This window comes from Streptomyces sp. NPDC002754 (genome assembly GCF_053592315.1).
The window spans coordinates 1-230,686 of the sequence record NZ_JBSFVM010000006.1 but is presented as its reverse complement, the minus strand read 5'-3'; the positions used below and the strand labels follow the sequence as shown (position 1 = coordinate 230,686).

The window sequence follows — 230,686 nt, the reverse complement described above, 5'->3', positions numbered from 1 at the left end:
TGAGGCGCGAGGCCTTGTACTCCCCGTGCTCCCTGTGTTCCCCGTGCTCCAAGTCCTCTTCGACGAGGCCGGGGGGGACGTCACCGTCGTCGAACTCGACGTCCAGGCCGACGCTGCGGTCCAGCCAGTGCCGTCCCTCGGCGAGCCGCCCGCAGCCCGCCCAGTAGAACCAGAGCGTGCCCGCCAGGTACTGGCCCAGGTGCGTCTCGCCCGGTTCGGTCAGGCAGTGTTCGAGGGCCGCCCGCAGATTCGGCAGCTCCGTCTCGATCCGGGCCGCCAACTCGCCCTGCCGCGGCGAGAACCAGTCCAGCTCGCACCAGGTGGCCAGGCCCATGTACCAGTCGCGGTGCATGCGCCGCATCCGGCGGCCGTCGCCCAGGCTGTCCAGCCACTCGGCCCCGTACGCGCGCACCGTGTCGAGCATCCGGTAGCGGGCCTCGCCCCGTGCCTCCTCGCGGACGACCACGGACTGCGCGAGCAGCTCGTCGAGGACGTCGACGATGTCGTCCGCGGGCAGGCCCGCGCCGCCACAGACGTACTCCGCCGCCTCCAGGTCGAACGAGCCTGAGAACACCGAAAGGCGCGCCCACAGCAACCGCTCCTGGGGCGCGCACAGTTCATGGCTCCAGCCGATCGTGGTGCGCAGCGTCTGATGGCGCGGCAGCGCATCCCTGCCGCCGCCCCTGAGCAGCCGGAACCGGTCGTCGAGCCGCTCCATCAGCTGCGCAGGCGACAGCACCCGCAGCCGCCCGGCCGCGAGTTCCACCGCGAGCGGCAGACAGTCGAGGTGCCGGCACACCTCCAGTACGTCGATCATCGTGCGCCCGTCGAGCCGGAACCCGGGCAGCAGCGACCCGGCCCGGTCCTCGAACAGCTCCGCCGCGTCCGTCGGTGTCAGTGGCGCCAGGGGGAACACCCGCTCCCCGTCGATGGCGAGCGGCCTGCGGCCCACCGCGATCACCCGAAGGCCCGGTGCGGCGCGCAGCAGGTCGCGTATGAGGGAGGCGCACGCGTCGACGAGGTGTTCGAACCCGTCGAGCACGAGCACCAGCCGACGCTCGGCGAGGTGGTCCACCAGGACCTGGCGGGGAGCGCGGGTGGTGTGGTCGGTGAGGCCGAGGGCCTCGGCGAGCGTGTACTCGACGAGCTCCGGCAGCCGCACGGTCGCCAGCTCCACCCGCCACACCCCGTCGGGGCGCAGGGACCGCGGGACCCGAGCGGCGCCGTGGGCGGCGAAGCGGGACTTGCCGACACCGCCGACCCCGGTGACCGTGACCAGGCGGCCCGACTCCAGGGCCGCTGTCAGCGCCGCGAGTTCGGCGGCGCGGCCGATGAAACGATTGAGTTCGTGGGGGAGGTTGCCGGGTTGTGGGGGACCGGCGGGGACATCTGTGGGGCGCGAAGTGCGTCGCATGGGGCACAGAGCGTACTCAGGCGTGCGCGGTCCGTACAATCACTCTCCCGAATGTCCACCGCTCGGGACGCGAATGCGGTACGGAGCGCGGGGTCGGGCGCGATAGGCTCGGGGGACGACTTTTTGATGTTCAGCGGCTGTGCGTTCATACAGCTTTCGTACCGAGCTAGGGAGCGGTGCCACGTGTCCGGTGGAGAGGTTGCCGGGATTCTGGTGGCTGTCTTCTGGGCGATCCTGGTCTCCTTCCTCGCGGTGGCGCTCGTGAGGCTGGCCCAGACGCTCAGGGCCACCACCAAGCTGGTCGCGGACGTGACCGAACAGGCCGTCCCGCTGCTCGCCGACGCCTCCTCCGCGGTGCGCTCCGCGCAGACCCAGATCGACCGTGTCGACTCGATCGCCTCGGACGTCCAGGAAGTCACGTCGAACGCGTCGGCGCTCTCCTCCACCGTGGCCTCCACCTTCGGCGGCCCGCTGGTCAAGGTGGCCGCGTTCGGCTACGGAGTGCGCCGGGCCATCGGTGGCCGGGGCAAGGACGCGCCCGCCAAGGAGCCGCGCCGTACCGTGATCGTGGGGCGTTCGTTCCCCGAGGCGCGGCGGGCCAAGCGGGCCAACCGGAACAAGAGGGACTGACCGAAGACATGTTCCGCCGTACGTTCTGGTTCACCGCGGGCGCAGCCGCCGGCGTATGGGCCACCACCAAGGTCAACCGCAAGATCAAGCAGCTGACGCCGGAGAGCCTCGCGGCCCAGGCGGCCAACAAGGCGGTCGAAGCGGGCCACAAGCTCAAGGACTTCGCTCTCGACGTCCGCGACAACATGGCCGAACGCGAGGCCGAACTGGGCGACGCCCTCGGCATCAACGAGCAGCCGGATCCCGCGGAGCTGCCGCAGCGCCGCTTCGCGGTCATCCAGAACCCGTTCAGCCAGAAGACGTTGAACACGAACACCAAGCAACCCAAGTACCTCGAGAACACCAGGTACTCGATCAACAATCGGAATGAGGACCACTGATGGAGTCGGCTGAAATCCGTCGCCGCTGGCTGAGCTTCTTCGAGGAGCGTGGCCACAAGGTCGTGCCCTCGGCGTCGCTCATCGCGGACGACCCGACTCTGCTGCTCGTTCCCGCGGGCATGGTCCCGTTCAAGCCCTACTTCCTGGGTGAGGTCAAGCCGCCAGCGCCGCGCGCCACCTCCGTCCAGAAGTGCGTGCGCACGCCGGACATCGAAGAGGTCGGCAAGACCACGCGGCACGGCACGTTCTTCCAGATGTGCGGCAATTTCTCCTTCGGCGACTACTTCAAGGAAGGCGCCATCAAGTACGCCTGGGAGCTGCTCACCAGCTCCGTGGCGGACGGTGGTTACGGCCTGGAGCCGGAGAAGCTCTGGGTCACCGTCTACCTCGACGACGACGAGGCCGAGCGCATCTGGCACGAGGTCGTCGGCGTACCGAAGGAGCGCATCCAGCGCCTGGGCAAGGCCGACAACTACTGGTCCATGGGCGTCCCCGGCCCCTGCGGCCCGTGCTCCGAGATCAATTACGACCGCGGCCCCGAGTTCGGCGAAGAGGGCGGCCCGGCGGTCAACGACGAGCGTTACGTGGAGATCTGGAACCTGGTCTTCATGCAGTACGAGCGCGGTCCGGGCACCGGCAAGGACGACTTCGAGATCCTCGGCGACCTGCCGTCGCAGAACATCGACACGGGTCTCGGCCTCGAACGCCTCGCGATGATCCTGCAGGGCGTACAGAACATGTACGAGACCGACACCCTGCGCGTCGTCATGGACAAGGCCACCGAACTCACCGGTGTCCAGTACGGCCACAAGCACGACACCGACGTCTCGATGCGTGTGGTCGCCGACCACATGCGCACCTCCGTGATGCTCATCGGTGACGGCGTCACCCCCGGCAACGAGGGCCGCGGCTACGTGCTGCGCCGCATCATGCGCCGCGCCATCCGCAACATGCGCCTCATGGGCGCCACCGGCCCGGTCGTCCAGGACCTCGTCGACATCGTGGTCGACACGATGGGGCAGCAGTACCCGGAGCTGATCTCCGACCGCAAGCGCATCGAGACGGTCGCGCTCGCCGAGGAGGCCGCGTTCCTCAAGGCCCTCAAGGGCGGCACGAACATCCTGGACACCGCCGTCACCGAGACGAAGGCCGCGGGCAAGTCGGTCCTCGCCGGCGACAAGGCGTTCCTGCTCCACGACACGTGGGGCTTCCCGATCGACCTCACCCTGGAGATGGCCGCCGAGCAGGGCCTGTCCGTGGACGAGGACGGCTTCCGGCGCCTGATGAAGGAGCAGCGGGAGCGCGCCAAGGCGGACGCTCAGGCCAAGAAGACGGGCCACGTCAACGTCGGCGCGTACCGCGAGATCGCCGACGCCGCGGGTGCCACGGACTTCATCGGCTACGCGTCGACCGAGGGCGAGTCCCGCGTCGTCGGCCTGCTGGTGAACGGCGTCTCCTCGCCGGCCGCCACCGAGGGCGACGAGGTGGAGGTCGTGCTCGACCGCACCCCGTTCTACGCCGAGGGCGGTGGCCAGATCGGCGACACCGGCCGCATCAAGCTGGACAACGGCGCGGTCATCGAGATCCGCGACTGCCAGAAGCCGGTCCCCGGCGTGTACGTCCACAAGGGCGTCGTGCAGGTCGGCGAGGTGACCGTCGGCGCCCCGGCGCAGGCGATCATCGACGTGGCCCGCCGCCGCGCCATCGCCCGCGCCCACTCCGCGACGCACCTCACGCACCAGGCGCTGCGCGACGCGCTCGGCCCGACGGCCGCGCAGGCCGGTTCGGAGAACCAGCCGGGCCGCTTCCGCTTCGACTTCGGTTCGCCGTCCGCCGTGCCCACGGCCGTGATGACGGACGTCGAGCAGAAGATCAACGAAGTCCTCGCGCACGAGCTCGACGTGCAGGCCGAGGTCATGTCGATCGACGAGGCCAAGAAGCAGGGCGCCATCGCCGAGTTCGGCGAGAAGTACGGCGAGCGGGTCCGCGTCGTCACCATCGGCGACTTCTCCAAGGAACTGTGCGGCGGCACGCACGTGCACAACACCGCCCAGCTGGGTCTGGTGAAGCTGCTCGGCGAGTCCTCCATCGGCTCCGGCGTGCGCCGCATCGAGGCCCTCGTCGGCGTCGACGCGTACAGCTTCCTCGCCAAGGAGCACACGGTCGTCGCCCAGCTCCAGGAGCTGATCAAGGGCCGCTCCGAGGAGCTGCCCGACAAGGTCTCCGCGATGCTCGGCAAGCTCAAGGACGCCGAGAAGGAGATCGAGAAGTTCCGCGCGGAGAAGGTCCTCCAGGCCGCCGCCGGTCTCGCCGACTCCGCCAAGGACGTCCGCGGCGTCGCCGTGGTCACCGGCCAGGTCCCGGACGGCACATCCGCCGACGACCTGCGCAAGCTGGTCCTCGACGTGCGCGGCCGTATCCAGGGCGGCCGCCCCGCGGTCGTCGCCCTCTTCACCACGGCGAACGGCAAGCCGCTCACGGTCATCGCCACCAACGACGCCGCGCGCGACCGGGGCCTCAAGGCCGGCGACCTGGTCCGTACGGCCGCGAAGACCCTCGGCGGCGGTGGCGGCGGCAAGCCGGACGTCGCGCAGGGTGGCGGCCAGAACCCGGCCGCGATCGGCGAGGCCGTCGAAGCCGTCGAGCGCCTCGTCGCGGAGACCGCGAACTGATGCGCCGAGGCCGCCGCCTGTCGATCGACGTCGGGGACGCCCGGATCGGGGTCGCGTCCTGCGACCCCGACGGAATCCTCGCGACGCCGGTGGAGACCGTGCCGGGACGCGACGTCCCGGCCGCCCACCGGCGGCTGCGCCAGATCGCCGAGGAGTACGAGCCGATCGAGATCGTCGTCGGACTCCCTCGCTCCCTCAAGGGCGGCGAGGGCCCGGCGGCAGCCAAGGTCCGCGGCTTCGCCCAGGAACTCGCCCGGGGCGTGGCACCCGTTCCAGTGAGACTTCTCGACGAGAGGATGACCACAGTGACGGCGAGTCAGGGCCTGCGGGCCAGCGGTGTTAAGTCCAAAAAGGGCCGCTCTGTCATCGACCAGGCGGCCGCCGTCATCATCCTCCAGCAGGCTCTGGAGTCCGAACGGGCGTCAGGAAACCCCCCTGGCGAGGGCGTCGAAGTGGTTGTCTGATCGCGATACGGTAACGTTCCGCGCGATCGGCGGTGTTCGAATAGCCGCCGCACAGCATCAAGAGGCGGAACGGGTGACCTTCCAGATCGGACAGCGGCCCATCCCGCCTCGCGGCTTGTAGGGGACCGATGACTGAGTATGGCCGGGGCCAAGGCTCCGAACCGTGGCATCCCGCGGACCCGCTGTACGGGGACCAGGGATGGGGGCAGCAGGCCGGGCACGGCCAGGCTGCCTACGGCGGCCAGGGTGGTTACGACCCGCAGCAGGCCTACGGCGGTGACTGGGACACCAACGGTCAGCAGGGCTACGGCTACGGGCAGGACCCCGGTTACGGCCAGGACCCCGGATACGGGCAGCACCCCGGCTACGGTCAGCAGTCGTACGGCGGCCAGCAGGGCCAGAACGGTGGCTGGGACTGGGACACCGGCTCGCAGGGGCAGCCGCCCTACGGCGTGGACCCCGCGGACCCCTACGGCACCGGTCAGCACGCCGCGTACAACGGCGAGGAGCCGGACTACTACAACACCCCCGGCGCCTACCCGCCGCCGGAGCCGCCCGGCCACCGCCGCCCGCAGGACCCGGGGACCGGCTGGGACGCCGGCCCCGACCAGGGCGAGGAAGCGTTCTTCAACGGCGGCGGTGACGACGAGGACGACTACGACGAGGGCCGCGCCGGTCGCCGGGGCCGCGGCGGCAAGAAGCCGAAGAAGCGGCGCAGCGGCTGCGCGTGCCTGGTCCTCACGGCGATCTTCGCGACCGCTGTCGGCGGCGTCGGCTACTTCGGCTACCAGTTCTACCAGGATCGTTTCGGCGCGGCGCCGGACTACGCGGGCGAGGGCAACGGCGAGCAGGTCACCGTCGTCATCCCGAAGGGCTCCGGCGGCTACACCATCGGGCAGAAGCTCAAGGACGCCGGCGTCGTACAGAGCGTCGACGCGTTCGTCGCCGCCCAGTCGGCGGACCCGAAGGGCAAGTCGATCCAGGACGGCGCGTACGTCATGGAGCGGCGGATGTCCGCGTCGAGCGCCGTCGACCTGCTGCTCAGCCCGGAGAGCCACGCCAACCTGACGATCCCCGAGGGCTGGCGCAACGCCAAGGTCTACGAGCTGATCGACAAGAAGCTCAAGGTCTCCAAGGGCACCACGGCCAAGGTCGCGAAGAAGGACTACAAGGACTTCGGCCTGCCCGACTGGGCGCTGGACCACCGCACGGTGAAGGACCCGCTGGAGGGCTTCCTCTACCCGTCGAGCTACGCGGCCGCCAAGGGCATGAAGCCCGAGGAGGTCCTGAAGGACATGGTCTCGCGGGCCAACGACAAGTACGAGCGCCTCGACCTCGAGGGCGAGGCCAAGAAGCTGCACCTCGACAGCCCGTGGCAGGTGCTCACCGTCGCGAGCCTCGTCCAGGCCGAGGGCAAGACGCACGACGACTTCCGGAAGATGGCCGAGGTCGTCTACAACCGCCTCAAGACCTCGAACACGGAGACCAACCAGCTCCTGCAGTTCGACTCGACCTTCAACTACCTCAAGAATCAGAGCAACATCAACATCGGCGAGTCCGAGATCAACAGCAATAAGGACCCGTACAACACCTACACGCGCAAGGGGCTGCCACCGGGCCCGATCGGCAACCCCGGCGACGTGGCCCTCGCCGCGACGATCACCCCGACGGACAGCGGCTGGATCTACTTCGTGGCCACGGACGGCATGCACAAGACCGAGTTCGCCAAGACCCGCGCCGAGTTCGAGAAGCTGAGGGAAAAGTTCAATGCCAGCCAGGCCAACTGACGTGCGCAGGGCGGCGGTTCTGGGTTCGCCCATCGCCCACTCGCTCTCGCCGCAGCTGCACAACGCGGCGTTCGCGGAGCTGGGTCTCGACGAGTGGCGGTACGACCGGTTCGAGACCGACGAGGCGGCGCTGCCCGCCTTCCTCGCCGGGCTCGGGCCCGAGTGGGCCGGCCTCTCGCTGACGATGCCGCTGAAGCGTGCGGTGATCCCGCTGCTCGACGAGATCACCGAGGCCGCGCGCTCCGTGGAGGCCGTGAACACGGTTGTCCTCAAGGAGGACGGGCGGAAGGTCGGCGACAACACCGACATCCCGGGGCTGATCGCGGCGCTGCACGAGCGCGGCGTGGAGAAGGTCGAGTCGGCGGCGATCCTCGGCGCGGGCGCCACCGCGTCCTCCGCACTCGCGGCGCTTTCCCGGATCTGCACCGGCGAGGTCGTCACCTACGTACGCAGCGAGCAGCGCGCCGACGAGATGCGCGGCTGGGGCGAGCGGCTCGGGGTGCAGGTCCGCACGGCGGACTGGAACGACGCGGCGCGGGCCTTCGAGGCCCCGCTGGTGATCGCCACGACGCCGAAGGGCGGGTCGGACCACCTGGTCGAGGCGGTGCCGGAGAGCGTCGGCACGCTCTTCGACGTCCTCTACGACCCGTGGCCCACGCCACTGGCGGCCGCCTGGGAGCGGCGCGGCGGGGCGGTGCTCAGCGGGCTCGACCTGCTCGTGCACCAGGCCGTCTTCCAGTTCGAGCAGTTCACCGGCGACACCCGCCCGGTGCTCGCCGCCATGCGCGCGGCGGGCGTGAAGGCGCTCGGCTGACGCTTGCGCGTGTGGCTCGCGTCTCATGTGGCGTCCGCACCCCGGACACCGGAAACACCGGGCTCCGCGGGCATGGGAGGATCGTTCCCATACACAGAGCGCGAGCATGAGGAGCACCGTTGAGCAGGTTGCGCTGGCTGACCGCGGGGGAGTCGCACGGCCCCGCACTCGTCGCGACGCTGGAGGGTCTTCCCGCCGGCGTTCCGATCACCACGGAGATGGTGGCGGACCACCTGGCACGGAGGCGCCTCGGCTATGGCCGCGGGGCCCGGATGAAATTCGAGCAGGACGAGGTCACGTTCCTGGGCGGCGTCCGGCACGGCCTGACCATGGGCTCCCCGGTCGCGATCATGGTCGGCAACACCGAGTGGCCCAAGTGGGACAAGGTCATGTCCGGTGACCCGGTCGACCCGGAGATCCTCAAGGACATGGCGCGCAACGCGCCGCTGACCCGCCCCCGGCCCGGCCACGCCGACCTCGCGGGCATGCAGAAGTACGGCTTCGACGAGGCCCGCCCGATTCTGGAGCGTGCCTCCGCCCGCGAGACGGCCGCCCGCGTGGCGCTCGGCGCGGTCGCCCGGTCGTACCTCAAGGAGACGGTCGGCATCGAGATCGTCAGCCACGTCGTCGAGCTGTGCTCGGTGAAGGCGCCGCAGGGCGTCTACCCGACCCCCGCCGATGTCGAGAAGCTGGACGCGGACCCGCTGCGCTGCCTGGACGCGGATGCGTCGAAGCAGATGGTGGCCGAGGTCGACCAGGCCCACAAGGACGGCGACACGCTCGGCGGCGTCGTCGAGGTCCTCGCCTACGACGTGCCGGTGGGCCTCGGCTCGCACGTGCACTGGGACCGCAAGCTCGACGCGCGCCTGGCCGGTGCGCTCATGGGCATCCAGGCCATCAAGGGCGTCGAGATCGGCGACGGCTTCGAGCTGGCGCGCGTGCCCGGCTCGCAGGCGCACGACGAGATCGTGAAGACGGCCGACGGCATCCGCCGCACCACGGGCCACGCGGGTGGCACCGAGGGCGGCCTGACCACCGGTGAGCTGCTGCGGGTACGCGCCGCGATGAAGCCGATCGCGACCGTGCCGCGCGCGCTGCAGACCGTGGACGTCGCCACCGGCGAGGCCACGCAGGCCCACCACCAGCGCTCCGACGTCTCCGCCGTGCCGGCCGCCGGCATCGTCGCCGAGGCGATGGTCGCGCTCGTCCTCGCGGACGCGGTCGCCGAGAAGTTCGGCGGCGACAGCGTGCCGGAGACCCGGCGCAACGTCACCTCGTACCTCGACAACCTCCAGATCCGGTGAGCGGCCCGCAGATCGTCCTCGTAGGACCGATGGGCGTCGGCAAGTCGACGGTGGGCGCGCTGCTCGCCGAGCGGCTCGGCTGCGCCTACCGGGACACCGACGACGACATCGTCACCGCACAGGGCCGCGCCATCGCGGAGATCTTCGTCGACGAGGGCGAGGCGCGCTTCCGGGAGCTGGAGAAGGCCTCCGTGGCGACCGCGCTCGCCGGCCACGAGGGCGTTCTCTCGCTCGGCGGCGGCGCGATCCTCGATGCCGACACCCGCGCGCTGCTCGCCGCGCAGCCGACCATCGTCTATTTGTCGATGGATGTGGAAGAGGCGGTCAAGCGCACCGGTCTGAACACGGCCCGGCCGCTGCTCGCCGTCAACCCCCGCAAGCAGTGGCGGGAGTTGATGGAGGCGCGCCGGCATCTGTACACCGAGGTCGCCCGGGTGGTCGTGGCCACCGACGGCCGCACCCCCGAAGAGGTCGCCGAAGCGGTCCTCGACGCACTGGAGTTGAAGCAGGCATGAGCGAGGAAGTGACCCGTATCCACGTCGGCGGCACCGCCGGCACGGACCCGTACGAGGTCCTGGTGGGGCGCCAACTCCTGGGTGAGCTGGGCTCGTTGATCGGCGACAAGGTCAAGCGTGTCGCCATCGTGCACCCGGAGGCGCTCGCCGAGACCGGCGAGGCGCTCCGCGACGACCTGGCGGGCCAGGGCTTCGAGGCGATCGCCATCCAGGTGCCGAACGCCGAGGAGGCGAAGACCGCCGAGGTCGCCGCGTACTGCTGGAAGGCCCTCGGGCAGTCCAACTTCACGCGCTCCGACGTCGTCGTCGGCGTCGGCGGCGGCGCGACGACGGACCTCGCCGGGTTCGTGGCCGCGACCTGGCTGCGCGGCGTGCGCTGGATCGCCATCCCGACGACCGTGCTCGCCATGGTCGACGCGGCGGTCGGCGGCAAGACCGGCATCAACACCGCCGAGGGCAAGAACCTGGTGGGCTCCTTCCACCCGCCGGCCGGAGTCCTGTGCGACCTGGCCGCCCTCGACTCGCTGCCGGTGCACGACTTCGTGTCCGGTCTCGCCGAGGTCATCAAGGCCGGGTTCATCGCCGACGAGCGGATCCTCGAACTCATCGAGGAGGACCCGGAGTCGGCCCGTACGCCCACGGGTGAGCACACCGCCGAGCTGATCGAGCGCGCCATCCGGGTCAAGGCCGAGGTCGTCTCGTCCGACCTCAAGGAGGCGGGCCTGCGCGAGATCCTCAACTACGGGCACACGCTCGCGCACGCCATCGAGAAGAACGAGCGCTACAAGTGGCGGCACGGCGCGGCCGTCTCCATCGGCATGCTCTTCGCCGCCGAACTCGGCCGCCTGGCGGGCCGGTTGGACGACGCGACCGCCGACCGCCACCGCACGGTCCTGAAGTCGGTGGGGCTGCCGCTGTCCTACCGCTACGACCAGTGGCCCAAGCTGCTCGAGACGATGAAGGTCGACAAGAAGTCCCGCGGCGATCTGCTGCGCTTCATCGTCCTCGACGGCCTCGGCAGGCCCACCGTCCTGGAGGGACCCGACCCCGCCGTACTGCTCGCCGCGTACGGCGAAGTGGCGGAATAGGGCGGTCCGTTCACGTTCGGGCACGTCGCGACCTCCCCGGCCGTTCACACAACGGCGGCCGGGGACGGTACCGTTCGGTAGCGCCCCGTTCGCCGGCGCCCAAGTGACCGTCGTACGAGATGGAGTGGCACCGGATGCAGCAAGCAGGGGGGTCTCCGCTGCCGCCACCGCCCGGCATGCCGGGCTTCAGCGGAGCGCCGCCGCACCATCCGCCCGCCCAGCCCCCGCACATCCAAGCGCCGCAGGCCCCGGCCGTCGCCCCGCCACCGCCGCAGCCGCCGCGCGAGACCACCGGCCATGTGCAGCTCCCGGCCGGCGCCCCCGTCGCCGTGCCGAGCCCGCCGCCCGCGCAGGCACCCGCCGACTCGACGTCCACCACGCTCGCCGTACTGCTCATAGGCCCCGCGGGCGCCGGCAAGACCAGCGTCGCCAAGTACTGGGCGGAGAGCCGACGCGTCCCGACGGCCCACATCAGCCTCGACGACGTACGGGAATGGGTGCGCTCCGGCTTCGCCGACCCGCAGTCGGGGTGGAACGACAACAGCGAGGCGCAGTACCGGCTGGCCCGCCGCACCTGCGGTTTCGCGGCGCGCAACTTTCTGGCGAATGGAATCTCCTGCATCCTCGACGATGCGGTGTTCCCGGACCGGCCGGTGGTCGGCCTGGGCGGCTGGAAGCGGCACGTCGGCCCCGGCCTGCTGCCCGTCGTCCTCCTGCCCGGCCTGGAGATCGTCCTGGAGCGCAACTCTCGGCGCAGCGGCAACCGCCGCCTCACCGACGAGGAGGTCGCCCGCATCCACGGGCGGATGGCCGGCTGGTACGGCTCGGGCCTCCCGATCATCGACAACTCCCAACTGGACGTCCCCGGAACGGCCCAGGTCCTGGACGAGGTGCTGGCCCGCGCCATCACCAGCCCACCGCAGTGGTAGCCCACGCGTAGACCCCCGCAGGGACCCGTCCGGACGCGCTGATACGGCCGCCCCGCCCACCCGCTCGTACGCTCGGCGTCATGGCAGAGGTGTTGTACGCGGCCCGACGGGACCGGCTCAGAGAGCGCGCGACGGCTGGCGGCGGCGCGGCCGCCCTCGTCTCGCTGCCCGCCAACGTCCGCTACCTGGCGGGAACGGCACCGAACGGCGCCGTCCTCCTGCTGGGCCGGGACCTCGGCGGCGGTGACGACCTCCTGCTGTGCGCGCGGGCGCCGAGCGAGGAACCCGCCGACGGCAGGCTCGACGAGGCGCTGCGGGTCCAGGTCCTGGACGTACCCGGGGGTGACCCGGCCGTCGCCGCCGCGGACGTGGCCGCGGCCCGCGGAGCCGATTCGCTCGTCGTCGAGGAGCACCACCTGACGGTGGCCCGGCACCGCGCGGTCGGCTCGGTGGCGCCCCGACTCCGGCTGCTGGACCTCAACAGCGCGGTCGAGCAGCTGCGCCTCGTCAAGGACGAGGAGGAGATCTCCTGCCTGCGGATCGCGGCCGAGATCGCCGACCAGGCACTCGGCGAACTGCTCGAGTCCATCCTCGTCGGCCGCACGGAGCGTCACCTCGCCCTCGAACTGGAACGTCGACTTGTCGACCACGGCGCCGACGGCGCCGCCTTCCCCACCTCCGTGGGCACGGGCCCGAACTCGGGACGCGTGGCCCACCGGCCCACCGACCGCCGGGTCGAAGAGGGGGATTTCCTCTCCGTGTGCCTGGGCGCGACGTACCGCGGCTACCGCTGCGAGATCGGCCGTACGTTCGTCATCGGAACCTCGCCCGCGGACTGGCAGATCGAGCTGTACGACCTCGTATTCGCCGCTCAGCGGGCCGGTCGGGAGAGTCTGGCGCCCGGCGTCGAGTGCCGCGAAGTGGACAGGGCCGCCCGTCACGTCCTGGACGCGGCAGGGTATGGTGACGGGCTCGCGCCGCTCACGGGACACGGTGTGGGACTCGAAATCGACGAGGACCCGCAGTTGGCCCCTGCAGCCATGGGTAAACTGGACACTTGTGTGCCGGTCACCGTCGAGCCGGGGGTCCACCTCCCGGGTCGGGGCGGCGTCCGGATCGATGACACGCTCGTCGTCCGCCCCGAGGCGGACGGCGGACCCGAGCTACTCACCATTACGACCAAGGAGCTGCTCGCGCTCTAGCCCGCAAAGGCTGCTCGCGTGCCCCTGGGTCGTCCACGTCAGTCCAGGAGATTCCGCAACCGTGGCTTCCACGAACGACCTCAAGAACGGCCTGGTGCTCAAGCTCGACGGGGGCCAGCTCTGGTCCGTCGTCGAGTTCCAGCACGTCAAGCCCGGCAAGGGCCCTGCCTTCGTGCGCACCAAGCTCAAGAACGTGCTCTCCGGCAAGGTCGTCGACAAGACGTTCAACGCCGGCGTCAAGGTCGAGACGGCCACCATTGACAAGCGCGACATGCAGTTCTCGTACATGGACGGGGACTACTTCGTGTTCATGGACATGCAGACGTACGACCAGCTGCACGTCGACCGCAAGGCCGTCGGTGACGCCGCAAACTTCCTGATCGAGGGCTTCACCGCCTCCGTCGCGCAGCACGAGGGCGAGGTGCTCTTCGTCGAGCTGCCGGCCGCCGTCGAGCTCGTCATCAAGGAGACCGAGCCGGGCGTCCAGGGCGACCGCTCCACCGGCGGCACCAAGCCCGCCATCCTGGAGACCGGCCACCAGATCGGCGTCCCGCTCTTCATCACGCAGGGCGAGAAGATCAAGGTCGACACCCGCACGAGCGACTACCTCGGCCGGGTGAACAGCTAACCGTGGCTGCCCGTAATACGGCCCGCAAGCGCGCCTTCCAGATCCTCTTCGAGGCAGACCAGCGCGGCGCCGATCCCCTGACGGTCCTCGCGGACTGGATCCGGCACTCCCGCAGCGACACGCGGCAGCCACCGGTCAGCGAGTACACGATGGAGCTGGTCGAGGGGTACGCCAAGCAGGCGTCCCGGATCGACGAGCTCATCTCGCAGTACGCCGTCGGGTGGACCCTCGACCGGATGCCGGTCGTCGACCGCAACATCGTGCGGCTCGGCGCCTATGAGCTGGTCTGGGTCGACGGGACCCCGGACGCCGTGGTGCTCGACGAGGCCGTTTCGCTGGCCAAGGAGTTCTCCACCGACGAGTCCCCGGCGTTCATCAACGGACTGTTGGGTCGCTTCAAGGACCTGAAGTCGTCCCTGCGCCGCGACGAGGCCTGAGCCCCGCCGCCGCGCGCACCATCGTTCCGTGGGCCCGGAGCAGAACATGAACAATGTTCTGCTCCGGGCCTGGTGCGTTTCCGGGGACCCTCGCTAAGTTCTGGTCATGTCACCGGAGTCCGCATGACGACCGAAGACCCGATCCTGGCGCGGCTGACCGCGCTGCGCGCGGGCGACCTTCCGGTACACGGCGGGCGCACCATGGCGTACGTCTACGACTCCGGACTCGAAGGCCTCGACGAACTCGCGAACGCGGCGCAGGCCGCGTTCGCGGGGGTCAACGGGCTGGACATGACGGCGTTCCCGAGCGTCGTGGAGCTGGAGAACGACCTGGTGCGGCGGGCCACCGCGCTGCTCGGCGGCAGCGCGGGCACGTTCACCAGCGGCGGCACCGAGAGCTGTCTGCTCGCCGTCCTGACCGCGCGTCAGTACGCCCGCAAGGAACGCGGGGTGACCGAGCCCGAACTCGTGCTGCCCGAGACCGCGCACGCCGCCTTCCACAAGGCCGCCGAACTCTTCGGCCTGAACGTGGTGAGCGTCCCCGTGGACCCGGACACCTTCAAGGTGCGCCCGGCCGACGTGGCCGCGGCGCTCTCCGAGCGCACCGCCCTGGTCGTGGTCTCCGCCCCCTCGTACGCACACGGAGTCATCGACCCGGTTGTGGAGGTGGCGCGGGAGGCGGAGCGGCGCGGGGCGCTGTGCCACGTCGACGCGTGCATCGGCGGGTGGTACCTCGGGCACCTGCGGCACGCGGGGCGGCAGGGGCAGGACGTCGCGGGCGTCCCGGAGTTCGACCTGTCCGTCCCCGGGGTGACGTCGCTCTCCGTCGACCTGCACAAATACGCGTACACGGCGAAGGGCGCCTCGCTGCTCCTGTTCCGCGAGGCGGAGCTGCGCCGCCACGGCTGGTTCGCGCACGCCGCCTGGCCCGGCTACCCCGTGGTCAACTCCACGCTCCAGGGCACCAAGTCGGCCGGGCCCCTCGCGGCGGCCTGGGCGGTGACGGAGCGCGTCGGGGCCGAAGGTTACGCGGTGCTGTCGACGCGCGTACACCGGACGACCCGCGCGCTCGCCGACGGTGTCGAACGGATCGGCGGTCTGCGGCTCGCCGCGCGGCCCGAGGCGTCCCTGATCGCCGTGGCGTCCGACGACCCGGACGTCGATGTCTTCGTGGTGGCGGACGAGCTGCGGGGGAGCGGCTGGTACCTGCAGCCGCAGCCGGCGTTCGGGAGCTCACCGGCCACGCTGCATCTGACGGTGACCGCGGCGGTCGCGCAACCGGAGACCGTGCGGATTCTGCTCGCCGAGCTGGAGAAGGCGGTGGGACGGGCTCGTGAGCTGGGGCCCGTTCGGGTGGATCCGGAGGTCGTCGAGGCGGCGGCAACGCTGGATCCGGACACGCTGACCTCGCAGGAGGTCGAGATCGCGCTCGCCCTCGCCGGGGTGGGGGAGGGCGGCCGGCTGCCGGAGCGGATGGCCCCCGTCCTCGCGGTCCTCCAGGCACTCCCGCCACGCTTGAGCGCCCGCCTGCTGCCCGAGGTGATCGGACGCCTGTACCGGACGTGAGGGGCGTTTTCAGCCCCCTCTTGGACGAGAGTCAGCGGGGCCCGGCTGCCCGGGCATCTTGAGCCCCGCTCCTGGACGAAAGCCAGCGGCCCGGCCCGGCTGCCCGGGCATTTTCAGCCCCGCCGGCGTTTGAGGCGCGGGGTCCGGGGCGGAGCCCCGTGGCCGTGCGCCGGTGTCCCGGATCCGAGGGCGTGGGGCCGGAACACCGAGGGCGCGGGCCGACCCCGGAAACCCCTGAGGGGGCGGAGCCCAATCGCTCCGCCCCCTCAGGGCTGTGACGTTTCTGCGGCGTGCGGGCCGGGTCAGACGTCGTCGTGCGCCACCGCGCGGCGCGCGTCCGCGTCGAGCACGCCCCAGCTGATCAGCTGCTCGGTCAGGACCGAGGGCGACTGGTCGTAGATGACGGCGAGGGTGCGCAGGTCGTCCTGGCGGATGGAGAGCACCTTGCCGTTGTAGTCACCGCGCTGCGACTGGATCGTGGCGGCGTAACGCTGCAGCGGACCGGCCTTCTCCGGCGGCACGTGGGCAAGGCGCTCCAGGTCGAGGCGCAGCTTGGGCGGCGGCTCGGCGGCGCCACCGGGGGTGGTACCCGGCAGCAGCTCCTGCACCGGCACGCCGTAGAAGTCCGCCAGTTCGGCGAGGCGCTGCACGGTCACGGCACGGTCGCCGCGCTCGTACGACCCCACCACGACCGCCTTCCAGCGTCCCTGGGACTTCTCCTCGACACCGTGGAGGGAAAGGCCCTGCTGGGTACGGATCGCGCGGAGTTTGGCCCCGAGCTGTTTGGCGTATTCGCTGGACATATAGCTCCCCGGACACTGCATCACTAAGCGGCTGCGCCGCGTGGCTGTAACTCACTGTGAGGTTACGCAGCGTTACTTGGCCGCGTCAAGCCGAATGGTCCGTACCGACCTTCTCGTGAATTCGGCCGTCCCGCACCTCCAAGCGGGTGATCAGGGATGTTGTGGAGGCTGGTATTGTTGACGACGCAAATCCGACGTCCTTTAAGGTCCGTCCCGTGAGGCGGAGAAGGGGGTCCGTTTCTTATGGACACGCAGCAGTCCGATGCCCGGCCCGTACTCGAAGGCCCTGACATCGCGCGGGTACTGACCCGCATCGCCCACGAGATCGTCGAGCGCGCCAAGGGCGCCGAGGACGTGGTCCTCCTGGGCATTCCCACGCGAGGCGTCTTCCTCGCCCGCAGGCTGGCCGAGAAGCTCGAAGAGATCACCGGCCGCGCCATCCCCGTCGGCTCGCTCGACATCACGATGTACCGCGACGACCTGCGCATGCACCCGCCGCGCGCGCTCGCCCGCACCGAGATCCCGGGTGGCGGCATCGACGGCCGACTCGTCGTCCTCGTCGACGACGTGCTCTTCTCCGGCCGCACCATCCGCGCCGCCCTCGACGCCCTGAACGACATCGGGCGCCCGCGTGCCGTGCAGCTCGCCGTCCTCGTCGACCGCGGCCACCGCGAACTCCCCATCCGTGCCGACTACGTCGGCAAGAACCTCCCCACGTCGCTGCGGGAGACGGTCAAGGTCCAGCTCGCCGAGGAGGACGGCCGCGACGCCGTGCTGCTCGGTGCCAAGCCGGACGCCCAGGCGGCCGAGCAGTAGCACCCCTTCTCCGCTGTGCGCGCGCCCGCGTACGGCCCGAAAGGTGTGCCCTCGCGCGCCCGTATGTCCTGAATCTCCTGAACTGCCTTACGGAGCACCCCAGATGATGCGACACCTCATCTCGGCCGCCGACCTCTCCCGCGACGACGCCGTCCTCATCCTCGACACCGCCGAGGAGATGGCCCGCGTCGCCGACCGGCCCATCAAGAAGCTGCCCGCGCTGCGTGGCAGGACCATCTGCAACCTGTTCTTCGAGGACTCGACGCGTACGCGGATCTCGTTCGAGGCCGCCGAGAAGCGCCTGTCCGCCGACGTCATCAACTTCGCCGCCAAGGGGTCGAGCGTCTCCAAGGGCGAGTCCCTCAAGGACACCGCCCAGACCCTCGAGGCCATGGGCGTCGACGCCGTCGTCATCCGGCACGGCGCGTCCGGCGCCCCGTACCGGCTCGCGACCTCCGGCTGGATCGACGCGCCCGTCATCAACGCCGGTGACGGCACCCACCAGCACCCCACGCAGGCGCTGCTCGACGCCTTCACGATGCGCCGCCGGCTCGTCGGCCCCGACGCCGGGATCGGCAAGGGCCTCGACGGCAAGCGCGTCACGATCGTCGGCGACGTGCTGCACAGCCGCGTCGCCCGCTCGAACGTCGACCTGCTGCACACGCTCGGTGCCGAGGTCACCGTCGTCGCGCCGCCCACCCTGGTGCCGGTCGGCGTCGAGAGCTGGCCCTGCGAGGTCTCCTACGACCTCGATTCGACCCTCTCCAAGTCCGACGCGGTGATGATGCTGCGCGTGCAGCGGGAGCGGATGAACGCCGCGTTCTTCCCCACCGAGCGTGAGTACTCGCGCCGCTACGGGCTCGACGGCGACCGCATGGCGCGGATGCCGGAGCACTCCATCGTGATGCACCCGGGACCGATGGTCCGCGGCATGGAGATCACCGCCGAGGTCGCCGACTCCGACCGCTGCACGGTCATCGAGCAGGTCGCCAACGGCGTGCACACGCGGATGGCCGTCCTGTACCTGCTTCTCGGCGGCAACGAGCCCGCCGTGTCCCACTCTCGTACCGAGGAGACGAAGTAATCATGAGCAAGACCCTTATCCGTGGTGCGAAGGTGCTCGGCGGCGAGCCGCAGGATGTCCTGATCGACGGCGGCGTGATCGCCGAGGTCGGCAGCGGACTGTCCGCCGATGGCGTCGAGAACGTCGTCGAGGCCGAGGGCAAGGTCCTCCTCCCGGGCCTCGTCGACCTCCACACCCACCTGCGCGAGCCCGGCCGCGAGGACTCCGAGACGGTCCTCACCGGCACCCGCGCCGCCGCCTCCGGTGGCTACACGAACGTGTTCGCCATGGCCAACACGTTCCCGGTGGCCGACACCGCCGGCGTCGTCGAGCAGGTCTACCGGCTCGGCCAGGAACACGGCTACTGCGACGTGCAGCCCATCGGCGCCGTCACCGTCGGCCTGGAGGGCGTCAAGCTCGCCGAGCTCGGCGCCATGCACGAGTCCGCCGCCGGCGTCACCGTCTTCTCCGACGACGGCAAGTGCGTCCACGACGCCGTGATCATGCGCCGCGCCCTGGAGTACGTGAAGGCCTTCGGCGGCGTCGTCGCGCAGCACGCGCAGGAGCCCCGCCTCACCGAGGGCGCACAGATGAACGAGGGCACCGTCTCCGCCGAGCTGGGCCTCGGCGGCTGGCCCGCCGTCGCCGAGGAGTCGATCATCGCCCGCGACGTGCTGCTCGCCGAGCACGTCGGCTCCCGCGTGCACATCTGCCACCTGTCGACCGCCGGTTCCGTCGAGATCATCCGCTGGGCCAAGTCCCGCGGCATCGACGTCACCGCCGAGGTCACCCCGCACCACCTGCTCCTGACCGACGAGATGGTGCGCTCGTACAACCCGGTCTACAAGGTCAACCCGCCGCTGCGAACCGAGAAGGACGTCATGGCGCTGCGCGAGGCGCTGGCCGACGGCACGATCGACATCGTCGCCACCGACCACGCCCCGCACCCGCACGAGGACAAGGACTGCGAGTGGGCCGCCGCCGCCATGGGCATGGTGGGCCTGGAGACCGCGCTCAGCGTGGTGCAGCAGACGATGGTGGAGACGGGCCTGCTGAGCTGGGCCGGGGTCGCCGAGCGGATGTCCGTGAAGCCCGCCGAGATCGGACAGGCCCGCGGGCATGGACGTCCCGTCTCGGCAGGTGAGCCCGCGAACCTGGTTCTCGTCGACGCCGACTACCGTGGTGACGTGGACCCCGCGGGCTTCGCCTCCCGCAGCCGCAACACCCCCTACGAGGGCCGTGAGCTGCCGGGGCGCGTCACCCACACCTGGCTGCGGGGCAAGGCCACCCTCGCCGACGGGAAGCTCGCGTGACACCTCTGCAATCACTCGCTGTCCTCGCTGCCGAACAGAAGTCGGCGGACGTGACGGACTGGCCGAACCGAATCGGCTGGATCGTCGGTCTGCTGCTGTTCATCGCGCTCGTCTACTGGCTGATGCGTCAGGGCTGGAAGTGGCGCGGCACCCTTCAGGGCGACCTGCCGCCGCTGCCCGACGCGCCGACCGAGCAGGGCCCGGTGAAACTGGAGCTGAGCGGCCGCTACCACGGCTCGACCACCGCCGGACAGTGGCTCGACCGGATCGTGGCGCACGGACTCGGCACCCGCAGCCGCGTCGAGCTGACGCTCACCGACGCGGGGTTGAACGCCGTACGCCCCGGAGCGAGCGACTTCTTCGTCCCGGTGGAGGCGCTGCGCGAGGCCCGGCTCGACAAGGGCATCGCGGGCAAGGTCCTCACGGAGGGCGGCATGCTGATCGTCACCTGGGCGCACGGCGACAAGCTGATCGACTCCGGATTCCGCTCCGACCACGCCGCCGAGCAGGCGGAGTGGGTCAGCACCATCAACAACATGATCGACACGAAGATCACGACGGAAGGCACCGCACGATGACCACCTCCACCAGGGGAGCCGCGAAGGCTCCTGCCGTTCTCGTCCTGGAGGACGGCCGGGTGTTCCGCGGCCGCGCCTACGGGGCCGTGGGGGAGACCTTCGGCGAGGCCGTGTTCTCCACCGGCATGACCGGCTACCAGGAGACCCTCACCGACCCGTCGTACGCCCACCAGATCGTGGTCGCGACCGCCCCGCAGATCGGCAACACGGGCTGGAACGACGAGGACGACGAGTCGAAGCGCATCTGGGTCTCCGGGTACGTCGTGCGCGACCCCGCGCGCGTGCCGTCCAACTGGCGTGCCGAGCGCAGCCTGGACGACGAGCTGGTCGCGCAGGGCATCGTCGGCATCTCCGGCATCGACACCCGCGCCCTCACCCGCCACCTGCGCGAGAGCGGCTCCATGCGCTCCGGCATCTTCTCCGGCGAGACGCTCCCGGCCGACGCCGAGCTCGTCTCCCGCGTACAGGCGCAGCCCGCCATGAAGGGCCTGAGCCTGTACGAGGAGGTCGCCACCAAGGAGGCGTACGTCGTCCCGGCGATCGGTGAGAAGAAGTTCACCGTCGCCGCGATCGACCTCGGCATCAAGGGCATGACCCCGCACCGGATGGCCGAGCGCGGCATCGAGGTGCACGTGCTGCCCGCGACCGCGAGCGCCGACGACGTGTACGCCGTGAACCCCGACGGCGTGTTCTTCTCCAACGGCCCGGGTGACCCGGCCACCGCCGACGGCCCGGTCGCGCTGATGACCGCCGTCCTGGAGCGGAAGACGCCGCTGTTCGGCATCTGCTTCGGCAACCAGATCCTCGGGCGCGCCCTCGGCTTCGGCACGTTCAAGCTGAAGTACGGCCACCGCGGCATCAACCAGCCGGTGCAGGACCGCACCACCGGCAAGGTCGAGGTCACCGCGCACAACCACGGCTTCGCCGTGGACGCGCCGCTGGACAAGGTGAGCGAGACCCCCTTCGGCCGCGCCGAGGTCTCCCACGTGTGCCTCAACGACAACGTCGTGGAGGGGCTCCAGCTCCTCGACCAGCCCGCGTTCAGCGTCCAGTACCACCCCGAAGCGGCGGCCGGTCCGCACGACGCCGCGTACCTCTTCGACCGCTTCGTGTCTTTGATGAGCACAGCCCTGATGGAGTCCGCCCGTGCCTAAGCGCAACGACCTGAAGTCCGTACTCGTCATCGGCTCGGGCCCGATCGTCATCGGCCAGGCCGCGGAGTTCGACTACTCCGGCACCCAGGCCTGCCGGGTGCTGAAGCAGGAGGGCCTGCGGGTCATCCTGGTCAACTCCAACCCGGCGACGATCATGACCGACCCGGAGATCGCCGACGCCACGTACGTCGAGCCGATCACCCCCGAGTTCGTCGAGAAGATCATCGCCAAGGAGCGCCCCGACGCGCTCCTGCCCACCCTCGGTGGCCAGACCGCGCTCAACACCGCGATCTCCATGCACGACCAGGGTGTCCTCGAGAAGTACGGCGTCGAGCTGATCGGCGCCAACGTCGAGGCGATCAACAAGGGCGAGGACCGCGACCTCTTCAAGGGCGTCGTGGAGGAGGTCAAGCGGAAGATCGGGTACGGCGAGTCCGCCCGCTCGTACATCTGCCACTCCATGGACGACGTCCTGAAGGGTGTCGACGAGCTCGGCGGCTACCCGGTCGTCGTCCGCCCCTCCTTCACCATGGGCGGCGCGGGCTCCGGCTTCGCGCACGACGAGGAGGAGCTGCGCCGCATCGCCGGGCAGGGCCTCACGCTCTCGCCGACCACCGAGGTGCTCCTGGAGGAGTCCATCCTCGGCTGGAAGGAGTACGAGCTGGAGCTGATGCGCGACAAGAACGACAACGTCGTGGTCGTCTGCTCCATCGAGAACTTCGACCCGATGGGCGTGCACACCGGTGACTCGATCACCGTCGCCCCGTCGATGACGCTGACCGACCGCGAGTACCAGCGACTGCGTGACGTCGGCATCGCGATCATCCGCGAGGTCGGCGTCGACACCGGCGGCTGCAACATCCAGTTCGCGATCAACCCCGAAGACGGCCGCGTCATCGTCATCGAGATGAACCCGCGCGTCTCGCGTTCGTCCGCCCTCGCTTCGAAGGCCACCGGCTTCCCGATCGCGAAGATCGCCGCGAAGCTGGCCGTCGGCTACACGCTGGACGAGATCCCGAACGACATCACCGAGAAGACGCCGGCCTCCTTCGAGCCGACGCTCGACTACGTAGTCGTGAAGGCGCCGCGCTTCGCTTTCGAGAAGTTCCCCAGCGCCGACTCCACGCTGACCACGACCATGAAGTCGGTCGGCGAGGCCATGGCCATCGGCCGCAACTTCACCGAGGCGTTCCAGAAGGCGCTGCGCTCCCTGGAGAAGGCGGGCTCGCAGTTCACGTTCGTCGGCGAGACCGGCGACAAGACGGCTCTCCTCGAAGAGGCGGTGCGCCCGACCGACGGGCGCATCAACACCGTCATGGCGGCGATCCGCGCCGGCGCCACGCCCCAGGAGGTCTTCGACTACACGAAGATCGACCCGTGGTTCGTGGACCAGCTCTTCCTCATCAAGGAGGTCGCCGACGAGCTGGCGGCCGCCCCCGAGCTGACCCGTGAGCTGATCGCCGATGCCAAGCGGCACGGCTTCTCCGACCAGCAGATCGCCGAGATCCGCGGTCTGCGCCAGGACGTCGTCCGCGAGGTCAGGCACGCGCTCGGCGTCCGTCCGGTCTACAAGACGGTCGACACCTGCGCCGCCGAGTTCGCCGCCAAGACGCCGTACTTCTACTCCTCGTACGACGAGGAGAGCGAGGTCGCGCCGCGCGAGAAGCCCGCCGTGATCATCCTCGGCTCGGGCCCGAACCGCATCGGCCAGGGCATCGAGTTCGACTACTCCTGCGTCCACGCCTCCTTCGCGCTCAGCGACGCGGGCTACGAGACCGTGATGGTCAACTGCAACCCGGAGACGGTCTCCACGGACTACGACACGTCCGACCGCCTCTACTTCGAGCCGCTGACCCTCGAGGACGTCCTGGAGATCGTCCACGCGGAGTCGCTCGCGGGCCCGATCGCGGGCGTCATCGTGCAGCTCGGCGGCCAGACCCCGCTGGGCCTCGCGCAGGCGCTCAAGGACAACGGCGTGCCCGTCGTCGGCACGCCCCCGGAGGCGATCCACGCCGCCGAGGACCGCGGCGCCTTCGGCCGCGTGCTCGCCGAGGCGGGACTGCCCGCCCCGAAGCACGGCACCGCCACGACGTTCGCGGAGGCGAAGACGATCGCCGACGAGATCGGCTACCCGGTCCTCGTCCGCCCGTCGTACGTGCTCGGCGGCCGCGGCATGGAGATCGTCTACGACGAGGAGCGCCTCTCCTCGTACATCGAGGAGTCGACGGAGATCAGCCCCTCGCGGCCGGTCCTCGTCGACCGCTTCCTCGACGACGCCATCGAGATCGACGTCGACGCGCTCTACGACGGCGAGGAGCTCTACCTCGGCGGCGTCATGGAGCACATCGAGGAGGCCGGCATCCACTCCGGCGACTCGGCGTGCGCGCTGCCCCCGATCACGCTCGGCGGCTACGACATCAAGCGCCTGCGCGCCTCCACGGAGGGCATCGCCAAGGGCGTCGGCGTGCGCGGACTCATCAACATCCAGTTCGCCCTGGCCGGGGACATCCTCTACGTCCTGGAGGCCAACCCGCGCGCCTCGCGCACGGTCCCCTTCACCTCGAAGGCGACCGCGGTGCCGCTCGCGAAGGCCGCCGCCCGCATCTCGCTGGGCGCCACCGTCGCCGAGCTGCGCGCCGAGGGCCTGCTCCCGAAGACCGGCGACGGCGGCACGCTGCCGATGGACGCGCCGATCTCCGTCAAGGAGGCCGTCATGCCGTGGTCGCGCTTCCGCGACATCCACGGCCGCGGCGTCGACACGGTCCTCGGCCCGGAGATGCGCTCCACCGGCGAGGTCATGGGCATCGACTCCGTCTTCGGCACGGCGTACGCCAAGTCGCAGGCGGGCGCCTACGGTCCGCTGCCGACGAAGGGCCGGGCGTTCATCTCCGTCGCCAACCGCGACAAGCGCTCGATGATCTTCCCGGCGCGCGAGCTGGTCGCCCACGGCTTCGAGCTGCTCGCCACCTCCGGCACCGCCGAGGTCCTCAAGCGCAACGGCATCAACGCCACGGTCGTGCGCAAGCAGTCCGAGGGCGAGGGCCCGAACGGCGAGAAGACGATCGTCCAGCTGATCCACGACGGCGACGTCGACCTGATCGTCAACACCCCGTACGGCACCGGTGGCCGCCTCGACGGCTACGACATCCGGACGGCGGCGGTCTCCCGCTCCGTGCCGTGCCTGACCACGGTCCAGGCGCTCGCCGCGGCCGTCCAGGGCATCGAGGCGCTCGGCCACGGCGACGTGGGCGTGCGCTCACTGCAGGAACACGCGGAACGCCTGACGGCGGCCCGCGACTAAGGATCCAGCAGCCCAAGAGGGGGACACCACAACGGTGTCCCCCTCTTCATGAGGCCGCCGCCTCATGAGGACCTATAGGACTTCCAGCATGTACAAGCTGTTCTTCAACCTCGTCTTCAAGCACCTGGACCCGGAGAAGGCCCACTACCTGGCCTTCCGCTGGATCCGCCTCGCGGCCCGCACGCCCGTTCTGCGCACCTTCGTAGCCGCGTATCTCGCGCCGCGCTACAAGGAGTTGCGTACGGAAGCCCTGGGCTTGCGTATGCACGGCCCCTTCGGCCTTGCCGCAGGCTTCGACAAGAACGCCGTCGCGATCGACGGCATGTCGATGCTGGGCTTCGACCACGTCGAGATCGGCACCGTGACGGGCGAGGCCCAGCCCGGCAACCCCAAGAAGCGCCTGTTCCGCCTCGTGCAGGACCGCGCGCTCATCAACCGCATGGGCTTCAACAACGAGGGTTCGCTGGCCGTGGCGGCCCGCCTGGCCTCCCGCAACCCGGTCTTCAGGACCACGGTCGGCGTGAACATCGGCAAGACCAAGGTCGTGCCGGAGGCCGAGGCCGTCGGCGACTACGTGAAGTCCACCGAGCGGCTCGCCGCGTTCGCCGACTACCTCGTCGTGAACGTGTCCTCGCCGAACACGCCGGGCCTGCGCAACCTCCAGGCCACCGAGGCGCTGCGGCCGCTCCTGAGCGCCGTGCGCGAGGCCGCGGACCGCACGGTGAAGAGCCGTCGCGTCCCGCTCCTCGTCAAGATCGCGCCCGACCTCGCCGACGAGGACGTCGACGCGGTCGCCGACCTGGCCGTGGAACTCGGCCTCGACGGCATCATCGCCACCAACACGACGATCTCCCGCGAGGGCCTCGCCACCAAGGGCGACGTCGTGAGCGAGACCGGCGGCCTGTCCGGCGCGCCCCTCAAGGAGCGCTCCCTGGAGGTCCTGAGGCGCCTCTACGCGCGCGTGGGCGACCGGATCACGCTCATGGGCGTCGGCGGCATCGAGAACGCCGAGGACGCCTGGCAGCGCATCCTCGCCGGTGCCACGCTCATCCAGGGCTACTCGGCCTTCATCTACGAAGGCCCCTGCTACGCCCGCGCGATCCACAAGGGCCTCGCCGCCCGCCTGAACGACTCCCCGTACGACACGCTCGCCGACGCGATCGGCGCCGATGTGAGGAAGCAGGCTTCCGCATGACTGTGCTGGAACCCTTCGGCGCGCGCCTGCGCCGCGTCATGGATGAGCGCGGGCCGCTCTGCGTCGGCATCGACCCGCACGCCGCCCTGCTGTCCTCCTGGGGGCTGAACGACGACATCAAGGGCCTGGAGACCTTCACGCACGCGTGCGTAGAGGCGCTGGCCGACACGGTGGCCGTGGTCAAGCCCCAGTCGGCGTTCTTCGAACGGTTCGGCTCGCGGGGTGTCGCGGTCCTGGAGCGGGCCGTGGCGGACCTGCGCGCCGCCGGGACCCTCGTCGTCATGGACGCCAAGCGCGGCGACATCGGCTCCACCATGGCCGCGTACGCGGAGACCTTCCTGCACAAGGACTCCCCGCTGTTCTCGGACGCCCTGACCGTCTCGCCGTACCTGGGCTACGGGTCCCTGAAGCCCGCCGTGGACCTGGCCCGCGAGTCCGGAGCCGGCCTCTTCGTGCTGGCGCTCACCTCGAACCCCGAGGGCGGCGAGGTCCAGCACGCGGTGCGCACCGACGACCCGGCCGGCCGCAACGTAGGCGCGACGATGCTCGCGCACCTCGCGCAGGAGAACGCGGGGGAGCGCCCCATGGGCTCCTTCGGAGCCGTGGTCGGCGCGACGCTGGGCGATCTGTCCTCCTACGAACTCGACATCAACGGCCCGCTCCTCGCCCCCGGCATCGGGGCGCAGGGTGCCACGGCGGCCGATCTTCCGTCGGTGTTCGGCTCCGCCGCGCGCAATGTCGTACCGAGTGTGAGCCGTGGAGTGCTCAAGGCGGGACCTTCGGTCGCGGCCCTGCGGGACGCCTCCGTGCGGTTCGCGGACGACGTGCGCGAGGCCGTCGCGGGGGCCTGACGCGAGAGGTTTAGAGGTGGCACTCCGTGCCGACCTTGGGTTTTGCGTCCGAATCCTGTCCTGTTTACAGGGAGATTTGTCCAAAATGTACGGCTCGACAGAGGCTGACCAGGACTTTTCGTCTGTTCTCGCTGACTCTGGCGGCCATGCCCGCTAGTCTCCGTCGAGAGTCAACGGCCAAGCTGCACGCCAGCGGGTTGTTCGTTGCTCCCCAGGTGTGGGGCGACTAGGTTCCTCACCGGTCCGTATCCGACAGTTCGACATCCGAGGTGACGTAGGCGTGGCTCTTCCGCCCCTTACCCCTGAACAGCGCGCAGCCGCGCTCGAAAAGGCCGCCGCGGCTCGCCGGGAGCGGGCCGAGGTCAAGAATCGACTCAAGCACTCCGGCGCCTCCCTCCACGAGGTCATCAAGCAGGGCCAGGAGAACGACGTCATCGGCAAGATGAAGGTCTCCGCCCTTCTCGAGTCCCTGCCGGGCGTGGGAAAGGTCCGTGCCAAGCAGATCATGGAGCGGCTCGGGATCTCCGAATCCCGCCGGGTGCGCGGTCTCGGTTCCAACCAGATCGCCTCTTTGGAGCGCGAGTTCGGCAGCACCGGAGCCTGAGTGGCCGCGGCCGTCCCGGGCTGACCCCCGGGGCTGGTCCGGGCACTCCGGAACAACTGGAATAATCGCTGCATGAGTGAACGTCCGCGGCTGACCGTGCTCTCCGGCCCCTCGGGGGTCGGCAAGAGCACGGTTGTCGCCCATATGCGCAAGGAACACCCTGAGGTCTGGCTCTCGGTGTCGGCCACGACCCGTAAGCCGCGCCCCGGCGAGCAGCACGGTGTCCAGTACTTCTTCGTCACCGACGAGGAGATGGACAAGCTGATCGCCAACGGTGAGCTCCTCGAGTGGGCCGAGTTCGCGGGGAACCGTTACGGCACCCCGCGCAGAGCCGTGCTCGACCGCCTGGAGGCGGGGGAGCCGGTGCTGCTCGAGATCGACCTCCAGGGTGCCCGCCTGGTCCGGGAGTCGATGCCCGAGGCGCAGCTGGTCTTCCTGGCCCCGCCGAGCTGGGACGAGCTGGTCCGCCGGCTCACCGGGCGCGGTACGGAGGCGCCGGAGGTCATCGAGCGCCGTCTCGGGGCCGCCAAGGTGGAGCTCGCCGCCGAATCGGAGTTCGACACCACTCTTGTCAATACCTCTGTCGAGGGCGTGGCCGCTGAGCTGCTAGCCTTGATGAAAGTTCTTTGATCTTTAACCCCATCGGAAGGCAGAGAGTGTCCTCTACCATCACCGCGCCCGAGGGCATCATCAACCCTCCGATTGATGAGCTCCTCGAGGCCACCGACTCGAAGTACAGCCTGGTCATCTACGCCGCCAAGCGCGCGCGTCAGATCAACGCGTACTACTCGCAGCTCGGTGAGGGCCTGCTCGAGTACGTCGGCCCGCTGGTGGACACGCACGTCCACGAGAAGCCGCTCTCGATCGCTCTTCGCGAGATCAACGCGGGTCTGCTGACGTCCGAGGCCATCGAGGGCCCGGCTCAGTAACACCCGTGTAGCTCGTAGATTTCGGTACTTCAGGCCCGGCAGCGCGACTGCCGGGCCTGTGGTGTGTCATGGAGTCGTACGTCTGTCGTTCGTACGTGTTCGAGTCAGGGGAGAACCGGTGTCGTCGAAGCCGAAGGTCGTTCTGGGGGTCAGCGGCGGAATCGCCGCCTACAAGGCGTGTGAGCTGCTGCGTCGACTGACGGAGTCCGGCCACGACGTGCGCGTCGTGCCGACCGAATCGGCGCTGCACTTCGTCGGCGCCGCGACCTGGTCGGCGCTCTCCGGCAACCCGGTCTCCACGGAGGTCTGGGACGCGGTCCACGAGGTGCCGCACGTGCGCATCGGCCAGCACGCGGACCTCGTGATCGTCGCGCCGGCCACCGCCGACATGCTCGCCAAGGCGGCCCACGGGCTCGCCGACGACCTCCTCACGAACACGCTCCTCACCGCCCGATGTCCCGTCGTCTTCGCCCCCGCCATGCACACCGAGATGTGGGAGCACCCGGCCACCCAGGAGAACATCGCCACGCTGCGCCGCCGCGGTGCCCTCGTCATCGAGCCGGCGGTCGGCCGCCTCACGGGCGTCGACACCGGCAAGGGCCGCTTCCCCGACCCGGCGGAGATCTTCGAGTACGCACGCCGGGTGCTCGCGCGCGGCGACGCCCCGCAGGACCTCGTCGGCCGCCACGTGGTCGTCAGCGCCGGCGGCACCCGCGAGCCCCTCGACCCGGTCCGTTTCCTCGGTAACCGCTCCTCCGGAAAGCAGGGATACGCGCTCGCCCGCACGGCGGCGGCCCGCGGCGCCCGCGTCACGCTGCTCTCCGCGAACGCGGACCTTCCCGATCCGGCGGGCGTCGACGTCGTCCACGTAGGGACGGCCGTTCAGCTGCGCGAGGCGGCCCTCAAGGCGGTCGCCGACGCCGACGCGGTCGTCATGGCCGCCGCCGTCGCCGACTTCCGCCCCGAGGCGTACGCCACCGGGAAGATCAAGAAGAAGGACGGCGAGGAGCCGGCGCCGATCGTCCTCGTGCGCAACCCGGACATCCTCGCGGAGCTGTCCGCCGACCGGCCCCGTCCGGGGCAGGTCGTCGTCGGCTTCGCCGCGGAGACCGACGACGTCCTCGCGAACGGCCGCGCCAAGCTCGCCCGCAAGGGCTGTGACCTGCTCGTCGTCAACGAGGTGGGGGAGCGCAAGACCTTCGGCTCCGAGGAGAACGAGGCCGTGATCCTGGGCGCCGACGGGCACGAGACGCCGGTCCCCTACGGCCCGAAGGAAGCGCTCGCCGACCGCATCTGGGACGAGGCGGCGCGGCGCCTCGCGCCCGCGACGGCCGACTGAATCCTTGTCGAACACGCGCGGAACCCATCGGTGCGTGAAATTCACATCCACCCCGTCTGACCCGGGGAAACCCCGAAAACACGCCAATTTCGGGCGGGCGGTACCCTTCCGAAGACCGATCGTCGTATCGCACAATGCGGTGTCGCAGGTCACAGCGCTCCCAGTGGGCGAGACACGTGACCCTGCGACCGAGCACGACCGATAAACTGTTCCCGGACGGTGTCGGGTGCAGCCCCCCGCACCATCCGTCAAATGATCAGCCAGCAGCCGCTGCAACCACAGGGAGCGTTGTGTCCCGTCGCCTGTTCACCTCGGAGTCCGTCACCGAGGGTCACCCCGACAAGATCGCTGACCAGATCAGCGACACCATTCTCGACGCGCTGCTCCGCGAGGACCCCTCGTCCCGCGTCGCCGTCGAGACGCTGATCACCACCGGCCAGGTCCACGTGGCCGGCGAGGTGACCACGAAGGCGTACGCGCCGATCGCGCAGCTCGTGCGCGACAAGATCCTCGAGATCGGCTACGACTCGTCGAAGAAGGGCTTCGACGGCGCGTCCTGCGGCGTCTCGGTCTCCATCGGTTCGCAGTCGCCCGACATCGCGCAGGGCGTCGACACCGCGTACGAGAAGCGTGTCGAGGGCGATGAGGACGAGCTCGACAAGCAGGGCGCGGGCGACCAGGGCCTGATGTTCGGCTACGCGTGCGACGAGACGCCGGAGCTCATGCCGCTCCCGATCCACCTCGCGCACCGCCTCTCGCGGCGCCTCTCCGAGGTGCGCAAGAACGGGACGATCCCTTACCTGCGCCCCGACGGCAAGACCCAGGTCACCATCGAGTACGACGGCGACAAGGCGGTCCGTCTGGACACGGTCGTGGTCTCCTCGCAGCACGCGAGCGACATCGACCTGGACTCCCTCCTCGCCCCCGACATCCGCGAGTTCGTGGTGGAGCCGGAGCTGAAGGCGCTGCTCGACGACGGCATCAAGCTGGAGACCGAGAACTACCGCCTGCTGGTCAACCCGACCGGCCGCTTCGAGATCGGCGGCCCGATGGGCGACGCCGGTCTGACCGGCCGCAAGATCATCATCGACACGTACGGCGGTTACGCCCGCCACGGCGGCGGCGCCTTCTCCGGCAAGGACCCGTCCAAGGTCGACCGCTCGGCCGCGTACGCGATGCGCTGGGTCGCCAAGAACGTCGTAGCCTCGGGTCTCGCCGCGCGCTGCGAGGTCCAGGTCGCGTACGCGATCGGCAAGGCCGAGCCGGTCGGTCTCTTCGTGGAGACCTTCGGTACGGCGACGATCGACACGGACAAGATCGAGGCCGCGATCTCCGAGGTCTTCGACCTCCGCCCGGCCGCGATCATCCGCGACCTCGACCTGCTCCGCCCGATCTACTCCAAGACGGCCGCGTACGGCCACTTCGGGCGCGCGCTGCCCGAATTCACGTGGGAGAAGACGGACCGCGTGGACGCGCTGCGCAAGGCCGCGGGCCTGTAGGCCTTGAGTCATTGAACGGCCCGTGGGGCCCGGTTCTCCTTCGGGAGGGCCGGGCCCTTCGGCGTTCGCGGGCCGCTTCGGGACAGGCTGACTGTCAGTCCGCTCTGGTAGGAATGCACGTGTGAGCAGCGAGAACGACAGGGGCGACGAGGGCGGGGAGCCGGAGCAGCTTGCGTTGATCCGGGAGAGCGTGCGGGCCGCCAAAGCGCCGAAGGCGAAGCCGCGGACGTGGCGGGGGGCGCCGCTGGCCGAGGAGTCGCCGGTGGCGCGAGTGCTCGTGGACAAGGGGGTGCTGCATCTCGACCGGTACTTCGAGTACGCCGTGCCGAAGGAGCTGGACGCCGTCGCGCAGCCGGGCGTGCGGGTGCGGGTGCGGTTCGGGGCGGGGAACCGGAACGTGCGGGACGGGCGGCGTGAAGGGGGCGGGCTGATTGACGGGTTTCTCATCGAGCGGGTGGACGAGGCCGAGTATCAGGGCCCGCTGGCCGCGCTCGCGCAGGTCGTGTCGCCCGAACCCGTGCTCGATGCGGAGTTGCTCGGGCTGACCCGGGCCGTCGCCGATCGCTATGCGGGGAGCCTTGCCGATGTCCTGCAGCTGGCGATTCCGCCTCGGCATGCCAAGGCCGAGGCGCGGGAGTTCGCCGCTCCGCCCGCGCCGCCGGGGGCTCCGGAGGCGGGGTCCTGGGCGCGGTACGAGCGGGGGGCCGACTTCCTGACGTCGCTGGCCGCGGGCGGTGCGCCGCGAGCCGTGTGGACCGCGCTGCCCGGGCCCGAGTGGGCCGGCGAGATCGCTCGGGCCGTGCGGGCGACGCTCGCGTCGGGGCGGGGGGCCCTGGTCGTCGTGCCGACGGTGCGGCTCGCGGCGCGTGTCGACGCCGCGCTGCGGGAGGAGTTGGGGGAGGGGCAGCATGCGCTGTTGACGGCCGACGCCGGGCAGCAGCGCCGGTACTCCGAGTGGCTTGCTGTGCGGCGGGGGGCGGTGCGGGCTGTCGTGGGGACGCGGGCCGCCATGTTCGCTCCCGTACGGGACGTGGGCCTGGTCGTGCTCTGGGAGGACGGGGACCAGCACCACAGCGATGATCACGCGCCTTTCCCGCACGTGCGGGAGGTCCTGGAGCTGCGGGCCACGCGCGACAAGTGCGCCTTCCTGCTGGGGAGTTGGAGCTGCACGGTCGAGGCGGCCCAGCTGGTGCGCAGTGGGTGGGCCGCCGCCCTGAGCGCGCCGCGGGACGTCGTACGGCGGGTCGCTCCGCTCGTACGCACCGTGGGGGACCGGGACGTGGCGCGGGACGAGGCCGCGCGGGCCGCTCGGTTGCCGAGTCTCGCGTGGGAGGTGGCGCGTACCGCGTTGCGCGAGGGGCCTGTGCTGGTGCAGGTGCCGAGGCGGGGGTACGTTCCGCGGCTCGCCTGTCAGCGGTGTCGTGAGCCCGCCCGGTGCCGGCAGTGCGCGGGGCCGTTGGAGGCGCGGGAGGCGACCGGCGTGCTCGCGTGCGGGTGGTGCGGGCGCGAGGAAGGGCGCTGGCAGTGTGCCGAGTGCGGGGGTACCCGGTTGCGGGCGCAGGTCGTCGGGGCGCGGCGCACCGCCGAGGAGTTGGGCCGGGCGTTCTCCGCTGTGCCGGTGCGGACGTCGGGGCGGGAGCAGGTGCTCGACACGGTTCCGGGGACGCCCGCGCTCGTCGTGAGTACGCCCGGGGCCGAGCCGGTCGCCGAGGGCGGATACGCGGCGGCGCTGCTGCTCGACGGGTGGGCGATGTTGGGCCGGGCCGATCTGCGGGCGGGCGAGGAGGCGCTGCGGCGGTGGATCGCGGCGTCCGCGCTGGTGCGGCCCCAGGAGGTGGGCGGCGCGGTGGTCGTGGTCGCCGAGCCCACGTTGCGGCCCGTGCAGGCGCTGGTGCGGTGGGATCCCGTGGGGCATGCGGTGCGGGAGCTGGATGAGCGGGCCGAGCTCGGGTTTCCGCCGGTGTCGCGGATGGCGGCGGTCTCGGGGACGGCGGAGGCGGTCGCCGGGTTCATGGGGGCGGTGGAACTTCCGGGGGACGCGGAGGTGTTGGGGCCCGTGCCGGTGCCTTCGGCGATACCGGGTGGGGGGCGGAGGGGCGGGGGGCCGCCGGTCGGGGAGGAGTGGGAGCGGGTGCTTGTGCGGGTTCCGCCGGGGAGTGGGGCGGTGCTCGCGCGAGCCTTGAAGCAGGCGCAGGCGGCGCGGATGGCCCGGGGGGCGGGCGAGCCGGTACGGGTGCGGGTGGATCCGCTCGACATCGGGTGAGCGGTGGGCCGTCGGCGGCGGGCTGCGGGGGCGGGGCTGGGCGGGGCCGGGTCGGGCGGCACCGTGGTTGAGGCCACCCGCAGGGGGCGCCGCACCGGGGTGCCGCCTTGCCCACCCTGCCGCCCAAGGCGGCAGATTGCCCAAGGCGGCAGGGTGGCCCGAGGCTGCAGGGTGCGCAAGGCGGCAGGGTGCCCGAGGCTGCAGGGTGCCCAAAGCGGCAGGGTGCTCAAAGCGGCAGGGTGCCCAAGGTGGGGCGGCGCGGGGGTCAGCCGTGTCGGGGGCCCGGGAAGGCGTTGGGGCGTGGGTCGTCGCGCAGGCCCGTGGTGCCCACGGTCGGCTGGGTGGGCAGGGCGCGGGCGGCGGGGACCGATGACAGCGGGCCCGCTCCCATGGGCACGGGAGGTCGCACGGACTGCGCCGGGGACGGCACGGCGGACGTCGGCGACACCGGCACCTCCGCCCCGCGCTCGGCCTCGGCCGCCGCCTGGGTGACCGCCCTGCGCGCCCCGTACCTGCGGTGCACCGCCTGCTTCGTGACGCCGAGCGCGGAGCCCACCGCGTCCCACGAGAACCCCAGCGAACGGTCGAAGTCCACGGCTGCGGTGACCAACGTCTCGACGCTGTCGCGCAGTTCCTGGGCGAGACGGACGGTGGGGGCGGGCGCCCTCCCGTATACGACGAACCCCGCGGAGGGGCCTGAGCGGCGCGGGCGGTAGACGTTGCCCAGCTGTGCGGTGAGGGTGCGCAGCGCATCCACCTGACGGCGGACCCGCTCGATGTCCCGCACAAGAAGATGCAGGCTGGCCCGTGCCTGGGCGTCGTGGGTTGCGTGGTCGGCCATGAACAAGCCTCTCGAACCGGCGATGAAAAAGGATCGGGCCACGCTCACGTCAAGCGACACCGACGAAGGCGGGTGAACGATGACGGATGACTGATTGCGGCCCATGACTGGTCAACTCTTTCTTGACCAACGCGCCATCCGGTGAGGGGTCACGCTGTTCGGGCGCATCCGCATATGCGAGGGGCGCACGTCACGGCGTGCGCCCCGTACGCGCCCACCGCACGGCGCCCATAGACTGGTGCGCTGCCCGTGACCCTGCCGCGAGAGGCTGCTGGGGCCCTTCTGACGGACCTTGCTAGAGTCGCGGGCTCTGGCATGCACTCCCCCAAGCTCTTAAGGAGCAGGGGGACCCCCTCGGCGTTGTCGTCGGTTGCCAACGCTCCGCGTTGTCGCCCTCCTCCGCCTTGCAGCTGCACGCACCAGAGCCCGCTCGCCAGCACCGGTTGTTGCGGTCGTCCGCATCCAGCCCGATCCGTCAGAAGGGCCCCAGCCACCGATGAAGCTCGTCTTCGCAGGCACCCCCGAGGTCGCCGTTCCCGCCCTGGACGCCCTGATCGCCTCCGACCGGCACGAGGTCGCCGCGGTCGTCACCCGGCCCGACGCACCGGCGGGGCGCGGCCGTCGCCTGGTCGCGAGCCCGGTCGCCCAGCGGGCCGAGGAGGCCGGCATCGAGGTGCTCAAGCCGGCCAAGCCGCGCGACGAGGAGTTCCTGGCGAGGCTGCGGGAGATCGCCCCCGACTGCTGCCCGGTCGTCGCGTACGGGGCGCTGCTCCCCAAGGTCGCGCTCGATGTGCCCTCCCACGGCTGGGTCAATCTGCACTTCTCGCTGCTGCCCGCGTGGCGCGGCGCCGCGCCCGTGCAGCACGCGGTGATGGCGGGTGACGAGATCACCGGCGCGTCCACGTTCCTCATCGAGGAGGGGCTCGACTCCGGACCCGTCTACGGGACGGTGACCGAGGCGGTCCGTGCCACCGACACCAGCGGCGACCTGCTGACCCGGCTCGCGTTCGCGGGCTCCGGGCTGCTCGCCGCGACGATGGACGGGATCGAGGACGGCACGATCGAGGCCGTGCCGCAGCCCGCCGACGGCATCACTCTCGCGCCGAAGATCACCGTGGACGACGCCCGTATCGACTGGCGCGCGCCGGCCCTGCGGGTCGACCGGGTCGTCCGTGGCTGCACGCCCGCGCCGGGTGCCTGGACCGAGTTCCGCGGCGAGCGGCTCAAGGTGCGCACGGCCGTCCTCGCGCCCGACCGGACCGACCTCGCGCCGGGTGAGATCTCCGCAGGCAAGAAGAACCTCTACGTGGGCACCGGTTCGGGCGCCGTCGAGCTGCTCTGGGTGCAGGCGCAGGGCAAGAAGCCGATGGCCGCGGCGGACTGGGCGCGGGGCACCCGGATCGCCGAGGGGGAGACCCTGGGCTGACGGGCCTGCCGGCACCGGTTCGCGTCGCCGGGGGTGATTGGCCCGCGAGGGCCGTTGTCGGGGCCGGGACGTACCCTGGGAGGGTTCATCCCGGCGTACTGCCTGTGCGTGGCGCCGATTCCGGCGTACGCCCCGTGCGGAGCGCCCGTACGATCCCAGCAGCGGAGCACCTTTGAGCGACCAGCCCGGCCGGCCCCCTCGTAAGCCCGGCAAGCCCCACCGTCGTCCCAAGAAGGACCCCGTGCGCATCCTCGCCTTCGAGGCGTTGCGCGCGGTGGACGAGCGGGACGCGTACGCGAACCTCGTGCTGCCGCCGCTGCTGCGCAAGGCCCGCGAGAAGGGCGACTTCGACGGGCGGGACGCCGCGCTCGCGACCGAGCTCGTGTACGGGACGCTGCGCAGGCAGGGGACGTACGACGCGATCGTGGCGGCGTGCATCGACCGGCCGCTGCGGGAGGTCGATCCGCCGGTTCTCGACGTGCTCAACCTCGGCGTGCATCAGCTGCTCGGTACGCGGATCCCGACGCACGCCGCCGTGTCCGCGTCGGTCGAGCTGGCGCGCGTCGTGCTCGGTGACGGGCGGGCCAAGTTCGTCAACGCCGTGCTGCGGAAGGTCTCGCAGCACGAGCTCGACGCGTGGGTGGAGAAGGTCGCGCCGCCGTACGACGAGGATCCCGAGGACCACCTGTCCGTGGTGCATTCGCATCCGCGATGGGTCGTGTCCGCCCTGTGGGACTCGCTGGGCGGCGGGCGTGCCGGGATCGAGGATCTGCTGGAGGCCGACAACGAGCGGCCCGAGGTGACGCTCGTGGCGCGGCCCGGGCGGACCACGGCCGAGGCCGTACTCGCCGAGGTGGGCGAGGAGTCGGGGCTGCCGGGGCGCTGGTCGCCGTACGCCGTGCGGCTCGCCGAGGGAGGTGAGCCGGGGTCCTTCGACGTCGTCCGGTCGGGGCGGGCCGGTGTGCAGGACGAGGGAAGCCAGCTGGTTGCCATCGCGCTCGCGAACGCTCCGGTCGAGGGACGCGACGAGAAGTGGCTCGACGGGTGCGCGGGCCCCGGCGGCAAGGCGGCCATGCTCGCCGGGCTCGCCGCCGAGCGCGGGGCGACGCTGCTCGCGTCGGAGAAGCAGCCGCACCGGGCCGGGCTCGTCGCGAAGGCGCTCGCGGGGAACCCGGGGCCCTATCAGGTGATCGCCGCGGACGGGACGCGCCCGCCGTGGGGTCCCGGGACGTTCGACCGGATCCTGATGGACGTGCCCTGCACGGGACTTGGCGCGCTGCGGCGGCGTCCGGAGGCGCGGTGGCGGCGGCGCCCCGAGGACCTCCAGGGCTTCGGCCCGCTGCAACGGGACCTGCTGCGCAAGGCGCTCGACTCCGTGCGGGTGGGGGGCGTCGTGGGGTACGCGACGTGCTCGCCGCATCTCGCGGAGACGCGGGCGGTCGTGGATGACGTGCTGAAGCAGGTCGGCGGGGCGGAACTCGTCGATGCGCGGCCGTTGTTCGAGGGGGTGCCGGCGTTGGGGGAGGGGCCGGATGTGCAGTTGTGGCCGCATCTGCATGGGACCGATGCGATGTATTTGGCGTTGATTAGGCGTACGGCGTAGGTGATGTTGCGGTGGGGCGGGGTGAAAGATCGGGGCTCTGCCCCGGACCCCGCGCCTCAATCGCCGGCGGGGCTTGATTCGTGCCCGGCCGGGCGTGATTTGCCGGCGAGGCTTGATGGGGGATCAACCGTGTTCGGCCACCAGACCCGGGAGCCTGCGTCCAGGAACAAGGATGTCACCAGGACCGAACGCACCACGAACGTGTCCAGGAGGATGCCCACCGCCACCGCGAAGCCGATTTCGGCGAAGGCGACCATGGGGAGGGTGCCGAGGGCCGCGAAGGTGCCCGCGAGGACCAGGCCCGCCGACGTGATCACCGCGCCGGTCGCGGCCAGGCCCGTGACGACGCCCTGGCGTGTGCCCTGGCGCGCGGCCTCCTCACGGATGCGGGTCGTGAGGAAGATGTTGTAGTCGATGCCGAGTGCCACCAGGAACACGAAGACGAACAGCGGGAAGTCCGTCGACTCGCCCGCGTAGTCGAAGAGGTGGCGGAAGGCCAGCGCGCTGATGCCGAGCGCCGCCGCGAAGGACAGCACGACCGTCCCGATCAGCAACAGCGGTGCCACCAGGGCCCGTAGGAGCAGGCCGAGGATCAGCAGGACGACCACCAGGACCAGCGGGATCACCAGCTTGTTGTCGTGCGTGGTGGCCCGGTCCATGTCGAGCAGCGCCGCCGCGCCGCCGCCCACCTTCGCCTCCGCGCCGGGCACGTCGTGCACCGCGGCCCGCATCCGGTCCACCGTGTCCTTGGCGGCTTGACTGTCGGAGGGTGCGGTCGTCGTCGCCTCGAAGAGGATCCGGCCGGCCGCCGCGGGTTTTGTGTTCGGGGGCACGCCGATGCTGCCGCGTACGACGCCCTTCGTCGTGGCGACCGCACGCCGCACCTGCTCGCCCTGCGCCTGGTTCGCGACGATGACCAGCGGGTCGCCGGTGCCCGCCGGGAAGTACTCCGCCGAGATCTCCTGACCCACGATCGAGTCGGGTTTGTCGGTGAACGAGTCGGCGTTGCTGATGCCCGCCGCCTTCAGCTGGATGAGGCCGAGGGAGAGCAGCGCGAGCGCCGCCGCCGTCGCGATCCAGACCAGGCGCGGACGGCGCGCGATCCGTCGCCCGGTGCGCGCCCACACGCCCCGCTCGGTGGGTTCCGGAGAGCCCACGTGCGGGATCACCGGCCAGAACAGCCAGCGGCCGAAGATCACCAGGAGGGCGGGGAACAGCGTCAGCATCGCGAGCAGGGCGACGGCGACGCCGATCGCCGCGACGGGGCCGAGGCCCCGCGTCGAGTTCATGTCGGCCGTCAGCAGGACCAGCATGCTCAGGACGACCGTCGCGCCCGACGCGAGCACCGCGGGGCCCGCCCTGTGCAGGGCGAGGGCCATCGACTCGTGCCGGTCCTCGTGTCGACGCAGCTCCTCGCGGTAGCGGGCGACCAGGAGCAGGGCGTAGTCCGTCCCGGCGCCGAACACGAGCACCGTGAGGATGCCCGCGCTCTGCCCGTTCACGGTCAGGCCCGCGTGCTGGGCGAGGAGATAGATCAGCGCCTGCGCCGTGAACAGGGCTGCCACCACGCTCAATACCGGTACGAGCAGCAGGGACGGGCTGCGATACGTGAACAGCAGGATCACGATCACGATGCCGAGCGCGGAGAAGAGGAGGGTCGAGTCGATGCCTTCGAAGGCCTTGGAGAAGTCCGCGGAGGTGCCGCCGGGGCCGGTGATGTGGATCTGCAGGCCGTCCGCGGACGTGCCGCTCCGGTCGCGGATGGAGTCCACTGCGGGTGCGATCCGCTCCCAGCCCTTCGCGTCCATCGTGATCGGTACGTAGATCTGGGCCGCCGAGGGGCCCGGCCGCTTGTCGAGGACCGGGCCGCGGGTCTCCGTGCCGCGCACCCCGTGGGCGCTCAGCTGCTTGATCTGGGCGACGTCCCTGGCGATCCGGGCCCGGTCCGCGACGGTGAGCCCGCCCTCGCGCGCGTAGACGACCACGGCGGGGATGGTCTCCGGCCTGAAGTCCTTGGACAGGTCGAGGACTTGGGTGGACTCCGCGGAGCCGGGCAGCCAGGACTGCGCGTCGTTGTCCTGGGCGTCGGCGAGTTTCTGGGCGAGCGGCGCCGTCCCGATGATGACCACCAACCACAGCAGCAGCACCAGCCACTTGCTGCGCCGCCCGCACACCAGCCACGCGACGCCCCGGCGCTCGGGCGCCTTGCTCACCGTGCCCTCGGCACTCACTGTGCCCTGCTCGTCCGCCATGGCGTCCCCCGCTGCGTCGTGCGCGGTGCTCCCCAGGGACCTTCAGGCCGGCCCCTCCTGCGAGCCGCCAAGAATGGCACGGGCGGGCACGGCTCGGTATCGGTCTCGGGTACGGGGCAGTACCGAGGCGGAGCGGCACCTCCGGGCATGGCACGCTTGGGGCATGGCCGTGCAGATCAACCCCAGCATCCTTTCCGCGGACTTCGCCCGCCTTGCCGACGAGGCAAAGGCCGCCGAAGGCGCCGATTGGCTCCATGTCGACGTCATGGACAACCACTTCGTCCCGAACCTGACCCTCGGGGTTCCGGTCGTAGAGTCGCTGGCGCGTGCGACGGACACGCCGTTGGACTGCCATCTGATGATCGAGGACCCCGATCGCTGGGCCCCTGAGTACGTCGAAGCGGGTGCCGGTTCCGTCACCTTTCACGCGGAGGCCGCCGCCGCCCCCGTCCGCCTCGCGCGCGAGATCCGCGCCAAGGGCGCCCGCGCGTCGATGGCCCTGAAGCCGGCGACGCCGATCGAGCCGTACGAGGACCTGCTCCCCGAGCTCGACATGCTGCTGATCATGACGGTTGAGCCGGGATTCGGCGGGCAGGCGTTCCTGGACATCATGCTGCCCAAGATCCGCCGCACCCGTGAGCTGATCGGAAAGCACGGTCTGGAGCTCTGGCTGCAGGTCGACGGCGGAGTGTCCGCCGCGACGATCGAGCGGTGCGCCGAGGCGGGCGCCGACGTCTTCGTAGCCGGTTCCGCCGTCTACGGGGCGAAGGACCCGGCGGAGGCGGTACGTGCACTGCGCACCCAGGCGGAGGGCGCTACGGCGTCCGCGGCCTGGGCGTGCGACCACTGAGCCGCGGGCACGTGAACGGCGTCCATCGGGGCTGATCAACCGCGTCGGATCTGCAAGGATGAACGGCGTACCGGGATTGTGGACAGCGGTCGATTCGTGAGCAGCAGTCGATTTCGTGGCGTAAGAGAAGTTTCGTGACGTAAGAGAAGTGAGGAGAACGCCGTGTCCGCATCATCGGCGGGACGGGCGGCCCTGCGGATGGGACCCGCGGAGCTGGTGCAGGCGGCGGCCATGGCCCGTCGCTTCTATCTCGAGAACAAGTCCAAGATCCAGATCGCCGAGGAGTTCGGCGTGAGCCGCTTCAAGGTGGCGCGGGTCCTCGAGACCGCCCTCGAGCGGGATCTCGTACGTATCGAGATCCGAGTCCCTGCCGAGTTGGACGCCGAGCGTTCCGACGCGCTGCGGGCCCGCTACGGGCTGCGCCATGCGGTCGTCGTCGAGTCGCCCCCGGAGATCGACGAGTCGCCCGACCCGGAGAACCTCGGGGAGGTCGCCGCCGAGCTGCTCGGCGAGCTGGTCACCGAGGGCGATGTGCTCGGCCTCGCGTGGGGCCGTTCCACCATCCACATGGCGGCCGCCCTCGACAAGCTGCCGCCGTGCACGGTCGTGCAGTTGACGGGCGTGTACGACGCGGGGACCGCGGAGCGCGGCTCCGTGGAGGCCGTGCGGCGTGCCGCGCAGGTGTCGGGCGGCGACGCGCACCCCATCTACGCGCCGATGCTGCTGCCGGACGCCGCGACGGCGGCGGCGCTGCGCAACCAGACGGGGATCGCCCGCGCCTTCGAGTACTTCGACAAGGTCACGGTCGCGTGCGTGTCCATCGGCTCCTGGGAGCCGGGGATCTCCACCGTGCACGACATGCTGAGCGACGAGGAGCGTGCGCACTACGCGTCGCTCGGTGTCGCCGCGGAGATGTCTGCGCACCTGTTCGACGCGCAGGGGCGGCGGGTCGGGCGGGACCTGGGGGAGCGGTGCATCACCGTCGAGGCGGATCGCCTCCGGCGGATACCGGAGGTCGTGGCGATCGCGGGTGGGCAGCGGAAGGCTGCCGCCATTGACGCGGTGTTGCGGTCGGGGCTGGTCACCTCCTTGGTCACCGATACCGCTGCGGCGGACTTCTTGCTGGCGGCCGGGTCGGCGCCGAAGCCGGCGTTGCAGCGGGCGGATCCCGACGGGGTGTGAGGTCGGAGGCGGGGTTGCGGTCACGGGGCTCTGCCCCGGACCCCGCTGCTCAATCGCCGCAGGGGCTTAAAGGATGCGCCTCAATCGCCGGCGGGGCTTGAAGTGGCTCAAATCGGCGGCCGGGCTTGAAACGGAGGAACCCGTGGGTGTGCGGCGGCTGGATCTTCAGGGCGTGGTCGACAAGGACGGGTTCATGGAGCGGTGTGCCGTCGCGCTCGGGCTGCCGTCGTGGTTCGGGCGGAACTGGGACGCCCTGGCCGACGCCCTCGGCGATCCGGGGCAGCTGCCCGAGGTTCCCGAGGGCGAGGCGCTCGCGGTGGTCGTGACCGGGTGGGCCGAGTTCGAGGCGCGGCACCCGGAGCAGTGGGAGATCGCCCGTGAGGTGTTCGCACAGGCGTCGGCCGCGCGGATCCGCTTCGAACTGGGATGATCATCCAAGCCTGACCCCTGACCTTGGGACGTTCGGCCCGAAGACGCACCTCCGGCCGGCATGGGAAAATGAAGTACGTGCTTTGTGCTCCGGGAGCAGACTTCTGGGGCCCCCTTCTACCGACTGGGATGTCCGCACGTGCGTTTCCTCAATGACATCAAGCCCGCGTACGACCTGACGTACGACGACGTCTTCATGGTGCCGAGCCGGAGCGCAGTCGGCTCCCGGCAGGCCGTGGATCTTTCGTCGCCGGACGGTACGGGGACCACGATCCCGCTGGTCGTCGCCAACATGACCGCGATCGCCGGGCGGCGGATGGCGGAGACGGTCGCCCGGCGCGGCGGACTCGTCGTCATTCCGCAGGACATCCCGATCGAGGTCGTCACCGAGGTCATCTCCTGGGTCAAGACGCGCCACCTGGTGCTCGACACCCCGATCGTCCTCGCGCCGACGCAGACCGTCGCGGACGCCCTGGCGCTGCTCAACAAGCGCGCGCACAACGCCGGTGTTGTCGTCGACGGCGAGCGGCGCCCCGTCGGTGTCGTCACCGACCAGGACCTGACCGGCGTCGACCGCTTCACGCAGCTGTCCGAGGTCATGGCGAAGGACCTGCTGCTGCTCGACGCGGACATCGACCCGCGCGACGCCTTCAACAAGCTGGACGGCGCCAACCGCCGCTACGCCCCGGCCGTGGACAGGGAAGGCCGGCTCGCCGGCATCCTGACGCGTACCGGCGCCCTGCGCGCGACCCTCTACACCCCGGCCACCGACGCCAACGGCAAGCTGCGCATCGCCGCCGCCGTCGGCATCAACGGCGACGTGGCGGGCAAGGCGCAGCAGCTGCTCGACGCCGGTGCGGACACGCTCGTCATCGACACGGCCCACGGGCACCAGGAGTCGATGATCGAGGCCATCAGGAAGGTCCGCGCGCTCGACCCGCAGGTGCCGATCGTGGCCGGCAACATCGTGGCCGCGGAGGGCGTCAAGGATCTGATCGAGGCAGGCGCCGACATCATCAAGGTCGGTGTCGGGCCCGGTGCCATGTGCACGACCCGCATGATGACCGGCGTCGGCCGGCCGCAGTTCTCCGCCGTCCTGGAGTGCGCCGCCGAGGCCAAGAAGTACGGCAAGAACGTGTGGGCCGACGGCGGCGTGCGGCACCCGCGCGACGTCGCCATGGCGCTCGCGGCCGGTGCGTCGAACGTGATGATCGGTTCCTGGTTCGCGGGGACGTACGAGTCCCCGGGCGACCTGCAGCACGACGCCAAGGGCCGTGCCTACAAGGAGTCCTTCGGCATGGCCTCCGCGCGCGCCGTGAAGAACCGGACGAGCGACGAGTCCGCCTACGACCGCGCTCGCAAGGCGCTCTTCGAGGAGGGCATCTCCACCTCGCGGATGTTCCTCGACCCGGAGCGTCCGGGCGTCGAGGACCTGATCGACTCGGTCATCGCGGGCGTCCGCTCCTCCTGCACGTACGCCGGTGCCAACTCGCTCGCGGAGTTCGAGCAGCGCGCCACCATCGGCATCCAGTCCGCCGCCGGCTACGCCGAGGGCAAGCCGCTGCACGCCAGCTGGAGCTGACACCTCCCGCACCCCGCCGCGAACCCCGCGTCCCCTCTCCCGAGGGGCGCGGGGTTCCGTCGTTTCCGCTCAATCCGTACGCAACGGACCAAAGCTCGCGCGCAACAATCCTTCGGCTCCGTGGACGTAGCGCAACGATCATGCGCGACTGCGCAAGGTTGCTGCATTACACCTGAGAAGAGAACTCCTCTAGAGTCATCCGCTGTACGTTGCGTGGCGGGGGTTCGGCCTGCTCGGCGGGGCCCGTATGACGGGTGTGCTCCGCCGCGTCCCCCTCGCTGCGGTCAACCCTCCCGGCAGCGATCAAGGAGCCAGTCCGTGCTCGATCACGGCGCACCCCCGCGCACCCCGCAAGCCGCCCCGGCGTCAGCGGGATTCGGCGCCCGCCTCATGCGGCGCAAACCGGTGGATCTGCTGGTCGCGGAGGGCGGCCAGGGCGAGGGCGGATCGCTGCGGCGCTCCCTCGGGCTCTGGCAGCTGACCATGATCAGCATCGGTGCCACGCTCGGCACCGGCATCTTCGTGGTGCTCGGGGAGGCCGTACCGAAGGCCGGTCCCGCCGTCACGCTGTCCTTCGTGATCGCCGGTCTCACCGCGCTGTTCTCGGCGCTCTCGTACGCCGAACTGGCCGGCACCATCCCGGTCGCCGGCTCCTCCTACTCGTATGCGTACGCAACGATGGGCGAACTTCTGGCCTGGGTGTGCGGCTGGTGTCTGGTCCTGGAGTACGGGGTCTCGGTCGCCGCGGTCGCCGTCGGCTGGGGCGAGTACCTCAACGAGCTGCTCGACGGGACGATCGGCGTCACCATCCCGGATGCGCTGTCCGCGCCGCCCGGTGACGGCGGGATCTTCAACCTGCCCGCGCTCATCGTGGTGCTGCTCGCCATGGTGTTCCTGCTGGGCGGCGCCAAGGAGTCCGCGCGGGCCAACAGCATCATGGTCGCCGTGAAGATCGCGGCCCTGATCCTCTTCTGCGTCATCGGCTTCATGGGTTTCAAGTCCGGCAACTACGCGGACTTCATGCCGCTCGGCATGGCGGGCGTGAGCGCCGCGGGCGCCACGCTCTTCTTCTCGTACATCGGCTTCGACGCCGCCTCCACCGCCGGTGAGGAGGCGAAGAACCCGCAGCGCGACCTGCCGCGCGCCATCATGCTGTCGCTGATCATCGTCACCGCGCTGTACGTCCTCGTGGCCGCCGTCGCCGTGGGCGCCCGCAAGTGGACGCGCTTCACCGACTCCGAGGCGACGCTCGCCGCGATCATGAAGGACGTCACGGGACAGCCCTTCTGGGGCACGGTGCTCGCCGCCGGTGCCGTCATCGCCATCGCGTCCGTCGTGCTCACCGTGCTCTACGGGCAGACCCGCGTGCTGTTCGCGATGTCCCGCGACGGCCTCGTGCCCAAGGTGTTCTCGAAGGTGCACCCGAAGACCGGGGCGCCGCGCGCCAACACGGTCATCGTGTCCCTGTTCTGCGGTGTCCTCGCGGCCGCCGTTCCGCTCGGCCAGCTCGCCGACGCCACCAGCATCGGCACGCTCTTCGCGTTCGCCCTGGTCAACATCGCCGTGATCATGCTGCGCCGGACCCGCCCCGACATGAAGCGCACCTTCCGCGTGCCGCTTTCGCCGGTCCTGCCGATCATCGGCTTCGCGCTCTGTGTGTGGATGATGGGCAGCCTGTCCGCTATCACCTGGATCGTCTTCGGTGTCTGGATGGTCGTCGGCCTCGTGTTCTACTTCAGTTACGGGATGCGCCGCTCTCGCCTGGCTCGCCCGGACACCGCTCCCGTGGACGCAGAAAAGTGAACCTCCTGCCGTGCTGAACGATCTCGACGAACGCATCGTGCACGCCCTCGCCGAGGACGCCCGCCGCTCCTACGCGGACATCGGCCAGCTCGTCGGCCTGTCCGCGCCCGCCGTGAAGCGCCGCGTGGACCGGCTGCGGGCCACCGGCGCGATCACCGGGTTCACGGTGCGCGTCGACCCGGCCGCGCTCGGCTGGGAGACCGAGGGGTTCATCGAGATCTACTGCCGCTCCAACACCTCGCCGGAGTCGATCCGGCGGGGCCTGGAGCGGTACCCCGAGGTCGTGTCCGCCTCCACCGTCACCGGTGAGGCGGACGCGATCGTCCAGATCTTCGCCTCCGACATGCGGCACTTCGAGCGGGTCCTGGAACGGATCGCGGGGGAGCCGTTCGTCGAGCGGACGAAGTCGGTGCTGGTGCTGTCGCCGCTGATGAGGCGGTTCACCTCGGGTTCGCCCGCGTAGCCACTCCGTGAGGCCCCGGGCCCCGCGCAACGAATCGCCGTTCGGCGGGAAAATCGCGCAACGAACAGCTCGGCAGCGTGCAACAGGTGCTTCTTGTCCGCGGTGGCGGGCCCCCGTAGCTTTTTGGTGACCCCGAACCCCGCCCCGTACCGGTTGAGGACACCCATGCGCACCGCCCTGCTCCAGAGCTCAGGACACCCCGGCTCCACCGCCGCGAACCTCAAGGTTCTCGACGCCGCCGCGGGCCGGGCCGCCGCCGCGGGCGCCGGGGCCCTCGTGACCTCGGAGATGTTCCTGACCGGGTACGCGATCGGTGACGACGTGGACCGGCTCGCCGAGCCCGCCGACGGGTACGCGGCCGACGCGGTCGCCGAGCTGGCCCACCGGCACGGGATCGCCGTCGCGTACGGCTACCCGGAGCGCGCGGGGGACATCGGCGACGCGGTCTTCAACTCCGTACAGCTGATTTCCGCCGACGGCGCCCGCCTCGCCAACTACCGCAAGACGCACCTCTTCGGCTGCTTCGAGCGCGAGCAGTTCACGCCCGGTGAACAGCCGGTCGTGCAGGCCGAGTTGAACGGTCTGCGGGTCGGCCTGATGATCTGCTACGACGTCGAGTTCCCGGAGAACGTCCGGGCGCACGCCCTCGCGGGCACCGACCTGCTGCTCGTGCCGACGGCGCAGATGCACCCCTTCCAGTTCGTCGCCGAATCGGTCGTGCCGGTGCGCGCCTTCGAGAACCAGATGTACGTCGCGTACGTCAACAGGGTCGGTGCGGAAGGGGAGTTCGAGTTCGTCGGGCTCTCCACGCTCGCCGGGCCCGACGGTGTGGCGCGCGCCCGCGCGGGCCGGGGCGAGGAGCTCGTGATCGCCGACGTCGACTCCGACCTTCTCGCCGCCTCCCGCGCGGCCAACCCGTACCTGAGCGACCGCCGCCCGGAGCTGTACGGCCCGCTCACCTCCTGAGGCCCGACGACCCCGACACCGCCTCAACTCCCGCTACCTGCCCCGCACTTCAGTACCCGCAAGGAGCCCGTACCCCATGACGTCCACGGTGCCCACCGCCGCCCAGCACACCGAGGGCCAGCCGCCCATCACGATGTTCGGGCCGGACTTCCCGTACGCGTACGACGACTTCCTCGCCCACCCGGCCGGCCTCGGCCAGATACCCGCGACCGAGCACGGCACCGAGGTCGCGGTCATCGGCGGTGGCCTGTCCGGCATCGTCGCCGCGTACGAGCTGATGAAGATGGGCCTCAAGCCCGTCGTGTACGAGGCGGACGAGATCGGCGGCCGGCTGCGTACGGTCGGCTTCGAGGGCACCCCTGCCGCGGCCTCCGGCCTGACCGCCGAGATGGGCGCGATGCGCTTCCCGCCGTCGTCGACGGCGTTGCAGCACTACATCGACATGGTGGATCTGAAGACGCGGGCGTTCCCCAACCCCCTCTCGGAGGCCACGCCTTCGACCGTCGTCGACCTCAAGGGCGAGTCCCACTACGCCGAGACGATCGCCGATCTGCCGCAGGTGTACCGGGACGTCGCCGAGGCGTGGAACAAGTGCCTCGACGAGGGCGCCGACTTCTCCGACATGAACCAGGCGATGCGCGAGCGCGACGTGCCGCGCATCCGCGAGATCTGGGGCCGGCTCGTCGAGAAGCTCGACAACCAGACGTTCTACGGGTTCCTCTGCGAGTCGGACGCGTTCAAGTCCTTCCGGCACCGGGAGATCTTCGGCCAGGTCGGCTTCGGCACGGGTGGCTGGGACACCGACTTCCCGAACTCCATCCTGGAGATCCTGCGCGTCGTCTACACCGAGGCCGACGACCACCACCGCGGCATCGAGGGCGGCTCGCAGCAGCTGCCGCTGCGGCTGTGGGAGCGTGCGCCGGAGAAGATCGTGCACTGGGCGCAGGGAACCTCGCTGTCCACCCTGCACGTGGACGGCACGCCGCGCCCGGCCGTGACCCGGCTGTCCCGCACCGCCGGCAACCACATCACCGTCACGGACGCCGACGGCGACATCCGTACGTACAAGGCGGCGATCTTCACCGCACAGTCGTGGATGCTGCTGTCCAAGGTGGACTGCGACGACTCGCTGTTCCCGATCGACCACTGGACGGCGATCGAGCGCACGCACTACATGGAGTCGAGCAAGCTGTTCGTGCCGGTCGACCGGCCGTTCTGGCTGGACAAGGACGAGGACACCGGCCGTGACGTCATGTCGATGACGCTGACGGACCGGATGACGCGCGGCACCTACCTCCTCGACGACGGGCCGGACAAGCCCGCCACGATCTGCCTCTCCTACACGTGGTGCGACGACAGCCTCAAGTGGCTGCCGCTGTCCGCGAACGAGCGGCTCGAAGTGATGCTGAAGTCGCTCGGCGAGATCTATCCGAAGGTCGACATCCGCAAGCACATCATCGGCAACCCGGTGACCGTGTCCTGGGAGAACGAGCCGTACTTCATGGGCGCGTTCAAGGCGAACCTGCCCGGCCACTACCGCTACCAGCGCCGCCTGTTCACGCACTTCGTGCAGGAGACCCTGCCCGAGGACCGGCGGGGCATCTTCCTCGCCGGTGACGACATCTCGTGGACGGCCGGCTGGGCCGAGGGCGCCGTGCAGACCGCGCTGAACGCGGTGTGGGGCGTCATGCACCACCTCGGGGGCAGCACGGACGCGTCCAACCCCGGCCCGGGCGACGTGTTCGAGGAGATCGCGCCGGTGGAGCTTCCGGAGGACTAGATCCGGGGGCGCCGGGGGTCGGGGTCGGGAATCGAGTTCAGTCGGGCAGTGGGGTGAGCAGCATCCGCCCCACCAGCCCCACCGAGGCGTCGAGGCGGTGCGTGAACTCGGCCTCCACGGACGGCAGTTCGCGCAGCGCCCACAGCGCGCGGGCCGCCGCCCACGCGCCGTCGCGGGCGCGCTCCAGGCTCCACGCGCCGAGCAGATGGGTCAGCGGATCGGCGACCTGGAGCAGATCGGGGCCCGGCATCAGCTCTTCGCGGATGCGCTCCTCCAGCGAGACGAGGAGGTCGCCCACGCGCTCGAACTCATCCTCCAGGGCCTCCGGTTCGCAGCCCAGCGTGCGACACGCGTCCACGACGGCGAGCGCCAGATCGTGCCCGATGTGCGCATTGATGCCCGCGAGCGCGAACTGCAATGGGCGTACGCCGGGATGCCGGCGGGACTGGAACAGGGGCCGCCAGCAGGCGGGCGGGCGGGCGCCCTGGGCCGCCGCGTCGACCGCCACGAGATAGCGCTCGGCGAACCGGACGTCCAGCGTGACCGCCGCTCCCCGGTCCGGGAAGCCGCCCGCGAGCCCCCCGTCGATGGCCCGGTCCACCTCCTCCGTGACGGAGAGGTAGACCCGGTTGAAGACGGCCACGCCGTCGCGCGGTGGCAGCTCCGCCCCGAGCGCGCGCATCCGTGCGATCACGATGTCGACCCCAAGTGCCGGGATCCGGGCCTGTGCGAACCGCTCCAACTGCGCCATGAACGCAGCGTCCCAGTCGTAGCCTTACGCGGACGTCGGCTGGCCGGGGGCTTCCCCAGAACGAGGGAACGGCGGACCTGGAGGGGGAGGGTGCGGTGTCGGGCTCACGCGGACGTCGACTGGCCGAACGGCGGGCGCAGCGGCGCCGCAGAACCGTGCGCGGCGCGCTCGCCGCGGCGGCCTCGGCCGTCGTGGCCGTCGGCACCGTGGCGGGCCTCGTCTCCGCCCTGGACGGCGGCCGGGGTGAGGCGGACGAGGCGCGCCCCACCGTCAGCGAGACCCCCAGCCTGCGCCCGCTGCCCGCGGTGCCGTCCCCGTCGGCGACGAACAACTCGCCCTCCCCGTCGAAGAGTTCGAAGCCGAAGCCGAGGAAGACGGCCCCCGCCCGGCCGAAGCCGTCGAACACCGCGCCCGCCGCGAGCGGCCTCTACCGCTACGGCGACTCCCAGGTACTCGACTGGGTACGGGCCAACCGCTCCGACCCACGTCGCCCGCTCATCGAGTCCCGGATAGCGAACCGCCCGGCCGCCGTCTGGTTCGCCGACTACATGCCCGCCACGATCACCGCCCGGGTACGCGCGGTCACCTCGGCCGGGGCGCGCGCAGGACAGGTGCCGGTGCTCGTGCCCTACGCCGTCCCCGACCGTGACTGCGGCGGGCGCTCCGAGGGCGGGGCGCCCGACCTGGATGCGTACGGCGACTGGATCGAGGGGTTCGCGCGGGGGCTCGGCTCCCGCGAGGTCATCGTGATCCTGGAGCCGGACGCCCTCTCCCAGACCGAGTGCCTCTCCAAGAGCCGGCAGGCCGACCGCTACGAGGCGCTGGCGCACGCGGGCCGGGCCCTCAAGTCCGCGAACCCGCGCGCCCGCGTCTACTACGACGCCGGACACTCCGCCTGGAACCCGGCCGCTACCCAGGCCGCACGCCTCCGCGCGGCGGGCGCCGCCTCCGCCGCGTCGTCCGACGGCGTGTTCACCAACGTCTCCAACTTCCACCGCACGCCGGACGAGATCGCGTACGCCCGCAAGGTGCTCGCCGCGATGGGCGGACCGAGCGGCCTGGGCGCCGTCATCGACACGAGCCGCAACGGCAACGGCGCCCCGGCCGACGGCGAGTGGTGCGACCCCGAAGGCCGCGAACTGGGCCGGGCCCCGACACTGCGCACCGGTGAGGCCCGCATCGACGCGTACCTGTGGGTGAAGCTGCCCGGGGAGTCGGACGGGTGCAAGGGGGAGCCGGGGAGGTTCACGGCGGACTATGCGTACGAGTTGGCGGACTGAACGCGGCGCCGTGGGCGGTCACTTCTTGTCGGTGGCCGCGCTCTCGTCGTACGAGGACGTCCCCTCGTCGAGCAGCGGCTGCTGCGTCTTGAGGTGCGCCGGGGCCATCGCCCGCAGCGCGTGGTACCCGGTGATCACGACGACCGTGCCGAGGGCGATGCCGCTCAGGGAGAAGGTGTCGGTGAACTTCAGGGAGACGTCGCCGATGCCGATGATAATGCCCGCGGCGGTGGGGACCAGGTTCAGCGGGTTGCGGAGGTCGACGCCCGCGTTGATCCAGATCTGCGCGCCGAGCAGGCCGATCATGCCGTAGAGGATGACGGTGATGCCGCCGAGCACGCCGCCGGGAATGGCTGCCACGATCGCGCCGAACTTCGGGCAGAGGCCGAAGAGGAGCGCGAAGCCCGCCGCCGCCCAGTACGCCGCCGTCGAGTAGACGCGGGTCGCGGCCATGACGCCGATGTTCTCGGAGTACGTGGTGTTGGGCGGGCCGCCGACGGCCGTGGAGAGCATCGAGCCGACGCCGTCCGCCGAGATCGCCGTGCCGAGCTTGCCGTCGAGGTTGTCGCCGGTCATCTCGCCGACGGCCTTGACGTGACCCGCGTTCTCCGCGATCAACGCGATGACGACCGGGAGCGCCACCAGGATCGCCGACCACTGGAACGACGGGGCGTGGAAGGACGGCAGGCCGATCCAGTCCGCCTGGCCGACGGCGGACAGGTCGAGCCGCAGGTGGTCGACGGCCTTGCCGCCGCCGTTCGGCGAGTGGATCTTGCCGAAGACCTGGTCGAGGACCCAGGAGAGCGCGTAGCCGAAGATCAGGCCCAGGAAGATCGCGATGCGCGACCAGAAACCGCGCAGGCACACCACGGCCAAACCGGTGAACAGCATGACGAGCAGCGCCGTCCACTGGTCGGTCGGCCAGTACGTGGAGGCGGTGACCGGGGCGAGGTTGAAGCCGATCAGCATCACGACCGCGCCGGTCACCACCGGCGGCATCGCCGCGTGGATGATCCGCGCCCCGAACTTCCGTACCGCGAGGCCCACCAGGAACACCGCGGCGCCCACGACGAAGACCGCGCCCGTGACCGTCGCGCTGGAGCCGCCCTGCGCCCGGATCACGGCCGCGACGCCCACGAAGGAGAGCGAACAGCCCAGGTAGCTGGGCACCCTGCCGCGCGTGGCGAGCAGGAAGATGGCCGTCGAGACGCCGGACATCATGATCGCGAGGTTCGGGTCGAGGCCCATCAGGACGGGGGCCACGAAGGACGCGCCGAACATGGCGACCACGTGCTGTGCGCCGAGCCCGATCGTGCGCGGCCAGGAGAGCCGCTCGTCGGGGCGGACGACCGCGCCGGGAGCCGGCGTGCGCCCGTCGCCGTGCAGTTTCCAGCGCACGCCGAGGTCCATGAGAGATTCCGCCTTCTGTGGTGGCCGTGAGGTGGGTGGTGCCTGTGCGGCTCGGAATGATCGCTTCATGTTAATGCGACGTAAGTGCGAGTTCGTACCGAGCCGCCGCCCACCGGTCCGGGCCTACGAGGCGTGATCCGCCGCCTGCGCCGCGCCGGGGCCCGCCGCCCCCGTCCGCGTACGGTCGCCGCCGCGCAGCACCTTCGCGAACACCACGAGACCGGTCGCCAACACCGTCACCAGGCCGAACGACACGACGAGGCTGGTCGCGTCGGCGATCGTGCCGATCGCCGAGGGCGCGATCAGGCCCGAGGTGTACGTGATGGTGGCGACGCCCGCGATGGCCAGGCTCGGGTTCGGGCCGCTGCGCCCGGCCGCGGCGAAACAGAGCGGCACCACGACCGCGATGCCGAGGCCCACCAGGCCGAAACCGGCCATCGCGACACCCGGGTTCGGCGCGACCACCACGAGCAGCGCGCCGAGCGTCGCCACGACGCCGCTGACGCGCACGGTGCGCACCGCGCCGAACCGGTCCACCACCGCGTCGCCCGCGATCCGAGCCACCGCCATCGTGAGCGTGAACGCCGTGGTGCAGGCGGCGGCGAGCCCGGCCGACGTGCCGAGCACATCCCGCAGGTACACCGCCGACCAGTCCAGGCTCGCGCCCTCCGCGAACACCGCGCAGAAGCCGACCGCGCCGATCAGCACCGCCGACTTGGGCGGCAGCGCGAAGCGCGGCGGCGCCTCCTCGTCCTCCGTCGGGCGCAGATCGAGCACCCAGCGGCAGGCGACCAGGCCCGCCACGGTGAGCACGCACGCGGCGAGTGCGTGGTGCAGCCGAGCGTCCGAGCCCAGGTGCGCGGCGATGGTGCCGCCGAGCGAGCCGATCAGGGCGCCCACGCTCCACAGCCCGTGAAGGCCCGACATGATCGACTTGTCGAGCCGGGTCTCGACCTCGACGCCCAGCGCGTTCATGGCGACGTCCGACATGCCGGCGGTCGCCCCGTACACGAGCAGCGCGGCGCACAGCGTGAACACATTCGGCGCGAGCGAGGGCAGGATCAGGGCCAGCGTCCACAGCGCGAGCAGTCCGCGCAGCCCGGCGCGGGCGCCGAAGCGGTGGGTGACGCTGCCCGCCAGCGGCATCGAGAGCGAGGCGCCGATCGCGGGGAAGGCGAGCGCGAGGCCCAACTGCCCGGCGCTCACGCCCGCGTGCTCCTGGATCCAGGGCACCCGTGTCGCGAACGACCCCGTCACGGAGCCGTGGATGCAGAAGACGGTGGCGACGGCGTACCGCGCCCGCTTCAACTCCCCTGGTGCGTACGTCAGTTCCGGCATCCCGCGGGCCCTCCCCAAGTCTCCCTTTGCGTGCCGCCGTAAACTATCAGGAACCCTGCCTGATAATGCCAGTGATATCCGCGTAGGATCCCGCCATGCCCGCATCGCCGAGAACCGCCCGAGCCATCAACGACCGGCTCGCGCTGCGCCTCCTCCAGGAGGAAGGGCCGCTCACCGCGGGGCAGTTGAAGGAACGTACGGGCCTGTCCCGGCCCACCGTCGCCGACCTCGTCGAGCGGCTCGCCGCGGCGGAACTCATCACGGTCGTGGGGGAGGCGGGCGCCGAGCGGCGCGGCCCCAACGCCCGGCTCTACGGGATCGTCGCCGACCGGGCCCACCTCGCCGCGCTCGACGTACGCACCGAGGGTGTGCGGCTCGTCGTCGCGGACCTGGTGGGCACGGTGCTCGCGGAGGCGTCCGTGCCGGTCGAGCCGGATGACGGGTCAGGCGTCGCCGTCGAGCGTGCCGTGGAGCTGCTCGAACGTACGGCGAAGGAGGCCGGGGCCGAGCGGCTGCACACGGTGGGCGTGGGGGCGCCAGGGCTGATCGACCCGGCGACGGGCGAGCTGCGGGACTCCTCGGGGCTGCCGCGCTGGCACCGCCGACTCGTCGCCGCGCTCCAGGAGCGGTTGCCCGCGCGGGTGTTGGTGGAGAACGAGACGAACCTGGCCGCCGTGGCCGAGCGCAAGGACGGCGCCGCGCGCGACCGCGACACGTTCGCGCTCCTGTGGCTCGGGCTCGGTATCGGCGCGGCGGTCGTCCTCGACGGCAAGCTGCGCCGAGGCGCCTCCGGCGGCACGGGTGAGGTCGGCTTCCTGCCGGTGCCGGGGACGGGTGGCCTCCCGTCGGCCACGGGCTGCGAAGGCGGCTTCCACTCCCTCGCGGGATCGGCCGCGATCCTCGAACTGGCCGTCTCCCACGGGCTCGTGGGCCCGGGGGAGCCGGTCGAGCGGGCGGCGGACGTGGTGCGCGACGCCGATGCCCGCTTCCTCGACGCGCTGGCGGACCGGGTAGTGCTCGGTGCGGCGGCGGTGGTGGCCGTGCTCGACCCTGGCTGTGTCGTCCTCGCGGGTGAGATCGGCCGCGCGGGCGGCGCGGCGCTGGCGGAGCGCGTCGCGGTTCGCCTGGCCACGATGTCGCCCCTCCCGACGGAGGTGCGGGCGGGGGAGTTGGGTGGCGGGGCGGTCCTGCGGGGCGCGCTGCTGATGGCCCGGGAGGTGGCCCAGGAGGCCGTCTACCCCCGCGAGGCCACCCGGGGTTGAGCTTGGGGCTCTGCCCCATACCCCGCTGCTCAATCGCCGCAGGGGCTTGATGTGCGTACCTCCGCGGTGCTTGGAACGCGCACCCTCGCGGTGCTTGAAGTGCGTACCTCCGCGGTGCTTGAAATGCGCACCCTCGCGGTGCTTGGAATGCGCACTCTCTCGGCGCTTGTCATCAAGCCCCTGCGGCGATTGAGCAACTCATGCCCCCGCGACGGCTGAGCACATCAAGCCCCTGCAGCGTTTGAGCAGCGGGGTCCGGGGCGGAGCCCCGATCTTTTGAGCCTCGCCGGCGTTTGAGGCGCCGGGTCCGGGGCGGGGCCCCGGTCTTTCAAGCCCCGCCGGCGATTGAGGCGCGGGGGCCGGGGCGGAGCCCCGAGGCGTAGGGGCGGTCAGGGGCGGGACAGGTACTCCGCGAAGGTCACCTTGCCGACCCGCCGCTCCGGCGCCAGATGCCCACCACCCCGAAACGCCCGATACGCCGCCCCGGCCAACCGCACCGACACCACCGGCCGCCGCTTCCCCACCGCCCCGAGATACGTACGGGCCAACTCCGCGAACGTGAGAACCTCCGGCCCACCCATGTCCGCCACCCGCCCCGCCGGAGGCAGAACCGCCAACTCGGCCAGCCGGTCTGCCACTTCGGCCACCTCGATCGGCTGGTCGGCGACCCCCGCCGGCAGAAACACGACCGGCAACTTCGCCGCGACCCGCACTGCCGCCGCCACCAGATCGTGGAACTGCGTCGCCCGCAACACCGTCCACCCGAGCCCTGACTCCTCGACCAGCCGCTCCACCGCGAGCTTCGCCTTGTAGTAGGGGAACGGAACCTCGTCCACCCCGACGATCGAGATGTAGACGAGGTGCGGGACCTCCGCCCGGCGCGCAGCCGCCACCAAATGGGCGGCAGCCTTCTCGTCCCCACCGGTCTGCGTCGACGCACAGTGCACGATCACGTCCACGCCGGTCACGGCCCGGTCGAGCGCGGGCCCGCCCTCACGCAGGTCCACGGCGTACGGCTCGCTGTGCCTGCTCAGCACCCGCACCTCGTGCCCCGCCCCGCGCAACCGCTCGGTGACGAGCCGGCCGAGAGTTCCGGTTCCGCCGGTCACCAGGATCGTGGTCATAGCCTGCTCAGCTCCTTCGTACCCGGCCGTCCCCCCTGCGGAACGCCCGTCGTCAGCTGAGAACCGGCGGCGTCGCGCCTTTGTGACAGTCCTACGCCGCCCCACCGAGCTGACGGGACACGAACCCCAGCTTGTCCGGATTCAGGATCGCGCGCCCGACCGAAACGCGCCCTTCCCGCACCTCGAAGCAGACGACCGCGAACAGGCTCCCGCCGGGCTGCCGCGCGATGATCCCCGGCTCCCCGTTGATCTCGGCGACGAGCAGCTCCACGCCCACCAGGTACCGCTCGGCGATGCCGTCCAGGAACCGCAGCACCTTCTCGCGGCCCACGACGGCCTTACGGGCCGCGGTGACCTTGCCGCCGCCGTCGCCCCACCACCGCACATCCGTGGCGAGAATCTTCTCCAGGGCCGCCAGATCGCCCTCGCGGGCCGCCCCCACGAACGTCTCCACCAGCTCCCGCCGCACCCGCTCGGACGGCTCGAACCGCGCCGCGGGCTCCGCGATCCGCGCCGTCGCACGCCGGTACAGCTGCCGGCAGTTGGCCTCGCCGAGATCGAGCACACCGGCGATCTCCCGGTACCCGTACGCGAAGGCCTCCCGCAGCACGTACACCGCCCGCTCCGTCGGCGTGAGCCGCTCCAGGAGGACGAGCAGCGCGCACGACACCGAGTCGAGCTGCTCGGCCGACTCCAGCGGGCCGAGGGCGCCGTCCGAGGTGAGGACGGGCTCGGGCAGCCAGGGGCCCGCGTATCGCTCCCGCTGGACGCGGGCCGACGAGAGGCGGTTCAGGCACAGGTTCGTGACCACCTTGGCGAGCCAGGCGCCGACGTGCTCGACGGACCCCGGCTCAGTGGCGCCGAACCGCAGATACGCGTCCTGCACCGCATCCTTGGCCTCCTCGGCGGAGCCGAGCATCCGGTAGGCGAGGCCGAACATCCGGGCCCTGTGGGTCTCGAACTCGGTGGCACGGGCTGCGTGTTCGGTCGGTTGCGTGCTGGTCACGCGTTCAGACTGCCAGAACAGCGGCGTATTCCCGCGGACGGACGAAAAACAGCGCAGCGGCCTGTGAGTCAGCCCACAGCGTTCGCATGCGTGCAGGTAGGGGAGACGTGGCAGACTGGCCGTGTACCAGAAGCAGCGCACTCCGGGGTCGGTGAAAGTCCGAACCGGCGGTTACAGTCCGCGACCCGGTCACGATCTTGTGGCCGGTTGACCAGGTGAAATTCCTGGACCGACGGTTAAAGTCCGGATGGGAGGCAGTGCGCGGCGGGCGGGCACGTGAGTGCGCGTCGCCGGCTGTTTCAGCGGTCCCGCAAGGGGACCGGTGTCGAACGCGGCGTCGCCACAGGTGTCGCAGTCCGTACGCTCTGTCGTCGTCGAACGACAGTGCCCCGGAGTCCAGGCCCGTAAAGGGAGGACCCGGAAGTGTTCACCGGAATCGTCGAAGAGCTGGGCGAGATCACCGCCGTCGAGACGCTCGGCAGCCCGGTCGACGCGTGTCGCTTCCGCGTCCGCGGCCCCGTCGTCACCGAAGGCGCGAAACACGGCGACTCCATCGCGGTCAACGGCGTGTGCCTGACCGTCGTCGAGCACGAGGGCGCCGAGTTCACCGCCGACGTCATGGCCGAGACCCTCAAGCGCTCCAGCCTCGGCGCGCTCGCCCCCGGCTCCCGCGTCAACCTCGAACGGCCGATGATCGCCGACGGCCGCTTCGGCGGGCATGTCGTGCAGGGCCACGTCGACGGGGTGGGCACCATCGTGGAGCGCACCCCCTCCGAGCACTGGGAGATCGTCAAGATCTCGCTGCCCGCCGAGCTGTCCAAGTACGTCGTCGAGAAGGGCTCGATCACGGTCGACGGCGTGAGCCTGACGGTCGTCGACGCGGGCGCCGACCACTTCACCATCAGCCTCATCCCGACCACGCTCGCCCTGACCACGCTCGGCCCGAAGCAGGCCGGCGACCCCGTCAACCTCGAGGTCGACGTCATCGCGAAGTACGTGGAGCGGATGCTCGGTACGCGGGAGGCGGACAAGTGAGCTGGCTCAACACCGAGGCGTTCACGATCTTCGGCCAGCACATCCTCTGGTCCGACATGATCGGCAACACGATCGGCCTCATCGCCCTCGCACTCGGCTGGCGCCGCTCCATATGGACCTGGCCCGCCCAGCTGATATCCGGCGCGATCCTCCTCACTGCCTTCGCCACTGCCCACCTCTCGGGCAGCGCGGGCAAGCAGCTCGTCGTCATCGTCGTGGCCCTGTACGGCTGGTGGCAGTGGAACCGGGGCAAGGGCCAGGCGCAGGACGGCTCCATCGCCGTCCGCTTCGCCACCTGGCGCGAGCGCGGCTACCTTGTGGGCGCCGCGGCCGTCGGCACGCTCGCCGTGGGCGGCCTGTTCACCGCGATCCCCTCGCTGTCCTGGGACCCCTGGCCCGACGCGTACATCTTCGTCGGCACCGTCGTCGCCATGTACGCCCAGGCCCGCGGCATGGTCGAGTTCTGGTTCGCCTGGCTGCTCGTCGACCTCGTCGGCGTCCCCCTGAACTTCGCCAACGGCTTCGCCTTCTCCGGCTTCGTCTACGTCATCTACGGCGCGCTCGTCCTGTGGGGCATGCGCGACTGGTGGCTGCGCTCCCGCGCCGCCGCCCCCGCCACCGCGCTGGAAGGAGCTCGCGCATGAGCACGGCACCGAACCTGTACGAGGCCGAGGACCTGAGCCTCGACCCGGTCGAGATGGCCATCCGCGACATCGCCGCAGGACGCCCCGTCGTGGTCGTCGACGACGAGGACCGGGAGAACGAGGGCGACCTCGTCGTCGCCGCCGAGAAGATCACGCCCGAGATCGTCGCCTTCATGATGAGCGAGTGCCGCGGCCTGATCTGCGCCCCCATGGAGGGCGCCGAGCTCGACCGGCTCGAACTGCCGCAGATGGTCGGCAACAACACGGAGTCGATGCAGACCGCGTTCACCGTCTCCGTCGACGCCTCCGGCGCGCACGGCGTGACCACCGGCATCTCGGCGGCCGACCGCGCGGCCACCCTCCGCCTCCTCTCCTCGGGCAACAGCGAGCCCGGCGACTTCGTCCGCCCAGGCCACATCTTCCCGCTGCGCGCCAAAGAGGGCGGCGTCCTGGTCCGTGACGGTCACACCGAGGCCGCCGTCGACCTCGCCCGGCTCGCGGGCCTGCGCCCCGCCGGCGCCATCGTCGAGATCGCGGGTGAGAACGGCGTGATGCTGCGCCTGCCCGAGCTGGTCCCGTTCGCCCGCAGGCACGGCCTGACGATCATCTCCATCAAGGACCTGATCGACTACCGCCGCACCTCCGAGCCCACGGTCAAGCGCGAGGCGACCGTCCAACTCCCCACCGCCTTCGGCGATTTCACGGCCTACGGCTACCGCTCCACGGTCGACGGCGTCGAGCACGTCGCCCTCGTGCACGGCGAGCTCGGCGACGGCGAGGAGGTCCTCGCCCGGATCCACTCCGAGTGCCTGACCGGCGACGTGTTCCACTCGCTGCGCTGCGACTGCGGCCCCCAGCTGGAGGAATCCATGCGCCGCATCGTCGAGGAGGGCCGCGGCGTCGTCGTCTACCTCCGCGGACACGAGGGCCGCGGCATCGGCCTCGTCTCCAAGCTGCGCGCGTACGAGCTCCAGGAGCAGGGCCGCGACACCCTCGACGCCAACCTGGAACTCGGCCTGCCCGCCGACGCCCGCGACTACGCGGCGGGCGCCCAGATCCTCGGCGACCTCGGGGTGCGCAGCCTGCGCCTGATGACCAACAACCCCGACAAGACCGAGGCCCTCACCCGCCACGGCCTCAAGGTCGCCGAGCGGGAGCCGATGCCTGTCACGGCGGGCGAGCACAACCTGCGCTACCTGCGCACCAAGCGGGACCGCATGGGCCACGACCTGCCCTGGCTGGACGCCCCGCGGACGTCCGCCTGCAACAACCAGTAAGCCATCTGTTTTCAGTTACATACGTACGAGGAGAAGCGCGTGAGCGGCAAGGGTGCACCCGAACTGAGCGTGAAGAACTGCGGCGACCTGCGCGTGGCCGTCATCGCGGCCCAGTGGCACGAGCAGGTCATGACCGGACTCGTGGACGGCGCCCTGCGCGCCCTGAACGAGCTGGGCATCAGCGAGCCCACCGTCCTGCGCGTCCCCGGCAGCTTCGAGCTGCCGGTCGTCGCCAAGGTCCTCGCGGGCCGCGGCTACGACGCGATCGTCGCGCTCGGCGTCGTCATCCGCGGCGGCACCCCGCACTTCGAGTACGTCTGCCAGGGCGTGACCAACGGGCTCACGCAGGTCACCATCGACACCGGCGTCCCCGTCGGCTTCGGCGTCCTGACCTGCGACACCGAGGAGCAGGCGCTCGACCGCGCCGGCATCGAGGGCTCCAGCGAGGACAAGGGGCACGAGGCGGTCACCGCCGCCGTCGCCACCGCGACCACGCTGCGTACGATCGCCGAGCCCTGGCGCTGACGGGCGGATCGGGACGCGTAAAGTAGACGCCACCATGTCCAATAAGACGTTCGAGGAGCTCTTCACCGAGCTCCAGCACAAGGCAGCCACCGGCGACCCCGCCACTTCCCGCACCGCTGAACTGGTCGGCAAGGGCGTCCATGCCATCGGCAAGAAGGTCGTCGAGGAGGCCGCCGAAGTCTGGATGGCCGCCGAGTACGAGAGCGACGACGCCGCAGCCGAGGAGATCTCGCAGCTCCTCTACCACGTCCAAGTGATGATGGTCGCGCGCGGCATCTCCCTCGACGACGTGTACGCGCACCTCTAGGCCCGCGTACCCGCCTCCCCATCCGCAACTCACCCCTTACGCAAAGGAATCCGACCTCATGCTGCGCATCGCCGTCCCCAACAAGGGTTCACTCTCAGGGCCTGCGTCGGACATGCTGCATGAGGCCGGATACCGGCAGCGCAAGGAGTCCAAGGAACTCGTCACGGTCGACCCGGACAACGAGGTCGAGTTCTTCTACCTGCGCCCCAAGGACATCGCGATCTACGTGTCCTCGGGCAAGCTCGACATCGGCATCACCGGCGAGGACCTGCTGATCGACTCCGGCGCCGAGGCCGAGACGATCCTGCCGCTCGGCTTCGCCCGCTCCACGTTCCGCTTCGCCTCGCGGCCCGGCGCCGTCAAGGACCTCGCGGACCTCGCGGGCCGGACGATCGCCACGTCGTACGAGGGCATCGTCGCCAAGTACCTCGCCGAGCGCGGCGTGGAGGCCAACGTCGTGCACCTCGACGGCGCCGTCGAGACCGCCATCGAGCTCGGCGTCGCCGACGCGATCGCCGACGTCGTCGAGACGGGGACCTCGCTGCGCAACGCCGGCCTCGAGGTCTTCGGCGAGCCGATCATGCGCTCCGAGGCCTGCGTGATCCGCCACAAGGGCGCGTCCGCGGACGAGTCGGCCGACTCGAAGGTCGACCAGTTCCTGCGCCGCCTCCAGGGCGTCCTCGTCGCCCGGACGTACGTGATGATGGACTACGACTGCCGCGCCGAGCACCTGGAGAAGGCGGTCGCCCTCACCCCCGGCCTGGAGTCCCCGACCGTCTCCCCTCTCCACAACGAGGGCTGGGTCGCGGTGCGCGCCATGGTCCCGTCGAAGGGCGCGCAGCGGATCATGGACGACCTGTACGCCCTCGGCGCGCGGGCCATCCTCACCACGGCCATCCACGCCTGCCGCCTCTGAGGACGTCCGCCATGCCCGACCAGCCCAGCCTGCCCGTCACCTTCCGTCCCGGCCGCACCCGCGCCGTGCTGCACACGCTCGGCGCCGCGTCCTTCGTGGTGATCACGATCGTCGCGCTGCTGCTCGGTGGCCTGAGCCCGGGGGAGAAGGGCAGCTTCGTCTTCACCGGTGCGCTGTTCTGGGGCGTGCTGTGGCTGCTCGCGCGGCCCAGGATCGACGCCGACGCCGAGGGCGTCACGGTGGTCAACGTGGCGCGCAGCCGCCGCCTCTCCTGGGCGGAGATCGTCAAGGTCAACCTGCGGCCCGGTGACCCCTGGGTCTTCCTCGACCTCGCGGACGGCACCAGCATGGCCGCGATGGGCATCCAGCCCGGCATGGCCAAGTCCTCCGCCATCCGCGACGCCAAATCGCTCCGCGCTCTGACGGAGACCCACCACTCCCGTGCTTAGGCCTCGGGGCTCCGCCCCGGACCCCGCGCCTCAATCGCCGGCGGGGCTTGATCTGGCTCGGCCCATCAAGCCCCTGCGGCGATTGAGCTGCATCTTTCAAGCCCCTGCGGCGATTGAGCAGCGGGGTCCGGGGCGGAGCCCCGAGGCGTCGGGCCGGTGGGCCGTCTGCTCAATCGCCGCAGGGGCTATAAATAGCCCCTGCGGCGACCATGAATAGCCCCGCCGGCGATTGAGGCGCGGGGTCCGGGGCGGAGCCCCGTGGCGTGGGGGCCGTGGGGCGCAACCGGACGGGTGTCACGCGGGCAACCGGTCCAGGATCGCCGCGAAGTCCGCCGAAGGCGGCAGCGTTCCGAAGGCCAGGCCCCGGTCGCCGGCCAGCCGGCTCGCGCAGAACGCGTCGGCCACCGCCGAGGGCGCGTGCCGCACGAGGAGCGAGCCCTGAAGAACGAGCGCCGCCCGCTCGATCACCCGCCGCGCCCGCAACTGCGCGTCCTCGGGCGAGCCCAACTCGTCCTGGAGCCCACGCCACGCGGCATCCAGACGGGCGTCCGCGCCGGACGCCGCCTCGAGCTCCGCGCGGAACGCCTCCAGGGACTCCGGCTCGCGGGTCAACGCCCGCAGCATGTCGAGCGCGTTGACGTTCCCGGAGCCCTCCCAGATCCCGTTGAGCGGGGCCTCCCGGTACAGGCGCGGCATCCCTGACGCCTCGTCATAACCGTTGCCACCGAGGCATTCCAGGGCCTCCGCGACCGCCACGGGCTGCCGCTTGCACACCCAGTACTTGCCGACCGCCGTGGCCAGGCGGAGGAAGGCCCGCTCACCCGCGTCCCCCCGCTGTGCCCGGTCCGCCGCACCGGCCAACCGCAGCCCGAGCGTCGTCGCGGCCTCCGACTCCAGGGCCAGGTCCGCGAGGACGTTGCGCATCAGCGGCTGGTCGATCAGCTTCGCGCCGAACACCGAACGGTGGCGGCTGTGGTGCGCGGCCTGCGCCAGCGACTCGCGCACGTGCGCCGCGGAGCCGAGGACGCAGTCGAGGCGCGTCATCGTCACCATGTCGATGATGGTGCGCACACCCTTGCCCTCGTCCCCGACGAGCCAGGCCACCGTGTCGTCGAACTCCGGCTCGCTGGACGCGTTCGACCGGTTGCCGAGCTTGTCCTTCAGGCGCTGGATACGGAACGTGTTGCGCGACCCGTCCGGCAGCACACGCGGAACCAGGAAGCACGACAACCCGCCCGGCGCCTGCGCGAGCACCAGGAACACGTCGTTCATCGGTGCCGACGTGAACCACTTGTGGCCGCGCAGGCGCCACGTGCCGTCCGACTGCTCGACCGCGGCCGTCGTGTTCGCGCGGACGTCCGTGCCGCCCTGCTTCTCCGTCATACCCATCCCGGCGAGCAGGCCGCGCTTGTCGGCGGGGGCGCGGAGCCCGGGCTCGTAGACGGTGCTCGTGAGCAACGGCTCGTACAACTTGGCGAGTTCGGGCGTGCGGCGCAGCGCGGGCACCACCGCGTACGTCATGGAGACAGGGCACATGTGGCCCTGCTCCAGCATCGTGGCGAGCATGAAGGTGCCCGCGCGGGCCACGTGCGCGCCCGGCCGCTCGTCCGCCCAGGCGGAACCCGCCGCGCCCGCGGCCACCGTGGCGCGCATCAGTGAGTGGTACGAGGGGTGGAAGTCCACCTCGTCGACACGGTTGCCGTAGCGGTCGTGCGTGCGCAGCTCGGGCTCGTGCCGGTTGGCCTGGTCGGCCCAGAGGCGGGCCTCCTCGCTGCCCGCGTAGCGGCCGAAGCGGTGCAGCTCGTCGATGTGCCACTCGGCGCCCTCGCGGCGTACGCCCTCCAGGAGTACCGGGTCGTCGGCGGCGTCGTGACCGGTCAACGGCGGTGCCTGGTTGGTCACTTCGTGCGTCACGGTGGGGTTCGAGTGCATGGTGCGTGCCTCCGTAGAAGTCTCGGACGAACGAAAGGGTCAGGCGGCCGGTGCGCCCGCGCAGCGCAGCGCCATGGCGGTGAGTTCGGCGAGCAGCTCGCCGGTGGCGGCCTCGTCGTGGGCGGCGAGCGGATCGACGAGCACCTCGCCGATCGCGCCGGTGAGCGCGGCCGCGGTGATCGCACCGTCCTGCTTCGGCAGCAGGCCCGCCACCATGCCCTCGTGCACCACTTCGGCGAACAGGGCGTGGTAGCGGCGCCGGTAGTCGAGCCGCTCGGCGCCGACCTTCGGATCGGCGGGCGCGGCGAGCAGCGCGTAGGCGAGGCCGCGGTTCTCCAGGGCGCGCCGGGCGAACACCTCCACCCCGCGCCGCAGCCGCAGCACCGGGTCACCGTCCCCCTGAAGCACCTCGCCGATCACGGTCACCTCCCGCGCCGCGGCCCGCCGGAACACCTCGACCGCGAGCGCCGCCTTCGACGGAAAGTGCTGGTAGACCGAGCCGGCCGCGATCCCGGCGGCGTCGGCGACCGCCGTCACGGACGCCTGCGCCCAGCCCACCTCGGCGACGACGGAGGTGGCGCACGCGACCAGGTGCTCGCGCGCTGTCTCCAGGCGACGGATTTCGGCGGGGGTCTTGCGGTAGGCCATGCAAGCAGTGAACCATCATTCAGAGTTTGCCGCCATGGTCGGTTCCGCACCGGTTCCATGCCGGTTTCGTCGGCAAGGCTCGTCAGGAGAACGTGAATGCACCTCAGTGCCCTGCTGGACAGCGCTGTTCGCTCGGGCGGCACGAAGGAAGCCGTCGTCTACCGCGAACAGCGTTGGAACTACCGGGAGTTCGCCGACGCCGCCCGTCGCGCCGCGACCGCGCTGCGCGAGGCCGGCCTCGGCCCCGGCGACCGCCTCGCCGTGATGACGTACAACACCCCGGCGTTCCTCTTCGCCGCCTTCGGTGCCTGGAGTCTCGGGGCCACCCTCGTACCGTTCAACCACAAGCTGCAGACCGCCGAAGTGGGGCGCCAGCTGAAGCACTGCGGGGCGCGCCTCGCGCTCGTCGACGCGGAGATCGGCGAGCGCGCCACCGCCGCAGACCCGGGCGTGCGCTGGCTGACCAGCCACCCGGACGCCCCGGCCGAAGCGCTCCCGGCCGACGCCTTCGAGGCGCTCGTCGCGGCCGCCGAACCGTACGAGGCACAGGACCGCCCCGACGGGGACGTGGCGGAGATCCTCTACACGTCCGGCACCTCCGGCACGCCCAAGGGCTGCGTCCACTCGCACCGCACCGCCGCCCTGACCGCCGCGTACTCCGCGGCGACGATGTCGATGCGCGGTGACGAGCGCTTTCTGATCTGCATGCCGATCTGGCACGCGGCGCCGCTCAACAACATGACGCTCGGCACCCTGTTCGCGGGCGGCACCGTCGTGCTCCAGCGCGAGTACGAGCCGCGCGGCATGCTCGAAGTCATCCAGCGAGAGCGGATCACCGCACTGTTCGGCGCACCCATCGCGCTCATCGCCCCGCTCCAGACGGTCCCGGACCACGCCGACTACGACGTGTCGTCCGTCCGCGCCTGGCTCTACGGCGCGGGCCCGCTCGACGCGGACACCGTGCGCCGCCTGATGAAGGCGTACGGCACGGAGAACTTCCAGCAGGTGTACGGGATGAGCGAGACCGGGCCCGCCGGCGCCTCGCTCCACCCGTACGAGCACGCGGACAAGGCGGGTGCGATCGGGCGCGGCGGCATGCCGGGCGTGGACCTGCGCGTCGTACGCCCCGACGGACACGACGCGGAGCCCGGCGGGAGCGGCGAGATCTGGCTGCGCACCGACACCCGCATGCTCGGCTACCTGGACGATGAGGAAGCCACCGCCGAGGTGTTCGCCGGTGACTGGTACCGCAGCGGTGACCTGGGCCGGATCGACGAGGACGGCTATGTCACGCTCGTCGACCGGATGAAGGACGTGATCGTCACCGGCGGCGAGAACGTCGCGTCGCAGGAGGTCGAGGGCGCGCTGCGGGGGCACCCGGACGTGCTCGACGTCGCCGTCGTCGGCCGGCCGCACCCGCAGTGGGGCGAGACGGTGGTGGCCTTCGTCGTCCCGCGCGAGGGCGCCGGGACCGACCTGGCGGGGATGCGGGGGTGGCTGGAGGAGCGGATCGCCCGCTACAAGGTGCCGCGCGAGCTGATCCTGCGCGACGCCCTTCCGCGTACTCCCTCCGGGAAGATCACCAAGCACGTGCTGCGGGCCGAACTGGCCTGAGCTGCGCGCCTGTAGGGTCTCGGCATGGCCGATGAGCAGGCACAGCAAGCGCGCAGGGGGCCGGGCCGGCCGCGCCAGGAGCACGTCACCAACGCCGTGCTCCAGGCTGTCGTCGAGCTGGTGGCGGAGGAGGGCATGGGCGCGCTGACCATGGACGCCGTCGCGACCCGCGCGGGGGTGAGCAAACCGGCCATGTACCGCCGCTGGCCCACCAAGCAGGACCTGATCATCGCCGCCGCCGAGTCCCGCGTAGGGACGCTGACGGTGCCCGACATGGGGGACTTCACGGCCGAACTGCGCGCGGTCCTCATGGAACGTGTGCGTGCCTACCGGCAGCCCGGTGTCGGCCGGCTGCTCGCCGGAGTGATCGGCGCGGCGGCGGAGGCGGGCGCGGGGCGCGAGGCGTTCCGGGCGTACGTGACGCGGGTGACGAGCGAGACGCGGCACCTGCTGGAGCGCGGCATCGCGCGCGGCGACGTACGGCCCGACGTCCCGATCGCCGATGTCACGACCCTCATCGCGTCGTCCCTCGTCTTCCGGCTCGTCGCCGAGCAGCGGCCGCCGGAGAAGGAGCTGGTCGATTCCGTGGTGGACCTGATCGGCCGCGCGGTCGACGTCCGGCCGTGAGGGGCGTGTAACCGTCCACTGACCCTCGGTCATATCCCTTGCGGACCCCTTGCCCCGGCGCGATTCAATATCGATACTGCCGGTTACGTAATAGCGTTCGCTGTTGGGAGGACCCCCCATGCACGACGTCGCGACGGCCCCCGTCGAGAACCCCAAGCCGATCCTGGACAAGCCCCTGATGCACTACGGGCGCCGCGTCCTGGACCGCCTCGCGCCCGGCGCGGAGCAGGCGGACTACAAGCACTTCGAGGTCAACCCGCTCACCCCGCACTTCGGAGCCGTGCTCAGCGGCGTCGATTTGACGAGGCCGATCACCGAGGAGCTCGCCGAGGAACTGCGCCAGGCCCTCCTCGAATGGAAGGTGATCTTCTTCCGGGGGCAGGCCGGCTTCGACTCCGAGAACCACCTCGCCCTCTCGGCCGTCTGGGGCGAGCCCGAGCCCAACCCGTTCTTCCCGAAGACGGAGACCGTGGGCCTGTCCCGGCTCGCCAAGGACGCCAAGGCCGCCGGCAACAAGAACATCTGGCACAGCGACCACTCGTTCATGGTCAACCCCTCGCTCGGCGCCGTACTCCGCGCCATCGAGGTGCCCGCAGCGGGCGGCGACACCATGTGGTGCGACATGGGCGCCGCGTACGACAACCTCCCCGACGACCTCAAGGAGCGGATCGAGAACCTCACCGCGGTCCACGACTGGGAGGCCAGCTGGGGCGCGCTCATGAACGACGAGCAGAAGGCCGCGTTCCGCGCCAACTGGCCGCAGGTCGAGCACCCCGTCGTCGTGCGCCACCCGCGCAGCGGCCGCAAGACCCTGTACGTGAACGAACCGTTCACCCGGTACATCAAGGGCCTGTCCGAGGAGGAGAACCGCGAACTCCTCGACATCCTCGTGCTCCAGGCGCGCATCCCCGAGTTCCAGATCCGCTTCAACTGGGCGCCGGACTCGATCGCGATCTGGGACAACATCGCCGTCCAGCACTACGCGGTCAACGACTACTTCCCGGCCAAGCGCGTCATGGAGCGCATCGCCATCGCAGGGGTACCGCTCTCGTGACCACCGCACCCGCCGTGCGCGGCACGGGACTTGACCCGGCCCGGCGCGAGAGCCGCCGCGCGTGGACGGTGACCGCGCTCCTCGTGGTCTTCATGATGGTCAACTTCGCGGACAAGTCCGTGCTCGGCCTCGCCGCCGACGAGATCCGCGCCGATCTGCACCTGAGCGCCACCCGGTTCGGGCTCGCGAACAGCGCCTTCTTCCTGCTCTTCTCCGTCGCCGCGATCGTCGTGGGAATGGCGGCGGACCGGGTGTCACCGAAGCTGCTGCTCCTGGTGATGGCCGTGCTCTGGTCGGTGGCGCAGGTGCCCGCGGCCGTCGGCGGGGGACTCGCCGTACTGATCGGCTCGCGGGTGTTCCTGGGCGCCGCGGAGGGCCCGGCCTTCCCCGTCGCCCAGCAGGCCACGCTCTCCTGGTTCCCGAACGACAAGCGGAACCTGCCCAGCGCGCTGCTCACCATCGGCATCACGCTCGGCGTGATCATCTCCGCGCCGGGCCTGTCCTGGGTGATCCAGAACCACGGCTGGCGCGCGGCTCTGTGGGTGCTCGCCGCGATCGGCGTGGTGTGGGCGGCGCTGTGGGCGCTGTTCGGCGCGGACAGCCCGCGGGCCCGCGCCAGGGCGACCACGAAGGCCGCCGGCGACCGTGACGACTCCGCGCCCACGGTCCCGTACCGGAAGATCTTCGCCAGCCGTACGTGGATCGGCAGCACCCTCGCGTACTTCATGAGCTACTGGTCCGTGGCGCTGATGCTGGTGTGGATGCCGTCCTACCTGCGCAACGCGCTGGACTACTCGGCGTCCACCGCGGGCAGGCTGGTCGTCCTGCCCTGGGCCGTCGGCGCCGTGGTCCTGCTCGGGCAGGCCGCGCTCACCGGGCGGCTGATGCGGCGCGGTGTCGTCAGCAAGAGGGCCCGTGGCTGGGTCGGCGGATGCATGCTCGCGATCGGCGCCGTCTGCTGCCTCCTGACGCCGTTCGTCGACTCGGTGCCCGCGCAGACCGTGCTCGTCGCCCTCGGCTTCGGCTTCAGCGGCTCGTACGCCACCGTGGCCGCGACCACCGTCGCCGAACTCGCCCCGGCCGCCCGCAGCGGTGGCGCCCTGGGCCTCATGAACGCCCTCGTCACGGTGTCCGGGCTCCTCGCGCCCGCCGCCGTCGGCGCCCTCGTCGACGCGCAGGGCGACGCCGGCTACCAGCACGCCGTGCTCGTGACCGGTGTCCTCGTCGCGATCGGCGCCGTGCTCGCCTTCGCCCTGGTCGATCCGGAGCGCGACCGTGCACGGTTGACCGGCTGACCATTCGTCACGCAGCCTTCCCTTACCGGGGGTTACCCGTGGATGACATGATCGACGGCACGCCCCCCACCATTCCCCCCGCGTTTCCAAGGAGTTGACCGTGAGCGCCGCAGCAGCACTCGACACCTCACCGCTGGACCAGGCCGTCCGCGACCTGCGCGAGCACGCACCGTCCTGGACCGCGACGCCCCTGGCCGAGCGCATCGCGCTACTGGAGCGGACGCTCCCGCGGATCTCCGAGGGCGCCGCCGCGATGGTCGCCGACGCGTCCGCCGCCAAGGGCTACGCCGAGACCTCCGAGTGGGCCGCCGAGGACTGGATCACCGCGCCGTGGGCCCTCGCCCAGACGATCACGGCGTACCTGCACGTCCTGCGCCGCATCGCCGCCGGACAGGAGCCGGTCGACCCCAAGTCGGTGCGCAGCCACGAGGGCCGCACCGTCGTCGACGTCTTCCCCACCCTCACCTCCGACCGGCTGTTGCTCAACGGCTTCACCGCGCAGGTGTGGACGCTGCCGGGCATCACCCGCGAGCAGGTCCTGGACCGCGCCGCGGGGGAGTACCGGGGCCGGCAGGCCGGGCCGACCGTCTCCCTGGTGCTCGGCGCGGGCAACGTCGCGTCGATCACCCCGCTCGACATCCTCCAGAAGCTGTACGCGGAGGGCGAGGTCGTCATCGCCAAGATGAACCCCGTCAACGCGTATCTGCGCCCGCACTTCGAGAAGGTCTTCGCCGAGTACGTGGACCGCGGCTGGGTCCGCTTCGTCGACGGCGGCGCCGCCGAGGGCGCGTACCTCACCGGGCACGAGGACATCGACACCATCCACGTCACCGGCAGCGAGCGCACCCACGACGCGATCGTGTGGGGCGTGGACGAGCAGGCCGAGCAGCGCCGCGCCGAGGACGCCCCGCTCAACGACAAGCCGTTCACCAGCGAGCTCGGCGGCGTCAGCCCCTGCATCGTGACGCCCGGCCCGTGGAGCGACGCCGACTTCCGCTTCCAGGCCGAGAACATCGTCACCAGCAAGCTCAACAACTCGGGCCACAACTGCATCGCCACGCAGGTCCTCGTCGTGCCCCGCGAGTGGGACGGCACGGAGAAGCTGCTCGCCGAGGTCCGCAAGGTCCTTGCCGAACTGCCGCCGCGGCCCGACTACTACCCGGGCGCGGCCGACCGCGTCGCCAAGGTCACGGCCGCCCACCCGGGGGCGGAGAAGCTCGGTATCGACGACTCGTGCCGCGTCCTCGTCCCGGAGATCGAGGGCATGGACGACGTCCTGATCACGGACGAGGTGTTCGCGAGCACGCTCGGCGTGATCCGTCTCCCGGGCGCCGACGCGCCGCACTTCCTGGCCGCCGCCACGGAGTTCGCCAACGACAAGCTCCCCGGCACCCTGGGCGCCACGCTGCTCGTCCACCCGAAGACGGAGCGCGCCCACTCCGGCGCGGTCGCCGACGCGATCGCCGCGCTGCGCTACGGCACGCTGGGCGTCAACGTCTGGTCGGCCTTCGGCTTCCTCCTCGGCTACACGCCGTGGGGCGCGTATCCCGGCAACACGCCTAAGGACATCGGCAGCGGCATCGGCTTCGTGCACAACGCGTTCATGCTGGAGGACATCGAGAAGACGGTGGTGCGGGCCCCGTTCGCCCCGTCCCCGCGCGGCCTCTTCACCGGCTCCCCGTCCCTGTCCCCGCGCCCCCCGTTCTACGTCACGAACCGCACGGGCCTCACGACGATGAAGCGCCTCACGGCCTACACGACGTCCCCCTCCGCGACGAAGCTCCCGGCCATCTTCGCGTCGGCGCTACGGGGCTGATTCACCGGGGGCGTGGTGGGGGCGGTCCGGGACGGTGCGCTGCACCGGGGCTCACAAGGCCGGGGCTTCGCCCCGGACCCCGCGCCTCAAACGCCGGCGGGGCTGGGAAAACCAATCGCCGGCGGGGCTTGATCCATCAAGCCCCGCCGGCGGTTGAGGCGCGTCGTTTAAGCCCTGCCGGCGGTTGAGGCGCCTCTTTTAAGTCTCTGCGTCGATTGAGCAGCGGGGTCCGGGGCGGAGCCCCGAGGCGTAGGCGCGGGCGGCCGCAACGGCGCTCAACCGTTGAGGACGCGTGCCTTCTCCGCCGCGAACTCCGCCTCCGTGAGGAGCCCCTGGGCCCGCAACTCGGCGAGCGCCTGAAGCTGCGAAACCCGATCCGTGCCACCGGCAACCGGCGGCGCCACCTGCGCGTCCATCTCGCGACGCATGTCACGATCGGCCATTCTGCGGTTCACCCGCCCCGACACCGCCGACGCGGTACCGGAGATGACCGCCGTGCGGGCGATGGTGCCAAGGAGTCCGGGCCGTCCGAATCGTTGCGGCATGCTGACCGTCCTCTTCGTTCTCTCGCGTAAGTGTGTCGTCAGGCCGTGGCGAGGGCTTCGATGGCCTCGTCGACCGTCTCCCTCGGGATCCGCTCGAGCATCAGCACCTGTCCGTTCGAGTCGCGCACGGCCGTGCCGAGGCGGGCGGCCCAGGTGTTTTCCCAGGCCAGGACGAGCGCGGAGGACGAGGCCGGAAGGTTGTCGGAGACCGCCTTCAGATCCTCGTCGCTGAGCAGGTCGAACCGTACGTCGGCGACCTGCTGGAACAGCTCGGTGACCTCGGGGTCGCCGAGCTCGACGACATCGACGGACCCGTCGGCCGCCTTCCGGATGAAGCACAGGTCGAGGATCCGTACGGTCCCGTCCTTCTGCAGATCCCGCAGCGCGGGCGCGACATCGCCGCTGAAGTGGTTGCCGTCGAAGGCGAGCACGGCGACGTCCACCGGACCGACGGTGTCGGCGTTGAGGCCACTGGTCACGGGCGAGCCCCTTCCCTGTATTGCCGTATGGGACATAGGCGGATGAAACGTCTGAAACGGATACTAGGGTGAGCGTACTGCGGGAGCGAGCCCGGCGGACCGGGTCGTTCGGCCCTCCGGGAGGCCGAACGGCGGCTCATGGCCGCGAGGCATACGCGGGGTACGAGGCCTGCGAGGCCAGGAGCTCGGCGAGACCACGGCGCGTGGCGGCGAGAACGACCCGGTCGGTCGGCCGAAGTACGTAGCCGGGGTCCAGCTTCCAGACGAGTCCCGGCTCCCGCTCCTCGCGGTCCCCCGCCGGATCGGCCGCGCGGTGGGGCCGCCGCTCGTCCGGCGCGGTGGAGTCGACGGCGACCACGCGCCAGGCGCCGGCCCGGAACGACGCGGCGACCGTACGCCCCTCCAGGTGCGGATGGCCCGCCACGTCCAGCGCGGCGAACAGCAGCACGCGGCGCTCGACCGGGATCGCGCCGAGCACCTGACGGCCCATCATCGCCCCCGCGAAGGCCGGCGCCGCGAGGGTCGTGACGCTGCGGCTGCGGGTGAGGGCGCGCGGGTGGGCGGCGCGCAGCGTGCGGTAGACGGCCGTGGCGAACGCGTCGTCGTACAGGCGCAGGCTCACCTGGAGGTTCGGCTTGACCGAGCGGGCGTAGAGCGCGGCCTCCAGGTTGGTGGTGTCGAGGCTGGTGAGGGCGAGGAAGGCGCGCGACCTGGACACCTTGGCGGCCTCCAGGACACCCTCGTCGCGTACGTCGCCGATGACCGTCGGCACGCGCAGCCGGCGGGCGAGGGCGACGCCGCGGGCCTCCGGGTTCTCCTCCACGCACACGACGGGCACGCCCAGTTCGTGCAGCCTCGCCAGGACGCGGGTGCCGATCTTGCCGAGGCCGAGCAGGACGACGTGCCCGGACAGGCCGCGCGGCGGCCGGCGCAGTGCGGAGGCGGTACGGAAGGTGCCCATCGCCTCCAGGACGGCGGCCATGAGAACGGGCAGCAGCAGCAACCCGGCGAAGCCGGTGAGGAGTTGGATGATCTGCCGGGCCGCGGGCTCCCCGATCGCCGGATCGTCGATGGCGAACAGGTCGAGCATGGTGAGATAGCCGGCCCGCAGCGCGTTCGACTCGGTCGTCGCCCAGGTGGCGAGCGCGAGACCGAGCACGCAGACCGCGAGCACGGCCATCGACCAGCGCACCCGGCGCGAGAACAGCGAGCCGAGCGGCAGCGCCCGCGCGGCGAGGCGCCGCGGGGGCAGCCCGGGCTCCGCCGGTGTGACGGTGTCGAGGACGACGCTGCCACGCCCTACCGCGGCCGCGATCTCCTGGTCGTCCGGCAGCAGGACCGGCTCCTCCTGGCCCGAGGTGTCCGAGCCCTCCGTGTCCGAAGGGTCGTTGTTCGACGAGGAGAGGATCGCGAGCGTGCACAGGCCGGGGGTGGCGGGGGCCAGGCCCCGGCCGCGCGGCGCGCGCTCGACCGCGCGCAGCAGCAGCCCGTCCGCCTGCACGACCTTGCCGGTGCCCGCCACCGCGGTCGCGGCGAGTGCGGGCGCGGCCGTGTCGGCGTCGGACAGGATGGTGGTGGACGTGTCGAGGGACTCCGCGGCGAGGTCCGGCTGCGCGAGCGTGGCGGCCTGGTCGAGGAGCTGGGCCAGGTGCTGGCCGAGCTTCCGGTCGAAGAGCCGGATGACGAGCCGCAGGCGGGGGTTGAGGCGGCGGGCCGCGAGCGCGGCGCGGATATTGGTCTCGTCGTCGTCGTGCACCAGGGCCAGCGCGTCCGCCCGCGCCACCCCCGCCTCCATCAACGCGTCCTCGCTGAGTACCGCGGCCTCCATGACGCGTGGCGCCTGGCCGGCGAGCGAGTCGTCCTCCGACGGCGTCAGCCGGCCCATCGCGGCCTGCACCCGGCCCAGCAGCGCGGCGGCCCGGATCCGGCCGCCGGCCCGCGCGGGTTCGTCCGCGGTGCGCGTCGACGGTACGACGATGGTGACCTGGGTGCGGTACAGCTCGCGCAGTTCGGTGCCGAGCCGCTCGGCCAGCGCGTCGTCACCGCACACGACCATGTGTCGCGGCAGGGGCGTCTGTTGGGCCTGCTCGGAATCTTCGGGCTGCTGAGGCTGGTGGGGAAGTGACACCGTGTCATGGTGCGTGCTCGATGTGTGTGCCGTCCACCGACACCGGGGCCGACCACGTGAAAAACCGGTGGCGGGTGCATGGGGGCTGTGGTTATCGTCGTCCGTGTCGGGGTGGCCGCTGCCACCGTGGAGTCCGCGCCGAGTGTGCGCCGAGTGCGTGATCGAGGAGGTGTCGACCGATGGCTGTCGTTGAGATGGGCGCTGCCCGCATCCGGAAGTTCATCAAGTCCACCTCTGTGGCCACCGGCTGACCGCACTCTTCTTTTCTGTATTTCCTGTGCCGGGGCCACCCTTTGAAGGGTCACCCCTTGTCTTCTCCGTCTTCTCCATCTCCTCGCTCCACCACCTCCGCTCTCGACGCGTACGGCTGGGACGCCGGCTGGGCGGACACGTTCGCGTCCTTCGCCGACCGCGGCCTCGTGCCCGGCCGGGTGCTGCGCGTCGACCGCGGGCGGTGCGACCTCGTCACACCGGAAGGGGTCGTGCACGCCGACACCGAGTACGTCGTGCCCCGCGACCCCATGAAGGTCATCTGCACCGGCGACTGGGCCGCCGTCGACCCGGCCGGGGCCGACCCCCGCTACGTACAGGCGTATCTGCCGCGCCGGACCGCCTTCGTGCGCTCCACCTCCTCCAAGCGGTCCGAGGGGCAGATCCTCGCCGCGAACGTGGACCACGCGATCATCGCGGTCTCCCTCGCGGCCGAGCTCGACCTCGGGCGGATCGAACGGTTCCTCGCCCTGGCCTGGGAATCGGGTGCGCAACCCCTGGTCGTCCTCACCAAGGCCGATCTCCTGCCGGACCCGGTCGGCCTGTCGTATCTCGTGTCCGACGTCGAGACGACCGCGCCCGGCGTGCAGGTGCTGCCCGTCAGCGCGCTCGACGGGGACGGTACGGAGGTGCTGCGGGCGGTCGTCGCCGACGGCACGTCCGTGCTGCTCGGCCAGTCCGGCGCCGGGAAGTCGACGCTGGCCAACGCGCTGATGGGGGCGGACGTGATGGACGTGAAGGCCGTCCGCGACATGGACGGCAAGGGCCGCCACACCACGACCACCCGCAACCTGTTCGCCCTGCCGGGCGGCGGCGTCCTCATCGATACGCCGGGGCTGCGCGGGGTCGGCCTGTACGACGCCGAGGGCGGCGTCGGACAGGTCTTCGCGGAGATCGCGGCGCTGGCGGAGGACTGCCGGTTCCACGACTGCGCGCACACGGTCGAGCCCGGCTGTGCGGTGCTGGCGGCGCTGGAGGACGGGTCGCTGCACGAGCGGCGCCTGGACAGCTACCGCAAGCTCCTGCGCGAGAACGAGCGGCTCGCGGCGCGGACGGATGCGAGGTTGCGGGCGGACGTGCGGAAGGTGTGGAAGCGGAGGGGGGCCGAGGGCCGCGCCGCGATGGAGGCGAAACGGGGGCGTGTCCGGTAGCTCGTTCGGCCTGCCCCGGGGTTGCGGTCCCGGGGCTCTGCCCCGGACCCCGCTGCTCAATCGCCGCAGGGGCTTAACGTGGCGTCCGAATCCCGCTAGCCCAGCGGTGAGCGCCACGGCACACTTATGGGGTGATGACCGATGAAGACACGCGCTACGAAGCCGTCCGCAGCCGCGACGCGCGGTTCGACGGGGAGTTCTTCTTCGCCGTGGAGACCACCGGGATCTACTGCCGGCCGAGCTGCCCCGCGGTCACCCCGAAGCGGCACAACGTCCGCTACTACGCCACGGCCGCCGCGGCCCAGGGCTCGGGCTTCCGGGCCTGCCGCCGCTGCCGCCCCGACGCGGTGCCGGGCTCGGCCGACTGGAACGTGCGCGCCGACGTCGTGGGCCGTGCGATGCGGCTCATCGGCGACGGCATCGTCGACCGTGAGGGCGTCGGCGGGCTCGCCACCAGGCTCGGCTACAGCGCACGCCAGGTGCAGCGCCAGCTCACCGCCGAGCTGGGCGCGGGCCCGGTCGCCCTCGCCCGCGCCCAGCGCGCCCACACCGCGCGCGTCCTGCTGCAGACGACCCCGCTGCCGGTCACGGAGATCGCGTTCGCGGCGGGGTTCGCGAGCGTGAGGCAGTTCAACGACACGATCCGCGAGGTGTACGCCCGCACCCCCACGCAGCTCCGCGCCGAGGCGCCGGACAAGCGCCGCGCCGTCGCTCCCGCCGCCGGCATCCCGCTGCGCCTCGCCCACCGCGGCGCCTATCAGTCCGGTCCCGTCTTCGACCTGCTGGCCTCCGAACTCCTCGACGGAGTCGAGGAGTTGGCCGGGCGGCCCGGCGCGCGCACCTTCCGGCGCGCACTTCGGCTCCCGTACGGCACCGGTGTCGTACGCGTCGACGAGACCACGCACGACCAGCCCGGCGCGCAGGCCGAGCACCGGGGCGGCTGGCTGGACGCGCGCCTCCAGCTGACCGATCTGCGCGATCTGACCACCGCCGTCGGCCGCCTGCGCCGCCTCTTCGACCTCGACGCCGATCCGTACGCGATCGACGAGCGGCTCGCCCTCGACCCGCGGCTCGCACCACTGGTCGCCGCCCGGTCGGGGCTGCGCTCGCCCGGCGCCGCCGACCCCGACGAACTGGCGTTGCGCCTGGTCGCGGGGCCCGCGGAGGCCGTGCGGCTCGTCGAGCGGTACGGCAAGCGGCTCGACGCGCCCAGTGGCAGCGTCGACCGGCTGTTCCCCGCGCCGGGGGAGCTGGCCGACGAGCCGGGCACGCTCGGCGCGCTCGCCCGCGCACTGGACTCCGGTGCGCTCCGTCTCGACCCGGGCGCCGACCGGGACGACGCCGAAGCGGCGCTGCGCGCGCTGCCCGGCATGCCCGCGCGCACCGCCGCCCTGATCCGCCTGCGGGCCCTGGGCGACCCGGACGTGGCCGTGCCCGACGACTCCATGACCGATGACGCGTGGCGCCCCTGGCGCTCGTACGCGCGCCAACACCTCATCGTAGAAGGACAGTTGTGAACACAGGACACCGCACGACCCGCGAGACCGGCACGACCTACTACACGACCCTGCCCAGCCCCCTCGGCGAGTTGCTGCTCACCGCCGACTCGTCCGGCGCTCTCACCTCCCTCTCCGTACCCGAACAGAAGGGTGGCCGGGTCGTTGGTGAGGGATGGGTGCACGAACCCGCCCGGTTCGCCGCGGTTGAGCGGCAGCTCGCCGCGTACTTCGCCGGTGAACTCAAGGAATTCGAGCTGGAGTTGAAGCCTGAGGGCACCGAGTTCCGGCGGCGGGTCTGGGACGCGCTCGACGACGTGCCGTACGGGGCCACCACCACGTACGGCGAAGTGGCCGCCCGCATCGGTGCCTCGCGCGCCGCCGTCCGGGCCGTCGGCGGCGCGATCGGCGCCAACCCGCTGCTGATCGTGCGCCCATGCCACCGGGTGATCGGCGCGAACGGCGCACTGACCGGGTACGCGGGCGGCTTGGAACGCAAGGTCGAGCTGCTGACGCTGGAGGGTTCCCTCTGAGCTCTGAGCCATGAGCCATGAGCGACAGGGACAGGCCTACGCCTCCGGGCCGAGCGCCACCGCCGCCGTGTACCCCTCGGGCATCGGCACGTCGCGCAGTGACCAGCCGTCCGGTGCGCCGGGGGAGTCGGCCCTCGTGCCCACGTAGTCGCGGTCGGTACCGCGCGACAAGCCCGTGCCGAGCCCCTTCAGGTAGGCCTCCTTGCGGACCCAGGCGCGGGCCACGGCGAGCCGGCGCTCCCCGGGCCCCGCGAGCGTCGCCAGCTCCGCGCGTTCGCGTGGGTGCAGCACCGCCGTGAGCTCCTCGGCGACCTCGGCCGAAGGCAGCTCCTCCACGTCGGCGCCAACCGGCGCGGGCGCCAGCGTCACCAGGGCGAGGTCCCCGCTGTGGGAGAGGGAGAAGTGCAGGTCGGGGGCGTCGGAGAGGGCCGGGCGGCCGTGAGGGCCGCCGCAGCCGGGGCAGGGCAGACGCGTGAACCGTACGTCGCCGGGGGCGCGGCCGAGCCGGTCGCCCAGGATGCGGCGGAGCGCGAGATGCGCGGCGACGTAACGCACGCGGTGCCGGTCGAAGTGAAAGGCCGCGGCACGCCGCACCTCCTCGGTGTCGAGCACGTCGGGCACCGCCGTCACGTCCGCGCCGGACGCGTCCTCCGCCGTCTCCACCAGCCACAGTCGCACCGGCCCCGCAGCGGACAGTTCCCTCACGCCGACATCCCCCTCACCCGTCCCTGCGCGAAGCGCTACGCGTCGCGCTTCGTGCGGCTCCGCCACCGCACGATCACATACGCCCCGAGCGCGATCACCGCCGCCCCCAGCACCACCTTCGAGAGCACCCCGACGTACCCCTCCACGAGATCCCACTGATCGCCCAGCCAGTACCCGGCCAGGATCAGGACCGCGTTCCAGGCCAGCGAGCCGATCGCGGTGAGCGTGAGGAACGCCGGCAGGCGCATCCGCTCCACGCCCGCCGGGATCGAGATGAGGCTGCGGAAGACCGGCACCATTCTGCCGAGCAGCACCGCCTTCGTGCCGTGCCGCTGGAACCACGCCTCCGTGCGCTCCAGATCGGAGACCTTCACCAGCGGAATCCGGCCCCACAGCGCGTACATCCGCTCACGGCCGATGACCCGGCCGACCCAGTGGAGGACCGCCGCGCCGGCCACCGAGCCGAGCGTCGTCCACACGACGGCCGAGACGAGCGTGATCGAGCCCATGCTCGCGGCGAAGCCGGTGAGCGGCAGGATTACCTCGCTCGGCAGCGGCGGGAACAGGTTCTCCAGGGCGATCAGCAGTCCGGCGCCGGGGCCGCCGAGCGTGCCGATGAGGTCGGCCGCCCAGCCGGCCAGGCCGCCGGTGGGCTCCGCCGGAGCGGCCAGGTTCAGGGAGTGCATGCGAGGTCGGTCTCTCCAGCGTGGACGAACTCCCGAGGGTAACCGTTCGGCAAAATGAGTGACTCGGCCCCCAGATCTCGGCCCCCAGATCTCAGCCCCAGATCACGGAGCCCAGCCAGGCCCCGACGATCAGCAGGCACGCGAACAGCTCCACCAGCACGTTGGAGCCGCCCGCCCGCATGGCGACACGCGTCGACACGAGCGCGTCCCCGTGGCTCCCGAGCCGCAGCCGCTCCGATACGTAGATCCCGCCCATGTACCCCGGCACCGCCCCGACCACCGGCACCACGCAGAACCCGATCACCGCGCCCGCGCCCGCCCAGAACTCCAGGCGGCGGGTCGCGCCCGCCTGCCGGAGGCGGCGCGGTGGCAGCTGCCAGCGCAGTACAAGGGAGGCCAGCAGGACGACGGTGGCGCCGACGAGGACACCCCAGGTGAGCCCGTTCGGGTCCCGCAGCGCCCACACGGCGACCGCGGCCCACACGAGCCATGATCCGGGTACGCCCGGCACCAGCACCCCGCACAGGCCCAGCGCCATCACGGCACCGACCAGGAGGAGTTCCCACGCTCCCATGTGCACAGGGTCCCCCAAGTGCGGCGAAAGCGCAGGTCAACGGAGTCCTCATGGGGGCTCATCGAGCCAACTGGACATCAACCGGACCCACCGGCCCGCGAGAGGGTTCAGCGGGCCACCCAGCCCCGTTCGTACGCATGCCACCCGAGCTGCAGCCGCGTGGTCACGCCCGCCAGTTCCATCAGCCGTTTCACTCGACGCTGCACCGTCCTCAGCCCCAGGTCCAGCTGCTTGGCCACGCTCGCATCCGTCAGACCGGCGAGCAGCAGCGAGAGGATCTCCAGGTCGACGCCGTCGGGGCCCTCCGTGCCGACCTCCTCCACCGTGCCCGCCGCCCCGAGGCGCAGCGGCAGCGCCTGCCGCCACACGGCCTCGAAGAGTCCGTTCAGCGTTTCGAGCAGCCCGCTCGCGTGCACCACCAGGGCGGCGGGTTCGGCGGCGTGCCGGGTCAGCGGCACCATGGCGAGCGTCCGGTCGGCGATCACCAGCTTCGTCGGCACCCGGTCCACGACCCGTACCTGCTCGTTCCGGCCGATCGCCGCCGACAGCTCGGTCAGGCCTGCCGACATGGTGAGCACCTCGCGTTCGAGGACGACGCGGTAGCCGACGCCCCGGCTGACGGCCTGCTCCTCCGCGTCGTTGTCCGTGGCGGACACGGCGATCGGGGTGCCGGTGACGAGGGCGCACACCTCCTTGGTCGCGCCCAGTTGGATCTGCAGGAACCGCTGGGCCGCGGCCGCCGCCCCTGTCACCACCTCGACCAGGTCGTGCGCGGCAGGCTCGGTGGCCTGCGCCCGGAACTCCGCGGCGAGCCGGGCCGCCGCCAGCTCCGCCTCGTCCAGCTCGTGCCGCCGCTGCGTGAGCAGCGCGCCGAGCGCGACCCCGGGCGGCGCCGCCACCCAGCGCCCGGGGCGCGCCGAAGACTGGGCTGCGAGCCCGTGCTGCTCCAGGCGGCGCAGCGCGTGCTCGGTCTCGTGCTCGGCGCGGGTGAGCCGACGTGCCAGGTCGGGGACGTCGGCCGCGCCCACCGCGACGAGCGCCCGGTACGCCGCCTCGTGCCCCTCGTCCAGACCTATCGCGTGCAGCATGCGGCGATCCCCTCCCCAGTGAACCGTTCCAACACCTCCCCCGTGGCGGGAAACAGCCACGGCACATTCCCGCCGCTCCCATCTTCCCTGTACCGGCCGTCACTCTGCCAATGTGGCGCCACCGCAGCACCAACACCCGCTGGGAATGCGGCCTTTGGCCCATATTCATCCGCGCGCCTGCTGGGGAGTGCGGTGCGGCCGTACGACGTGCGTGAGTTCGTACGCTCACCCGATCCGGTCCGCCGGGCGGTCCTCCCGTGGGGGGTGGGGCCGTCCGGCGGGCCCATTTCGGTGGGCTTTTCCCGATGCCCCGTTTTCGTACGGCCCGTGCCGTGGACAATGAGGGCATGAGCCAGCAGGGGGAGAGGCCCACCGGTCACCCGGCCCAAGGGGACGACTGGTGGGGGAAGTTGTACGACGACGAGGCGGCCGGGGACACCGGGCCGGCCCCGGCCCCGGACACCCTGGACGACCGCTTCACCTCAGCCGAAGCGCTCGCGCCTCCGCGCCCGGCGACCGCCCCCGCGCCCGACGCCGTTGGCCCCGAGCCGGGCCCTCCGGAGCCCCCGCCCCTGCCGGGGCCTCGGGGCGTCGACGATCCGCCGGTCCCGCCGGAGGCCGGCCACGCCGTGTACCCGGAGACGGGGCGCGTCTGGGATGTCGCGGGCACACCACCGTCGCCCCCGGCGGAAGCTGCGCCACCCCCGCCGGACAAGCCACGAGCCGATCCCGACGCCCCTCCGGCGGAAGCGCCCCAGGCGGAACCGGTCGAGGACGCCACGCCCCCCGCGCCCCGGCGGCCACCGGGCCCTCCGCCCCCGCCGGACACGCCCCCGCCCCTGCCGGAGGCGGTTCGTGTCGGATATGTAGGGGACGGGCCGCCCACGTATGAGGCGGAGCCCACCGCCTTGCCGTTGGCTGATCCCGAGGAGCTCGAGGGACTGGTCCCGGACACCGTGCTCGACGGTGCGCGGTGCGGGGGTTCGACCCTGAGGGCCGTGTCCGTGCGGGGGGATTCCGCGCGGTACCGGGGGGAGCCGCGGCGCGACAGCCTGCTCACCGCGCGGTTCGGGAGCGGGACGGGCGCGCTGATCCTCGTCGCCATGGCCACCGGCGCCCGCGCCACACCCGGCGCGCACCGGGCCGCCGCCGAGGTCTGCGAGTGGATCGGGCGGGCGGTGGGGCTGAGCCACGCGCGGCTCGCGGAGGACGTCCGGGCGGGCCGGCGCGGCGACCTGAAGTCCGGGCTGCACCGGCTCACCGACCGCAGCCTCGGCAAACTGCGGGCCGGCGCCACGGAACAGGGCCTCGACCCGGAGGAGTACGCGGCCACGCTGCGCTGCCTGCTGCTGCCCGCCGACCCGGCATGCCGCACCCGCGTGTTCTTCGGCGCGGGCGGCGGCGGACTCTTCCGGCTCCGGGACGGGGAGTGGCGGGACATAGAGCCGAGCGTCCCGGAACAGGCCGGCGCACCCGTCGTCGGCTTCGGTTCCTCGCAGCCCGCCGAGACCCCGGACGGCGACCGGCTCACGATGGACCTCGACATCACGACGCCCCCGAGCCCCTACGAGCCCGCGACCCCACCGTCCCCGGGTTCCGGAGCGGGCCCGCACAGCGCGGACGCCACGCGCGACGCCTTCCGGTTCCGCGCCTCCGTAGCCCGACCGGGGGACACGCTGCTGCTGTGCTCACCGGGCCTCGCCGAACCGCTCCGCGGCGAGCCGGACCTCGCCCGCCACCTGGCGAACAGGTGGGCGGACGCCGATCCGCCGGGCCTCGCCACGTTCCTCGCGGACGCCCAGGTCCGGGTGAAGGGATACGCGGACGACAGGACGGCCGCCGCCGTTTGGGAGGCGTGAGCGCGCCCCGTATGAATTCATGGAACCCACAAGAGCTGAGAAGCAACGAGGAGACCGGGTTCCGAAAGGGCGCGTGAGTCATGGCCAAGCAGAACGTCGCCGAGCAGTTCGTCGACATCCTCGTCCGCGCGGGCGTCGAGCGCATGTACGGAGTCGTGGGCGACAGCCTCAACCCGGTCGTCGACGCGATCCGGCGCAACGACGCGATCGACTGGGTGCACGTACGGCACGAGGAGACCGCCGCCTTCGCGGCCGGCGCGGAAGCGCAGATCACCGGAAAGCTGACCGCGTGCGCCGGTTCCTGCGGGCCAGGGAACCTGCACCTCATCAACGGGCTCTACGACGCCCACCGCTCGATGGCCCCGGTCCTCGCCCTCGCCTCGCACATCCCGTCCAGCGAGATCGGCCTCGGATTCTTCCAGGAGACGCACCCCGACCGGCTGTTCTCCGAGTGCTCGCACTACAGCGAGATGATCTCCAGCCCGAAGCAGCTGCCGCGCGTCCTGCAGACCGCGATCCAGAACGCGGTCGGCCAGTCCGGCGTCAGCGTCGTGACGCTCCCCGGCGACGTCGCCGACGAAGCCGCGCCCGAGACGTCCATCGAGACCGCGATCGTCACCTCCCGGCCCAGCATCCGCCCCGGCGACGCCGAGATCGAGAAGCTCGTCGAGCTGATCGACGAGGCCGGCAAGGTCACGCTCTTCTGCGGCAGCGGCACCGCGGGCGCGCACGCCGAGGTCATGGAGTTCGCCGGGAAGATCAAGTCACCGGTCGGCCACGCGCTGCGCGGCAAGGAGTGGATTCAGTACGACAACCCTTATGACGTGGGGATGAGCGGGCTGCTCGGATACGGCGCCGCCTACGAGGCCACCCACGAGTGCGACCTCCTGATCCTGCTCGGCACCGACTTCCCGTACAACGCGTTCCTGCCACAGAAGGACGTCAAGATCGTCCAGGTCGACGTGCGGCCCGAGCACCTCGGCAGGCGCTCGAAGCTGGACCTCGCGGTCTGGGGCGATGTACGCGAGACGCTGCGCTGCCTCACGCCGCGCGTGAAGCCCAAGTCGAACCGCAAGTTCCTCGACCGGATGCTGAAGAAGCACGCCGACGCGCTCGAAGGCGTCGTGAAGGCGTACACGCGCAAGGTCGAGAAGCACACCCCGATCCACCCCGAGTACGTCGCCTCCGTCGTCGACGAACTCGCCGCCGAGGACGCCGTGTTCACGGTCGACACCGGCATGTGCAACGTCTGGGCGGCCCGCTACATCTCACCCAACGGGCGGCGCCGCGTCATCGGTTCGTTCTCCCACGGCTCGATGGCGAACGCGCTGCCGATGGCGATCGGCGCCCAGTTCACCGACCGGAACCGGCAGGTCGTCTCCATGTCGGGCGACGGCGGGTTCTCGATGCTGATGGGCGACTTCCTCACCCTCGTCCAGCACGACCTGCCGGTGAAGGTCGTCCTCTTCAACAACTCCTCTTTGGGCATGGTCGAGTTGGAGATGCTGGTCGCCGGTCTCCCCTCGTACGGGACGAACAACAAGAACCCGGACTTCGCCGCGATCGCCCGCGCCGCCGGTGCCTACGGCGTCCGCGTCGAGAAGCCGAAGCAGCTCGCGGGCGCGCTCAAGGACGCGTTCCGGCACAAGGGGCCCGCGCTCGTCGACGTCGTCACCGATCCCAACGCCCTGTCCATCCCGCCGAAGATCAGCGCCGAGATGGTCACGGGCTTCGCCCTGTCCGCCTCGAAGATCGTGCTCGACGGTGGAGTGGGCCGGATGGTGCAGATGGCCCGCTCCAACCTGCGCAACATGCCGCGTCCGTAGGGCATTTGAGTTCGGCTCACACCGGCCGCAGGCGCAGCGTCAGGATCTGGAACGGGCGCAGCGACAGGGCAAGACCGGCGTCCGAGGTGCCGGCCGCGCGCAGCGGCCGCTCCAGGAGGTCGGTCTCGTCCGCGCCCGCCACCGGGAACGCCGCCGTGAGCGTCGCGTCCGCGCGCCCGCCCCGCGACTCGTAGAGCCGCACCACGACATCCCCGCTGCGGTCCTCCGCGAGCTTCACGGACTCGACCGTCACCGCCGGGTGGTCGACCGTGACCAGCGGCGTCACGGCGGGGGCGGGCGCGACCCGCAGCGGCAGGTTCAGGGCGAGACCCTCCGCCACCGCGTCGCCGGTCGTCGCGCCCGGCAGCAGCGCGTACGTGAAGCGGTGCGTGCCCAGGTCCGTCTCCGGGTCGGGGGAGTGCGGGGCGCGCAGGAGCGTGAGGCGGACCGTGGTGCCGAGGCCCTCGTCGTGCGCGGCGCGGGTCACATCGTGGCCGTACGTGGAGTCGTTGGCGAGCGCGACCCCGTAGCCCTCCTCCGCGACGCGCAGCCAGCGGTGCGCGCAGATCTCGTAACGGGCCGCGTCCCAGCCGGTGTTGGCGTGCGTGGGCCGGTTGACGTGGCCGAACTGGATCTCGGCGGACGACCGCTCCGCGTGCACGTCCAGCGGGAACGCCGCCTTGAGCACCTTCTCCGACTCCTGCCAGTCGATGTCCGTGACCACGTCCAGGCGCCGGCTGTCCGCCGCGAGCCGGTACTCCTGCGTGATCCGGGACGCCCCGAAGGAGCGGGTGACGCGCACGGAGACCCGCAGCGGCCCCTCCTCGACCAGCTCCACCTTCTCGGCCTCTGTGAGGTCGGTGCGGGTGTGCCGGTAGTGGGCGTCCAGGTCCCAGGCGTCGTACTGGGTGGGGTGGTCGGGGTGCAGCTGGAGCAGGTTCCCGCGGCTGCCGGGCGCGAGCGTCTCGCGTCCGCCGCTGCCCAAGTCCCGTACAGAGGTGAGGAGTCCGTCGCTGTCGATCGTGACGGTGAGGTGCTCGTTGGCGAGGACGATCGAACCGGTCTCCCGCGTCGCCGCCGCGTGCGCGCCGGGTCCGTGCGTCCGCCCGGCGGCCTCGGCGAGGGGCCGTGAGCCGAGCCCGTCGACGTTCACATGGATCAACTCGCCGTTGTGGGCGACGATTTCGCTGCGCGGGTACGGGGAGGCGTTGAGCGCGGACTGTTCGGTGCCGCCGAGGTGGCGCACGGCGGCGGCGGTGATGCCGTCCAGTTCCGTGAGCACCTGGGCGTAGGTCTCCCGTGCCTCCCGGTGGACCCAGGCGATCGACGAGCCGGGCAGGATGTCGTGGAACTGGTGCAGCAGCACCGTCTTCCAGATCCGGTCCAGGTCGTCATAGGGGTACGCGTACGACGCGTCGTGCAGCGCGGCGGCCGTGCACCACAACTCGGCCTCTCGCAGGGCGTGTTCGGAGCGCCGGTTGCCCTGCTTCGTCTTCGCCTGCGTGGTGTACGTGGCGCGGTGCATCTCCAGGTACAGCTCGCCCGACCAGACCGGGGCGCGCTCGCCGTACTCCTCGTGCGCCGCCTCGAAGAACGCGGCGGGCCGCTCGATGTCGACGCGCGGCGAACCCTCCAGGTCGCGCAGCCGGCGCGCCTTCTCCAGCATTTCGCGGGTCGGGCCGCCCCCGCCGTCGCCCCAGCCGAACGGGACGAGGGAGCTGGACGCGCCGCCCTTATCCGCGAAGTTCCGCTCGGCGCGCGCCAGTTCACTCGCGTGGAACTGTGCGTTGTAGGTGTCCACGGGCGGGAAGTGGGTGAACACGCGCGTGCCGTCGATGCCCTCCCACCAGAACGTGTGGTGCGGCATCTTGTTCGTCTGGTTCCAGCTCAGCTTCTGTGTCAGGAACCACTTGGCGCCCGCGAGCTTCGCCAACTGCGGGAAGGCGGCCGTGTATCCGAAGGAGTCCGGCAGCCAGATCTCCTCCGTCTCCACACCCAGCTCGTCCTGGAAGAACCGCTTGCCGTGCACCAGTTGGCGCGCGAGGGCCTCGCCGCCGGGCATGTTCGCGTCCGACTCCACCCACATGGAGCCGACCGGGGACCAGTTCCCGTCGGTGACCGCCTTCTTGATGCGCTCCCAGATGTGCGGCTGGTGCTCCTTCACCCACGCGTACTGCTGTGCCTGCGAGCAGGCGAAGACCAGCTCCGGGTAGTCGCGGGCCAGCGCCGTGACGTTCGCGAAGGTGCGGGAGGCCTTGCGGACCGTCTCGCGCAGCGGCCACAGCCACGCCGAGTCGATGTGCGCGTGCCCGGCCGCCGAGACCCGGTGCGCGCTCGCGTGCGCGGGCCGGGACAGCACCTCGGCCAGCTCGGCGCGGGCCGCCGACGCCGTGCCGGAGACGTCGTGCAGATCGAGGGCGTCCAGCATCCGCTCCAGCGCGCGCAGGATGTCGTGGCGCCTGGCCCGGTCGGCTTCCAGCTCGTGCATCAGCTCCGAGAGCACCTCGATGTCCAGCACGAGGTGCCAGACCTCCTCGTCGAGTACGGCGACGTCAGCAGAGCGGAATCGGTAGTTGGGGCGATCCCCCGCGGTCAGTACGTCGCCGAGGTGGGTGGGTTCGAAGTCCCTCAGGACCGTCGGATTGGCCGCCGCCTCGAGGAGGAGTCGCACCGGCTCGCCGCCGGCCGCGGGCGCCGCGATCGTCAGATGCCGGTTGCGCGGGTGGATGCCCTTGAGGGGCACGCCCGACGCGTCGTACAGCAGTCCCTCCGCCTGGAAGCCGGGCCCCTGCCCGGAGAAACCGGGGTCGACGACCACCTCGACGTGCCGCCCCGCCCACTCCTCGGGGACCCGCCCCTCCAGACGGAACCAACTGGTCGACCACGGCTTTCCCCACGCGGTGCCGGTCTCGAAGGGCTCGTACGTGCCTTCGAGGGCCTCGGCCACCGGCACCGGTTCCCCGGGTGCGTGCCAGACGCTCATGGTCAGCGGCACCCGCGCCGCGTACTGCGCGGGCCGCACGAACTGGCGCATCGCCCGGTCGAGTCGGCCTTCCACGAGGTGTCGGTCGTCGTGCACGGCGGCTCCTTCAATGCATGTGCTGCGCTGTTCCCGGGCGGCGTCCCCACGCTTCCTTCCCCGGCGGGGCGGCGCACACCCCCGCAAATGGTGGACCAATCAACAAGCGTGTCGATCAGGCAGCGGGGCATTCATCCCCGTGTACGCGTTCGAACAGGGATCGGCGTGTGGGCGGGGGCCATGAAAAGGCAGTCACGAGGGGGCGCCTCAATGGGCGACACGGGCTCAATGACGTACGAGAAGGAGGTCGCGGCGCGCGCGGATCCGGAGGACGAGCCGCCGCGGCAGCTCAAGCGAAAGCTGGGCAAGGCGGACCTGCGGGCCGTCCCGGAGGTGCGGCGCGCGCTGCGCGAACTCCTCCTGCACTGGGGCAGGCCCGGAAGATCGGAGGTGGCGGAGCTGCTCACCAGCGAACTCGTGACGAACGCGCTGGTGCACACGGACTGCGAGGCGGAGCTCACGGCGACCGTGGGGTCCCGGTCCCTGAGGGTCGAGGTCCGTGACTTCGTCTCGCGCAGGCCCAAACCACGCGTACCGCACGCCGACGACGGTACGCACGGCACCAGCGGGCGCGGCCTCATCCTGGTGCAGTCCCTCGCGGACGCCTGGGGTGTCGCGGCGCTGGGCCCGGGTGCCACGGGCAAGGTGGTCTGGTTCGAACTGGACGGCGGCGTCGCGTGATGCCGCGACACCGCCGTACCACGGACGGGCTCAACCGAGCTGCTGCTCAAGGTCCTTGAGCTTCTGCTCCAGAGAGTCGAGCCGGGGCAGCGCCTGCGTGTCGTCCTCTGCCGTGAGGTCGACGGTGCCGGGCGCCTTCTGGTCACGGGACCTACGGATCCCCTTGACGGCCTGCAGGGAGGGGCGGGCGCGCAGCGGAAGCTGTTCCGGTGCGGGCGCCGCCTGCGGTAGTTCCGACGGCGCGGCCTGCGCCGATATGGCGGACTCCGAGCCGGATCCTCCGGAGGTGCCCGCCTCCACCTGCCGGGGGTCGCGGGTGCCGAAACCCCGGCTCAGCGCCTTCAGTTGGGCACGCTCCAGCTTCTGGTGCTCGCGCTGGCGCATCCGGTTCTGCGTCTTCTCCCGCTTGTCCTCGCGCACCTCGTCCACGGCCTCGTCGAGGGTGCGCACATTCTCCAGGAGCATCAACGACCAGGCGCTGTACGTCTCCAGAGGGGCGCGCAGCCACCGCACCATCCGGATCTGCGGCAACGGCCGAGGAACCAGGCCCTGTTCACGCAGCGCCGCGCGGCGGGTCTGCTTCAGGGCGCGGTCGAACAGGACGGCCGCCGACAGGGACATCCCCGCGAAGAAGTGCGGGGCGCCCGCGTGGTCCAACCCCCTGGGCGCGTGCACCCAGTTGAACCAGGCGGCGGCGCCCGCGAACGTCCACACGAGTATCCGGGAGCCGAGCGCGGCGTCGCCGTGGCTGGCCTCGCGCACCGCGAGCACCGAGCAGAACATCGCGGCTCCGTCGAGCCCGAAGGGGACGAGGTACTCCCAACCCCCTGACAGGTTCAGGTTCTGCTGGCCGAAGCCGACCAGGCCGTGGAAGGAGAGGGCGGCGGCGACGGCCGCGCAGCAGAACAGCAGCACGTACGAGGCCGTGCCGTAGACGGCCTCCTTGCGCCTGCGGCGCTCCTCGCTGCGTTCCCACGAATCGTCGGAGAAAGCGTCCTTCTTGGCGCCCCCGGCGCGCCTGCCGCGCGCGAGCACTGCGACCGCCGCCAGCATGCCCAGGAGCAGTACGGCGCCCGGCAGCAGCCAGTCCAGCGATATGTCGGTCAGTCTCATCTGGGGTCCCTTGCATCGCGATAGGGCGGAACTGGCGCCATATTGGCCCAGCCGTCGGAGCGCGCAGGGGGTTTCGGGGCAAGACAACGCCATTGGTGTGCAAGGGGGCGCGTAAAACGGTCGTACGCTCGAACTCCCGCTGGTGAAACGAAAGTTGAGTTCGAATTACGTCACTCGTACGGGTGGTTCACGCCGCCGCGGTCGCGGTAAGCCTGCCGACCCGGTCCGCGTCACAGGTGCGCGGGCAGGTCACGCAGGTGTCCTCCGGGCGCAGTGTGTAGAACATGCAGCAGCTCGCCCGGTCGCGCGTGGGCAGCAACTCCCCGGCGGGGCCCGTGAGTTCGCGGAACGCGGCCTTCCCCACGTACGGCTTCGTCGCGCCGGGCAGCAGCGCCTCCAGGTCGGACATGGCGCGCCGCTCCTCGCCGAGGAGGTGACCCACGTACCAGAGGGACTCGACGATCTCGTCCGTCGCCATGCCCCACAGCGCGCGCGGGCCGCGCCGCATCCGCGGCCCGAATCCTGCGAGCACGGGCTGCAGGTGCTCGGCGACGGCCGCGCGGACCTCGGCGCGCAGGGCCTCCTCGTCGGGGACGACGCGGGCGCCGGGCAGATTCGCCGCCGGGTCGTCGGGGAGGCAGGCGAACTCGGTGATGTGGACCGCGAGCCGGCCGAGCGTGCGCTGGAAGGCGACCTCGGAGGCCGGGAAGCGGGGCACGCGACGGTGCAGGAACCAGGGGATCGTGATCAGCAGGCAGGCGGGCCAGGCGTAACGGTGCAGGCCGAAGCTCGCGATGACGTCGGGGCGGGCGCCGCTGCCGTAGTCCTTGAGCACCTGTGCGTTGTCCCACGCGAGGAAGGCGTCGAGGGCGGCGCCGCCCTCCGCGAGCCGCGCCGCGTGCACCCAGCCGGCGCCCTCGGGCAGCGCCTCGCCCGCGGGTACCTCGGTGACGCCCAGGCCCGGGAACACCTCGGCGAGGCGGGCGTACGCGGCCGAGACCGCGCTGGGAGGCGCGCCGAGCGCCGACGTGGTGAGGGGCATGCGAGGACCGCCGATTCACGATCGTTTACAGGTAAGCCTTACCTTACCCGAACGGGCTGGGGTTTGAACTGTCGGCCGGGCCCTCTATCGTTCGTCGTTGAGCTTCGGACAAACGGCAAGGAACGGCGGCGAAGGGGATGACCGGGGTGGAGCGGACGAGACCACGCGAGGCACGCGACTCCTCCATCGGAGTGCCGGAGCAGCGGTCGACGTCGGCCTGGGCGCCGAGGTCCTCCCCGCCTGCCTCCGCGCCGGCCGCCGTCCCCGAGCAGAGCCGTGGTGAGCACACCCACAGCGAGCCGCCCGCGCCGGGGAGCGCGGCACGCGGGGCGGTCGAGCGGACGTCGGTGCGCGGGCAGGTGCTCGACGCGCTGCGGGCCGCGCTGGTCTCCGGTGACCTCGCGCCCGGCGAGGTGTACTCGGGTCCCGCGCTCGGGGACCGCTTCGGGGTCTCGGCGACGCCGGTGCGCGAGGCGATGCAGCAGCTGGCGCGGGAGGGCGCGGTCGAGGTCGTGCCCAACCGGGGGTTCCGGGTGACCCGGCGCTCGGACCGCGAGCTGGCCGAGCTGGCGGAGGTGCGGGTGCTCGTCGAGGTGCCGGTGGTGACGCGGCTCGTCCGTACGGTGGCGCCCGCGCGGTGGGCCGAGTTGCGGCCGCTGGTCCGGGCGACGGCGGCGGCCGCGGCGGTGGGGGACCGGGCGGGGTACGCGGAGGCGGATCGTGCGTTCCACCGGGCCGTTCTGTCGTTCGCGGGGAACGACCAGGTGGTCAGGGTCGCGGACGATCTGCATCGGCAGGTGGGGTGGTCGCTGTCGGACCTGGCGGTGGATGCGAGGCAGCATGTCGCGTTGCTGGACGCGTTGGAGGCGCAGGACGGTGCGGCGGTCCGGGTACTGGTGGAACGTCACATCACCGGTTGACCGCCCTCAGGCCACGGGGCTCCGCCCCGGACCCCGCGCCTCAATCGCCGGCGGGGCTCAAAAGATCGCCTCAAACGCCGCAGGGGCTTGATCTATCAAGCCCCTGCGGCGATTGAGCAGGCCCGTCCGGCAGGACTTTCGGGAAGGGGTGGGGTGGGGAGAGGGGTTTCACGCCGCCGAGGGGAGGGCCTCAGCCAGCCATGTCGGGACGCCGTCGAGGAGGCGGAACAAGCGGCCCGCCTCCGCGCGCAGGCGCGCCTTCGTGGCCGGTTCCGGTTCGGCCTCCGCAAGGGAGACGAGCGCCGGAGCCGTACCCACCAGGTACCCGAGTTCCTCACGGATCCGCAGCGACTCCGTGAATCCGTGCCGCGCCTCCGCCAACTCCCCCTCCCGCAGGGCCAGTCCGGCAAGATGCCGCCAGGTGAAGGAGAGCAGGAGCGCGTCACCGTGAGCCGTCGCACCCGCATGGGCCCTGCGATACGCCGCCCGCGCCGCCTGCGGTGAATCCGCCAGGTTCTCCGACATCAGGCCGCGCCGGAAGTCGAGCAACGCGCGCCCCGCCGCCCCCGGAGCGATCAGCGCCGCCGCCCTGCCGAACGCCGAGCGCGCCTCGTCGGAGCGGTCCCGCTTCTTCAACAACGTGGCCTCGTACGCGAGTTGCCCCCGCTCGCACGCCGCCGCACCCCGCTCCTCGTCCGTGTGCGCCAGCGCCTCCGCCGCACGCAACGCGTCCTCCGCGTCCGCCCACCCCTGCTCCGTGTACAGGCACCGCTCCACCAGCAGTCCCGCCCGCTGCAGGGCCGCCCCCGCGTCCGTCGTCGCCCGATGGTCGAGGAGCGCCGCCGCGTCGGCCCAGCAGCCGCGCGAGCGCAACCGCCATACCGCGGTCTGGAGTGGATCGTCCGCTGTGTTCGTTCCGCTACCAGACATGGCGGTATGCGCCACGTTGCCCTCCCGAGCACGCCATCGAGCCGAGTTTGCCGTGGGGCATCTCAGCACGGATCAAGGTGCCCGGCCAAGGGGGTGGGTGAAAGATTTCACAAAGGGATGGGGTTTCCCGGGCGCTCCCAAGATCGCTAGTGGGGCGCCCGGGACGTGCGGGAACGTCAGCTCATCCGCAACGCCAGGAAGAAGTCCAACTTGTCTTCCAGGCGCGACAGATCACGACCCGTCAGCTGCTCGATGCGGCCCACGCGGTACCGCAACGTGTTCACGTGCAGGTGCAGCCGGGACGCGCAGCGGGTCCACGAACCGTCGCAGTCGAGGAACGCCTCCAGCGTCGCGACCAGCTCGGCGCGGTGTTTGTGGTCGTAGTCCCGGAGCGGGTCGAGCAGCCGGGCCGTGAACGCCCGGCGTACGTCGTCCGGGACGAAGGGCAGGAGCAGGACGTGCGACGCCAGCTCCTGGTGGCCCGCCGCGCAGACCACGCCCGAGCGGGCGGCCGCCACGCGCCGTGCGTGCCGCGCCTCCTCCAGGGCGCCGCGCAGCCCCTCCGCTGAGTGCACCGCGGCGCTCACCCCGATCGCCAGGCGCCCGTCGTCGGCGAGCCCGGCCGCGAGGGGCTCGCGCACGGCGGTCAGCAGCGTGTCCGCGAGCAGCCCCTGCTCCGAGCCGTCGTGCTCCGCCGCCACGGCGGGCAGCGGCACCAGGGCGATCGCCTCGTCCCCGCTGTGCGCCACGGCGATCCGGTCCGACGGCTCGGCGGAGTCGGGGCGCGCCCCGGCATCCGCGGCGATGAGGATCTCCTCCAGGAGCGACTGGGCCACGGCCCCGCCCTCGGCCTTCTCGCCCTGCTGGTCCGTCCACTCCACGCGCGCCACGACGACCTGCCAGTGCGGGGCCGCGCCGACCCCCGGCAGCAGCACGGGCGCCGCGACGCGCAGGCGTGCCGCGATCTCCGTGGGGGCCGCGCCCGTCTGCACCAGCTCGAGGACCTCCTGCGCGAGCCTGCGCCGCACCGTGCGCGCCGCGTCCCGCCGCTCGCGCTCCACCGAGATCAGCTGCGTGACGCCCTGCAGCAGGTCGAGCCGCTCCTCCGGCCAGTCGCCCGCGTCCGCCTCGACGGCGAGCAGCCAGTTCGCGAGGGCGCTCGTACGCGCGTCGGGGGAGGGCGTGGCGGCGGCAGGACCGTCCTTCGGGGCCGAACCGATCGGGAACAGCGAGTACGTGCCCCCCTCCACCGTGACCCGGTGCGGGCTGCGCCGCCCGGTGCGCAGGGCTCCCAGGTGCTCGGCCGCGAGCCGCGTGCGGATCCTCGCGGGCAGCTCGGGCCCGGCCGCCGACGAGCCCGCGATCGCGCGCCCCGTCGGGGAGAGCACCCAGGCCCGCAGGTCGAGGTCGCTGCCGAGCAGGTCGAGGACGACGTCGGGGCCGCCGCCCGCGGGCCCCGAGGTCATCAGGCGCCGGTGCCGGTCGACGACCGCCGCGAGGTCCCCGGCGCGCTCGCCCGATACCTGGCGTACGACGTGCTCGGTGATCGTTCCGAACGCCACCTGCTGGGCCACCGAGAACAGCGGGACGCGGTGCCGGGCGCAGGCCTCGACGAAGTCCTCGGGGACGTAGCCGAACTCGGCGGTGCCCGCGGCGACGGCGGCGACGCCCGCCGCGGCCATCAGCCGGGCGAAGGGCTCCGAATCGGCCGGCTCCCGGTGCCAGGCCAGGCCCGTGAGGACCAGCTCACCGCCGGACAGATAGCGGCTGGGGTCCCGCAGGTCCGTCGTCATCACACCGCGGACGGTGCGGTCGAGCTCGTCCTCGCCGCCGAGGAGCCTGAGGCCCAGCGCGTCCGTGTCCAGCAATGCGCGCAGCCGCATGTCGTCGCCGCCGATCTGTCTCGAAGTCGTGCTCAATGGGAACCCCGCGGACCTGTGGCCTGGGTTTCCGGGAGAAAACGGTGAGGTTACTGATGCCACCCGTTCATACGAATCTACAAGACACCCCCGCGGGCCAGCCAACGCGTTCATGTTTTCCGTGACTGACACAGCCGGAGCACAGGCGGTGTACTGGGCTCACTCCGCGTGAACAGCACATGAACGAGCCCCTGTGATCCGCACATCCCGTGGCTCGAACGCATCGCATCGACCCCGTACGACACGACGCACGAACCACGCACGATCCCTGCCCGATCCACGAACCTCACGGAGAAGAGAGCCGTTATGGACTTCCTTCGCCCCGGCAGCTGGGAGGAGGCGCTCGCCGCGAAGGCCGAGCACCCCACAGCCGTGCCGATCGCAGGCGGCACCGATGTCATGGTCGAGATCAACTTCGACCACCGCCGCCCCGAGTACCTGCTCGACCTCAACCGCATCGGTGAGCTGACCGAGTGGGAGGTGGGCGCGGGGCCCGAGGGCGACACCGTCCGGCTCGGCGCCTCCGTCCCGTACACCAAGATCATGGAGCACCTGCGCGGTGAGCTGCCGGGGCTCGCCCTCGCCTCGCACACCGTCGCGTCCCCGCAGATCCGCAACCGCGGCGGCGTCGGCGGCAACCTCGGCACCGCGTCGCCCGCGGGCGACGCCCACCCGGCGCTGCTCGCCGCAGGCGCCGAGGTCGAGGTGGAGTCGGTCCGCGGCTCCCGGCGTATCCCGATCGACGCGTTCTACACGGGGGTCAAGCGCAACGCCCTCGCCGAGGACGAGCTGATCCGCGCCGTGCACATCAAGAAGGCCGAGGGGCCGCAGCAGTTCTCCAAGGTCGGCACGCGCAACGCGATGGTGATCGCGGTGTGCGCCTTCGGCCTCGCCCTGCACCCCGGGACCCGGACCGTGCGCACCGGCATCGGCTCGGCGGCGCCCACGCCGGTCCGCGCCAAGGAGGCCGAGGAATTCCTCAACTCCGCTTTGGAAGAAGGCGGGTTCTGGGAGAGCGGCAAGATCATCACCCCGTCGGTCGCCAAGCAGTTCGCCACGCTGTGCTCCGGCGCCTGCAACCCGATCGACGACGTGCGGGGCACCGCCTCGTACCGCCGTCACGCGGTCGGCGTCATGGCGCGCCGCACGCTGACCTGGGCCTGGGAGTCGTACCGCGGCTCGGGCGTTCGTACGGAGGGAGCCGCGTAATGCGCGTCAATTTCACGGTCAACGGCCGTAAGCAGGAAGCCGACGACGTCTGGGAGGGCGAGTCCCTTCTGTACGTGCTGCGCGAGCGGATGGGGCTCCCGGGTTCGAAGAACGCGTGCGAGCAGGGCGAGTGCGGATCCTGCACCGTCCGGCTCGACGGCGTCCCCGTGTGCTCGTGTCTGGTGGCCGCGGGACAGGTCGAGGGCCACGAGGTCGTCACCGTCGAGGGGCTCGCCGAGCACGCCAAGTCCCGTACGTGCGCGTCCCATGAGGGTGGTACGACACTTCAGGACGCGCAGGGCTGGTCCGCGAAGGGCACCGACTCGCAGACCGGCGAGGGCGGCGAACTCGCCCCGATCCAGCAGGCGTTCATCGACGCGGGCGCCGTCCAGTGCGGATTCTGCACGCCCGGCCTGCTCGTCGCGGCCGACGAGATGCTGGAGCAGAACCCGACGCCGTCGGACGCGGACATCCGCGAGGCGCTCTCGGGGAACCTCTGCCGCTGCACCGGCTACGAGAAGATCATGGACGCGGTCCGGCTCGCCGCCGCGCGCCAGACACAGCCGGAAGGGGTCTGAGCAGCATGGGTACGACAGGAATCCCCGGCAAGGTCACCCAGGGGTCGCAGACCAAGGGCGGCATCGGCGAGTCCACGCTCCGCCCCGACGGCACCCTCAAGGTCACCGGCGAGTTCGCGTACTCGTCCGACATGTGGCACGAGGACATGTTGTGGGGCCACATTCTGCGCTCCACCACGGCGCACGCCGAGATCGTGTCCATCGACACGGGCGAGGCGCTCGCAACTCCCGGTGTCTACGCGGTACTTACCTACGACGACCTCCCGACCGCCATGAAGAACTACGGCCTGGAGATCAAGGACACCCCGGTCCTCGCGCACGGCAAGGTCCGCCACCACGGCGAGCCCGTCGCCTGCATCGCGGCCGACCACCCGGAGACCGCGCGGCGCGCCGCCGCCAAGATCAAGGTGGAGTACCGCGAGCTGCCCGTCATCACCGACGAGGCCTCCGCGACCGCGCCCGACGCGGTCCTCGTCCACGAGAACCGCGACGACCACCACATCGGCCATGTCCCGCACCCGAACATCGTGCACCGCCAGCCGATCATCCGCGGAAACGCCGAAGAGGCCGCCAAGAAGGCCGACTTCATCGTCTCGGGCGAGTACACCTTCGGCATGCAGGACCAGGCCTTCCTCGGCCCCGAGTCCGGCCTCGCCGTGCCGGCCGAGGACGGCGGCGTCGACCTCTACGTCGCCACACAGTGGCTGCACTCGGACCTCGGCCAGATCGCCCCCGTCCTCGGCCTGCCCGAGGACAAGGTGCGGATGACGCTGTCCGGCGTCGGCGGCGCGTTCGGCGGCCGCGAGGACCTGTCGATGCAGATCCACGCGTGCCTGCTCGCGCTGCGCACCGGCAAGCCCGTCAAGATCGTCTTCAACCGGTTCGAGTCCTTCTTCGGGCACGTCCACCGCCACCCGGCGAAGCTGTACTACGAGCACGGGGCCACGCGCGACGGCAAGTTGACGCACATGAAGTGCCGCATCGTGCTCGACGGCGGCGCCTACGCCTCCGCGTCCCCGGCCGTCGTCGGCAACGCCTCGTCCCTCGCCGTCGGCCCGTACGTGCTCGACGACGTCGACATCGAGGCCATCGCGCTCTACTCCAACAACCCGCCCTGCGGCGCCATGCGCGGCTTCGGCGCGGTCCAGGCGTGCTTCGCGTACGAGGCGCAGATGGACAAGCTCGCCGACAAGCTGGGCATGGACCGGGTCGAGTTCCGGCAGCTCAACGCCATGGAACAGGGCACCATCATGCCGACGGGCCAGCCCGTCGACTCGCCCGCCCCCGTCGCCGAGATCCTGCGCCGCGTCAAGGCGATGCCGCTGCCGCCCGAGCGCCAGTGGGAGTCCAGCGAGGGCGCCGACGTGCGCGCGCTGCCCGGCGGCCTGTCCAACACCTCGCACGGTGAAGGCGTCGTACGCGGGGTCGGCTACGCCGTCGGCATCAAGAACGTCGGCTTCTCCGAGGGCTTCGACGACTACTCAACGGCCCGTGTACGCATGGAGGTTGTCGGCGGCGAGCCGGTCGCCACCGTGCACACCGCGATGGCCGAGGTCGGCCAGGGCGGCGTCACCGTGCACGCGCAGATCGCCCGCACCGAACTGGGCGTCACCCAGGTCACCATCCACCCGGCCAACACCCAGGTCGGCTCGGCCGGTTCGACCTCCGCGTCCCGCCAGACATACGTCACCGGCGGCGCGGTCAAGAACGCCTGCGAGCTCGTCCGCGAGAAGGTCCTGGAGCTCGGCCGCCGCAAGAAGGGCAGCTACCACCCGGCGTGGGCCACCGCCGAACTCCTCCTGGAGGGCGGCAAGGTCGTCACCGACGGCGGCGAGGTCCTGGCCGACCTCGCCGAGGTCCTCGAAGGCGAGGCCGTCGAGGTGGAGGAGGAGTGGCGCCACCGGCCCACCGAGGCCTTCGACCTGACGACCGGTCAGGGCACCGGGCACGTCCAGTACTCCTTCGCCGCGCACCGCGCCGTCGTCGAGGTCGACACCGAACTCGGCCTCGTCAAGGTCGTCGAGCTGGCCTGCGCCCAGGACGTCGGCAAGGCGCTCAACCCGCTGTCCGTCATCGGCCAGATCCAGGGCGGCACCACACAGGGCCTCGGCGTCGCGGTGATGGAGGAGATCATCGTCGACCCCAAGACCGCCAAGGTCAGGAACCCGTCCTTCACGGACTACCTGATCCCCACCATCCTCGACACGCCGACCATCCCGGTCGACGTGCTCGAACTCGCCGACGACCACGCCCCGTACGGGCTGCGCGGCATCGGCGAGGCCCCGACCCTGTCGTCGACCCCGGCCGTCCTCGCGGCGATCCGGAACGCGACGGGTCTTGAGCTCGACCGGACGCCGGTTCGTCCCGAACATCTGACGGGAACGGGTTCCGCCTAGTCCGACCCCCGCGGGGTGACGGCGAGCGCCGTCACCCCGCAGTACCTCTACGTCTCGGGCCGTCCCCCGGGTCGTGCAGCCATCCCAAAACCCGTGTGCCGCAAGGCAGTTGCGGGAGCCCCTATGAACCTTGGGAAACGAGGCACCATGACCCAGCAGTCCGTGGAGCCGAAGACCGCCGCCGACGACGCGGGCGCGGGCTCGCGTCAGCCCGCCGGCAGGTCTTGGCTCGACCGCTACTTCCACATATCCGACAGAGGATCGACGTTCTCGCGCGAAGTGCGCGGCGGCATCACCACCTTCATGGCGATGTGTTACATCCTCCTGCTCAACCCGCTGCTGCTCGGCGGCCCCGACGCCGCGGGCGACAAGCTCAGCCACGCGGGACTGATCACGGCGACCGCGCTCGCCGCCGCCGTGTGCACCCTGCTGATGGGCTTCCTCGGCAAGGTGCCGCTCGCGCTCGCCGCGGGCCTCTCGGTCTCCGGCGTGCTCGCCACCCAGGTCGCGCCCAACATGACGTGGCCGCAGGCCATGGGCATGTGCGTGATGTACGGCGTGGTGATCGTTCTCCTTGTCGTCACCGGCCTGCGCGAGATCATCATGAACGCGATCCCGCTCGCCCTGAAGCACGGCATCACCATCGGCATCGGCATGTTCATCGCCCTGATCGGCCTGGTCAACGCCGGGTTCGTCGGCAAGGGCAACCCGGTCACGCTGGGCACCGGCGGTCAGCTCAAGGGCTGGCCCGTACTGCTCTTCGCGATCACCCTGCTGCTCATCTTCATGCTCCAGGCCCGCAACGTCCCCGGCGCGATCCTCATCGGCATCGTCGCCGGCACGGTCCTCGCCGTCATCGTCAACGCGGTCTTCGACCTCAGCCCGAAGGTCTGGGGCGGCAGCCCGCCCGAGCTGACCGGCAGCGCCGTCTCCATGCCCGACTTCTCGCTCTTCGGACACGTCGAGTTCGGCGGCTGGGACTCCATCGGCGGCCTCACCGTCGGCATGATCGTGTTCACGCTCGTGCTCGCCGGCTTCTTCGACGCGATGGCCACCATCATCGGCGTCGGCACCGAGGCCGGGCTCGCCGACGACAAGGGCCGCATGCCGGGCCTGTCCAAGGCGCTGTTCATCGACGGCGCGGGCGGCGCGATCGGCGGTGTGGCGGGGGCCTCCGGGCAGACCGTCTTCGTCGAGTCCGCCACGGGCGTCGGAGAGGGCGCGCGCACGGGCTTGTCGTCCGTGGTGACCGGCTTCCTGTTCGCCCTGGGGCTCTTCTTCACGCCGCTCGCGCAGATCGTGCCGGGGCAGGTCGCCGCCGCCGCGCTCGTCGTCATCGGCGCGATGATGATGCAGAACGCGCGGCACGTGGACTGGTCCGACCGGGCCGTGGCCGTGCCGGTGTTCCTGACCGTGGCGCTGATGCCGTTCACGTACTCCATCACCGCGGGTGTCGGTGCGGGCGTCATCGCCTACACCGCCATCAAGGCGGCGCAGGGCAAGTTCCGCGAGATCGGCGTCTTCATGTGGGTGCTGACGCTCGTCTTCTTCGTGTACTTCGGCCTGCATCCGATCGAGAGCTGGATGGGCGTCAAGTAGCCCTGCCGGCCGTACCGTTCCGCGAACCGTTGAGGAGACCGAGACATGCTGGACATCGCCGATGAGCTGAACCGGTGGGTCGAGCAGGGGCGCGACTTCGCCGTGGCCACCGTGGTGGCCGTCGGCGGCAGCGCGCCCCGGCAGCCGGGCGCGGCGCTCGCCGTCGACAGCGAGGGCACCGCGATCGGCTCGGTCTCCGGCGGCTGCGTGGAGGGTGCGGTGTACGAGCTGTGCGGCCAGGCGTTGGAGGACGGGGAACCGGTCCTCGAACGGTTCGGCTACAGCGACGACGACGCCTTCGCCGTGGGGCTCACCTGCGGCGGCGTCATCGACATCCTCGTCACACCTGTACGGGCGTCCGATACGGCCGTACGTGGTGTGCTCGCGGGCGCGCTGGGCGCCGCCGCCACGGGGGAGGCGGCGGCGCTCGCGCGCGTCGTGGCGGGTCCGGGGGAGTTGGTCGGGCGGGCGCTGGTCGTCCGTCCCGACGGCTCGTACGAGGGCGGGTTCGGGGGTCACCCGGAGCTCGACCGCACGGTGGCGGGGGAGGCGGGGGCGTATCTCGACGCGGGGCGCACCGGCACGGTCGAGATCGGCGAGCAGGGGTCGCGGTGCGGGTCTCCGCTCACGGTCCTCGTCGAGTCGTCGGTGCCGGCGCCACGGATGATCGTGTTCGGCGCGATCGACTTCGCGGCGGCGTTGGTGCGGATGGGCAGGTTCCTGGGGTACCGGGTCACGGTGTGCGACGCCCGGCCGGTGTTCGCGACGGCGGCGCGGTTCCCCGACGCCGACGAGGTGGTGGTCGAGTGGCCGCACAAGTACCTGGAGCGGGTGGCGGGGGAGGTCGACGGCCGTACGGTGCTGTGTGTGCTCACCCATGACGCCAAGTTCGATGTGCCGCTGCTTGAGCTCGCGCTGCGGTTGCCGGTGGGGTATGTGGGGGCGATGGGGTCGCGGCGTACTCACCTGGACCGTAATGAACGGTTGCGTGAGGTGGGGGTCACCGAGGTGGAGCTGGCGCGGTTGCGGTCGCCGATCGGGCTCGATCTGGGGGCGCGTACGCCGGAGGAGGTGGCGGTGTCCATCGCCTCCGAGATCGTTGCGGATCGGCGGGGCGGTACGGGGGTCTCCCTGACGGGCGCCCACACCCCGATCCACCACGAACCGGGTGCGGCGCGCCGGATCGGGTCGGTGGCGTGAGCCACTGGGGTCTTTCTCCCCCACTCCGCCCCTTCCCGAAAGTCCTGCCGGACGGGCCTGCTCAATCGCCGCAGGGGCTTGAAAGGCCTGCTCAATCGCCGCAGGGGCTTGATAGATCAAGCCCCTGTTGTGCGGCACCATCAAGTCCGGGTCGGCAAAATCAAGCCCCGCCGGCGATTGAGGCGCGGGGTCCGGGGCGGAGCCCCGAGGCGTAGGGACGGGTGACGTCAACAAGTCGTGCGCGCGCCGCACTTGACGTGGAGGGGACCGCCACCGAGTCTGTGGGAGCGCTCCCGCGACGTCTACCGGACCCCAGGAGTCACCGTGCGAAGACCTCTCAGGCGCACCGCAGCCACCGCAGCCGCAACACTCGCCCTCCTCCTCGCCGCGCCGCAGGCCACGGCATCGACCACACCCACGGTCGGCGCCGGCCCACGCCTCTACACCCCCGATCCCAACCCCGACGCCACCCGCCAGATCGCCGGGCTCTTCAAGTCCGGTCGGTACCGCGACGCCGCCCGGGTCACCGCGATGATCGCCACCCCGCAGGCCGTCTGGTTCGGCGACCAGAGCCCGGCCGAGGTCGAGAAACTCACCCGCGAGGTGGTCAGGGACGCCGACCGCCGCGACGCCCTCCCGGCGTTCGCGCTCTACAACGTGCCGGGCCGCGACTGCTCCAACTACTCCGCGGGCGGCGCCGCCACCACCGCCGAGTACCAGGCCTGGATCGACGCCGTCGCCCGCGGCATCGGCTCCCGCGACGCCATGGTCGTCCTCGAACCCGACTCGCTGGCCCTGCTCCCCGCCGACTGCGGCCAGGACGATGCCGAAGGCACGAAGACCGCCGCCCGCTACGCCGAAGTCAACTACGCCGTCCGTAAGTTGGAGCCACTGCGCGGCACCCGCGTCTACCTCGACACGGGCCACCCCGGCTGGCACAGCGTCAACTCCATCGTGCCGCGCCTCATCAAGGGCGGCGTCGAGCACGCGGCCGGCTTCTACACCAACGCCTCGAACTACTTCACCGACGACGCCAACTCCTGGTACGGCAAGCTGATCTCGTCCTGCATCGCCTACGTCGAGAAGTCCTCCGGGAACGTTGCCGACTGCCCGAACCAGTGGACCCCGCGCGCCGAAGCGCAGACCTGGATCGACGCCCACGTGCGCGTACCGGCCTCCCGGATGCCGCACTTCGTGACGGACTCCAGCCGCAACGGCCGAGGCCCGTGGACCCCGCCGGCCGGCAAGTACACCGACGCCCAGGACTGGTGCAACCCGCCGAACCGCGGACTCGGCGCCCGCCCGACCCTGCGCACCGGCGACCCTTCCCCAAGCTCTCGAACAACCTCGAGCAGGGGAGACCCCATTCAGGACGCCCGCCTGTGGATCAAGACACCCGGGGAGTCGGACGGCCTGTGCCTGCGCGGCACCGCGGGCCCCGAGGACCCGGAGCGGGGCACGGTCGACCCGAAGGCGGGCGACTGGTTCCCGCAGCAGGCGCTGGAGCTGGTTCAGTACGCCAACCCGCCGCTACTCAGCAGGAGTTGACGTTTTGTCGACGGCGGGAGCCGTGGTGGTGTCGTCGAGCAACCCGTCCACCGCCCGCCCGAAGACCCATCGCCCCGCCGCCGCGACCACCCGGTCCGCGGCGCGGGGCACTCCGCGTACCCGCAGCTCCTCGCGCCACTCGACGCGCGAGCCGCCGTCGCCGAGCGCCCGCACCTCGAACTCGGCCCAGCCGGTGACGACGCGGCCGCGCTTCTCCATCCGGCAGCGGCGCGGCGGCTGCCAGGCGACGACCTCCATCGGGTCGTCGAAGCCGCACCGGCCGATGCCGGTGCGCGCCACGAACACCGTGCCCGCCGCGTCAGGCGGCGGGGTCGTCACCGTGACACGGGTGAGCGGCACGGAATCCCCGTGCCGCTCCCAGTCGGTCAGCCGCCGCCACGCCTCGGCGGCGCGCAGCGACGTGTCACGGACGATGCTGATATGGGCGGTCATGTCGTGATGGTAGGCACACGTCCGGGTCCGGGGTCCGCGTCGGAGAACGTGCGGCGTGTCGCGCGGGGCCCAACTCGAAGCCCCGCGTGCCCAGTTGATTCCCTCCCGGTCGGTCAGGCCGCCTTGTATGCGGCGGCCAGTTTCTTCAGCGCCCCCTTGTAGTCGCCGGTGAGGGCGAGGTGCTCGGCCTCGGCGAACGGCTTGGCCCACGCCCCCGTCACCTTGCCGCCCGCCTTCTGCTGGACCTTGAGCCGCTGCTTTCCCACCAGCGCCCGCTCGCCACCGCCGTCCTTGCCGGCCGCCCCGGTCGTGAGCCCGTAGCCGTACGGGAACTGCGGATCGTACGAGGCGTCCCCGACGTTGATGGGGAGCTGGGCCTCCGACTTCGGCCAGGTGACCGGGAGTTGGCCGGTGAAGGGTCGCTTCCCGTAGAGGACGTCGGCGACGCCGTCGCCCTCCGTGCCCGGCAGCCAGGACGCGACGAGCCCGTCGATGTCGCCAAGCCGGTCGCCGATGAGCTGCGGCCGTCCGGAGACCGTGAGCACGACGCACTTCATGGCTCCGCAGACCTTGTCCACGGCGGCCTTGTCGGCGGCGGAGAGCTCCAGATCGTGGCCGTTTCCGACGTCGCCGACACCCTCCGCGTACGGGGTCTCGCCGACGACGACCACGCCGACGTCGTACCCGGAGGTGGGCGCCGAGGCGCCCTTCGAGTAGTCGACCTTCGCACCGGGGGCGGCCTTCTGCATCGCCTGGAGGATCGTCGTGCCCTTCGTGATGTTCCCGGAGGAGCCCTGCCAGGAGACGGTCCAGCCGCCGGTCTGGTTGCCGATGTCGTCGGCGTTGGACCCGGCGACGTACACCTTCTGGGACCGCTTCAGCGGCAGCACGTTCCCGTGGTTCTTCAGGAGGACCTGCGATGTGGCCGCCGCCTCGCGTGCCACGGCGCGGTGTGCGGCGCCGCCGATCTCGTTGCTGTCGCTCGTGTCGGCGTACGGCTTCTCGAAGAGGCCGAGCTTGAACTTCTGCGTGAGGATGCGGGAGACCGCGTCGTCCACGCGTGCCTCGGTGACCCTGCCCGAGGTGACCTCGGCGAGCAGGGTCTTCTCGAAGTCGGCGTAGGCGTTCGGCACCATGATCATGTCGAGGCCCGCGTTGATCGACGTACGGACGTCGGAGGCGTAGTCGCCGGGGATCTGGTCGATGCCCGCGTAGTCGCTGATCACGAAGCCGTCGAAGCCGAGCTTGTTCTTCAACTCCCCATTGATCATTGCCGCGTCGGCGTGCATCTTCACGGGGCCCTGGTCGTCGCCGATGATGTCGAGCGAGGAGTACGAGGGCATGACCGTGCCCACGCCGCGCTTCACGGCATCCCTGAAGGGCGCCAGGTGCACGGCCTCCAGCTCCTGCTTCGTCACCTTGGTGACGCCCTGGTCGATGGTGTACGAGCCGGTGGTCGAGGAGCCGTACGCGGTGCCGCCGTCGCCGACGAAGTGCTTGGCGGTGGCGAGGACCTTGTCGTTGCGGTCCAGGTCACTGCCGTTCGCGCGGCCCTGGAAGCCCTTGACCATCGTCTCCATGGACTCGACGAGTGCCGGGTCCTCGCCGAAGGACTCGTAGGAGCGGCCCCAGCGTTCGTCGCGGCTCACGCACAGGCAGGGCGCGAAGTCCCACGGGACGCCGGTCGCGCGCACCTCGGAGGCGGTAACCGCCCCGGTTTTCTCGGCGAGTCGGGGATCGCGGCTCGCGCCGATGCCGATGTTGTGCGGCATGATCGTGGCGCCGACGACGTTGTTGTGGCCGTGCACCGCGTCCACGCCGTAGATCAGCGGGATCTGGAGCCGCGTTGCCTGCGCCCGCAGTTGGTAGCCGTCGATCATCCTGGCCCAGCCGTCGGGCGTGTTCGGCGTCGGCACGGAGCCGCCGCCGGAGAGCAGTGAGCCAAGGTTGTGGCTCGCGATGTCGCCCGGGGACTTGAGGGCGGCGCGCTCGGCCTGCGTCATCTGCCCGACCTTCTCCTCCAGGGACATCCGGGAGACGAGGTCGGCGACCCGCTTCTTGATCGGGGCCTTGGTGTCGAGGTACGGCAGCCCGTGCGCGTCGATGACGACCTGCGGGGACTCGGCGGGCGGTTTGGCGCCGGTGACGGTCAGCTTCAGCGGGATCGTCTCGGCGGTCTCCGACCTGGCGGAGTCCTTGGCGGTGGCGACCGTGACCGTCTTGGCCGCGCCGGACGCGGTGCCCGCCGGGAAGGTGACCTTGCCCGTGGCCGGGGTGTAGTCCTTGCCGGGGTCGGCGGTGCCGCCCTCGGTGGCGTACTCGATGGTGACGGGGGCCTCGACCGGCACGTTCCCGGTGGTCGTGACGGACAGCTTCACCGCCGCCGAACCGCCCTCCTTCACCGGGTACACGGCCGCGTCCGTCGCCACCTGCGCGCGCAGCGACTGGTCGGCCTTGCCGTACAACTCGACGCCGTCCATGGCGAATTGGCTCTTCGCCCCGGTGGGCAGCGTGACCGCGTAGCCCCACATCTTGTCGAGCCCGAGGACGTGGTCGATGCCGCCGACCGGCTGGTAGTCCGTGCGGTACTCGAACCGCGTGAACGGCAGCTCGACCTGCTTCCAGCCGGTGAAGTCGTCGGTGAACGACGTCGTCCACAGCTCGGAGGCCTCGCCGTGCGCGCCGCCGTCCTTGATCTCGTACGTCAGCTTGCGGCCCGAGCCGTCGCCGTACCACCACAGGCGGATGCCCTTGTGCGCCGACCAGTCGTGGGCGGGCTTGTCGGCGGCGTAGTCGTGGCTGAAGCCGCCGTAGCCGCTGATGTCGTAGGTGCCTTCGAGGACCTTGGCGCCCTCGGGGGCGTCCGCGCGCTCCTTGAGTTCGAGCTTCGGGTTGTCGTCCGTGTCGCCGCCCCAGGTGAAGATGGCTTCGGCGGGCTGCGTCGCGAAGGGCACCTCGCCCTCGAAGCGGTCGACGGGGGTGGGGGCGGGGTCGTCGTCGGCGGCGGAGGCGGCGGTGGTGCCGGTCAGCGGCAGCAGGCCTGCGGCGAGCGCGGCGACGGCGAGCAAGGCCGCGCGTCTCCTGCGGCTTCCGCGGCCCGGTCTGGTGGTGGAGTCGGTGTGACGCAAAGTTCCCTCCCGGTGGTCCCGTTGCGGGTGCTGGTGGTGCGTCGAGCTGTCCCCTGGTGTTGCGTGGTGTCCCCTGGCGTTTCTAAATTCAAGGCTTGAGTTAAAGGGGGTGGGGTGGGGGCGTCAAGTGTTCGGAACGTAAAGGGAGTTGGGGGCGGGATGTCGCCGGGTTGGCCACTTGCGACCGATTGACAGGCGGGGTCCCGCCCCCGATCGTTTGCTTCGGGGTGTGACACCTGACGGTTGGGGGACCGCGATGAGGTGGCAGGGGGACGCGTCGTCCGGCGACGCGGGGCGACGGGGGAGCGGCGGGTTCGGACCGCCTCCGCAGATGCCATCGGTTCCGCCGATGCCGCCGGAGCCGCCGATGCCGCCCGGGCCACCCGAGCCACCCGCCGGGTCACCGGTCAGGCCGCCCGTCGGGCCCGCCGACCCGGCGCGCGCCGTCGCCGCGGGGCTGCTCAACCTCAGCGGGCTCGGCCTGGGATACGTCCTCGTGCGGCGCCGCCTCCTCGCGCTGCTGTGTGTCGCCGCCACGGCCGCCCTGCTCACCCTCGCGCTGCCCGCCGAACCGGACGGAGTGCCCGGATGGGCGCTGATCGGGTACGTGGCGCTGCTGCTCGCCGCGGTGGCCGACGGCGCGCGCCGCGGTCTACGGGCGCCCGCAACGTCCCTACAGGGCAAGCCAGTTGTGGCGGTCGTCCTCGGAGTCGCGCTGCTCGCCGTGCCCGCCGGGGGCGCCGTCGCGTACGGCGGTCTGCGCGACGACGCCGTCGAGGAGCTGCTGCTCGACCGGCTCGACAGCGCCGACGCCCTCGTCCAGAAGGCCTCGGCCCGCGACTTCGCCGAGGTACGCGCCGACTACCGCACCGCGCTCGGCCGGTACCGCGACCTCGCCGACGACCACCCGGACTCCAGGGCGGCGCACCGGTTGCACGACAGCCTCGACGCCTACTACAAGGCGGTGTCCACGCCGTACGCCGACGGCGAGCACTGCGCGGCCGTCGCACCCCTCGAACACCTGCGGTCGGTGCCGCGCACCGTGGACCGCGCCGTCCTCGGCTCCCTCGCGAACTGGCCCGACAAGCCGCTCGCCTCCTCGCTCCTGAAGTGCGGCACGGGAAAGCTCGGCGCCGCCGAGACCGATGCCAGGGGCGGTGAACTGGGTCAACTCCTGCGTACGTTCCCCGAGTCGACGCAGGCGGGCCAGGTGGAACCCGCCGTGCGCGCCGCCGTCGAGCGGCGCGCGGGCGAGCTGAAGGGCGCGGACCCGTGCGCCGCCACCCGGGCGCTGCGCCACATCGGCGACACCGCGAAGCGGCTGCCCGCGCCCGTACCCGCGCATCTGCGCGGCGGCGTCGCGACGGCCGTGGAGGACGGGACGTACGCCTGCGGCATCGACCAGTTCAAGGACAAGAAGTTCGGCGCGGCGCACACGTCCCTGACGGACTTCGCGGGCACGTACAAGAGCGACAAGCGGCGGGCCCGTGCCCAGCAGGTCGCCATCGCCGCCGATATCGCGCGGCTGCGCCCCGCCGCGGGCGACCGGCTGCCGCCGAAGGGCACGCCGGACGGCTCCCGCATGGAGATGGTGATCAGCAACGACGGGCCGGACCCGGTCGAGGTCCTCTACACAGGCCCGGTCACCGGCCGGATCACCGTCGCCGCCTGCGGATCCTGCGAGACGTATCCGACGGAGGCGGCCGGCCGCGGCAAGGCGTGCAAGGCGAGCGGCAAGAGCTACCCGAAGGCGACGCTGCGGCTGCCCGCGGGCACGTACCACTTCCTGCACAAGCCGGGCGGCCGCGACGCGACGGCGGCCGGGCGCGCGGCGGGCGGCCGGGTCCAGCCCGGATATTCGTACACGCAGTGCAGTTATGTGGTCAGGAGTGAGCTCGGCGCGGATCTGTAGCGTCGTCCGCGCGAACCGCCGCGAGGCCCTTGACCCGGGCTTGACCCCCATTTGACCTGCGCAAATACCTGTGTACCCACTGGGCGGTGCACTCAGAAAAGAGGGTTACACTCACTTGCTCGATACAAGCAACTGAAGCGAAATCGGGAGGCGGTCATGGGTAAGGGGACGGTCCATGACCGTGCGGCAGCGGACGACGACCCGGTGACGGGAAGCGCGAGTGCCGAGGACGCCGCGGCGGGACTCGGCACTCAACTGGTGCGCTTCTCAAGGCTGTTGACCGCATACCGGCAGAAGGCCCGGCTCGAGAGCCGGGCCGGCGAGCGGGTCCTGCTGGCCAAGCTGGTGCGCGACGGCGAACGCCGCGCCACCGACCTGGCGGCGGCGACCTTCCTCGACCTGTCGACGGTCAGCCGCCAGGTGCGGGCCATGGTCGACAAGGGACTCGTCGAACGGCGCCCGGACCCGGAGGACCGACGGGGTGCGCTGCTGAGCGCCACCGCCGCCGGCGAGGCCGCGTTCGAGGAGTACCGGCGCCAGCGCGACGCGGGGTTCCAGAGGCTTCTGGAGCCCTGGCCCGCGGAGGACCGGCACCAGCTGATCCGGCTGCTCTCCCGCCTGAATGACGATCTGGAAGAGTTTGAATACGCGCGTCCCGAGTCCGGGATATCCGGGCCCAGCGGCGAGCAGGGAGCAACACAAGAATGACTGAGGCCGTGTCCGCGTCCCGCGGAGGCACCGCTACCCAAGCCATGTCCACCCCCATACAAACCCCCGCAGAAACCCCCACGTCCGGCGGCCTGAGCCACCGGCAGATCCTGACCATCCTCAGTGGCCTGATGCTGGGGATGTTCCTGGCCGCCCTCGACCAGACCATCGTCTCCACCTCGATCCGCACCATCGCGGACGACCTCGACGGTCTCAGCCAGCAGGCCTGGGCGACGACGGCGTACCTGATCACATCGACGATCGCCACGCCGCTCTACGGCAAGCTGTCCGACCTGCACGGCCGCAAGCCGTACTTCCTCGCGGCGATCACGATCTTCATCGTCGGTTCGGCGCTGTGCACCTTCTCGACGTCGATGCCGGAACTCGCCGCGTTCCGCGCGGTGCAGGGCATCGGCGCCGGTGGCCTGATGTCGCTCGCGCTCGCGATCATCGGCGACATCGTGCCGCCGCGCGAACGGGCCCGCTATCAGGGCTACATGCTCGCCACGTTCGCCACGTCCAGCGTCGCGGGACCGCTCATCGGCGGCGCCCTCGCCGGTCAGGACAGCATCCTCGGCGTCACCGGCTGGCGCTGGGTGTTCCTGGTGAACGTGCCGATCGCCGTCGTCGCGCTGTTCGTCGTCGCGAAGGTGCTCAACATCCCGCACGTCCGCCGCAACCGGCGGATCGACTGGTGGGGCGCGTTCACCATCGCGCTCGGCGTCGTCCCGCTGCTGCTCGTCGCCGAACAGGGCCGCGAGTGGGGCTGGGGCTCGACGGGCTCGATCGTCTGCTACGTCCTCGGCGGCGTCGGCATCGTCTCGTGGATCCTCGTGGAGCGCCGGGTCGGCGACGACGCGCTCATCCCGATGCGGCTGTTCCGCAACGCCATCTTCAGCAAGACCAGCTTCCTGTCCGTGCTGATCGGCGCGGGCATGTTCGGCGGCATGCTGATGATCCCGCAGTACCTTCAGATCGTGAAGGGCGCGAGCCCCACCAAGTCCGGTCTCGAGATGCTGCCGCTGATGGCCGGCATGATGATCGCGTCCATCGTCTCCGGGCAGATCACCGGGAAGACCGGCCGCTACAAGATCTTCCCGACGCTCGGCACGCTCTTCATGGTGGCCGCGCTGCTGCTCTTCCACTTCGAGGTCCAGTGGGACACCCCGCTGTGGGAGACCATGCTCTACATGGGCCTCTTCGGGCTCGGCCTGGGCTGCTGCATGCAGACGCTGGTGCTCGCGGTGCAGAACGCGGTGCCGCCGCAGGACATGGGCGTGGCGACCGCCTCGTCCACGTTCTTCCGGCAGATGGGCGCCACCGCCGGCACGGCGATCTTCCTCTCCGTCCTCTTCTCGAACGTCGGCGACAAGATCTCGGAAGCCTTCAGGTCGGCGGCGAAGACGCACGACTTCCAGGCCGCGCTGCACGACCCTTCGGTCGTCTCCGACCCCGCCAACAAGCCGGTCCTCGACATGGTCAAGGGCTCCGGCGGGAGCGGCGGCGACGTCCTGTCCGACTCGTCGTTCATCCAGCACCTCGACCCGCGGCTCGCGGAACCGTTCAAGCAGGGCTTCGCGGACGCCATGCACGTGGTGTTCCTGATCGCGGCGTGCGTGATCGTCCTCGCGTTCCTGATGGTCCTGTGGACCAAGGAGGTTCCGCTGCGCAAGATGTCGGGTCTGCAGGCGCGCGAGGCGGCGGAGAAGGGGGAGACCTCTTCCGAGGAGGCGCCGGCGTCGTCCGTCGAGCTGCCGACGCAGACCGCACCCGTGATGACGACGGACGCCTCCGCGGGCATCAAGGGCCACGTACGCGAACGCGACGCCTCGCCGCTGGCGGGCGCGGTCGTCACCCTCATCGACCTGAGGGGCAGTCAGCTCGGCCGTACGACGACGGGCCCCGACGGCGCGTACCTGCTCGCGGCTCCGGCCGGTGGCACGTACGTGCTGATCGGTTCCGCGGGCTCCCGGCAGCCGCAGGCCACGACGCTGACGGTCGGCGAGGGCTTCCTCGACTTCGACCTGATGCTGGCCGGGGCGGCGGGCCTGACCGGCACCGTCGTCACGGCGGCGGGCGAGTTTCCCGTACCGGGCGCGCTGGTGATCGCCACCGACGTACGCGGTGAGGTCGTCGCCTCCGGGGCCGCCGACGCCACGGGCAGCTTCGCCTTCGGCGACCTCGCCCCCGGCGGCTACACCCTCGCCGTGAGCGCGGAGGGCCACCGGCCCGCGGCCCTACCGGTCGAGGTCGCCACCGGCACCCCGGGCCGCTGCGAGGTCCGCCTCGTTCCGGGCGCCCGCGTCCGCGGCACGGTCCGCGACGCGTCCGCCACCCCGCTGAACGACGCCCGCGTCACGCTCCTCGACGCGGCGGGCAACACGGTCGGCACGGCCGTCACGGGCATCGACGGCGCCTACGCCTTCGAGGACCTCGACGCCGGCCAGTACACCGTCGTCGCCGCCGGCTACGCCCCGCAGGCCCTTCCGGTGACCCTCAACGGCACGGGCCGGAACGACCAGGACGTGGAGCTGAGCCACTGACGCGCTGAAGCACCGCATGGCAGAAGGCCGTGGCGCCACACAGACCTGTGTGGCGCCACGGCCTTCGCCGTTCCCTGCCACTTCCCTGCCGCTTCCCCGTCACCTTCTGAAGCCCCAACTGCCCTATCTGTGCCGTTTGTTGAACTCTTGTTGCCGATTTCCCCGGGAACTTCTGCCGCAACCCTTGACGTCGAATTCACCTACCTGAAGCATGCGTCGCCAGTGGAGCGCTCCCACACCCCCCACCGTTCACTTCATGAACCAGGAGAGCCGCTGTGACTCGCTTCCCCCTGCCCATGTCACGCCGCAAAGTTCTCGGTGCGGCCGCGGCCGTCGGCGTGGCACTGCCCGCCCTCGGCGCGATGGCGGCGTCCGCCGCCCCGGCCGAGAAGTCCGGCACGCCGACGAAGTCCGGCAAGACCCTCGCCGCCGGTGGCGACCTCGGGCCCAACGTCATCGTGTTCGACCCGGCCACGCCCGGCATCCAGGCCAAGCTGGACGAGATCTTCAAGCAGCAGGAGTCCGCGCAGTTCGCCGAAGGGCGCTACCAACTGCTCTTCAAGCCCGGCACGTACAGCGGCCTCAACGCCCAACTCGGCTTCTACACCTCGATAGCGGGCCTCGGCCTGTCCCCGGACGACACCACCATCAACGGTGACGTGACGGTCGACGCCGGTTGGTTCGACGGCAACGCGACGCAGAACTTCTGGCGCAGTGCGGAGAACCTGGCGCTCGTGCCGGTGAACGGGACGAACCGGTGGGCGGTCGCCCAGGCCGCCCCGTTCCGCCGGATGCACGTACGCGGCGGCCTCAACCTCTCGCCCGACGGCTACGGCTGGGCGAGCGGCGGCTACATCGCGGACAGCCGCATCGACGGCACCGTGGGACCGTACTCGCAGCAGCAGTGGTACACCCGCGACTCGGCCGTGGGCGGCTGGCAGAACGGCGTGTGGAACATGGTGTTCTCAGGCGTCGAGGGCGCTCCCGCGCAGGGCTTCCCCGACCCGCCGTACACGACGCTCGAGGCCACTCCGGTCTCCCGCGAGAAGCCGTTCCTGTACCTGGACGGCGCCGACTACAAGGTGTTCCTTCCGGAGAAGCGGACGAACGCACGCGGCACGAGCTGGGGCAGCGGCACCCCGCGCGGCACCTCCCTGGCCCTCGACAAGTTCTACGTCGCCCAGCCCGACGCCGACGCCGCCACCCTCAACGCCGCCCTGGCCCAGGGCCTCAACCTCCTTCTCACGCCCGGCGTCTACCACCTCGACGCGCCGCTCCAGGTGGACCGGGCGGGCACGGTCGTGCTCGGCCTCGGGTACGCCACGCTCATCCCGGACGGCGGGGCGACGGCCGTGAAGGTCGCCGACGTGGACGGGGTGCGCCTCGCCGGGTTCCTCGTCGACGCCGGCTCCGAGAACTCCACCACCCTGATCGAGGTCGGCCCGAAGGGCGCGTCGGCCGACCACGCCGCCGACCCGATCACCGTGCAGGACGTGTTCGTACGGATCGGCGGCGCGGGCGCGGGCAAGGCCACCACCAGCATGGTGATCAACGCCCGGCACACCATCGTCGACCACACCTGGGTGTGGCGGGCCGACCATGGCGACGGGGTGGGCTGGGACACCAACCGGGCCGACTACGGCGTCGTGGTCAACGGCGACGACGTGCTGATGACGGGCCTGTTCGTCGAGCACTTCAACAAGTACGACGTGCAGTGGTTCGGACAGCGGGGCCGCACCATCTTCTTCCAGAACGAGAAGGCCTACGACGCCCCGAACCAGGCGGCGATCCAGAACGGCGACACCAAGGGCTTCGCCGCCTACAAGGTCGACAACTCGGTGACGGACCACGAGGGTTGGGGACTCGGCTCGTACTGCTTCTACAACGTCGACCCGACGATCGTGCAGCACCACGGCTTCGCCGCACCGAACACGCCGGGCGTGAAGTTCCACGACCTGCTCGTGGTGTCACTGGGCGGCAAGGGCCAGTACGAGCGCGTCATCAACGACACCGGAAACCCGACATCGGGCTCGGACACGGTCCCGTCGACGGTGGTGTCGTACCCGTGACCCGCTCCCGGCGCCCGGCACCTGGTCACAACCAGTCCCGTCGCTTGAAGATGACGTACAGGCTGGTGCAGACGACTGCCATCAGGAGGATGGCGAAGGGGTAACCGCCCATCCAGTGCAACTCCGGCATGTGGTCGAAGTTCATGCCGTAGATGGTGCCGACCAGCGTCGGGGCGAAGAGGATCGCGGCCCACGACGAGATCTTCTTGAAGTCGTCTACCGCAACCCACTGACCAGGCATTTTGTGCCGTCCATGTGGCCTGACCTGCGGTCGAGTGTCTCTCTGGGCCTTTCAGAGTCGTGCAGTTTTACGCAGCCGATTCTCCCCAGGCGCTCCCCGGGCGGCTCAATTCTCCCCAGATCCTCCCCAGCGGGCGCGCTTGGGAGAGGCTCGTTGTCGGAGGTCAGGTGGTGTCCTGGCCGGTCACTGTATGTGCCGGATGGAGTCTCGGGGCGGAGCCTGGCCAACTCTCGGCCCCAATGGGCGAAGAGGCCGTCTCGATGCGTTCTCGATGACGCGTCATTTGGGGTGCGTGGCGATCCTTGAGCCCGCAGAGGGGACGATGGCTTGCGGCTATAACTGGCTGTTCGCTATCCGCCCACGTGCTCGGCCTGCTTCGAACGGCGTTCTGGATCGGGTGAGTTGATCAGTGTTGAGGCATGAAGGAAGGGCCTCTTGGTAGCTCGCGGATGTCGAGTCCAGCGAGAATCAAGAGGCCCTCGTGTCGAAGTGTTGCGTGATCGCGGTTGCCGAGTCCAGCTCGTCCACTCCTGGGTGTGACTGCCTCGCCCATCGGTTCGGGAATGCAGCCGACCGGCCGGAGCGTCGGCCCCGGTACGGCTCGGACATGAGCGATGCCGAGTGGCGGGCAGTGCGGGATCTGCTGCCGGTTCCGGGATGGCTGGCGGGCCGGGGCGGTCGGCCGGAGGGCTACTGCCACCGGCAGATGATCGACGCGGTGCGCTACCTCGTCGACAACGGCATCAAGTGGCGGGCGATGCCCGCCACTTGATGCCGTGGGCGCGGGTCTACGCCTTCTTCGCCCGCTGGCGGGATACGGGGCTGGTGGCCGAGCTGCACGACCGGCTGCGCGATGCGGTCCGCGAGGCGGAGGGCCGGACCCAGGAGCCGAGTGCGGCGATCGTGGACTCGCAGTCGGTGAAGGCGGACGCGACCGTCGGCCACACCTCACGGGGCTTCGACGCCGGGAAGAAGGTCAACGGCCGCAAACGACACGTGCTGACCGACACGCTCGGACTTCTGCTGGCCGTGCTGGTCACACCCGCGTCCACGAACGACCGGGAGGCCGCCCGCACCCTGCTGCCGGAGGTGAAGGAGCGGTTTCGGCGACTGGCCCGCGTCTGGCCGACGGCGGCTACACCGGCCACCTCACCGACTGGGCCGTCCAACACCTCGATGTCGTCGTGGACATCGTCCGCCGCAGCGACGACGCCCGCGGCTTTCAGGTCATGCCGCGGCGCTGGGTCGTCGAGCGGACCCTCGCCTGGCTGCTGCAGAGCCGGCGCCTGGCCCGCGACTACGAACGACGCCCCGACACCGGCGAGGCCGTCATCCGGTGGTCGATGGTCACCCTCATGAGCCGGCGCCTCGCCGCCCGGCACCAGCCTCTTGTGCTGCGGGCAGGGTGAACCGGCCCGGCTTCTCCTCGATGAGCCAGCCTCGTTCCACCAGCCGTTTCAGTCGGGCTCGTGCTCCTTCGACACGCGAGGCCACGGCACTGTCCCAGCCCAGCACCACCGCGGTCTGCCGGGCGCCGAGGCCGTCGCTCCCGGCATCCAGGGCAGCGGCCATGACCGTCTGGTAGTCCATGGCCAGCACCTCGACGCCGGTCACGTCCCTGCGGTGAGGCACCGGCATACGCGGCCCGGCCGGCCGCACCGGCTTCCCCGATGGCTTGCCGTCGCTTGCCGCGGCGGGAGCGTCCGCCTCGGCCAGCGCTTCCAGGAACTGCTCCAGCCCGATCACTCGCTGCCGCAGGACTTCTTCCGCATCGGCCACCGCCTGCTGAACTCTCTCCAACTCGGCGCCCAGTTCTTCCAGATGCACCGCCGCGGCCTTCCGCCGCGCTTCCAGGACCGCCCGGATCGACGGCATCCTCCACCCCCATGGCATCTCGGTCGGCAACGACCCGAGACTTCCGCGGCGGCCAACACCTCATACCTGACCAGCAGAGACCACACATGCGATTCGGAAAGAGAACGACCTCTAACATCTCCGCGTTGGCGGGGAAAGCAGCCACGACGCCCGTACCGTGCACTCGCGCATCGGCCCCCCCCGCGTCCCCCAAGTACAGGAACTCTCAAGTTGCCTACCCCGAACAGGGCTTATCGCACACCCACTAATGCGCCAGGCGTAGGGCACGGTGTGATGTGACGCGACGCGACAGTTGGGGCCTCAGGCTGCCCGCACTCACCCACCAAGCCGTGACGGCCTGACAGTTGAACTGGCGGGCCGTCACGGAAGATCGAGAAGAGGTGGGTCCGGATCAGACGAGCCCAGACTTCATCGCTGTGACGACAGCGGCCGTCCGGTTCGACGCACCGAGTTTCAACAGAATAGTGGCGACTAGCCGCTTGGCGCCGTGCACCGAGATGCCTAGTGCGCGTGCCACCTGCTTGTTGCTCATCCCTTGAACCAGGTAAGAAAGAGTTTCGCGCTCGCGCGGGGTGAGGACGACCATCCGCCCCTCGGAATCGGCAACCAACAGTCGCGGGCTGACCAGCAGGTGGCGGGCCAGTTGTGGCGGCATGGGCATCTGTCCCGCGATGACGCGCTCAATGGTGTCCTGCATGCGGTCTTGGGAGAGGTCGGCTATGCCGAGAAAGCCGTCAACCGGAAGGGTGCCCATCAGTTTGGTGTCGCGAGTGTGCAAGTCGTCACCGATGACCAAAATCTTGGGGCGCTCATCGTCGGTGCCGATGGACGGGGCCAACTCCTGCCACTGGTCGGCGGAGATGATCAACAGATCGATTTCGTTCGCCTGGGCCAGGAACTCGAGCGATTCACTAGCCGGTGGTGCGATGGTGCTGACGTCGTGCGCTTCTGCCAGAAGGAGTTCCAGGCCGCTTGACAGGGCCTCGCTGTCGATGAGCAGAGCGATGATCAAGCGTTTGTCCGTGGGTATGGCAGTGCTTCCCCGCATTGCATCCTCCGTTTCCGTTGCATGAAGCGCGTTCCTCTGTGCGGTGAGGCCGAGCCGACGGTGCGCTCCACGATCTTTCTCAGCCAAGCATGGGTGTCATGCCGCGTCCATGTCTTGGAGTTCCGTCCTCCTGACTTTGCGATAAGGGCCGGTGACGTGCCCGGCTGCCCTGATCTGGACTGGTTCCGTGCTGGCGTCGGGATGCCGGGACGAGGTCGAACTGGTGGGTAGAGGTGGCGTGCATGACCCTATTAGATGTATGAGTCACATAAGGGGTGGCTCGAAACGTGCGGCTTAAAGAGAGGTGCTGTTTCGAGCCGTTACGGTTGGTTGCATTCTTTTGGCACGGGGGGAGACGTGGCATGGGTGGGTACGTCGAGGTTGGCGTCGGGGTGTTGATGCTGGAGTTTCCGGTCGAGACCGTTACCGAGGTGCTGGAGGACACTGATCGCTGTGAGCGTCGTCGCAGGTCGCTGCCAGCTCACTTGATGGTCTACTTCACGCTCGCCATGTGGCTCTATGTCGGCGTCGGCTACGTCCAGGTGCTTGATCGGGTTCTACTCGGGATGCAATGGGCGCGTGGGGAGCCTGGACGGTGGACCGTGGCGGGGGACGCCGCCATCACCAGGGCCCGGCAGAAACTTGGCTCCGAGCCGCTACGGCAGTTGTTCTACCGGTCGGTCGCTGACGCGGAGCCGGATCGGAGAAGCCCGGGGGAGTGGCGCGGGCGGCGCGTGCTGGCATTCGACCGGATGGAACTGGCCGTGGCCAATAACCCCGAGAACCGGGCGCGCTATGGCAATCCGTCCGGCAGCGCGGGTACTCGGGTGCGGTTGGCGGTATTGGCCCGGTGCGGTGACAAGCGCCTGGCTGCCGCGCAGTTGGAGACCGGCGCCGGGCTGGACGCAGGCACCGGTACGGAACGAACGTCGTTGGTTGCTGAACTGGGCTCGGGGGTGCTGTTGCTGGGCGGCGACCGTCTGTCTTCCGAGGACTCCGCAGACCGGAAGCTCGGTGACCGGGACTGGTTCGCCGTCGCTGCCGCCGCAGGCGCCGCCCTTGTATGGGAGGTGAGGTCGACCGAGGAACTGCCACGCCGGTACACCCTTGCGGACGGCAGTTACCTGTCCGAGTTCGGCGAATCCCGTGTCGTTGTTCGGGTGGTCGAGTCCGCGGGCCGTTCTGGGCGCGGCGACCACGTACCCCCTCGAGTGGTCACCACTCTGCTGGACCCGACGGCTGCTCCGGCCGCCGAGCTGGTCCGGCTGTGCGCGTACCGTTGGACCTCTGACGTGATGCTGCGCACCCTGAATGTGCCTTCGGATAGCTCACCGGTGCTGCGCTCGCGGCACCCAGAAAACATCGAGCAAGAGATCTGGGCGATGCTCTGCGCCTACCAGGCGCTCTCTCGGCTGATCACCCCCACGGCATGGCCGACCGCAGCGGGTACTGAGCAATCCGTGGTACAGCGGAGCGTGTCGGCTCGGCAAGGCCCCCAGGCCTCGAACGTGCCCGCTTCGTGGGGGCTTGGATGGCCCAGCGGCAGGTTCGAACATTCTTTTAAGTCAGGAGCCCACTCGACCAGGAGCGCGCAGCTGAACTGAGGCCCCATCATTACCCGTCGGTCCGCCCCGGGCGCTGGTGACCTAGATATGTGCCCCGACCGAGTGCCCGCTCAGCTCCCCGTCCGGTCAGGCCAGGCAGGGACGGCCGAGCGGCTGCAGCAGTCCGGCCAGGCGACGGGCAACGGCCAGTGTGGTTCGATCCTCCAGATACGGGCCGACCACCGCGACGCCGACGGGCAGTCCTCGCTCATCGCGACGCACTGGCGCGACTGTGGTCGGTAGATAGCAGGCGCCCGTGAGCATCGCCCATACGATTTGGTCCCAGTACGGGCGCTTCTGACCGTTCACCTCGATGCGGCGCTCCGCGAACGGACGGTGGTCGTGCGGGGGAGCCGTGTTGGGGGCCACCGGCAGCAGGATCGCGTCGTAGGTGTCGAAGAACCTGCCCCAGGCCGCCGCGAGTCGATGGCGTCGTGCGTCGGCCTCCAGCCAGTCGCGGTGCAACTGCGCCACGTACTCGGTGCCCAGCTCTCCCTTGGCGGTCAGCTCGCCCCGTGCCATCGCGGCCACCATGTCGCGAGAATAGAAGGACTGACCCAACGCCGAGAGTAGTCGGCGGCCCACCTCGTCGCTGATGTCGAGGCGGACGCCGGGCGGGGCGCGTCGCGGGTCACGGACACCCCGTCGGCAGCGAGCAGGTCGGCGGCGTGCTCCACCGACTGGGCCACCCCGCGATCCACCGGACAGTACGGGTCGTCCGCCCACACGGCCACTCGACGGATCGGCCGTGCGGGCGGCAACTCCAGCCGCCAGGCCGCCCGGTGCTCGCGACGCGGCCCGGCCACGGCGGTCAGCGCGATCTCCAGGTCGTCCACCGTCCGGGCCAGCGGTCCCACCACACAGAGGTCGGGATCGACTGGTTGGAACGGCGGCAGATGGCCGACAGTCGAGACGATCCCGTACGAGGGTTTGTGGCCGTAGATCCCACAGTGCGAAGCCGGGATCCGGATGGATCCCGCGATGTCGGAGCCGAGTTCGAGCGGGGTCAGTCCGGCGGCGACCGCGCCGGCGGCACCGCCCGAGGAGCCACCGGTCGAGTACTGCGGCTGCCAGGGGTTGCGCGCGGTCCCGGCGACAGCACTGGTGGTCTGCAGGTCGGCACAGTATTCCGGGACGTTGGTCTTGCCGAGGATGATGGCGCCGGCGGCGCGCAACCGGGCAACGGCCTCAGCGTCAGCGGCCGGTCGATAGGCCGCCAGCGAGGCGCTGCCCGCCGTAGTGCGCAGTCCGGCGGTGGCCAGGCTGTCCTTCACCGTCATGGCCACGCCGTGCAGCGGGCCGAGCGGCTCGCCGCTGGCCGTCTTCCGGTCCGCGCGCCGGGCCTCCTCGCGGGCAGCCTCGGACACCGTCACGACCAGGTTGAGCGCTGGGTCGTACCGCTCCACCCGGTCCAGCAGCAGGTCGAGGTACTCGGTGGCGGACAGCCGGCGGGCGGCGATGGCCGCGGCGACCCGCTGGGCCGACCACCAATGGACGTCGTCCGCCGGGGGCCGCCCCTGATCCTCCAGGGTGTCCGGAGCCACGACCACGGGCTGTTCAGTCAAGGTGCTGCTGGATGACGGCCGACACGGACCGTGGGGTGGCCTCGTCGAAGACCGCCACCAGAAGCATGGAGCCCAGTTCGGCGGACTTCTCCGCGTCGTCTGGTGCGAACTGCTCGGTGAGCCGGGAGATCAGCTCCACCGCGCGGAGTGAGTCCCCACCGGTCAGGAAGAAGTCTTCGTCGTGGTCCAGTGGAGAACGGGAGAGCAGGTCTCCCATTGTCTGGGCCACGGACGAGTCGACCCTGTTCGCAGCAACAGTCACGGCAGCCTGCTCCGTCTCATCGATGTTTTTCGGTACGGAAGTACCGGCAGAATCAAGTCCGTTCGCAGATTTTCACGGCTGCACGCACCGCGACATCCACGAGAGGGCGCACTATTAGCCTGCCCATTCGGTCATGCATTCAGTAGGCACTGCCCGGTGGCGCCCGACAGCGCTAGGCTCCGCTGCATGAAGAGAGAAATTTCCGTGTCCACCTCGCGTTTCGACGCGGTGACGCAAACAGCTCGATGGACTGCCGCGGCAAGGGCCAGGGAAAGTCGGCGCACGGACCGTCTTTTCGACGATCCGCTCGCTGAGCTGCTGGCCGGTGAGGAAGGTGCGGCGCTGCTGAAGCACTTTCACACCAGCCGGGCCGCGGACGAGGGGAACCCTTTTCTCTCGATCCGCACCCGCTGGTTCGACGACTTCATCGAAGGCGCGGTGACAGCCGATCGCTGCCAGGTGGTCGGGCTCGGAGCCGGCCTGGACACCCGGGCCTACCGGCTGGAGTGGCCGGAGCACACCGTGCTGTTCGAGGCGGACCAGCCTTCGCTGCTCTCCTACAAGGAGCAGATCCTCGACGCGCACGGCGCTTCGCCGCGCTGTGACTGCCGCCGGCTCCACCTCGACCTGGCCGGTGACTGGGACAGCCTGCTGACCAACGCCGGGTTCGATCCGGAACTGCCGACGGTCTGGTTCGCCGAAGGGCTGCTCTTCTACCTGCCGGAGGAGCTGGCGCACCAGGTGCTGTCCCGCGCCGCCGCGCTCTCCGCCCCCGGCAGTGTTCTCGCGGCCGACCTCATCGGTACCGGGATCTTCAAGATGCCCTACACCCAGCTGTTCCTCCGCAAGCTCCAGGACGCCGACAGCCCCTGGCGGTTCGGGACCGACGACCCGGCCGGCTTCGTGGAGAACTGTGGCTGGCGGGTGACCATAGCGACCGAACCCGGCCTGCCGGGTGCGCAGTACGGGCGGTGGACACCGCAGGCCGTTCCGCAGGGGCTGACCAACCTGCCCCGCAGCTTCCTGGTCTCCGCGGCGAAGCCCAGCGACTCCTGACTGACGCACGCGTCTGCGCGTGTAGGCGCCCCGTACACGTACGGGGCGCCTACACGCGCAGACGTGCCGAGCCACCCCGCCGGAGGAGGGGGCGGCGGACCGGGCGCACTTCAGACGACGGGGAGTGCCGTGCGCCCGGCGGACTCCTGCGCCGATGTCTCGGCCCAACGGGCGGAGATGCTGGCCAGCCGGTCGAGGTAGTTCTCGGAGCCCGCGTCCGCGAGGGCCTCGTTGGTGCGGACGGCGCAGTCGCATCCGTCCCAGTCGTCGGCCGCGTGCAGTGACGCGCGGCGGGCCTCGAGCCGGAACGCGGAGAGAGCCTCGACCAGCATCGGACGGCAGCGTTCACAGCCGTCCGGGCGGGACTGCACCACGTCGTCGACCTGTGGGTTGAACCAGGAGATGTCCAGGTCGCCGTAGCCCTGCTCATCCGGTGCGTCGTCCGCGCACTCGGCGAGCAGCCGTACCAGCATCCACAGTGTCGGCGGCTCCCACAGCCCCCGATCGTGCGCCCAGCCGAGCAAGGTGCCCGCCTTCGCGCTCAGCGGGAAGACCATCTGTGTCTCGAATCCGGCCGCACGGGCACCGCGCACACTGGCCAGTGTGTCCTGGTACGCCTCGCGCGGGGAGAGACCGAGCCCGCCGAGGGTGATGTTGGCGATCGGGTCGAACCCCAGCTTGCCCAGCATTGCCGCGGTGTCGACGTAAGCCTCCTGCCGGGTCGGCTTCAGGTGACACATGGTGCGCACCTCGGGGTCCCAGGACTCGACGCCGATCTGGCAGACCATCCGGGTCGTGTCCGGGAAGTACTCGCGGACGTGCGCGAGTTTCTCCTCCGTGCAGACCTCGGGCCGGGTCTCGAAGGCGAAGCTGGATGGCTTGCGCTCAGCGGCCCTCCGCAGCAACCGGTCCCGCAGCTCGACCGGGACCTCCTTCTCGTCCAGGAGGCTGCCGGACGGCGAGAGGTAAATGCAGGAGCCCTCCGGCACGGTCTCCAGCTTGCGTTCGACGGAGCGCGCCACGGCTTCCGGGCGGATCTCCGGGCCGATGCCGTAGTTGCACATGCTGCACTGCCCGGCCCGGTCGTAAGTGCAGCCCCGGGTGCGGAACCAGAACTGATGCATCTGTGATTCGGTGCGTGGATTTCCCACGGACACCGCGTAGTTCCGCACGAAGACATTGGTGTACGTGGGGTAGAGCGGTCGGTCGGCGCGTATGGCGATATTGGCCTTGACGAGTGCGCGACGCAGGGCGCGCTTTTCCGAATCGGCCATGAGCGTTCTCCTCGGAGTGGGGTACGTGTGAGTGAATGCCGGTTGGTAGATTTGCTGCCGGGTGTCCACCGGGTCAGTGGCCAGGAATTCTGTCGGTGGTGCGCGAATTCGCGGTCCTTGCGGTGTTGCGCACCTTGATGCGGGTGTACTCGAGAAGTCCCCAGTAGCCGTATTCGGAGCCCATTCCAGAGGACCGGTAGCCGCCGAAGGGGGCGTCCGGGCGCAGTGCTCCGTGCTGGTTGATCCAGACTGTCCCGCAGTCGAGGGCGGCGGCCACGGAAGCGGCCCGCTGCTCATCGCCCCAGACGGAGCCGCCGAGCCCGAACTCGGTGCCGTTCGCCCGGTCCACGGCTTCTTCGACCGAGCCGTAGGAGAGCACTGGAAGAACCGGCGCGAACTGCTCCTCGGCCTCCAGCCGGGTGCCGGGTGGGAGATCGGTGACCACCGTGGGAGAGAGGAAGTGGCCGGGCAGATCCGGGGTCGCGGTGCCCGGGACGACCCGCGCCCCGGCGTCGCGAGCCGCGTCAACCAGCCCGGTCGCCCGGTCCAGTTGGGCGCGGCTGATGAGCGGGCCGCAGTCCGTACCGGGCAGCAGCCCGTCGCCCGGCCGGACCGCAGAGGCCAGCTCTGCCAGCGCGTCGGTGAGTTGCGCGGCTTGTGGGGCGGAGACATAGACGCGTTTGATCGCGGCACAGAACTGTCCCGCGTTGACCATCGCCCCGGCGAATATCTTCGGTGCGAGCGCGTCGATGTCGGCACCGGGCAGGATCAAACAGGCGTCGTTGCCGCCGAGTTCGAGCACCAGGTGTTTGAGATGTGGTGCGACAGCGCGCGCGATGGCCCGACCCACCGGTACCGAGCCGGTGAAGGAGACCATGGGGACGTCCGGGTGCTCGGTCAGCACCGCCCCGGCGGCCGCTCCGCCGCAGACCGCGTTGAGCGCACCGGCAGGCAGCATCCCGGCCAGAAGTTCGGCCATGCGCAGCCCGGACAGGGGGGTGGCTTCCGAGGGCTTGAACACCACGGTGTTGCCCGCGAGCAGGGCCGGAGCGATCTTGGTGGCGGCCAGGATCAGCGGGAAGTTGGACGGTGCCACGGCCGCCACCGGGCCGTACGGGACACGCTCCATCGTGACCAGCGAACCCGGCTCGTCGGCAACGGTGACGTGCAGCAGAGCGAGCGCGGCGGTGTGCCCGAACCAGTCGGCGGCCAGGGCTGTCTCGGAGCGTGCTTCCGCGAGTGGCTTGCCCTGCTCGCGGGTGAGCAGCTCGGCCAGCTCTTCCTTGTGCTGGTGCACCAGCGCGCCGCAGGCGCGCAGGGTGTCCGCGCGCTCCTGGAAGGGGCGCGCGGACCAGCCAGGGAAGGCCTCGCCAGCCGCCGCGACCGCACTCCGTACGTCCGCTGCCGAGGCATCGGGCGCGTGCGCGAACGTGGCGGCGTGCGCGGGGTTCTCCACGGCGAGTCGGCGGCTGCCGGGGACGGACCGCCCGCCGATGGTCATGCCGAAGTCCACGGCTGTCTCCTTGCCCTGCCTGGCTCTGGTCCGCTGCTACCACTTCCCGGCCGCTGCCGGTTGCGGATCATCCGGGCGGCCGGGGAGGAGAGGGAATCTTGAGTCTTGGCGACTTCGCCCGCGGGGAGTAGCCCCTCTTTGAGCTATGGCCGTTGGTCCAGCCTCCTGGGCAGCCATCCGAGTCTTGGCGCCGAACGCAGCCCCGAGCACCGTTGCCGTGTGACGTCTATAGAAGCCGTATCCAGCTATCTCCCGGCCGCCAGCGTCCCGGTCGCCGATTTTCTGCGAGCGCATGGCATGACCGACGCCCGGATCCGGGTGCACGAGCGCTTCTTCGGCTTCTCCCGGGTGCCGATGGATCCCGCCACGACACAGGCCGATCACCTGGTCGCCGCGATCAATGGACTGGACGACCTGGACACCTTGCGGCCGCGCATCCGGTATGTGCTCCAGGCCCGGACCATGCCTGTCGCGGTCCCTTACCCGGTCAACCCGCTCCAGGAGGCATGCCGACGTACCGGGCTGACGGACGCGACCGCGTTCTGTCTGACCCAGCACGCCTGCGCGTCGGGGCTGCTGGCGATCGACGTCGCGGGTCGGTTGCTCGCCTCGGACGGCGACCCGGAGGCGCTGGCGCTGATCGTTGCCGGCGAGAAGACGTTCACCTCGGCGGCGCAGGTCATCAATGACACCGGGGTGATGGGGGAAGCATCCTCCGCCGCGCTGGTCAGCGCCGGCGGCTCGCGCGACCGGGTCCTGAGCTACGCGACCCGGACGCACGGCAAGTTCCACGGTGGGGCCTGGCTGGAGGCGGAGATGAACGCCGCGTTCCACGACGAGTACGCGGGCTCGCTGGCCGAGGTGATGACCGCCGCCACCGAGAGCGCGGGGCTGACCATGGACGACATGGCGCTGATCCTGCCGCACAACGTCAACCGGATGTCATGGCTGCGCGTGCTGAAGCTGCTGGGTGTCAAGGGCACCGACCGGCTGTACCTGGAGACCCTTGCCGACCATGGGCATTGCTTCGGGGCCGACGCCTTCATCAACTACCGGTCGGCACTGGACGCCGAGCGGCTCCGCCCGGGCGAGCGCTATCTGATGACGGCGGTCGGACTCGGAGCCACTTTCTCCGCGATGGTGCTCGAGCACTGAGACGGAGTGCGATGAGAACCCAGACCCGCCCAGCGCGCCGACCGTGCGGCGTGCAGTGCTCGGAGGAATCTTGGAACGGAGCATGCCTACAGCCATGTACGTGACCACAGCCCGTACGCCCCACCCCGCGGGTCGTAGCCAGGTCCGGGCAGAATCGGCCACCAAGCCGCTCAGCCTGCGGCTCGCCACGCATACCGTGGCCCGCGAGACCCGTGCGTTCTCCCACCACGACCACGACTACTTTACCGACCTGTTCCGGGACTTCGGGCTCTGCCTCGACCAAGGCGCGTTCGATGCCGGGCGCACCTCCTTCACCGACCTGGTGGCCGAGCTCCTGCCGCGGCTGGGTGGGTACGAGCACGGCTTCGACCTCGCTCTGCTGGCGAGCGCCACATCGGACGCCGAGCCGGGCTGGCCGATGTGCTTCCTCACCCAGGCGGTGCGGGACCCGGGGCTCGTCCTCGGTATCGCGGACCAGGGTGTGCTCGGACCCTTCACCGCGCTGCGGCTCGCCACCGACAGGGCCGCGGCGGGCCAGGCCACGCGGGTCCTGTTGTTCGTGCTGGACCAGCACAGCGTGCTGCACGGCGAGCCGGTGCCGGAGCGGCTCCGCGCCCAGGAGAGCGCGGGCGCCGTAGTGGTGCTCGAGGCCAAGGGCGACCCGGGCAGGGTGTCGGCTCCGGTGGTGCGAGCGGTGGAGCCGGCGGAGGTGCCGCAACAGTGGGACGCCATGGTCGCCGCCGCGGAGTCGGTGCCCGGTGCGGCCGGCCCGCTCACCACGGTCGTCGGCCCTGAGCTGGCCGCCCGTACAGCCGGTCACCCGCAAGCCGTCGAACTGCTCGCCGCACCTCTGGGTCTACCGTGCAGCGGGATCTGGGCGTTGCTGGCCGAACGGCTGCCGACGTGGCGGCGTGCGGGCCGCCGCGTACTGCTGGCCGACCACGACCCGGACCTGGGCCGGCTGGCGGGCTGCGTGATCGACATCGAACCCGAGTCAGGAGAGGAGCCCGGCGTATGACGGGACAGGAGACAGCGCGCGTCGGCGCGGGCCGCTGGCGGCTGCTGCTTGACGTGGCACGGGAGGACGGCTGGCGGCGGGCGCTCGACGAGCTGCACGCCGACGCCGCCACCGACGCGCTAGTCGTCGGCCCCGCGGGCCACGCGCTGCTGCCCGTCACGGCCCACCGCAAGGCCGCCCGGGTACGCCTCGGCGGTGTGGTGCGGGACCGCGCGGCGGGGACGGAGACCGTACGGGACACGCGGGTGCCCCAGGTGGTCATGGTGCGGGTGGACGGCGTGGCACCGGACCGGGGCGTCGATGACGCCGGGCCGACAGGAGACGAGGAGTGGGCAGTCGGCCTGGCCGGACTGCGTCTCGGTCTCTCGTACGCGCTGCTGGACGCTGCGCTGGCCCACCTGGGCGGGCGTCAGTCCGGTGACACCGCCGTACTGCACCAGCAACTGGTCAAGGGCATGGTGGCCGACGTGGTGGTGGAACACCTGGAGATCCGGGCGGTGTTGGACGCCGCCGGGGCCGACGGGCTCGCCTGGCCCGCCGTCGCCGACGTGCACCGGCGGATCACCGGCGCCGACCGGCTGCTGCTGCGGCTCTTCGGCGCGAGCGGCTACGTGGAGGACGGGCCGGGGCGGACCGCCTACGTCTCGGAGCTGCTGGCTGACGCATACGTCGGCCCTGCTGACTGGGGGGTGCCGGCATGATCGAGCTGGACGAGCGACTCACGCGGCTGCAAGGCCAGGCCTGGGAGTGGGCCGCCGAGATGCGCCCGCACGCACTGGCGGTGGACGAGGATCCGGAGCGCGTCTCGGAGATCGTGGACCTGCCGGGGCTGAGCCGGGTGGCAGCCCTCCAGATCCCCCCGGAGTACAACCCCGACCCCCTGCTGGTCGGCGGCGAGAAGTACTACCTCATGAGCGCGCTGGAGCGGGTGGTCTTCTTCGAGGAGGGCGCGTGGGGCGACCTGGGCATCATGCTGGCCTCGCCGGGCGGCCCGATGTCGGGGATCGCGGTGGACGCGCTGGGCAGCGATGCGCAGAAGGAGTGGTTCTTCGGCCGTCTGCTGGAGCGCCCCACCTGGACGTTCTTTGCCCTGACCGAACCTGAACGCGGTTCCGACGCCACCAATATGACGACCCGTCTGGATCGCGCGGAAAACAGTGAGGCGCTGCTGCTGAACGGTGCCAAGAGGTACGTCGGCAACTCGGTGCGTGCCGAACTCGGGGTGGTGTTCGCACGCACCGGACCCGGCCCGCTGGGCCTTGGCGCGGTGTTGGTCGAGCGGAGCGCGCCGGGGTTCTCGGTGGAGCCGGTACCGACACTCGGTGTCCGGGGCGCCCAGCTCGGCGCGATCACCCTCGACGGAGTGAGGGTCGCGCCCGACGAGGTGCTCGGCTCCCATCTGCCGCCCACTCGGCGTGGCATGTGGGCCTGGCTGCGCACCTTCAACTTGCTTCGTCCCGCGGTGGCGACCATGGGGGTCGGTGTGGCCCGTGCGGCGTACGAGTACGTGGGTGAGCACCGCGGCGGGCTCCGGGCAGGTGAGCGGTGGCGGCTCGAGCGGATGGGCGAACGCATCGAGACGGTGCGTCAGCTCGTCCGTAAGGCGGCCATCGCGGTGGACCATAACCCGGCCGACGGGCACCTTGCCTCGGCCGCCAAGCGCAGTGCCGCCCGGTTGGCCGAGGAGGTCACGTTGGAAGCGCTGGACTTCTTCGGTCCGGGCGCACGGCTGGATCATCCGCCATTGGAGAAGCTGGCCCGCGACGCGCGCGCCGTTGAGTACATGGAAGGCACCAGCAATATCCAGAGGCTCGGAATTTTCGGCGGAGTGGTCCGGAACGGATTCGCGCCGGGCGGGGCGGTTTCCGGGGATGGGGGGACGTGACGTATGGACTCGGATGACCGACAGGAAGGTTCCCGGGAATTCGGCGCCTTTCTGCGCGCCGCGCGTGCCGCGGCGGGCTTCACTCAGGAGGAGCTTTCGGACCGCTCCGGAGTGAGTGTCAGAACCATCAGGAATCTTGAGAAGGGCTCTATCGGTAGGCCGCGAAAGCAGTCCTTGTGGTTGCTCACGAAGGTGCTCGGGGTTTCCGAGAAAAGCCTTGATGACGCCCTGGGGAAAATCCGGGGAGATGATTCCGGCCCGCGGTGGGAGGTTCCTGCCGGACACGCCCGGCTGATCGGCAGGGATGAGGTCGTCGAGCGACTCTGTCGACGGCTCGTAGAGTCCGGCCGGGTGGAGATCGCTGGTCCCGTACCGGCGCGGCCGGACGGCACGGCGCCGGACCCCGCGCGTGACGTGACGCGACTGGCCGTGCTCACGGGGCCGCCCGGCTCCGGACGTACCGCGGTGTTGGCGCAGGTTGCCCGCAGAGTGCGCGACGCCTTCCCCGACGGGCAGATCTATGTTGATCTGTCCGGTTCGCCCGAGTCGCGTGCGACGGCACACGACCTGGCTGCCCGTCTGTTGCGCTCGCTCGACGCCTCCGTCCGCGTGGCGGACCCGGCCGAGCGGCTGGCACGGCTGCGTGGGCTACTGGCGGAACGCAGCGTGCTCGTAGTGCTGGACGGCGCCGTCGCGGAGGAACACGTGCGCCCGTTGCTGGCCGGCTCGCCGCGCAGCGCGCTGCTGGTGGGGGCCGATCGTGAACTGCCCGCGCTGGGCCGCGGTCCCGCGCTGCGGCTGGATCCGCTCGATCCCGGGGCCTGCGCCGAGTTGCTCGCGGACCTGATCGGCCGGGACCGCGTCGCAGCTGAGCCTGGTGCGCTGGACCGGCTCGTGGAGGCCTGTGGGCGGCTGCCGCTGGCCCTGCACATCGCGGGACTTTGGCTGGCCGCCCGGCCGAGCCGGCGGCTGAGCGAGCTGGCGGACCGGCTGGCCGAACGGAACGGGCGGTTGGACCAGCTCGCGGTCGGTGACCTCTCTCTGCGCGCCAGCGTCGGTGCGTTCCTGCGTCGGCAGCCGCCACAGCGGTGGGCCTCGTTGGACGAACTCGGAGCGCTGCACGGTCCCTTCGTTCCGGCGGACCTGGCACGGCTGTTCGGGATACCGCTCGCTCAGGCCGTCGATCTTGCGGAGGAGTACGAGCACAGCCAGCTCGTCCGGGCCTCGGACGGAGGGCCGGAGGGTGCCTCGCTTTATCGCCTGGAGGAATCCGTCCGGATGTTCCTGGACGCTCCGCAGAATCCGTCGGTGAGCCCGGCGGTATCTGCAATTGCCGCTGATCTGCCGGTCCGATTGCCTGTACCTATGAGCCTCGTCCGGGGTTTCCTGGACGACGAAGTCGGCCGAGCTTCGATCGGCTGACCTGAGAAATCGGAAAGGGGGTACGTCATGGAGAAGATCACCGTGAAGGCCGCGGGCAAGGCTGCCGGTAAGGCCGCGGGCAAGGCTGCCGGTAAGGCTGCCGGTAAGGCCGCGGGCAAGGCTGCCGGTAAGGCCGCGGGCAAGGCCGCCTGAGTCTGAGCAGACGTGGCGTCGCCGAATTCATTCGAGCGGCGCCACGTACGCGGCGAATGTGTTATGGAAATCGGAAATGGCGAGACTGCGGGAATGAGGGGCAGGATGGACTTCGCGGGAAGGCTCAAACGGGACCTGGTCGGCCGGGCCGACGCCCGCTTCGTCTACCTGAACAACTTCGAGGTGGAGCGCAGTTGGTCCGTCGGCGAGCCCAAGCTGCCGGGCTCCGGCATCGCCTTCGCGAACGCCACCGTCAACCGCATGGAGGAGATGGGGGTACTGCTCGCCGAGGCCGCGGACGTCGTGGTCCTCAAGGCCCCCATGGACGAGGAGTACGACGCATACCTGCACGGGATCGGCGCCGCGGCGGGCCACGTGCTCACCGCCGACGACTGCGACCCGTCCCGGACGGTCACGGAGGACGCCCTGTCCTCCCCTGAGCTGTTGCAAGCGCTGCGCAATCTGGCCGACGGCAACACCTACCTGATGCCGCTGGGCATCTCCCGCGCCGAGGAGCGGCTGGCCCAGGAGACCGGCCTTCCGCTGGCGGGACCGAGTGCCGCGGTCTGTACGGCTGTCAACGGCAAGATCTACAGCCGCGGACTGGTGGAGTCGACCGGTCTGCGGGCGGTTCCCGGCGAGGTCTGCGTGACCGTGGGCGAACTGCCGGACGCACTGCACCGCCAGCTGGCCCGCGGCACCGGTGCGGTGGTGAAGGAGTCACTCGGTGTCTCGGGGCGCGGGATGATCAAAGTCGCGAACGACAAGGCCGCGGCCAGGCTGCTCCGGCTGATCGGGCGGCGCGGCGCCGACAGCCCGGCCAATCTAGTGGTCGAGTCCTGGGTGGCCGGCGCGGAGGACCTCAACTACCAGTTCGTGGTCGGCCGTTCCGGCGTAGTCCGGTTCGAGACCGTCAAGGCCGCAGTGTTGCGCAATGGTGTGCATCAGGGCCATCGCTTCCCGGCCGTGCTCTCCGAAGCGCACACCGCTGAACTGACCGAGGCCGCCCAGCTGATCGGCAAGCAGTTGTACGCCGACGGCTACACGGGCATGGTCGGCGTGGACGCGATGCTCAGCCCGTACGGGACGCTCTACCCCTGCCTGGAGATCAACGCCAGGTTCAACATGTCCACTTACCAGAGCCGCATCACCGAGCGGCTGCTGGCCCCCGGCATGCATGGCATCGCGGCGACGATCAACCTGCGACCGTCCCGGGCGCACACCTTCGGCGAGGTGGCGGACGCCCTCGGAGACCTGCTCTTCGACGGCACGGGACGCACGGGTGTGCTGGTCAACAACTTCGCCACGCTCAACGCGGCGGCAGCGGAGGGCTCCTTCCACGGCCGGCTCTACGCGGTCTGCCTGGACGGAGGGCCGGAGAACGCCCTCGCACTGCGGACCGAGGCCGAGCTTCGTCTACAGAAGATGGTGGAATCCGCATGACGATCCAGGGCATCGCCTACCCGGAGCTGGCCCGCCGCTTCGGAACGCCGCTCTACGTCTACGATGCCGACGTCCTGACCGGGACGCTGGCCGAACTGCGCGGTGTGCTGCACCCCGCGCTCGAGGTCTTCTTCTCGCTGAAGTCCAACCCCAACATCAGTGTCTTCAGCACCCTCCAGGCGGCCGGCGCACGGGCCGAGGTCTCGTCGTTGGTCGAGCTGCGCACCGTGCTGCGCGCCGGGGCACGCCCGGAGAACATCCTCTTCCTCGGGCCGGGCAAGAGCGACGACGAGCTGCGGGCCTGCCTGGACGCCGAAATCTACGCCGTCGTCGCGGAGTCCTTCGACGAGATCGACCGGATCGACCGGTTCGCGGCCGAACGCGGCACCCGCCAGCGGGTGTTGCTGCGGGTCAATCCGTCTGTCGCGATCAGCGGTTCGCGCCTGACCATGGGCGGCAAGCCGCGCCAGTTCGGCATCGACGAGGACCAGGTGCTCGCCGCGGGTGATCTGACGGGCCGCTGGCGCCATGCCGACGTGGCCGGTGTGCAGGTCTACCTGGGCACGCGCATCCTCGATGCCGAAGTGGTCGGCAAAAACACGCGCTACATCCTGGATCTGGCGCGCCGGGTGGCGGCCGCCACGGGCATCCGGCTCGATGCCGTGGACATTGGGGGCGGGCTGGGTGTCGCGTACTTCGACGGCGAGCAGGACCTCGTCGCCGAAGCGGTGGCGAAGGAAGTCAACCCGCTGCTCGACGAGTTCCTCGCGGAGCACCCCGGGACACGCATGATCATGGAGTCGGGGCGGTATCTGACCGGCCCGGCCGGCATCTACGTCGTAGCGGTCCGGTACACGAAGGAGTCCATGGGTGAATCGTTCGCAGTCGCGGACGGCGGCACGCATCACCACATGGCGGCTGTCGGCATCGGTTCCTTCGTCAAGCGCAATTTCCCGGTCGAGGTGCTCGGCAACCTGACGGAGGGCACCGAGGTGACCGCCGGTGCGGGTCAGCCCGGTCGGTGGACCGTCACCGGCCCGCTCTGCACCCCGAACGACACCCTGCTCAAACGTGTGCCACTGCCGCCGCTGAAACCCGGCGACCTCCTCGGGGTCATGAGGTCGGGTGCCTACGGGCCCTCGGCGTCACCCGGCCTCTTCCTCAGCCACGGCTTTCCGGCCGAGGTCCTGGTCCGCGACGGAGAGGCGCACCTGGTGCGCAGCCGGGACGAATTGGAGGACCTGATCGGTAAACAGCACTTGATCGAACCGGCCGACTTGGTCGACACCACGCGAAATGGGGCCTCATGAACCGCACGCAGATTATCGAGCACATCCAGGTGGCGCTCTCCGAGGTGCTGAACAAGGAGGTGACAGAACTCAGCGAGGACACTCGCCTGTTCGAGGACCTGGCGCTGGACTCCACGAGCGTCATCGAACTGCTCATGGCCCTGGAAGACACAGTGGGTCTGGAGATCGACCCGGACGAACTGGACCCCGAGGTCTTCAAGACGGTCCGCAGCCTCGCCGACTACGTGGACGCCGGTCGGCTCGACCCCACGGCTTCCTAGCTTTCCCACCGGACATTTTCGGATGATGGTGACATGACCACTACCAGCGTCGAGCACGACGCCTCCCACACGCGCATCGCGCGGATCTCGCTGCCGATGGCGCTCTCGAACGCCATCGGCACAGCGTCACAGCTCGTCGTCACCGGGCTGATCGGCCGGCTGGGCGAGGACGAGCTGTACATTCGCTCGGTGTACACGCCGATCGCCTTTCTGGTGCTGGCGCTGACCACCGGGCTGGCGGTGACTCTGCAAGTCGTGGTGGCGCAGGCGTTCGGGCGTGGCGACAAGGACCAGGTGCCGCGCTATATGGGGAGCGTCGCACGCAGTGGCATCGTGCTGTTCCTCGCGCTGGGCGCGTTACTAATCGTGCTCAGCGGGGTGCTGGCTGATGCCGTGCAGGTGGTGCCCGGACAACGCGGCGAGTTCCGGCTCTTCCTGGCCGCGATGGTGGGTGCCTCGGTGCTCGGCATGCTGGGCGAGATCTGTTCCGCCGCGCTGCGCGGCCTCGGCCGCGGTGGCGTGGCGGCGATCACTACCGGGCTCTATGTGGGGCTCAACATCGCCGCGGTCGCTGTCGGTGGCCTCGTGCTCGACGGCGGCCTGATGGCGGTGCCGCTGGCCGCCGCGCTGGCCGGTGCCGTCGAGGTCGTGATCTGTCTCGCCGTGCTGGTACGGGCCGGGCTGGTGCGGCTCCCCGCACTGACTGGCTGGCGCCCGGAGACCCCCGTCATGCTGCGGCAGATCGGCGCGCCGGTGGCGGCGTCGTTCCTGGTGCTGGTCGTGGTCAACTTCGTGCTCCTGCGGATCGTCGCGCCGGCCGGCCAGCTGGCGGTGGCCGGCTTCAGTGTCGGATACATGGTGCAGACGGCGATCGTGGTGCCCGCGGTCGGCTTCGCCTCCGGGGTGGCGGTGCTGATGAACCAGGCGCTCGCCGCTGGGCGGTCGGAGACGGTGCGCCTGATTTTCCGGCGTGGCATGGTGCTCGGCCTCATCGGCTACGCGGTGCTCACCGTCTTGGTGCTGTCCCTCGCGGATCCGCTGACCAACCTGCTGGCAGGCAGCCCGGACGTGGCCGAACAGGCCCGACGTTTCGTGGACATCGTGGGCGTCACCTTCGGCTGCACGGGCATGATGCTCATTGTCCTGACCGTCATGGAGCAGGTGGGACACGCACGACTCGCCATGATTTTCAACGCCGGATACTTCGCGCTCATCGTGACGGTCGGCTGGGCGCTGGTCGGCACGACCGACGACGTGAGTCGCCTGTACTGGACGATGGCGACCGGCGCGCTGCTCAGCCTGCTGGTCGGTGTCCCCTACGCCAGCCGGTTTGCGCTGCGCCCGAAGAGTCTCCACCCCGAGCACGCGGAGCCCGAACCCACTCCGGAGGCCGACGTATGACGGCCGCGGCGGACGGCGCGCTTGCCGTCACGGAGGACGCGCACGTACCGGACCGCTGGTCCGCTCATCCCTACACAGAGGCCGACCTGCCCACTGTCCTCGCGTTCTTCACGGAGCCCGATTTCTACTTCCGCACTGTCCATCCGGGGCTGGCGGCCGAGGCGGAGATCGTCGCGCTGCTGGACGAGGACACCCGTGTGCTCTGCGCGGACGGCGAGCCCGTGGGGCTGTACGCCATGGCACCGACCGATGGTGTCAGCGCACACTACGAACTGGACTTCCGGCTGCGGCACTGCGCGCCGGACACTTGGTGGACAGCCGCCTACCGCGAGATCGAGGCCGGCCTTCGGGAGCGGACCGAAGCGGTGCGGCTGACGGTCACCGCAGGGGAATTCGACTCGCGGCTGCTCGGCATTCTGCGCGGTCTGCCGCTGACCGAGGAGGGCGTACTCGAACACGTCGTCCTGCACCGCGGCAGTTACCGCGGCTACCACCACTTCGTACAGCTCTGGGGAGTGGCGTGAGCAGTCTCTACGGATACCGGGAGTCCGACCGCGTGCTACTGACGGGGAACTGGCCGCCCGGCGAGCTGTTGGCCGCGCCGTTGACCGGTCGACCCGCGCTGGCCGAGCCAGTGAGAGTCCAGCCGCCCAGGTCCTGCTCGGACGAGCGGCTGTACCTGACGTCGGCGGGCGGTTTCGTCCGCTTCGTTGAGGTCGACTGGGTGGTCCGCCGCGCCCGGCTGGAGATCGGCCTCCAAGAGGAGGCCCGTGCCGTCGTGGCGGATGTCTTGGCCGAGGCGGTGGCGGTGGCTGCCGACGCGCTGGGGCTGCGCCGGTTGTATGGCTGGCTCACGCCGACGGTGCCGGGCCAGGCCGCAGTGGTGGCGGCGGCGGAGGCGGTCGGCTTCCGGCGGGAGGCGACCGTGCCACAGGCGCTGTGGCACGCCGGGGAAGCCGTGGACCGTGACCTCTGGGGGATCGTGCACGATGACTGAGCTGAATGTGCTCACCGCCGAGGCTGCAGCGACTGCCCTCGGCCGCTGCGGCCAGGCCGCCCGCGGTTTCCTGGGGCTGGATCCGGTGACACAGAACGATGCGCTGCTCGTCCTCAGGCTGCGGGCCGAGGAAGCACTGGTGTTCCGCTACGGCGGCGGCAACGCCCCAGTGGCGAGCGTGCTGGGCGCGGTGTGGAACCCGCACAACCCCCGGCAGGCGGTGGTGTCGAGTACCACCGAAGACCCCGAGGCACTGACCGCACTGCTGGACTTCCTCCGTACGCACCGCCGATGCGTGGGCGCGGTTGGCGTGTGCGCGTCGGCCGATCCGGCGCACGCCGGGTTCGCCGCGACCGGATTCCGGCCGGTCGGGGTGTTGCGCGCGCACTTCTTCCGCTCCGGTGCGTACCTCGACGCGACCGTCCACCATCGCTCTCTGGAACCGGCATGGCGCTGACCATCAGGCACTTCACTGAGGCGGACATCCCGGTCCGCGGCGAGCTGCTGCGAGACCCGGAATTCCAGGCGAACCTCACGGACTTCGCCATGGCGACGGCCGACGATGCGCTCGCGGAGTGGCACCGCAGGACCATTCACGAGGAGCACGACACCAAACGGATCTTCACTGTCTGCCGTGGGGATGAGGTGATCGGCTTCTGGTGGATGACCTCGATCGACTGGCCCAGCCGCCGCTGCGAACTCTCCTTCGCCCTGCTGCCGCGGTTCCGTGGTGCGTTCGGCACGCTGCTCGTTCAAGCCGCGCAACGCTACCTGCACTTGGAGCTGAACATGGAGGTGATCGTCGACCAGGTGCTCGAGCACAACGTGATGCTGCACTCCAGCAGCCGGCTGGACGAACTGCACCGGCTGCGCCGCCGGTTCGACCAGTACACCGCGGGCCGCTGGTGCACCGCCTGCTACTGGACCCGTACCGCGGCGGACTTCGAAGCGGATCGGACAGAGATCGACCGCCGCCGTAGCGAGCGTGCGGCGCGCATCCGCTCGGCCCTGCAGGACAGTCGCCAGGGCCATGGAGACGAGCAGAGGACCGGTCAGGGAGATGTGCAGGGGGACGCAGGGGCATGAGGGTGGGCGTCGATCTGCTGTCGGTGCGGCGCTTCGCGAAGGTCGCCACACACCCGAAGTACCGCGCGGTGTTGTTCACCCGCGCCGAACTCGCCCAGGCCGAAGGGCTGGGCGAGGAGCGGTGCGTCGAGCGACTGGCCGGGCGGTTCTGCGTCAAAGAGGCGACCTGCAAAGTGCTCGGTCGTGGCTTCGGCCAGGGGCTGCGCTGGCGTGACATCGAGGTGCTGAACGACGATTGGGGTGCGCCCCGGGTGACGCTCTCGGGCGGCGCCCGAGAGCTGGCCGAGGCGGCCGGGCTGGGCGAGGTGGCGGTCACCCTTACACACCAGGCGGATTTGGCCGTTGCCGTCGCTATCGCTGGGCCGTCGGCCGGATGATTCCCGGGGTGGGTGCGACGCCCGGGTATCTGCGCCAGCCGACGATTTGCGGCGATGAGCTGGTCTTCGTCTGCGAAGACGACCTGTGGTGGGCCCCGGCCGAGGGCGGGCAGGCGGTCCGGCTGACCGCCTCCGTCGGCCCGATGCAGGGCCCGCGGTTCGCCCCGGACGGCCGGTCGGTGGCCTTCACCGGTACCGATGACGGGCCTCAGGAGGTGTATCTCCTGGAGCTGGCCGGTGGCCCGCCGCGCCGACTGACCCACCAGGCGGCCCAGCGCTGCAGCGTGGTCGGCTGGCACCCGGACACCGGTGAGGTCCTCTATGCCTCGGACGCCCACCAGCTGCCCGATTTCGGGCCCCGACTGTTCGCGGTCGACCCGGCGGGCGGCGAGCCCCGCCTGCTGCCGTATGGCTCTGCCACCGTGCTCGCGCACGGTCCCGGCGGTGCGCTGGTACTGGGGCGGAACACGGGCGACCCGGCGCGCTGGAAGCGCTACCGGGGCGGCGCGGCAGGGGAGCTGTGGACCACCGATGACGGGGGTGCCGCCGGCGTCGTGCGCGACCGTGCGGTTGACCGCCCTGCCGCGTCACAGGGCCGCAGGTTTCGGCCGCTGGTGGAGCTGCCGGGAAATCTCGCCGCACCCTGCTGGGCCGCGGGGCGTGTGTGGTTCCTGTCGGACCATGAGGGCGTGGGAAACGTCTACTCCTGCGCGGCGGACGGCACAGATCTCACCCGGCACACCCACCACCGGGACTTCTACGCCCGGGCGTTGCACTCCGACGGCACACGGCTGGTCCATCAGGTCGGAGCGGAGCTGATGCTGCTGGACCCGGCGGGAGGCGGGCCGCGTCGAATCGATCTGGTGACACACCGCACCGGAGCACGGCGCCGCCGGACGGTCGTGTCCGCGGCACAGCATCTAGAGCACGCCCACCCCAGCCCGGATGGCGCCCGAACCGCGCTGGTGGTGCGGGGGCAAGTGTGCACGCTGGGCCACTGGGAGGGCCCGGCGCGCATGCACGGCGTGCGGGACGGCGCCCGATACCGTCTGCCCGCCTGGCTGCCGGACGGCCACAGGTTGGCTGTCGTGCTGGCCGACGAGTGCCCCGACGAACGCTTGGTCCTGCTCGACACGGCGGTTCACGGTCCGCCCTCGGAGCTCGAACTTCCGGACTTGGGGCGCGCGTTGGAGTTGGAGGCGTCGCCTACCGCCGATACGATCGCGGTCGCGAACCACCGGCACGAGCTGTACGCGGTGGACCTGCCCGCCGACGGTCCGCCGACGGTCCGGCAGCTGGACCACAGCCCGTACGCGCCGATCACCGGCCTTGCCTGGTCCCCCGACGGTCGCTGGCTGGCGTACACGCTGCCGACCGGTCCGCAGACCTCGGCTGTCAAGCTCGCAGATCTGGCGACAGGGGAGTGCCACCAGATCACCGAGCCGGTGCTGCGCGACCACTCGCCCTGCTTCGATCCGGAGGGACGGTTCCTGTACTTCCTCGGGCAGCGCAGACTGTCGCCCGTGCAGGATCCGGTCACTCGAGGCTTCGGCTTCCCGCACGCCTCTCACCCGTACCTGCTCACCCTCCACGCCGATCAGCCCTCGCCGTTCGTGGTCCGGCCCAGCGCTCCGGGTGAGGAGCCGGAGCCGCCGCTGCGCACAGCGCACGAGGAGGACTCCGGCATCGACCTCGCGGGCATCTCGGGTCGGGTCGTGGCGTTTCCGGTGCCGTCGGGCGAGTACCTGGCGGTGCTAGGCACACCGTCAGGGGCACTGTTGCTGACTGCCTCGGAACAGGACTCGGAGGGCGCCGAGCTGGTCTTCTTCGACCTCACCGCGCTGGAGCTCCGCCCGGTCGCAGACGCGGTGTCCGAACCTCGACTCAACGCCGCGGGGGACACCCTGCTGTACCGCTCCGGCGACCGGCTGCGTGCACTGCCGGCCGAATGCGCGGCTCGCGACCGGGAGCTCGACGAAGAGGACGCTCCAGGCCCCGGGGCGGGCTGGGTCGATCTGGGGCGGGTCCGCCCCTCGGTGCTGCCCGAGGCGGAGTGGCGTCAGTTGTTCCGCGAGGTGTGGCGGCTCCAGAGGGACCACTTCTGGGAGCCCGCGACGGGCGGGGTGGACTGGGCCGCCGTTTACCGGCGCTATCTGCCGCTACTCGACCGGGTGGGCAGCCGCGCGGAACTCTCCGACCTCCTCTGGGAGATGCAGGCCGAGCTGGGGACCTCGCACGCTTATGAGTTCAGCGGCACAGCCGGCCTCGACCGGCGACCGGGTCAGGGGTTCCTCGGCGTGGACTGGGTACCGGGCCACGGCTCCGCCCGGATCGCGCACGTGCTCACCGGCGACCCGGGTCACCACGCCACGGCTGTCCCAGTGCGCCGGCTCGGGGTGGACATCCGCCCCGGCGACGTGGTCACCGCCGTCGACGGCCGCCCGGTGGGCCCGCCGGGCGTCGGCCCTCTGCTGGCCGGGCGTGCAGGGCAGGAGATCGAGCTGACGCTCCGCCGGGACGGCGCCGAACGCCGGGTACGCGTGCGGGCAGGTGCCGACGAGCGCCCGGCCCGCTACCTGGACTGGGTGCGGGACCGACGCGACGAAGTACGTGAGCGGACAGGCGGGCGGGTCGGCTACGTGCACATCCCCGATCTGTACGCCGACGGGTATGCCGCGTTCGTCCGTGGCTTCCTCGCCGAGCACGACCGGGCGGCGCTCATCGTCGACGCGCGGTTCAACCCGGGAGGGTTCACCTCACCGTTGGTGCTGGACCGACTGGCCCGGCGGCGGGAGGGATACGAGCACAGTCGGTGGGAAGGGGCTCTGCCCTGCCCTGTGCAGTCACCGCGCGGCCCGTTGATAGCTCTTGTCAATGAACACACCGGCTCCGACGGCGAGGTCTTCGCACACCTCTTCCGCGCACGCGGCCTCGGCCCAATTGTCGGACGACGCACGTGGGGTGGCGTGATCGCCACCCACCCCCGCCATCCGCTGGTCGACGGCACGCTCACCACCCAGCCCGAGTACGCCTACACCTTCACCGACGTGGGGCAGAGTCTGGAGAACCATGGGATCGAGCCGGACATCTCGGTGGACGATGCGCCGTACGGGCGGACGCACGGCATTCCTTCCGGGCACGGGGCGGGTGACGACGTGCAGTTGGCGCGGGCGATCCGGGTGGCGCTGGAGGCTCTGGAGGACGGCAGCCGCTGAGCTGCTGTTCCGTCTGTCACGTTTAAAGGCGCCGCAGACGGGACCGCAGTCCACCGTCAGCCGATCTCCAGCACCGTTTTGAATGCCCGCCGCTGGTCAAAGGCCTCATACGCCTCCGGTGCGGCGGCCAGCGGAACCCGGTCGGAGACCACCTGGCACGGGTCGATCGACCCGTCGCGGACGAGGCCGAGTACCTCGTCCCGCAGCGTGATTGGGTCGCCCACGGTGAAACGCAGCGTCCACTCCCGGGCGAACGCCAGGCCGGTCGGGAAGGGCATGGCGGTCGAGTGGTGCGAACCGGCCACCGCGATCGTCGCCCCCGCGCCGGCCGTCTCCAGGGCGAAGCGGAGCGCGGCATCGGTGCCGACCGCCTCCACCACCCGCTGGGCGCCGCCTGGACCGACCGCCAGGGCCGCGGACGGCTCGGCCGGGTCCACCGCGCGGAAACCGAGCGTTTCCGCGCGTGCCCGACGGGAGCCATCCGTGTCCGCGACGACCGTCTCTACTGCTCCCGCCAGCCGGGCGCAGAGTGCGGCCAGCAGGCCCACCGGCCCCGCACCGACGACCGCGGCGCGGTCACCCGCTTGGACGCCCGCGTTCCGCACCGCCGCGTAGGCGGTCGTCAACACGTCTCCGACGAACAGGCCCTGCTCGTCGGAAACGTCCGCCGGGGTGGCGCCGAGCACCACGTCGGCGAACGGGACCCGCACGAACTCGGCTTGCCCGCCGTCCACCGGCTTGCCCACCACGTCGGCGTATCCGAACAGGCTCACCTCGGCGCACTGGTAATGCATACCACGTGCGCACTGCGCGCAGCGCCCGCAGGCCACTACATCGGAGGCGAACACCCGGTCGCCAGGCCGGAACCGTGCCTCGGGCCCTGCGCTGTGCACCACCCCGGCGAACTCGTGTCCGAGCACGGTGCCCGACGCGAAGTCAGGGAGCTCGCCCCGGTACGGGTGCAGGTCCGTGCCGCACACGGCGGCCCGGGTGACCCGGACGATCGCGTCCCGCGGCCCTTGAAGCACGGGTAGCGGCAGCTCCTCTACCGCGACCCGGCCGGGCCCGCGGTAGACCACGCCCTTCATTCCGCCCCCGGCGCCGGCCGTTCCGGATTCCATACCGTCCATTCCTTTCCGGCCAGTTCGCTGACCACGCGGGTGTTCCGGCTGCCCGGACCGGGCAGCACCACCTCGGCCTTCACGGGGTCGGGCGCGTGGTTGACCAGCAGCACACCGCTGCCGTCGCCCACCCCGGTGACCACCTCGACGTCGGGCGCGTCGCACGTCACCTGCGGCCCGGTGCCCGCCAGCCGGGCGAGCCGCCGGTAGAACTCCTCCCACGGTTGCTCAGCGAGCCGCCCTGGCCGGTCCAACATGGCCTCCAGCGGCGCGTTGGTGAACAGCACGCTCCCTCGTCCGGTCCGACGCGATGTCAGCGCAGGGCTGCCGTCCGGGTAGCGTGCGAGCACCGTGCAGTCGGGCGTGACCAGCAGGGTGGTCGGGCGGGCCGCGACGGTGGACCAGTCGAGCGGCCATGTGCCCTCACCCCACTCCAGCCTCTCCTTTCCGGCGGGTGGGCAGACGTCCTCGAGCTCGACGCCGGTCAGTTCGGTGCCGGGGAAGCCGTGCAGGTGGTCGCCCATCGACAGATAGACGGTGGCGCCCTTTTCCGCGGCCTGCCGAAGCCGGTCCAGGTCCGTCATCGTGAGGTGGGTCACCGACGGGCAGAGCAGCAAAGTTCGGCCCGTCACCTCGCGGGCCGTCACATCGAAAGCCAGATGGGTTCGTTTCAGCAAGGTGTAGGCGTGGAACGCGGCTACCGCGCTGCCGCCGCCGTCGAGGTAGCTGCTGCCCCCACCGCGCATCCGCTCGGGCAGGTAGAGCGCGATCTCCTGGGGTGGGCGTCCTGGAGCGGGCGCAGGCGGGTCCGCAACCACCCGGCGCAGCGCCGCCATGGTGGCGCGTGGTGTGTAGTCCAGCCGGTGCAGCCCGGTCAGCCGCTCCAACGGGCGTTCCTGGTAAGGCTCGTCCGTCGAGGCGATGTCCCGCCAGCACCACACCAGCGCGCCGGCCGCACCGTTGCCGACTGCCGAGGCGAGCGCGGCGCCCAGGTATCTGGCGCTAGTGCGCTCCGCTACGCCGTAGCTGCCGATCTCGTCCACCAGCGGCACGCCGTACGCCGCGGATGCCCGGACCAGGAACGGCACCAGGGAGGTGGCCCGGTAGGACAGCGTGGACTCGATCGCGCCGGGTGCCCAGGAGGGGAAGCCGTGGGTGCCGATCAGGTCCAGACTCGCGCTGTTGTCACTGCCGTAGGGCACACCGTCGAACACGCCGGACGGGTCGTTCGCCTGGAGGACCAGCACCCCCGGATCCTCCGCGCGCAGCACCCCGGCGATGCGCTCCTGCCAGTCGGCCACGTCGGCGCGGTCGAGAGCTTGCGCTGCCGCCGGGTCGATGTGCCACAGCTCGTCACCCAGGTCGTACGCCAGCAGACCGTCCTGGCCGCGCAGCGCGCGGGCCACCTCCCGGGCCAGCAGCTGCTCCGCGTCCAACAGTCCCGGGTCCCGCCATATGTTTCGCCCGGCCCGCCACGGCACGTCCAGCAGTTGGCCGTTCATCCAGACAGTGAAGAGCGAGACCACACAGGTGAGCCGGGCGTCATGCGCCGTCGCTACCGCCGTGCGCAGCCGGTCCAGGGTCACCTTGTCCACCGAGGCCGGGTCGGGCTGTGCATCCCGCCAGAACAGGAACAGCCGCACGGTTGTCAGCCCCGCCTCGGCCATCTGCTCGAAGTCGGTCCGGAGCGCGTCCCGGTCCCAGTCGGACCAGATCCGGCAACCCGCCTCCGCAGGGTGGTAGTTGACGCCGAGCGCAAGGAAGGGGCGGCCGTCCCGGTTGAGTCGGCCGTCGTGCACCGCGAACATCGCTCAGCCCTCCGTGTCCGTCCGGGCCGGCGTCGCCACGGGCCGCGCCCGGTCCAGTGCCGCAGCCAGTGCGGCCACCACATGGTCCACGTCCGACTCGGTCAGTCGGGCGTGCAGCGGCAGCGAGAGCAGCCGGTCGGCCATCGCCTCACTGACCGGCAGCGGGCCCGCCGGGTAGTGGTCGCGGTAGTACGAGAACAGATGAGTGGGCCGGTAATGCACCGAGGTCTGCACCCCCGCCGCCGACAGCGCGGCGCGGACCTCCTCGCGCGGGACGCCAGGGGGCAGCAGGACGACCAGCAGGTGGTATGCGGAGTCTTCCTCGTGTCTCGCGAACGGAAGGGTCAGCCCTGGCACTTCGGTCAGCAGCCGGTGGTAGCGATGGGTCAGCGCAGCGCGTGTCGCACGGTCGGCAGGGAGCCGCGACAGCTGTACGCGGCCGATCGCCGAGGAGATCTCCGTGGGCCGGTAGTTGAGCCCGAGGCCCGGCACGTCGTAGTCCGCGCCGCCCGTCTGTACCCGGTCCCAGGTCGTGCGGGTGAGGCAATGCGAGCGCAGCGAACGTACGCGGCCGAGCAGCTCCGGGTCGCGGGCGACGACCATGCCGCCCTCCCCAGTGGTGAGGTTCTTGGTGGCGAAGAAGCTGAAGCAGCCGAAGTCTCCGAAGGTGCCCAGCGCTTGGTTACCGTGTCGCACCACGGGCGCGTGCGCGGCGTCCTCGATGACGGTGACACCGTGTCGAGCGGCCAGCCCGACGATCTCCCGTACGCGGGCCGGGTAGCCGGCGTTGTGCATGACCACCACAGCCCGCGTCCGTGGGCCGATCAGCCGCTCGACCTCCGAGGGTGAGACGGTGGGCTCGGTCTCGGAAAGCACATCGGCGAAGACCGGCACTCCGCCGTGCAGGGCGACCACCGCCGCCGATGCCACGAAGCTGAGCGACGGAACGATCACCTCGTCGCCGGGGCGCAGGCCCAGGGCCAGTACCGCGAGGTGCAGCGCGGCGGTGCCGCTGCTCACGGCAACCGCGGCGGATGCGCCCAGCGCCGCTGCGAACTCCTCCTCGAACGCCGAGGTCTCCGGGCCGGGCGACAGCCAGCCCGAGCGCAGCACCTTCTCGACGGCAGCGATCTCCTCGTCACCGATGGTGTTGTCGGCCAGGTTCACAGGCCGGGACGGCAGGGGGGCGGGGGATGTCATGGGGCCTCACTGGGTTGTTCGGTACCGAGGGCGTCGGCCGTCGTACCGGAGGGCGCCGCTGTGTGTGGGCGGGGGGAGGGGGCACGAGACGCCACTACGACCGCGGGCTCCGACACAACCATTCTGCAACCGCGTTCCACTGCGGCGGCCGCCTGATCCCAGCTCAACTCGGCGTCGACCCGGGCTTGCCCGGCGGCGCCGAGGGCAGCACGCAGCGCGTCGTCCTGGAGCAGTTTCAGCAAGGCCGACGCGACGCTGAGCGGGGTGTGGTCGACCAGCAGACCGTCCACGCCCTCACGGACCACCTCAAGGCATCCGGTGAACCTTCCGGACACCACCGGTCGGCCGCAGCTCCACGCCTCCACGAAGACGAGCGGGAAGACGTCTGCGCTGGTCGGCAGGCACAGCACGGCGCAGCCGGCCAGCGCGTCGTGCTTCTCGGCGTCTGACAGCAGCCCGAGCCGCCGGATCCGCGCGTCCGCACGGCGGTTGAAGGCGGCGTCGACGTCTTCGCCTTCGTCCGGGCCGGCGAAGGCGAAGACCGCCTCCGGTACCCGCTCCCAGACCGACGGTGCGGCATCGAGCAACAGCTCGTACCCCTTGGCCGGTACATGTCGGCCGACGAACAGCACCAGTGGTCCGCCGATGTCGTGCCGTGCGCGGAAGGCGTCTCCGTCGCCGGGCCCGGCCAGATCGGGGGCCTGCGGGATGTGGCCGATCCGGTCGGTGGGAATGCCGATGGAGCACAGCGTGGTGGCTTCGGTCTCGGTGAGGACGAACAGGGCCGTCGCCTCCGCGCTGACGCGGCGGCCCAGCGCGGGGTCCGGCCAGGTCTCCGGTGCGGAGGCCGGGGTGAGCACCAGCGTCGCGCCGCTGCGCGCCGCCAGCTCCCGCCCCAGTTCGGCATGGGCGGGCGACGCGAGGTCGTACACGTGCACGTAGTCGGGGTGGGACCACGCTGTACCGGACAGTTGGGCGACGGAGGTGAACACCGGCCAGTCGGCGTCGGCCAGATCCTCCGGGCAGCGGCTGTCGGTGAGCAGCGCAACGCGGTGACCGCGCGCCGCGAGCGCCGCCGTCGTGCGCCACGCCATCAGCGAGGCTCCTGTGACGCGGCTGTCCGGGTAACCACCGAAGACGGCCAGCACGGTGCTCATCGAACGGCCGGACGGTCGGGCCGGTTCGCGCCGTACCAGTCGAGCATCGCGCGCAGGCCGGTGTCGAGCGGCGTGTACTCCAACGAGGGCAGCACGGACCGCAAGGTCGTCAGGTCGGGCAGCCGACGCTCGGGGGAGCCGGGCGGCGCCGCCTGCGCGGCCAGCGCGGGAGCCACTCCAGCCAGCCGGAACAGCCGTCGGGCGAGATTCTCTATCCGGATCTCCTCGGTGTCGTTGCCGATGTTGGCGAGCACCGGCGCGTCCGTCGGCAGCGCCATCAGCCCGACCGAGGCCCGCACCGCGTCGTCCACGTAGCAGAACGCTCGGGACTGCTCGGCCCCGTACAGCGGGAAGGGATCCACTCCGTCGGCGATGCGGCCGATCAATTGCGGAATGACGTGCGAGTGGCCCATCCGCGGCCCGTACACGTTGTAGTAGCGCGCGATGCGCACCTTGTAGCTGTCCTGACGCAGCCAGAGCATCGACTCCGAAGCCACTTTGCTCAGTGCGTACGACGAGCGGGGGCGGCGCGGCTCGACCAGTGCGAACGGCGCGTTCTCCGGTGTCGGGAACGGCGCGACGCCGAGCTGCGCGGCGCCGTCGCCCACCTCGCTGGTGGAGCTGAGGAAGACCGCGCCGGGCGGGTTGCGGTCGCACCAGTCCAGCAGGTTGACGGTGGTGAGCAGGTTGGTGCGCAGCACATGCGCCGGCGCCGACTGGGTGCGCTGAACCCCGACGACTGCCGCCAAGTGGTACACCGCGTCGAACGACCCGTCCAGCAGCCCGTCCGGGACCGGTCGGGTCAGGTCGTGCCGCACCAGGCGGAAGTCCTTGGCCAGTGCGGCGAATTCGGGGTCCTCCTTACCGCGGGAGAAGTCGTCCAGCGCGGTGATCTCGCAGCCCTGATCGAGCAGCCTGCGAATGAGGTGCAGGCCGATGAAGCCGGCGCCTCCGGTGATGAGTACGCGGTCAGCCACGGCCCAGCCTCAGATAGGTCAGTTCGTTCCGCGCGGACGGCGCGGCGAGTTCCGGTTCGGTGATGCCCCACATGTCGAAGACGACGGGCTGCTTCGCCGCATAGGTCAGCAGCCGGTCCGCGGTCAGCTCCTGGTAGCCGGGGTGGTCGACGAGGACGATCACGGCGTCGGCGTCGGCCAGGCCGTCGTCCAGCCCGGTCGGTACGAAGCCGAGTGAGGATATGCGCTCAGGGGTGACGACGAAGTCGTGCGCCACCAGCGAGCGGACCCGGCTGCCGAGGGAGGCGGCGACGTCCACGGCGGCCGAGCCGCGTACGTCGTCCGTCTCAGGACGGCCCTTGTAGGCAACGCCGCAGACCAGTACCTTCGCGTCCGCCAGCGGGGTACCGCGCTCCTCCAGCGCGGCGACGACCCGGGCGACAGCGCGGTGCGGCACGCTCTCGTTGACCTGGCGGGCAGCAGCGACCATCGGCGCGGGCCAGCCGGCCGACCGCCCCGCGTCCAGCAGCAGGTACGGGTCCTTGACCAGGCAACTGCCGCCGACGAAGCCGGGGCGGGAGAGGTCGGGGCGCGGGTAGCGGAGGTTCGCGGCGGCGATCACTTCGTTGGCATCGAGCCCCACGCCCTCCGCTAGTGCCGCGATCTCGTTGCCGAAGCCGTAGATCAAGTCGGTGTGCGCGTTGCATATCAGCTTGACCAGTTCTGAGGCCTCGATCGAGGACACCGTCACCTGGTCCGGACAGACCGCGGAGAGCAGCTCGGCGGCGCGCTGTACTGAGCGCTCGTCGATGCCACCGATGATCTGCGGCAGTGAACGGATCTCGTGCAGCGCGACGCCTTGGATGGTGCGCTCCGGGCAGGAGGCCAGCAGCGGCTGCGCGACGCTGCGGGCCAGCAACGGCAGAACGGTCTGTCGGCAGGTGCCGACCGAGACCGTGCTGCGTACGACCACGAGGGTGTCCGGTGACAGGTGTTCCGCGACGTGCGCGGCGGCCGACTCCAGATGGCGCAGGTCGGGGCGGTGGGTTTTGGGGTCGACGGCGGTACCGACACAGAGGATGACGGCCTGGAGCGGCTCGTCGGGCAGCTGGTCGGCCACGCTGAACAGGTCGGCGGGCGTCGTCGCGAGCGCTTCTGTCACCCCCGGCTCGTGGAACAGCGGCGTGCCGCCCACGATCGCCTGCCGCACGTCCGGGCTGGTGTCGACGCCGATCACACGATGCCCCTCGCCGGCCAGTGAAAGGGCGAGCGGCAGGCCGATGTAGCCGAGTCCGATGACAGCGAGCGGGCGGGGAGACGGTACGGCGGCCGTCAGGTCATTCATCAGAGTGTTGCCTCGTCAGTCTGGTGACCGGGGGACCGGTCGGTGGCGGGAGATGAGGAGAGTGCGGCGAGCAGCGCGGTGCGGTCGATCTTTCCCATGGAAGTACGGGGGAGAGCGGGCAGCACGTGCACGTGGTGCGGCGTTTCGTAGCCGGCGAGCCGGTCGCGGCAGAACGCGACGACGTCACCGGACTGCGGTCCTGCCCGGCCCGGAGCCGGTACCACCACGGCGTGCACAGCCTGCTCGTGCAGGGTGTCGAGGCCCAGCACGTGGGCGTCGGCCACGCCGGGGAACTCCCGGACGATCCGTTCGACCCGGCGCGGGTTGACCTTGCGGCCACCGACGTTGATGAAGGTGTTCTTGCGGCCGACCAGGGATACGTTCCCGGCGGCGGAGACCGTCACCAGGTCGCCCGTGTCGTAGTAGCCAGAGGGGACGCCGCCGGCAAGGTCTTGGCTGTCCGGGCCTTGTGGGGGCCCGGGCGCTGTTTGTGCCCCGTCGGTACCGGCGTAACCAGTGAACATGGTCGAGGTACGTACCGCCAGCCGTCCGGTGCGCGCCCCGTTGGAGCCTGGCTCCGCATCCAGTAGACGCCACTCGACGCCGGGTGCGAAGCGCCCGACGGAGTCAGCCGCCTCCGCACCAGTCCCGCAGGCGATCAGACCGGTTTCCGTGCTGCCATACACCTGGCGCACAGGCTGACGGCTGAGCCGCTGCACGGCTCTTGCCGTCTCGGCCGCCAGCGGCCCACCGGATGAGAGCAACACGCGCAGTTCGCCGTCGTCGAGCGCCTGAGGCAGGGATTTCTCGACCAGTTGGTAGAGCAACGGCGTACCGAGCAGCACGGTCGCGCCGCGCAGCAGACCTGAACGGACCGCGCTGAGGGAGAACTTGGGGATGCTGAGCAGCTCGGTCCCCGAGACGAGCGCCGCGAACAGACCACCCACCAGGCCGAAGGAGTGGGCGATCGGCAGGGGCAGCAGCACCATGTCGTCCGCGTGGTAGCCGTGCACCTGGCGATACAACTCCGCGCCTCGCAGCACCGAGCCGAGCGGATGCCGCGCGATCCGGGGTTCGCCGGTCGAGCCGGAGGTCAGCTGGAGCACGCTCGGTGCTCCGTCGTCCACGGCGGCTTCCGTGCACGCGGGGGCGACCCCGCCACCGGTGCTGGCGCCATCGGCCCCGCGGAGCAGTTCCCGGTAGTCGAACACCGGCGTACCGGAGGGGAGCGCTCGCGCGGTGGGCAGTACGGCTGCGGTCGCGGCCGTACGCCAGATCGCTGACGAGGCGTCCGTCAGATGCGAGCTGTGCTCCTCGACGCAGATCACGTCGATGCGGGCAGTCAGCAGGCCGAGCAGTACAGCCACGCTGTCGGCGCTGCCGTCGAGTTCCACCACTGCGGGTCCGGGACAGACCTTCAGCGTCTCCGCCGCGCGGGCCGCGGCGGAGAGTGTGGACCTGTACAGCTCGGCCCGCGAGACGGACCGCCACCCGGAGGCGGTGAACTCGCTCAGCGCAGGCCGATCGGGCGCTCGATCGCTGTGGTGGCGCAGGAACTCCAGCATGGTTCGCCCCCTTCTCAGCTGTCGAGGCCGGGCAGCTTCGACGGCACGCCGCCGGACCGCCCGGCGGTGGCCAGTGCCGTGTGCCGGTCGATGGAGACCGGCCAGCTGGCGCCGGGCAGTCGGTAGCGTTCGGGGGAGCGGCTCACCGCGTCCTTAGCGGCATGCAGGCTTGTCGGGGTTCCGATGTCATGCCACGGCTCCGCCATGTGGAAGGACCGCACCTGGTGACCCCGGCCGAGAAGTTCGGCCACGAGCTGCGGCATGTCCATCCGCTCGCCCGGCGGGATGCACTCCCGGGCCCGGGGGTCGATGACCTGGATTCCTGCGGAGACATCCAGACTGATCCGTGGCTTTTCCCGGATTCCGTGGACCAGCCCGTCCACGCTGTCTATGACACCGAAGTCCACCGGTACCTGGTGCCGGTGGGTCGCGACAGTCATGTACGCACCGCTCCTCAGGTGGTCGGCGGTCAGTGCGCCGAGGTCCACGGCGGTCAGGATGTCGCAGTTCATCACCAGCGCCGGGGTGTCCCAGTCCTTGACGAGCAACAGTGGTGCGGCGGTGCCCAGCGGCTCACGGTCCCAGCAGTAGTCGATCTCCAGACGGAAGTGGGAGCCGTCTCCCATCCGTTCCGTGATCATCTCCCCAAGGTGTGAGACACATAGCGTCAGCCGAGTGAACCCCGACACCTGAAGCTGATGCGCAATGATCTCCAGGATCGAGTGTTCCGAAATCTGAATCAGGGACTTGGGCAGGTCGTCGGTGTACGGCGCCAGCCGGGTTCCCTTTCCTCCCGCCAGAATGATCGCGTGCACTGCCACCTCTCCCGGACCTGCGGATGCGCTGTGGCTGTAGCTTTCCGGACGCGTCACGTCCTCGACCAACCCCGGACGGGCGGCCGAGGAACCTGGGCACGTGGGTATGCCTGCCTGGCCCCCCATGAGCCAGGCAGGGATCCCGATTCGTGGTCTTCCCAGAGGCCGGCGGCCGGCTGGAGACGTCAACGTGATCACGTGTCGAGGCGGTCGGGCGGGGTGATCTACGCAGGGGCATGCGGATGTTCGTCGGCTCGGAACTGGCCGAGAAGGCCGAAGCCGACCAGATCGCCCTGGACGCCGGCGACACGGTGTTCCCCGCCCGGCCGTCACCGACAAGCCACTTCGTCAGCGGATCCGGCGTGAGGCAGGCCAACCCGTACGCCCTCGTAGCGCTCTCACGCGCGGCCTTGTCTGCGGTCGTCTGCGCTATCGAGGCACTCCCGGCACCGCGCCTTACTGGGGCGGGCATCTGCTGCCACCCGCGGCTGTCCCAGTGCGTGGAGAGCAGCTCGGCCTGTGCCTGTGCGGCGCAGGGTATGTGTGCGATGGCAAAGGCCCCGGACGCGGTAGCAACTGAGTGAGGGGGGTGAAGCCCACCGTCTTACGGGTGTTGTCACCTCCTCCTGTGCTCCTGCAGACCCTGTCGGCACGACACTGCTCTTGTTGAAAGGAGTCTCGCCGGGCCGCGCGCGCTCATCGACGGGTGTTCCCCGGCACCGTGATCTGGTGCTCGCCCCAGCTCGTCCGTGTAGTTCACCGTTGTGCCCGCTTCGAGGCCCTCCGCCCGGGCGCGGGTTCCTACGCTTCCGGTTCCGATGACCCATCACGTTCAGTGTGTCGCGATCCTTGAGCCTGCTGAGAAGGGCCGCTGACCTGCTGTTGATGGATTCCTGAAATCGGGTCTGGTCGATATTTCGAGTTGGTCAGAATTACAACAGTGCTCGGGCGTACAGGAGTTGGAACGAGTTGCGGCCGTACATCTGCCGCCTGATCGCCTTACGATGAGGCTCTCTGATCGAAGTGCTGCAGCGTCATTGTGTGGCCTCCCCGCGGCCGAGTGGTGGCAGTCGCGTCGGGACCTGTGTGCGCGTGTCTTGGTCTCAACGACTCGAGTACCTCCGGTCCAGACGCCGCGATTCTGTCGGTTCCGTACGACGTGAATGAAGCGTCGGTGGCGTCACTTTCCGTGATCGACTTAAGGGGTATGTGGGGCATGCCTGATCGGGTATGGAGTACGCAAGGAAACGGGGTGAGGTGCTTAGGGCATGGCGTGGGCGCTGATCGATTCTCCCCGGATCCTCCCCAAGGAGGCCGGAGGAGGCAAAAGAACTGGTCAGATCCTTGTTTTAGGCGAGGTAGACGAGATCGCTGGCATCACTTCTCCCCATGGGCTCCGCAGAGTCCCAAATGGGTGGTTTGTGATGAGGGTGCAGAAGCAAACCGTGGCGCGGTGTGAGTAGGGTCGGTACACCTCTAGAGCCAGCCTCGCCGCTTGAAAATCGCGTACAAACCAGTGCAGACAACTCCCATCAAGCCGATCGCGAAGGGGTATCCGAGGCTCCAGCTCAACTCAGGCATCTGCTCGAAGTTCATGCCGTAGATGGTGCCGACCAGCGTCGGGGCGAAGAGGATCGCGGCCCACGAGGAGATCTTCTTGAAGTCGTCGTCCATGCCTGGCTGACCTGCAGCGATTGGCTCAACCCCTGCTTTGACCTGGGGCGATGAATATTTCACGCTCCTTCGCCGTGCTGCCCGTTTGCGCGGTCGATTCTCCCCAGGCGCTCCCCAGCAGGGCTTCGTTCTCCCCAGATTCTCCCCAGCAGGCTTGGTGGTGGGGGCGGTCGGAAGGGGTCGAAGGTCGGTTGCTTGGTCCCTCGCAGCACTGACCGGGCCATGATGTTCGTGCTCGGTCAGGCCCGCAGTGCCACATCACATGTGACGGCGCCTGAGGCCCCTGCTGGGCAGGTGCTGATAGGGGCCTTGGCGGTCGTAGGTGGCGGGGTCGCGCCCTACCTGCGCTGCTGCCGAAGCGGCAAGATTCTCAGTGCGATGGCCGTGCCGTCGGGTTGCAAGGAAAGAGGACCAGTGTGCTCGTCGGCTGTGTTGGCGCCTTCCTGACTTCGCTCGTATGCCGTGCGCCGGTATTCCTCTACTCGCCCCTCTTTGAGCGGCTTGTACAACTCGCTCGCTATCCCAGAGAAGGCTTCGACGCGCACAGATCCGAGCCGGAAGACGTGGTCTGTGCCGACGAACTTCGTGTCGCCTACGTAGAGCTCGGCGTCGTCGACGCTCGACGTAGCAGCGAACACGGGTACCTGGTAGTACTTCTGGCCTTGACGCGCTGTGAGGTAGCGGGCTGTTCTCGGGCCTCCTCCAGCGAAGGCCGTCAGGCCGGCTGCCCCGGTTCGCGCGAGGAGTTGCCCGAACCACGCGATGTTGTCGGGGCCCACCTGAAATCCGTCAACTCTATGTGCACGTCGCCCTCCACGGGCCGGTATCTGGATGGCATTGGGGTAGGGAATCCCTGGTTCATCCTTGATTTCGTCGTCTGCATGCCCGGAGGTTCCTGGTGTACGGAGAGGGAGTTGAGCGTCACCCGGTGACTCGATGACGTTGACGACAATGCCACCCTGCCCCATGAGTTCAGTCGAGATCATGAGGCAAGCGGTGCTATTCCAGTCTCCAACCTGCATTCCTTCGGTCAGTTCGGCACCTTTGATCAACTGTTGGATTGTGGTGCTGCGTGTCCTGCCGCTCCGTTTAGTTGGCCTTTGATGGTTGCCACGGCAGGCCACGAACGTGATCTTAGAGGGCTCGCCGGGCTTCCACGCCTCCAGGATGTAATCAGGCCGAGGGCGAGCGGACTTGCTGCGTTGTGAGACGCTTGGGGCCCATCCGGCACGCAGCACAATCCCGGTGTCCACCACCGAGATGATGTGGTCCGGATAACGCTGCTGCACAATGTGTTCGGCCGCAGCGAGGCCGAACCCGACAGCCAACTCGCGCGCTTGCATGCCCTTGTACCAGCTCTCGGGTGTTTTGCCGCTTTCGGTGAGCTCCATGGAGCGGGCCCGATTGGCACCTAGGGCTTCGCAGAATTTCAGGCTCAGCCAGTGTTCTGCAAGGCCGTGACCCGTCCCCTGACTTGACAGCATGTAACCGCGTGCCAGGGCGTGCAGCACTTTCCAAGGCGTCAGTTCCATGGTGGTTACTGAATGCGCGCCGGCGACGGGGTGGAGCGCGGGCTTCCGACGGAGCGGGCTCTGGCCCTCTTCGCGCCGCCTCTTGTCGACCAGTGCCGCCGCCGACTCGACTTGGCCGACGAGCTCCTCGGTGGAGTGGAGATGAACGCTCGCCGGACGACGTAGTGCGTTGATTGTCTGTCGCGCGGTCCTTGCCATCTGTCCCCCATCATGTCGCCCTGCGCTGGACGGAGTGGAACGTAGCTGCGGGGAGCCGGGTGCACGCAAGTACGCATGGCGTTCGAGATAGTGATCTGGCTGAAACTGAACGTATTTTCCGTGTTGTCTGTGGGACGAGACGAGCGGCTGGCTCTACTCCGTAGCTATTGCGTTTAGCGGGCACTGACATCGACCTTGCCGCAGGTGCGCTGCATCTGCGCCGTACGTGCTTCCCGCGCGCCCCCTGCGTGACCAGATTCCGCCTGTGGTATTTCGTCGCTGCCCCATATCTTGGTCTGTTCGTCTCGGACCAAGGGCGGACCGCGGCCCGTAACAGGTCGGAGCCAGCAAGCCAGTTCACCCAAGGGGGAGACGTGGATGAGCACGTGGGACCTGCACGCCGCCGGGCGGTAGAGGTCTGTGCGCAGCAATGGTCCGATGCGCTGATCGACTTCGGCCCTTACAACACTCTGCTGCACTTCAAAGACACGAAGCGGGCGACACTCGACGTCACCCATGCGGTGCCCCAGGCGCTGACCTCGCTGCTGAACGGCCGTGCAACCCGCCTGTCCAGCCTCTTCCCGGACTCGGGCGATCACAAAACGGCGTGGGGGCGAGCACGGGGTCTCCGCCGCAAGATGGTCGAACTGGCGGAGGAGCAAGGCATTGACGCCGGGCGCCTGGCACTCGGCATCGTGTGTGTCGAACCCCCGGCAACGCAAGGCAGCCGACCGGTCGCAGCACTGCGTGCTCCCCTTCTGCTGCAGCCGATCACCATTGAACCGCGCACCGTGACAGAGAATGACTTCGTCCTCGCAGGGGTGGGCGAGGCCGAGATCAATCCGGTTCTCCTCTACGCGTTGGGCCGTCAGTACGGGCTGGACGGTGATCTCGAGGCTCTCACCAACAAGATCACGAACGCGATCGACGAGTGCGCGGATCTTGATGACCGTGCGCGTTGCGCCTACGAGGTATTGCAGACTGCCTGTACACGGAGCAGTCTCCACGTGGAATTGGAAGAGCGCGCGGTGGCCGGGGTTTTCAGCTTCGACCGCCTTCCCATGGTCAACGACCTCGCCCAGTCGGTCGACTTGTTGGCGAGCCATCCGGTTGTCGCGGCCTTGGCAAACGACAAGGAAGCCGAGCGTGCTCTACGCGCAGATGCTGTTCCCCGCGAACCTTCCAGCGCGGACTCCGTCGCACCGGGGTCGGAATACCTGGTCCGGGACGCTGACGGCTCTCAGCAGAAGGCCATCACCGCCGCGCTGGCCGGCGCTCATCTGGTCATTGAGGGGCCACCCGGCACGGGCAAGAGCCAGACCATCGCCAACCTGATCGCTGCCTTCGCGGCGTTGGGTAAGAAGACGCTCTTCGTTGCCGAGAAGCGCGCCGCGATCGAAGCGGTGACCGACAACCTTGCCGAAGTCGACCTCGACGGACTTGTCTTCGACCTGCACGGCAACAAACTCAGCCGCCGCCAGACCGCGCAGCAGCTATATGAGGCCCTGGAACGAGCTGGACAGGAGCCCCCGCCTCGCCCTGATGGTCTCCACAGGAACCTTGATGGCCATCGACAGCAGGCTCTGCAGCACGTTCAGGAGTTTCACCAGCCGCTGGCACCGTGGGAGATCAGTCCGTACCAACTGATCGCATGCCTCATGGCCAGCCCCGGCGACCAGCAGACCCGACTGCGGTTGCGTGGCAGCGACCTGCATCGTCTCCACGGTGACCAGCAGCTCCAGACCGAGAAGGACCTGCGCGCCTTCGTGGCCAAGAGTGGCCTCCTGGTCCGGTGTGGCTCATCTCCCTGGTCTCGCCTGACGGTCTGCTCCGACGGCGAACTGCATTCCGTCGTCACCAGTCTCGACCAGCTCACCGGGCGCGCTCTGACGGATGCCCGACGCACCGTCGAAAAGCTGGTGGACACTGCGGGGCTGCGACGGGCCGACGATGTCCAAGGATGGCAGTCCCTCCTGACATTGCTGAACGACGTCACCAGTACCCTCAGTCGCTTCGAGGCGGCCGTCTTCGACTCCGATCTGAATGACATGGTCGCCGCGACCGCCGACCGTGCATGGCGCAAGGAGCACGGGGTCAAAGTCGGTTGGTGGCAACGCCGAAAACTGACAGCACGAGCGCGAGGGCTGGCCAAGGAGGGCTGTCGTGCCCGCCAATTGCTGCACACGGCACTCATCGACGCTGCGGAGCAGAAAGCCCGGTGGCGGGAACAGGCCGCCGCCGATGGCGGTAGTCCATGGGCCGTTCCCGGACTATCGTCGGCGGCCGCGTCCTTCACGGAGGTGCGCAATCAGCTCGCCGCGATAGCACTGAGCGTGTGCTGGGACGGTTGGGAGAACACCTCAACCGGTGAAGTGGACCGGTACATCCAGCGGCTTGACCAAGACCGCGAGACGCTGTTGCGGATGCCCGAGCTCAACCAGCTCACCAAACGACTGGAGTCGGCCGGGCTCGGCCACCTCCTGGATGAGCTCGCCGAAGCCGGCGCCGACCCCGACGGCGCTGTGGGAACGCTGAACCACCTCTGGTGGGCCTCTGTTTTCGACGAGGCCCTCATGCAACGCCCCTATCTCCGCTCCTTCATCGGAACCGAGCACAACCACACGATCGAGCAGTTCCAACGTCTCGACCGCGCCCATCGCGACCTCAACCCGGCTCGCGTCCGATACGAAGTCGCCACCCGGCTGAGAAAGGCACGCGACGCCCATTCCGACCAAAACACCCTCGTGCGCACCCAGGCACACCGCAAATCCCGGCACCTGGCCCTGCGCAGACTCGTCGAGATGGCGCCGGACGTCCTCATGGCCGCCAAACCGTGCTGGGCCATGTCCCCACTCGTCGTCAGCCGCGTCCTTCCCGCCACCCGTCTCTTCGACGTCGTCATCTTCGACGAAGCCAGCCAGGTCCTCCCACACGACGCCATCACATCCATCATGCGCGCCCAACAGGTCATCGTCGCCGGCGACCCACACCAGCTCCCCCCGACGACCTTCTTCCAGAGGCTTCTCAGCGGCTCAGACGAGAACACCGATGACGAAGAATCCAGCGACGCCGCACCAGATGCCTTCGAGTCCCTCCTCGACATGCTGTGCGCCCGTCTGCCCGTCCACACCCTCAAGTGGCACTACCGGAGCCGCGACGAACGCCTCATCGCCTTCGCGAACCGTGCCATCTACGACGACACACTCGTCACCTTTCCAGGCACCGTCCAGGCGAGCCCCATTCGCCTGGACATCGTCGACGCCCAGGTCCGCCCCGGCCAATCTGGCTCCTCGGACGAAGAAGTACAGCGCGTCGTCGACCTCGCCCTGGCGCATGCCACCCACACATCGGATCAGAGCCTCGGCGTCATCACTATGGGACAGCGTCACGCAGACAGGATTGATCTTGCTCTGAGGCAAGCCCTGCAGGACCACCCGGATGTGCAGGACTACTTCAGCCCGGAAGCAGGCCCACGCCGGCGCTTCTTCGTCAAAAGCCTCGAACAAGTCCAAGGCGATGAACGTGACGCCATCATTCTCAGCATCGGCTATGGGAAAGCCGCAAACGGGCGCCTGGCAATGAATTTCGGCCCGCTCAACAACGATGGGGGAGAACGGCGCCTCAATGTGGCCATCACCCGCGCCCGCCAGTCAATGACCGTCGTCTCTTCCTTCACTCATCACGACTTCGACCCGTCCAAGCTCCTGACCGCTCGGCATCGCGGCCCCGAAATGCTGCGTGGATTCCTGGAATACGCCTCCCACGGCGGAGACCTCCAGCGCGCCGGAAGCGCACGTACCGACTGGAACCTCAACGGCTTCGAGCAACAGATACTTGTGGCACTCGAATTGGCTCATGTCCCGGTAACACCACAATGGGGCGTGTCCGGCTACCGCATCGATTTCGCGCTCGGTCACCGCGACCGCCCCGGACAGATGATCCTCGCCGTCGAAACGGACGGTGATCGCTATCACCGCGCTCCCAGTGCCCGCGACCGCGATCGACTGCGGCAAGAGCACCTGGAAAGACTCGGATGGCGCTTCCATCGCATCTGGGCGTCCAGTTGGTTCGCCAATCCGCATGCTGAAATCGAAAGGCTCCTCGACGCCTGGCATGACGCCATGGAACGGGCCGACCGCACCCCTACTACTCCCGATCCCGTCCACCGCGCGCCGGATCCGCCCGCAGCGAGTGGCCGAGGCACCCGTCCCGTCTTGCCACAAGGAGGACGCACCGGCGACTACAGCGACACGGATCTGCTCGCCCTGGCCAACTGGCTTCTGAGCGACGGATTTCAACTCGATCGCGATACCCGCATAGGCCAGGCACTCACCGAGCTCGGGTTCAAACGTCGCGGTCGCGTGATCGTCGAGCGCCTCACCTGCGCCTTTGAACAGGCCCGGCACCCGGCAGACAAGGAGCAGTGATGAAAACGCTCGACACTCTGACCCTCGAGCGCGTCGCTCGTCTCATCGTCGACATCGACGGCCCCTTCGAGCGCCGCGGCTACCAGCTCGAACAACTCCTGCAACGTGCAGCCTGGCCATCGCCCCCCGAGTACGACGGCTCACCCCGCATCGTGTGGCTAAAGGACATCATGGTCGGCACCACTGATCACGCTGCAGTCAGCCGGCTGCTGTGCCGCATCTGTGATCCGCTCGAATACGACGACGGATTGTCCTCCGCCGATCTCATCCGCCAAGAACTGAACAGTATTCTCGCGGCTGAAGGGCTGGCCGTCACCTACATTGCCCGACGCCCCGTTCTGGGAGAGGTCAGTACGGACGGCGACAGTACGGTGTTCTCAGCCCCCGAGGACCTGGAAGAGCGAATCCGCCCCCTCGTCAGCAGCGAGGAGTTCCTGCGCCAACTCATGGCGAGGGTCACTGAAACACAGATCTGCGAGCAGCACGGCGCATACGGTATGGCTCTCATCGGCATCGGGAGCTTCACTGAAGCTCTTCTCCTCGACGTGCTGACGTACAGAGATCCCAGCCTGCAACAGGGCATCCCCCAGGGGGAGAGGCGTGTTGCGCTTGAACGAGCCAGCTTCGCCCTGCTCCTAGACACAGCTCGCACGCGAGGCTGGATCCAGATGGACGCCCACGACTTCATGGCAATCGTCCGCGAGTACCGAAATTTCGTCCACCTCCGAAAACAACGCGAACGCGGCGTCATTCCGGACCGCGACACCGTCGGCATGTGTTGGGGGCCGGTCCTCGCGGTGCTCAACGATCTCGAGACCACCCGAGAGCCCACCGTCGCGTGATCGCCCCGACTCCAGGCATCGTCCCTCGCTCCTGTCGGTGGGGCGGCGGCAGATGGTCACCGGCCCTTTCTCGGGGCCGCAGCCTCTGCGCAGGCGGCGGGAGCTCGTCTCGAGCGGTGCCGTAGCTGCTTTGAGGGCTTCGGTCGCCGAGATCCTGACGTCCCTCGACGACGAGGTCACACCTGTCGACCGCAAGCAATACCAGGAGTACCACCGACTGCGGGACTTCGCCTGCGTCGGCAGCACGCAGCAGCGCGAGGTCGTGTTGTACCTGTCGGTGAATCCAAGCTAGGTCGACCTCGCTTGGATTCACGCGCGACGTGACCGGCATCGGACACCACGGCACGGGATCGCTGGAGGTACGGCTGGGCTCAGCGAAGGACCTGGAGCGCGCCGGGCCTCTGTTCTGGCTCGGCTGCGTAGCCGGGGGCGAGCCGCTCCTATTGCCGTTGTGCACCCTGCCGCTACGGTCGCGGACCGTCCTATGATCGCTACTCCGCGTACGAGGGGGCTGGGTATGGCGGCAGGCGGGTCGGCGTCGCGACGAGCGCAGGAGGCACGACGGCAGGAGCGGTTGCTGCGTGAGCAGTGGCAAGCCGCTCGTCGGCAGGCGCGTCAGTGGGAAGCGGGGAGCGAGGGCGAACGCCGGGTTGCCGCGCAGCTGTTGGTGCTCACGGAGCGCGGGTGGCGACTGCTCGTGGACCGCCGATGGCCAGGGACCCGCGCCGCCAATGTGGACATGTTGCTGGTGGGGCCCGGCGGTGTCTTCGTCATCGACGTCAAGAACTGGCGCTCTGCCCCAGAGGTCTCGGACGGCAAGCTCCGTACTGGAGGCGAGCCGCGTGACGAGCACGCAGGGAAGCTGCTCGCGGTCACGAAAGCCGCCGAGGGAGCGGTCGCATCGCTCGGCTTGTCCCCGGTAGCGGTCCAGCCGCTCATGGTGTTTGCAGGGCAACGAGTTGACGCTGGCCTCGGCCGGATCCGGCTCCTCGGAGAGCACGAAGTCGGGCCCGCATTGCTGTCGGAGAGCCGACGGCTGCGCACGGAGTCGGTCCGCGCAATTGCCGACCACTTGGAACGAGTCTTCCCCGATTACGAGGGATCGGCGGTGGTGCAGGGGGTTGCTCCGGCGCCGGAGCAACCACAACAGGCCGTGCCCGACGGACTGTTCGACCTGGAAGGTCTACGGGACGCGGCCCTGGAGGAGGCGTTGCGGGCCCCGATCGAGCAGTGGATGACCTTCCTCCACCCCGACCAGGTTGCGCTGGTGCGCCGCGACTGGTCAGGTCCGGCGCGCATCAGCGGCCCGGCGGGCACGGGAAAAACCGTGGTCGGTCTGCACCGCGCGGCCCACCTCGCCAGGCGTACCGGCGGCCGGATCCTGTACGTCACGTTCGCCAACAACCTGCCCCGAGTACAGGGAACCTTCCTCAGGACCATGTCCCCGGCGGTCGCGGATCGCGTGGAGTTCCGCAGCTTGCACTCCTGGGCACAGGAATTCCTGCAGGCGCGAGACGTCCCGGTGCGGCTGCACGGAGACAAGGCCGAGACGGCCTTCAGCCTTGCCTGGAAGCACGTCGGGCGCGACAGTTGCCTGGCCGAGATCGACCCGGCGCCGGTCTACTGGCGCGAGGAGATCGACCACGTCATCAAGGGCCGCGGCATCACCACCTTCGAGGAGTACGCGACCGTGCCTCGGCGCCGGCGCCGGGCGAGCCTGCGTCGCCCGCACCGCCAAGCCGTGTGGGCGCTGTACGAGGCGTACGAGTCGCTGCGCACCGAGCGCGGCGTGCACGACTTCAACGACGTACTCTCCCTCGCTCTGGCAGAAGCGGTCCGTCACACGGGTCAACCGTCCTATGCGGCCGTCGTCGTTGATGAGGTCCAGGACCTCACTCTCATCGGGGTACGCCTGTTGCACGCCCTGGTCGGTGATGCCCCCAACGGGCTGCTTTTGGTCGGTGACGGCCAGCAAGCCGTCTATCCGGGCGGGTTCCGTCTTGCAGACGCGGGCATCGACATTCGCGGCGATCGCGGACAGGTGCTGCGCACCAACTACCGCAACAGCAAACAGATCCTGGACGCGGCGCTCACGGTCGTGGCCGACGACGCCTTCGAAGACATAGACGGCCTGCGCACGCCGGGCCGCCGCGAGGTCGACCTCACCTACCACGACGGGCAGGTGGTCCGCGTCACGAGGCCGACGGCGGGCGCCCACGACCAGGCGCTCCTGGAGGCCCTGCGTGCTCTGCCCGATGCCGCGCGAGCCGACGTTGCGGTGCTGTGCCCCTCCATGCGGTCCATCGGCCATTACCAGCGACTGCTCACCCAGGCGAACCTCCCGGTATGCCTGCTGGAGCACTACGACGGTCGCCCCGTCGAAGCGGTCAAGCTCGGCAGCTACCGCAGGGCCAAGGGCCTGGAGTTCAAGCACGTGTACCTGCCCCAGCACGATGCAGCCCTGCCGAACGGGGCGTCAGCCGACGCCTCCAGCATTGCCGGCGCGGCCGAAACGGCCCGGGAGCGCGAGGAGCTGCTACGGAGTCAGCTCTTCGTGGCGATGACTCGGGCCCGTGACGTGCTGTGGTTGGGCAGTGTGGTGCGTTAGGGACAGTGATGTGTCGCGCGTGGCCACCTTCGGGGATGCTTCCCCAACAGGGTTGGGGTGTGCGCAAGTTGGCGATTGGGGGATCTCCATTGGGGGCCGGTGTGGCAGGTCGGGATCTGCGGGCGCTGTTCAGTACGAACGACCGCACGCTCGGGACTGCGGAGGCGTTCACGAACCGGCAGGCGCAGTGGGGGTTCGTGGTGGCTGCGCTGGCCGAGCACCTGCGGCACGTCAACAGCCCTGCCTTCGCTCCGGAGGACATGGAAGCCGCTCGCGACAACGTGGTGGTCTTCCACGGGATCGGTGGCATCGGAAAGTCCACGCTGTCGCGCAAGTTCGAGGCGTCCCTCGCAGACCCGGGGCAGCGCCCCGCTCAATGGGGTGCCCCCGTTTGGGGTGGAGCGCGGCTCCTGCCCATACGGATCGATCTCGCGCGCTCCGCGAATCCCGACTTCGAGAAGGTCGTGCTCAGCGTGCGCCTCACGCTGGCCGCGATCGGTCGGCCTCTGCCCGCCTTCGACTTGGCGTTACGTCGCTACTGGGAGCAGCAGCACCCGGGGGATCCGCTGGAGGACTTCCTCAATCGAGGCGGCCTGGCCGCCCGGTTCGGCAAGGCGCTGCCACAGCAGATGCAGTCCGCGCTCGCTGACGTCGCCCAGGCCCTGCTGCTGCCGGGCACGGTGGGCTCTGCGATCGGGCAGGTGACCGGGGCGCTCGTGGGAGCGCTGCGCGAGCGTCGGCAGACCGTGCGGGCGCTCGCCGGCTGCGTGCGCCTAGCCGATCTCCTGGAGGGTGAACCGGATCTGGACTCCCTGTCCTACTACCCGCATCTGCTCGCTTGGGAGCTTGCCCGGATACCCGCCGCGAAGAAGGTCACGCCGGTGATCTTGCTTGATGGTTTCGAGGAGATCGGGGACCGCACCCATCGGGACTTCGAACGCCTCCTGCAGCGCCTCGTGTGGCTGATGCCCAATGCCTTCTTCGTCATCACCGGCCGCTCCCGCCTGCAGTGGGCCGACGAAGCCCTTCAGGGGCAGCTCGATTTCACCGGCCCCGCCGCCTGGCCCGGCCTCGTTGCCCACGATATTCCCCAGGCGCGCACCGAGCCCTCTGCCCGTAGCCGTGAACGGCAGATGCTGATCGGTGACTTCTCCTTGAGGGACTGCGACGACTACCTTGCCCGCCGCCTCTCCGCGAATGGCCGCCCCCTCATCGGCGATGCCATCCGTAGGGTGATCGGGCAGCGCTCGCACGGCTTGCCGTTGTACCTGGACCTTTCCGTGATGAGGTTCCTGGAGCTCCGACGCAACGGGCACACTCCACAGCCGACCGACTTCGACCATGACTTCCCCGCGCTGATCGCCCGCACTCTCTCCGACCTCACCGCCCCCGAGCGCCATGTCCTGCGCTCCGCCAGCCTCTTCTCTTCCTTCGACGTGGCTCTGGCGACCCGGGCCGCTGGTCTGCCTCAAGAAGCGCCAGCCCTTCGGCTCGTCGAGCGTCCCTTCGTACGAGAGACGCCTTTCGGACTGTGGCCCTTCCACCTGCACGCCCTCATCCGCGCGACGATCCGGGGCGCCGACGACCAGACCGACGACCGCTGGTCTCCCGCCGACTGGCAGCAGGCCGCCGTCCGGGCCTTCGCAGCCCTCGGAGAGCAGTGGAGTAGCGGCTCGGACCGCGATCGCCTGCTCCTCGTGGGCTGCTTGCGCCAAGGACTGGCCATTGCCCGCGACTACCGCCTCGACCTCGGCTGGCTCATCGAGGCTGCCTGGACGTACATCGGCGACTCCGTATGGGAACCCCTCGACCTGGCCGCCAGCCCCGAAGAGGAGGGCGGCACGGCCACAGCCGCCGACGTGCTGGTGGAGTTGCTCAGTGCGCTCGCCCGCCGACAGCACGAGAACCGCGCCCGCACCGTGCAGCGCCTGGTCGCAGTCGCTGACACTGGGTTGCTGCCTGCGGAACTGCACGAGGTGGCCATCTACTACCGAGCCAAGGCACAGCGCGACCTCGGGCACACAGAGGGATCCCGCCAGGGGATGCAACTGGTCGTCGCAGGTGGTGGACGTCTCGCAGCGAACGCCCGCCGCGGGCTCGCCCATCTCTCCCGGCTTGCTGGTGACTTCCCAGCCACTCTTGAGGCCGCTGAACACTTGGGCTGGGCAGGTCGGCACCATCGCATCGTGGGCGACGTGCGATGGGTGCAGGGCGACATGGCCTCGGCTGCAGAGGCTTTCGGGGCCGCCCGCGCGGAGGGCGAGGCGCATGGCAAGAGCGGTGAGGCAGCCATGTCTCAGGCGATGCGGGCCTTCACCCTCGCGTTCACGACCGAACCCACCATCGATGATGAGATCGACCTCGGCGAACACCTCCTGGCCCAGGTCGACCTGCGCGCCGCGACACTGGACGTACGGATCGCGGCATTCCTGCGCGACGCCGGAACGGACACGGGAGTTGAAGACAGGGCCCAAGTGCTGAGCGCAGAGATCAGCACTTCGGGGCTGCTCTTCGTCCAGGCCAAGCTCGCGTTGGCACGCGCCTTCCACCACGCCATCCGAGACGACCAGGCGGGCGTCGCTTCCAGAATCAGCCGACTCCGTGAGTTGACCCGTGAGGGCTACTACGCCTATTACGTCGATATCGCCCACTTCATGGCCGACCTCCCCCTCGACGAACCCTCCAGCGCACGGTGGCTCGACGAGCAGCAGACAGTACGCCAACGCTGGCGCAGCATGATCGTCGACCGACGCGCTCTGCTCGCGTCACGGTCGTCCACCGGAACGCTGTAACCAGGCATTACGACTCGGTAGCCGTCGGACGCTTCAAGTGGACTGCGGGAAGCCGCAGTTGTCCTTCGCCAACCAATCAATGTGGTTGACACAGAACCCAGTCGTGCAGGGGGAACGGCGTGCGCCGCCTAATCAGGCGGCGGTTCCGCCCGGCGGCGCGGAGAGCGAGAGCACATCCTGAATCGCAGGCGACTCTCTCGGCCCGCAACTACCGTGTGATGGACCAACGACCGTCTGCAGAATCCGTCCAAGATTCATTGCCGCTCAGGGCATCTGCCGGGACCGAAGAGGTGAAGCTGCTGAACCGACCCCAGGAGCCCGCCGTGCCTGATCTCGATCTCTCCACCACCGCTACGTCGTCCGCATCTGTCCTCAACAAGCCGGTACTCCCACCGATCTCTCCGATGTGGTACGTCCAAAGCCACGAAGTTCGCGTCCGCGCGACCTCAGGCGGAATCCACAAGGAGACGGGCCTCCCTGTGGGGGCCTTCCTGTACGAGACTGACGACGGCGGTCTCGTACAGCGCCATCAGCGAGACATCATCCGGGAGCCCGCGGTGGACGCTGTCATGGCCGCCCTGGAACCCGAGTCACCTATCGCCCTCCCAGGCGTCACAGTGCGGCTGCGTGTCGGCGAGGACGCCCGCTACAACACGGACTGGGTCAAGGACACCGAAGGGCCCGTACCCGATCTGATGGCGGCGCTGGAGGCACGCGCCGACGCGCTCCAGAATCGACAGGACAAGGTAGAGAACTTCGCTGCCCGCGTTCTGGGGGTGAACCGGAGTACACGCTGGTGCGAGGCGGTCTCCACCGCCCTGATGGGTGACTGGACCAGGCCACTGGACGAGCGCGGATGTCTGCCACCAGAGGCCCTTGGCCAGCTGCGCGCCGAGGCGCACACGATCCACCGCCAACTCGTCCCTTTGTGGCGCCGCCGGGTCCGGCGTTCCCGACTGCTACTCCTGGACGCACCGCTCGGCGACGGCCTGTGCCTCTATGACCTCGTCGCCGACCGGGCCAACCTGTCCGACACCTGCCTCGGCATGGCCATCCACGATGACCGCCTCCTACGAATCGTGCACCACCTGACGTCGGAGGAACGTCTGGTCGTAGTCGCCTTGGCTGCCGGTGACGGCGCAACTTGGACCGAGGCTGCTGCCCACGTCGGCGCCTCTGACCCGACTGCGTTCGGTGAACGAGTCCGTCGCAAGACCCGTCGTCTCGCCGTCCGGGCCGAAGAACGTCGCGCGGCAGCTCGCGCCACGACCGATTCCACCCAAGGCTGGGCGGCCGCACGGGCACGGTGATTTCTTCCCCGACCTGCCCGTCATCCGCAGGGGACACCCTGCGGCCCACCAACCGTGGAGACCAATCGTGCCTATCGAAGTGTGGCTATTCCTTCCGCTCGCACTCCTACTCGGCCTCATCTGCGCCACAGTCGTCTGTCTTGTCGCCCTGAGCCGCGCTGATCGGACCGACATCGTCGCCGTCACCAGGGAACTGCCAGACCTCGCTGCCGTCTTCCTTCGCCACCGCCGGAAGCGATGACCGCTCTGAAACGTGGCGAGGGCCCTTCGCGACTAGGTTCGCTGTCAAACGCCTCTCTTCGATGACGACTGGCGGAACGGTGGGGACGCCGCCCCCGCAGGCAGGTGCCCTTCGTCGTCCAATCGAGGCGTTTGACAGCGAATTCCGCCGCTTCGCCTTCTCGCCCTACTGAACTTTCACCTCGGCGAGGAGGTTAACCACAGCCCGTTGCCGATCCAGGGTGGCCCCCCGCGGTCCGTGTGTCGGCAGCGTCTACGAACCGGGCGAGCACCTGAGCCCGCTGTCAGTGCGCCATGCGACCCTCGCCCTGTCGAGACGCTCGCTCAGCCGATGCGTCTGGGTCTGCTGCACGAGGTGCTGGTGGTGAGGACGGCTGCCGCTGCCTTCACCACCAGTTCACCAGGCGGCACGACATGCTGCTGGTTCCGTGAGGGGTGCGGTTCTCAGATGGGCAGGTGGGGCAGGGAACCGGGGTCGTCCCAGCGGCGCTTGTTGAGTTGGGCGCGGGGGATGCGGGTGAGTTCGAGTGCGGCGTCGGTGAAGGCGATGGCCTGGCGGCGGATGGCTGCGGTGTCGATGAAGTCCATGACGGGCTTGCCCGAGCTGAGCAGGTAGGCGGGGCCGCTGATGTACTGCATGGAGGGCAGGGCGGAGACGCGCCACAGTCCCTCGCCGTCGCCGGGCCACCAGAAGCCGTTGGGGGATTCGCCGCTGATGGTGTCGGGCATGAAGGGGCGCAGGACGCGGTTGCCGTCGACCTGCGAGCGTTCCTGGGCGGCCCGCGCGACTTTGATCATTTCCTTGTGCGGGGACGCGAAGCACAGGCCGGTCTCGTAGCCGGGGCCCAGGTGGTAGGTGCCGTTCTTGTCGGGGAGCCAGGGGCGGGCGCCGAGGTGTTCGAGGCTCATGGCGGCGGCGGTGCGGGCGACGAGGTCGTCGGTGTGTTTGCGCAGGAATGCTTCGGTGCCCATGGCGTGGCCGGACATGTGGCCGGTGCTCATGACGATCAGGATCGAGCGGGGCAGCTCGCTGCGGGGGATGCGGGCGAGGTACTGGGCCATGGCGAGGATGGCTTCGGTGCCGTTCTCCTCCAGGCCGTTGGTGCCGTCGGTGTGGGACTGGATCATGACGAGTTCGTCGGAGGCGCCGGGGATGATCCCGTACAGGTTGGGCGTGGTGATCTCCTGGACGTCTGCTTCCAGGCGCAGTCGAACGGTGGCGCCGTCCTTGGCGGCCTTGGTGAGGGTGGCGCCGGTGTCGCGGTCGACGATGAGGGAGGGCAGGTCGCGGATGATGCCGTCGTAGGGCAGGTACTGGCCTTCGGCGGCTTCCTTGGGCAGGTCGAGGATGACGATGACGCCGGCGGCGCCGGCCTTCTTGTGCTGGTCGAGTTCCTTGACGAGGCCGCTGCCGGCGAACCAGGTGCGGTCGTAGGTGGCGAACGGGTTGTAACCGGCAGGGTGTTTGGGCTGGAGGGGCGCGTCCCAGTTGATGAGGTCGATGAGTCCGTAGGGCAGCGACGGCGGCTTGACGGTGACCAGGCCGATCGCGCCCTTGGTGGCCTTCAGCGACAGTGGTGCGGTGATGCCCTGGGGGCCGGTGTCGCCGGAGTAGGGCACGTACCAGGAGACGTTCACCGGTCCGGCGTTCTGGCCGCCGACCACGTCGAGTTGCCAGGCGGAGGGCTGCCAGCGGTTGAGGGGGACCGGGTCGGTGGTGACGTTGCGGATCCCGACGCGTTCCATGCGGGCGGCAAGGTCGTCGATGTAGGCGTGGTGGGAACGGGTGCCGGTGGCGCGCAGGCCGATGGCGTCGATGGCCTCCTGCCAGGCGTGCATTTGGCTCAGCGGCATGAACTGGGCCGGTGCCACCTGGCGGGTCGCCGCCCCGTGCAGCGGCTGCTGCGGCCAGGCGGAAGAACGCGTGCGTGTGGTGGCGGAGGCGGCGGGGGTGGTGAGGGCGAGCGCGGCGCCGGCCGAGGCGGCGGCGCCCAGCAGGGTGCGCCGGTTCAGACCGGTCGGGCGGCCCGGAGCGTTCTCGGGCGTAACGGGGGTGGGCATGGCGGAGTCCCTTCGCGGCGGGGGAGAGGGCGTGGCAGGCAGATGGGGCCCGGGAGTTGAGGCCGAGGCGGCTGTTCTACGGTGCGATGGGCGCGGTGTTCTGGATTTTCGGTTCGCGGATCGGTGTCCCGTCGCTCCAGTAGCCCAGGAAGCGGTGTTCGGGGGTGTCGCCCAGGGCGATGTCGGTGTCCGTGCCGTCGAGGGCGGCGTGGCGCAGGGCGTCCCACTGGCGCCAGATGAGGTTGTGGTCCAGGGCGTCGACGGCGGCGTTGGGCCCGCCCTGGCTCACACCGTGGGCGCTGGAGAGGCCGGGGCTGCCGTGGTGGTCGGTGTAGGCCAGGACGAGGTTCTTGTTCTGGGCGGGGATCTGGGTCAGCAGCGGGAAGATCGTGTTGCAGCTGGCGCCGGCCTTGCCGGATTCGCTGATGACGCCGTCCTGGCCGAGGAAGCACACGAACTTGGTGGTCGCCGGGATCCCGGTGAGCGAGGCGTCCAGGGTGGGCTCGGCGCCGCCGCCGGCGTCGGTGGGCTCGTCCAGGAACACGGCCCGCGGCTTGGGCAGGCCCAGGGACTGCCAGCGGTTGATGAGGTTGGCGGTGATGATCCCGCCGAAGGAGTGCCCGAAGTAGGTGGCCTTGTCGAGCTCGGGCTGCACCCGGGAGGGATCGGCCTTCAGGTAGTCGAGCGCGCCACGGATCCCGGCCAGCGCCGCGTTGCGGCACGGGGTGGCGTCCAGTGGGCCGGCGCACGGGGTGACCAGGGAGGTCTGCCAGCGGGGGTAGATGACGATGCTGCCCTTGCGGACCGTGTGCTTGATCAGCGCCTCGTGCATCTTGTAGCCGGAGTAGTCGCCGTAGCCGTGGGTGATGACCGTGACCGGCGCGGAAGCAGGGGCGGGGCTGGTCGGCTCGAACACGTACCAGCCGTTCGACCCGCTGCCGCCGCTCGTGACGCGGAAATCGTGGGTGTAGTCGGATCCGCCCGGCCCTGACGCGGGTTGACCGGGCTGGCGGACGACGCCCAGGAAGTCCCGCACGACGAGTGGGTGGGTCTGATTCACGGCCGGCCGCACCCTCACCCAGCGGGCCACGGTGCCGGCCGACTGGGTCAGGCGCACCTCGTTGCTGTCGGCGAACGAACCGACCCTGGTCCAGGTCGCGTTGTCCTTCGACACCTCCACGATGCCGCTGGAGATGCGTGCCGAACCGTGGAACAGGCTCGTCATCGACAACGCCACCGTCGGCAGGGGCAGTGCGGCGCCCCGGTCGACCTTGATCCAGTCCTTGGTGGTGGGCGCCCGGTCACTCGTCCAGGACGACGTCGTGCTGTCGTCGGTGGTGTTGGCGAGGCTGCCCGCCGCGGTACCCAGCGACGTGCTCATCACCGGCTGGCGGGACGCATCGTCCGCATGCGCCGCGGGTGCCGCCAGTCCCGTCAGGCAGGAGGCCGACACGGCAACCGCCGCGAAGACCGCTCCCGCGGTGCGGCGGTTCGCACGGCGCTGTGCCACAACATCCGTGTGGCGACTCGGCGTTGCTCTGGTGCGGCCCTGATTCCCTTTTCGGGCATGGCTCTTGAACGGCATGGGCGGCTCTCCCATCGCGGGCAGGCAGGAGTGGAGCGATGGCCGAAACCGTAGACTTACCGCCGGTTACTTCTCAACAGTGTGTCGGGAATTTTTCAACGAGATGTCGGCCCGACTCAGGTAAGGACGAGGTTCACCCGACAGATCGGACAGGCTGAGGGGGTCCATCGCGGCACCCCGTGCAAGGGCATCTGCCCGGCTAGAATCACGACGCCATGTCGGTTCGAACCGGCACACCTTCCCGGACGAAGAGACGGACGCCGATGACCCCCACGCCGAGCGGCCCCGCCGGACGCACCGGCCGCAGGCGCGGCCCCAGCAAGGGCGACCTCAAGGAAGCCGCCCTCCTGGACACCGCCTACACCCTGCTGACCGAGAAGGCGCTGGCGGCGATCAGCGTGGAGGACCTCACCCGGGGCGCGGGGATCTCCCGCTCGCAGTTCTACTTCTACTTCGACTCCAAGGACGCCGTGATGCTCGCGCTCGCCGAGCGCATCACCGAGGAGATCCGCACCACCGTCGCCGGCTTCCACACCGGGGCCGACGGCAGCGTTCCGGACCTGCGCAAGGCGATCGCCGGTTACCTGCACCGATGGCGCACCCAGGGGCCCGTCCTGCGGGCGATGTCGCTGCACGCCGAGAGCGATCCGGCCCTGAACGGCTTCTGGACCGGCATCACGGACGACCTGCTGGCCGGGATCGTGGCCTCCGTCGAACGCGGCCAGCGCGCCGGGCACTTCGCCCCGCCACCGCCGCGCCCCCAGGACCTCGCGCACGTTCTCTTCGCGATGCTGTGGCGTACGGGATACGAGTTCTCCACCACCCCGATGACCCGCGCCGACGAAAGGCGCCTGGTCGACACCGTCGCCGTCGTCTTCGAGCGCACGCTGGGCATCCGCCGCCCCGCGTGAGGCGTTTAGGAGCCTGACACCTGGGCGGCCCGGTGTGCGGCCACGTCGCGGACGCACAGAGCGGCGTGTGCCACGGCCCGCTGAGCCGGATCGGTGGCGTCGAAGCCACAGGTACTGGCCAGGCGCGAGAGGCGGTAGTCGACGCTGTTGGGATGCACATGCAGCTCCGCCGCGGTGCGCCGCCGGTCGCACCCGTGCCGCAGGTAGGTCCGCAAGGTCTCCTCCCAGTCCTGGTGGTCGTCGAGCGGCGCGAGACGCTCCAGGAGAAGCTCGAAGGCCGGTCCGGGGCGGGTGAGCTGGTACTCGACCAGCACCTCCGCCAAGTGGTAGACGCCTGCGGGGCGGCGCACGGCCACAGCGATCTCCGCGACGTCGGCGCATTGCGCGGCGGCCGCCGGAATGTCGGCCACCGCGACGGCGGCGGCCCCCACGTGCACCGTCCCGTCGAGGACGTCGATGAGACTCAGCAGGCCGCGGTAGGCGCGGTCCGTGGCGGACGGCACGGCGGCGGGCACCGGCAGGAGCGCGACGGCGGTGGGGTCGCCGACGACGGCGAGGACATCGCCCTCGCTGTGCTCCGCGAGGACGCGCTGAATGGTGTTCGCGCGACGGTGATGGGCGACCAACGGCGGACCGCCCTCGACGGCCGGGCCGGACAGGTGCATTGACAGCACGAGGTAGCGCTCGGCCAGGGACAACCCGGCCCGGTGCGCGGCGGCAGCCGGATCCTCGCCCGCCAGGAGTGCGGCGTACACGCCGTAGCGGGCGTCGCGCTCGCCGGCGCTCAGGCGTGCCGCCTCGTGGTGGTAGCCGCGCAGGACCAGGGTGGTGACGGCGAGCAGGTGGGTGTGCGTGCGCGCGGTGAGCCGGAGCAGCCCGGCGGCGTCCGCGTCCCCGACCTCGTCCAGGACCGCTTCCCAGACGGCGTTGAAGCCGAGCTGGTAGTCGCGCATCAGGTTCTCCACCGGCTGGCCCTCGCTGGCGCGCCGGGCAGCGGACGCCACCAGGTCCGCGGCGTCGTCCTCGGTGACCGGGCGGTCCTCGGGGCTCTGTAGGGCGCGCACGAAGAGGTCGATGTTGTAGCCGACGATCCAGGGAAGATCCGCGTCGGGCGAGGACGCGGCGAGGCGCGCCAGGACGCGCTCGACGAGCTGCCTGCGCCGTCCGCCGATCCACTGCGCCGCGGCGACGCCGTCGATGGTCAGCGGTTCGCCGTTTGGAGATGTCACAACGTGAGCGTCGCACAGTTTGGTCGTGGATCAATTTCTGTTGTGCCCGGATTAAGGGAGGGTCGAAGCCGTACCGCACCTAGAGGCCGATGAGGGCAGCGACATGACGACCACACGCGAGGACCTTCAGTGGCCGGCGGGCCCGGCCACCGCGACTCCCGGAGCGACCATCAGGGACACCGAATTCCTCGGCCTCAAGGTCCTGGACGCCTGGCAGCGCGACCTGGACGCCCGCGGCCTGCGGGCCACCGGATCGGACAGCCACCACGCCTACATCGCGTCGCTGGTGCAGCGCCTCGCCCAGGTCGGAGTGGGCGAAGTGCGCCAGGAGACGCTGCCGCTGCGGCGGTGGACCCCCCAGCGGTGGCAGCTCACCCTCGACGGCGAGCCCGGCGGTGAGGCACGGCCCGTCGAGGTTCCGCTGGTCTCCCCGGTCGCCTACTCGGGCCGCACCTGCGCCGATGGCGTGATCGCCCCGCTGTCCGCGGAACCGGTCACCGGGCGGATCGGCGTGGTCGACATCGCCCTGCCCGCGCTCCAGGCCCAGGTCTTCGACGAACTCGACTGGGGCGACCCCCAGGAAGTCCGGCACGACGCCGACTACGACCCGGCCACCCCCTACGAGCGGGTGTGGCTGAGCCAGGACTCCATGCGCGAACACCTCGACCGGTTCGCCCGCGTCGGCGCGAGCGGCCTGATCCTCGTCGTCGACCTGCCCGCTGAGGCCCTGAGGGAGGGCTATCTCCTCTACGACGGCGTGCACCGCGGCCTGCCGGCCGTGTTCGTCAGCCGCGAGCAGGGAGCCCTGCTGCGCGCGGCCGCCGCGGAAGGCCGGGAGGCCACGCTCGTCCTCGAAGCCCGTGTCGAGGACGTCGAGACCGCCAACGTGCTGGGCCTGATTCCCGGAGCATCTGACGAACTGGTCGTCCTGCACTCGCACACCGACGGCACGAACGGCCTGGAGGACAACGGCCCGGAAGCCATCCTCGCCATGGCCCAGTACCTGGCCCGCGTCCCCCAAGCAGAGCTGCCGCGCAGCGTGCTCGTCCTGCTGACCACCGGCCACTTCACCACCCACACCGCCTGGGGCCTGGAAGCCTTCCTGGAACGGCACCAGGACGACCTGGTGCCGCAGATCGCCGCCGCGCTGTGCCTGGAACACCTCGGCGCCCGTCCCTGGCCGCACGACCAGCAGGAGGGCGTTCCGGCGCGCCAGCACGAGTTCGGGTGCACCTTCGCCAGCCCGCACCAGGCCGTCATCGACGCCGTACGCCGCGGCCTGGACCGTGCCGCGGTGACCGAGTCACGCGTACTGCGGCCCTTCGTCCCCGACACCACCGGCCGCTCCCCGGACGGCACGACCTGGCCCGGCGACGGCAGCGCCTTCTGGCACACCGCCGGCCTGCCCTCGGCGAACTTCATCACCGGCCCCGGCTACCTCCTCAACGCCGAACCCGTCATGGACTTCATCGACGTAGAAGCGATGCGCCGGCAGGCCATCGCCTTTACCGAGACCGTCATCGAACTGTGCACCGTGCCCTTCGCCGACCTGCACACCCGCCGGAACACGCAGTGAGCGCCGCGCCCCTCGAACACACGCGCCCAGACGTGCGGGAGACGGTGAGATCGCGGACCGGCATGGTGAGGGTGGGCATCGGACTGCTCCTTGGCACTGTCGCCTGGTCGATGCCGTTCGCCACCGGAACCGCCGTCCTGCTGCCCGCCCGCATCGAGGACATCGCGCCCGACCACAAAGTGACGCTGCTGGCCGTGCTCACCGCGACCGCCGCCGTCGTCGGGCTCATGTCCAACGTCGTCATCGGCGCCCTGTCCGACCGCACCCGCTCCCGGCTGGGTTCCAGGACCCCCTGGATCATCGGCGGCGGCCTGTCCACCGCCGTGTTCATGACGCTGCTCGCCGCCGGCACCAACTTCTGGGCACTGCTGGGCTGGTGGTGTCTGACCGTGGTCGGTCTCAACGCCATGACCGCGACTCTGACCGCCGTGGTGCCCGACCGTGTTCCCCCGGAACGGCGCGCCACCGTCTCCGCTCTGGTCGGCATCGGTGTCCTCATCGGAAACGCCCTGGGAGCAGTGCTCGGCGCGGCGTTCCTCGAAACCCCCGGGCGTGGCCTGGCCGTCACCGGCCTCGCCTCCACCGCGCTGGCCATCCTGGCCGTCTGCGTGGCACCCGACCTGCCCAGCACCGCCTCTGGTCCCGCCCCACGGCTGACCGTCCGCGTCCTGCTGGCCTCGGTCAAGTTCCCCAAGGGCGGTCCGGACTTCCACTGGGCGCTGTGGGGGAGGCTCCTGCTGGTCCTGGGCTACTTCATGATCAACAGCTATCAGCTGTACATTCTCACCGACCACGTCGGCCTGTCCAAGACCCGCGCGGCGGCCGCGCTCGGCATCAACTCGGTCTTCTTCCTTGCCACTGCGATCGTGGGTTCGGCGCTCTCGGGCCCCCTCTCGGACCGTACCGGTCGCCGCAAACCCTTCGTCATCGGCGCGTCCCTCGTATCGCTGGCTGCCATCGCGATCCCTCTGGCGTGGGCCACCTCGGCCGGGATGACGGCCTTCTCCTGCGTCGGCGGCCTGGCCTTCGGCTGCTACTACGCCGTGGACGCCGCACTCATGGCAGACGTCCTGCCCGACCAGACGTCACGGGCCAAGGACCTCGGCATCCTCAACGTCGCCAACACCGGCGGCCAGGCCCTGGCCCCCCTCGCCAGTTCGGCCCTGGTCGGCCTCGGCATGGGCTACTCGCCCGCATTCCTCGCTGCCATGGCCGTCTGCGCGCTCGGGGCCCTCCTTGTCGTTCCCATCCGCACCGTCCGCTGACCGACCCGGACCCCGACCACGCCTGCCCGGCCCACACCCGGCAGGGACACGGGACCTACCCCCTGAGCGGAGCACCATGACCCACGACCGGCCCCTCCCGCGCGACCCCGCCGACGTCCTCCACAGCACCCGCGTTCTACCGTCCGGAGCCGTGGTACACGTCTGGACGCCCCGTATACCGGCGCTGGCGATGGTCCAGCTGCAGCACGGTTTCGCGGAATACTCCGAGCGCTTCGTGGACCAGTACTCCCGGCTCGTGCCCCGCCTGCTGGAAAGCGGGATCGAGGTGTGGGCCATGGACCTGCTCGGACACGGCCGCTCGCCCGGGCGACGCGGTGTCGTCGACGTACGCCGTGCGGTCGAGGACCACGTCACCGTCCGGCGCGACATGCTCGCCCGTTCCCTTCCCCTGCTGGCGATCGGCCACTCTCTGGGCGGGCTCGTCACCGCGGGCAGCATCACCGCCGACGAGACGGGGGTGTCTGGAACCGTCCTCCTCGCACCCGCTCTCCCACCCCATCTCCCCACGCCGGCACGGGCGCTCCTCGGCCTCGCCACCCGTCTCCTGCCCGCGGCGCCCGCCCCCCTCCCGGCCGCTCCCTCAGCCGAGCTGACGCGCCGCCCGGATGTGGTGCGGCAGGCGCAACAGGACGCGCTGATGGCCCACGTACGATTGCCGTTGCTCGTGGCCACCAGCTCTCTCGACGTCGCGGCAGCCGTCTGGTCGGGCGCCTCACGGTGGCAGGCGCCGTGTCTCATCGCGCACGGCACCGCCGACACCTCGACCGATCCCCGCGCCAGCCCTCGGCTCGCCGGACTCCTGACCGCACCGGGCAGCTCGTACCTGCCGGTGCAAGGCGGCCGGCACGAACTGCTCCACGACGACGATGCCGAAATGGTCTTCGGACACGTACGGGCGTTCGTCGGCCGCCACCTCGGTCTCGGACCGTCGCGGATGCGCCGGCTGTAGGGGATCGACGACGCCAAGACCCACTGTGGGCCGGCCTGGAGCAGCGCGGAGTGGGTCCTGGAGGCGTGCGTCAGAATCGAGCACGGGAACGTCCGCAGCGCACCTACCGCACATGGGCGTTTTGCCGGGAAAATTCGCCGCAGCGTGCTGACCTGTGACGCTTGCCCCGTGTTTTCGTTTCACATGTTTCCGTGACGCATCATGTGGAGTGCGTGGCGATTCTGGAACCGGTGAGGAAGGATGCCTGACCTGCGGTTTTGCCTGCGTGTATTATGTGCGGTTTGGGTGTTGCGGACGATATCTTGTCGCTCATTTGACGCTCGTTCTGATGGAGTGTCAGGCTTTCTGGAGTGTAGGTCGGACACTCTGCCGCCTGCCTGGGTATGGCGCGCCGTGGGTTGTATTGAGGCTTGGTAGTGCCGCTGATCTGATCGGCTTGCTGTCCAACCGGCTGAGTCTCCTATCGGCCCGACAGGTCTTTGGACTTCTGTGGGAGCCGCTGCCGGAGTTCGGCCAGTACGCATCCGTAGCACGAGTCTCGCGCGGCGCACCGCCGATCGCCCCTCGGCTGACGCGCGAGTGCATCCAGCCCATGCGCCGTTCTGTACAGACTGCAGGACCTTGACTCCGCGATCTCCAGGAACGACCTAGCTGTTCTGCCTTGGGAGGTTGTGGACGGTGATGTAGGTCTCGGTTGGGGATCTTGAACGAGTGAGGGCCTTCCGGGTTCGGTGTGGATTGCGACGTCTACACCGACCGAAAGGCCCTCGTGTCCCACCGTAATGCACCCCTGACCGAGACCGGACGACTGCGTCTGGCCCGCTGCGTTGTCGAGGACGGGTGGCCCCTGCGCCGGGCCGCCGAGCGCTTCCAGGTCTCGCCGACCACGGCCCAGCGGTGGGCCACCCGCTACCGCGCACTCGGCGAGGCGGGCATGTCGGACCGCTCCTCACGCCCGCACCACAGCCCGCGCCGCACGGCGACCCGCACCGAGCGCCGGATCGTCAAGGTCCGCGTCCTGCGCCGCTGGGGACCGGCCCGCATCGCCTACCTCCTCGGGCTGAACCCGGCCACCGTCCACCGGATGGTGTCCCTTGTCGTGGTGTACGGGATCAGCGGCTGGGAGTGCGCGGGCGTCTGCCCGGGGCGCACTTCCACGAGTGCGGCCCGCTCCCTCAACAGGGGGTGGGCCACCGCGTAACTCTCCTTGGTGAACGCCCAGTTCAACCACGAGGAGTGCACGATGGCCCTGTCCCAGTCTGAACTGATACGGCTCCTTGAGTCACTACGCTCGACCGACGGAATCGAGCTCGTCCGCGCCATCGCCGAGCGCATGGTGCAGGAACTGATCGAGGCCGAGGCAAGTGTCCGCATCGGTGCGGAGTGGAACGAGCACACGCCGACGCGGACCACTGTCCGCAACGGGCATCGCGAGAAGGTGCTGACCACACTGGCCGGAGACCTGGACCTGGAGATTCCCAAGGTCCGCACCGGCGGCTTCTTCCCCAGCCTGCTGGAGCGACGGCGCCGCATCGACCAGGCCCTCTACGCGGTCATCATGGAGGCATACGTGCACGGCGTCTCCACCCGCAGGGTCGATGACGCGGTCAAAGCGCTCGGCGGGGACAGCGGGATCTCCAAGTCTGAAGTCTCACGGATCTGCACGATGCTGGACGAGCCGCTGACCGCATTTCGCACCCGCCGGCTGGATCATGTCCGCTTCCCCTACGTCTACTTGGACGCGACCTACTGCAAGGCGCGAGTGAACCATCAGATCGTCTCGCGGGCCGTCGTGGTCGCCACCGGCATCACCGAGGACGGAGGCCGCGAGGTCCTGGGACTGATGGTCGGGGACAGTGAGAGCGAGGCGTTCTGGAAGGGGTTCCTGCGCTCGCTGCGAGAGCGCGGCCTGTCCGGGGTCCGTCTGGTCATCACCGACCAGCACGCCGGGCTGGTCGCCGCGGTCCGCAAGGTGATGCTCGGCGCCGCCTGGCAGCGGTGCAGGGTTCATTTTCTGCGGAATGCCTTCAGTGTGATCGACCGGGATTCCGGTGAAATGGTCGCCGCGACGGTCCGCACGATCTTTACCCAGCCCACCGCCGGCCTCGTGCGGACTCAGCTGGACACCGTCGCCGACATGCTCGGCACCCAGTTCCCCAAGGTCAAAGCCATGTTGCTTGAGGCGAAAGAGGACCTGACCGCATTCGCGGACTTCCCACCGCGGCACTGGAAGAAGATCCAGTCGACAAACCCGTTGGAACGGGTGAACCGGGAGATCAAGCGCAGGATCGACGTCGTCCAGGTCTTTCCCAATGACGATGCGCTCATCCGGCTGGTCACTGCCGTGCTCTTCGAGATGCACGACGAGTGGATCGCCTTTCCCCGCCGATACCTCCCCGAAGGCAGCATGGGCGAGATCTACCGCGAACTCTCCGAAAGCGCCCCGGCGCTACCCAACACCCCAAACACGCCCGCCAGTTGATCCCCAACGCCACGACAAGGGACACGACCATGGCAAAGGCTCCCGCTACCGAGTCGCCGGCATCCCCGGCGTCCGGGACAAGTCGTTCGACACGCTTGAGGACGCCAAGGCGTGGCTGCGACAGTCGGGCACCGACAGCGAGCGCGGTGAGTTCGTCGATCCCCGTGATGGTTCCATCACGCTCGATGACTACGTGATCCGGTACTGGCAGGCGGGAGTTCGGGGTGCGCCTGGCACGGTGAAGCGCATCGACGAGCGGGTCCGACTTCACATCCAGCCCCGTCTTGGCCAGGTTTCCCTGCGCGACATCACGCCGTCGGTACTTCGGGGCTACATCGCCGCGTTGGAGAGCGAGTGTGCGCCCCGCTATGCACGGCAGATCCTCACGTCTCTCTCGAACATCTTCGAGACCGCCATCGACGACAAGCGTCTGCTGCGCAACCCGATGCGAGCCAAGTCGGTGCGCTGGCCGAAGGCGCCGGAGGATCAACGTGAAGCATGGCCGCTGGAGACCGCGATCCGGGTCTGTGACGCGCTCAGCCCGCGCTACCGCATTGCCGCCGTCGTCGCGTTGGGTTGTGGACTGCGGCAGGGCGAAGTGTTCGGGCTGTCACCAGAGGACGTTGACTTCTCGCGAGGGGTGCTGCGCGTACGTCGGCAGGTGCAGCTTCTCCACGGGCGCTTGTACTTCACACTGCCGAAGGGCGGTAAGACGCGCGTCGTCGACATGCCTCAAGCGGTCGCCTCGGCGCTGGCCGCGTACTTCTTGGAGTTTCCGGCCGTCGAGGTCGAGCTGCCCTGGGGCGGTCCGGAGGCCGAACGCGAGAGGATGAAGTTCCCGCTCATCCTGACCACGACGTACGGCAATGCCCTCCGGGCGAACATCTTCAACGTCGACGTGTGGAAGCCCGCCCTGGCAGCGGCCGGCGTCATCCCCCGTCGGAAGAAGGACGAACGCTGGAAGGCATCCCGCAGGGACGGGTTCCATGTCCTGCGGCACACCTACGCCTCGATCATCCTTGAGGCGGGCGAATCGGTGGTCACTCTGGCCCGCTGGCTGGGCCACTCGAGCCCGACCATCACTCTTGACTTCTACGCCCACTTCATGCCGGAGGCCGGCGGGAAGGGACGCGGTGCGATCGACGCTCTGCTCGACCGGCCTGCCCACGTCGCCACAGCCACATAGAAGAAGCGATTCCTCGAAGTCAGAGGGAAGAGGGGTGCAGCATGTGCTGCACCCCTCTTCGCGTTCTGTGGTCCAGCAGTTCGCTTACGGTCAGTGGCGATCGGCGCTGCCTGCGGACGTCTACCTGGGAGGCCCCGACAAGGCCGCCGTACTCGACTGGGGAGTATTGGCCGCAGTGGGGCGCATTCCATTCTCCCCAGATTCTCCCCAGGGGGGCCGAGTGAGTGCGCGCTACGCCCACTCGCCTCTGCAGTTCCGTGGGGAAAGGCGTTTGCCGGGCCGGTTACTCACAGCCAGTCCCGCCGCTTGAAGATGACGTACAAACTGGTACATACAACCGCCATCAGGATGATGGCGAAGGGGTATCCCGCTACCCAGTGCAACTCCGGCATGTGGTCGAAGTTCATGCCGTAGATGGTGCCGACCAGCGTCGGGGCGAAGAGGATCGCGGCCCACGACGAGATCTTCTTGATCTCCTCGTTCTGCTCGAAGCCGGCTTCCGCCAGTGCCCGCATCTCCGCGTTCTGCTGCTGCGTGACCAGCGTCGCGTTCACCGTGAGGATGTCGGCGAGGGCCTGGCGGAAGGAGTCGACGCGTTCGCTGGTGTGCGTGACATGGTCGGCCACGTCGCGGAGGTAGCGCTGGAGTTCCTCGTCCGTGCCGTATTTCGCGAAGCCCGCCATCAGGGCGTGCAGCATGCCGACCAGGGGGCGGGTCGCGCGCTGGAACTCGACCATTTCCCGGGAGAGTTCGTAGATGCGGCGCGAGACGGCGGGCGCGCCGGAGAAGACCTCCGTCTCGATCTCGTCGATGTCGTTCTGGACGCCGGACACCACCGGCGCGTAGCCGTCGACGACCGCGTCCAGGATGGCGTAGAGGACCGCCTCCGGGCCGAGTCGCAGCAGGTCGGGGTTGGCCTCCATGCGGTGGCGGACCGCCGAGAGGTCGGGGGCCGCGCCGTGTCGGACCGTGATGACGAAGTCGGGGCCCACGAACACGTGCAGCTCGCCGAAGTCGACCTCCTCCTGCGCGTCCAGATAGCGGGCCGCGCGCAGCACGACGAAGAGGGTCTCGCCGTAGCGCTCCAGCTTGGGACGCTGGTGTGCCTCCATCGCGTCCTCGACGGCGAGCTCGTGCAGGTCGAACTCGGCCGCCAGCGACTTGAGTTCAGAGTCGGAAGGGCGGGCCAGGCCGATCCACGCCATCGTGCGCGGCTTCTCGCGCAGCTGCCGATAGGTGTCCGTGAGGGTGTCGGGCGTCGCGACCCGCACCCCGTCCCGGTACAGCTCCGCGTTCACCACACTGGCCTGGTCCTGCGCCGCCGGGGCGGCCGTGGGCGTGGCCGGCGGTTCGGAGGGCGGGGGTGCCGGGTCGGCCGACCGGCGCCAGGAGTAGCGGCGCGCCCCACCTTGTTCGTTCCGGCCGGTTCGGCCCTGCCGTCGTGACATCGCCGCCTCCCCTCCATGGTTACGCTGCCGGGTCCCCGGCAGCGTAACCAGTGAAGGTGACACCACGGTGCAGCGCATCGCGGACAGCGCATGACCTAGTTCCCGGCTAACTTCCTCGTATGACGACGCAGCCGATGACAGCCCGCGCCCTGGGGCGCGCCACCCTGGAGCGCCAACTCCTGCTCGACCGGAGCCCGTTGAGCGCCGAGGCCGCCGTCGACCGGCTGCTCGGCCTGCAGGCGCAGGAGGTCCGTCCGCCGTATCTCGCGCTCGCCGCGCGCCTCGCCGACTTCACCCCCGCCGCGCTCTCCACTGCCCTGGAGCGGCGCCGCGTGGCCCGGCTCGTCACCATGCGCTCCACCATCCACCTGCACACCGCCGACGACTGCATGACGCTGCGCCCCCTCGTGCAGGCCGCCCGCGACCGGGAGTTGCGGATGTTCCGCAAGGGTCTCGTCGGCGTAGACCTGGACCGGCTCACCGACCTGACCCGGCGGTACGTCGAGGAGGAGCCGCGTACCCCGAAGGAGGTCCGGGAGCTGCTCCTGAAGCACTGGCCCGACGCCGACCCGCAGGCCCTCACCATCGCCGCCCGTGGCTGCCTGCCCCTCGTCCAGGTCACACCGCGCGGTCTGTGGCGGCGCAGCGGCGGGGTGCGGCTGACCACCGCCGAGCACTGGTTCGGCAGGGCCACCGAGCCGGCGCCCGCCCCCGACGACACGATCCTGCGCTACCTCGGCGCCTTCGGTCCCGCCTCGGTGAAGGACTTCCAGCAGTGGGCCGGCATCACCCGCACCAAGGAGGCCTTCGAGCGGCTGCGGCCCCGGCTCGTGACCTTCCGCGACGAGCACGGCGTCGAGCTGTTCGACCTGCCCGATGCTCCTCGGCCCGACGAGGACACCCCGGCTCCGCCTCGGCTGCTCGCCGAGTTCGACAATCTGCTGCTGTCCCACGCAGACCGTACCCGAGTGATCCACGAGGTCGATCGGGGTCGCAACTGGCAGGTGAACACCGCCTATTTGACCTTTCTCGTGGATGGGTTCCTGGCGGGGCTTTGGACCCTGAAGGAGAATGGGGACGCGGGCAGTGTGCTCACCCTTGAACCCTTCCGGAAGCTCACGCGCGCGCAGCGGGAGGAACTCGTCGCCGAAGCGGAGCGCACCGTGGTGGTCCTGGAGGCGCCGGGGCCGGTCACCGTGGACTTCGGGACCGTGCGCGCGTAGGCCAGGTCGCTCAGTCCGCGCGGCCCGTCGCTGCCACCGTCACACCGAGGCCTATCAGCGCGAAGCCGCCCGTCCCGCCGATCATCGAGAGCCGCCGGTCCGAGCGCGCGAACCAGGTGCGGGCCGCCGACGCCGTGAGCCCCCACAGCGTGTCCGTGACCAGGCCGATGGAGATCGGAATCAGGCCCAACAGCAGCATCTGCGTGGTGATGTGCCCCGCATCGTGGTTCACGAACTGCGGGAGCACCGCGGCGAAGAACACGATGCCCTTCGGGTTCGTGACCCCCACGAGTACCCCGTCGGCCACCGTGCGCAGATCGCCGCGCGGCGGTCCCGCCGGGCCCCGGATGTCCGAGGCCTTCAGGTCGCGCCGGTGCCGGAAGGCTTGCACGCCCAGGTATACGAGGTACGCCGCGCCCGCCAGCTTCACCGCCAGGAACAGTCCCGCCGACCGCTCCACGAGCGCGCCGATCCCGAGTGCCACCGCGACCACCAGCAGGTACGAGCCGGCGACGTTGCCGAGTGCCGTCGCCACCGCGGTGCGTCGGCCGTGTGCGAGTGCCCGTCCGATCACGAACAGCACGCTCGGTCCCGGGATCACGATCACCAGCAGCGACATCGCCGCGAACGCCAAGTACCGGTCCATGGACACCATGTCCGCGTCCTCCTTCCACGTTCCCACGTCACGGGGCTCCGCCCCGGACCCCGCTGCTCAATCGCCGCAGGGGCTTGATTGGCTCGATCGCCGCGCGGGGGATTGAAAGACCTGCTCGATCGCCGCAGGGGCTAAATGATCTGCTCGCCCGCCGCAGGGGCTTGAAGGGTTACGGCAGTATCCCCGCCCGTCGAGCCGCCACCACCGCCTCTCCCCGCGTGTGCGTTCCCAGCTTTCGCATGGCGGAGCGGAGATAGCCCTTTACGGTTTCCGGGCGCAGGCCGAGCCGTTCGCCCGCCCCCGCGTTCGTCGCGCCCGAGGCCACGCACGCGAGTACGTCCACCTCGCGCGGCGTGAGCGTCACCGGTGCCTCCGCGGGCCGCACCGGATCCGAGGCCAGGGCCAACGTGCCGCACACCGCGAGCAGTTCGCCCCGCAGGCCCGGGTCGACCAGCTTCGGCGCGAGTGCGCGCAGCGCCCCGTGTGCTTCGCGGACCGCTTCCCACGCCCCGGCGTCCTCGGTGGCCGGGGTGCGCGTCAGGGCCAGCAGCGACTGCACCTCGTCGCGCACCACGAGGGCCTGCTCCACGTCCCGCGCCGCCGCCATCGCCGCGTCGAGGGCCCGGTCGCCGAGCGGCCGGGCCGTGCGCAGCGCCCCGTACAGGACACCCCGCACCCGGCGCCGTACGACGACGGGCACCGCGAGCACCGAGTGCAGGCCCTCGGCCGCGACCGCGGCGTCGTACTCGTGGCTGATGTGCCGCGAGCCCTGGTAGTCGGTGACGGCGCACGCCCTGGCGAGGGAGAGGGCCTTGCCGCCCAGGCCGCTGCCCGCCGCGATACCGAGCCCGTGCAGCGCGTGGGTCGCCGCGCCGCTGAGCTCGGCGATCCGTACCTGGCCCGCCGCCTGCCCGGCCGCCCGGCCCGCGCCCGCGGTCAGCCCGCCGAATGCCACCGGAAGCCCGGTACCCCGGCGCAGCCGCACCAGCGCAGCCCGCATCTCGACCGCCTCGGCCGTTCCTGCGTTCACCGTCCATCACCTCGCCGCACACGGTTCACCCCCGTATGGGGGTGGTGAGACCTGCGTCACTCACTACACGATGGCAGACACGACCCGCGACGGTGCGGGACATGCGGTGGAACCCGGGCCACCCAAGGACATACGGAGCGCACATGACGACGGCGAACGGACCGATGGCGAACGGACCGACGGCGAGCGGACCCACGCAGCAGTTCCGCGCAGCCCGTGACTTCCTGTTGCGGCACGCACGGGACTACGAGGCGGCGTACGAGGGCTTCTCCTGGCCCCGCCCCGAGCGCTTCAACTGGGCCCTCGACTGGTTCGACGTCATCGCCGAAGGCAACGACAAGATCGCGCTGCACATCGTCGAGGAGGACGAATCCGAGGCGCGGTTCTCCTTCGACACCGTGCGCCGCCGCTCCAACCAGGTCGCCAACTGGCTGCGCGGGCACGGGGTCGGCGCGGGCGACCGTGTGCTGCTCATGCTCGGCAACCAGGTCGAGCTGTGGGAGGTGATGCTCGCCGCGATGAAGCTGCGGGCCGTCGTCATCCCCGCCACACCGCTGCTCGGCCCCGCCGATCTGACCGACCGCGTGGAGCGCGGCCGCGCCCGGCATGTCGTCGCACGCCCCGAGGACGTCGCCAAGTTCGGCGAGGTGCCGGGGGAGTACACCCGGATCGTGGTCGGCGCGGCCGCGGCCGGCGAGGGCTGGCTCGCCTACGAGGACGCCGCGGGCGCCCCCGACACCTTCGAGCCCGACGGGGTGACCGGCGCCGAGGACCCGCTGCTCCTGTACTTCACGTCCGGCACGACCGCCCGCCCCAAGCTGGTCGAGCACACCCACGTCTCGTACCCCATCGGGCATCTGGCGACGATGTACTGGATCGGCCTGCGCCCCGGCGACGTGCACCTCAACATCTCCTCGCCCGGCTGGGCCAAGCACGCCTGGTCGAACTTCTTCGCGCCGTGGAACGCCGAGGCGACCGTCTTCCTCTACAACTACACGCGCTTCGACGCGGGCCGCCTGATGGCCACGATGGACCGCGCGGGAGTGACGTCCTTCTGTGCGCCGCCCACCGTGTGGCGCATGCTCATCCAGGCCGACCTCACGGCCCTGCGGACGCCGCCCAGGGAGGTCCTCGCCGCGGGCGAACCGCTGAACCCCGAGGTCATCGAGCAGGTCGAGCGTGCCTGGGGCATCACCATCCGCGACGGCTTCGGGCAGACCGAGACGTCGGTACAGGTGTCGAACAGCCCCGGTCAGCGCCTCAAGGCCGGCTCCATGGGGCGTCCGAGCCCCGGCTTCACGGTCGAGCTGCTCGACCCGGTGACCGGCGAGCCCGGCGCGGACGAGGGCGAGATCAGTCTCGACCTCTCCGCACGCCCCGTCGGCCTGATGGTCGGCTACCACGGCGACCCGGAGCGCACGGCGGAGTCGATGGCGGGCGGCTTCTACCGCACCGGCGACATCGGCTCCCGCGACGCCGACGGCTACCTCACGTACGTGGGCCGCTCCGACGACGTCTTCAAGGCCAGCGACTACAAGATCAGCCCCTTCGAGCTGGAGAGCGCCCTGCTCGAACACGAGGCGGTCGCCGAGGCGGCCGTCGTGCCCGCCCCCGACGAGCTGCGGCTCGCCGTCCCCAAGGCGTACGTCGTCCTCGCCGAGGGATACGAACCGGGCCCGGACGCCGCGAAGTTGCTGTTCGAGCACTCCCGCGCGGTCCTCGCCCCGTACAAGCGCGTGCGCCGGATCGAGTTCGCCGAGCTGCCCAAGACGGTCTCCGGGAAGATCCGCCGCATCGAGCTGCGCGAGGCCACCGCCAAGGGGTCCGCCGCCGAGTACCGCGAGGAGGACTTCAAGTGAGCGCACCCGCTGGGGAGTTGTCGTACACGCACGGGACCAGCGAGGTGCCGCTCCTCGGCGACACCGTCGGGCGCAATCTGCGGCGGGTCGTCGAGGCCTGGCCCGAGCGCGAGGCGCTGGTCGACATGGCCGACGGGCGCCGCTGGACGTACGGTCAATTCGGCGCGGATGTGGGTGAGTTGGCGCGGGGTCTGCTGGCCCGTGGGATCGGCAAGGGTGACCGCGTCGGCATCTGGGCGGTCAACTGTGCCGAGTGGGTGCTCGTCCAGTACGCGACCGCGCGGATCGGCGCGATCATGGTCAACATCAACCCCGCTTACCGGGCGCACGAGTTGGCGTTCGTGCTCAAGCAGTCCGGTGTCTCGCTCCTCATCTCGTCGACCGAGCACAAGGGAACGGACTATCGCGAGCTCGTACGGCAAGTGGCGCCGGAATGCCCGGAGTTGCGCGAACAGGTCTTCATCGGCACGGAGAGCTGGGACGCCCTGGTGGCGGCCGCGGGCGGCATCACGGACGACCAACTGGTGGCCCTAGAGGCAGAGTTGTCGTGCGACGACCCGGTCAATCTCCAGTACACCTCCGGCACGACCGGCTTCCCGAAGGGCGCCACGCTCTCCCACCACAACATCCTCAACAACGGCTACTGGGTGGGCGAGACGGTCGGCTACACCGAGCACGACCGAGTGTGTCTGCCGGTGCCCTTTTACCACTGTTTTGGGATGGTGATGGGAAACCTGGGCGCCACTTCGCACGGCGCCTGCATCGTCATCCCCGGCCCGTCCTTCGAACCGGCCGCCACCCTGCGCGCCGTGCAGCAGGAGCGGTGCACGTCGCTGTACGGCGTACCGACCATGTTCATCGCGGAGTTGAACCTGCCGGACTTCGGCTCGTACGACCTGAGCAGTCTGCGTACGGGCATCATGGCGGGCTCCCCGTGCCCGGTCGAGGTGATGAAGCGGGTCGTCGCCGAGATGCACATGGCCGAGGTCTCCATCTGCTACGGCATGACCGAGACGTCCCCCGTCTCCCTGCAGACGCGCCGCGACGACGACCTGGAGCGCCGCACCGGCACCGCGGGCCGCGTCCTGCCGCACATCGAGGTCAAGGTGATCGACCCGGTCACCGGAGTCACACTGCCGCGCGGCGAACCCGGCGAACTGTGCACCCGCGGCTACAGCGTGATGCTCGGCTACTGGGACGAGCCGGAGAAGACCGCCGAGGTCATCGACGCCGGCCGGTGGATGCACACGGGCGACCTCGCGGTCATCCGCGAGGACGGCTACGGGCAGATCGTCGGACGCATCAAGGACATGATCATCCGTGGCGGCGAGAACATCTCCCCGCGCGAGATCGAGGAGTTCCTCTACGGGCATCCGAAGATCGCCGACGTCCAGGTCGTGGGCGTGCCGCACGAGAAGTACGGCGAGGAGGTGCTCGCCTGTGTGATCCTGCGCGACCCCGCGGACACGCTGACCCTCGACGAGGTGCGCGCCTTCTGTCGCGACCGGCTCGCGCACTACAAGATCCCGAGCCGGCTGCGCCTTCTGGAACGGTTCCCGATGACCGTCAGCGGGAAGGTCCGGAAGGTGGAACTCCGGCAGGGGTACGGGGAGTTGTAGAAAGGGAAACCGGGAAACCGTAGGGAAGTACCTGTAACCGTTGGGCGGGGGCCGTCACAAGCCCCTTCGCATGCACACCCTGGGCCACCGGTCCAGGCCGTGCTCGGCCTCGGCCGCGCGGATCGCGCGCAGCCCGGGTGTGAGTTCGGCCCCGGAAAGCCGGCGGAAACCGAGGCGCTCGTAGTACGGGGCGTTCCACGGGACGTCGGCGAACGTGGTCAAGGTGAGACCGGTCAGGCCCTGGCCGCGCGCGCAGTCGGCGGCGCACGCGATCAGGGTCTGACCCACGCCCCGGCGGGCGGCGTCGGGGTGCACGGTGACCTGCTCGATGTGGAGGGCGCCGTCGACGACTTCGGCGACGAGGTAGGCGACGATCCCGGTCTCATCGGCCGCGACCCATGCGTGGCCCGCCTGCCGGAATCGCTCCAACTCGGCGACGGTGGGCGGCTCGTCGTCGGCAATCGCGGCCATGCCGACCGTACGGAAGATCTCGCCCGCGGCCGACTCGATGGCCTGGAGGCGGGGGAGGTCGGCGGGCTCGGCGCTGCGGATGATCACCCGGCCAGTATGTCGAGGGACCGCTGGTCACTCACGCGCATTTACGTCCCGCTCGCTATCAGCTCGTCCGCCGGGCTGTTCACCGGCTGCGGTATGCCGGCCAGGTCGAGGACGAACAGCGGGACGCCCAGGGCGTCGGCGCGGGCGCTGGCCTCGTCCACGTAACCCGCGAGGGAGAAGTAGGCGCAGGCCGCGGACTCCGTCATCGACTGCAACCACAGGCACTCCACGTCGCGCAGCGTCGCGGGCCGCACCGACGGCTCGACCTGGGCGACGACCCCGCTCGCCGCGAGCGCGATGCCGGAGGGTGGGTCCTGGTCGGCCCTGCGTACGTCGTCGTAGCCGAGCCAGCGCAGATACAGCGCCACGGCCGTCACGGCGTCGCGCGCGGTGCGGATGGCGACGGGCTGGAAGGCGGGGCGCGGGGGCGCGGCCGTGCGCGGCAGCGGGATGTGGGCGGGCGCGGGGGCCTGGTCGTCGAGGACGGGGACGCGCAGCACCGAGCCGCAGGCGCAGCCGAGCTCGGGCCGGGGCCATCGGTCGCGGCGCCCGCACAGGGGGCAGCGCAGGGTCATCCAGTCGTCGTCCCAGGTGCGGTCGGACACGGGAACGGGGGCGGCGCCGCGCACCATCGGTGGCGCGACGGGTGCGCCGCAGGCGCAGGGGAGGGCCTGGGGTGCGTACAGATGCTCGCGCCGGCAGGTGGGGCAGCGCAGGTGGGCGGGCTCGGCCATGGCAACTCCCCCTCGGTCCTGCCCCGGGAACGGATCGACGTCAGTCTCATCATCCACCTTGACGGCCTCCAAAGCGCCCCTCTACATTGCTTCCATATAGCAGAACCTAGTTTCCACATCGTGAAAGTAGCCCGAAAGGGTCGCTGGAGCGAAACAGGGGGCTGGGGGACGGAATTCAGAGCTCGCCGCGGGGCGCGACGGGAGCGCGAATCCGACAGCCACAGCCGTAGCCGTAGTCGTACAGCCGAAGAGGCGTACGCAGTCACAGCAGGAGTCGGGAGCACTCATGGCTCGAATGACCGCCGCCCGCGCGGCCGTTGAGATCCTCAAGCGCGAGGGCGTCACGAACGCGTTCGGCGTGCCCGGTGCCGCCATCAACCCCTTCTACAAGGACCTCAAGGAGAGCGGTGGCATCGACCACACGCTCGCTCGCCACGTCGAGGGCGCCTCGCACATGGCCGAGGGCTTCACCCGGGCCAACCCGGGCAACATCGGTGTCTGCATCGGCACTTCGGGTCCCGCGGGGACCGACATGATCACCGGCCTGTACTCCGCCACGGGCGATTCGATCCCGATCCTGTGCATCACGGGTCAGGCGCCGAGCCACCTCCTGCACAAGGAGGACTTCCAGGCCGTCGACATCGCCTCGATCGCCAAGCCCGTCGCCAAGATGGCGGTGACGGTCCTGGAGGCCGCGCAGATCCCGGGCATCTTCCAGCAGGCCTTCCACCTGATGCGTTCGGGCCGTCCGGGGCCGGTCCTCATCGACCTTCCGATCGACGTCCAGCAGACGGAGATCGAGTTCGACCCGGAGACGTACGAGCCGCTGCCGATCTACAAGCCGGCCGCGAGCCGCGCCCAGATCGAGAAGGCGATCAAGCTCCTCGTCGCGTCCGAGCGGCCGCTGATCATCGCGGGCGGCGGCATCATCAACGCGGACGCGTCCGACCTGCTCGTCGAGTTCGCCGAGGTCACCAACACGCCTGTCATTCCTACGCTGATGGGCTGGGGCACGATCCCCGACGACCACGAGCTGAACGCGGGCATGGTGGGCCAGCAGACCGGCCACCGGTACGGCAACGCCACGTTCCTGGAGTCGGACTTCGTCCTCGGCATCGGCAACCGGTGGGCCAACCGGCACACGGGTTACAAGCTGGACGTCTACCAGGGCGAGCGGAAGTTCGTGCACGTCGACATCGAGCCGACGCAGATCGGCAAGATCTTCGCGCCGGACTACGGGATCGCGTCCGACGCCAAGTCGGCCCTAGAGCTGTTCGTCGAGGTCGCGAAGGAGCTGAAGGCGGCCGGTGAGCTGCCGGACCGCTCCGCGTGGGTCGCCTCGCACCTGGAGCGCAAGGAGACCCTCCAGCGCCGTACGCACTTCGACGACATCCCCATGAAGCCGCAGCGCGTCTACGAGGAGATGAACAAGGCGTTCGGCAAGGACACGCGGTACGTCACGACGATCGGTCTGTCGCAGATCGCCGGTGCGCAGATGCTGCACGTCTACAAGCCGCGGCACTGGATCAACTGCGGCCAGGCGGGGCCGCTCGGCTGGACGATTCCGGCGGCGCTCGGTGTCGCGAAGGCCGACCCTGACACGCAGGTCGTGGCGCTGTCCGGCGACTACGACTTCCAGTTCATGATCGAGGAGCTGGCGGTGGGGGCGCAGCACCGCATCCCGTACGTCCATGTCCTCGTCAACAACGCCTACTTGGGCCTTATCCGCCAGGCCCAGATCGGCCTCGACATCAACTTCCAGGTCAACCTGGAGTTCGAGAACCAGAACAGTCCCGAGCTGGGTGTCTACGGGGTCGACCACGTCAAGGTCGCCGAGGGGCTCGGCTGCAAGGCGATCCGCGTGACGGATCCGGCGGAGCTCGGCGCCGCGTTCGAGCAGGCCAAGAAGATGGCCCAGGAGTTCCAGGTCCCGGTCGTCGTCGAGGCGATCCTGGAGCGCATCACGAACATCTCCATGAGCCCGACGGCGGACATCAGCGCGGTCAAGGAGTTCGAGGAGCTGGCTACGGAGCCGGCTCACGCGCCTACGGCCATCCGGCCCCTGAAGGTCTGACAGCCGCACCGCGTACGAGGCGGGCCCCCGGTTCCACGGAGCCGGGGGCCCGTCCTTCGTTGTGCCGGGGGGCGTTGCCCGGAGCGGTGGGCGGCGCCGGTGGCGGTTGTTGTTGCGCGGCGCCGGGGCTTTGCCGGGGTCGGCGCCTTACGCGACTGTTGCGGAGCGCACCGGTCCACCCCTTCGGCTGCGCCGGTGCCCGCTCACCTCCCACCCGCCCGCCGCCTCCGGGGGCTTCGGCCCCGCGGGGTCGGGCTTATGGCTGCTGTGATGGCTCCGCAGCGTCGGGGAACGGGTGGTGCTGGTTGTTGTTGCGCGGCGACGGGGTTCGGGGCATCTGCCGGGGTCGACGCCTCACGCGCCCGTTGCGCGGCGTCGGGGCTTTGCCGGGGTTGGCGCCTTACGTGGTCGGTGCGCGGCACTGGGGCTTCGCTGGGGTCGGCACCGGTCCACCCCTTCGGCTGCGCCGGTGTCCGCTCACCTCCCACCCGCCCGCCGCCTCCGGGGGCTTCGGCCCCTCGGGGTCGGGGCCTGCACCGGGGACCCGGGGCTTTGCCGGGGCGGCGTCGGTAGTGATGGTTGCGCGGCACTTGGGCCCGCGGGCCATGCCGTGGCCGGTGCCTGCCATCTCCGTCGCGCGGCACCGTGGCGCCGCCTTGCCCACCCTGCCGCCCAAGGCGGTGGCGGCCCGACGCCCAAGGCGGGGAGCCGTGACCGACGGCAAACACCCCTCGGCGGGGCTGGCGCTGGTAGCACGCCGGAAGCGGCACCCCGTCGCGCCGAGGCCCCCGGAGGGGGCGGGGGGTGGGAGACGACCGGGGGAGTGAGAACGAGCGCGCCGCTCAACGCCGAGGCGAGTACCTCAAGTCCCCGCGGCGCGGAGGCAACTACCTCAAGTCCCTGCGGCGCGGAGGCGATTGCCTCAAGTCCGCGCGGTGCGGAGACCACCACCGCAAGCCTCTGAGGCCTCAAGTTCCTACGGCGCGGAGGCGACTACCTCAACCCCTGCGGTGCCGAGGCGAGTACCTCAAGTCCCCGTGGCGCGGAGACCACCGCCGCAAGCCTCTGAGGCCTCAAGCCCCTGCGGCGCGGAGGCGACTCCCTCGCCCCCTGCGGCGCCTAGGCGAGCTCCTCAACCCCCGCGGCCCCGAGGCGAGCACCTCAAGCCCCTGCGGCGATTGAGCAGCGGGGTCCGGGCCGGAGCCCCGAGGCGTAGGACCGTCGACCGTCATGTGCGGAGTCCTGAGGGGAGGAACGTTAACCGTCATGGCGGAGCCCCGACGCGTGGGAACGCCGACCGTCACTGGCGGAGCCCGACGTGGGGCCGGGGTTGAGGCGGATGGACCTGCGGGCGCAGAAGAGCGCCGAGGTCGGGACCGTCCGAACTCGGCGCTCTGGCCAAGAGGTTGTTGCCGTCCGACGGCGCGCGACTGGCGGAACATGCGTGCGCGCCACCGGACGGAGACCGAGGAAACCCCAACGGGCAGACCCCGTCAGGGAATTGGCTGGGACCGCGGCGGCCGGCGTACGACGGTTCCCCGTTCCCCTCCCTCAGGTCGAGAGGAGAGCGGAGGAACCTTCACCACCGCACTGGCTCGTACGCTGCACAAGCCGCCGCGGTCCCCGCGCGGCGCCAGCCGCATCGACTGGCGCAGTCTCCCGCTACCGTCGGCCAGACCACCCCTCATCCGGGTCGTGGCCGACGGCGCGGGCCATTGCGTACGGGGGAAGACCTCCCGCCGCCCCTCGTACGCAGTCTTGGGGGTGGCTGTCGCCGGTCACCGGGAACAGCCCACCCGATCCAACCCGGAGGGATCAGTCCTCGCGCAGGGCGCGGACCGCCGCCTCCACGCGCTTGCCGTAGTCGGCGTCGGCGGCGTGGAAGTGGGCCAGGTTCTTCTCGACGATGTCGTCGCGCGAGACCTGGGAGAGGCCGCCCGCGATGTTCGCGACCAGGCGTCCCTTCTCGTCCTCCGACATCAGGCGGTACAGCTCGCCCGCCTGGAAGAAGTCGTCGTCCTTCGTGTGGGCCGGGGCCTCGTGCGTACCCGTGTGGCCGTGGATCGCGAGCGGCGCGGCCAGCGGGCGGCCGGTCTCGACCGGGCCGTCGAAGGAGTTCGGCTCGTAGTTCTTGTGGGCGCGGGCGTACGCGTTCGCAGCCATGGCGCCGTCGCGGCCGTAGTTGTTCGCGCCGCCCTCGACACCCTTCGGCGCGTTCACCGCGAGCTGGGTGTGGTTGACGCCCAGGCGGTAGCGGTGCGCGTCCGCGTAGGCGAACAGGCGGCCCTGCAGCATCTTGTCGGGGGAGGGGCCGATGCCCGGAACGAAGTTGTTCGGGGAGAAGGCGGCCTGCTCGACCTCGGCGAAGACGTTCTCGGGGTTGCGGTCCAGGACCAGGCGGCCCACGCGCTGCAGCGGGTAGTCCTTGTGCGGCCACACCTTGGTGAGGTCGAACGGGTTGAAGCGGTAGTCCGCCGCCTCGGCCGCCGGCATCAGCTGGACGTGCACGGTCCAGGACGGGTTCACGCCGCGCTCGATGGCCTGCAGCAGGTCCGTCTGATGGGAGTTGGCGTCCTTGCCTGCGAGCTCGGCGCCCTGTTCGGCGGAGAGGCTGCGGACGCCCTGGTTGGTCTTGAAGTGGTACTTGACGAAGAACGCCTCGCCGGCCTCGTTCGTCCACTGGTAGGTGTGCGAGCTGTAGCCGTTCATGTGACGGTACGAGGCCGGGATGCCGCGGTCGCCCATCAGCCAGGTGATCTGGTGCGTGGCCTCGGGGGCGTGCGCCCAGAAGTCCCAGACGTTCTCCGGCTCCTGCTTGCCCGTGAACGGGTCGCGCTTCTGGGAGTGGATGAAGTCGGGGAACTTCAGCGGGTCCTTGATGAAGAAGACCGGGGTGTTGTTGCCGACGAGGTCGTAATTGCCCTCTTCGGTGTAGAACTTGAGCGCGAAGCCGCGGGGGTCACGGACGGCGTCCGCCCCACCGAGGTTGTCGGCGACGGTCGAGAAGCGCGCGAAGACCTCGGTGCGCTTGCCGATCGAGTTCAGGAACTCGGCGTACGTGTAGTCGGTGACGTCGTCCGTCACCTCGAAGTAGCCGTACGCGCCGGAGCCACGGGCGTGCACCACGCGCTCCGGGATGCGCTCGCGGTTGAAGCGGGCGAGCTTCTCCAGGAGGTGCTGGTCCTGGAGCAGGATCGGGCCACCGACGCCGGCGGTGGCGGAGTTCTGGTTGTCGGCGACGGGGGCGCCGGACTCGGTCGTAAGCACGCGCTTCGACATCGTGACCTTCCGTGCTGTAACTGCTGCGACTGCTGAGAAGTTCGAGGTGTTCGGAGCGTAAGTACCTCTGAACTGCTACGTCAACAGTTTGTTGAAGTTATGGGTACGCGAATCTGGAGGTACGCGAATAAGGGTTCCGGGCCGTGGCGGCGCCTGGGCGCGACAGGACAGGTGTCAGCGACACCACGGCCCGGAAGACTGTGGGGCCGGCTCCTACTTGGGCTGGTCCCCCGAGAGGCGCTCGACCGCGCGCAGCAGCGCCGAGTGGTCGAGGCCGCCGTCGCCCTGGGCGCGCAGCGAGGCGACCAGCTGGGCGACCGTGGCGCCGACGGGGAGCGAGGCACCGACATTGCGGGCGGCGTCGGTGACGATGCCCATGTCCTTGTGGTGCAGGTCGATGCGGAAGCCCGGCTTGAAGTCCCGGTTCAGGAAGTTGTCCTTCTTGCGGGTCAGGACGGTCGAGCCGGCCAGGCCGCCGTTGAGGACGTCGAGCGCGGCCTTCAGGTCGACGCCTGACTTCTCCAGGAAGACCACGGCCTCGGCGCACGCCTGGATGTTCACGGCGACGATCAGCTGGTTGGCGGCCTTCACGGTCTGGCCCGAGCCGTGCGGACCGCACAGCACGATGGTCTTGCCGAGCGCGTCGAGCAGCGGCTTGGCCTCGTCGAACTCGGCCTGGTCGCCGCCGACCATGATGGACAGGACGGCCTCGATCGCACCGGCCTCGCCACCGGAGACGGGGGCGTCGAGGACGCGAATTCCCTTGCCCTTGGCGGCCTTTGCGAGGTCCACGGACGTCTGCGGGGTGATCGAGGACATGTCGACGAGCAGGGCGCCCGACTTCGCGTTCTCCAGGATGCCGTCCGGGCCGTAGGCGATGGCCTCGACCTGCGGGGAGGCCGGAACCATGGTCACGACGACATCGGCCTCGCGCACGGCCTCGGCGATCGACTTCGCGGCGGTACCGCCGGCGGTCGTGAGGCGGTCCAGCTTGTCCTGCTCCAGGGTGAAGCCCGTGACGTCGTAGCCGGCCTTGATCAGGTTCTCCGACATGGGGGAGCCCATGATGCCGAGACCGATCCACGCGACCTTGGGGAGGTTGTTGCTCATGAGGGTGACTCCAAAAGCGTTGTTACGGCGATGAGTTGATGGCCCTGCCGCGGCGCGGGTGGCTCAGGCGGCGCGGTGCTCGTGGGGCAGCCAGGCGAAGGACTCGGCGCTCGGAGCGTCGCCCGGCTTGTACTCCAGGCCCACGTAGCCCTCGTAGCCGGCCTTCTTCAGCTGGTCCAGCAGCTCCTCGAGGGGGAGCGAGCCGGTGCCCGGCGCGCCGCGGCCCGGGTTGTCGGCGATCTGCACGTGCGCCGTCTTGTCGGTGTGGGCGCTGATGATCGCCTGCAGGTCCTCGCCGTTCATGGACAGGTGGTACAGGTCCATCAGGAACTTGGCGTTGCCGAGGCCGGTCGCCGCGTTCACCTTGTCCACGATCTCGATCGCCTTGGGGGCGCTCACGATCGGGCACTTCGGCGACTCCGGCGCGTTCAGCGCCTCGATCAGCAGCACGGCGCCGACGCGGTGGGCGGCGTGGGCCGCGAGCACCAGGTTCTCCAGGGCGAGCTCGTCCTGCTCCTGCTCGGAGACGCCCTCGACGCGGTTGCCGTACAGCGCGTTGAGCGCCGTGCAGCCGAGGGACTGCGCGAAGTCGGCCGCGACGTCGATGTTCGCGCGGAACCTCTCGCTCTCCTCGCCGGGGATCGACAGGGCGCCCCGGTCGGGGCCGGGCAGCTGACCCGCGTAGAAGTTCAGGCCGGTGAGCTGGACGCCCGCGTCCTTGATCGCGGCGCGCAGGGCGTCGAGCTCGGACTGCTCGGGGGTGGGGGCGTCGACCCAGGGCCACCAGAGCTCGACCGCGGTGAAGCCCGCCGCGGCGGCGGCCGCGGGGCGCTCCAGGAGCGGGAGCTCGGTGAAGAGGATCGACAGGTTGACGTTGAAGCGCTGGTCTGCAAATCCCATGTGGGTCGCGCTCCCTTCATCTTCGAGATCGTGGAACTTCCGTATTATGGAAGTTCGTTTCTGCGTAATGGAAGATTGCCTGCAGCTCCTCGTGACTGTCAAGAGGGGTCGTCGAATTTCGCCGCGCCCCGGTGTCCGTCCGGGCTTCAAGAAACCGGCCCGTGACACGTGTTGGCCCCGAAGTTCGGGGAAGGTGAACGCCCGTTGCCAGTCACGGGAGTTGTGGGGGAGATGGGCGGATCCCGGTCGGTGCCGACGAACGGCCTCTCGCCGGTCTACGACGAGACGGGGGCCGCGTCCGCGCGGTTCTTGCGCTGGCTCGTCGAGCAGACCGGCACGGGCGGGGCGAGCCGCGTGGCCAGCGCCGATTTCGCGCCGCACGAGCGGTGCAGCGTCGACCTGGTCGCCGATGTCGTGGGGCGCCTCGGCGCGCTCGGCTGGCTCACCGAGCACAACGACTCGGGCGCCGACCCGCCCCTCGTCAGCCCCACCGCCGCGGGGCTCGCCGAGGTCGCCGTCTGGGACGAGGCGTACGCCGACCGGGAGGCGCGGCGCCGCTACGCGAAGGCGGCCCTGTTTGCGTACTGGGACAGGGCCGGGCAGCACCGCAGCGGCGACGGCTCCCACCCCGAGAACTTCCTGTGGGCCAGCGAGGCCTTCTACTGCGGCCGCCAACTCCCGGTGGAGGACCTGGAGTACGCCAGGAACCACCTGGAGCTGCCCGCGCCCGTACACGTCAGCCCGGCGGAACAGGGCGAAGGCGTCGTGATCTCGTACGAGCAGCTGGCCCAGCTCGTCCAGTCGTCGCTGCCCGAGGCGACCGAGAGCGACAGCGAACTGCGGCAGGTGCGCGCGCTCGCCGACGAGCTGACCGACGCCATCGACCGCGGCGACCGGCCCGACGAGGGCCTGGTGCGGCGCTTCATGGAGCGCGTCCCGGGCGTGCTGCAGAGCGAGAGCGCCTCGGTCGGCAAGGAGGTGGTGGTCGGCTTCCTCGCCGACTTCGTCCGCCAGACGCTGAGGCTGCCGTGACGGATCACGGAGGGCCCAGCGGCGTACCCACCACCGGATCCGATGACCAGATACCCGAGGTGTACGCGCGCCAGCCGCTCCTGAGCCAACTGGTGCCACGCCTCATCGGCCTGGAACGCGAGCGCCACCGGCGGCGCCGTCGCAGGGAGTTCGCCGACGACCTGCCCGTCGTGCTGCTCAGCGGGCGGCACGGCACCGGCAAGAGCGCCATGCTGAACGACCTCCAGCGGGCCTACGCCCCCGACACCGGCCCCTGGCCGGGACCCCGGGTCCCCTTCGCCCGCATCAACTGCACGGACCTGGAGGAGCGGGCCCGGGTGGGCCCCGAGATCGCCAACAACTCGTACGTGGTCGAGATGCTGGTCGAGCTGGTCCGCCAACTCTCGCTCCCCGTCGCCGGGTTCGGCCGCCTGCGCTTCCCCAGGACGACCGCGGGACTGCTCGCCGTGATTTCGGCCCGGCGCCCCGGCATCGACGACGAACTCACCGTCGCCGACCGGCACGCCGCCGCCCTCATGGGCCCCTGGCCGGCCGGCGAACCCCCGCCCACCTGGGACGCGCTGTTCCGTCCCGCGCTGCCCGCGCCCGCGGAGGGCGGCTCGCCCGACCCGGCCGAGTTCCCCGAGGCGGCCGTGCGCACCTACCTCGCCAGGCAGTACCGCCGCCGCACGCGCAGGCTCGGCCCCCGCGACCTCGTCAGCTGGTACGAGAGCCACCGCAGCGAGAGCGACAACCGGCTGCGCGGCATGCCGCCCGACGCGGCCACCGAGCCGCCCCGGGTGCCGGCCGCCCAGCGCGCGCGGGCCGTGGCCAGGCTCTGTCAGGAGTTCCACCAGGGCCGAGGCTTTCGGCGCGGCGTCGAACGCATGCTGATGGCCGCGTTCCTCAGGGACGTGCGCTACGGGAGGCTGCGGCGCGGGAACCGGGCACCACGGCCGCTGATCCTGCTCGACAACGTACACACCGACCTCGGCCGCGACTTCCTCGAACTCCTCCTGGAACAGCGCGCGTTGCAGGAACGCGGCGCCCGCGACCCGCTCGTCGTACTCGCCACCGAATTGCGCGGCGACGCCGACGACGATGACGAGACGCCCGAGGAGGAGCAGGAGACCGCCCCGTACCCGCGGGCCACCCGCCAGCCGTTGCAGGAGGTCGGGGCGCGCACCCGCTGGAGCCGCGACAGTGCGGAGCCGTCCGAGGGGGTGCTGCTCCTGCCGCTGCCGCCGCTCGACACGGAACACGTGGAGCGCATGCTGCGCAGCGACGAGCGGGTCACGTTCGACCCGTACATCGCGACGGCGCTGCACGATCTGACCCGCGGCCACCCCATGGGGGCCCGCAGAATGTGCGACGCCGTCGTGCACAAGGCGCGCGGCGAGGAGTGGGTGGCGGCCGAGCAACTCCTCGACCTGGACCAGCCCGGCGGCGCAGGCGAGTCGGTCATCTGGCGGCTGCTCAACACCCTCGTCGGCGGCGAGAACCACGACGAGCTGTGCCTGCTCTCGCTGGCCTGGGACCGAGAGGCGGCCGAGCAGCTGGCCGAGCGGTGGGTACCGCGGCGGATCGACGACCTGGCCGCGGCCGACGGCATCGCCGCCCAGCTGGAGCGGGAGCGCTGGTCGCGCGGGCCCGGCAGCCGGCCGTTCATCACGGACCGCTTCCTGCGGGCGCTGCTCGTGCACCAGATGCGCAGCGGGCGCGGCGCGGGCGGCGTCGGCTGGGGCGACGCCCACGGGCTGCTCGCCCAGCACCACCGGCGCCGGGCCGAGGGCCGCGCGGGGCGGTCCGGGCGCGAGGAGTGGGCCCGCTTCCTGTGGCACCGGCTGGCCGGGGGCGAGACCCAGGAGGTCGTCGACCGGCTGCACGCCGAGTTCGGGCGCTCCGACGGTGACGCCCTGGAGTGGCTGCGCGCGCTGCGGACGGTTGCGCACGCGCCGCGCCCGCCCGGTGACCTCTGGTTCGAGCAGTGCCAGGAGGTCGGCAAGGGGCGCAGGGACCGGCTCCAGGCGCGGGCGGACCCTGATGCGGGCCTGGAGAAGCGGGCGATCTACCGGCTGCTGCACGCGCTGTGGTACGCCGCCGACGAGCTCGCCGAGGCGGACCGGGTGCTGGCCGACCGGATCGGGCAGGACCTGTCGTTCCTGTCCGCCCAGCACCTGACCGGGCGCGCCGTCCTCGCCCAGGCGGCGGTCCGCTGGCCGCGGGCCGTGCGGGACGGCGAGGACTGGCCGCTGGAGCGCAGCTGGGGAGGCGTGGCATGAGGCGCTGGACGGACCGCAGGACCTGGCGCTGGCTGCCGCGGCGGCTCCGGTTCCGGGTGTTCGGCCTGGTCGACGTGATCGCGCTGTGGGTGGTCGTCGGGGCGCTGCTCGGCGGCGGGGCATGGTGGGGCGTGGGCACGTATCTGGACAACCGGAACTACTGCTCCCGGGACCATGACCTGCGGCGGGTGGGGGACGAATGCGTCGGCGTCACCGCGCGGGCGTACGCCTTCGACGAGGACCTGGAGGACGTCCTGGGCGACATCGCGCGCGAGAACGAGGAGGCGCGGGCGAGCGCGTCGCAGCGGCGGGTGGTGAGCGTCGGCGTCGTCATGCCGTACACCGCGCAGACGAAGGGCGCGGCCATGTCCAAGGAGCTGATCCTGCACGCGTTGCAGGGTGCGTACATCGCGCAGTACGAGCACAACCACGGTGCGACGACCAAGGGCAGCGCGGTCCGGCTCCTCTTCGCCAACGTGGGCGAATACCTCGATCACTGGAAGGGCGTGACCAAGGAGCTGAGCGCACGGACCGACGACAAGAGCGCTCCCCTCGTCGCCACCATCGGCTTCCCCAACAGCGACAGCATGACCCTGGAATCCGTGGAGAGCCTCGAGAAGGCCCGGATCCCGGCCGTCAGCGCCGCGCTGAGCGCCACCGACATGGAGAACCCGTACCTGTTCAAGGTGTCGCCCTCCAACGCCCAGCTCGTCGACGCCCTGAAGGAGTACGCGAAGCGGAACGACGTCAATCGCGACAAGACGTTCATGATCGCGGACGACCGGGACGACAAATACGTCTCCGACCTGCGCGAGGTCTTCCAGGAGAAGTTCGGTGAGGACTACGGCATCACCAACGACCCGGTGCGGCGGACGGTCGAGATGTACCAGGGCAGGAAGGGGCCGGCCCGGGGCGACACCCAGGACTTCAAGAAGTCGGTGGAAGCGATGTGCGGGGCCGGCACGCGGACGGTGTTCCTGGCCGGCCGTGACGCCGACCTGGAACCCTTCGTGAACGCCATCGACGAGACGAGCTCCTGCCGGTACCGGTCCGACGACCCGCTGCGCATCCTGCGCGTCAGCACGGCCCGCGATCCCGTCACCGAGACCCCCGCCATCGGCGAGAAGACCCGTCGGCTGCACATCCGGATCGTGACGGCGGCCGCCGTGGACGCGCCGCGCTGGGAGCGTGGCGAAGGGGAGACACCCCGGCACTTCGGGCGGTTCGCGAGCGCCTACGAAGACGCCTTCACGGGTGAGGAGCGGCAGGCCCTCAACGACGGGTACGCCGTGATGTACCACGACGCCCTCGCCGCGGTGAGCAACGCCGTGAAGCAGGCCAGTACGAGCGGGCACGGCGACGTGTCCAACGACGACGTCCAGGATCAGCTGCGCAAGGGCAGCCCACAGGACGACTGCGCCCAGTGCGTGCAGGCCGCGAGCGGCGACTTCACGTTCGTCGACGCCGACGGGAGCGACGCCGGGTCCGGGGTGGGCCAGTGGCCGGTGTGCAAACCGGTACCGATCGTGACGTTCCCGGAGGGAAGCGGGGGCGGATCGCCGCTCTACCGGACGTACGAGAGCGCGGGCAGCAAGTGCCCGGCGCCCTGACCTCCGCCTGATCGCGACGGTGGCTCCCGGTAACCGCTCCATGCGGGTTAGGTTGAACGCGTGCGATTGAGAGTGGAGTTCACGACGGAGCCCTTCGACTTGGAGGAGGCGCCCGAGCACGCGCTCGCGGCACGCCGGGTCATCGAGGCGGCCGATCTCGACGAGGTCGACGTGGGGCCGTTCGGCAACACCGCGCAGGGCGGTGCGGACGAAGTGCTGACCGCGGTCGACGCCCTGCTGCGCAGCAGCCTCGAAAGCGGGGCGACGCGGATCTCGCTGCAGGTCAACGTGGTGGGGGACCCCACGGGGAAGGGTGACGACGCGTGAACGACACCGGGGACACCACGGACGCCTTCGTCACGGCGGTGAAGCCACTGGTCGACGCCATGGGCGGGGAGCTGATGCCGCCGGAGGGCGCGGGCCCCGACGATGTCGTACTGGCGTGGCAGGGGGCCGATGTCGTGGCCGTGCGCCTGCCCCAGTTGGCGGACTCGCTGGACCACATCCTGGCCGCCATGGAGCGCACCAAGGGAGTCCCGCTGTCCGCGCTCGACCGCAGGCAGAAGCAGGAGGCCGTACGGCTCCTGGAGGCGCGCGGAGCGTTCTCCGTACGTCACGGTGTGGAGACCGTGGCCGGCGCCCTCGGCGTTTCCCGCTTCACCGTGTACAACTATCTCAACCGGGACAAGACGCCCTGACCTGGGACGATACCGAGCCGACCGCCCTCGCCCCCACCGCTGTCCGATATCCGGACGGCGGTTTTTTGTAACTCCGAGTTTTCAACAAAGTGTTGACGTGATGTTTCCGGGGGCGTTAGCTATCTGCAGCCCGTCCAGCACAAGGCCACGGAGGCACCCCGTGACTTCAGGTTCCACGCCGGGACTTTCCCGGTTCAACACCTCGGACGAGAGTGCGGCGCAGGCCGAGCTCCATGAGGTGTGTGCTTCATCGGCGTGGGGGAGCAAGCTTCTCGCCCAGCGCCCCTTCGCTTCAGCAGAGACCCTCTTCACCGCCAGTGACGCCGCGATGGCGGAACTGACCGCGGACGACCTCGCCGAGGCGATGGCGGGGCACCCGCCGATCGGCCGCCCGAAGCCCGGTGACCCGACGTCGTCGCGCGAACAGCGCGGCATGGCGGGGGCCTCCGATGAGCTCAAGAAGGAGATGCTCGAGCTCAACCTGGCGTACCAGGACACGTTCGGCCACGTCTTCCTCATCTGCGCCACCGGCGCCACGGCGGAGCAGATGCTCGATGCGCTCAGGACCCGGATCGGCCACACGGCCGATGAGGAGCGGGAGATCGTCCGCACCGAACTGGGAAAGATCAACCGCATCCGCCTGACCCGCATCGTAGAAGCACCGTAAGAACAGGAAATGAACGCCTGATGAGCACCGAGACCACGGCATCGGTGTCCACGCACATTCTGGACACCAGCATCGGACGCCCCGCCGGGGACGTCGCCATCTCCCTTGCGGCACGCGCCGGTTCGGGCGCCGAGTGGCTGGCGCTCGGCGGCAGTGCCACCGACGCGGACGGGCGCTGCAAGGACCTGCCGGCGCTGCCGGAGGGCACCACCCACGTACGCCTCGACTTCGAGACCGAGGCGTACTTCGCGAAGAAGACCGCCAACACGCAGAACCAGCAAGCCGATGCGCAGCAGGACGCCCCCGCGAATCGGGACAGCGACACGACCGGAGCGTTCTTCCCGGAGGTGGCGATCACGTTCGCCGTCACGCCGGGCGAGCACTACCACGTGCCGCTGCTGCTCAACCCGTTCGGCTACTCCGTTTACCGAGGGAGCTAGCAGACATGCCCACGATTCTGGGATCCAACCAGTACGGCAAGGCCGAGAACCGAGTCGTAAAGATCACGCGGGACGGCGACACCCACCACATCAAGGACCTGAACGTCTCGGTCGCCCTCAGCGGTGACCTCGACGACGTCCACCTCACCGGGTCGAACGCCAACTGCCTGCCGACGGACACCACCAAGAACACCTGCTTCGCCTTCGCCAAGGAACACGGCATCGAGTCGGCGGAGCAGTACGGGATCGAGCTGGCCCGGCACTTCGTCGAGAGCCAGCCGTCCATCCACCGGGCGCGCATCCGCATCGAGGAGTACTCGTGGGAGCGCATCGCCGGCTCCGACGCGGGCTCCAAGTTCATCGGCTCCGACGAGGTCAAGCACTCCTTCGTCCGCAAGGGCATGGAGACGCGCCTCGTCCAGGTCACCTATGACGGCCAGAAGTTCGAAGTCCTCAGCGGGCTCAAGGACTTGACCGTGATGAACACCACGAACTCCGAGTTCTGGGGCTACATCAAGGACAAGTACACGACGCTCAAGGAGGATTACGACCGCATCCTCGCGACGTCGCTGTCGACCTGGTGGCGGCACAACTGGACGGGCGTCGACGACGAGCGCACGCCCAACTGGAACAAGTCCTACGAGCAGTCGAAGAAGCACATTCTTCAGGCCTTCGTGGAGACGTACTCGCTGTCGCTGCAGCAGACCCTCTTCCAGATGGGCTCGCGCGTCATCAACAACCGCAGCGAGATCGACGAGATCCGCTTCTCCGCGCCGAACAAGCACCACTTCCGGCAGGACCTGTCGGCCTTCGGTCTGGAGAACGAGGCGAAGGACGGCGCCGTGTACTGGGCCGCCGACCGCCCCTACGGCCTCATCGAGGCCACCATCCTGAGGGACGGCGCGGACCAGCGCATCCCGGTCGACATGACCAACCTCTGACGCCGCATCAGGCGTTCACGGACGCGGTAGCGCACCCCCGTCACCCCGCAGTCGGCGGGGGTGCGCCGCACCGGAGGGAACATAGCAATGGCAGTGCCAGCAAAGGGGCCGGCTGAAGCCGAGGGCCCGTGTTCCACCCCATCGGGAAGCGCCGAACCGGAGTCCACCGGTTCGCGGGTGCACCCGGTGGACGAGAAGCTCCACCCGTCGCGGCTCGCGCCCGCCGCACTCCAGCACATCGCCGCCATGTACGCCGGCGTCGTCACACCGCCGCTCATCATCGGCCAGGCCGTGGGCCTCGACACCGCGGGCCAGACCCGGCTGATCGCCGCGTCGCTGCTCATCGCGGGCCTGGCCACCCTGCTCCAGACGCTCGGCGTCAAGGGCTTCGTCGGCAACCGGCTGCCCTTCGTCAACGCCGCGTCCTCCGCGGGCATCGCACCGATGCTCGCCATCGCCGAGACGAACGCCAAAGGCGACCAACTCCCCGCCATCTACGGGGCAGTCATGGTCGCGGGTGTCTTCTGTCTCGCCATCGGACCTTTCTTCGGGCGGTTGTTGAGGTTCTTCCCGCCGCTCGTCACCGGCATCGTCATCACCCTCATCGGTGTGACCCTGATGCCCGTGCCCGTCGGCTGGGCCCAGGGCGGCGACAAGACCGCCGCCGACTACGGCGACATGCGCTACCTCGCCCTCGCCGCCTTCACGCTCGTCGTCATCCTGCTGATCCAGCGCTTCGGCAAGGGCTTCGTCAAGCAAGTCGCCCTGCTCTTCGGCATGTTGATCGGCACGCTCGCCGCGATCCCGTTCGGCATGGCGGACTTCAGCTCCCTCAAGTCGGCGCCCGTGGCCGCGCTCCCGACGCCGTTCTCCTTCGGCGCCCCCGAGTTCCAGCCCGCCGCGATCATCTCGCTCTGCCTCGTCATGCTCGTCCTGATGACCGAGTCGAGCGCCGGCATGCTCGCCATCGGTGAGATCTGCGAGCGCGAGTGCGACGGAAAGACCATCACCCGGGGTCTGCGCACCGACGGCATCGCCACCTTCATCGGACCGATCTTCGGCGGCCTGCCGACCTCCGCGTTCGCGCAGAACGTCGGCGTCGTCTCCCTGACCAAGGTGCGCAGCCGCTACGTCGTCGCCGTAGCCGGCGGCACCCTCCTGATCCTCGGCATCTTCCCGATGCTCGGCGCGGTCGTCTCCATGGTCCCCATGCCCGTCCTGGGCGGCGCGGGCATCGTGCTGTTCGGCTCGATCGCCGTCAGCGGCATCCGTACGCTCTCCGAAGCGGGCCTCGACGACAGCTCCAACATCATCCTCGTGGCCGTCTCGCTCGGCGCGGGCATCATCCCGCTCGCCGCACCGAGCTTCTACGCCGATTTCCCGGCCTGGGCGCAGACCGTGCTCGGCTCCGGAATCAGCGCGGGCGCGCTCGTCGCCGTCTCGCTGAACCTTTTCTTCCACCATCTCGGCACCCGCGGCGGGGCAAGTGCCGCCGCGGCACTCAAATCTTCCTAGGGTCCTGCCGTGCCCACACGTCACACCGACTGAAGGAAGCAGCACCATGGCTCCTGCCACGGCAAACCGCATCGTCATCGAGAACGTCGCCATCGCGACGGTCGACGCGCACGACACCGAGTACGCCTCGGGCCACATCGTCGTGGCGGACAACAAGATCGAGTCCATCGGGGCGGGCAAGGCCCCCGAGGGACTCGAGAACGTCGTCCGCCGGATCGACGGCACCGGCCACCTGGCCACACCCGGCCTCGTCAACACGCACCACCACTTCTACCAGTGGATCACCCGTGGCCTGGCGACGGACCACAACCTGTTCAACTGGCTGAAGACGCTGTACCCGACGTGGGCGCGCATCGACGAGCAGATGACATACGCGGCGGCGCAGGGCTCCCTCGCGATGATGGCCCGCGGCGGTGTCACCACCGCCATGGACCACCACTACGTGTTCCCGAAGGGCACCGGCGACCTGTCCGGATCGATCATCCGGGCCGCCTCCGAGACGGGCGTGCGCTTCACCCTGGCGCGCGGCTCCATGGACCGCAGCGAGAAGGACGGCGGACTGCCGCCGGACTTCGCGGTCGAGACCCTCGACGGCGCGCTCGCCGCGACCGAGGAGACGGTCAAGAAGCACCACGACGCCTCCTTCGACGCGATGACGCAGGTGGCCGTGGCCCCCTGCTCCCCGTTCTCCGTCTCCACCGAACTCCTCAAGCAGGGCGCCGAGTTGGCGCGCTCGCTCGGCGTCCGTCTGCACACCCACGGCAGCGAGACCGTCGAGGAGGAGAAGTTCTGCCACGAGCTGTTCGGCATGGGCCCCACCGACTACTTCGAGTCGACGGGCTGGCTCGGCGAGGACGTGTGGATGGCGCACAGCGTCCACATGAACGACTCCGACATCGCCGCGTTCGCGCGTACGAAGACGGGCGTCGCGCACTGCCCGTCCTCAAATGCCCGACTGGCAGCGGGAATCGCCCGCGTCCCCGACATGCTCGCGGCCGGCGTGCCCGTCGGCCTCGGCGTCGACGGCACCGCCTCCAACGAGTCGGGTGAGCTGCACACCGAACTCCGTAACGCCCTCCTCGTCAACCGCCTCGGCGCACACCGCGAGGCGGCCCTGAACGCCCGTCAGGCGCTGCGCCTCGGGACGTACGGAGGAGCCCAAGTCATGGGCCGGGCAAGCCAGATCGGCTCGCTCGAAACCGGCAAGCTGGCCGACCTGGTGCTGTGGAGGATGGACACCCTCGCCCACGCATCGATCGCCGACCCGGTGACCGCGCTCGTCTTCGGCGCGGCCGCACCGGTCACCCTCTCCCTCGTGAACGGCCGCCCGGTGGTCGAGAACAGCCACCTGCTGCACGTCGACGAGGACGCCATCGCCCGCTCCACGCGGGAGGAGGCGCAGCGACTCGCGCGGATTGCCGCCGAGGGCTGACGAGTTGAGACTCCGGTCAGGGGGGACGGCCCCTGGCCGGGGACTCGAGCTGCCGAGCGGGCAGCTCGAGTGCCGCCCCGGGAACGTGGCCCAAAGCTTCACGTTCCCGGGGCGGCAAGTAATACCTGGGCGCACAACAACTGAACATCGAAGCACCACAGTTACGACCTTGCACCTTGCACCACCTCCCAGAAGCGAAAAGCGCCGGCTGCCTGCCGGGGCCGGAAAACAACCGGAGGAGCCGCAGTGGCGTCGAAGCCCAGGTTCACCAAGCAAGGCACGACCCCCGCCGAGTCCGAGGACGTCCGTACGGGGCATACCAAACATCCGGTCGACGAGAAGTTGCCACCGCTGAAGATGGCGACGACCGGTCTGCAGCACGTGGCCGCGATGTACGCGGGCGTGGTCGCGCCCCCGCTCATCGTCGGCGCGGCGATCGGGCTCAGCCCGAAGGAGTTGACCTTCCTGACGGGCGCCTGCCTGTTCACGGCAGGCCTCGCGACCTTCCTGCAGACGCTCGGCATCTGGAAGATCGGCGCCCGGCTGCCGTTCGTGAACGGAGTGACCTTCGCAGGCGTCGCCCCGATGCTCGCCGTCGTCGGCTCCACGAAGGACAAGGACGACGCGCTGCCGATCATCTTCGGCGCCGTGATCGTCGCGGGTGTGCTCGGCTTCATAGCCGCACCCTTCTTCTCGAAGCTGGTCCGGTTCTTCCCACCGGTCGTCACCGGCACGGTCATCACGCTCATCGGTGTCTCACTGATGCCGGTCGCGTTCGGCTGGGCGCAGGGACCCGACGCCAAGGCGCCGGACTACGGCTCCATGAAGAACCTGGCACTCGCCGGGATCACGCTCGTGATCGTGCTGATCATCCGGCGCTTCACGACGGGCTTCGTCAAGCAGATCGCGGTCCTGCTCGGCCTGGTCATCGGCACCGTCATCGCGATCCCGTTCGGCGCCACGGACTTCTCGCCGGTCGGTGACGCGGACATCATCGGCTTCCCGACCCCGTTCCACTTCGGCGCCCCGCAGTTCGCGGGCGCGGCCATCGTCTCGATGATCGTGGTCATGGTGGTCTCGATGACCGAGTCCACGGCGGACATGCTCGCCCTGGGTGAGATCGTCGACCGCCCGGCCGACGAGAAGACCATCGCGGCGGGGCTGCGCGCCGACACCCTCGGCACCGCCATCAGCCCGCTGTTCAACGGGTTCATGTGCAGCGCGTTCGCCCAGAACATCGGCCTCGTCGCGATGACGAAGATCCGCAGCCGGTACGTGGTCGCGGTCGGCGGTGGCTTCCTCGTCCTGATGGGCCTGTGCCCGATGGCGGCGTCGCTGATCGCCGTCGTGCCGCGCCCGGTGCTCGGCGGAGCCGGCGTCGTGCTGTTCGGCTCGGTCGCGGCCAGCGGTATCCAGACCCTGGTCAAGGCCAACCTGGACAAGGACAACAACGTCCTCATCGTGGCCGTCTCGCTCGCCGTGGGCCTGATCCCCATCGCGGTGCCGGAGTTCTACCACGCGTTCCCGGAGAACGCGAAGATCATCCTGGACTCGGGCATCTCGACGGGCTGTGTCGCGGCGGTCGTGCTCAACCTGCTCTTCAACCACATCGGCAAGGGGCGCGACGCCGACGACGTCACGCATCCGATGGAAGCGGGCAGCGACATCGCGGGACAGCGCTCCGAGCCGACAGCGGCGGGCGCGCACTGAGCGACGCGGCGGGGGTGGCGCGGTCGGCGACGCCGCCCTCGCCGCGTCTGATTCGCCCGCGTCTGATTCGTCGGCGTCAGATGCGCCCGCGTCGGACTCGTCGGCGTCGCGTGCGTCCGATTGTGACTCGTCGGCGTCGCGCGCGCCCGTGTCGCGCGCGTCCGCGTCACCCCGCCCGAGTCTGCGCCGTCGGCGTCGCGCGCGTCCGCGTCGGACCCGCCCGCGTCACTCCCGCCCGTGTCGCGCGCGTCCGCGCCCCGCCGCGTCTCAACCGCCGCAGACCGGCGCCGACTTCAGGTAGCCGCCCAGGTTCTCGTCGTCCGTGCCGAGCAGCGCCGTACCGTTCGCGCCCGGCACGCACTCCACCGCCTCGATCTTGCGGTCGTCGAACCTGTCCGGCGCGGTCCGTTGCGCGGCCATCCGCAGCGCCGCCCGGGTGCCCGATCCGTTCAGCGACACGCGTCCCGCCTCGCTCACTGCCGAGGCGAACGGCCCGTCGTCCCCGGCGTCCGAGGCCGAACTCACCATGATGCGCCCGGACTTGGTGAGGGAGATGTCGGAGACGTGCCGCACATCCCCCTTCGGGTAGGCCGCGCGGAACTCCGCCTTCTCGACGTTCCCGAACTCCGCCTCCCCGTACTCGCCGACGGAGAACGGCGCCGCGAACACCGTCGCCGGGCGGTCCGCACCCGCGCCCCGGTCCGCCCACACCGCGACCGTCCTCCCGTGCGACGTGCCGAGCGCGAAGCTCTCGAAGTCCGCGCCCTCGGGGATCGCGGGCAGCGGCGACAGGTCGAGCACCCGCGCGGTGCCCCCGTCGACGTGCAGCCGGTACACCAGACCCCTGCCGGCCAGCGCCATGAACTCGCCGTCCGTGCCCGGCACCGCCTCGACCGCCTCCAGGTCCGTGGGCTCCGCGCCGTCCCACACGAGCGGCGCGACCGTCGTGGCCTTCGGTGCGGACGGGTGGAAGGTGACGCGGCTGATCCGCCGCTCGCCGGGCTTCTTGTTGTCGTGTACGACGAGGGCCTCCACGGCGCCGCCCGCCACGGCCCCGCCGGTGAGCGCGAGACCGCTGACCCCGGACTTGGCGTCGTCGCCGACCTGTTGCCAGCCGCCGGGCGCGGTCCCGGCCGTCCGGGGCGTCCCGGTCGCGGGCGCTGCCGCCGAGGCGAGGGCCAGGGTCACGAGGGTGGCGGCGAGCAGGGACGTGCGGCGCAACTGCATGGGGAGGGCCTCTCGGAACGGTGGCACGGGTGACACTCGGCGTGATGTGACGCGCGTAGAAAGTGCGGCTGAAGGGACCGTAGCGATCTTCCCGTGGCGCGGCAAGAGAGTGTGGCCGGGCGGCCGGTGGCGTACTCCGTATGCCTCAAATGCGGGCACACTTCAGTGAGTTGGGGATAGCGGCCGGATCGGGGTGGTGGTCAGAGGCCGAAGGCGGCGGGGGCGGAGGCCAGTTCCTTGAAGATCTCCGCAGGGTTCTTCACCAGCTTGCGCTCGGTGAGGTCCATGACGCCGCTCACCGCGGACACCTCGGCCGCCACCGTGCCGTCGGCCCTGCGGATCGTCTGGTGGACGCGGAACACCTTGCCCTCGCCGAACTCGAAGGCGCAGCTCACGTCGACGACGTCACCGGCGCGCAACTCCCGCAGATAGCGGATGTTCGTCTCCAGGACGACGGGGCCCACCCCGCGGCCGAGCAGGGCACCTTCGTCGAGGCCGGCGCTGCGCAGGAGCGACCAGCGCGCGTGCTCCGCGTACTGCAGATAGACGGCCTGGTTGAGGTGCCCGTTGACATCGATCTCGTACCCACGGACCTCGACCGGTACGGAAAACTGCTCTGCCACGACGTTCCTCTCGATGGCTCGACGATTCGATGACTCGACGATGGGGTGTTGTGCCGATCATGCCAACAGGTGGGTGGGGGACGGCATCCGGTCCGCCGTGAGGTGCGTTACGCACGTCTGGGCGACGCCAGCAGATAGCGGGGCCCGCCGCGCGCCTGCGCGTGCTCGCCGACCTGCCAGCCCGCTTCCCGTAGCGCCGCCGCGCACGCCGCGAGCCCGGCCGGCTCCGAGTGGTGCACGGCGACGGCCTCCGGCTGCGGGGTGTCCTGCACGCGATAGCCGGGACCGGCCCCGGCCGCGGGTACGCAGCCCGCGGCCTCCAGGGCGAGCGCGGCGGACGGGCCGAGCCGGCCGCGCTCCCAGGCGCACGGCCGGTCCGTCGCGCCGTCCGGGTTCGTCATCCGGCGTATCTCCAGCAGGCCCTGCCAGGCGGTCCGCACCTCGCGTGCCCGCGCGGGCCCCGCGTCGGACCGCGGCTCGCCGCCGAGTCGCGCGGCGAACACACCGCCGGACTCCGCCGGTTCGGGCTCGGCGGCCGGGGGCCCGTCCCCGGCCTCCCGCAGCCGGTGCCCCGCCGGGGTCAGGAAGTGCTCGTGCGGGGGCCGGGGGTGCCGGAACGCCAACTTCAAAACGATGAGCCGGTCGAGCTGGGCGGGCGTGCCGGAGATCCGGCCCGTCTCCGGGTCGGCGGCGTCGATGATGCGGCGCTGCGCGGCAGTCGGCGGTCTCGTCATGGCGTGCCTCCCATCTGGTGACGATGGTGCACGACGGGTCTGACAACGGGCCGGGGTGAACGGGCGTGAGGACGAGCGGACGGGCTCAGGGCCGCAGGTTCCAGCCCGAGATCACCGGTCGGCCGTGCTCGAAGGTGAGGCGGCTGACCGTGCCCGTCGACAGCAGGAAGTGCGAGCCGCCCGACGGCGGCAGGCCGAGGCGTCGCGCGGTCAGGACGCGCAGGAAGTGGCTGTGCGAGACGAGGACGACGCTGCCCTCGTAGTTGGAGAGCGCCGCGTCGACCTTGGACAGCATCCGGTCGGCACGCTCGCCCACCTCCTCCGGCGTCTCGCCGGGATGCTCGGCGGGCCCCGGCGGCACTCCGTCGTCGAAGAGGTACCAGTCGGGCCGGGTGCGCTGGATCTCCCGGGTGGTGACACCTTCGTACGCGCCGTAGTCCCATTCGTGCAGGTCCGCATCGACGGTGTAGCGCTTGAGGCCGGCGAGCTCGGCGGTCTCGCGGGTGCGCTGGAGGGGGCTCACGAAGACGGCCCCGACGTGGTAGCTGCCGACGAGGGGCGCGACGCGGCGCGCCTCTTCCCGCCCGTTGTCGGTGAGCGGGATGTCGGTGAGGCCGGTGTGCTGTCCGGTCAGGGCCCATTCGGTCTCGCCGTGCCGGACGAGAAGCAGATCACCCAAGGTTCGCGCCTGTTCGATTGGAGGTGGGCAGATGCATCCCCATTGTCCCCGGGTGGGGGCGCGCGGGCCTGCCGGGTGGGGCGGACCGGGCACCCCGGGCGGCCCCGGGCACGGGATCAAGGATTGTCAGACCCGCCCCGTAAGGTCTTAGGGGTCGTCGAGGCCTGAGCGGAGAGAGAAGAGGGAGGTGGCGTGAGCGTGCCGGAGCTGTCGGGTGTCCCGCTGAGCGCCGCCGCCGTCTTCCTGCCCGATCCGCTGCCGCGCGCGGGGCGGATCGCCTTCTGGGCCCCGGACGCGGATGCGTCGGAGGCGTCGGACGAGTGGGGTGGGGCGGGCGGGTCGGCCATTCCGGGGGCTGACGGTGAGCTGACCGTCGTGCGGTCGCACGGCTCCACTGTGCGCAGCCGCAAGGTTCCCGCGCTCGTGCTGCCCGTCCTCGACGCGCTGCCGCTGCTGCTGCGGGCCCGTCGCACCCGGGGCGCCCATCCGGCGGCCGCCGCCTGGGGCGCGGCCGCGGCGCACGCCCTGCACCTGGTGGCGCGGGGCCGCCTGCTGCCGGGCCTCACCGCCTCCGACCACGACGCGTGGCGCGCGGGCCCGCTCGACGAGGACGACGTGGCGCAGGTGCGGGGCATCGCCGCCGCCCTGCCGCCCGAGGGTTACGCGACGCCGGTGCCGGGGAGCAGGCCGCTGCGGGTCCCGCAGCCGGAGGCGCTGGTACGGGCACTGCTCGACGCGGTGGCCGACGCGCTGCCGCGCAGCCCGGCCGCGGCGCACGCGGCGGGCGCCCCGTTCGCGGCCGCCGCCGCCCAGCACATTCCGCGGGCACGCCCCTGGGCCGTCGAGGCGGCGGCCGGGCTCGACGCGGGCGTGAAGGTGTCGCTGCGGCTGGACTTGTCGCAGGCAGCGTTGTTCGACGGGGACGATGGGCCGGGGCCGGGGCCGGGACCGGAGCCGGAGCCGGAGCCGGAGCCGGCGTCGGAATCGGCTCCGGTGTCAGCGTCGGATCCGGGATCGGCGTCGGAGCCGGTGTCGGCGCTGGTGGGGGAGTCGGTCCCAGAGCCGGAATCGGAGTCGAGGGCGGAGTCCGGGGAGCGTGCGGGAGCGCGCCGCGCGGGCGCCGCGATCGTTCAGGTGCACAGCCTCGCCGACCCCACGCGGGTGGTCGACGCCGCGGGACTGTGGGCGGGGGAGGCCGGCGAGCACTTCGGGCCGCGCGCCCGGATCGACGCGGTGCTCGCGGTGCGACGTGCCGCGCTCGCCTGGCCGCCGCTCGGCCGCCTCCTGGAGCAGGACGTGCCGGACGTGCTGGCCCTGTCCGACAGTGAGCTGACGGATCTGCTCGGGCCCGGCGCCGCGCGTCTCGCCAAGGTGGGCGTCACCCTGCACTGGCCGCGCGACATCGCCCGCTCCCTCACCGCGACCGCCGTGGTGCGCGCGCAGGCCGCGCCCGGCTCGGCGACCGACGGGACGCCGTTCTTCGACAGCGATGAGCTGCTGAAGTTCAACTGGCAGGTGGCGCTCGACGGGGACCCGCTGACCGAGCGCGAGATGGACCTGCTCGCCGAGTCGCACCGCGCGGTCGTGCGGCTGCGCGACCAGTGGGTGGTCGTCGACCCCGATCTCGTCCGCAAGGCCCGCAAGCGGGAGTTGGGCCTGCTTGAGCCCGTCGACGCGCTGGCCGTCGCGCTGACCGGCGAGGCCGAGATCGACGGGGAGCGGGTCGCGGCCGTGCCCACGGGCCGCCTCGCCGAGCTGCGCGACCGGCTCACCCGCGGCATCGACACGGTCGAGCCGCCCGAGGGCCTGCACGCGACACTGCGCGACTACCAACTGCGGGGCCTCGCCTGGCTCGACCTCATGACCTCGCTCGGCCTCGGCGGCTGCCTCGCCGACGACATGGGCCTCGGCAAGACCGTCACGCTCATCGCGCTGCACCTGCGCCGCGCCAGGCCCGCGCCCACGCTCGTCGTCTGCCCGGCCTCCCTGCTCGGCAACTGGCAGCGGGAGATCGAGCGGTTCGCCCCCGGCGTTCCGGTGCGCCGCTTCCACGGCGTGGACCGCGCCCTGACCGGCGTCGAGGGCGGCTTCGTCCTCACCACGTACGGCACGCTGCGCACCCGCGCCGGCGAACTCGCGGGACACACCTGGGGCATGGTCGTCGCGGACGAGGCGCAGCACGTGAAGAACCCCAACTCGGCGACGGCGAAGGCGCTGCGCACGATCGAGGCCCCCGCGCGCGTGGCCCTCACCGGCACACCGGTGGAGAACGACCTGTCGGAGCTGTGGGCCCTGCTCGACTGGACGACACCCGGCCTGCTCGGACCGCTCAAGGCGTTCCGCGCCCGGCACGCGCGCGTGGTCGAGGGCGAGGTCCCCCTCCAGGGCCAGGGCGGGACGAACCCGGAGGCGATCGAGCGGCTCGCCCGCCTGGTGCGCCCGTTCATCCTGCGCCGCAAGAAGTCCGACCCCGGCATCGTCCCCGAACTGCCCCCGAAGACCGAGTCCGACCATCCCGCGCCGCTCACCCGCGAGCAGGTGTCGCTCTACGAGGCCGTGGTGCGCGAGTCGATGGCGCAGATCGAGGAGGCCGAGGGCATCGGCCGACGCGGCCTGATCATGAAGCTGCTCACGTCCCTGAAGCAGATCTGCAACCACCCGGCGCAGTACCTCAAGGAGGGCCAGGGCGACGGCTCCCGCCCGCGTCTGGCGGGCCGCTCCGGCAAACTCGCCCTCCTGGACGAGCTGTTGGACACGATCGTGGCCGAGGACCGCTCGGTGCTCGTCTTCACCCAGTACGTGTCCATGGCCAAGCTGCTCGCCACCCACCTGACCACCCGCGGCATTCCCAGCCAACTGCTGCACGGCGGCACCACGATCGTCGAGCGCGAGCGCATGGTTGACCGATTCCAGTCCGGTGAGGTGCCCGTCTTCCTGCTCTCTCTGAAGGCGGCCGGCACCGGACTCAACCTCACGCGCGCGGGGCACGTGATCCACTTCGACCGCTGGTGGAACCCGGCCGTGGAGGAGCAGGCCACCGACCGTGCGTACCGCATCGGGCAGACGCAGCCCGTGCAGGTCCACCGGTTCATCGCCGAGGGCACCATCGAGGACCGGATCGCCGAACTCCTCGCCACCAAGCGGGCGTTGGCGGACGCGGTGCTCGGCACCGGCGAGGCGGCGCTCACCGAGCTGACCGACCGGGAGCTCACGGACCTCGTGACGCTGCGCAGGGAGGCCACACGATGAGCCCGACGCGAAGGTCCCAGGGGTCGCACAGGACGCCCCGGCCGCACGTCCCGGGACGCGCGGGCGCCGATGAGCAGGCCCGCGCCCGGCACCTCGACGCGCGCCGCACGTTCCCGCCGCTGCCGCCCCGCGCCGAGCCCGGCGGCAGCTTCGCCCTCACCTGGTGGGGCAACGCCTGGGTGGACGCGCTGGAAGACACGGCCCTCGACCCGGCCCGCCTCGCCCGCGGCCGCGCCTACGCGGACCGTGGCCACGTCGACGCGATCACCGTCACCCCGGGCCGCGTCGTCGCCTACGTGCACGGCTCGCGCCCCCGCCCCTACCGGGCCGAACTGCGCCTGCGGGAACTTCCGGACGAGTCGTGGGACCGCTTCCTGAGTACGGCCGCGGCCCGCCCCGAACACCTGGCGTCGCTGCTCGACAAGGACGTGCCGCACGCGCTGGCGGCGGCCGCCGATCTGCTGCCCACGGTCGACGACCTCACCCCCGAGTGCACCTGCCCGGACCGCGGCCACCCCTGCAAGCACGCGGCGGCGCTCTGCTACCAGACGGCCCGGCTCCTCGACGAGGACCCGTTCGTCCTGTTCCTGTTGCGCGGCCGCGGCGAGCAGGAGCTGCTGCGGGCGCTGACCCGGCGCAGCTCGGTGCACGAGGCGGAGGAGCGTTCCAAGGCGCGGGCCCCCGAGCTCGACTCGCTCCCGGCGAAGGAGGCGTACGCGAGCGCGGGGGCCGGGCAACTGCCGCGGCTGCCCCCGGAGTTCCCGCCGCCGCGGTACCCGGAGCGGCCGCCCTCCTACCCGCAGGCGCCGGACGCCCCCGACCCGCTCGCGCTCGACCTCCTCGCCACGGAGGCGGGGGTCCGTGCCCACGCGCTGCTCACCACCGGCGCCGATCCGATCGCGCCGCTCACCCCGTGGCAGGACGCGGTTCGCCTCGCGGCGGCGCACCCCGGTTCGGGGCTCACGGCGGCGACCCGTGCGCTGTATGCCTCGCTGTCACGTGGCACGGGGCGTACGCCCACGGATCTGGCGCGGGCCGTCGCGGCGTGGCGGCAGGGTGGGCTCGAGGGGCTCTCGGTCCTGGAGGAGGAGTGGGATCCGCCGGCCGGGCCGTTCGACCGGGCCCGTCCTGCGCTTCTTGCCGTGGGGCACCCGGACTTCCGGCCTCACCGCAACCATCTGTCGACGCTGACGGTGCAGCTCCGTCTGGGGCGGGACGGGTGGTGGTACGGGTACGAGTCCGATCCCGGGCGGGACGAGTGGTGGCCCCGCGGGGAGCCGGGTCGGGATCCGGTGTCGGCATTGGACTCCCTGCTGGGCCGGGGCTGACACCAGGCCCGGCCCCCCGGCCACGGGGCTCCGCCCCGGACCACGCGCCTCAATCGCCGGCGCTATTTATAGCCCCTGCGGCGAGACCGGTGCGGCCCACTGAAGCCCCTGCGGCGATTGAGCAGCGGGGTCCGGGGCGGAGCCCCGATCTTTTGGGCCGGCGCCGGGTGGGAGCGTGCCGAGCGCGGCTATGTGGTCGCCGTCACCGGCTCGCCCCCGCCAGGGACATACCGCGGCCTGCGAAGAACTCTCCGAAGCGCTCCACCGGCAGGTCAGCCGTGCGGGTCGCCGCATCCGTGCCCGACGGGTTGTGGAAGTGGTAGCCGGAGCCGTCCGGTGTGCGGGACGTGACGAGGACGAGGTGGCCGCCGCGGCCGGGGGCCGGTTCGTGCGGGCGGCGGATCGCGTAGTGCACGGAGGCGATGACCAGGCGGCCCACGTCGAGCAGTTCGCCGATCTCGTCCGCGCGCAGCGTGCGGTGCACCTCCGCGTCGACGCCGTGCACCTCCCGTACGTACTCCACCGCGGGCGCGTAGATCATGCCGCGGATGTCGCCCTCCACGTCCACCCGGTACGCGCCGAACTTCAGCGTCCCGTCGCGCAGTTCGAAGAGCGAGGGGGCGCCCGGCCCGAGCGCCATGCGCAGGCACGTCGCCCCGCACAGGTGCCCGCACCAGCGCGCGTAGTCCTCGACCGTCGCCGCGCCCGACTGCCGCCACGCGGGATCCCGTGCCCGGTCGAACCGCCCGGACACGATGGGCCCGACCAGCTCGGGGGAGGCGAACTGCGTGTGGCTGGGGTGCCCGCAGGTGCTGCACGAGGTCGAAGTGATCACGTCACTGACGGTATCCGCTCAGGAAGCGTCCGATGCGGCTGATCGCGGCATCGAGATCATCGGCGTAGGGGAGGGTCAGGATGCGGAAGTGGTCCGGGGTCGGCCAGTTGAAGCCGGTGCCCTGGACGACCTGGATCTTCTCGCGCAGCAGCAGGTCGAGGACGAACTTCTCGTCGTCGACGATCTTGTGCACCTTCGGATCGATCCGCGGGAAGGCGTACAGCGCACCCTTGGGCTTCACGCAGCTGACGCCCGGGATCTCGTTCAGCTTCTCCCACGCCTTGTCGCGCTGTTCGAGGAGCCGGCCGCCGGGCGCGGTGAGTTCGCGGATCGACTGGCGGCCGCCGAGCGCGGCCTGGATGGCGTACTGGGCGGGCGCGTTCGGGCACAGGCGCATGGAGGCCAGCATGGTGAGGCCCTCCAGGTAGCTCTTCGCGTGCTGCCGCGGGCCCGTGACCACCATCCACCCGGACCGGAACCCGGCCACCCGGTACGTCTTCGACAGGCCGGAGAAGGTGAGGACGACGAGGTCGGGGGCGAGGGTGGCGGCGGTGTGGTGCACCGCGTCGTCGTAGAGGATCTGGTCGTAGATCTCGTCGGCGAACACCATCAGGCCGTGCCGGCGGGCGAAATCGAGGATGCCCTCGACGATCTCCTTCGGGTAGACCGCGCCGGTCGGGTTGTTGGGGTTGATGATGACGACCGCCTTCGTGCGGTCGGTGATCTTCGATTCCATGTCGGCGAGGTCCGGGTACCAGTCCGACTGTTCGTCGCAGAGGTAGTGGACGGCCTTGCCGCCGGAGAGCGTCGTGACCGCCGTCCAGAGCGGGAAGTCGGGCGCCGGGATGAGGACTTCGTCGCCGTCCTCCAGGAGCGCCTGGATCGCCATCGAGACCAGTTCGGACACGCCGTTGCCGAGGAAGACGTCGTCGACCCCGACGTCGAGGCCGAGCGCCTGGTAGCGCTGGGCGACGGCGCGGCGTGCGGAGAGGATGCCGCGCGAGTCCGTGTAGCCGTGGGCCTGCGGGAGCATCCGGATCATGTCCTGGACGATCTCCTCCGGCGCCTCGAAACCGAACAGGGCCGGGTTGCCGGTGTTCAGGCGCAGCACGCTGTGGCCCGCCTCCTCCAGCGCGTTGGCGTGCTCGATCACCGGGCCGCGGATCTCGTAACAGACCTCGCTCAGCTTGCTCGACTGCCGGAACTCCATGCGCTTGCCCTCCAGGCGGACCAGGTGTCACTGTGCTGAACCGTTGTTGCTTGGTTTTACCAAGTGTGCGCTTGGAAAGTCCAACAAGTTGCATAGACTGCGCGCCATGCCACGCCGAAGCTACGACCAGTACTGCGCCGTCGCCCGCGCGCTCGACGTCGTCGGGGACCGCTGGACGCTCCTCATTGCGCGCGAACTCCTCGCCGGGCCGCGCCGCTACACCGATCTGCACGCCGACCTGCCGGGCGTCAGCACGGACATGCTGGCCACGCGGCTCAAGGACATGGAGCGCGACGGCCTCGCCGAGCGCCGCCGGCTCCCCGCGCCCGCCTCGGCGTACGTGTACGAACTCACCGAGCGGGGGCGCGGATTGCTGCCCGTGCTCCGGGCGCTCGGCGAGTGGGGCGCCCCGGAACTCGCCGAGCGGCGGCCCACCGACGCGGTGCGGGCGCACTGGCTGGCATTGCCGCTGGCCCGGCAGTTGGAAGCACTGGGGGAGTCGGGTGCGGTGGAGGTCCGGGTCGACGAGGGGGTCTTCCACGTACGGGTGGGTGGGGAGCCCAAACATCCCGTGCATCCCGCACGTCCCGTATACGGGGACGGGGCCTATCCGGACGGGGAGCCGGACGCGCGGCTGACGCTCGGGGAAGAGGTGTGCGGCGAGGTCGCCCGAGGGGTGGTCGGTCTGGTCGAGGCGGTGCGCGGCGGACACGTCACCGTGACCGGAGACGGTGCGCTGGCGAAGGCGCTGCGTGGCGGAACTTCCTGAACTGGAACCCCTCTACGTAGATCGGTGGCAATGTCCGGACCGTCCCGAGGCGCGGCGTGACAAGAGTCGCAACATCATTCGGGGTCACAGGACGCGCCTACTTGTGAAGGCCCCATGGACTCGGGCTCTACCGGTCGGTAACCCCTCTGGTGCAGGCCAATTACCGCTCTGAACAGGCCCTCTTATGCGTGTTAGCGTCCCGGTCGACCGGGGGGCCGATGTGAAGAGTGAGAGGGACCCGTAGCGAATATGGGGCACATGCACCACATGACGGGCGGCTGGATCACTCCGCTCCTGTCGTACGTGATGGCTGTCGTGGGATCCGCTCTGGGCCTGCGCTGCACCGCGCGCGCCCAGGCCGCCGGGCAGAGGTCCAGGCGGAACTGGCTGGTGACCGCTTCCGTCGCGATCGGCGCCGGGATCTGGACGATGCACTTCATCGCGATGCTCGGCTACGCCGTCGACGGCACCGCGATCCGCTACGACATCCCGCGCACACTCCTGAGCCTGCTCGTGGCGATCCTGGTGGTCGGCGCCGGCATGTTCGTCGCCGGGTACGGCAGGTCCCGCGCCCTCTCCGTCGTGCTCGGCGGACTCGGAACCGGGCTCGGCGTCGCCGCGATGCACTACATCGGCATGTCGGCCGTGCGGCTCAACGGGTCCCTGTCCTACGACCCCGTGCTCGTGGCCGTCTCCGTGGTGATCGCCGTCGTCGCCGCGTCCGCCGCGCTGTGGGCCGCGCTGTTCGTGCGCGGATCCGTGGTCGCCGCCGTCGCCGCCCTCGTGATGGGCCTCGCGGTGAGCAGCATGCACTACACCGGAATGGCCGCCGTGAAGGTGAGCGTGCACCCGGGAACCGCGCCGTTGTCCGGCGCCACCGCGACCGCGTTCATCCTGCCCCTGGCCGTCGTGCTCGGCTCCTTCCTCTTCCTCACCTGCGCGTTCGTCGCGCTGTCGCCGACGGCCGACGAACGCGCGCGGAGCGCGGCCGCGGCCCGCCCGCTGCACGAGGTCGAACTGCCCGCCACGTAGGCGCGGCGCCCCTTGGGCGTACGCCACCACCCCCACACCACTCAGGCCCGGCCGAGGAGCTGTCCCATGCCCGCGCGCTTTCCGCTGCCCGAACGGCTGCGCTCCAAATCGATCAGAGCCAAGGTCGTCACCCTGCTCACGGTCCCCGTCGTCTCCGTGATGGCGCTGTGGGGCCACGCCGCGGTGACCACGGCGTCGCAGATATCCGACAAGGAGCAGTTGAAAGAGGTCAACTCGGCGCTCGTCGCGCCGATTTCACGGTTCACCGGCGCCGTGCAGGACGAGCGCGCCGCCGCCATGAAGTACCGCGTGGCCCACGACGCCACCACGCGGCAGGACTTCACGGAGTCAACGGCCCGTACAGACAAGGCGGTTGACGCCCTCGACGCGGGACTCCGCTCCATCAGCACCGACCTCGCCGACCTCGACGCGGCGCTGCCCGACCGCATCCAGAAGCTGAAGTTCAGCGCCGGCTCGCTGTCCGGGCCGCGCCAGAAGGTGGGGGCGCCGGGCGCCGTGCAGGCCATCGGCGGATACGACACCGCGGTCCAGCGGGCCATGTCCGTACGGGCCGGACTCGCCGCGGCCGACAGTGGCACGGCCCGTACGCTGCTGCAACTCGCCCGCGCACACGACGCGTTGAGCCGCCAGAACGCGCTGCTCGGCGCCGTGCACGCGGCCGACGAGAAGATGACGCCGAGTCAGTACCGCGACTTCGTGGGCGACGTGGCGGTGCAGCGCAGCCTCACCGAGGCCGCGCTGCCCGAACTGAAGGGCGCCGACGCCACCGCGTTCCGTGCGGCGCTCGGCACCGCCGGCGCCAAGGACCTGAGCCACGTGCAGGACATGGTCCTCGCCGCGGGCGCCTCGCAGGCCGCCGAAGCGGTGCCCGCCGGGCGCTGGCAGGCGGACGCGCGGGACACCCTGGCCGCCCTGGACAAGGCCGGGTCCCGCGCGATCGACGAGGCCGCGGGCGCCGAGCCGTACTCCCTTTCCTCCCTGGGCAGTTCGGGCATCGCCGTGCTCCTCGGCCTGCTCGGTGTGATCGTGTCGCTGCTGCTCTCCGTACGGATCGGGCGCGGCCTCGTCGCCGACCTCACGGGGCTGCGCGACACCGCGCTCGACATGGCGGCGACCCGGCTGCCCGCCTCCATGCGGCGCATCCACAACGGCGAGGACGTCGACCTCGACAAGGAGGCACCGCTCGACGAGACGCCGCACAGCGACGAGGTCGGGCAGGTCGGCGCGGCCCTCACCACCGTGCAGCGCGCGGCGCTTCGCGCGGTCGCGGACCGGGCCGCGGTCCTCACGGGTGTCTCCGGGGTGTACGTGTCGCTGGCGCGCCGCAGCCAGGTGCTGCTGCACCGCCAGCTCGACCTCCTCGACGCGATGGAGCGCCGGACGGAGGACCCGACGGATCTTGAGGACCTGTTCCGCATCGACCACTTGACGACGCGTATGCGTCGGCACGCCGAGTCGCTGCTCATTCTCTCCGGGTCGGCTCCGGGGCGCGCCTGGCGCAATCCGGTGCCGCTGATCGACGCGGTCCGTGCGGGGCTCGCCGAGACGGCCGACTTCGACCGGGTCCAGCTGCAGGACATCCCCGAGCTCTCCCTCGCGGGCTCGGCCGTCGCCGACGTGGTCCACCTCGTGGCCGAACTCGCCGAGAACGCCTCGGCGTTCTCGCCGCCGCACACGCCTGTGGTGGTGCGCGGTGAGCCGGTCGGGGCTGGGGCCTGTCTGGAGATCGAGGACCGTGGCCTCGGGATGAGTGACGAGGCGTTGGCCGACGCCAATGCGCGGATCCTCGCGAGTGACATCGACCTGTTGGACTCCCGCAAGCTGGGGTTGTTCGTGGTCAATCGGCTTGCGGGGCGGCAGCGGTTGGACGTCACGCTGCGGCGTTCCATCTACGGGGGCATCACCGCGGTGGTCTTCATCCCGCAGAACCTTCTGGAGGCGATGCACGTCGGCCGCCCTACGCCCCGGGGCTCCGCCCCGGACCCCGCTGCTCAATCGCCGCAGGGGCTTGAATTCCGCCTTGGGCAATCTGCCGCCTTGGGCGGCAGGGTGGGCAAGGCGGCACCCCGGCGCGGCGCGCCCGATACGGACGGCCCCGAGCCCGGCATGGCAGAGACGGACGACCTTCCGCGACGTGTGCGGCAGGCCGGCATCAGCCCGGAGTTGCGGGACAACGTGCCCGCGCAGGGAGACGCCGCGGGGACCGGTGCCCGGTCGCCGGAGGCCGCCCGCGCCACCATGACCTCGCTGAGCTCGGGCCGCAGACGCGCCCGCGCCGCCCGCGACGAGAACGACGGAGGACCCCGATGACGCCGATGACCCCGACGTACAACGTCACCAACCTGGGTGGCGGCGACGGCATCGACTGGCTCCTCGACGAGCTGGCCGCCCGCGTCCGCGAGGTCCACCACGTCGTCATGCTCTCCGGCGACGGCCTCTGCGTCGGCGCCTCCACCGGCCTCGGCCGCGACGAGTCCGAACGCTTCTGCGCGATCGCCTCCGGCTTCCACTCCCTCGCCAAGGGCGCGGGCCGGCACTTCGACGCGGGCGGCGTCGTCCAGACGATGGTCGAACTCCAGGGCGGCTTCCTGTTCGTGGTCGCCGCCGGCGAGGGCTCCTGCCTCGCCGTGTTCACCGACGGCCACGCCGACATCGGCCTCGTCGCGTACGAGATGGCGCTGCTCGTGGACCGCGTACGCGAACACCTCGGCGTACCGACCCGCGCGGACGGCGACACCCCGTGACGCCGCGACCCCCCGACCGCATGGACGCCTGGTCCGACCGGTACGACGAGGACGCGGGGCCCCTGGTCCGGCTCTACGCCATGACCTCGGGCCGCGCCCGCACCGGCAACGGCGCGGAACGCATGGACCTCATGGCCATCGTCCGCCCCACCCGCACCAGGCCGGAGGGACCGCTGCCGCCCGAACAGCGCGAGCTGCTCGCCCTGTGCCTGCGTGGCCCGCGCCCGCTGGCCGACCTGGCCTCCGACTCCGGCCTCCCGCTCGGCGTCGTACGCGTCCTGCTCGGCGACCTGACGGCGAAGTCCCTCGTCACCGTCGCGCCGCCGGACGCCTCCGCCACCGATCCCGCCACGGGCGAACCCGCCTCCTACGCCCGCCCCGACGCCCACCTCCTCCGAGAAGTGATCAATGGCCTTCGCGCACTCTGACCCGATGACCACACCCGCCCGCGCCGACTTCACGGCCCTGAAGGTGCTGATCGCGGGCGGTTTCGGGGCCGGCAAGACCACGTTGGTGGAGTCCGTCAGCGAGATCCGCCCACTGCGCACCGAGGAGGACCTCACGGTCGCCTCGCGCGGCGTGGACCACCTCGACGGCGTCACCACCAAGTCGACGACGACCGTGGCCATGGACTTCGGCCGCATCACGCTGCGCGACGACCTCGCGCTGTATTTGTTCGGCACGCCGGGCCAGGACCGGTTCTGGTTCCTGTGGGACGAGCTGGCGACGGGGTGCCTGGGCGCGGTCGTCCTCGCGGACACCCGCCGGCTCGCCGACTGCTTCCCGGCGGTCTACTACTTCGAGAGCCGCGGCATCCCGTTCATCGTCGCGGTGAACTGCTTCGACGGCGTACGTTCACACTCCGCGGAAGCGGTCTCCCGCGCGCTCGACCTCGGCCAGGACACCACGGTGCTGCTGTGCGACGCCCGTGACCGGGAGTCCGGCAAGGAGACGCTGATCTCGCTCCTGGAGCAGGTGCTGCGCCAGGACGCGTGACCACCCGACCGTATTAGCCTGACCTGGTGCCCACGCTCAGAGAAATCACCGCGACCCGCTATGTGAACCCGCTGCGCACCGGCGGCTCCGTACCCGGCGTCGTCGAGGCGGACGACCTGGGCACGTACGTGCTGAAGTTCACCGGGTCCGCGCAGGGCGTGAAGGCGCTCGTGGCGGAGATCGTCGTGGGTGAGCTGGCGCGCGCGTTCGGGCTGCGCTTCCCGGAGTTGGTGCTCGCGCACTTCGATCCGGCGCTGGGGGCGGACGAGCCGCACCAGGAGGTCAAGGAGCTCCTCGGGGCGAGCGCGGGGCTCAACCTCGGCATGGACTTCCTGCCGGGCGCCGTGGACTTCACGCCGGAGATCGCCGAGTCCTTCCCGGTCGACCCGCTGGAGGCGGCCCGCATCGTCTGGCTCGACGCGCTCACGGTCAACGTGGACCGTACGGTGCACAGTTCGAACCTGATGGTCTGGCCCGCCCTCGGTATCGCCGAGCCGAAGCTCTGGCTCATCGACCACGGTGCGGCGCTCGTCTTCCACCACCGCTGGGACGGCGCGGACCCGGCGAAGGCGTACGACTTCCGGCACCACGCGCTGGGCGGCTACGGCCCCGACACCCGCGCGGCCGACGCGGAACTGGCCCCCAAGGTCACCGAGGACCTGCTGCGCGGGATCCTCGCCCTGGTCCCCGACGCGTGGCTCACGGACTTCGCCACACCGGACGAGGCCCGGGACGCCTACGTCACCCACCTCCTGGCCCGCGCCCGCGCCTCCGCCTCCTGGCTGCCCACGGACTTCCCGTCCCGCGACGAACTCGCTGCGGCGGACGCGCGGCGCGCGGCGGCGACGGAACGGGGCCGCCCCGCCTGGCTGAAGCGCGTCCCCGACCTCCACGGAAAGCCCCCGGCGGGGCCGGACTGGTCCCGCCACGTGGGCTGACCCCACGCTGCGCGCGGGCCCACGCCCCCGTGCGTGGGCGCGGCCACCCTCTCTTGAACGGGCCCCGCCCACCTCCCACCACCCGCCCCCTCCGGGGGCTCCGGCTCGACGGGTGCCGTCGGGCCCTCCGCGCCCCGGATCTCTGGTGCCCGGCTCCCCGGGCTGCGGCGCGCCGCAGGGCGTGCGACTGGCCTCGCCCCTGCTTCTGCGGCGCCGACGCCCGTCGGCCGGGATCCCTTGGAGGGGGCGGTGGGGTGGGAGCTGAGCGCCAGGACGGTGCGAAGTCGAGTGCCGGGAGGTAGACGGGGCGCCCTCGTGAGCCGGTTTCAGCCGCCGGACACGGGGTGCCACTTGAGGCGGTTGGCATCGCCGGGTATGGGGGCCGCTTGGGCCCGTTGCCGCCCGGCGCCGTGCGCCCCTGAGGGTGTCGCGGCCGGAGGGGCGCACCGCCGGCCGCAGGCCGGGGTGTCAGCCGTCGCGGTGCAGTGTGAACCAGAAGGTCGGGAAAGGGTTCGTGCCAGGAGTTATGTCCATCAGCCGCCAACCGGTGAACCTGGCACGGAGTTCGTCCGCCGTGACCCCGGAGAACGTGGTGTCCAGGACCCCGGGCCCGTAGCCGAACATCAGCAGGCGCGCTCCCGGCGCCGCCCGCGCCGTGAGACCCGCCGCATACGCGTCCCGGCGGTGCGTCGGGATGCCGCAGAAGCAGCTCAGGTCGAAGAACAGGTCGTACGGCCCGCGCACCCCCACCTCGTCAAGGCGCGTGGCGTCCCCGCACAGCACCGTGACGTCCACCTCCGCCGCTTCGGCCTTCTCCCGGGCCCGCGTCACCGCACGGTCGACCAGGTCCACGGCCGCCACCCGCCAGCCGTGCCGCGCCAGGTACACGGAGTTGGTCCCCGTGCCGCAGCCGAGTTCGAGGGCGCGGCCGGGCGGCAGCGCACCGGGCCCTTCCACCACCTCCACCAGCTCGGGCGGTGTGACGCCGGAGTCCCACGGCGGCCTGCCGTCCCGGTAGTAGTCCTCCAGCGCGCGGCGCACCGCCGCCTCCTGGTCGAGCTCCTCAGTGGTCCATGTCCCGGTCTCGCGCATCGCTGCCCCCAAGAGCTTAGAGTTGAACTCTAGTGTCTGACTCCAGAGATAGACTCCCGCCATGGCCGCGGTCAAGGGATCCGACAAACGCACGGGCAAGGGCACGGACAAGCGCCCCGACAAACGGGCCGAACGCTCGCGCCGCACCCGCGAGAAGGTCGTCGCGGCCGCGCGGGACCTGTTCGTCGCGCAGGGATACGGGGTGACGAGCCTTCAGGAGGTCGCGGACCGCGCGGGCGTGGCCGTCCAGACGGTGTACTTCGTGTTCGGCAACAAGCGCGCGCTGTTCAAGGACGTCGTCGACACGTCCATCGCCGGTGACGCCGAGCCGGTCGCCACGATGGGGCGGGACTGGTTCCGCGACGCGTGCGCCGAGCCCACCGCGGCCGGGCAACTCCGGGCCCACGTAAGGGGAGTGCGCGAGATCCTCGGCCGCGTCGCCCCGATCATGCCGCTGATCGCCGCCGCGGCGGCCACGGACGCGGAGATCGCCGCGCAGTGGCCCGCGGGCCCGGACCCGCGCTACACCGTCCAGTACGCGGCGGCCGAAGCGCTGGTCCCCAAGCCCGACGCCCGCGCCGACGTCGATGTCACCCGCGCCGCCGATCTGCTCTACGGGCTGCTCAGCCCGGAGCTGTACCTGGTCTTCGTCCGCGACCGCGGCTGGTCCCCCGAAGCCTGGGAGGAGTGGGCCCGCACGGCCCTGACCGCCGAACTGTGCTCCGACCACGCATAAGCCGATGACGCGTAAGGGGCCCGGCGCCATCCCGGCGCCGGGCCCCCACACACCGCGAAACGTCAGCCGAGCTGCTCGTAGGCCGGCAGCGTCAGGAAGTCCGCGTAGTCCGCGTCCAGGGAGACCTGGAGGAGGAGGTCGTGGGCCTGCTGCCACTTGCCGGCGGCGAACGCCTCGTCGCCGACCTCACCGCGGATGGCGGCCAGCTCCTCCGCGGCGACCTTGCGGGCCAGCTCGGCGGTGACGGGCTCGCCGTTGTCGAGGACGACGCCCGCGTTGATCCACTGCCAGATCTGGGAGCGGGAGATCTCCGCCGTCGCCGCGTCCTCCATGAGGTTGAAGATCGCGACGGCGCCCAGGCCGCGCAGCCACGCCTCGATGTAACGGATGCCGACCTGGACGGCGTTGACGAGTCCGTCGTAGGTGGGCTTCGCGTCGAGCGAGTCGATGGCGATGAGGTCACCGGCGGCGACGCTCACGTCCTCACGGAGCCGGTCCTTCTGGTTCGGCTTGTCGCCGAGGACCTTGTCGAAGGACTCCATGGCGATCGGGACGAGGTCCGGGTGCGCGACCCAGGAGCCGTCGAAGCCGTCGCCGGCCTCGCGGTCCTTGTCGTCGCGGACCTTCGCGAAGGCCACCTTGTTGACCTCGGCGTCGCGCCGCGACGGGATGAAGGCCGCCATGCCGCCGATGGCGTGCGCGCCGCGCTTGTGGCAGGTGCGGACGAGGAGTTCGGTGTACGCCCGCATGAACGGCGCGGTCATCGTCACCGCGTTGCGGTCCGGCAGGACGAACTTCTGGCCGCCGTCACGGAAGTTCTTGACGATGGAGAAGAGGTAGTCCCAACGACCGGCGTTCAGGCCGGAGGCGTGGTCCCGGAGCTCGTAGAGGATCTCCTCCATCTCGTACGCGGCCGTGATCGTCTCGATCAGGACGGTGGCGCGCACGGTGCCCTGCGGGATGCCGACGTAGTCCTGCGCGAAGACGAAGATCTCGTTCCAGAGGCGGGCCTCCAGGTGCGACTCCGTCTTCGGGAGGTAGAAGTACGGGCCCTTGCCGAGCTCGATCAGCCGCTTCGCGTTGTGGAAGAAGTAGAGGCCGAAGTCGACGAGCGCGCCGGGGACCGGCTTGCCGGCCTCGTCCACGAGGTGACGCTCGTTCAGGTGCCAGCCGCGCGGGCGCGTCACGACGGTCGCGAGCTCGTCGGCGCCCTTGAGGGCGTACGACTTGCCGGAGCGCTCGTCCGTGAAGTCGATGGAGCGGTTGTAGGCGTTGATGAGGTTGAGCTGACCGCCGATGACGTTCTCCCACGTCGGGGCGGAGGCGTCCTCGAAGTCGGCGAGCCAGATCTTCGCGCCGGAGTTGAGCGCGTTGATGGTCATCTTGCGGTCGGTCGGGCCGGTGATCTCGACGCGGCGGTCGTTCAGGGCGGCCGGGGCCTCGGCGACCTTCCAGGTGTCGTCCGCGCGGACGGCGGCGGTCTCCGGGAGGAAGTCGAGCGTGCAGGTGCGGGCGATCTCGGCGCGGCGCTCCGTGCGGCGGGCGAGGAGCTCGTCACGCCGGGGCGTGAAAAGGCGGTGCAGCTCGGCCACGAAGGCGAGGGCCGCTTCGGTGAGCACCTCGCCCTGTCCGGGCAGGGTCTCGGCGTCGACGATGGCCAGCGGGGACGGCGCTGGTGCGGACATGTGGCTGTCACTTCCTTCAGCGAGCGAACGGCCCCTGCGGCACTGGGTGCCGGGGCCGCCTGGGTATGGCTGCTGGCCCCGCTTCGGGGGACCGGCCCTTCTCAACAGTGGATATTAGTTTCCTCATTGTGGAAGTTCAATGGTTTGTTGACGTCGAGATTCTCAGAGTCGACAGAACGTGGCTCTGCGTGCCATCCGACTTACTCAAGGTGCTTGAGATCGGCCTCCCTGTCGATGTCGTACGCCTCGGCGATGTCCCCGCACTCCACGAGCTCCAACACCCCCGCGCGCTCCTTGAGGTACGCGCGCGCCCCGCGGTCGCCGCTCGCGCTCGCCGCGATCCCCGTCCAGTGCTCCCGGCCGAACAGCACCGGATGCCCACGCTCCCCGTCGTACGAGGCCGCCGCGAGCGAGGCGGGGGAGCGGTGCGCCGCGAGCACCCGCGACACCGCCGCCGCGCCGATCCCCGGCTGGTCCACCAGGAGTACGAGCGCGGCCTCCGCCTCCGTGTCCGCGAGCGCTTCGAGCCCCGCCCGCAGCGAGGACCCCATACCCTCCTCCCAGTCCGGGTTCTCCGTCACCTGGCACCCCTCCAGTACGGCCCGCTCCCGTACGTCGCCGGCCGCGGCCCCGAGTACCACGTGCACGGGATCGCATCCCCCCGCACGCAAGGTGCGTACCGCGTGCTCCACGAGCGGCCTGCCGCGGTGTGAGAGGAGTGCCTTGGGTCGGCCCCCGAGCCGTCGCCCGCCACCCGCGGCGAGCAGCAGCCCCGCCACCACCGTGTCTGTGCTCTTCGTCGTCATGTCCCCTGCATATCGCACACCGGGTGCGATCGAAGTCGTTCACTTTTTCACAGTTGCCTTGCGCAACGGACTGGCGAAACGCTTGCGTGTGGCGTTAACTGGGCCGCCACAAACCCGAGTTGGACACCCGACCGACGCTCCGGCCGGGTTACGCAGTAGTAGCACTTGAGAATTACGAGAAGTACTTGAGCAGGACAACACACGCACAAGGACGTGCGAGGGGGAGCAACTGTGTTGCGGAGTGTGGAGCAGAGGCTTGTGACCGGGAGCGATCAGGACCCGCGGGTGGACGAGCTGCGTACGGCCGTGTCCCGGCTGCGCCGGGAACTCGCCGCGCATCCGGTCGAGTTTCCCGACCGGGGGATAGCGGAGGACGAACTCGCGGCGCTGGACGCGATGGCCGGCGGGGGCCGGCCCGAGGTGCCGAGGCTGCGCCGCTCGCTGTTGCTCGTGGCGGGGGCGATCGGCTCGGTGAGTGCGCTGTCCGCGGCGCTTTCCCAGGTCAGGGGCGCCGTGGAACTGTTCGGAGGGCCGCCTTCGCAGGGCTGACGTACTCGTGGACGAGAGGGGGCCGCGCCGAAAGGCCGCGGCCCCCTCCGCCCGTTCAGCAGGGCCCTACGCCACCCAGCGCGGCCGCCCCGGCTCCTCGCCCGCCCCGCCGAGCCCACCGTCGAGAGCCGCGGCGATCCGCCGCACCGCCTCCTCGGCGACCTCCACCGGCTGCACGTACGGGACGCGCAGCCGGTGCTCGAACGTGCCGGGGTCCGCGCCGAACCGCGACCCGCCCTCGATCCGCACTCCGCGGCGCAGCGCGGCCCGCCCGAGCGCGGAGGCGACCGGCCGCCCCAGGTCCACCCAGAGGGAGAGCCCGCCGGGCGGCGTCTGCCAGCGCCAGTCCGGGAACTCGCGGCCGAGCGCCTCGGCGAGCCGGTCGCGGCGCTCGCGCAGCACCGGGATCCGGCCGCGCAGAATGCTGTCCTCGCGGTCGAGCAGCCGCCCCGCCACCAGCTGGTCGAGGACCGAGCCCGACATGTCGGCGGTGACCCGCAGTGCCGTCAGCTCGGTGATCAGGCGGGTGCCCGCGCGCACCCAGCCGACCCGGAGCCCGCTCCAGTGCCCCTTGCTCAACGAGCCGACGGTGACGATCTGTTCGCCCCCGTCGGGCGGCGCGAGCGCGGCGAACGGCGGCTCGCTCACCCCGTCGAGCGCGATGTCGGCGATCGTCTCGTCGATGACCAGCCAGGTGCCGGTCGCCCGCGCGGCGGCGATGATCTGCCGCCGCTGCTCGCTCGGCATGAGCCGGCCCGTCGGGTTCTGGAAGTCGGGGATCAGGTACGCGAGTCGGGGCGCCGACTGCCGCAGCGTGGCACCGACCAGGTCCACGTCCCAGCCGTCCTCGGTGACCGGCACCGGCGCGGTCCGCAGCCCCAACTGGCGGATCACCGAAAGGGCGTTGGCGTACGACGGGTTCTCCACCAGGATCCGGTCGCCGGGCCTGCCGAGCAGCGTGAGGGTGAGCGACACGGCCTGCTGGGCGCCCGTCGTGATCAGGATCTGCTCGGGCAGCGTGGGCAGGCCGCGCCGCGTGTACCGCTCGGCGATCTGGGCGCGAAGCTCCGGCAGCCCGTACGGGTGGTAGCCGTTGGTCACCGCGTGCCGGGCGACGTCCGGGGCCGCGGCGGCGTACGCGGCCGACAGCTCGTCCTCCAGGAATCCGGGCGCGGCGACCGCCAGATCGATCACGTCGTCCCCCGCGGCGGGCGTCGCCACGACCGTCGGGCGGGCGCCCTCCGGCAACTCGGTCCACGTCCCGGCGCCGCGCCTGCTGCGCGCGTACCCGCTCTCGCGGAGCAGGTCGTACGCGGCCGTGACGGTGGCCCTGCTGACTCCGAGCGAGGCCGCGAACTCGCGCTCCGCGGGCAGCCGCGTGTGCAGCGCGATCCGCCCGTCGAGCAGCAGCGTCCGTACGCCCTGCGCGAGCGCGCGGTAGCCGGGGCGCTCCCCGGCCACACCGGTCACGAGCGCGCCGAGCCGCCTGCCGCCGAGCCCGTGCCCACCGCCGTCCACGCTGCGGACCACCGCTTGGTCACCCATGCCACAACTCCGAGATTGGCCCTGCTGTCCAGGCCAATCAGCGTACAGAGTGGGGCTCGATCGGTGAGAAGTGGCCTGGAGGAGGGGTGTCATGGACGGCGAGCGGGTCGGTGGTCGCGTGGTGGTCGGGGTCAGCGGATCCCCGGCGAGCCTGTCGGCGTTGCGCTCTGCGGTCGCCGAGGCCCGGCGGTCCGGCCGTCCCCTGGTGGCGGTGCTCGCGTGGGAGCTGCCGGAGGGCGAGGCCATGTACCGGCGGTGGCCGGACGCCGCGTGGGCCCGGCACTGGTACGAGGAGGCCCGCGCCCGGCTGGCGGGGGCGTTCGACGAGGCGCTCGGCGGCCTGCCGCCCGACCTCGACGTGACGCTCCGCGTGGTGCGTTCCCGCCCGGGACCCGCCCTGGCCGGACTCGCGGCGCGCCCCGACGACCTGCTGGTCGTCGGCGTACGTCCACGGAGCCTGCGCCGCGCCGCCCACCGCCACGTACGGCGGCACGCGGTGTGCCCGGTGCTCACGGTGCCGGTGCGACCGGTCCAGCGGGCGGAACTGCGGGCGCTGCGACGGGTGCGGGCGGCGGACTTCGAGGTGACGCTCTAGGGCGTGTTTCGAAAGTAGCGTCGTCCGCCCGGAGGGCGGGCCTCGCGGGGTCTGGTGCGTGCGATCGCAAGGCGCCGGAATGGTCTCGTAG

At 70.5% G+C, this 230,686-nt stretch carries 191 protein-coding genes, 4 pseudogenes and 1 riboswitch (1 of these 196 cut by a window edge); of the genes and pseudogenes, 131 read left to right on the top strand and 64 right to left on the bottom strand.

The annotated features are described in order from the left end of the window. A protein-coding gene (locus tag ACWD2L_RS16600; RefSeq protein WP_351335505.1) for an ATP-binding protein crosses the window boundary here: on the bottom strand, positions 1–1,414 show its 5' portion. The gene continues 857 nt to the left of window position 1, outside the view; 1,414 of the gene's 2,271 nt are visible here — the first part of the coding sequence; its start codon is at positions 1,412–1,414; the stop codon falls past the left edge of the window. A 183-nt stretch (positions 1,415–1,597) separates the two neighbouring features. On the opposite strand from ACWD2L_RS16600, the gene ACWD2L_RS16595 reads away from it, so the two are divergent. The 14 genes from ACWD2L_RS16595 to ACWD2L_RS16530 all read left to right on the top strand — a co-directional run bounded on the left by ACWD2L_RS16595 (position 1,598) and on the right by ACWD2L_RS16530 (position 15,830). Further along, positions 1,598–2,044, top strand: a complete 447-nt coding sequence (locus ACWD2L_RS16595) for a DUF948 domain-containing protein (protein ID WP_351335507.1) — start codon at positions 1,598–1,600, stop codon at positions 2,042–2,044. 8 nt (positions 2,045–2,052) lie between these two features. Beyond that, positions 2,053–2,424, top strand: a complete 372-nt coding sequence (locus ACWD2L_RS16590) for a DUF6167 family protein (protein ID WP_351335509.1) — start codon at positions 2,053–2,055, stop codon at positions 2,422–2,424. Beyond that, positions 2,424–5,096, top strand: coding sequence for an alanine--tRNA ligase (alaS, locus tag ACWD2L_RS16585; RefSeq protein ID WP_351335512.1), 2,673 nt, complete (start codon positions 2,424–2,426; stop codon positions 5,094–5,096). The genes ACWD2L_RS16590 and alaS overlap by 1 nt, the downstream gene beginning before the upstream one ends. Further along, positions 5,096–5,560, top strand: coding sequence for a Holliday junction resolvase RuvX (ruvX, locus tag ACWD2L_RS16580; protein WP_351335514.1), 465 nt, complete (start codon positions 5,096–5,098; stop codon positions 5,558–5,560). The genes alaS and ruvX overlap by 1 nt, the downstream gene beginning before the upstream one ends. Before the next feature lie 128 nt (positions 5,561–5,688). Beyond that, positions 5,689–7,347: an endolytic transglycosylase MltG gene (gene mltG, locus ACWD2L_RS16575; RefSeq protein WP_351335517.1), complete on the top strand. Its 1,659-nt coding sequence runs from the start codon at positions 5,689–5,691 to the stop codon at positions 7,345–7,347. Beyond that, the gene (locus tag ACWD2L_RS16570) at positions 7,328–8,161 is read left to right on the top strand and encodes a shikimate dehydrogenase (RefSeq protein WP_351335520.1); all 834 of its coding nucleotides are present in this window, start codon (positions 7,328–7,330) and stop codon (positions 8,159–8,161) included. The genes mltG and ACWD2L_RS16570 overlap by 20 nt, the downstream gene beginning before the upstream one ends. 119 nt (positions 8,162–8,280) lie before the next feature. After that, the gene (gene aroC / locus ACWD2L_RS16565) at positions 8,281–9,465 is read left to right on the top strand and encodes a chorismate synthase (protein ID WP_351335523.1); all 1,185 of its coding nucleotides are present in this window, start codon (positions 8,281–8,283) and stop codon (positions 9,463–9,465) included. Further along, positions 9,462–9,980 carry a shikimate kinase gene (locus ACWD2L_RS16560; protein WP_351335526.1) on the top strand — a complete coding sequence of 173 codons (519 nt, stop codon included), beginning with the start codon at positions 9,462–9,464 and terminating at the stop codon, positions 9,978–9,980. The genes aroC and ACWD2L_RS16560 overlap by 4 nt, the downstream gene beginning before the upstream one ends. Continuing rightward, positions 9,977–11,068, top strand: a complete 1,092-nt coding sequence (gene aroB, locus ACWD2L_RS16555) for a 3-dehydroquinate synthase (protein WP_351335529.1) — start codon at positions 9,977–9,979, stop codon at positions 11,066–11,068. Before ACWD2L_RS16560 ends, aroB begins: the two co-directional genes overlap by 4 nt. A gap of 134 nt (positions 11,069–11,202) precedes the next feature. Beyond that, positions 11,203–11,997 carry an AAA family ATPase gene (locus ACWD2L_RS16550; RefSeq protein ID WP_351335532.1) on the top strand — a complete coding sequence of 265 codons (795 nt, stop codon included), beginning with the start codon at positions 11,203–11,205 and terminating at the stop codon, positions 11,995–11,997. A gap of 80 nt (positions 11,998–12,077) precedes the next feature. After that, complete coding sequence (locus ACWD2L_RS16545) at positions 12,078–13,199, top strand: M24 family metallopeptidase (protein ID WP_351335535.1); 1,122 nt, start codon at positions 12,078–12,080, stop codon at positions 13,197–13,199. A 61-nt stretch (positions 13,200–13,260) separates the two neighbouring features. After that, entirely contained in the window at positions 13,261–13,827 is a 567-nt protein-coding gene (gene efp, locus ACWD2L_RS16540; RefSeq protein ID WP_351335537.1) for an elongation factor P, read from the top strand. A gap of 2 nt (positions 13,828–13,829) precedes the next feature. Continuing rightward, positions 13,830–14,264 carry a transcription antitermination factor NusB gene (nusB, locus tag ACWD2L_RS16535; protein ID WP_351335540.1) on the top strand — a complete coding sequence of 145 codons (435 nt, stop codon included), beginning with the start codon at positions 13,830–13,832 and terminating at the stop codon, positions 14,262–14,264. A 123-nt stretch (positions 14,265–14,387) separates the two neighbouring features. Continuing rightward, a complete protein-coding gene (locus ACWD2L_RS16530) occupies positions 14,388–15,830 on the top strand; it encodes a pyridoxal phosphate-dependent decarboxylase family protein (RefSeq protein WP_351335543.1) in 1,443 nt (480 codons plus the stop codon). Between the two features lie 302 nt (positions 15,831–16,132). On the opposite strand, the gene bldD is transcribed toward ACWD2L_RS16530, so the two are convergent. Further along, complete coding sequence (bldD, locus tag ACWD2L_RS16525) at positions 16,133–16,633, bottom strand: transcriptional regulator BldD (RefSeq protein WP_266721805.1); 501 nt, start codon at positions 16,631–16,633, stop codon at positions 16,133–16,135. Positions 16,634–16,876: 243 nt separating this feature from the next. On the opposite strand from bldD, the gene pyrR reads away from it, so the two are divergent. The 14 genes from pyrR to ACWD2L_RS16455 all read left to right on the top strand — a co-directional run bounded on the left by pyrR (position 16,877) and on the right by ACWD2L_RS16455 (position 33,538). Further along, complete coding sequence (gene pyrR / locus ACWD2L_RS16520; RefSeq protein ID WP_351335547.1) at positions 16,877–17,449, top strand: bifunctional pyr operon transcriptional regulator/uracil phosphoribosyltransferase PyrR; 573 nt, start codon at positions 16,877–16,879, stop codon at positions 17,447–17,449. 103 nt (positions 17,450–17,552) lie between these two features. After that, complete coding sequence (locus ACWD2L_RS16515; RefSeq protein WP_351335550.1) at positions 17,553–18,533, top strand: aspartate carbamoyltransferase catalytic subunit; 981 nt, start codon at positions 17,553–17,555, stop codon at positions 18,531–18,533. A gap of 2 nt (positions 18,534–18,535) precedes the next feature. Further along, positions 18,536–19,825: a dihydroorotase gene (locus tag ACWD2L_RS16510; RefSeq protein ID WP_351335553.1), complete on the top strand. Its 1,290-nt coding sequence runs from the start codon at positions 18,536–18,538 to the stop codon at positions 19,823–19,825. Further along, on the top strand, positions 19,822–20,403 hold the full coding sequence (locus ACWD2L_RS16505) for a PH-like domain-containing protein (RefSeq protein WP_351335555.1): 582 nt from the start codon (positions 19,822–19,824) through the stop codon (positions 20,401–20,403). The genes ACWD2L_RS16510 and ACWD2L_RS16505 overlap by 4 nt, the downstream gene beginning before the upstream one ends. Continuing rightward, positions 20,400–21,557 (top strand): glutamine-hydrolyzing carbamoyl-phosphate synthase small subunit, encoded by a 1,158-nt coding sequence (carA, locus tag ACWD2L_RS16500; protein WP_351335558.1) that lies wholly within the window; start codon positions 20,400–20,402, stop codon positions 21,555–21,557. The genes ACWD2L_RS16505 and carA overlap by 4 nt, the downstream gene beginning before the upstream one ends. After that, the gene (carB, locus tag ACWD2L_RS16495) at positions 21,550–24,858 is read left to right on the top strand and encodes a carbamoyl-phosphate synthase large subunit (RefSeq protein WP_351335560.1); all 3,309 of its coding nucleotides are present in this window, start codon (positions 21,550–21,552) and stop codon (positions 24,856–24,858) included. The genes carA and carB overlap by 8 nt, the downstream gene beginning before the upstream one ends. A gap of 88 nt (positions 24,859–24,946) precedes the next feature. Then, positions 24,947–26,053 (top strand): quinone-dependent dihydroorotate dehydrogenase, encoded by a 1,107-nt coding sequence (locus ACWD2L_RS16490; RefSeq protein ID WP_351335563.1) that lies wholly within the window; start codon positions 24,947–24,949, stop codon positions 26,051–26,053. Next, positions 26,050–26,904, top strand: coding sequence for an orotidine-5'-phosphate decarboxylase (gene pyrF / locus ACWD2L_RS16485; protein ID WP_351335565.1), 855 nt, complete (start codon positions 26,050–26,052; stop codon positions 26,902–26,904). The genes ACWD2L_RS16490 and pyrF overlap by 4 nt, the downstream gene beginning before the upstream one ends. A gap of 280 nt (positions 26,905–27,184) precedes the next feature. Further along, positions 27,185–27,508, top strand: a complete 324-nt coding sequence (locus ACWD2L_RS16480) for an integration host factor (protein ID WP_026246651.1) — start codon at positions 27,185–27,187, stop codon at positions 27,506–27,508. 72 nt (positions 27,509–27,580) lie between these two features. Continuing rightward, complete coding sequence (gene gmk, locus ACWD2L_RS16475) at positions 27,581–28,138, top strand: guanylate kinase (protein WP_351335567.1); 558 nt, start codon at positions 27,581–27,583, stop codon at positions 28,136–28,138. A gap of 26 nt (positions 28,139–28,164) precedes the next feature. Next, a complete protein-coding gene (gene rpoZ / locus ACWD2L_RS16470) occupies positions 28,165–28,437 on the top strand; it encodes a DNA-directed RNA polymerase subunit omega (RefSeq protein ID WP_326014223.1) in 273 nt (90 codons plus the stop codon). A gap of 118 nt (positions 28,438–28,555) precedes the next feature. Beyond that, positions 28,556–29,776, top strand: coding sequence for a bifunctional phosphopantothenoylcysteine decarboxylase/phosphopantothenate--cysteine ligase CoaBC (gene coaBC / locus ACWD2L_RS16465; RefSeq protein WP_351335571.1), 1,221 nt, complete (start codon positions 28,556–28,558; stop codon positions 29,774–29,776). A 290-nt stretch (positions 29,777–30,066) separates the two neighbouring features. Continuing rightward, entirely contained in the window at positions 30,067–31,275 is a 1,209-nt protein-coding gene (metK, locus tag ACWD2L_RS16460; RefSeq protein ID WP_351335574.1) for a methionine adenosyltransferase, read from the top strand. A 121-nt stretch (positions 31,276–31,396) separates the two neighbouring features. Continuing rightward, on the top strand, positions 31,397–33,538 hold the full coding sequence (locus ACWD2L_RS16455) for a primosomal protein N' (protein WP_351335576.1): 2,142 nt from the start codon (positions 31,397–31,399) through the stop codon (positions 33,536–33,538). Between the two features lie 265 nt (positions 33,539–33,803). Here the strand turns inward: ACWD2L_RS16455 and ACWD2L_RS16450 are convergent, their stop codons facing one another. Continuing rightward, a complete protein-coding gene (locus ACWD2L_RS16450; RefSeq protein ID WP_351335579.1) occupies positions 33,804–34,379 on the bottom strand; it encodes a hypothetical protein in 576 nt (191 codons plus the stop codon). A 496-nt stretch (positions 34,380–34,875) separates the two neighbouring features. Between ACWD2L_RS16450 and fmt the strand changes: the two genes are divergently transcribed. Next, the gene (gene fmt, locus ACWD2L_RS16445; protein WP_451189926.1) at positions 34,876–35,805 is read left to right on the top strand and encodes a methionyl-tRNA formyltransferase; all 930 of its coding nucleotides are present in this window, start codon (positions 34,876–34,878) and stop codon (positions 35,803–35,805) included. Between the two features lie 172 nt (positions 35,806–35,977). Further along, positions 35,978–37,408 carry an RsmB/NOP family class I SAM-dependent RNA methyltransferase gene (locus tag ACWD2L_RS16440; RefSeq protein WP_351335582.1) on the top strand — a complete coding sequence of 477 codons (1,431 nt, stop codon included), beginning with the start codon at positions 35,978–35,980 and terminating at the stop codon, positions 37,406–37,408. A 56-nt stretch (positions 37,409–37,464) separates the two neighbouring features. Here the strand turns inward: ACWD2L_RS16440 and ACWD2L_RS16435 are convergent, their stop codons facing one another. Continuing rightward, positions 37,465–39,660 (bottom strand): MMPL family transporter, encoded by a 2,196-nt coding sequence (locus ACWD2L_RS16435; RefSeq protein ID WP_351335585.1) that lies wholly within the window; start codon positions 39,658–39,660, stop codon positions 37,465–37,467. A gap of 163 nt (positions 39,661–39,823) precedes the next feature. Here ACWD2L_RS16435 and rpe point away from each other — a divergent pair, with 163 nt between their 5' ends. The 8 genes from rpe to ACWD2L_RS16395 all read left to right on the top strand — a co-directional run bounded on the left by rpe (position 39,824) and on the right by ACWD2L_RS16395 (position 48,715). Continuing rightward, positions 39,824–40,510, top strand: coding sequence for a ribulose-phosphate 3-epimerase (gene rpe / locus ACWD2L_RS16430; RefSeq protein ID WP_351335587.1), 687 nt, complete (start codon positions 39,824–39,826; stop codon positions 40,508–40,510). A 198-nt stretch (positions 40,511–40,708) separates the two neighbouring features. Continuing rightward, positions 40,709–41,692 (top strand): sugar-binding transcriptional regulator, encoded by a 984-nt coding sequence (locus ACWD2L_RS16425; RefSeq protein ID WP_351335633.1) that lies wholly within the window; start codon positions 40,709–40,711, stop codon positions 41,690–41,692. Between the two features lie 142 nt (positions 41,693–41,834). Further along, entirely contained in the window at positions 41,835–42,122 is a 288-nt protein-coding gene (locus tag ACWD2L_RS16420) for a barstar family protein (protein WP_351335590.1), read from the top strand. 138 nt (positions 42,123–42,260) lie between these two features. Then, positions 42,261–43,703 (top strand): GuaB1 family IMP dehydrogenase-related protein, encoded by a 1,443-nt coding sequence (locus ACWD2L_RS16415; RefSeq protein WP_351335592.1) that lies wholly within the window; start codon positions 42,261–42,263, stop codon positions 43,701–43,703. Between the two features lie 318 nt (positions 43,704–44,021). After that, complete coding sequence (locus ACWD2L_RS16410; protein WP_351335594.1) at positions 44,022–45,506, top strand: amino acid permease; 1,485 nt, start codon at positions 44,022–44,024, stop codon at positions 45,504–45,506. A gap of 10 nt (positions 45,507–45,516) precedes the next feature. After that, positions 45,517–45,969 carry an Lrp/AsnC family transcriptional regulator gene (locus tag ACWD2L_RS16405; protein ID WP_351335596.1) on the top strand — a complete coding sequence of 151 codons (453 nt, stop codon included), beginning with the start codon at positions 45,517–45,519 and terminating at the stop codon, positions 45,967–45,969. A gap of 165 nt (positions 45,970–46,134) precedes the next feature. Next, on the top strand, positions 46,135–46,935 hold the full coding sequence (locus ACWD2L_RS16400; protein WP_351335599.1) for a carbon-nitrogen hydrolase family protein: 801 nt from the start codon (positions 46,135–46,137) through the stop codon (positions 46,933–46,935). A gap of 76 nt (positions 46,936–47,011) precedes the next feature. Beyond that, on the top strand, positions 47,012–48,715 hold the full coding sequence (locus ACWD2L_RS16395; protein WP_351335601.1) for a flavin monoamine oxidase family protein: 1,704 nt from the start codon (positions 47,012–47,014) through the stop codon (positions 48,713–48,715). A gap of 37 nt (positions 48,716–48,752) precedes the next feature. Here ACWD2L_RS16395 and ACWD2L_RS16390 read toward each other — a convergent pair whose 3' ends face one another. After that, the gene (locus ACWD2L_RS16390; protein WP_351335603.1) at positions 48,753–49,466 is read right to left on the bottom strand and encodes a DUF5995 family protein; all 714 of its coding nucleotides are present in this window, start codon (positions 49,464–49,466) and stop codon (positions 48,753–48,755) included. A 155-nt stretch (positions 49,467–49,621) separates the two neighbouring features. On the opposite strand from ACWD2L_RS16390, the gene ACWD2L_RS16385 reads away from it, so the two are divergent. After that, positions 49,622–50,746: a glycoside hydrolase family 6 protein gene (locus ACWD2L_RS16385; protein ID WP_351335636.1), complete on the top strand. Its 1,125-nt coding sequence runs from the start codon at positions 49,622–49,624 to the stop codon at positions 50,744–50,746. Positions 50,747–50,764: 18 nt separating this feature from the next. On the opposite strand, the gene ACWD2L_RS16380 is transcribed toward ACWD2L_RS16385, so the two are convergent. Continuing rightward, positions 50,765–52,156 (bottom strand): uracil-xanthine permease family protein, encoded by a 1,392-nt coding sequence (locus ACWD2L_RS16380; RefSeq protein ID WP_451189917.1) that lies wholly within the window; start codon positions 52,154–52,156, stop codon positions 50,765–50,767. Positions 52,157–52,279: 123 nt separating this feature from the next. Next, complete coding sequence (locus ACWD2L_RS16375) at positions 52,280–53,494, bottom strand: MFS transporter (protein ID WP_351345728.1); 1,215 nt, start codon at positions 53,492–53,494, stop codon at positions 52,280–52,282. Positions 53,495–53,589: 95 nt separating this feature from the next. On the opposite strand from ACWD2L_RS16375, the gene ACWD2L_RS16370 reads away from it, so the two are divergent. Continuing rightward, entirely contained in the window at positions 53,590–54,756 is a 1,167-nt protein-coding gene (locus tag ACWD2L_RS16370) for an ROK family transcriptional regulator (RefSeq protein ID WP_351345726.1), read from the top strand. A gap of 389 nt (positions 54,757–55,145) precedes the next feature. On the opposite strand, the gene ACWD2L_RS16365 is transcribed toward ACWD2L_RS16370, so the two are convergent. Both ACWD2L_RS16365 and ACWD2L_RS16360 read right to left on the bottom strand, forming a co-directional pair. Further along, positions 55,146–55,880, bottom strand: coding sequence for an SDR family oxidoreductase (locus ACWD2L_RS16365; RefSeq protein WP_351345640.1), 735 nt, complete (start codon positions 55,878–55,880; stop codon positions 55,146–55,148). A gap of 91 nt (positions 55,881–55,971) precedes the next feature. Beyond that, positions 55,972–56,886, bottom strand: a complete 915-nt coding sequence (locus ACWD2L_RS16360) for an RNA polymerase sigma-70 factor (protein ID WP_351345642.1) — start codon at positions 56,884–56,886, stop codon at positions 55,972–55,974. Positions 56,887–57,019: 133 nt separating this feature from the next. After that, positions 57,020–57,151: riboswitch (FMN riboswitch) on the top strand. Between the two features lie 158 nt (positions 57,152–57,309). On the opposite strand from ACWD2L_RS16360, the gene ACWD2L_RS16355 reads away from it, so the two are divergent. Genes ACWD2L_RS16355 through ACWD2L_RS16325 form a run of 7 tightly spaced genes read left to right on the top strand, consistent with a single transcriptional unit; the run spans position 57,310 to position 62,039 of the window. Then, positions 57,310–57,921, top strand: coding sequence for a riboflavin synthase (locus ACWD2L_RS16355; protein ID WP_351345645.1), 612 nt, complete (start codon positions 57,310–57,312; stop codon positions 57,919–57,921). Further along, positions 57,918–58,565 (top strand): nicotinamide mononucleotide transporter family protein, encoded by a 648-nt coding sequence (locus ACWD2L_RS16350; RefSeq protein ID WP_351345648.1) that lies wholly within the window; start codon positions 57,918–57,920, stop codon positions 58,563–58,565. The genes ACWD2L_RS16355 and ACWD2L_RS16350 overlap by 4 nt, the downstream gene beginning before the upstream one ends. Beyond that, positions 58,562–59,842, top strand: coding sequence for a bifunctional 3,4-dihydroxy-2-butanone-4-phosphate synthase/GTP cyclohydrolase II (locus ACWD2L_RS16345; protein ID WP_351345651.1), 1,281 nt, complete (start codon positions 58,562–58,564; stop codon positions 59,840–59,842). Before ACWD2L_RS16350 ends, ACWD2L_RS16345 begins: the two co-directional genes overlap by 4 nt. Positions 59,843–59,881: 39 nt before the next feature. Beyond that, the gene (gene ribH / locus ACWD2L_RS16340) at positions 59,882–60,367 is read left to right on the top strand and encodes a 6,7-dimethyl-8-ribityllumazine synthase (RefSeq protein WP_351345654.1); all 486 of its coding nucleotides are present in this window, start codon (positions 59,882–59,884) and stop codon (positions 60,365–60,367) included. Between the two features lie 34 nt (positions 60,368–60,401). After that, positions 60,402–60,674 carry a phosphoribosyl-ATP diphosphatase gene (locus ACWD2L_RS16335; RefSeq protein WP_351345657.1) on the top strand — a complete coding sequence of 91 codons (273 nt, stop codon included), beginning with the start codon at positions 60,402–60,404 and terminating at the stop codon, positions 60,672–60,674. A 58-nt stretch (positions 60,675–60,732) separates the two neighbouring features. Next, positions 60,733–61,590 carry an ATP phosphoribosyltransferase gene (hisG, locus tag ACWD2L_RS16330; RefSeq protein ID WP_351345660.1) on the top strand — a complete coding sequence of 286 codons (858 nt, stop codon included), beginning with the start codon at positions 60,733–60,735 and terminating at the stop codon, positions 61,588–61,590. A gap of 11 nt (positions 61,591–61,601) precedes the next feature. Continuing rightward, positions 61,602–62,039, top strand: a complete 438-nt coding sequence (locus tag ACWD2L_RS16325; RefSeq protein ID WP_351345663.1) for a PH domain-containing protein — start codon at positions 61,602–61,604, stop codon at positions 62,037–62,039. Positions 62,040–62,333: 294 nt separating this feature from the next. Here ACWD2L_RS16325 and ACWD2L_RS16320 read toward each other — a convergent pair whose 3' ends face one another. Continuing rightward, positions 62,334–63,971, bottom strand: a complete 1,638-nt coding sequence (locus ACWD2L_RS16320) for an acyl-CoA dehydrogenase family protein (protein ID WP_351345415.1) — start codon at positions 63,969–63,971, stop codon at positions 62,334–62,336. Positions 63,972–64,010: 39 nt separating this feature from the next. After that, positions 64,011–64,619, bottom strand: coding sequence for a TetR/AcrR family transcriptional regulator (locus ACWD2L_RS16315; protein ID WP_351345418.1), 609 nt, complete (start codon positions 64,617–64,619; stop codon positions 64,011–64,013). 96 nt (positions 64,620–64,715) lie between these two features. Between ACWD2L_RS16315 and ACWD2L_RS16310 the strand changes: the two genes are divergently transcribed. From ACWD2L_RS16310 to ACWD2L_RS16290, 5 genes are all read left to right on the top strand, one after another. Continuing rightward, positions 64,716–66,233 (top strand): class I adenylate-forming enzyme family protein, encoded by a 1,518-nt coding sequence (locus ACWD2L_RS16310; protein WP_351345421.1) that lies wholly within the window; start codon positions 64,716–64,718, stop codon positions 66,231–66,233. Between the two features lie 24 nt (positions 66,234–66,257). Continuing rightward, a complete protein-coding gene (locus ACWD2L_RS16305; protein WP_351345424.1) occupies positions 66,258–66,860 on the top strand; it encodes a TetR/AcrR family transcriptional regulator in 603 nt (200 codons plus the stop codon). A gap of 118 nt (positions 66,861–66,978) precedes the next feature. Then, entirely contained in the window at positions 66,979–67,914 is a 936-nt protein-coding gene (locus ACWD2L_RS16300; protein WP_351345427.1) for a TauD/TfdA dioxygenase family protein, read from the top strand. Continuing rightward, the gene (locus tag ACWD2L_RS16295) at positions 67,911–69,209 is read left to right on the top strand and encodes an MFS transporter (protein ID WP_351345430.1); all 1,299 of its coding nucleotides are present in this window, start codon (positions 67,911–67,913) and stop codon (positions 69,207–69,209) included. Before ACWD2L_RS16300 ends, ACWD2L_RS16295 begins: the two co-directional genes overlap by 4 nt. Positions 69,210–69,309: 100 nt before the next feature. Continuing rightward, positions 69,310–71,025, top strand: coding sequence for an aldehyde dehydrogenase family protein (locus tag ACWD2L_RS16290; RefSeq protein ID WP_351345433.1), 1,716 nt, complete (start codon positions 69,310–69,312; stop codon positions 71,023–71,025). A gap of 275 nt (positions 71,026–71,300) precedes the next feature. Here ACWD2L_RS16290 and ACWD2L_RS16285 read toward each other — a convergent pair whose 3' ends face one another. The 3 genes from ACWD2L_RS16285 to ACWD2L_RS16275 form a co-directional block, all read right to left on the bottom strand. Continuing rightward, positions 71,301–71,570 carry an SHOCT domain-containing protein gene (locus tag ACWD2L_RS16285; protein WP_351345810.1) on the bottom strand — a complete coding sequence of 90 codons (270 nt, stop codon included), beginning with the start codon at positions 71,568–71,570 and terminating at the stop codon, positions 71,301–71,303. A gap of 38 nt (positions 71,571–71,608) precedes the next feature. After that, positions 71,609–72,049 (bottom strand): DUF6325 family protein, encoded by a 441-nt coding sequence (locus tag ACWD2L_RS16280; RefSeq protein WP_351345813.1) that lies wholly within the window; start codon positions 72,047–72,049, stop codon positions 71,609–71,611. A 136-nt stretch (positions 72,050–72,185) separates the two neighbouring features. Next, positions 72,186–74,105, bottom strand: a complete 1,920-nt coding sequence (locus ACWD2L_RS16275) for a potassium channel family protein (protein WP_351345822.1) — start codon at positions 74,103–74,105, stop codon at positions 72,186–72,188. Between the two features lie 380 nt (positions 74,106–74,485). Here ACWD2L_RS16275 and rsgA point away from each other — a divergent pair, with 380 nt between their 5' ends. The 3 genes from rsgA to ACWD2L_RS16260 all read left to right on the top strand — a co-directional run bounded on the left by rsgA (position 74,486) and on the right by ACWD2L_RS16260 (position 77,627). Continuing rightward, positions 74,486–75,598, top strand: coding sequence for a ribosome small subunit-dependent GTPase A (gene rsgA, locus ACWD2L_RS16270; protein ID WP_351345816.1), 1,113 nt, complete (start codon positions 74,486–74,488; stop codon positions 75,596–75,598). 134 nt (positions 75,599–75,732) lie between these two features. Continuing rightward, on the top strand, positions 75,733–77,115 hold the full coding sequence (locus tag ACWD2L_RS16265) for an Ada metal-binding domain-containing protein (RefSeq protein ID WP_451189903.1): 1,383 nt from the start codon (positions 75,733–75,735) through the stop codon (positions 77,113–77,115). Beyond that, entirely contained in the window at positions 77,112–77,627 is a 516-nt protein-coding gene (locus tag ACWD2L_RS16260; protein ID WP_351344155.1) for a methylated-DNA--[protein]-cysteine S-methyltransferase, read from the top strand. The genes ACWD2L_RS16265 and ACWD2L_RS16260 overlap by 4 nt, the downstream gene beginning before the upstream one ends. Positions 77,628–77,663: 36 nt before the next feature. Here ACWD2L_RS16260 and ACWD2L_RS16255 read toward each other — a convergent pair whose 3' ends face one another. From ACWD2L_RS16255 to ACWD2L_RS16240, 4 genes are all read right to left on the bottom strand, one after another. After that, entirely contained in the window at positions 77,664–78,332 is a 669-nt protein-coding gene (locus tag ACWD2L_RS16255; protein WP_351344158.1) for a 4'-phosphopantetheinyl transferase family protein, read from the bottom strand. A 35-nt stretch (positions 78,333–78,367) separates the two neighbouring features. Beyond that, on the bottom strand, positions 78,368–79,018 hold the full coding sequence (locus tag ACWD2L_RS16250; RefSeq protein ID WP_351344161.1) for a DedA family protein: 651 nt from the start codon (positions 79,016–79,018) through the stop codon (positions 78,368–78,370). 91 nt (positions 79,019–79,109) lie between these two features. After that, the gene (locus ACWD2L_RS16245) at positions 79,110–79,592 is read right to left on the bottom strand and encodes a DUF456 domain-containing protein (protein ID WP_351344164.1); all 483 of its coding nucleotides are present in this window, start codon (positions 79,590–79,592) and stop codon (positions 79,110–79,112) included. A gap of 107 nt (positions 79,593–79,699) precedes the next feature. Continuing rightward, complete coding sequence (locus ACWD2L_RS16240; protein WP_351344167.1) at positions 79,700–80,680, bottom strand: helix-turn-helix transcriptional regulator; 981 nt, start codon at positions 80,678–80,680, stop codon at positions 79,700–79,702. A 347-nt stretch (positions 80,681–81,027) separates the two neighbouring features. Between ACWD2L_RS16240 and ACWD2L_RS16235 the strand changes: the two genes are divergently transcribed. Further along, positions 81,028–82,539: a protein phosphatase 2C domain-containing protein gene (locus tag ACWD2L_RS16235; protein WP_351344169.1), complete on the top strand. Its 1,512-nt coding sequence runs from the start codon at positions 81,028–81,030 to the stop codon at positions 82,537–82,539. An 80-nt stretch (positions 82,540–82,619) separates the two neighbouring features. Then, positions 82,620–84,365, top strand: coding sequence for a pyruvate dehydrogenase (locus ACWD2L_RS16230; RefSeq protein ID WP_351344172.1), 1,746 nt, complete (start codon positions 82,620–82,622; stop codon positions 84,363–84,365). 16 nt (positions 84,366–84,381) lie between these two features. On the opposite strand, the gene ACWD2L_RS16225 is transcribed toward ACWD2L_RS16230, so the two are convergent. Further along, entirely contained in the window at positions 84,382–87,444 is a 3,063-nt protein-coding gene (locus ACWD2L_RS16225) for an alpha-mannosidase (RefSeq protein WP_351344175.1), read from the bottom strand. Between the two features lie 228 nt (positions 87,445–87,672). Here ACWD2L_RS16225 and ACWD2L_RS16220 point away from each other — a divergent pair, with 228 nt between their 5' ends. Next, complete coding sequence (locus tag ACWD2L_RS16220; RefSeq protein ID WP_351344178.1) at positions 87,673–88,125, top strand: ATP-binding protein; 453 nt, start codon at positions 87,673–87,675, stop codon at positions 88,123–88,125. Between the two features lie 30 nt (positions 88,126–88,155). Here the strand turns inward: ACWD2L_RS16220 and ACWD2L_RS16215 are convergent, their stop codons facing one another. Then, entirely contained in the window at positions 88,156–89,238 is a 1,083-nt protein-coding gene (locus ACWD2L_RS16215) for a DUF2637 domain-containing protein (RefSeq protein WP_351344181.1), read from the bottom strand. Positions 89,239–89,425: 187 nt separating this feature from the next. After that, entirely contained in the window at positions 89,426–90,280 is an 855-nt protein-coding gene (locus ACWD2L_RS16210) for a (2Fe-2S)-binding protein (protein ID WP_351344184.1), read from the bottom strand. Positions 90,281–90,417: 137 nt separating this feature from the next. On the opposite strand from ACWD2L_RS16210, the gene ACWD2L_RS16205 reads away from it, so the two are divergent. Then, entirely contained in the window at positions 90,418–91,200 is a 783-nt protein-coding gene (locus tag ACWD2L_RS16205; RefSeq protein WP_351344187.1) for a GntR family transcriptional regulator, read from the top strand. 168 nt (positions 91,201–91,368) lie between these two features. Here ACWD2L_RS16205 and ACWD2L_RS16200 read toward each other — a convergent pair whose 3' ends face one another. Both ACWD2L_RS16200 and ACWD2L_RS16195 read right to left on the bottom strand, forming a co-directional pair. Beyond that, a complete protein-coding gene (locus ACWD2L_RS16200) occupies positions 91,369–92,130 on the bottom strand; it encodes a hypothetical protein (RefSeq protein WP_351343181.1) in 762 nt (253 codons plus the stop codon). A 176-nt stretch (positions 92,131–92,306) separates the two neighbouring features. Then, positions 92,307–94,013, bottom strand: coding sequence for a PucR family transcriptional regulator (locus ACWD2L_RS16195; RefSeq protein ID WP_351343205.1), 1,707 nt, complete (start codon positions 94,011–94,013; stop codon positions 92,307–92,309). Between the two features lie 342 nt (positions 94,014–94,355). Here ACWD2L_RS16195 and ACWD2L_RS16190 point away from each other — a divergent pair, with 342 nt between their 5' ends. From ACWD2L_RS16190 to ACWD2L_RS16165, 6 genes are all read left to right on the top strand, one after another. Then, positions 94,356–95,258, top strand: coding sequence for an FAD binding domain-containing protein (locus tag ACWD2L_RS16190; RefSeq protein ID WP_351343183.1), 903 nt, complete (start codon positions 94,356–94,358; stop codon positions 95,256–95,258). Beyond that, complete coding sequence (locus ACWD2L_RS16185) at positions 95,258–95,836, top strand: (2Fe-2S)-binding protein (protein ID WP_351343185.1); 579 nt, start codon at positions 95,258–95,260, stop codon at positions 95,834–95,836. The genes ACWD2L_RS16190 and ACWD2L_RS16185 overlap by 1 nt, the downstream gene beginning before the upstream one ends. A gap of 5 nt (positions 95,837–95,841) precedes the next feature. After that, the gene (locus tag ACWD2L_RS16180) at positions 95,842–98,232 is read left to right on the top strand and encodes a xanthine dehydrogenase family protein molybdopterin-binding subunit (protein WP_351343187.1); all 2,391 of its coding nucleotides are present in this window, start codon (positions 95,842–95,844) and stop codon (positions 98,230–98,232) included. Between the two features lie 147 nt (positions 98,233–98,379). Next, on the top strand, positions 98,380–99,831 hold the full coding sequence (locus ACWD2L_RS16175) for an NCS2 family permease (protein WP_351343189.1): 1,452 nt from the start codon (positions 98,380–98,382) through the stop codon (positions 99,829–99,831). A 45-nt stretch (positions 99,832–99,876) separates the two neighbouring features. Then, positions 99,877–101,031, top strand: a complete 1,155-nt coding sequence (locus ACWD2L_RS16170; RefSeq protein ID WP_351343191.1) for an XdhC/CoxI family protein — start codon at positions 99,877–99,879, stop codon at positions 101,029–101,031. Positions 101,032–101,355: 324 nt separating this feature from the next. Continuing rightward, on the top strand, positions 101,356–102,579 hold the full coding sequence (locus ACWD2L_RS16165; protein ID WP_351343193.1) for a glycoside hydrolase family 6 protein: 1,224 nt from the start codon (positions 101,356–101,358) through the stop codon (positions 102,577–102,579). Here ACWD2L_RS16165 and ACWD2L_RS16160 read toward each other — a convergent pair. Together ACWD2L_RS16160 and ACWD2L_RS16155 are read right to left on the bottom strand one after the other, a co-directional pair. Continuing rightward, on the bottom strand, positions 102,562–103,032 hold the full coding sequence (locus ACWD2L_RS16160) for an SRPBCC family protein (protein WP_351343195.1): 471 nt from the start codon (positions 103,030–103,032) through the stop codon (positions 102,562–102,564). The two genes, ACWD2L_RS16165 and ACWD2L_RS16160, sit on opposite strands and share 18 nt — an antisense overlap. A 113-nt stretch (positions 103,033–103,145) precedes the next feature. Then, on the bottom strand, positions 103,146–106,100 hold the full coding sequence (locus ACWD2L_RS16155) for a glycoside hydrolase family 3 protein (protein WP_351343197.1): 2,955 nt from the start codon (positions 106,098–106,100) through the stop codon (positions 103,146–103,148). A gap of 427 nt (positions 106,101–106,527) precedes the next feature. On the opposite strand from ACWD2L_RS16155, the gene ACWD2L_RS16150 reads away from it, so the two are divergent. From ACWD2L_RS16150 to ACWD2L_RS16135, 4 genes are all read left to right on the top strand, one after another. Then, a complete protein-coding gene (locus ACWD2L_RS16150) occupies positions 106,528–108,072 on the top strand; it encodes a hypothetical protein (protein ID WP_351343199.1) in 1,545 nt (514 codons plus the stop codon). Between the two features lie 156 nt (positions 108,073–108,228). After that, positions 108,229–108,780, top strand: a complete 552-nt coding sequence (locus tag ACWD2L_RS16145; protein ID WP_351343201.1) for a MarR family winged helix-turn-helix transcriptional regulator — start codon at positions 108,229–108,231, stop codon at positions 108,778–108,780. 44 nt (positions 108,781–108,824) lie between these two features. After that, a complete protein-coding gene (locus ACWD2L_RS16140; protein WP_351343203.1) occupies positions 108,825–111,323 on the top strand; it encodes an MFS transporter in 2,499 nt (832 codons plus the stop codon). A 296-nt stretch (positions 111,324–111,619) separates the two neighbouring features. Further along, the gene (locus tag ACWD2L_RS16135) at positions 111,620–113,392 is read left to right on the top strand and encodes a coagulation factor 5/8 type domain-containing protein (RefSeq protein WP_351345226.1); all 1,773 of its coding nucleotides are present in this window, start codon (positions 111,620–111,622) and stop codon (positions 113,390–113,392) included. Positions 113,393–113,417: 25 nt separating this feature from the next. Here the strand turns inward: ACWD2L_RS16135 and ACWD2L_RS16130 are convergent. Further along, positions 113,418–113,609, bottom strand: a pseudogene (locus ACWD2L_RS16130) (CorA family divalent cation transporter); the annotation flags it as partial. A gap of 631 nt (positions 113,610–114,240) precedes the next feature. Here ACWD2L_RS16130 and ACWD2L_RS16125 point away from each other — a divergent pair. From ACWD2L_RS16125 to ACWD2L_RS16115, 3 genes and pseudogenes are all read left to right on the top strand, one after another. Beyond that, positions 114,241–114,405 carry a transposase gene (locus ACWD2L_RS16125; RefSeq protein ID WP_351345205.1) on the top strand — a complete coding sequence of 55 codons (165 nt, stop codon included), beginning with the start codon at positions 114,241–114,243 and terminating at the stop codon, positions 114,403–114,405. Beyond that, positions 114,405–114,683: pseudogene (locus tag ACWD2L_RS16120) on the top strand (transposase); the annotation flags it as partial. The gene ACWD2L_RS16125 and the pseudogene ACWD2L_RS16120, both read left to right, overlap by 1 nt. A gap of 71 nt (positions 114,684–114,754) precedes the next feature. Beyond that, positions 114,755–115,042 (top strand): transposase, encoded by a 288-nt coding sequence (locus ACWD2L_RS16115; RefSeq protein ID WP_351345229.1) that lies wholly within the window; start codon positions 114,755–114,757, stop codon positions 115,040–115,042. Here ACWD2L_RS16115 and ACWD2L_RS16110 read toward each other — a convergent pair. Together ACWD2L_RS16110 and ACWD2L_RS16105 are read right to left on the bottom strand one after the other, a co-directional pair. After that, positions 114,987–115,508: a hypothetical protein gene (locus ACWD2L_RS16110; RefSeq protein ID WP_351345208.1), complete on the bottom strand. Its 522-nt coding sequence runs from the start codon at positions 115,506–115,508 to the stop codon at positions 114,987–114,989. The genes ACWD2L_RS16115 and ACWD2L_RS16110 overlap by 56 nt on opposite strands. A gap of 391 nt (positions 115,509–115,899) precedes the next feature. Beyond that, a complete protein-coding gene (locus ACWD2L_RS16105) occupies positions 115,900–116,520 on the bottom strand; it encodes a helix-turn-helix transcriptional regulator (RefSeq protein ID WP_351345211.1) in 621 nt (206 codons plus the stop codon). A gap of 398 nt (positions 116,521–116,918) precedes the next feature. On the opposite strand from ACWD2L_RS16105, the gene ACWD2L_RS16100 reads away from it, so the two are divergent. Then, on the top strand, positions 116,919–118,160 hold the full coding sequence (locus ACWD2L_RS16100; protein WP_351345214.1) for a transposase domain-containing protein: 1,242 nt from the start codon (positions 116,919–116,921) through the stop codon (positions 118,158–118,160). A gap of 87 nt (positions 118,161–118,247) precedes the next feature. Here ACWD2L_RS16100 and ACWD2L_RS16095 read toward each other — a convergent pair whose 3' ends face one another. From ACWD2L_RS16095 to ACWD2L_RS16085, 3 genes are read right to left on the bottom strand one after another with little or no spacing between them, the layout of a single operon-like run. After that, the gene (locus tag ACWD2L_RS16095) at positions 118,248–118,694 is read right to left on the bottom strand and encodes an amidase family protein (protein ID WP_451189887.1); all 447 of its coding nucleotides are present in this window, start codon (positions 118,692–118,694) and stop codon (positions 118,248–118,250) included. Continuing rightward, the gene (locus ACWD2L_RS16090) at positions 118,664–119,725 is read right to left on the bottom strand and encodes an amidase family protein (protein ID WP_451189884.1); all 1,062 of its coding nucleotides are present in this window, start codon (positions 119,723–119,725) and stop codon (positions 118,664–118,666) included. Before ACWD2L_RS16090 ends, ACWD2L_RS16095 begins: the two co-directional genes overlap by 31 nt. Continuing rightward, positions 119,718–119,954 carry a phosphopantetheine-binding protein gene (locus ACWD2L_RS16085; RefSeq protein WP_351345220.1) on the bottom strand — a complete coding sequence of 79 codons (237 nt, stop codon included), beginning with the start codon at positions 119,952–119,954 and terminating at the stop codon, positions 119,718–119,720. Before ACWD2L_RS16085 ends, ACWD2L_RS16090 begins: the two co-directional genes overlap by 8 nt. A 219-nt stretch (positions 119,955–120,173) precedes the next feature. Here ACWD2L_RS16085 and ACWD2L_RS16080 point away from each other — a divergent pair, with 219 nt between their 5' ends. Then, entirely contained in the window at positions 120,174–121,043 is an 870-nt protein-coding gene (locus ACWD2L_RS16080; RefSeq protein WP_351345223.1) for a class I SAM-dependent methyltransferase, read from the top strand. Between the two features lie 110 nt (positions 121,044–121,153). Here the strand turns inward: ACWD2L_RS16080 and ACWD2L_RS16075 are convergent, their stop codons facing one another. Both ACWD2L_RS16075 and ACWD2L_RS16070 read right to left on the bottom strand, forming a co-directional pair. Beyond that, positions 121,154–122,317: a radical SAM protein gene (locus ACWD2L_RS16075; protein ID WP_351333843.1), complete on the bottom strand. Its 1,164-nt coding sequence runs from the start codon at positions 122,315–122,317 to the stop codon at positions 121,154–121,156. Between the two features lie 73 nt (positions 122,318–122,390). Then, positions 122,391–123,830: an aldehyde dehydrogenase family protein gene (locus ACWD2L_RS16070; RefSeq protein WP_351333845.1), complete on the bottom strand. Its 1,440-nt coding sequence runs from the start codon at positions 123,828–123,830 to the stop codon at positions 122,391–122,393. Positions 123,831–124,049: 219 nt separating this feature from the next. On the opposite strand from ACWD2L_RS16070, the gene ACWD2L_RS16065 reads away from it, so the two are divergent. The 16 genes from ACWD2L_RS16065 (at position 124,050) to ACWD2L_RS15990 (ending at position 139,552) form a co-directional block, all read left to right on the top strand. After that, on the top strand, positions 124,050–124,985 hold the full coding sequence (locus tag ACWD2L_RS16065; protein WP_351333848.1) for a 3-oxoacyl-[acyl-carrier-protein] synthase III C-terminal domain-containing protein: 936 nt from the start codon (positions 124,050–124,052) through the stop codon (positions 124,983–124,985). A gap of 82 nt (positions 124,986–125,067) precedes the next feature. Then, positions 125,068–126,003, top strand: coding sequence for a hypothetical protein (locus ACWD2L_RS16060; protein ID WP_351333850.1), 936 nt, complete (start codon positions 125,068–125,070; stop codon positions 126,001–126,003). Further along, on the top strand, positions 126,000–126,704 hold the full coding sequence (locus ACWD2L_RS16055) for a hypothetical protein (RefSeq protein ID WP_351333852.1): 705 nt from the start codon (positions 126,000–126,002) through the stop codon (positions 126,702–126,704). Before ACWD2L_RS16060 ends, ACWD2L_RS16055 begins: the two co-directional genes overlap by 4 nt. Next, positions 126,701–127,888, top strand: a complete 1,188-nt coding sequence (locus ACWD2L_RS16050; protein WP_351333855.1) for an acyl-CoA dehydrogenase family protein — start codon at positions 126,701–126,703, stop codon at positions 127,886–127,888. Before ACWD2L_RS16055 ends, ACWD2L_RS16050 begins: the two co-directional genes overlap by 4 nt. Positions 127,889–127,891: 3 nt before the next feature. Then, positions 127,892–129,310: a helix-turn-helix domain-containing protein gene (locus ACWD2L_RS16045; RefSeq protein ID WP_351333858.1), complete on the top strand. Its 1,419-nt coding sequence runs from the start codon at positions 127,892–127,894 to the stop codon at positions 129,308–129,310. Between the two features lie 27 nt (positions 129,311–129,337). Next, entirely contained in the window at positions 129,338–129,463 is a 126-nt protein-coding gene (locus ACWD2L_RS16040; RefSeq protein ID WP_351333860.1) for a hypothetical protein, read from the top strand. 93 nt (positions 129,464–129,556) lie between these two features. Further along, positions 129,557–130,906 carry a preATP grasp domain-containing protein gene (locus ACWD2L_RS16035; RefSeq protein ID WP_451189877.1) on the top strand — a complete coding sequence of 450 codons (1,350 nt, stop codon included), beginning with the start codon at positions 129,557–129,559 and terminating at the stop codon, positions 130,904–130,906. Next, positions 130,903–132,216 carry a type III PLP-dependent enzyme gene (locus ACWD2L_RS16030; protein WP_351333866.1) on the top strand — a complete coding sequence of 438 codons (1,314 nt, stop codon included), beginning with the start codon at positions 130,903–130,905 and terminating at the stop codon, positions 132,214–132,216. Before ACWD2L_RS16035 ends, ACWD2L_RS16030 begins: the two co-directional genes overlap by 4 nt. Further along, positions 132,213–132,476, top strand: a complete 264-nt coding sequence (locus ACWD2L_RS16025; protein WP_351333868.1) for an acyl carrier protein — start codon at positions 132,213–132,215, stop codon at positions 132,474–132,476. The genes ACWD2L_RS16030 and ACWD2L_RS16025 overlap by 4 nt, the downstream gene beginning before the upstream one ends. A gap of 33 nt (positions 132,477–132,509) precedes the next feature. After that, complete coding sequence (locus tag ACWD2L_RS16020; RefSeq protein ID WP_351333871.1) at positions 132,510–133,877, top strand: MATE family efflux transporter; 1,368 nt, start codon at positions 132,510–132,512, stop codon at positions 133,875–133,877. Next, positions 133,874–134,401, top strand: coding sequence for a hypothetical protein (locus ACWD2L_RS16015; protein ID WP_351333873.1), 528 nt, complete (start codon positions 133,874–133,876; stop codon positions 134,399–134,401). The genes ACWD2L_RS16020 and ACWD2L_RS16015 overlap by 4 nt, the downstream gene beginning before the upstream one ends. Then, positions 134,398–134,874, top strand: coding sequence for a hypothetical protein (locus ACWD2L_RS16010; protein ID WP_351333875.1), 477 nt, complete (start codon positions 134,398–134,400; stop codon positions 134,872–134,874). The genes ACWD2L_RS16015 and ACWD2L_RS16010 overlap by 4 nt, the downstream gene beginning before the upstream one ends. Continuing rightward, a complete protein-coding gene (locus ACWD2L_RS16005) occupies positions 134,867–135,331 on the top strand; it encodes a hypothetical protein (RefSeq protein WP_351333877.1) in 465 nt (154 codons plus the stop codon). Before ACWD2L_RS16010 ends, ACWD2L_RS16005 begins: the two co-directional genes overlap by 8 nt. Next, positions 135,322–135,960, top strand: a complete 639-nt coding sequence (locus ACWD2L_RS16000; RefSeq protein WP_351333879.1) for a GNAT family N-acetyltransferase — start codon at positions 135,322–135,324, stop codon at positions 135,958–135,960. Before ACWD2L_RS16005 ends, ACWD2L_RS16000 begins: the two co-directional genes overlap by 10 nt. After that, the gene (gene acpS, locus ACWD2L_RS15995) at positions 135,957–136,337 is read left to right on the top strand and encodes a holo-ACP synthase (protein ID WP_351333882.1); all 381 of its coding nucleotides are present in this window, start codon (positions 135,957–135,959) and stop codon (positions 136,335–136,337) included. The genes ACWD2L_RS16000 and acpS overlap by 4 nt, the downstream gene beginning before the upstream one ends. Before the next feature lie 8 nt (positions 136,338–136,345). After that, positions 136,346–139,552, top strand: a complete 3,207-nt coding sequence (locus ACWD2L_RS15990) for a S41 family peptidase (protein ID WP_351333884.1) — start codon at positions 136,346–136,348, stop codon at positions 139,550–139,552. A gap of 56 nt (positions 139,553–139,608) precedes the next feature. On the opposite strand, the gene ACWD2L_RS15985 is transcribed toward ACWD2L_RS15990, so the two are convergent. From ACWD2L_RS15985 to ACWD2L_RS15940, 10 genes and pseudogenes are all read right to left on the bottom strand, one after another. Then, positions 139,609–140,673: an alcohol dehydrogenase catalytic domain-containing protein gene (locus tag ACWD2L_RS15985; protein ID WP_351333886.1), complete on the bottom strand. Its 1,065-nt coding sequence runs from the start codon at positions 140,671–140,673 to the stop codon at positions 139,609–139,611. Beyond that, positions 140,637–142,481: a hypothetical protein gene (locus ACWD2L_RS15980; protein ID WP_351333889.1), complete on the bottom strand. Its 1,845-nt coding sequence runs from the start codon at positions 142,479–142,481 to the stop codon at positions 140,637–140,639. Before ACWD2L_RS15980 ends, ACWD2L_RS15985 begins: the two co-directional genes overlap by 37 nt. Positions 142,482–142,484: 3 nt before the next feature. Next, positions 142,485–143,681 (bottom strand): DegT/DnrJ/EryC1/StrS family aminotransferase, encoded by a 1,197-nt coding sequence (locus ACWD2L_RS15975; protein ID WP_351333892.1) that lies wholly within the window; start codon positions 143,679–143,681, stop codon positions 142,485–142,487. Continuing rightward, complete coding sequence (locus tag ACWD2L_RS15970) at positions 143,678–144,838, bottom strand: glycosyltransferase family 4 protein (protein WP_351333895.1); 1,161 nt, start codon at positions 144,836–144,838, stop codon at positions 143,678–143,680. Before ACWD2L_RS15970 ends, ACWD2L_RS15975 begins: the two co-directional genes overlap by 4 nt. After that, complete coding sequence (locus ACWD2L_RS15965) at positions 144,835–145,815, bottom strand: NAD-dependent epimerase/dehydratase family protein (RefSeq protein ID WP_351333897.1); 981 nt, start codon at positions 145,813–145,815, stop codon at positions 144,835–144,837. The genes ACWD2L_RS15970 and ACWD2L_RS15965 overlap by 4 nt, the downstream gene beginning before the upstream one ends. Further along, the gene (locus ACWD2L_RS15960) at positions 145,808–147,139 is read right to left on the bottom strand and encodes a nucleotide sugar dehydrogenase (RefSeq protein ID WP_351333900.1); all 1,332 of its coding nucleotides are present in this window, start codon (positions 147,137–147,139) and stop codon (positions 145,808–145,810) included. The genes ACWD2L_RS15965 and ACWD2L_RS15960 overlap by 8 nt, the downstream gene beginning before the upstream one ends. Then, positions 147,139–148,704: a class I adenylate-forming enzyme family protein gene (locus tag ACWD2L_RS15955; RefSeq protein ID WP_351333903.1), complete on the bottom strand. Its 1,566-nt coding sequence runs from the start codon at positions 148,702–148,704 to the stop codon at positions 147,139–147,141. The genes ACWD2L_RS15960 and ACWD2L_RS15955 overlap by 1 nt, the downstream gene beginning before the upstream one ends. Positions 148,705–148,718: 14 nt before the next feature. Then, positions 148,719–149,588 carry a sugar phosphate nucleotidyltransferase gene (locus ACWD2L_RS15950; RefSeq protein WP_351333906.1) on the bottom strand — a complete coding sequence of 290 codons (870 nt, stop codon included), beginning with the start codon at positions 149,586–149,588 and terminating at the stop codon, positions 148,719–148,721. Positions 149,589–150,995: 1,407 nt separating this feature from the next. Then, positions 150,996–151,181 (bottom strand): annotated as a pseudogene (locus ACWD2L_RS15945) (CorA family divalent cation transporter); the annotation flags it as partial. Between the two features lie 350 nt (positions 151,182–151,531). Then, the gene (locus tag ACWD2L_RS15940; protein ID WP_351333909.1) at positions 151,532–152,725 is read right to left on the bottom strand and encodes a hypothetical protein; all 1,194 of its coding nucleotides are present in this window, start codon (positions 152,723–152,725) and stop codon (positions 151,532–151,534) included. 12 nt (positions 152,726–152,737) lie between these two features. Between ACWD2L_RS15940 and ACWD2L_RS15935 the strand changes: the two genes are divergently transcribed. From ACWD2L_RS15935 to ACWD2L_RS15905, 7 genes are all read left to right on the top strand, one after another. Next, a complete protein-coding gene (locus ACWD2L_RS15935; RefSeq protein ID WP_351333912.1) occupies positions 152,738–152,890 on the top strand; it encodes a hypothetical protein in 153 nt (50 codons plus the stop codon). A gap of 407 nt (positions 152,891–153,297) precedes the next feature. Next, positions 153,298–157,350: an AAA domain-containing protein gene (locus ACWD2L_RS15930; protein WP_351333914.1), complete on the top strand. Its 4,053-nt coding sequence runs from the start codon at positions 153,298–153,300 to the stop codon at positions 157,348–157,350. Further along, positions 157,350–158,192, top strand: coding sequence for a hypothetical protein (locus ACWD2L_RS15925; protein ID WP_351333917.1), 843 nt, complete (start codon positions 157,350–157,352; stop codon positions 158,190–158,192). Before ACWD2L_RS15930 ends, ACWD2L_RS15925 begins: the two co-directional genes overlap by 1 nt. Positions 158,193–158,322: 130 nt before the next feature. After that, positions 158,323–158,484 carry a hypothetical protein gene (locus ACWD2L_RS15920; RefSeq protein WP_351333919.1) on the top strand — a complete coding sequence of 54 codons (162 nt, stop codon included), beginning with the start codon at positions 158,323–158,325 and terminating at the stop codon, positions 158,482–158,484. Between the two features lie 282 nt (positions 158,485–158,766). Beyond that, a complete protein-coding gene (locus tag ACWD2L_RS15915) occupies positions 158,767–160,800 on the top strand; it encodes a UvrD-helicase domain-containing protein (protein ID WP_451189865.1) in 2,034 nt (677 codons plus the stop codon). A 59-nt stretch (positions 160,801–160,859) separates the two neighbouring features. Beyond that, a complete protein-coding gene (locus tag ACWD2L_RS15910) occupies positions 160,860–163,592 on the top strand; it encodes an ATP/GTP-binding protein (RefSeq protein WP_351333925.1) in 2,733 nt (910 codons plus the stop codon). 290 nt (positions 163,593–163,882) lie between these two features. Further along, complete coding sequence (locus tag ACWD2L_RS15905; protein WP_351333928.1) at positions 163,883–164,902, top strand: hypothetical protein; 1,020 nt, start codon at positions 163,883–163,885, stop codon at positions 164,900–164,902. Positions 164,903–165,586: 684 nt separating this feature from the next. On the opposite strand, the gene ACWD2L_RS15900 is transcribed toward ACWD2L_RS15905, so the two are convergent. Continuing rightward, on the bottom strand, positions 165,587–167,203 hold the full coding sequence (locus tag ACWD2L_RS15900) for a zinc-binding metallopeptidase family protein (RefSeq protein ID WP_351333930.1): 1,617 nt from the start codon (positions 167,201–167,203) through the stop codon (positions 165,587–165,589). A gap of 76 nt (positions 167,204–167,279) precedes the next feature. Beyond that, a complete protein-coding gene (locus ACWD2L_RS15895; protein ID WP_351333933.1) occupies positions 167,280–168,713 on the bottom strand; it encodes a discoidin domain-containing protein in 1,434 nt (477 codons plus the stop codon). 338 nt (positions 168,714–169,051) lie between these two features. Here ACWD2L_RS15895 and ACWD2L_RS15890 point away from each other — a divergent pair, with 338 nt between their 5' ends. Further along, positions 169,052–169,699 (top strand): TetR/AcrR family transcriptional regulator, encoded by a 648-nt coding sequence (locus tag ACWD2L_RS15890; protein ID WP_351333936.1) that lies wholly within the window; start codon positions 169,052–169,054, stop codon positions 169,697–169,699. A 5-nt stretch (positions 169,700–169,704) separates the two neighbouring features. Here the strand turns inward: ACWD2L_RS15890 and ACWD2L_RS15885 are convergent, their stop codons facing one another. After that, positions 169,705–170,928, bottom strand: a complete 1,224-nt coding sequence (locus tag ACWD2L_RS15885; RefSeq protein ID WP_351333938.1) for a PucR family transcriptional regulator — start codon at positions 170,926–170,928, stop codon at positions 169,705–169,707. Positions 170,929–171,031: 103 nt separating this feature from the next. Between ACWD2L_RS15885 and ACWD2L_RS15880 the strand changes: the two genes are divergently transcribed. The 6 genes and pseudogenes from ACWD2L_RS15880 (at position 171,032) to ACWD2L_RS15855 (ending at position 178,407) form a co-directional block, all read left to right on the top strand. Beyond that, the gene (locus ACWD2L_RS15880; RefSeq protein WP_351333941.1) at positions 171,032–172,504 is read left to right on the top strand and encodes a hypothetical protein; all 1,473 of its coding nucleotides are present in this window, start codon (positions 171,032–171,034) and stop codon (positions 172,502–172,504) included. A 44-nt stretch (positions 172,505–172,548) separates the two neighbouring features. Then, entirely contained in the window at positions 172,549–173,769 is a 1,221-nt protein-coding gene (locus ACWD2L_RS15875; protein WP_351333943.1) for an MFS transporter, read from the top strand. A 151-nt stretch (positions 173,770–173,920) separates the two neighbouring features. After that, positions 173,921–174,739 (top strand): alpha/beta fold hydrolase, encoded by an 819-nt coding sequence (locus ACWD2L_RS15870; protein ID WP_451189858.1) that lies wholly within the window; start codon positions 173,921–173,923, stop codon positions 174,737–174,739. 769 nt (positions 174,740–175,508) lie between these two features. After that, a pseudogene (locus tag ACWD2L_RS15865) lies at positions 175,509–175,832 on the top strand (leucine zipper domain-containing protein); the annotation flags it as partial. 150 nt (positions 175,833–175,982) lie between these two features. After that, positions 175,983–177,221 (top strand): IS256 family transposase, encoded by a 1,239-nt coding sequence (locus ACWD2L_RS15860; RefSeq protein WP_351333948.1) that lies wholly within the window; start codon positions 175,983–175,985, stop codon positions 177,219–177,221. A gap of 238 nt (positions 177,222–177,459) precedes the next feature. Further along, positions 177,460–178,407: a tyrosine-type recombinase/integrase gene (locus tag ACWD2L_RS15855; protein WP_351333951.1), complete on the top strand. Its 948-nt coding sequence runs from the start codon at positions 177,460–177,462 to the stop codon at positions 178,405–178,407. Between the two features lie 287 nt (positions 178,408–178,694). Here the strand turns inward: ACWD2L_RS15855 and ACWD2L_RS15850 are convergent, their stop codons facing one another. Then, the gene (locus ACWD2L_RS15850) at positions 178,695–179,855 is read right to left on the bottom strand and encodes a magnesium and cobalt transport protein CorA (RefSeq protein ID WP_351333954.1); all 1,161 of its coding nucleotides are present in this window, start codon (positions 179,853–179,855) and stop codon (positions 178,695–178,697) included. 119 nt (positions 179,856–179,974) lie between these two features. On the opposite strand from ACWD2L_RS15850, the gene ACWD2L_RS15845 reads away from it, so the two are divergent. Then, complete coding sequence (locus tag ACWD2L_RS15845; protein WP_351333956.1) at positions 179,975–181,078, top strand: winged helix DNA-binding domain-containing protein; 1,104 nt, start codon at positions 179,975–179,977, stop codon at positions 181,076–181,078. A gap of 10 nt (positions 181,079–181,088) precedes the next feature. Here ACWD2L_RS15845 and ACWD2L_RS15840 read toward each other — a convergent pair whose 3' ends face one another. After that, positions 181,089–181,733 (bottom strand): LysE family translocator, encoded by a 645-nt coding sequence (locus tag ACWD2L_RS15840; protein ID WP_351334032.1) that lies wholly within the window; start codon positions 181,731–181,733, stop codon positions 181,089–181,091. Positions 181,734–181,902: 169 nt separating this feature from the next. Beyond that, complete coding sequence (locus tag ACWD2L_RS15835) at positions 181,903–182,733, bottom strand: response regulator transcription factor (RefSeq protein ID WP_351334034.1); 831 nt, start codon at positions 182,731–182,733, stop codon at positions 181,903–181,905. 173 nt (positions 182,734–182,906) lie between these two features. Here ACWD2L_RS15835 and ACWD2L_RS15830 point away from each other — a divergent pair, with 173 nt between their 5' ends. Both ACWD2L_RS15830 and ACWD2L_RS15825 read left to right on the top strand, forming a co-directional pair. Further along, positions 182,907–184,622 (top strand): AMP-binding protein, encoded by a 1,716-nt coding sequence (locus ACWD2L_RS15830; protein WP_351333958.1) that lies wholly within the window; start codon positions 182,907–182,909, stop codon positions 184,620–184,622. Beyond that, positions 184,619–186,241: an AMP-binding protein gene (locus tag ACWD2L_RS15825; protein WP_351333961.1), complete on the top strand. Its 1,623-nt coding sequence runs from the start codon at positions 184,619–184,621 to the stop codon at positions 186,239–186,241. Before ACWD2L_RS15830 ends, ACWD2L_RS15825 begins: the two co-directional genes overlap by 4 nt. A 54-nt stretch (positions 186,242–186,295) precedes the next feature. Here ACWD2L_RS15825 and ACWD2L_RS15820 read toward each other — a convergent pair whose 3' ends face one another. Both ACWD2L_RS15820 and ACWD2L_RS15815 read right to left on the bottom strand, forming a co-directional pair. After that, positions 186,296–186,799: a GNAT family N-acetyltransferase gene (locus tag ACWD2L_RS15820; RefSeq protein ID WP_351333963.1), complete on the bottom strand. Its 504-nt coding sequence runs from the start codon at positions 186,797–186,799 to the stop codon at positions 186,296–186,298. A gap of 41 nt (positions 186,800–186,840) precedes the next feature. Next, entirely contained in the window at positions 186,841–187,533 is a 693-nt protein-coding gene (locus ACWD2L_RS15815) for a hypothetical protein (RefSeq protein ID WP_351333965.1), read from the bottom strand. 286 nt (positions 187,534–187,819) lie between these two features. Between ACWD2L_RS15815 and gcl the strand changes: the two genes are divergently transcribed. Further along, the gene (gene gcl / locus ACWD2L_RS15810; protein WP_351333968.1) at positions 187,820–189,607 is read left to right on the top strand and encodes a glyoxylate carboligase; all 1,788 of its coding nucleotides are present in this window, start codon (positions 187,820–187,822) and stop codon (positions 189,605–189,607) included. A 1,815-nt stretch (positions 189,608–191,422) separates the two neighbouring features. Here the strand turns inward: gcl and ACWD2L_RS15805 are convergent. From ACWD2L_RS15805 to ACWD2L_RS15795, 3 genes are all read right to left on the bottom strand, one after another. Then, positions 191,423–192,886, bottom strand: coding sequence for a catalase (locus tag ACWD2L_RS15805; RefSeq protein WP_351333971.1), 1,464 nt, complete (start codon positions 192,884–192,886; stop codon positions 191,423–191,425). 213 nt (positions 192,887–193,099) lie between these two features. Next, positions 193,100–193,996 carry a 2-hydroxy-3-oxopropionate reductase gene (locus tag ACWD2L_RS15800; RefSeq protein WP_351333974.1) on the bottom strand — a complete coding sequence of 299 codons (897 nt, stop codon included), beginning with the start codon at positions 193,994–193,996 and terminating at the stop codon, positions 193,100–193,102. A 63-nt stretch (positions 193,997–194,059) separates the two neighbouring features. Next, on the bottom strand, positions 194,060–194,896 hold the full coding sequence (locus tag ACWD2L_RS15795) for a TIM barrel protein (protein ID WP_351333977.1): 837 nt from the start codon (positions 194,894–194,896) through the stop codon (positions 194,060–194,062). A gap of 231 nt (positions 194,897–195,127) precedes the next feature. Between ACWD2L_RS15795 and ACWD2L_RS15790 the strand changes: the two genes are divergently transcribed. From ACWD2L_RS15790 to ACWD2L_RS15740, 11 genes are all read left to right on the top strand, one after another. After that, the gene (locus ACWD2L_RS15790) at positions 195,128–195,928 is read left to right on the top strand and encodes a hypothetical protein (protein WP_351333980.1); all 801 of its coding nucleotides are present in this window, start codon (positions 195,128–195,130) and stop codon (positions 195,926–195,928) included. Then, complete coding sequence (locus ACWD2L_RS15785) at positions 195,925–198,189, top strand: hypothetical protein (protein WP_351333982.1); 2,265 nt, start codon at positions 195,925–195,927, stop codon at positions 198,187–198,189. The genes ACWD2L_RS15790 and ACWD2L_RS15785 overlap by 4 nt, the downstream gene beginning before the upstream one ends. Continuing rightward, positions 198,186–199,799 carry an ABC transporter substrate-binding protein gene (locus tag ACWD2L_RS15780; RefSeq protein ID WP_351333985.1) on the top strand — a complete coding sequence of 538 codons (1,614 nt, stop codon included), beginning with the start codon at positions 198,186–198,188 and terminating at the stop codon, positions 199,797–199,799. Before ACWD2L_RS15785 ends, ACWD2L_RS15780 begins: the two co-directional genes overlap by 4 nt. A gap of 60 nt (positions 199,800–199,859) precedes the next feature. Further along, complete coding sequence (locus tag ACWD2L_RS15775; RefSeq protein ID WP_351333988.1) at positions 199,860–200,126, top strand: hypothetical protein; 267 nt, start codon at positions 199,860–199,862, stop codon at positions 200,124–200,126. A 59-nt stretch (positions 200,127–200,185) separates the two neighbouring features. Next, on the top strand, positions 200,186–200,497 hold the full coding sequence (locus tag ACWD2L_RS15770; RefSeq protein WP_451190003.1) for a helix-turn-helix domain-containing protein: 312 nt from the start codon (positions 200,186–200,188) through the stop codon (positions 200,495–200,497). 160 nt (positions 200,498–200,657) lie between these two features. Beyond that, positions 200,658–201,164 carry a 2-oxo-4-hydroxy-4-carboxy-5-ureidoimidazoline decarboxylase gene (gene uraD / locus ACWD2L_RS15765; protein WP_351333993.1) on the top strand — a complete coding sequence of 169 codons (507 nt, stop codon included), beginning with the start codon at positions 200,658–200,660 and terminating at the stop codon, positions 201,162–201,164. 20 nt (positions 201,165–201,184) lie between these two features. Beyond that, a complete protein-coding gene (gene uraH, locus ACWD2L_RS15760) occupies positions 201,185–201,604 on the top strand; it encodes a hydroxyisourate hydrolase (protein ID WP_351333996.1) in 420 nt (139 codons plus the stop codon). Positions 201,605–201,609: 5 nt separating this feature from the next. Further along, the gene (gene pucL, locus ACWD2L_RS15755) at positions 201,610–202,545 is read left to right on the top strand and encodes a factor-independent urate hydroxylase (protein WP_351333998.1); all 936 of its coding nucleotides are present in this window, start codon (positions 201,610–201,612) and stop codon (positions 202,543–202,545) included. A gap of 87 nt (positions 202,546–202,632) precedes the next feature. Then, a complete protein-coding gene (locus ACWD2L_RS15750) occupies positions 202,633–204,060 on the top strand; it encodes a nucleobase:cation symporter-2 family protein (RefSeq protein WP_351334001.1) in 1,428 nt (475 codons plus the stop codon). 46 nt (positions 204,061–204,106) lie between these two features. Continuing rightward, positions 204,107–205,492, top strand: coding sequence for an 8-oxoguanine deaminase (locus ACWD2L_RS15745; protein WP_351334004.1), 1,386 nt, complete (start codon positions 204,107–204,109; stop codon positions 205,490–205,492). Between the two features lie 357 nt (positions 205,493–205,849). Further along, entirely contained in the window at positions 205,850–207,202 is a 1,353-nt protein-coding gene (locus ACWD2L_RS15740) for a nucleobase:cation symporter-2 family protein (protein WP_351334036.1), read from the top strand. A gap of 267 nt (positions 207,203–207,469) precedes the next feature. Here the strand turns inward: ACWD2L_RS15740 and ACWD2L_RS15735 are convergent, their stop codons facing one another. The 4 genes from ACWD2L_RS15735 to ACWD2L_RS15720 all read right to left on the bottom strand — a co-directional run bounded on the left by ACWD2L_RS15735 (position 207,470) and on the right by ACWD2L_RS15720 (position 210,465). After that, a complete protein-coding gene (locus ACWD2L_RS15735) occupies positions 207,470–208,456 on the bottom strand; it encodes a hypothetical protein (RefSeq protein ID WP_351334007.1) in 987 nt (328 codons plus the stop codon). 173 nt (positions 208,457–208,629) lie between these two features. Beyond that, on the bottom strand, positions 208,630–209,052 hold the full coding sequence (locus ACWD2L_RS15730; protein ID WP_351334010.1) for an acyl-CoA thioesterase: 423 nt from the start codon (positions 209,050–209,052) through the stop codon (positions 208,630–208,632). Positions 209,053–209,159: 107 nt separating this feature from the next. Then, positions 209,160–209,786 carry a hypothetical protein gene (locus ACWD2L_RS15725; protein ID WP_351334013.1) on the bottom strand — a complete coding sequence of 209 codons (627 nt, stop codon included), beginning with the start codon at positions 209,784–209,786 and terminating at the stop codon, positions 209,160–209,162. Between the two features lie 85 nt (positions 209,787–209,871). Beyond that, complete coding sequence (locus ACWD2L_RS15720) at positions 209,872–210,465, bottom strand: histidine phosphatase family protein (RefSeq protein ID WP_351334015.1); 594 nt, start codon at positions 210,463–210,465, stop codon at positions 209,872–209,874. Between the two features lie 192 nt (positions 210,466–210,657). Between ACWD2L_RS15720 and ACWD2L_RS15715 the strand changes: the two genes are divergently transcribed. Further along, positions 210,658–213,714 carry a DEAD/DEAH box helicase gene (locus ACWD2L_RS15715; protein ID WP_351334017.1) on the top strand — a complete coding sequence of 1,019 codons (3,057 nt, stop codon included), beginning with the start codon at positions 210,658–210,660 and terminating at the stop codon, positions 213,712–213,714. Further along, positions 213,711–215,042 (top strand): SWIM zinc finger family protein, encoded by a 1,332-nt coding sequence (locus ACWD2L_RS15710; protein ID WP_351334019.1) that lies wholly within the window; start codon positions 213,711–213,713, stop codon positions 215,040–215,042. Before ACWD2L_RS15715 ends, ACWD2L_RS15710 begins: the two co-directional genes overlap by 4 nt. Positions 215,043–215,244: 202 nt before the next feature. On the opposite strand, the gene ACWD2L_RS15705 is transcribed toward ACWD2L_RS15710, so the two are convergent. Together ACWD2L_RS15705 and ACWD2L_RS15700 are read right to left on the bottom strand one after the other, a co-directional pair. Then, positions 215,245–215,877: a peptidase gene (locus ACWD2L_RS15705; RefSeq protein WP_451189844.1), complete on the bottom strand. Its 633-nt coding sequence runs from the start codon at positions 215,875–215,877 to the stop codon at positions 215,245–215,247. A gap of 1 nt (position 215,878) precedes the next feature. Then, positions 215,879–217,087 carry a pyridoxal phosphate-dependent aminotransferase gene (locus tag ACWD2L_RS15700; RefSeq protein ID WP_351334022.1) on the bottom strand — a complete coding sequence of 403 codons (1,209 nt, stop codon included), beginning with the start codon at positions 217,085–217,087 and terminating at the stop codon, positions 215,879–215,881. A 106-nt stretch (positions 217,088–217,193) separates the two neighbouring features. Here ACWD2L_RS15700 and ACWD2L_RS15695 point away from each other — a divergent pair, with 106 nt between their 5' ends. The 7 genes from ACWD2L_RS15695 (at position 217,194) to ACWD2L_RS15665 (ending at position 223,587) form a co-directional block, all read left to right on the top strand. Continuing rightward, the gene (locus ACWD2L_RS15695) at positions 217,194–217,856 is read left to right on the top strand and encodes a winged helix-turn-helix transcriptional regulator (protein ID WP_351334024.1); all 663 of its coding nucleotides are present in this window, start codon (positions 217,194–217,196) and stop codon (positions 217,854–217,856) included. A gap of 249 nt (positions 217,857–218,105) precedes the next feature. Further along, positions 218,106–218,888, top strand: a complete 783-nt coding sequence (locus tag ACWD2L_RS15690) for an MHYT domain-containing protein (protein WP_351334027.1) — start codon at positions 218,106–218,108, stop codon at positions 218,886–218,888. A 66-nt stretch (positions 218,889–218,954) separates the two neighbouring features. Next, complete coding sequence (locus ACWD2L_RS15685; RefSeq protein WP_451189839.1) at positions 218,955–221,219, top strand: sensor histidine kinase; 2,265 nt, start codon at positions 218,955–218,957, stop codon at positions 221,217–221,219. A gap of 5 nt (positions 221,220–221,224) precedes the next feature. Further along, positions 221,225–221,653 (top strand): roadblock/LC7 domain-containing protein, encoded by a 429-nt coding sequence (locus ACWD2L_RS15680; RefSeq protein WP_351345256.1) that lies wholly within the window; start codon positions 221,225–221,227, stop codon positions 221,651–221,653. Between the two features lie 20 nt (positions 221,654–221,673). Continuing rightward, on the top strand, positions 221,674–222,081 hold the full coding sequence (locus ACWD2L_RS15675; protein WP_351345259.1) for a DUF742 domain-containing protein: 408 nt from the start codon (positions 221,674–221,676) through the stop codon (positions 222,079–222,081). After that, on the top strand, positions 222,062–222,649 hold the full coding sequence (locus tag ACWD2L_RS15670; protein ID WP_451189836.1) for a GTP-binding protein: 588 nt from the start codon (positions 222,062–222,064) through the stop codon (positions 222,647–222,649). Before ACWD2L_RS15675 ends, ACWD2L_RS15670 begins: the two co-directional genes overlap by 20 nt. 23 nt (positions 222,650–222,672) lie before the next feature. Beyond that, a complete protein-coding gene (locus tag ACWD2L_RS15665; protein ID WP_351345262.1) occupies positions 222,673–223,587 on the top strand; it encodes a HipA family kinase in 915 nt (304 codons plus the stop codon). A gap of 468 nt (positions 223,588–224,055) precedes the next feature. Here ACWD2L_RS15665 and ACWD2L_RS15660 read toward each other — a convergent pair whose 3' ends face one another. Then, entirely contained in the window at positions 224,056–224,679 is a 624-nt protein-coding gene (locus ACWD2L_RS15660) for a class I SAM-dependent methyltransferase (protein WP_351345238.1), read from the bottom strand. Between the two features lie 61 nt (positions 224,680–224,740). Here ACWD2L_RS15660 and ACWD2L_RS15655 point away from each other — a divergent pair, with 61 nt between their 5' ends. Beyond that, positions 224,741–225,415 carry a TetR/AcrR family transcriptional regulator gene (locus ACWD2L_RS15655; protein ID WP_351345240.1) on the top strand — a complete coding sequence of 225 codons (675 nt, stop codon included), beginning with the start codon at positions 224,741–224,743 and terminating at the stop codon, positions 225,413–225,415. 62 nt (positions 225,416–225,477) lie between these two features. Here ACWD2L_RS15655 and aceB read toward each other — a convergent pair whose 3' ends face one another. Next, positions 225,478–227,100 carry a malate synthase A gene (gene aceB, locus ACWD2L_RS15650; protein ID WP_351345242.1) on the bottom strand — a complete coding sequence of 541 codons (1,623 nt, stop codon included), beginning with the start codon at positions 227,098–227,100 and terminating at the stop codon, positions 225,478–225,480. 200 nt (positions 227,101–227,300) lie between these two features. After that, positions 227,301–227,906: a nucleotidyltransferase family protein gene (locus ACWD2L_RS15645; RefSeq protein WP_351345244.1), complete on the bottom strand. Its 606-nt coding sequence runs from the start codon at positions 227,904–227,906 to the stop codon at positions 227,301–227,303. Positions 227,907–228,137: 231 nt separating this feature from the next. Here ACWD2L_RS15645 and ACWD2L_RS15640 point away from each other — a divergent pair, with 231 nt between their 5' ends. Next, entirely contained in the window at positions 228,138–228,455 is a 318-nt protein-coding gene (locus ACWD2L_RS15640) for a DUF5955 family protein (protein ID WP_351345247.1), read from the top strand. A gap of 66 nt (positions 228,456–228,521) precedes the next feature. On the opposite strand, the gene yczR is transcribed toward ACWD2L_RS15640, so the two are convergent. Continuing rightward, entirely contained in the window at positions 228,522–230,000 is a 1,479-nt protein-coding gene (gene yczR, locus ACWD2L_RS15635; protein ID WP_351345250.1) for a MocR-like transcription factor YczR, read from the bottom strand. A gap of 91 nt (positions 230,001–230,091) precedes the next feature. Between yczR and ACWD2L_RS15630 the strand changes: the two genes are divergently transcribed. Next, complete coding sequence (locus tag ACWD2L_RS15630; protein ID WP_351345253.1) at positions 230,092–230,595, top strand: universal stress protein; 504 nt, start codon at positions 230,092–230,094, stop codon at positions 230,593–230,595. Positions 230,596–230,686 lie beyond the last annotated feature (91 nt).

What these genes read in the sequence shown, in the direction of transcription:
- ACWD2L_RS16060 (WP_351333850.1), top strand. Translation starts at nt 125,068, where the DNA reads ATGCCTACAGCCATGTACGTGACCACAGCCCGTACGCCCCACCCCGCG.
- ACWD2L_RS15780 (WP_351333985.1), top strand. Translation starts at nt 198,186, where the DNA reads ATGAGGCGCTGGACGGACCGCAGGACCTGGCGCTGGCTGCCGCGGCGG.
- ACWD2L_RS16265 (WP_451189903.1), top strand. Translation starts at nt 75,733, where the DNA reads ATGACCGATGAAGACACGCGCTACGAAGCCGTCCGCAGCCGCGACGCG.
- aroB (WP_351335529.1), top strand. Translation starts at nt 9,977, where the DNA reads ATGAGCGAGGAAGTGACCCGTATCCACGTCGGCGGCACCGCCGGCACG.
- ACWD2L_RS16435 (WP_351335585.1), bottom strand. Translation starts at nt 39,660, where the DNA reads ATGGCGGACGAGCAGGGCACAGTGAGTGCCGAGGGCACGGTGAGCAAG.
- ACWD2L_RS16015 (WP_351333873.1), top strand. Translation starts at nt 133,874, where the DNA reads ATGACGGCCGCGGCGGACGGCGCGCTTGCCGTCACGGAGGACGCGCAC.
- ACWD2L_RS15935 (WP_351333912.1), top strand. Translation starts at nt 152,738, where the DNA reads ATGCGCGCCGGCGACGGGGTGGAGCGCGGGCTTCCGACGGAGCGGGCT.
- ACWD2L_RS15985 (WP_351333886.1), bottom strand. Translation starts at nt 140,673, where the DNA reads ATGGAATCCGGAACGGCCGGCGCCGGGGGCGGAATGAAGGGCGTGGTC.
- ACWD2L_RS15690 (WP_351334027.1), top strand. Translation starts at nt 218,106, where the DNA reads ATGGGGCACATGCACCACATGACGGGCGGCTGGATCACTCCGCTCCTG.
- ACWD2L_RS15830 (WP_351333958.1), top strand. Translation starts at nt 182,907, where the DNA reads ATGACGACGGCGAACGGACCGATGGCGAACGGACCGACGGCGAGCGGA.
- ACWD2L_RS16100 (WP_351345214.1), top strand. Translation starts at nt 116,919, where the DNA reads ATGGGTGGGTACGTCGAGGTTGGCGTCGGGGTGTTGATGCTGGAGTTT.
- ACWD2L_RS16200 (WP_351343181.1), bottom strand. Translation starts at nt 92,130, where the DNA reads ATGTCTGGTAGCGGAACGAACACAGCGGACGATCCACTCCAGACCGCG.
- ACWD2L_RS16245 (WP_351344164.1), bottom strand. Translation starts at nt 79,592, where the DNA reads ATGGGAGCGTGGGAACTCCTCCTGGTCGGTGCCGTGATGGCGCTGGGC.
- alaS (WP_351335512.1), top strand. Translation starts at nt 2,424, where the DNA reads ATGGAGTCGGCTGAAATCCGTCGCCGCTGGCTGAGCTTCTTCGAGGAG.
- ACWD2L_RS16180 (WP_351343187.1), top strand. Translation starts at nt 95,842, where the DNA reads ATGGGTACGACAGGAATCCCCGGCAAGGTCACCCAGGGGTCGCAGACC.
- uraH (WP_351333996.1), top strand. Translation starts at nt 201,185, where the DNA reads ATGAGCACCGAGACCACGGCATCGGTGTCCACGCACATTCTGGACACC.
- ACWD2L_RS15805 (WP_351333971.1), bottom strand. Translation starts at nt 192,886, where the DNA reads ATGTCGAAGCGCGTGCTTACGACCGAGTCCGGCGCCCCCGTCGCCGAC.
- ACWD2L_RS15845 (WP_351333956.1), top strand. Translation starts at nt 179,975, where the DNA reads ATGACGACGCAGCCGATGACAGCCCGCGCCCTGGGGCGCGCCACCCTG.
- ACWD2L_RS16300 (WP_351345427.1), top strand. Translation starts at nt 66,979, where the DNA reads ATGCACGACGTCGCGACGGCCCCCGTCGAGAACCCCAAGCCGATCCTG.
- ACWD2L_RS15940 (WP_351333909.1), bottom strand. Translation starts at nt 152,725, where the DNA reads ATGGAACTGACGCCTTGGAAAGTGCTGCACGCCCTGGCACGCGGTTAC.
- ACWD2L_RS15770 (WP_451190003.1), top strand. Translation starts at nt 200,186, where the DNA reads ATGGGCGGGGAGCTGATGCCGCCGGAGGGCGCGGGCCCCGACGATGTC.
- ACWD2L_RS16325 (WP_351345663.1), top strand. Translation starts at nt 61,602, where the DNA reads ATGCCCGACCAGCCCAGCCTGCCCGTCACCTTCCGTCCCGGCCGCACC.
- ACWD2L_RS15880 (WP_351333941.1), top strand. Translation starts at nt 171,032, where the DNA reads ATGACGACCACACGCGAGGACCTTCAGTGGCCGGCGGGCCCGGCCACC.
- ACWD2L_RS16250 (WP_351344161.1), bottom strand. Translation starts at nt 79,018, where the DNA reads ATGCACTCCCTGAACCTGGCCGCTCCGGCGGAGCCCACCGGCGGCCTG.
- ACWD2L_RS16365 (WP_351345640.1), bottom strand. Translation starts at nt 55,880, where the DNA reads ATGACCACGATCCTGGTGACCGGCGGAACCGGAACTCTCGGCCGGCTC.
- acpS (WP_351333882.1), top strand. Translation starts at nt 135,957, where the DNA reads ATGAGGGTGGGCGTCGATCTGCTGTCGGTGCGGCGCTTCGCGAAGGTC.
- ACWD2L_RS16030 (WP_351333866.1), top strand. Translation starts at nt 130,903, where the DNA reads ATGACGATCCAGGGCATCGCCTACCCGGAGCTGGCCCGCCGCTTCGGA.
- ACWD2L_RS15800 (WP_351333974.1), bottom strand. Translation starts at nt 193,996, where the DNA reads ATGAGCAACAACCTCCCCAAGGTCGCGTGGATCGGTCTCGGCATCATG.
- ACWD2L_RS16375 (WP_351345728.1), bottom strand. Translation starts at nt 53,494, where the DNA reads ATGCCGGAACTGACGTACGCACCAGGGGAGTTGAAGCGGGCGCGGTAC.
- pyrR (WP_351335547.1), top strand. Translation starts at nt 16,877, where the DNA reads ATGGACACGCAGCAGTCCGATGCCCGGCCCGTACTCGAAGGCCCTGAC.
- ACWD2L_RS16055 (WP_351333852.1), top strand. Translation starts at nt 126,000, where the DNA reads ATGACGGGACAGGAGACAGCGCGCGTCGGCGCGGGCCGCTGGCGGCTG.
- ACWD2L_RS16220 (WP_351344178.1), top strand. Translation starts at nt 87,673, where the DNA reads ATGACGTACGAGAAGGAGGTCGCGGCGCGCGCGGATCCGGAGGACGAG.
- ACWD2L_RS16050 (WP_351333855.1), top strand. Translation starts at nt 126,701, where the DNA reads ATGATCGAGCTGGACGAGCGACTCACGCGGCTGCAAGGCCAGGCCTGG.
- ACWD2L_RS15840 (WP_351334032.1), bottom strand. Translation starts at nt 181,733, where the DNA reads ATGGTGTCCATGGACCGGTACTTGGCGTTCGCGGCGATGTCGCTGCTG.
- ACWD2L_RS15700 (WP_351334022.1), bottom strand. Translation starts at nt 217,087, where the DNA reads ATGGAGTTCCGGCAGTCGAGCAAGCTGAGCGAGGTCTGTTACGAGATC.
- ACWD2L_RS16335 (WP_351345657.1), top strand. Translation starts at nt 60,402, where the DNA reads ATGTCCAATAAGACGTTCGAGGAGCTCTTCACCGAGCTCCAGCACAAG.
- ACWD2L_RS15925 (WP_351333917.1), top strand. Translation starts at nt 157,350, where the DNA reads ATGAAAACGCTCGACACTCTGACCCTCGAGCGCGTCGCTCGTCTCATC.
- ACWD2L_RS16530 (WP_351335543.1), top strand. Translation starts at nt 14,388, where the DNA reads ATGACGACCGAAGACCCGATCCTGGCGCGGCTGACCGCGCTGCGCGCG.
- ACWD2L_RS16275 (WP_351345822.1), bottom strand. Translation starts at nt 74,105, where the DNA reads ATGGTCGTGTGCGGTGACGACGCGCTGGCCGAGCGGCTCGGCACCGAA.
- ACWD2L_RS16075 (WP_351333843.1), bottom strand. Translation starts at nt 122,317, where the DNA reads ATGGCCGATTCGGAAAAGCGCGCCCTGCGTCGCGCACTCGTCAAGGCC.
- ACWD2L_RS16545 (WP_351335535.1), top strand. Translation starts at nt 12,078, where the DNA reads ATGGCAGAGGTGTTGTACGCGGCCCGACGGGACCGGCTCAGAGAGCGC.
- mltG (WP_351335517.1), top strand. Translation starts at nt 5,689, where the DNA reads ATGACTGAGTATGGCCGGGGCCAAGGCTCCGAACCGTGGCATCCCGCG.
- ACWD2L_RS15890 (WP_351333936.1), top strand. Translation starts at nt 169,052, where the DNA reads ATGACCCCCACGCCGAGCGGCCCCGCCGGACGCACCGGCCGCAGGCGC.
- ACWD2L_RS16135 (WP_351345226.1), top strand. Translation starts at nt 111,620, where the DNA reads ATGTCACGCCGCAAAGTTCTCGGTGCGGCCGCGGCCGTCGGCGTGGCA.
- ACWD2L_RS16210 (WP_351344184.1), bottom strand. Translation starts at nt 90,280, where the DNA reads ATGCCCCTCACCACGTCGGCGCTCGGCGCGCCTCCCAGCGCGGTCTCG.
- ACWD2L_RS16095 (WP_451189887.1), bottom strand. Translation starts at nt 118,694, where the DNA reads ATGGTGGCCGCGATGGCACGGGGCGAGCTGACCGCCAAGGGAGAGCTG.
- ACWD2L_RS15675 (WP_351345259.1), top strand. Translation starts at nt 221,674, where the DNA reads ATGGACGCCTGGTCCGACCGGTACGACGAGGACGCGGGGCCCCTGGTC.
- ACWD2L_RS16125 (WP_351345205.1), top strand. Translation starts at nt 114,241, where the DNA reads ATGAGCGATGCCGAGTGGCGGGCAGTGCGGGATCTGCTGCCGGTTCCG.
- ACWD2L_RS16510 (WP_351335553.1), top strand. Translation starts at nt 18,536, where the DNA reads ATGAGCAAGACCCTTATCCGTGGTGCGAAGGTGCTCGGCGGCGAGCCG.
- ACWD2L_RS16240 (WP_351344167.1), bottom strand. Translation starts at nt 80,680, where the DNA reads ATGCTGCACGCGATAGGTCTGGACGAGGGGCACGAGGCGGCGTACCGG.
- ACWD2L_RS15745 (WP_351334004.1), top strand. Translation starts at nt 204,107, where the DNA reads ATGGCTCCTGCCACGGCAAACCGCATCGTCATCGAGAACGTCGCCATC.
- ACWD2L_RS15630 (WP_351345253.1), top strand. Translation starts at nt 230,092, where the DNA reads ATGGACGGCGAGCGGGTCGGTGGTCGCGTGGTGGTCGGGGTCAGCGGA.
- ACWD2L_RS16590 (WP_351335509.1), top strand. Translation starts at nt 2,053, where the DNA reads ATGTTCCGCCGTACGTTCTGGTTCACCGCGGGCGCAGCCGCCGGCGTA.
- ACWD2L_RS15645 (WP_351345244.1), bottom strand. Translation starts at nt 227,906, where the DNA reads ATGACGACGAAGAGCACAGACACGGTGGTGGCGGGGCTGCTGCTCGCC.
- ACWD2L_RS16150 (WP_351343199.1), top strand. Translation starts at nt 106,528, where the DNA reads ATGCCGCCCGGGCCACCCGAGCCACCCGCCGGGTCACCGGTCAGGCCG.
- ACWD2L_RS16020 (WP_351333871.1), top strand. Translation starts at nt 132,510, where the DNA reads ATGACCACTACCAGCGTCGAGCACGACGCCTCCCACACGCGCATCGCG.
- ACWD2L_RS16175 (WP_351343189.1), top strand. Translation starts at nt 98,380, where the DNA reads ATGACCCAGCAGTCCGTGGAGCCGAAGACCGCCGCCGACGACGCGGGC.
- ACWD2L_RS16160 (WP_351343195.1), bottom strand. Translation starts at nt 103,032, where the DNA reads ATGACCGCCCATATCAGCATCGTCCGTGACACGTCGCTGCGCGCCGCC.
- ACWD2L_RS15710 (WP_351334019.1), top strand. Translation starts at nt 213,711, where the DNA reads ATGAGCCCGACGCGAAGGTCCCAGGGGTCGCACAGGACGCCCCGGCCG.
- pyrF (WP_351335565.1), top strand. Translation starts at nt 26,050, where the DNA reads ATGACTGTGCTGGAACCCTTCGGCGCGCGCCTGCGCCGCGTCATGGAT.
- ACWD2L_RS16425 (WP_351335633.1), top strand. Translation starts at nt 40,709, where the DNA reads ATGGGACCCGCGGAGCTGGTGCAGGCGGCGGCCATGGCCCGTCGCTTC.
- ACWD2L_RS15655 (WP_351345240.1), top strand. Translation starts at nt 224,741, where the DNA reads ATGGCCGCGGTCAAGGGATCCGACAAACGCACGGGCAAGGGCACGGAC.
- ACWD2L_RS16195 (WP_351343205.1), bottom strand. Translation starts at nt 94,013, where the DNA reads ATGCGGCTGCGCGCATTGCTGGACACGGACGCGCTGGGCCTCAGGCTC.
- ACWD2L_RS16310 (WP_351345421.1), top strand. Translation starts at nt 64,716, where the DNA reads ATGCACCTCAGTGCCCTGCTGGACAGCGCTGTTCGCTCGGGCGGCACG.
- ACWD2L_RS16380 (WP_451189917.1), bottom strand. Translation starts at nt 52,156, where the DNA reads ATGGACCTCGGCGTGCGCTGGAAACTGCACGGCGACGGGCGCACGCCG.
- ACWD2L_RS16140 (WP_351343203.1), top strand. Translation starts at nt 108,825, where the DNA reads ATGTCCACCCCCATACAAACCCCCGCAGAAACCCCCACGTCCGGCGGC.
- gmk (WP_351335567.1), top strand. Translation starts at nt 27,581, where the DNA reads ATGAGTGAACGTCCGCGGCTGACCGTGCTCTCCGGCCCCTCGGGGGTC.
- ACWD2L_RS15835 (WP_351334034.1), bottom strand. Translation starts at nt 182,733, where the DNA reads ATGCGGGCTGCGCTGGTGCGGCTGCGCCGGGGTACCGGGCTTCCGGTG.
- pucL (WP_351333998.1), top strand. Translation starts at nt 201,610, where the DNA reads ATGCCCACGATTCTGGGATCCAACCAGTACGGCAAGGCCGAGAACCGA.
- ACWD2L_RS16145 (WP_351343201.1), top strand. Translation starts at nt 108,229, where the DNA reads ATGGGTAAGGGGACGGTCCATGACCGTGCGGCAGCGGACGACGACCCG.
- bldD (WP_266721805.1), bottom strand. Translation starts at nt 16,633, where the DNA reads ATGTCCAGCGAATACGCCAAACAGCTCGGGGCCAAACTCCGCGCGATC.
- ACWD2L_RS16230 (WP_351344172.1), top strand. Translation starts at nt 82,620, where the DNA reads ATGGCCAAGCAGAACGTCGCCGAGCAGTTCGTCGACATCCTCGTCCGC.
- ACWD2L_RS16080 (WP_351345223.1), top strand. Translation starts at nt 120,174, where the DNA reads ATGAAGAGAGAAATTTCCGTGTCCACCTCGCGTTTCGACGCGGTGACG.
- ACWD2L_RS15680 (WP_351345256.1), top strand. Translation starts at nt 221,225, where the DNA reads ATGACCCCGACGTACAACGTCACCAACCTGGGTGGCGGCGACGGCATC.
- gcl (WP_351333968.1), top strand. Translation starts at nt 187,820, where the DNA reads ATGGCTCGAATGACCGCCGCCCGCGCGGCCGTTGAGATCCTCAAGCGC.
- ACWD2L_RS15795 (WP_351333977.1), bottom strand. Translation starts at nt 194,896, where the DNA reads ATGGGATTTGCAGACCAGCGCTTCAACGTCAACCTGTCGATCCTCTTC.
- ACWD2L_RS15980 (WP_351333889.1), bottom strand. Translation starts at nt 142,481, where the DNA reads ATGTTCGCGGTGCACGACGGCCGACTCAACCGGGACGGCCGCCCCTTC.
- ACWD2L_RS15660 (WP_351345238.1), bottom strand. Translation starts at nt 224,679, where the DNA reads ATGCGCGAGACCGGGACATGGACCACTGAGGAGCTCGACCAGGAGGCG.
- ACWD2L_RS16550 (WP_351335532.1), top strand. Translation starts at nt 11,203, where the DNA reads ATGCAGCAAGCAGGGGGGTCTCCGCTGCCGCCACCGCCCGGCATGCCG.
- ACWD2L_RS15670 (WP_451189836.1), top strand. Translation starts at nt 222,062, where the DNA reads ATGGCCTTCGCGCACTCTGACCCGATGACCACACCCGCCCGCGCCGAC.
- ACWD2L_RS16025 (WP_351333868.1), top strand. Translation starts at nt 132,213, where the DNA reads ATGAACCGCACGCAGATTATCGAGCACATCCAGGTGGCGCTCTCCGAG.
- ACWD2L_RS15685 (WP_451189839.1), top strand. Translation starts at nt 218,955, where the DNA reads ATGCCCGCGCGCTTTCCGCTGCCCGAACGGCTGCGCTCCAAATCGATC.
- ACWD2L_RS15970 (WP_351333895.1), bottom strand. Translation starts at nt 144,838, where the DNA reads ATGAGCACCGTGCTGGCCGTCTTCGGTGGTTACCCGGACAGCCGCGTC.
- ruvX (WP_351335514.1), top strand. Translation starts at nt 5,096, where the DNA reads ATGCGCCGAGGCCGCCGCCTGTCGATCGACGTCGGGGACGCCCGGATC.
- yczR (WP_351345250.1), bottom strand. Translation starts at nt 230,000, where the DNA reads ATGGGTGACCAAGCGGTGGTCCGCAGCGTGGACGGCGGTGGGCACGGG.
- ACWD2L_RS15900 (WP_351333930.1), bottom strand. Translation starts at nt 167,203, where the DNA reads ATGCCCACCCCCGTTACGCCCGAGAACGCTCCGGGCCGCCCGACCGGT.
- ACWD2L_RS16000 (WP_351333879.1), top strand. Translation starts at nt 135,322, where the DNA reads ATGGCGCTGACCATCAGGCACTTCACTGAGGCGGACATCCCGGTCCGC.
- aceB (WP_351345242.1), bottom strand. Translation starts at nt 227,100, where the DNA reads ATGTCCGCACCAGCGCCGTCCCCGCTGGCCATCGTCGACGCCGAGACC.
- ACWD2L_RS16190 (WP_351343183.1), top strand. Translation starts at nt 94,356, where the DNA reads ATGGACTTCCTTCGCCCCGGCAGCTGGGAGGAGGCGCTCGCCGCGAAG.
- ACWD2L_RS16205 (WP_351344187.1), top strand. Translation starts at nt 90,418, where the DNA reads ATGACCGGGGTGGAGCGGACGAGACCACGCGAGGCACGCGACTCCTCC.
- ACWD2L_RS16320 (WP_351345415.1), bottom strand. Translation starts at nt 63,971, where the DNA reads ATGCACTCGAACCCCACCGTGACGCACGAAGTGACCAACCAGGCACCG.
- ACWD2L_RS16570 (WP_351335520.1), top strand. Translation starts at nt 7,328, where the DNA reads ATGCCAGCCAGGCCAACTGACGTGCGCAGGGCGGCGGTTCTGGGTTCG.
- carA (WP_351335558.1), top strand. Translation starts at nt 20,400, where the DNA reads ATGACCACCTCCACCAGGGGAGCCGCGAAGGCTCCTGCCGTTCTCGTC.
- ACWD2L_RS15790 (WP_351333980.1), top strand. Translation starts at nt 195,128, where the DNA reads ATGGGCGGATCCCGGTCGGTGCCGACGAACGGCCTCTCGCCGGTCTAC.
- ACWD2L_RS16370 (WP_351345726.1), top strand. Translation starts at nt 53,590, where the DNA reads ATGCCCGCATCGCCGAGAACCGCCCGAGCCATCAACGACCGGCTCGCG.
- ACWD2L_RS16110 (WP_351345208.1), bottom strand. Translation starts at nt 115,508, where the DNA reads ATGCCGTCGATCCGGGCGGTCCTGGAAGCGCGGCGGAAGGCCGCGGCG.
- ACWD2L_RS16400 (WP_351335599.1), top strand. Translation starts at nt 46,135, where the DNA reads ATGCGCACCGCCCTGCTCCAGAGCTCAGGACACCCCGGCTCCACCGCC.
- ACWD2L_RS15740 (WP_351334036.1), top strand. Translation starts at nt 205,850, where the DNA reads ATGGCGACGACCGGTCTGCAGCACGTGGCCGCGATGTACGCGGGCGTG.
- fmt (WP_451189926.1), top strand. Translation starts at nt 34,876, where the DNA reads ATGAAGCTCGTCTTCGCAGGCACCCCCGAGGTCGCCGTTCCCGCCCTG.
- ACWD2L_RS15725 (WP_351334013.1), bottom strand. Translation starts at nt 209,786, where the DNA reads ATGACGAGACCGCCGACTGCCGCGCAGCGCCGCATCATCGACGCCGCC.
- ACWD2L_RS16040 (WP_351333860.1), top strand. Translation starts at nt 129,338, where the DNA reads ATGGAGAAGATCACCGTGAAGGCCGCGGGCAAGGCTGCCGGTAAGGCC.
- ACWD2L_RS15850 (WP_351333954.1), bottom strand. Translation starts at nt 179,855, where the DNA reads ATGTCACGACGGCAGGGCCGAACCGGCCGGAACGAACAAGGTGGGGCG.
- ACWD2L_RS16170 (WP_351343191.1), top strand. Translation starts at nt 99,877, where the DNA reads ATGCTGGACATCGCCGATGAGCTGAACCGGTGGGTCGAGCAGGGGCGC.
- ACWD2L_RS15975 (WP_351333892.1), bottom strand. Translation starts at nt 143,681, where the DNA reads ATGACATCCCCCGCCCCCCTGCCGTCCCGGCCTGTGAACCTGGCCGAC.
- ACWD2L_RS16235 (WP_351344169.1), top strand. Translation starts at nt 81,028, where the DNA reads ATGAGCCAGCAGGGGGAGAGGCCCACCGGTCACCCGGCCCAAGGGGAC.
- ACWD2L_RS15750 (WP_351334001.1), top strand. Translation starts at nt 202,633, where the DNA reads ATGGCAGTGCCAGCAAAGGGGCCGGCTGAAGCCGAGGGCCCGTGTTCC.
- ACWD2L_RS16045 (WP_351333858.1), top strand. Translation starts at nt 127,892, where the DNA reads ATGGACTCGGATGACCGACAGGAAGGTTCCCGGGAATTCGGCGCCTTT.
- rpe (WP_351335587.1), top strand. Translation starts at nt 39,824, where the DNA reads ATGGCCGTGCAGATCAACCCCAGCATCCTTTCCGCGGACTTCGCCCGC.
- ACWD2L_RS16315 (WP_351345418.1), bottom strand. Translation starts at nt 64,619, where the DNA reads ATGGCCTACCGCAAGACCCCCGCCGAAATCCGTCGCCTGGAGACAGCG.
- ACWD2L_RS16005 (WP_351333877.1), top strand. Translation starts at nt 134,867, where the DNA reads ATGACTGAGCTGAATGTGCTCACCGCCGAGGCTGCAGCGACTGCCCTC.
- ACWD2L_RS16345 (WP_351345651.1), top strand. Translation starts at nt 58,562, where the DNA reads ATGAGCACGGCACCGAACCTGTACGAGGCCGAGGACCTGAGCCTCGAC.
- ACWD2L_RS15960 (WP_351333900.1), bottom strand. Translation starts at nt 147,139, where the DNA reads ATGAATGACCTGACGGCCGCCGTACCGTCTCCCCGCCCGCTCGCTGTC.
- ACWD2L_RS16305 (WP_351345424.1), top strand. Translation starts at nt 66,258, where the DNA reads ATGGCCGATGAGCAGGCACAGCAAGCGCGCAGGGGGCCGGGCCGGCCG.
- ACWD2L_RS15815 (WP_351333965.1), bottom strand. Translation starts at nt 187,533, where the DNA reads ATGGCCGAGCCCGCCCACCTGCGCTGCCCCACCTGCCGGCGCGAGCAT.
- ACWD2L_RS16035 (WP_451189877.1), top strand. Translation starts at nt 129,557, where the DNA reads ATGAGGGGCAGGATGGACTTCGCGGGAAGGCTCAAACGGGACCTGGTC.
- ACWD2L_RS16215 (WP_351344181.1), bottom strand. Translation starts at nt 89,238, where the DNA reads ATGAGACTGACCGACATATCGCTGGACTGGCTGCTGCCGGGCGCCGTA.
- ACWD2L_RS16185 (WP_351343185.1), top strand. Translation starts at nt 95,258, where the DNA reads ATGCGCGTCAATTTCACGGTCAACGGCCGTAAGCAGGAAGCCGACGAC.
- hisG (WP_351345660.1), top strand. Translation starts at nt 60,733, where the DNA reads ATGCTGCGCATCGCCGTCCCCAACAAGGGTTCACTCTCAGGGCCTGCG.
- ACWD2L_RS15955 (WP_351333903.1), bottom strand. Translation starts at nt 148,704, where the DNA reads ATGCTGGAGTTCCTGCGCCACCACAGCGATCGAGCGCCCGATCGGCCT.
- ACWD2L_RS16450 (WP_351335579.1), bottom strand. Translation starts at nt 34,379, where the DNA reads ATGGCCGACCACGCAACCCACGACGCCCAGGCACGGGCCAGCCTGCAT.
- ACWD2L_RS15695 (WP_351334024.1), top strand. Translation starts at nt 217,194, where the DNA reads ATGCCACGCCGAAGCTACGACCAGTACTGCGCCGTCGCCCGCGCGCTC.
- ACWD2L_RS15860 (WP_351333948.1), top strand. Translation starts at nt 175,983, where the DNA reads ATGGCCCTGTCCCAGTCTGAACTGATACGGCTCCTTGAGTCACTACGC.
- ACWD2L_RS16285 (WP_351345810.1), bottom strand. Translation starts at nt 71,570, where the DNA reads ATGCCGCAACGATTCGGACGGCCCGGACTCCTTGGCACCATCGCCCGC.
- ACWD2L_RS16515 (WP_351335550.1), top strand. Translation starts at nt 17,553, where the DNA reads ATGATGCGACACCTCATCTCGGCCGCCGACCTCTCCCGCGACGACGCC.
- ACWD2L_RS16395 (WP_351335601.1), top strand. Translation starts at nt 47,012, where the DNA reads ATGACGTCCACGGTGCCCACCGCCGCCCAGCACACCGAGGGCCAGCCG.
- ACWD2L_RS16490 (WP_351335563.1), top strand. Translation starts at nt 24,947, where the DNA reads ATGTACAAGCTGTTCTTCAACCTCGTCTTCAAGCACCTGGACCCGGAG.
- ACWD2L_RS16390 (WP_351335603.1), bottom strand. Translation starts at nt 49,466, where the DNA reads ATGGCGCAGTTGGAGCGGTTCGCACAGGCCCGGATCCCGGCACTTGGG.